Source organism: Nocardia sp. NPDC047654, assembly GCF_043205035.1.
Classification (GTDB): domain Bacteria; phylum Actinomycetota; class Actinomycetes; order Mycobacteriales; family Mycobacteriaceae; genus Nocardia.
Genome location: NZ_JBIDDF010000010.1, coordinates 1 through 222840 on the forward strand (window position 1 = coordinate 1; position 222840 = coordinate 222840).

Annotated in this window: 218 protein-coding genes, 4 tRNA genes, 1 rRNA gene and 2 pseudogenes; 111 read left to right on the top strand and 114 right to left on the bottom strand. The window is 69.0% G+C overall.

Going from position 1 to position 222840, the window contains the following annotated elements; all coding sequences use genetic code 11:
• The 4 genes from rrf to ACGF7Y_RS23245 all read left to right on the top strand — a co-directional run.
• Window positions 1–92 (top strand): 5S ribosomal RNA (rrf, locus tag ACGF7Y_RS23230); the annotation flags it as partial.
• Between the two features lie 163 nt (window positions 93–255).
• Window positions 256–987 (top strand): rhomboid-like protein, encoded by a 732-nt coding sequence (locus tag ACGF7Y_RS23235; RefSeq protein ID WP_393236674.1) that lies wholly within the window; start codon window positions 256–258, stop codon window positions 985–987.
• A gap of 37 nt (window positions 988–1024) precedes the next feature.
• Complete coding sequence (nucS, locus tag ACGF7Y_RS23240; RefSeq protein ID WP_393236675.1) at window positions 1025–1714, top strand: endonuclease NucS; 690 nt, start codon at window positions 1025–1027, stop codon at window positions 1712–1714.
• Window positions 1715–1761: 47 nt separating this feature from the next.
• Entirely contained in the window at window positions 1762–2070 is a 309-nt protein-coding gene (locus ACGF7Y_RS23245) for an ATP/GTP-binding protein (RefSeq protein ID WP_357132588.1), read from the top strand.
• Window positions 2071–2475: 405 nt separating this feature from the next.
• Here ACGF7Y_RS23245 and ACGF7Y_RS23250 read toward each other — a convergent pair whose 3' ends face one another.
• Both ACGF7Y_RS23250 and mce read right to left on the bottom strand, forming a co-directional pair.
• Complete coding sequence (locus tag ACGF7Y_RS23250) at window positions 2476–3477, bottom strand: hypothetical protein (RefSeq protein ID WP_062971743.1); 1002 nt, start codon at window positions 3475–3477, stop codon at window positions 2476–2478.
• Window positions 3478–3563: 86 nt separating this feature from the next.
• A complete protein-coding gene (mce, locus tag ACGF7Y_RS23255) occupies window positions 3564–4037 on the bottom strand; it encodes a methylmalonyl-CoA epimerase (RefSeq protein WP_309247347.1) in 474 nt (157 codons plus the stop codon).
• Window positions 4038–4165: 128 nt separating this feature from the next.
• Between mce and ACGF7Y_RS23260 the strand changes: the two genes are divergently transcribed.
• From ACGF7Y_RS23260 to ACGF7Y_RS23270, 3 genes are all read left to right on the top strand, one after another.
• Complete coding sequence (locus ACGF7Y_RS23260; RefSeq protein WP_393236676.1) at window positions 4166–5344, top strand: acetyl-CoA C-acetyltransferase; 1179 nt, start codon at window positions 4166–4168, stop codon at window positions 5342–5344.
• Between the two features lie 683 nt (window positions 5345–6027).
• A complete protein-coding gene (locus ACGF7Y_RS23265; RefSeq protein WP_393236677.1) occupies window positions 6028–6396 on the top strand; it encodes a DUF3817 domain-containing protein in 369 nt (122 codons plus the stop codon).
• A gap of 61 nt (window positions 6397–6457) precedes the next feature.
• Window positions 6458–7306 carry a tetratricopeptide repeat protein gene (locus ACGF7Y_RS23270; RefSeq protein WP_393236856.1) on the top strand — a complete coding sequence of 283 codons (849 nt, stop codon included), beginning with the start codon at window positions 6458–6460 and terminating at the stop codon, window positions 7304–7306.
• Between the two features lie 54 nt (window positions 7307–7360).
• Here ACGF7Y_RS23270 and glgB read toward each other — a convergent pair whose 3' ends face one another.
• From glgB to ACGF7Y_RS23290, 4 genes are all read right to left on the bottom strand, one after another.
• A complete protein-coding gene (glgB, locus tag ACGF7Y_RS23275; protein ID WP_393236678.1) occupies window positions 7361–9514 on the bottom strand; it encodes a 1,4-alpha-glucan branching protein GlgB in 2154 nt (717 codons plus the stop codon).
• Window positions 9511–11514: a maltotransferase domain-containing protein gene (locus ACGF7Y_RS23280; protein ID WP_393236679.1), complete on the bottom strand. Its 2004-nt coding sequence runs from the start codon at window positions 11512–11514 to the stop codon at window positions 9511–9513. The genes glgB and ACGF7Y_RS23280 overlap by 4 nt, the downstream gene beginning before the upstream one ends.
• A 99-nt stretch (window positions 11515–11613) precedes the next feature.
• Window positions 11614–12255 (bottom strand): LysE family translocator, encoded by a 642-nt coding sequence (locus ACGF7Y_RS23285; protein ID WP_393236680.1) that lies wholly within the window; start codon window positions 12253–12255, stop codon window positions 11614–11616.
• Window positions 12256–12407: 152 nt separating this feature from the next.
• Window positions 12408–12851, bottom strand: coding sequence for a hypothetical protein (locus tag ACGF7Y_RS23290; RefSeq protein WP_393236681.1), 444 nt, complete (start codon window positions 12849–12851; stop codon window positions 12408–12410).
• A 290-nt stretch (window positions 12852–13141) separates the two neighbouring features.
• Here ACGF7Y_RS23290 and glgP point away from each other — a divergent pair, with 290 nt between their 5' ends.
• The 4 genes from glgP to ACGF7Y_RS23310 all read left to right on the top strand — a co-directional run bounded on the left by glgP (window position 13142) and on the right by ACGF7Y_RS23310 (window position 18406).
• Complete coding sequence (gene glgP / locus ACGF7Y_RS23295; RefSeq protein WP_393236682.1) at window positions 13142–15715, top strand: alpha-glucan family phosphorylase; 2574 nt, start codon at window positions 13142–13144, stop codon at window positions 15713–15715.
• A 109-nt stretch (window positions 15716–15824) separates the two neighbouring features.
• The gene (locus ACGF7Y_RS23300; RefSeq protein ID WP_393236683.1) at window positions 15825–17186 is read left to right on the top strand and encodes an NCS2 family permease; all 1362 of its coding nucleotides are present in this window, start codon (window positions 15825–15827) and stop codon (window positions 17184–17186) included.
• Window positions 17187–17347: 161 nt separating this feature from the next.
• Complete coding sequence (locus ACGF7Y_RS23305) at window positions 17348–17881, top strand: DoxX family protein (protein ID WP_393236684.1); 534 nt, start codon at window positions 17348–17350, stop codon at window positions 17879–17881.
• Window positions 17882–18013: 132 nt separating this feature from the next.
• Window positions 18014–18406 carry a RidA family protein gene (locus ACGF7Y_RS23310; RefSeq protein ID WP_393236685.1) on the top strand — a complete coding sequence of 131 codons (393 nt, stop codon included), beginning with the start codon at window positions 18014–18016 and terminating at the stop codon, window positions 18404–18406.
• A gap of 73 nt (window positions 18407–18479) precedes the next feature.
• Here the strand turns inward: ACGF7Y_RS23310 and ACGF7Y_RS23315 are convergent, their stop codons facing one another.
• From ACGF7Y_RS23315 to ACGF7Y_RS23325, 3 genes are all read right to left on the bottom strand, one after another.
• Entirely contained in the window at window positions 18480–20528 is a 2049-nt protein-coding gene (locus ACGF7Y_RS23315) for an ATP-dependent DNA helicase (protein WP_393236686.1), read from the bottom strand.
• A gap of 57 nt (window positions 20529–20585) precedes the next feature.
• On the bottom strand, window positions 20586–21152 hold the full coding sequence (locus ACGF7Y_RS23320) for a nicotinamidase (protein ID WP_393236687.1): 567 nt from the start codon (window positions 21150–21152) through the stop codon (window positions 20586–20588).
• A 128-nt stretch (window positions 21153–21280) separates the two neighbouring features.
• Window positions 21281–22591 carry a nicotinate phosphoribosyltransferase gene (locus ACGF7Y_RS23325; protein WP_393236688.1) on the bottom strand — a complete coding sequence of 437 codons (1311 nt, stop codon included), beginning with the start codon at window positions 22589–22591 and terminating at the stop codon, window positions 21281–21283.
• A 123-nt stretch (window positions 22592–22714) separates the two neighbouring features.
• On the opposite strand from ACGF7Y_RS23325, the gene clpS reads away from it, so the two are divergent.
• From clpS to ACGF7Y_RS23375, 10 genes are all read left to right on the top strand, one after another.
• Window positions 22715–23065 (top strand): ATP-dependent Clp protease adapter ClpS, encoded by a 351-nt coding sequence (gene clpS, locus ACGF7Y_RS23330; protein WP_039796380.1) that lies wholly within the window; start codon window positions 22715–22717, stop codon window positions 23063–23065.
• Between the two features lie 22 nt (window positions 23066–23087).
• Complete coding sequence (locus ACGF7Y_RS23335; protein ID WP_393236689.1) at window positions 23088–23657, top strand: DUF2017 domain-containing protein; 570 nt, start codon at window positions 23088–23090, stop codon at window positions 23655–23657.
• Between the two features lie 59 nt (window positions 23658–23716).
• On the top strand, window positions 23717–24781 hold the full coding sequence (locus tag ACGF7Y_RS23340) for a P1 family peptidase (protein ID WP_393236690.1): 1065 nt from the start codon (window positions 23717–23719) through the stop codon (window positions 24779–24781).
• A gap of 110 nt (window positions 24782–24891) precedes the next feature.
• The gene (locus ACGF7Y_RS23345; protein WP_062971793.1) at window positions 24892–25311 is read left to right on the top strand and encodes a Mov34/MPN/PAD-1 family protein; all 420 of its coding nucleotides are present in this window, start codon (window positions 24892–24894) and stop codon (window positions 25309–25311) included.
• Between the two features lie 33 nt (window positions 25312–25344).
• Window positions 25345–25617 (top strand): MoaD/ThiS family protein, encoded by a 273-nt coding sequence (locus ACGF7Y_RS23350; protein WP_063051456.1) that lies wholly within the window; start codon window positions 25345–25347, stop codon window positions 25615–25617.
• An 8-nt stretch (window positions 25618–25625) separates the two neighbouring features.
• Window positions 25626–26588 carry a cysteine synthase gene (locus ACGF7Y_RS23355; RefSeq protein ID WP_393236691.1) on the top strand — a complete coding sequence of 321 codons (963 nt, stop codon included), beginning with the start codon at window positions 25626–25628 and terminating at the stop codon, window positions 26586–26588.
• A gap of 58 nt (window positions 26589–26646) precedes the next feature.
• Window positions 26647–27369, top strand: coding sequence for a rhomboid family intramembrane serine protease (locus tag ACGF7Y_RS23360; RefSeq protein ID WP_393236692.1), 723 nt, complete (start codon window positions 26647–26649; stop codon window positions 27367–27369).
• Between the two features lie 69 nt (window positions 27370–27438).
• Window positions 27439–28203, top strand: a complete 765-nt coding sequence (locus ACGF7Y_RS23365) for a cyclic nucleotide-degrading phosphodiesterase (protein WP_062971704.1) — start codon at window positions 27439–27441, stop codon at window positions 28201–28203.
• Window positions 28204–28775: 572 nt separating this feature from the next.
• Window positions 28776–29546, top strand: coding sequence for a ribonuclease PH (gene rph / locus ACGF7Y_RS23370; RefSeq protein WP_393236693.1), 771 nt, complete (start codon window positions 28776–28778; stop codon window positions 29544–29546).
• Entirely contained in the window at window positions 29546–30157 is a 612-nt protein-coding gene (locus ACGF7Y_RS23375) for a non-canonical purine NTP pyrophosphatase (protein WP_393236694.1), read from the top strand. Before rph ends, ACGF7Y_RS23375 begins: the two co-directional genes overlap by 1 nt.
• A gap of 16 nt (window positions 30158–30173) precedes the next feature.
• Here the strand turns inward: ACGF7Y_RS23375 and ACGF7Y_RS23380 are convergent, their stop codons facing one another.
• The 4 genes from ACGF7Y_RS23380 to ACGF7Y_RS23395 all read right to left on the bottom strand — a co-directional run bounded on the left by ACGF7Y_RS23380 (window position 30174) and on the right by ACGF7Y_RS23395 (window position 33663).
• Complete coding sequence (locus tag ACGF7Y_RS23380) at window positions 30174–30473, bottom strand: DUF3817 domain-containing protein (RefSeq protein WP_393236857.1); 300 nt, start codon at window positions 30471–30473, stop codon at window positions 30174–30176.
• Between the two features lie 62 nt (window positions 30474–30535).
• Window positions 30536–31003 (bottom strand): transcriptional regulator, encoded by a 468-nt coding sequence (locus ACGF7Y_RS23385; RefSeq protein ID WP_393236695.1) that lies wholly within the window; start codon window positions 31001–31003, stop codon window positions 30536–30538.
• Between the two features lie 258 nt (window positions 31004–31261).
• Entirely contained in the window at window positions 31262–32137 is an 876-nt protein-coding gene (locus ACGF7Y_RS23390) for an oxidoreductase (protein ID WP_062971698.1), read from the bottom strand.
• 113 nt (window positions 32138–32250) lie between these two features.
• Window positions 32251–33663 carry a lipase family protein gene (locus tag ACGF7Y_RS23395; RefSeq protein ID WP_393236696.1) on the bottom strand — a complete coding sequence of 471 codons (1413 nt, stop codon included), beginning with the start codon at window positions 33661–33663 and terminating at the stop codon, window positions 32251–32253.
• A 161-nt stretch (window positions 33664–33824) separates the two neighbouring features.
• Here ACGF7Y_RS23395 and ACGF7Y_RS23400 point away from each other — a divergent pair, with 161 nt between their 5' ends.
• From ACGF7Y_RS23400 to ACGF7Y_RS23415, 4 genes are all read left to right on the top strand, one after another.
• A complete protein-coding gene (locus tag ACGF7Y_RS23400) occupies window positions 33825–34487 on the top strand; it encodes a TetR/AcrR family transcriptional regulator (protein ID WP_393236697.1) in 663 nt (220 codons plus the stop codon).
• Between the two features lie 55 nt (window positions 34488–34542).
• The gene (locus ACGF7Y_RS23405; RefSeq protein WP_393236698.1) at window positions 34543–36576 is read left to right on the top strand and encodes a DHA2 family efflux MFS transporter permease subunit; all 2034 of its coding nucleotides are present in this window, start codon (window positions 34543–34545) and stop codon (window positions 36574–36576) included.
• Window positions 36577–36638: 62 nt separating this feature from the next.
• Window positions 36639–37283: a PadR family transcriptional regulator gene (locus ACGF7Y_RS23410; RefSeq protein ID WP_393236699.1), complete on the top strand. Its 645-nt coding sequence runs from the start codon at window positions 36639–36641 to the stop codon at window positions 37281–37283.
• A gap of 179 nt (window positions 37284–37462) precedes the next feature.
• Window positions 37463–38665, top strand: a complete 1203-nt coding sequence (locus ACGF7Y_RS23415) for an FAD-dependent oxidoreductase (RefSeq protein WP_393236700.1) — start codon at window positions 37463–37465, stop codon at window positions 38663–38665.
• Window positions 38666–38821: 156 nt separating this feature from the next.
• Here the strand turns inward: ACGF7Y_RS23415 and ACGF7Y_RS23420 are convergent, their stop codons facing one another.
• A complete protein-coding gene (locus ACGF7Y_RS23420; RefSeq protein ID WP_393236701.1) occupies window positions 38822–39613 on the bottom strand; it encodes a helix-turn-helix domain-containing protein in 792 nt (263 codons plus the stop codon).
• Window positions 39614–39699: 86 nt separating this feature from the next.
• Between ACGF7Y_RS23420 and ACGF7Y_RS23425 the strand changes: the two genes are divergently transcribed.
• Both ACGF7Y_RS23425 and ACGF7Y_RS23430 read left to right on the top strand, forming a co-directional pair.
• Window positions 39700–40143: a hypothetical protein gene (locus tag ACGF7Y_RS23425; protein ID WP_393236702.1), complete on the top strand. Its 444-nt coding sequence runs from the start codon at window positions 39700–39702 to the stop codon at window positions 40141–40143.
• A complete protein-coding gene (locus ACGF7Y_RS23430) occupies window positions 40140–41159 on the top strand; it encodes an NAD(P)-dependent alcohol dehydrogenase (protein WP_393236703.1) in 1020 nt (339 codons plus the stop codon). Before ACGF7Y_RS23425 ends, ACGF7Y_RS23430 begins: the two co-directional genes overlap by 4 nt.
• Before the next feature lie 3 nt (window positions 41160–41162).
• Here ACGF7Y_RS23430 and ACGF7Y_RS23435 read toward each other — a convergent pair whose 3' ends face one another.
• Window positions 41163–41885 (bottom strand): HNH endonuclease family protein, encoded by a 723-nt coding sequence (locus ACGF7Y_RS23435; RefSeq protein ID WP_393236704.1) that lies wholly within the window; start codon window positions 41883–41885, stop codon window positions 41163–41165.
• 689 nt (window positions 41886–42574) lie between these two features.
• Here ACGF7Y_RS23435 and ACGF7Y_RS23440 point away from each other — a divergent pair.
• Both ACGF7Y_RS23440 and ACGF7Y_RS23445 read left to right on the top strand, forming a co-directional pair.
• A complete protein-coding gene (locus tag ACGF7Y_RS23440; RefSeq protein WP_393236705.1) occupies window positions 42575–43447 on the top strand; it encodes a haloalkane dehalogenase in 873 nt (290 codons plus the stop codon).
• 64 nt (window positions 43448–43511) lie between these two features.
• Window positions 43512–44372: an RNA polymerase sigma factor gene (locus tag ACGF7Y_RS23445; RefSeq protein ID WP_393236706.1), complete on the top strand. Its 861-nt coding sequence runs from the start codon at window positions 43512–43514 to the stop codon at window positions 44370–44372.
• 33 nt (window positions 44373–44405) lie between these two features.
• Here ACGF7Y_RS23445 and mmuM read toward each other — a convergent pair whose 3' ends face one another.
• Entirely contained in the window at window positions 44406–45326 is a 921-nt protein-coding gene (mmuM, locus tag ACGF7Y_RS23450; RefSeq protein WP_393236858.1) for a homocysteine S-methyltransferase, read from the bottom strand.
• A gap of 48 nt (window positions 45327–45374) precedes the next feature.
• Window positions 45375–46037 (bottom strand): phosphate uptake regulator PhoU, encoded by a 663-nt coding sequence (locus tag ACGF7Y_RS23455; RefSeq protein ID WP_393236707.1) that lies wholly within the window; start codon window positions 46035–46037, stop codon window positions 45375–45377.
• Between the two features lie 548 nt (window positions 46038–46585).
• Here ACGF7Y_RS23455 and ACGF7Y_RS23460 point away from each other — a divergent pair.
• Together ACGF7Y_RS23460 and ACGF7Y_RS23465 are read left to right on the top strand one after the other, a co-directional pair.
• Entirely contained in the window at window positions 46586–46981 is a 396-nt protein-coding gene (locus ACGF7Y_RS23460; RefSeq protein ID WP_393236708.1) for a nitroreductase/quinone reductase family protein, read from the top strand.
• A gap of 70 nt (window positions 46982–47051) precedes the next feature.
• The gene (locus ACGF7Y_RS23465) at window positions 47052–48143 is read left to right on the top strand and encodes a calcium:proton antiporter (protein ID WP_393236709.1); all 1092 of its coding nucleotides are present in this window, start codon (window positions 47052–47054) and stop codon (window positions 48141–48143) included.
• Window positions 48144–48183: 40 nt separating this feature from the next.
• Here ACGF7Y_RS23465 and ACGF7Y_RS23470 read toward each other — a convergent pair whose 3' ends face one another.
• On the bottom strand, window positions 48184–48564 hold the full coding sequence (locus ACGF7Y_RS23470) for a DUF5313 family protein (protein ID WP_393236710.1): 381 nt from the start codon (window positions 48562–48564) through the stop codon (window positions 48184–48186).
• The gene (locus ACGF7Y_RS23475; protein ID WP_393236711.1) at window positions 48564–49052 is read right to left on the bottom strand and encodes a MarR family winged helix-turn-helix transcriptional regulator; all 489 of its coding nucleotides are present in this window, start codon (window positions 49050–49052) and stop codon (window positions 48564–48566) included. Before ACGF7Y_RS23475 ends, ACGF7Y_RS23470 begins: the two co-directional genes overlap by 1 nt.
• Window positions 49053–49170: 118 nt before the next feature.
• Here ACGF7Y_RS23475 and ACGF7Y_RS23480 point away from each other — a divergent pair, with 118 nt between their 5' ends.
• Window positions 49171–50175, top strand: coding sequence for a DUF418 domain-containing protein (locus tag ACGF7Y_RS23480; protein WP_393236712.1), 1005 nt, complete (start codon window positions 49171–49173; stop codon window positions 50173–50175).
• A gap of 44 nt (window positions 50176–50219) precedes the next feature.
• On the opposite strand, the gene ACGF7Y_RS23485 is transcribed toward ACGF7Y_RS23480, so the two are convergent.
• A complete protein-coding gene (locus tag ACGF7Y_RS23485; RefSeq protein ID WP_157172669.1) occupies window positions 50220–50660 on the bottom strand; it encodes a hypothetical protein in 441 nt (146 codons plus the stop codon).
• Between the two features lie 731 nt (window positions 50661–51391).
• Window positions 51392–51586 carry a heavy-metal-associated domain-containing protein gene (locus ACGF7Y_RS23490; protein ID WP_062971665.1) on the bottom strand — a complete coding sequence of 65 codons (195 nt, stop codon included), beginning with the start codon at window positions 51584–51586 and terminating at the stop codon, window positions 51392–51394.
• Between the two features lie 113 nt (window positions 51587–51699).
• Between ACGF7Y_RS23490 and ACGF7Y_RS23495 the strand changes: the two genes are divergently transcribed.
• Genes ACGF7Y_RS23495 through ACGF7Y_RS23505 form a run of 3 tightly spaced genes read left to right on the top strand, consistent with a single transcriptional unit; the run spans window position 51700 to window position 52502 of the window.
• Window positions 51700–52140, top strand: coding sequence for a hypothetical protein (locus ACGF7Y_RS23495; protein WP_393236713.1), 441 nt, complete (start codon window positions 51700–51702; stop codon window positions 52138–52140).
• Window positions 52141–52163: 23 nt separating this feature from the next.
• On the top strand, window positions 52164–52319 hold the full coding sequence (locus ACGF7Y_RS23500; protein ID WP_085994835.1) for a DUF6131 family protein: 156 nt from the start codon (window positions 52164–52166) through the stop codon (window positions 52317–52319).
• Between the two features lie 9 nt (window positions 52320–52328).
• The gene (locus ACGF7Y_RS23505) at window positions 52329–52502 is read left to right on the top strand and encodes a CsbD family protein (protein ID WP_084498963.1); all 174 of its coding nucleotides are present in this window, start codon (window positions 52329–52331) and stop codon (window positions 52500–52502) included.
• An 84-nt stretch (window positions 52503–52586) separates the two neighbouring features.
• Here ACGF7Y_RS23505 and ACGF7Y_RS23510 read toward each other — a convergent pair whose 3' ends face one another.
• The 4 genes from ACGF7Y_RS23510 to ACGF7Y_RS23525 form a co-directional block, all read right to left on the bottom strand.
• Window positions 52587–53315 (bottom strand): VIT family protein, encoded by a 729-nt coding sequence (locus ACGF7Y_RS23510; protein WP_393236714.1) that lies wholly within the window; start codon window positions 53313–53315, stop codon window positions 52587–52589.
• Between the two features lie 57 nt (window positions 53316–53372).
• Window positions 53373–53747, bottom strand: coding sequence for a hypothetical protein (locus ACGF7Y_RS23515; protein ID WP_393236715.1), 375 nt, complete (start codon window positions 53745–53747; stop codon window positions 53373–53375).
• Window positions 53748–53854: 107 nt separating this feature from the next.
• Entirely contained in the window at window positions 53855–55792 is a 1938-nt protein-coding gene (locus ACGF7Y_RS23520; protein WP_393236716.1) for a UvrD-helicase domain-containing protein, read from the bottom strand.
• A 136-nt stretch (window positions 55793–55928) separates the two neighbouring features.
• Window positions 55929–56966 carry an AraC family transcriptional regulator gene (locus ACGF7Y_RS23525; protein WP_393236717.1) on the bottom strand — a complete coding sequence of 346 codons (1038 nt, stop codon included), beginning with the start codon at window positions 56964–56966 and terminating at the stop codon, window positions 55929–55931.
• 70 nt (window positions 56967–57036) lie between these two features.
• Between ACGF7Y_RS23525 and ACGF7Y_RS23530 the strand changes: the two genes are divergently transcribed.
• Window positions 57037–58542 carry a flavin-containing monooxygenase gene (locus ACGF7Y_RS23530; protein ID WP_393236718.1) on the top strand — a complete coding sequence of 502 codons (1506 nt, stop codon included), beginning with the start codon at window positions 57037–57039 and terminating at the stop codon, window positions 58540–58542.
• Window positions 58543–58557: 15 nt separating this feature from the next.
• On the opposite strand, the gene ACGF7Y_RS23535 is transcribed toward ACGF7Y_RS23530, so the two are convergent.
• Window positions 58558–59367: a DUF1460 domain-containing protein gene (locus tag ACGF7Y_RS23535; RefSeq protein WP_393236719.1), complete on the bottom strand. Its 810-nt coding sequence runs from the start codon at window positions 59365–59367 to the stop codon at window positions 58558–58560.
• A 177-nt stretch (window positions 59368–59544) separates the two neighbouring features.
• Here ACGF7Y_RS23535 and ACGF7Y_RS23540 point away from each other — a divergent pair, with 177 nt between their 5' ends.
• On the top strand, window positions 59545–59922 hold the full coding sequence (locus tag ACGF7Y_RS23540; protein ID WP_393236720.1) for a hemophore-related protein: 378 nt from the start codon (window positions 59545–59547) through the stop codon (window positions 59920–59922).
• Between the two features lie 90 nt (window positions 59923–60012).
• Here ACGF7Y_RS23540 and ACGF7Y_RS23545 read toward each other — a convergent pair whose 3' ends face one another.
• Together ACGF7Y_RS23545 and ACGF7Y_RS23550 are read right to left on the bottom strand one after the other, a co-directional pair.
• Window positions 60013–61176: a sensor histidine kinase gene (locus ACGF7Y_RS23545; RefSeq protein ID WP_393236721.1), complete on the bottom strand. Its 1164-nt coding sequence runs from the start codon at window positions 61174–61176 to the stop codon at window positions 60013–60015.
• Entirely contained in the window at window positions 61173–61829 is a 657-nt protein-coding gene (locus ACGF7Y_RS23550) for a response regulator transcription factor (RefSeq protein WP_393236722.1), read from the bottom strand. Before ACGF7Y_RS23550 ends, ACGF7Y_RS23545 begins: the two co-directional genes overlap by 4 nt.
• Before the next feature lie 112 nt (window positions 61830–61941).
• On the opposite strand from ACGF7Y_RS23550, the gene ACGF7Y_RS23555 reads away from it, so the two are divergent.
• On the top strand, window positions 61942–62352 hold the full coding sequence (locus ACGF7Y_RS23555) for a nitroreductase family deazaflavin-dependent oxidoreductase (protein WP_393236723.1): 411 nt from the start codon (window positions 61942–61944) through the stop codon (window positions 62350–62352).
• Between the two features lie 121 nt (window positions 62353–62473).
• Here the strand turns inward: ACGF7Y_RS23555 and ACGF7Y_RS23560 are convergent, their stop codons facing one another.
• From ACGF7Y_RS23560 to ACGF7Y_RS23575, 4 genes are all read right to left on the bottom strand, one after another.
• Window positions 62474–63412, bottom strand: coding sequence for an alpha/beta hydrolase (locus tag ACGF7Y_RS23560; protein WP_393236724.1), 939 nt, complete (start codon window positions 63410–63412; stop codon window positions 62474–62476).
• A 163-nt stretch (window positions 63413–63575) separates the two neighbouring features.
• Window positions 63576–64568: a hypothetical protein gene (locus ACGF7Y_RS23565; protein ID WP_393236725.1), complete on the bottom strand. Its 993-nt coding sequence runs from the start codon at window positions 64566–64568 to the stop codon at window positions 63576–63578.
• Window positions 64555–65886, bottom strand: coding sequence for a hypothetical protein (locus tag ACGF7Y_RS23570; protein WP_393236726.1), 1332 nt, complete (start codon window positions 65884–65886; stop codon window positions 64555–64557). Before ACGF7Y_RS23570 ends, ACGF7Y_RS23565 begins: the two co-directional genes overlap by 14 nt.
• Window positions 65883–66206, bottom strand: a complete 324-nt coding sequence (locus ACGF7Y_RS23575) for a hypothetical protein (RefSeq protein WP_393236727.1) — start codon at window positions 66204–66206, stop codon at window positions 65883–65885. Before ACGF7Y_RS23575 ends, ACGF7Y_RS23570 begins: the two co-directional genes overlap by 4 nt.
• A 378-nt stretch (window positions 66207–66584) precedes the next feature.
• Here ACGF7Y_RS23575 and ACGF7Y_RS23580 point away from each other — a divergent pair, with 378 nt between their 5' ends.
• The 4 genes from ACGF7Y_RS23580 (at window position 66585) to ACGF7Y_RS23595 (ending at window position 70996) form a co-directional block, all read left to right on the top strand.
• Window positions 66585–67679 carry a sugar ABC transporter substrate-binding protein gene (locus ACGF7Y_RS23580; RefSeq protein ID WP_393236728.1) on the top strand — a complete coding sequence of 365 codons (1095 nt, stop codon included), beginning with the start codon at window positions 66585–66587 and terminating at the stop codon, window positions 67677–67679.
• A gap of 71 nt (window positions 67680–67750) precedes the next feature.
• Complete coding sequence (locus ACGF7Y_RS23585) at window positions 67751–68524, top strand: ATP-binding cassette domain-containing protein (RefSeq protein WP_393236729.1); 774 nt, start codon at window positions 67751–67753, stop codon at window positions 68522–68524.
• Entirely contained in the window at window positions 68521–69756 is a 1236-nt protein-coding gene (locus tag ACGF7Y_RS23590) for a sugar ABC transporter permease (protein WP_393236730.1), read from the top strand. The genes ACGF7Y_RS23585 and ACGF7Y_RS23590 overlap by 4 nt, the downstream gene beginning before the upstream one ends.
• 31 nt (window positions 69757–69787) lie before the next feature.
• Entirely contained in the window at window positions 69788–70996 is a 1209-nt protein-coding gene (locus ACGF7Y_RS23595) for an ROK family transcriptional regulator (RefSeq protein ID WP_062971637.1), read from the top strand.
• Between the two features lie 15 nt (window positions 70997–71011).
• Here ACGF7Y_RS23595 and ACGF7Y_RS23600 read toward each other — a convergent pair whose 3' ends face one another.
• Complete coding sequence (locus tag ACGF7Y_RS23600) at window positions 71012–72259, bottom strand: hypothetical protein (RefSeq protein WP_393236731.1); 1248 nt, start codon at window positions 72257–72259, stop codon at window positions 71012–71014.
• A 226-nt stretch (window positions 72260–72485) separates the two neighbouring features.
• On the opposite strand from ACGF7Y_RS23600, the gene ACGF7Y_RS23605 reads away from it, so the two are divergent.
• The 7 genes from ACGF7Y_RS23605 (at window position 72486) to ACGF7Y_RS23635 (ending at window position 78045) form a co-directional block, all read left to right on the top strand.
• A complete protein-coding gene (locus ACGF7Y_RS23605) occupies window positions 72486–73172 on the top strand; it encodes a crotonase/enoyl-CoA hydratase family protein (RefSeq protein ID WP_393236732.1) in 687 nt (228 codons plus the stop codon).
• 6 nt (window positions 73173–73178) lie between these two features.
• The gene (locus ACGF7Y_RS23610) at window positions 73179–73760 is read left to right on the top strand and encodes a TetR/AcrR family transcriptional regulator (RefSeq protein ID WP_393236733.1); all 582 of its coding nucleotides are present in this window, start codon (window positions 73179–73181) and stop codon (window positions 73758–73760) included.
• A 346-nt stretch (window positions 73761–74106) separates the two neighbouring features.
• A complete protein-coding gene (locus tag ACGF7Y_RS23615; RefSeq protein ID WP_393236734.1) occupies window positions 74107–75480 on the top strand; it encodes a flavin monoamine oxidase family protein in 1374 nt (457 codons plus the stop codon).
• A gap of 58 nt (window positions 75481–75538) precedes the next feature.
• Window positions 75539–75988 (top strand): universal stress protein, encoded by a 450-nt coding sequence (locus ACGF7Y_RS23620; RefSeq protein WP_391469025.1) that lies wholly within the window; start codon window positions 75539–75541, stop codon window positions 75986–75988.
• Window positions 75989–76045: 57 nt separating this feature from the next.
• Entirely contained in the window at window positions 76046–76540 is a 495-nt protein-coding gene (locus ACGF7Y_RS23625; RefSeq protein ID WP_393236735.1) for a fluoride efflux transporter FluC, read from the top strand.
• The gene (gene crcB / locus ACGF7Y_RS23630) at window positions 76537–76905 is read left to right on the top strand and encodes a fluoride efflux transporter CrcB (RefSeq protein WP_393236736.1); all 369 of its coding nucleotides are present in this window, start codon (window positions 76537–76539) and stop codon (window positions 76903–76905) included. Before ACGF7Y_RS23625 ends, crcB begins: the two co-directional genes overlap by 4 nt.
• Window positions 76906–77040: 135 nt before the next feature.
• Window positions 77041–78045: a cation diffusion facilitator family transporter gene (locus tag ACGF7Y_RS23635; RefSeq protein WP_393236737.1), complete on the top strand. Its 1005-nt coding sequence runs from the start codon at window positions 77041–77043 to the stop codon at window positions 78043–78045.
• Between the two features lie 181 nt (window positions 78046–78226).
• On the opposite strand, the gene ACGF7Y_RS23640 is transcribed toward ACGF7Y_RS23635, so the two are convergent.
• Window positions 78227–79645 carry an amidase gene (locus tag ACGF7Y_RS23640; protein ID WP_393236738.1) on the bottom strand — a complete coding sequence of 473 codons (1419 nt, stop codon included), beginning with the start codon at window positions 79643–79645 and terminating at the stop codon, window positions 78227–78229.
• 942 nt (window positions 79646–80587) lie between these two features.
• Here ACGF7Y_RS23640 and ACGF7Y_RS23645 point away from each other — a divergent pair.
• From ACGF7Y_RS23645 to ACGF7Y_RS23655, 3 genes and pseudogenes are all read left to right on the top strand, one after another.
• Window positions 80588–80983, top strand: a pseudogene (locus ACGF7Y_RS23645) (FUSC family protein); the annotation flags it as partial.
• A gap of 399 nt (window positions 80984–81382) precedes the next feature.
• Complete coding sequence (locus tag ACGF7Y_RS23650; protein ID WP_393236859.1) at window positions 81383–81835, top strand: SRPBCC family protein; 453 nt, start codon at window positions 81383–81385, stop codon at window positions 81833–81835.
• A complete protein-coding gene (locus ACGF7Y_RS23655; RefSeq protein WP_393236739.1) occupies window positions 81832–82521 on the top strand; it encodes an SDR family NAD(P)-dependent oxidoreductase in 690 nt (229 codons plus the stop codon). The genes ACGF7Y_RS23650 and ACGF7Y_RS23655 overlap by 4 nt, the downstream gene beginning before the upstream one ends.
• Here the strand turns inward: ACGF7Y_RS23655 and ACGF7Y_RS23660 are convergent, their stop codons facing one another.
• Window positions 82522–83775 carry a cytochrome P450 gene (locus ACGF7Y_RS23660; RefSeq protein WP_393236740.1) on the bottom strand — a complete coding sequence of 418 codons (1254 nt, stop codon included), beginning with the start codon at window positions 83773–83775 and terminating at the stop codon, window positions 82522–82524.
• A 105-nt stretch (window positions 83776–83880) separates the two neighbouring features.
• Between ACGF7Y_RS23660 and ACGF7Y_RS23665 the strand changes: the two genes are divergently transcribed.
• Window positions 83881–84351 (top strand): winged helix-turn-helix transcriptional regulator, encoded by a 471-nt coding sequence (locus ACGF7Y_RS23665; RefSeq protein WP_393236741.1) that lies wholly within the window; start codon window positions 83881–83883, stop codon window positions 84349–84351.
• A gap of 382 nt (window positions 84352–84733) precedes the next feature.
• On the opposite strand, the gene ACGF7Y_RS23670 is transcribed toward ACGF7Y_RS23665, so the two are convergent.
• Window positions 84734–85906: an Ig-like domain-containing protein gene (locus ACGF7Y_RS23670; protein WP_393236860.1), complete on the bottom strand. Its 1173-nt coding sequence runs from the start codon at window positions 85904–85906 to the stop codon at window positions 84734–84736.
• A 304-nt stretch (window positions 85907–86210) separates the two neighbouring features.
• On the opposite strand from ACGF7Y_RS23670, the gene ACGF7Y_RS23675 reads away from it, so the two are divergent.
• The 3 genes from ACGF7Y_RS23675 to ACGF7Y_RS23685 are packed head-to-tail and all read left to right on the top strand — an operon-like array spanning window position 86211 to window position 88771.
• Window positions 86211–86507 carry a DUF6285 domain-containing protein gene (locus ACGF7Y_RS23675; RefSeq protein WP_393236742.1) on the top strand — a complete coding sequence of 99 codons (297 nt, stop codon included), beginning with the start codon at window positions 86211–86213 and terminating at the stop codon, window positions 86505–86507.
• A complete protein-coding gene (locus ACGF7Y_RS23680) occupies window positions 86504–87502 on the top strand; it encodes a phosphotransferase family protein (protein WP_393236743.1) in 999 nt (332 codons plus the stop codon). Before ACGF7Y_RS23675 ends, ACGF7Y_RS23680 begins: the two co-directional genes overlap by 4 nt.
• Window positions 87503–87508: 6 nt before the next feature.
• Window positions 87509–88771: an acyl-CoA dehydrogenase family protein gene (locus ACGF7Y_RS23685; RefSeq protein ID WP_393236744.1), complete on the top strand. Its 1263-nt coding sequence runs from the start codon at window positions 87509–87511 to the stop codon at window positions 88769–88771.
• Window position 88772: 1 nt separating this feature from the next.
• Here ACGF7Y_RS23685 and ACGF7Y_RS23690 read toward each other — a convergent pair whose 3' ends face one another.
• A complete protein-coding gene (locus ACGF7Y_RS23690; RefSeq protein ID WP_393236745.1) occupies window positions 88773–89447 on the bottom strand; it encodes a class I SAM-dependent methyltransferase in 675 nt (224 codons plus the stop codon).
• Window positions 89448–89563: 116 nt separating this feature from the next.
• Here ACGF7Y_RS23690 and ACGF7Y_RS23695 point away from each other — a divergent pair, with 116 nt between their 5' ends.
• Entirely contained in the window at window positions 89564–89728 is a 165-nt protein-coding gene (locus ACGF7Y_RS23695; protein WP_357042974.1) for a hypothetical protein, read from the top strand.
• Between the two features lie 37 nt (window positions 89729–89765).
• Here ACGF7Y_RS23695 and glpD read toward each other — a convergent pair whose 3' ends face one another.
• Together glpD and glpK (ACGF7Y_RS23705) are read right to left on the bottom strand one after the other, a co-directional pair.
• Entirely contained in the window at window positions 89766–91445 is a 1680-nt protein-coding gene (gene glpD / locus ACGF7Y_RS23700; RefSeq protein ID WP_393236746.1) for a glycerol-3-phosphate dehydrogenase, read from the bottom strand.
• Window positions 91446–91497: 52 nt separating this feature from the next.
• Window positions 91498–93030 (bottom strand): glycerol kinase GlpK, encoded by a 1533-nt coding sequence (gene glpK, locus ACGF7Y_RS23705; protein ID WP_393236747.1) that lies wholly within the window; start codon window positions 93028–93030, stop codon window positions 91498–91500.
• Window positions 93031–93268: 238 nt separating this feature from the next.
• Here glpK (ACGF7Y_RS23705) and ACGF7Y_RS23710 point away from each other — a divergent pair, with 238 nt between their 5' ends.
• The 3 genes from ACGF7Y_RS23710 to ACGF7Y_RS23720 all read left to right on the top strand — a co-directional run bounded on the left by ACGF7Y_RS23710 (window position 93269) and on the right by ACGF7Y_RS23720 (window position 96497).
• Window positions 93269–94051, top strand: coding sequence for an IclR family transcriptional regulator (locus ACGF7Y_RS23710; RefSeq protein WP_393236748.1), 783 nt, complete (start codon window positions 93269–93271; stop codon window positions 94049–94051).
• Window positions 94052–94076: 25 nt separating this feature from the next.
• Complete coding sequence (glpK, locus tag ACGF7Y_RS23715) at window positions 94077–95594, top strand: glycerol kinase GlpK (RefSeq protein ID WP_393236749.1); 1518 nt, start codon at window positions 94077–94079, stop codon at window positions 95592–95594.
• An 87-nt stretch (window positions 95595–95681) separates the two neighbouring features.
• Window positions 95682–96497, top strand: coding sequence for a DUF72 domain-containing protein (locus ACGF7Y_RS23720; protein ID WP_393236750.1), 816 nt, complete (start codon window positions 95682–95684; stop codon window positions 96495–96497).
• Window positions 96498–96545: 48 nt separating this feature from the next.
• Here ACGF7Y_RS23720 and ACGF7Y_RS23725 read toward each other — a convergent pair whose 3' ends face one another.
• The 4 genes from ACGF7Y_RS23725 to ACGF7Y_RS23740 all read right to left on the bottom strand — a co-directional run bounded on the left by ACGF7Y_RS23725 (window position 96546) and on the right by ACGF7Y_RS23740 (window position 100210).
• Window positions 96546–97094: a YceI family protein gene (locus tag ACGF7Y_RS23725; protein ID WP_393236751.1), complete on the bottom strand. Its 549-nt coding sequence runs from the start codon at window positions 97092–97094 to the stop codon at window positions 96546–96548.
• Window positions 97095–97163: 69 nt separating this feature from the next.
• A complete protein-coding gene (locus tag ACGF7Y_RS23730) occupies window positions 97164–97769 on the bottom strand; it encodes an FMN reductase (RefSeq protein WP_393236752.1) in 606 nt (201 codons plus the stop codon).
• Window positions 97766–98860 carry an LLM class flavin-dependent oxidoreductase gene (locus ACGF7Y_RS23735; protein ID WP_393236753.1) on the bottom strand — a complete coding sequence of 365 codons (1095 nt, stop codon included), beginning with the start codon at window positions 98858–98860 and terminating at the stop codon, window positions 97766–97768. The genes ACGF7Y_RS23730 and ACGF7Y_RS23735 overlap by 4 nt, the downstream gene beginning before the upstream one ends.
• Window positions 98861–98962: 102 nt before the next feature.
• Window positions 98963–100210, bottom strand: coding sequence for an alpha/beta hydrolase (locus tag ACGF7Y_RS23740; RefSeq protein ID WP_393236754.1), 1248 nt, complete (start codon window positions 100208–100210; stop codon window positions 98963–98965).
• Between the two features lie 361 nt (window positions 100211–100571).
• On the opposite strand from ACGF7Y_RS23740, the gene ACGF7Y_RS23745 reads away from it, so the two are divergent.
• Window positions 100572–100940 carry an Rv3235 family protein gene (locus tag ACGF7Y_RS23745; protein ID WP_393236755.1) on the top strand — a complete coding sequence of 123 codons (369 nt, stop codon included), beginning with the start codon at window positions 100572–100574 and terminating at the stop codon, window positions 100938–100940.
• Between the two features lie 233 nt (window positions 100941–101173).
• On the opposite strand, the gene ACGF7Y_RS23750 is transcribed toward ACGF7Y_RS23745, so the two are convergent.
• Window positions 101174–101956, bottom strand: coding sequence for a dioxygenase (locus ACGF7Y_RS23750; protein ID WP_393236756.1), 783 nt, complete (start codon window positions 101954–101956; stop codon window positions 101174–101176).
• Between the two features lie 94 nt (window positions 101957–102050).
• Between ACGF7Y_RS23750 and ACGF7Y_RS23755 the strand changes: the two genes are divergently transcribed.
• On the top strand, window positions 102051–102500 hold the full coding sequence (locus ACGF7Y_RS23755) for a MarR family winged helix-turn-helix transcriptional regulator (protein ID WP_393236757.1): 450 nt from the start codon (window positions 102051–102053) through the stop codon (window positions 102498–102500).
• 1 nt (window position 102501) lies between these two features.
• On the opposite strand, the gene ACGF7Y_RS23760 is transcribed toward ACGF7Y_RS23755, so the two are convergent.
• Window positions 102502–103404: a cutinase family protein gene (locus ACGF7Y_RS23760; protein WP_393236758.1), complete on the bottom strand. Its 903-nt coding sequence runs from the start codon at window positions 103402–103404 to the stop codon at window positions 102502–102504.
• A 221-nt stretch (window positions 103405–103625) separates the two neighbouring features.
• On the bottom strand, window positions 103626–104225 hold the full coding sequence (locus ACGF7Y_RS23765; RefSeq protein WP_393236759.1) for a TetR/AcrR family transcriptional regulator: 600 nt from the start codon (window positions 104223–104225) through the stop codon (window positions 103626–103628).
• Window positions 104226–104332: 107 nt separating this feature from the next.
• Here ACGF7Y_RS23765 and ACGF7Y_RS23770 point away from each other — a divergent pair, with 107 nt between their 5' ends.
• Window positions 104333–105352, top strand: coding sequence for a crotonase/enoyl-CoA hydratase family protein (locus ACGF7Y_RS23770; protein ID WP_040865256.1), 1020 nt, complete (start codon window positions 104333–104335; stop codon window positions 105350–105352).
• 287 nt (window positions 105353–105639) lie between these two features.
• On the opposite strand, the gene ACGF7Y_RS23775 is transcribed toward ACGF7Y_RS23770, so the two are convergent.
• Window positions 105640–108210 (bottom strand): MFS transporter, encoded by a 2571-nt coding sequence (locus tag ACGF7Y_RS23775; protein WP_393236760.1) that lies wholly within the window; start codon window positions 108208–108210, stop codon window positions 105640–105642.
• 9 nt (window positions 108211–108219) lie between these two features.
• The gene (locus ACGF7Y_RS23780) at window positions 108220–108720 is read right to left on the bottom strand and encodes a MarR family winged helix-turn-helix transcriptional regulator (protein ID WP_393236761.1); all 501 of its coding nucleotides are present in this window, start codon (window positions 108718–108720) and stop codon (window positions 108220–108222) included.
• Window positions 108721–108854: 134 nt separating this feature from the next.
• On the opposite strand from ACGF7Y_RS23780, the gene ACGF7Y_RS23785 reads away from it, so the two are divergent.
• Window positions 108855–109664 carry an APH(3'') family aminoglycoside O-phosphotransferase gene (locus ACGF7Y_RS23785; protein WP_393236762.1) on the top strand — a complete coding sequence of 270 codons (810 nt, stop codon included), beginning with the start codon at window positions 108855–108857 and terminating at the stop codon, window positions 109662–109664.
• 6 nt (window positions 109665–109670) lie between these two features.
• Here the strand turns inward: ACGF7Y_RS23785 and ACGF7Y_RS23790 are convergent, their stop codons facing one another.
• On the bottom strand, window positions 109671–109994 hold the full coding sequence (locus tag ACGF7Y_RS23790; RefSeq protein WP_217999093.1) for a YbjQ family protein: 324 nt from the start codon (window positions 109992–109994) through the stop codon (window positions 109671–109673).
• 350 nt (window positions 109995–110344) lie between these two features.
• Here ACGF7Y_RS23790 and ACGF7Y_RS23795 point away from each other — a divergent pair, with 350 nt between their 5' ends.
• The 5 genes from ACGF7Y_RS23795 (at window position 110345) to ACGF7Y_RS23815 (ending at window position 114705) form a co-directional block, all read left to right on the top strand.
• Window positions 110345–111013 (top strand): hypothetical protein, encoded by a 669-nt coding sequence (locus tag ACGF7Y_RS23795; protein WP_393236763.1) that lies wholly within the window; start codon window positions 110345–110347, stop codon window positions 111011–111013.
• Between the two features lie 166 nt (window positions 111014–111179).
• Window positions 111180–112400: a lipase family protein gene (locus tag ACGF7Y_RS23800; protein ID WP_393236764.1), complete on the top strand. Its 1221-nt coding sequence runs from the start codon at window positions 111180–111182 to the stop codon at window positions 112398–112400.
• Window positions 112401–112793: 393 nt separating this feature from the next.
• On the top strand, window positions 112794–113315 hold the full coding sequence (locus ACGF7Y_RS23805) for a DUF3558 domain-containing protein (RefSeq protein WP_393236765.1): 522 nt from the start codon (window positions 112794–112796) through the stop codon (window positions 113313–113315).
• A gap of 16 nt (window positions 113316–113331) precedes the next feature.
• Window positions 113332–113712: a hypothetical protein gene (locus tag ACGF7Y_RS23810; protein WP_393236766.1), complete on the top strand. Its 381-nt coding sequence runs from the start codon at window positions 113332–113334 to the stop codon at window positions 113710–113712.
• A gap of 27 nt (window positions 113713–113739) precedes the next feature.
• Window positions 113740–114705, top strand: coding sequence for a hypothetical protein (locus ACGF7Y_RS23815; protein ID WP_393236767.1), 966 nt, complete (start codon window positions 113740–113742; stop codon window positions 114703–114705).
• Window positions 114706–115386: 681 nt separating this feature from the next.
• On the opposite strand, the gene ACGF7Y_RS23820 is transcribed toward ACGF7Y_RS23815, so the two are convergent.
• From ACGF7Y_RS23820 to ACGF7Y_RS23875, 12 genes are all read right to left on the bottom strand, one after another.
• Window positions 115387–115536 (bottom strand): hypothetical protein, encoded by a 150-nt coding sequence (locus tag ACGF7Y_RS23820; protein ID WP_393236768.1) that lies wholly within the window; start codon window positions 115534–115536, stop codon window positions 115387–115389.
• A gap of 5 nt (window positions 115537–115541) precedes the next feature.
• The gene (locus ACGF7Y_RS23825; RefSeq protein WP_393236769.1) at window positions 115542–115688 is read right to left on the bottom strand and encodes a hypothetical protein; all 147 of its coding nucleotides are present in this window, start codon (window positions 115686–115688) and stop codon (window positions 115542–115544) included.
• The gene (locus ACGF7Y_RS23830; protein ID WP_393236770.1) at window positions 115685–116989 is read right to left on the bottom strand and encodes a phage major capsid protein; all 1305 of its coding nucleotides are present in this window, start codon (window positions 116987–116989) and stop codon (window positions 115685–115687) included. Before ACGF7Y_RS23830 ends, ACGF7Y_RS23825 begins: the two co-directional genes overlap by 4 nt.
• A 15-nt stretch (window positions 116990–117004) precedes the next feature.
• Window positions 117005–117544 (bottom strand): HK97 family phage prohead protease, encoded by a 540-nt coding sequence (locus ACGF7Y_RS23835; RefSeq protein ID WP_393236771.1) that lies wholly within the window; start codon window positions 117542–117544, stop codon window positions 117005–117007.
• Window positions 117545–117935: 391 nt separating this feature from the next.
• Complete coding sequence (locus ACGF7Y_RS23840; RefSeq protein WP_393236772.1) at window positions 117936–118190, bottom strand: hypothetical protein; 255 nt, start codon at window positions 118188–118190, stop codon at window positions 117936–117938.
• Window positions 118191–118576: 386 nt separating this feature from the next.
• Window positions 118577–120670, bottom strand: a complete 2094-nt coding sequence (locus ACGF7Y_RS23845) for an AAA family ATPase (RefSeq protein WP_393236773.1) — start codon at window positions 120668–120670, stop codon at window positions 118577–118579.
• Window positions 120667–120852, bottom strand: a complete 186-nt coding sequence (locus ACGF7Y_RS23850; RefSeq protein WP_393236774.1) for a hypothetical protein — start codon at window positions 120850–120852, stop codon at window positions 120667–120669. The genes ACGF7Y_RS23845 and ACGF7Y_RS23850 overlap by 4 nt, the downstream gene beginning before the upstream one ends.
• A 128-nt stretch (window positions 120853–120980) precedes the next feature.
• Window positions 120981–121268 carry a hypothetical protein gene (locus ACGF7Y_RS23855; protein WP_393236775.1) on the bottom strand — a complete coding sequence of 96 codons (288 nt, stop codon included), beginning with the start codon at window positions 121266–121268 and terminating at the stop codon, window positions 120981–120983.
• A gap of 104 nt (window positions 121269–121372) precedes the next feature.
• Complete coding sequence (locus tag ACGF7Y_RS23860; RefSeq protein ID WP_393236776.1) at window positions 121373–121651, bottom strand: hypothetical protein; 279 nt, start codon at window positions 121649–121651, stop codon at window positions 121373–121375.
• Entirely contained in the window at window positions 121651–122550 is a 900-nt protein-coding gene (locus ACGF7Y_RS23865) for a tyrosine-type recombinase/integrase (RefSeq protein ID WP_393236777.1), read from the bottom strand. The genes ACGF7Y_RS23860 and ACGF7Y_RS23865 overlap by 1 nt, the downstream gene beginning before the upstream one ends.
• 77 nt (window positions 122551–122627) lie before the next feature.
• Window positions 122628–123626, bottom strand: coding sequence for a phosphotransferase family protein (locus ACGF7Y_RS23870; protein ID WP_393236861.1), 999 nt, complete (start codon window positions 123624–123626; stop codon window positions 122628–122630).
• Window positions 123627–123679: 53 nt separating this feature from the next.
• Complete coding sequence (locus ACGF7Y_RS23875; RefSeq protein ID WP_393236778.1) at window positions 123680–124888, bottom strand: acyl-CoA dehydrogenase family protein; 1209 nt, start codon at window positions 124886–124888, stop codon at window positions 123680–123682.
• Window positions 124889–124979: 91 nt separating this feature from the next.
• Between ACGF7Y_RS23875 and ACGF7Y_RS23880 the strand changes: the two genes are divergently transcribed.
• The 4 genes from ACGF7Y_RS23880 to ACGF7Y_RS23895 all read left to right on the top strand — a co-directional run bounded on the left by ACGF7Y_RS23880 (window position 124980) and on the right by ACGF7Y_RS23895 (window position 129126).
• Entirely contained in the window at window positions 124980–125570 is a 591-nt protein-coding gene (locus ACGF7Y_RS23880; RefSeq protein ID WP_393236779.1) for a TetR/AcrR family transcriptional regulator, read from the top strand.
• A 421-nt stretch (window positions 125571–125991) separates the two neighbouring features.
• Entirely contained in the window at window positions 125992–127575 is a 1584-nt protein-coding gene (locus ACGF7Y_RS23885) for a hypothetical protein (protein WP_393236780.1), read from the top strand.
• Between the two features lie 206 nt (window positions 127576–127781).
• Window positions 127782–128387: a ClpP family protease gene (locus ACGF7Y_RS23890; protein WP_040865262.1), complete on the top strand. Its 606-nt coding sequence runs from the start codon at window positions 127782–127784 to the stop codon at window positions 128385–128387.
• A gap of 145 nt (window positions 128388–128532) precedes the next feature.
• Window positions 128533–129126 (top strand): ClpP family protease, encoded by a 594-nt coding sequence (locus ACGF7Y_RS23895; protein WP_040865263.1) that lies wholly within the window; start codon window positions 128533–128535, stop codon window positions 129124–129126.
• Here the strand turns inward: ACGF7Y_RS23895 and ACGF7Y_RS23900 are convergent.
• On the bottom strand, window positions 129123–129503 hold the full coding sequence (locus ACGF7Y_RS23900) for a helix-turn-helix domain-containing protein (RefSeq protein WP_393236781.1): 381 nt from the start codon (window positions 129501–129503) through the stop codon (window positions 129123–129125). The genes ACGF7Y_RS23895 and ACGF7Y_RS23900 overlap by 4 nt on opposite strands.
• Window positions 129504–129633: 130 nt before the next feature.
• Between ACGF7Y_RS23900 and ilvD the strand changes: the two genes are divergently transcribed.
• A complete protein-coding gene (ilvD, locus tag ACGF7Y_RS23905) occupies window positions 129634–131340 on the top strand; it encodes a dihydroxy-acid dehydratase (RefSeq protein WP_393236782.1) in 1707 nt (568 codons plus the stop codon).
• Window positions 131341–131571: 231 nt separating this feature from the next.
• On the opposite strand, the gene ACGF7Y_RS23910 is transcribed toward ilvD, so the two are convergent.
• From ACGF7Y_RS23910 to ACGF7Y_RS23925, 4 genes are all read right to left on the bottom strand, one after another.
• Entirely contained in the window at window positions 131572–132294 is a 723-nt protein-coding gene (locus ACGF7Y_RS23910) for an alpha/beta fold hydrolase (protein ID WP_393236783.1), read from the bottom strand.
• Window positions 132295–132313: 19 nt separating this feature from the next.
• Window positions 132314–133279: an alpha/beta hydrolase gene (locus ACGF7Y_RS23915; protein ID WP_393236784.1), complete on the bottom strand. Its 966-nt coding sequence runs from the start codon at window positions 133277–133279 to the stop codon at window positions 132314–132316.
• Between the two features lie 41 nt (window positions 133280–133320).
• Entirely contained in the window at window positions 133321–134043 is a 723-nt protein-coding gene (locus ACGF7Y_RS23920) for an alpha/beta fold hydrolase (protein WP_393236785.1), read from the bottom strand.
• 102 nt (window positions 134044–134145) lie between these two features.
• Window positions 134146–135153 carry a GlxA family transcriptional regulator gene (locus ACGF7Y_RS23925; RefSeq protein WP_393236786.1) on the bottom strand — a complete coding sequence of 336 codons (1008 nt, stop codon included), beginning with the start codon at window positions 135151–135153 and terminating at the stop codon, window positions 134146–134148.
• Between the two features lie 77 nt (window positions 135154–135230).
• Here ACGF7Y_RS23925 and ACGF7Y_RS23930 point away from each other — a divergent pair, with 77 nt between their 5' ends.
• Window positions 135231–135842, top strand: coding sequence for a TetR/AcrR family transcriptional regulator (locus ACGF7Y_RS23930; RefSeq protein ID WP_393236787.1), 612 nt, complete (start codon window positions 135231–135233; stop codon window positions 135840–135842).
• 197 nt (window positions 135843–136039) lie between these two features.
• On the opposite strand, the gene ACGF7Y_RS23935 is transcribed toward ACGF7Y_RS23930, so the two are convergent.
• Window positions 136040–136903: a helix-turn-helix transcriptional regulator gene (locus ACGF7Y_RS23935; protein ID WP_393236788.1), complete on the bottom strand. Its 864-nt coding sequence runs from the start codon at window positions 136901–136903 to the stop codon at window positions 136040–136042.
• A 142-nt stretch (window positions 136904–137045) separates the two neighbouring features.
• Here ACGF7Y_RS23935 and ACGF7Y_RS23940 point away from each other — a divergent pair, with 142 nt between their 5' ends.
• Window positions 137046–137981 (top strand): SDR family NAD(P)-dependent oxidoreductase, encoded by a 936-nt coding sequence (locus ACGF7Y_RS23940; RefSeq protein ID WP_393236789.1) that lies wholly within the window; start codon window positions 137046–137048, stop codon window positions 137979–137981.
• Here ACGF7Y_RS23940 and ACGF7Y_RS23945 read toward each other — a convergent pair.
• The 4 genes from ACGF7Y_RS23945 to ACGF7Y_RS23960 form a co-directional block, all read right to left on the bottom strand.
• Entirely contained in the window at window positions 137972–138394 is a 423-nt protein-coding gene (locus tag ACGF7Y_RS23945; RefSeq protein ID WP_393236790.1) for a hypothetical protein, read from the bottom strand. The genes ACGF7Y_RS23940 and ACGF7Y_RS23945 overlap by 10 nt on opposite strands.
• Window positions 138395–138534: 140 nt before the next feature.
• Window positions 138535–139464, bottom strand: a complete 930-nt coding sequence (locus ACGF7Y_RS23950) for a serine/threonine-protein kinase (protein WP_393236791.1) — start codon at window positions 139462–139464, stop codon at window positions 138535–138537.
• Between the two features lie 164 nt (window positions 139465–139628).
• The gene (locus ACGF7Y_RS23955) at window positions 139629–140015 is read right to left on the bottom strand and encodes a hypothetical protein (RefSeq protein ID WP_393236792.1); all 387 of its coding nucleotides are present in this window, start codon (window positions 140013–140015) and stop codon (window positions 139629–139631) included.
• Between the two features lie 285 nt (window positions 140016–140300).
• The gene (locus ACGF7Y_RS23960) at window positions 140301–141227 is read right to left on the bottom strand and encodes a MerR family transcriptional regulator (RefSeq protein WP_393236793.1); all 927 of its coding nucleotides are present in this window, start codon (window positions 141225–141227) and stop codon (window positions 140301–140303) included.
• A 72-nt stretch (window positions 141228–141299) separates the two neighbouring features.
• Here ACGF7Y_RS23960 and ACGF7Y_RS23965 point away from each other — a divergent pair, with 72 nt between their 5' ends.
• Both ACGF7Y_RS23965 and ACGF7Y_RS23970 read left to right on the top strand, forming a co-directional pair.
• Window positions 141300–141941, top strand: coding sequence for a maleylpyruvate isomerase family mycothiol-dependent enzyme (locus tag ACGF7Y_RS23965; protein ID WP_393236794.1), 642 nt, complete (start codon window positions 141300–141302; stop codon window positions 141939–141941).
• 76 nt (window positions 141942–142017) lie between these two features.
• Window positions 142018–142197 (top strand): DUF6011 domain-containing protein, encoded by a 180-nt coding sequence (locus ACGF7Y_RS23970; RefSeq protein WP_393236795.1) that lies wholly within the window; start codon window positions 142018–142020, stop codon window positions 142195–142197.
• Window positions 142198–142244: 47 nt separating this feature from the next.
• Here the strand turns inward: ACGF7Y_RS23970 and ACGF7Y_RS23975 are convergent, their stop codons facing one another.
• From ACGF7Y_RS23975 to ACGF7Y_RS23990, 4 genes are all read right to left on the bottom strand, one after another.
• On the bottom strand, window positions 142245–142400 hold the full coding sequence (locus ACGF7Y_RS23975; RefSeq protein WP_393236796.1) for a hypothetical protein: 156 nt from the start codon (window positions 142398–142400) through the stop codon (window positions 142245–142247).
• A complete protein-coding gene (locus ACGF7Y_RS23980; protein WP_393236797.1) occupies window positions 142397–143038 on the bottom strand; it encodes a class I SAM-dependent DNA methyltransferase in 642 nt (213 codons plus the stop codon). Before ACGF7Y_RS23980 ends, ACGF7Y_RS23975 begins: the two co-directional genes overlap by 4 nt.
• 137 nt (window positions 143039–143175) lie before the next feature.
• On the bottom strand, window positions 143176–143472 hold the full coding sequence (locus ACGF7Y_RS23985; protein WP_393236798.1) for a putative quinol monooxygenase: 297 nt from the start codon (window positions 143470–143472) through the stop codon (window positions 143176–143178).
• Window positions 143473–143498: 26 nt separating this feature from the next.
• Window positions 143499–144548, bottom strand: coding sequence for an aldo/keto reductase (locus ACGF7Y_RS23990; RefSeq protein WP_393236799.1), 1050 nt, complete (start codon window positions 144546–144548; stop codon window positions 143499–143501).
• Between the two features lie 139 nt (window positions 144549–144687).
• On the opposite strand from ACGF7Y_RS23990, the gene ACGF7Y_RS23995 reads away from it, so the two are divergent.
• A complete protein-coding gene (locus ACGF7Y_RS23995) occupies window positions 144688–145542 on the top strand; it encodes a helix-turn-helix transcriptional regulator (RefSeq protein ID WP_393236800.1) in 855 nt (284 codons plus the stop codon).
• A gap of 5 nt (window positions 145543–145547) precedes the next feature.
• On the opposite strand, the pseudogene ACGF7Y_RS24000 reads toward ACGF7Y_RS23995, so the two are convergent.
• The 6 genes and pseudogenes from ACGF7Y_RS24000 to ACGF7Y_RS24025 all read right to left on the bottom strand — a co-directional run.
• Window positions 145548–146036: pseudogene (locus ACGF7Y_RS24000) on the bottom strand (putative immunity protein); the annotation flags it as partial.
• A 119-nt stretch (window positions 146037–146155) separates the two neighbouring features.
• Window positions 146156–146554, bottom strand: coding sequence for a heme-binding protein (locus tag ACGF7Y_RS24005; protein ID WP_393236801.1), 399 nt, complete (start codon window positions 146552–146554; stop codon window positions 146156–146158).
• Between the two features lie 108 nt (window positions 146555–146662).
• A complete protein-coding gene (locus ACGF7Y_RS24010) occupies window positions 146663–147952 on the bottom strand; it encodes an FAD-dependent monooxygenase (protein WP_393236802.1) in 1290 nt (429 codons plus the stop codon).
• A gap of 30 nt (window positions 147953–147982) precedes the next feature.
• Window positions 147983–148303 (bottom strand): hypothetical protein, encoded by a 321-nt coding sequence (locus tag ACGF7Y_RS24015; protein ID WP_393236803.1) that lies wholly within the window; start codon window positions 148301–148303, stop codon window positions 147983–147985.
• Window positions 148304–148785: 482 nt separating this feature from the next.
• Complete coding sequence (locus tag ACGF7Y_RS24020; protein ID WP_393236804.1) at window positions 148786–149349, bottom strand: hypothetical protein; 564 nt, start codon at window positions 149347–149349, stop codon at window positions 148786–148788.
• Window positions 149350–149928: 579 nt separating this feature from the next.
• Window positions 149929–150010: transfer RNA gene (locus ACGF7Y_RS24025), tRNA-Leu, on the bottom strand.
• 386 nt (window positions 150011–150396) lie between these two features.
• Between ACGF7Y_RS24025 and ACGF7Y_RS24030 the strand changes: the two genes are divergently transcribed.
• Together ACGF7Y_RS24030 and ACGF7Y_RS24035 are read left to right on the top strand one after the other, a co-directional pair.
• On the top strand, window positions 150397–159714 hold the full coding sequence (locus ACGF7Y_RS24030; RefSeq protein ID WP_393236805.1) for a fatty acid synthase subunit beta domain-containing protein: 9318 nt from the start codon (window positions 150397–150399) through the stop codon (window positions 159712–159714).
• 76 nt (window positions 159715–159790) lie between these two features.
• Complete coding sequence (locus ACGF7Y_RS24035; protein WP_040865364.1) at window positions 159791–160228, top strand: holo-ACP synthase; 438 nt, start codon at window positions 159791–159793, stop codon at window positions 160226–160228.
• Between the two features lie 36 nt (window positions 160229–160264).
• On the opposite strand, the gene ACGF7Y_RS24040 is transcribed toward ACGF7Y_RS24035, so the two are convergent.
• On the bottom strand, window positions 160265–160885 hold the full coding sequence (locus ACGF7Y_RS24040) for a TetR/AcrR family transcriptional regulator (protein ID WP_227954938.1): 621 nt from the start codon (window positions 160883–160885) through the stop codon (window positions 160265–160267).
• A gap of 295 nt (window positions 160886–161180) precedes the next feature.
• Here ACGF7Y_RS24040 and ACGF7Y_RS24045 point away from each other — a divergent pair, with 295 nt between their 5' ends.
• On the top strand, window positions 161181–162407 hold the full coding sequence (locus ACGF7Y_RS24045) for a hypothetical protein (RefSeq protein WP_393236806.1): 1227 nt from the start codon (window positions 161181–161183) through the stop codon (window positions 162405–162407).
• Between the two features lie 67 nt (window positions 162408–162474).
• Here ACGF7Y_RS24045 and bcp read toward each other — a convergent pair whose 3' ends face one another.
• On the bottom strand, window positions 162475–162948 hold the full coding sequence (gene bcp / locus ACGF7Y_RS24050) for a thioredoxin-dependent thiol peroxidase (protein ID WP_393236807.1): 474 nt from the start codon (window positions 162946–162948) through the stop codon (window positions 162475–162477).
• Between the two features lie 165 nt (window positions 162949–163113).
• On the opposite strand from bcp, the gene ACGF7Y_RS24055 reads away from it, so the two are divergent.
• Window positions 163114–163335: a DUF3618 domain-containing protein gene (locus ACGF7Y_RS24055; protein ID WP_040865367.1), complete on the top strand. Its 222-nt coding sequence runs from the start codon at window positions 163114–163116 to the stop codon at window positions 163333–163335.
• 63 nt (window positions 163336–163398) lie between these two features.
• Here ACGF7Y_RS24055 and ACGF7Y_RS24060 read toward each other — a convergent pair whose 3' ends face one another.
• Both ACGF7Y_RS24060 and ACGF7Y_RS24065 read right to left on the bottom strand, forming a co-directional pair.
• On the bottom strand, window positions 163399–163695 hold the full coding sequence (locus ACGF7Y_RS24060) for an excalibur calcium-binding domain-containing protein (protein ID WP_040865425.1): 297 nt from the start codon (window positions 163693–163695) through the stop codon (window positions 163399–163401).
• 101 nt (window positions 163696–163796) lie between these two features.
• Window positions 163797–164786, bottom strand: a complete 990-nt coding sequence (locus ACGF7Y_RS24065; RefSeq protein ID WP_393236808.1) for a pirin family protein — start codon at window positions 164784–164786, stop codon at window positions 163797–163799.
• A 58-nt stretch (window positions 164787–164844) separates the two neighbouring features.
• On the opposite strand from ACGF7Y_RS24065, the gene ACGF7Y_RS24070 reads away from it, so the two are divergent.
• Window positions 164845–165309, top strand: a complete 465-nt coding sequence (locus ACGF7Y_RS24070; RefSeq protein WP_393236809.1) for a MarR family winged helix-turn-helix transcriptional regulator — start codon at window positions 164845–164847, stop codon at window positions 165307–165309.
• 29 nt (window positions 165310–165338) lie between these two features.
• Here the strand turns inward: ACGF7Y_RS24070 and ACGF7Y_RS24075 are convergent, their stop codons facing one another.
• From ACGF7Y_RS24075 to ACGF7Y_RS24090, 4 genes are all read right to left on the bottom strand, one after another.
• On the bottom strand, window positions 165339–165851 hold the full coding sequence (locus ACGF7Y_RS24075) for a DUF1992 domain-containing protein (RefSeq protein ID WP_393236810.1): 513 nt from the start codon (window positions 165849–165851) through the stop codon (window positions 165339–165341).
• A gap of 93 nt (window positions 165852–165944) precedes the next feature.
• On the bottom strand, window positions 165945–166259 hold the full coding sequence (locus ACGF7Y_RS24080; protein ID WP_051174964.1) for a hypothetical protein: 315 nt from the start codon (window positions 166257–166259) through the stop codon (window positions 165945–165947).
• A gap of 112 nt (window positions 166260–166371) precedes the next feature.
• A complete protein-coding gene (locus ACGF7Y_RS24085) occupies window positions 166372–167019 on the bottom strand; it encodes a transglycosylase SLT domain-containing protein (RefSeq protein WP_393236811.1) in 648 nt (215 codons plus the stop codon).
• A 711-nt stretch (window positions 167020–167730) separates the two neighbouring features.
• Window positions 167731–167803 (bottom strand) — tRNA-Lys (locus tag ACGF7Y_RS24090).
• A 308-nt stretch (window positions 167804–168111) separates the two neighbouring features.
• Here ACGF7Y_RS24090 and ACGF7Y_RS24095 point away from each other — a divergent pair.
• Window positions 168112–169350 carry an Ig-like domain-containing protein gene (locus ACGF7Y_RS24095; RefSeq protein ID WP_393236812.1) on the top strand — a complete coding sequence of 413 codons (1239 nt, stop codon included), beginning with the start codon at window positions 168112–168114 and terminating at the stop codon, window positions 169348–169350.
• 70 nt (window positions 169351–169420) lie between these two features.
• Here the strand turns inward: ACGF7Y_RS24095 and ACGF7Y_RS24100 are convergent, their stop codons facing one another.
• The 3 genes from ACGF7Y_RS24100 to orn all read right to left on the bottom strand — a co-directional run bounded on the left by ACGF7Y_RS24100 (window position 169421) and on the right by orn (window position 170647).
• Window positions 169421–169672 (bottom strand): hypothetical protein, encoded by a 252-nt coding sequence (locus ACGF7Y_RS24100; protein ID WP_062975680.1) that lies wholly within the window; start codon window positions 169670–169672, stop codon window positions 169421–169423.
• A 190-nt stretch (window positions 169673–169862) separates the two neighbouring features.
• Window positions 169863–169938, bottom strand: a tRNA-His gene (locus ACGF7Y_RS24105).
• A 55-nt stretch (window positions 169939–169993) separates the two neighbouring features.
• Window positions 169994–170647, bottom strand: a complete 654-nt coding sequence (gene orn / locus ACGF7Y_RS24110) for an oligoribonuclease (protein ID WP_393236813.1) — start codon at window positions 170645–170647, stop codon at window positions 169994–169996.
• Between the two features lie 187 nt (window positions 170648–170834).
• On the opposite strand from orn, the gene ACGF7Y_RS24115 reads away from it, so the two are divergent.
• Entirely contained in the window at window positions 170835–172541 is a 1707-nt protein-coding gene (locus ACGF7Y_RS24115) for a helicase HerA-like domain-containing protein (protein WP_393236814.1), read from the top strand.
• A 6-nt stretch (window positions 172542–172547) separates the two neighbouring features.
• Here the strand turns inward: ACGF7Y_RS24115 and cmrA are convergent, their stop codons facing one another.
• The 3 genes from cmrA to ACGF7Y_RS24130 form a co-directional block, all read right to left on the bottom strand.
• Entirely contained in the window at window positions 172548–173351 is an 804-nt protein-coding gene (gene cmrA, locus ACGF7Y_RS24120; RefSeq protein ID WP_393236815.1) for a mycolate reductase, read from the bottom strand.
• A gap of 124 nt (window positions 173352–173475) precedes the next feature.
• The gene (locus ACGF7Y_RS24125; RefSeq protein ID WP_393236816.1) at window positions 173476–175506 is read right to left on the bottom strand and encodes an FAD-dependent oxidoreductase; all 2031 of its coding nucleotides are present in this window, start codon (window positions 175504–175506) and stop codon (window positions 173476–173478) included.
• 21 nt (window positions 175507–175527) lie between these two features.
• The gene (locus ACGF7Y_RS24130; protein WP_393236817.1) at window positions 175528–176085 is read right to left on the bottom strand and encodes a PadR family transcriptional regulator; all 558 of its coding nucleotides are present in this window, start codon (window positions 176083–176085) and stop codon (window positions 175528–175530) included.
• Window positions 176086–176204: 119 nt separating this feature from the next.
• Between ACGF7Y_RS24130 and ACGF7Y_RS24135 the strand changes: the two genes are divergently transcribed.
• On the top strand, window positions 176205–177569 hold the full coding sequence (locus tag ACGF7Y_RS24135; protein WP_393236818.1) for an MFS transporter: 1365 nt from the start codon (window positions 176205–176207) through the stop codon (window positions 177567–177569).
• Window positions 177570–177617: 48 nt separating this feature from the next.
• On the opposite strand, the gene ACGF7Y_RS24140 is transcribed toward ACGF7Y_RS24135, so the two are convergent.
• On the bottom strand, window positions 177618–178238 hold the full coding sequence (locus ACGF7Y_RS24140; RefSeq protein WP_357042814.1) for a TetR family transcriptional regulator: 621 nt from the start codon (window positions 178236–178238) through the stop codon (window positions 177618–177620).
• 170 nt (window positions 178239–178408) lie between these two features.
• Between ACGF7Y_RS24140 and ACGF7Y_RS24145 the strand changes: the two genes are divergently transcribed.
• The 3 genes from ACGF7Y_RS24145 to ACGF7Y_RS24155 are packed head-to-tail and all read left to right on the top strand — an operon-like array spanning window position 178409 to window position 181014.
• Window positions 178409–179527, top strand: a complete 1119-nt coding sequence (locus tag ACGF7Y_RS24145; RefSeq protein ID WP_393236819.1) for a ferredoxin reductase — start codon at window positions 178409–178411, stop codon at window positions 179525–179527.
• A gap of 20 nt (window positions 179528–179547) precedes the next feature.
• The gene (locus ACGF7Y_RS24150) at window positions 179548–180696 is read left to right on the top strand and encodes an acyl-CoA desaturase (RefSeq protein WP_357042808.1); all 1149 of its coding nucleotides are present in this window, start codon (window positions 179548–179550) and stop codon (window positions 180694–180696) included.
• A 42-nt stretch (window positions 180697–180738) separates the two neighbouring features.
• Entirely contained in the window at window positions 180739–181014 is a 276-nt protein-coding gene (locus tag ACGF7Y_RS24155) for a hypothetical protein (protein WP_245548852.1), read from the top strand.
• Here ACGF7Y_RS24155 and ACGF7Y_RS24160 read toward each other — a convergent pair whose 3' ends face one another.
• Window positions 181015–181545, bottom strand: coding sequence for a DUF4254 domain-containing protein (locus ACGF7Y_RS24160; protein WP_393236820.1), 531 nt, complete (start codon window positions 181543–181545; stop codon window positions 181015–181017). It lies immediately after the preceding gene.
• A 431-nt stretch (window positions 181546–181976) separates the two neighbouring features.
• Here ACGF7Y_RS24160 and ACGF7Y_RS24165 point away from each other — a divergent pair, with 431 nt between their 5' ends.
• A complete protein-coding gene (locus ACGF7Y_RS24165; RefSeq protein WP_210750904.1) occupies window positions 181977–182255 on the top strand; it encodes a hypothetical protein in 279 nt (92 codons plus the stop codon).
• Between the two features lie 43 nt (window positions 182256–182298).
• Here ACGF7Y_RS24165 and ACGF7Y_RS24170 read toward each other — a convergent pair whose 3' ends face one another.
• The 3 genes from ACGF7Y_RS24170 to ACGF7Y_RS24180 all read right to left on the bottom strand — a co-directional run bounded on the left by ACGF7Y_RS24170 (window position 182299) and on the right by ACGF7Y_RS24180 (window position 185233).
• Window positions 182299–183537 carry an MFS transporter gene (locus ACGF7Y_RS24170; RefSeq protein WP_393236821.1) on the bottom strand — a complete coding sequence of 413 codons (1239 nt, stop codon included), beginning with the start codon at window positions 183535–183537 and terminating at the stop codon, window positions 182299–182301.
• Window positions 183534–184586, bottom strand: coding sequence for a PLP-dependent cysteine synthase family protein (locus ACGF7Y_RS24175; protein ID WP_393236862.1), 1053 nt, complete (start codon window positions 184584–184586; stop codon window positions 183534–183536). The genes ACGF7Y_RS24170 and ACGF7Y_RS24175 overlap by 4 nt, the downstream gene beginning before the upstream one ends.
• 239 nt (window positions 184587–184825) lie before the next feature.
• Entirely contained in the window at window positions 184826–185233 is a 408-nt protein-coding gene (locus ACGF7Y_RS24180; protein ID WP_393236822.1) for a hypothetical protein, read from the bottom strand.
• A 248-nt stretch (window positions 185234–185481) separates the two neighbouring features.
• Here ACGF7Y_RS24180 and ACGF7Y_RS24185 point away from each other — a divergent pair, with 248 nt between their 5' ends.
• Window positions 185482–186153 carry a DUF4389 domain-containing protein gene (locus tag ACGF7Y_RS24185; protein ID WP_393236823.1) on the top strand — a complete coding sequence of 224 codons (672 nt, stop codon included), beginning with the start codon at window positions 185482–185484 and terminating at the stop codon, window positions 186151–186153.
• Between the two features lie 37 nt (window positions 186154–186190).
• Here the strand turns inward: ACGF7Y_RS24185 and ACGF7Y_RS24190 are convergent, their stop codons facing one another.
• The 3 genes from ACGF7Y_RS24190 to ACGF7Y_RS24200 are packed head-to-tail and all read right to left on the bottom strand — an operon-like array spanning window position 186191 to window position 188776.
• Window positions 186191–187186: an ATP-binding cassette domain-containing protein gene (locus ACGF7Y_RS24190; RefSeq protein ID WP_393236824.1), complete on the bottom strand. Its 996-nt coding sequence runs from the start codon at window positions 187184–187186 to the stop codon at window positions 186191–186193.
• A complete protein-coding gene (locus ACGF7Y_RS24195; RefSeq protein WP_393236825.1) occupies window positions 187183–188010 on the bottom strand; it encodes an ABC transporter permease in 828 nt (275 codons plus the stop codon). Before ACGF7Y_RS24195 ends, ACGF7Y_RS24190 begins: the two co-directional genes overlap by 4 nt.
• The gene (locus ACGF7Y_RS24200) at window positions 188003–188776 is read right to left on the bottom strand and encodes an ABC transporter permease (RefSeq protein ID WP_393236826.1); all 774 of its coding nucleotides are present in this window, start codon (window positions 188774–188776) and stop codon (window positions 188003–188005) included. The genes ACGF7Y_RS24195 and ACGF7Y_RS24200 overlap by 8 nt, the downstream gene beginning before the upstream one ends.
• 229 nt (window positions 188777–189005) lie before the next feature.
• On the opposite strand from ACGF7Y_RS24200, the gene ectB reads away from it, so the two are divergent.
• Both ectB and ACGF7Y_RS24210 read left to right on the top strand, forming a co-directional pair.
• The gene (ectB, locus tag ACGF7Y_RS24205; protein ID WP_393236827.1) at window positions 189006–190262 is read left to right on the top strand and encodes a diaminobutyrate--2-oxoglutarate transaminase; all 1257 of its coding nucleotides are present in this window, start codon (window positions 189006–189008) and stop codon (window positions 190260–190262) included.
• A 129-nt stretch (window positions 190263–190391) separates the two neighbouring features.
• Window positions 190392–190793 carry a group 1 truncated hemoglobin gene (locus ACGF7Y_RS24210; RefSeq protein ID WP_062975714.1) on the top strand — a complete coding sequence of 134 codons (402 nt, stop codon included), beginning with the start codon at window positions 190392–190394 and terminating at the stop codon, window positions 190791–190793.
• 211 nt (window positions 190794–191004) lie between these two features.
• Here the strand turns inward: ACGF7Y_RS24210 and ACGF7Y_RS24215 are convergent.
• Window positions 191005–191078 (bottom strand) — tRNA-Arg (locus ACGF7Y_RS24215).
• 201 nt (window positions 191079–191279) lie between these two features.
• On the opposite strand from ACGF7Y_RS24215, the gene ACGF7Y_RS24220 reads away from it, so the two are divergent.
• From ACGF7Y_RS24220 to ACGF7Y_RS24255, 8 genes are all read left to right on the top strand, one after another.
• On the top strand, window positions 191280–193313 hold the full coding sequence (locus tag ACGF7Y_RS24220) for a cytochrome c oxidase assembly protein (RefSeq protein ID WP_393236828.1): 2034 nt from the start codon (window positions 191280–191282) through the stop codon (window positions 193311–193313).
• The gene (locus tag ACGF7Y_RS24225) at window positions 193310–194278 is read left to right on the top strand and encodes a serine/threonine dehydratase (RefSeq protein ID WP_393236829.1); all 969 of its coding nucleotides are present in this window, start codon (window positions 193310–193312) and stop codon (window positions 194276–194278) included. The genes ACGF7Y_RS24220 and ACGF7Y_RS24225 overlap by 4 nt, the downstream gene beginning before the upstream one ends.
• Before the next feature lie 160 nt (window positions 194279–194438).
• The gene (locus tag ACGF7Y_RS24230; RefSeq protein ID WP_393236830.1) at window positions 194439–194936 is read left to right on the top strand and encodes a single-stranded DNA-binding protein; all 498 of its coding nucleotides are present in this window, start codon (window positions 194439–194441) and stop codon (window positions 194934–194936) included.
• A gap of 79 nt (window positions 194937–195015) precedes the next feature.
• A complete protein-coding gene (ettA, locus tag ACGF7Y_RS24235; RefSeq protein WP_063053815.1) occupies window positions 195016–196692 on the top strand; it encodes an energy-dependent translational throttle protein EttA in 1677 nt (558 codons plus the stop codon).
• Between the two features lie 456 nt (window positions 196693–197148).
• A complete protein-coding gene (locus tag ACGF7Y_RS24240) occupies window positions 197149–197271 on the top strand; it encodes a hypothetical protein (RefSeq protein ID WP_281218377.1) in 123 nt (40 codons plus the stop codon).
• 192 nt (window positions 197272–197463) lie between these two features.
• Complete coding sequence (locus ACGF7Y_RS24245) at window positions 197464–202401, top strand: NAD-glutamate dehydrogenase (RefSeq protein ID WP_393236831.1); 4938 nt, start codon at window positions 197464–197466, stop codon at window positions 202399–202401.
• An 89-nt stretch (window positions 202402–202490) separates the two neighbouring features.
• Window positions 202491–202862 carry a thioesterase family protein gene (locus tag ACGF7Y_RS24250; RefSeq protein ID WP_084486252.1) on the top strand — a complete coding sequence of 124 codons (372 nt, stop codon included), beginning with the start codon at window positions 202491–202493 and terminating at the stop codon, window positions 202860–202862.
• Window positions 202863–202907: 45 nt separating this feature from the next.
• On the top strand, window positions 202908–203576 hold the full coding sequence (locus tag ACGF7Y_RS24255) for a hypothetical protein (protein WP_393236832.1): 669 nt from the start codon (window positions 202908–202910) through the stop codon (window positions 203574–203576).
• Between the two features lie 759 nt (window positions 203577–204335).
• Here the strand turns inward: ACGF7Y_RS24255 and ACGF7Y_RS24260 are convergent.
• Window positions 204336–204644: an AzlD domain-containing protein gene (locus ACGF7Y_RS24260; RefSeq protein ID WP_393236833.1), complete on the bottom strand. Its 309-nt coding sequence runs from the start codon at window positions 204642–204644 to the stop codon at window positions 204336–204338.
• Window positions 204644–205339, bottom strand: coding sequence for an AzlC family ABC transporter permease (locus ACGF7Y_RS24265; RefSeq protein WP_393236834.1), 696 nt, complete (start codon window positions 205337–205339; stop codon window positions 204644–204646). Before ACGF7Y_RS24265 ends, ACGF7Y_RS24260 begins: the two co-directional genes overlap by 1 nt.
• A gap of 132 nt (window positions 205340–205471) precedes the next feature.
• On the opposite strand from ACGF7Y_RS24265, the gene ACGF7Y_RS24270 reads away from it, so the two are divergent.
• Window positions 205472–206038, top strand: a complete 567-nt coding sequence (locus tag ACGF7Y_RS24270; RefSeq protein WP_062977186.1) for a helix-turn-helix domain-containing protein — start codon at window positions 205472–205474, stop codon at window positions 206036–206038.
• A 4-nt stretch (window positions 206039–206042) separates the two neighbouring features.
• Here ACGF7Y_RS24270 and ACGF7Y_RS24275 read toward each other — a convergent pair whose 3' ends face one another.
• Window positions 206043–206747 (bottom strand): HNH endonuclease, encoded by a 705-nt coding sequence (locus tag ACGF7Y_RS24275; RefSeq protein ID WP_174315501.1) that lies wholly within the window; start codon window positions 206745–206747, stop codon window positions 206043–206045.
• 243 nt (window positions 206748–206990) lie between these two features.
• Between ACGF7Y_RS24275 and ACGF7Y_RS24280 the strand changes: the two genes are divergently transcribed.
• The 4 genes from ACGF7Y_RS24280 (at window position 206991) to ACGF7Y_RS24295 (ending at window position 210050) form a co-directional block, all read left to right on the top strand.
• Window positions 206991–207395, top strand: coding sequence for a globin (locus ACGF7Y_RS24280; RefSeq protein WP_393236835.1), 405 nt, complete (start codon window positions 206991–206993; stop codon window positions 207393–207395).
• 217 nt (window positions 207396–207612) lie between these two features.
• Window positions 207613–209217: an alpha-amylase family glycosyl hydrolase gene (locus tag ACGF7Y_RS24285; protein WP_393236836.1), complete on the top strand. Its 1605-nt coding sequence runs from the start codon at window positions 207613–207615 to the stop codon at window positions 209215–209217.
• 103 nt (window positions 209218–209320) lie between these two features.
• Entirely contained in the window at window positions 209321–209599 is a 279-nt protein-coding gene (locus ACGF7Y_RS24290) for a hypothetical protein (RefSeq protein ID WP_393236837.1), read from the top strand.
• Window positions 209586–210050 carry a DUF5130 domain-containing protein gene (locus ACGF7Y_RS24295; protein WP_040865404.1) on the top strand — a complete coding sequence of 155 codons (465 nt, stop codon included), beginning with the start codon at window positions 209586–209588 and terminating at the stop codon, window positions 210048–210050. Before ACGF7Y_RS24290 ends, ACGF7Y_RS24295 begins: the two co-directional genes overlap by 14 nt.
• Window positions 210051–210104: 54 nt before the next feature.
• Here the strand turns inward: ACGF7Y_RS24295 and pepN are convergent, their stop codons facing one another.
• Window positions 210105–212687, bottom strand: a complete 2583-nt coding sequence (gene pepN / locus ACGF7Y_RS24300; RefSeq protein WP_393236838.1) for an aminopeptidase N — start codon at window positions 212685–212687, stop codon at window positions 210105–210107.
• Window positions 212688–212906: 219 nt separating this feature from the next.
• On the opposite strand from pepN, the gene ACGF7Y_RS24305 reads away from it, so the two are divergent.
• Complete coding sequence (locus ACGF7Y_RS24305) at window positions 212907–213743, top strand: phosphoribosylaminoimidazolesuccinocarboxamide synthase (RefSeq protein ID WP_393236839.1); 837 nt, start codon at window positions 212907–212909, stop codon at window positions 213741–213743.
• Between the two features lie 3 nt (window positions 213744–213746).
• On the opposite strand, the gene ACGF7Y_RS24310 is transcribed toward ACGF7Y_RS24305, so the two are convergent.
• The 4 genes from ACGF7Y_RS24310 to ACGF7Y_RS24325 all read right to left on the bottom strand — a co-directional run bounded on the left by ACGF7Y_RS24310 (window position 213747) and on the right by ACGF7Y_RS24325 (window position 217414).
• Window positions 213747–214223 carry an NUDIX domain-containing protein gene (locus tag ACGF7Y_RS24310; RefSeq protein ID WP_393236840.1) on the bottom strand — a complete coding sequence of 159 codons (477 nt, stop codon included), beginning with the start codon at window positions 214221–214223 and terminating at the stop codon, window positions 213747–213749.
• Between the two features lie 185 nt (window positions 214224–214408).
• Window positions 214409–215674, bottom strand: coding sequence for an RNA polymerase sigma factor (locus ACGF7Y_RS24315; protein ID WP_393236841.1), 1266 nt, complete (start codon window positions 215672–215674; stop codon window positions 214409–214411).
• Entirely contained in the window at window positions 215671–216072 is a 402-nt protein-coding gene (locus tag ACGF7Y_RS24320; RefSeq protein ID WP_174371789.1) for a YciI family protein, read from the bottom strand. Before ACGF7Y_RS24320 ends, ACGF7Y_RS24315 begins: the two co-directional genes overlap by 4 nt.
• A 109-nt stretch (window positions 216073–216181) precedes the next feature.
• The gene (locus ACGF7Y_RS24325; protein ID WP_393236842.1) at window positions 216182–217414 is read right to left on the bottom strand and encodes an NAD(P)/FAD-dependent oxidoreductase; all 1233 of its coding nucleotides are present in this window, start codon (window positions 217412–217414) and stop codon (window positions 216182–216184) included.
• A gap of 179 nt (window positions 217415–217593) precedes the next feature.
• On the opposite strand from ACGF7Y_RS24325, the gene ACGF7Y_RS24330 reads away from it, so the two are divergent.
• Window positions 217594–218235: a DsbA family protein gene (locus tag ACGF7Y_RS24330; RefSeq protein WP_393236843.1), complete on the top strand. Its 642-nt coding sequence runs from the start codon at window positions 217594–217596 to the stop codon at window positions 218233–218235.
• Between the two features lie 39 nt (window positions 218236–218274).
• On the opposite strand, the gene ACGF7Y_RS24335 is transcribed toward ACGF7Y_RS24330, so the two are convergent.
• The gene (locus tag ACGF7Y_RS24335; protein WP_393236844.1) at window positions 218275–219381 is read right to left on the bottom strand and encodes a M48 family metallopeptidase; all 1107 of its coding nucleotides are present in this window, start codon (window positions 219379–219381) and stop codon (window positions 218275–218277) included.
• Window positions 219382–219558: 177 nt separating this feature from the next.
• Here ACGF7Y_RS24335 and ACGF7Y_RS24340 point away from each other — a divergent pair, with 177 nt between their 5' ends.
• The gene (locus tag ACGF7Y_RS24340; RefSeq protein WP_393236845.1) at window positions 219559–220032 is read left to right on the top strand and encodes a ribose-5-phosphate isomerase; all 474 of its coding nucleotides are present in this window, start codon (window positions 219559–219561) and stop codon (window positions 220030–220032) included.
• A 23-nt stretch (window positions 220033–220055) separates the two neighbouring features.
• Window positions 220056–220868, top strand: a complete 813-nt coding sequence (locus tag ACGF7Y_RS24345) for an Fpg/Nei family DNA glycosylase (protein ID WP_393236846.1) — start codon at window positions 220056–220058, stop codon at window positions 220866–220868.
• A 19-nt stretch (window positions 220869–220887) separates the two neighbouring features.
• Here ACGF7Y_RS24345 and ACGF7Y_RS24350 read toward each other — a convergent pair whose 3' ends face one another.
• Window positions 220888–221838 carry a GGDEF domain-containing protein gene (locus ACGF7Y_RS24350; RefSeq protein ID WP_040865435.1) on the bottom strand — a complete coding sequence of 317 codons (951 nt, stop codon included), beginning with the start codon at window positions 221836–221838 and terminating at the stop codon, window positions 220888–220890.
• Window positions 221839–222840: the final 1002 nt, after the last annotated feature.

A 222840-nucleotide genomic window follows, 5' to 3' on the forward strand; every position in this document is an offset into this window, starting at 1 on the left:
CGCCCGGTCCCATTCCGAACCCGGAAGCTAAGCCTGCCAGCGCCGATGGTACTGCACTCGACAGGGTGTGGGAGAGTAGGACACCGCCGGAACATCCTTCACGAAAGGCCCTCGACACCGTCGAGGGCCTTTCGTCGTTTATCGAGCGAACCGTGTGTTTCGCAGCACGATCACAGGGAAATACAAGCGTACGCAGCGTGCGGTCGGGATCATGGATGGCGGGGAGGCCGTCCCACGCGAGCAACGGAGGTATGTATGGTCGTCGCGACGACGCCGGATCGCCCGGCGCCGGTCGAGCCCGCCACGTCGGCGCAAGCGCGTTGGTGGCGGCCGAGGCTGCCCGCGACGGCGGCGTACTTGGCGGGGCTGATCATCGTCTCGGCGATCTTCTCGGCCTTGAGCGACTCCGCGCAGACCAGGATGGTGCTGCACGCGAGCACGAATCTGCACAACCTGTTGAGCGGCCGGTTGGGAACGCTGCTGGCGAGCGCGTTCGTGATCGGTGACGCCGTCGGCTCGTGGGTCATCATCCCCTTGCTCGCCTGTTTGCTGGCCCTCGCCGAGCTGCGCTTCGGGGCGCTCAGACTGGTGCGGGTGTTTCTGGTCGGCCATGTCGGAGCCACCTTGCTCGTCGCGGCGGGTTTGTGGGTGGGCGTGCGAGCCGGGTGGGTCCCCGCGAGCATCCGCTGGGCCGAGGACGTCGGTGTCAGCTACGGGGCCATGGCGCTGGTCGGCGCGCTCGTTGCCGCGATGCCGTACCGATGGCGCGTCGCCTGGTCGACGGTGTGGTTCATCGTCGCGGTCGAGGGTGTGCTGATCGGACAGACCTTCACCCAGGCCGGGCACCTGGTGGCGCTCACGATCGGTACCGCGGTGGGATTCTTCATGATCTGGTCCAGGACGACCACCCGGCGACGGCTCACCCGGATCGAGGGCGCCCTGCTCGCCGCGAGCACGGTGCTGGCGGCGATTCTGCTCATGGGCTGACGGCAGCCGCGGTAGGGCGCTCGCCTACAGTGCTTGGGTGCGCCTAGTGATTGCTCGCTGTCAGGTCGACTACGTAGGGCGACTCACCGCCCATCTTCCGATGGCCCGAAGGCTACTGCTGATGAAAGCGGACGGCTCGGTGCTCGTGCACTCCGACGGCGGCTCGTACAAGCCGCTGAACTGGATGAGCCCACCCTGCCGGCTGGAAGAACGCAACGGTGACGCGCAGCTACCGGACGGCGCGAAGGCGCTGTGGGTCGTCACCAACAAGGCCGGCGAGGAACTTCGCATCACCATCGAGGACATCGAGCACGACTCCTCCCACGAACTCGGCGTCGACCCGGGCTTGGTGAAGGACGGGGTGGAAGCCCACCTCCAAGAGCTGCTGGCCGAGCACGTGCACACGCTCGGCGCCGGGTTCACGCTCATCCGCCGTGAGTACATGACCGCGATCGGCCCGGTGGACCTGCTGTGCCGGGATGCCGACGGCGGCACGGTGGCGGTGGAGATCAAACGGCGCGGAGAGATCGACGGCGTCGAGCAGCTCACCCGCTACCTGGAGCTGCTGAATCGGGATCCGTTGCTGGCTCCGGTCGCGGGCGTCTTCGCCGCGCAGCAGATCAAGCCGCAGGCGCGCACGCTCGCCGAGGACCGCGGCATCCGCTGCCTCACACTCGATTACGACGCCCTGCGTGGCACGGAGAGCAGCGAATTCCGCTTGTTCTGAACTCAGGGCAGTGCGGGGTGCGCACGGGCGAGTAATACCCTTGTCGCATGCCTCGCCGGAAACCGCGTTCGGATCGCTACGCCGAGCGCTCGCGGGCCGGTGGCGCGCCACTGGGAGACGTCTTCGGACGGACCGAGGCGGGTCCGGACGGTGCGGAGACATATGTGGTGCGCACCATTCCCGGCGCCCGCGCGATCAAAACCTACCGCTGCCCCGGCTGTGACCACGAGATCCCACCAGGGGTCGCCCACATCGTCGCATGGCCCGCGTACGGCGGCGAAGACGACCGCAGGCATTGGCACAGTGGGTGCTGGAACGGGCGACAGACGCGCCGGATCACTCGTCGGTGGTCCTGACGCCGCGTCGCGGAGGCATCGACGCGGGCGACGTACGGTCGAGTAGGTCGGCACCGGACGGACGAGGCCGGCCAATCGCGGAAGGACCTGTGCGTGGCCCGACCAGCAGTGGTGTCCGGAAAGCCGGACGGTGAACATTGGCGACGATTGCGACGGCAGGTGGGCAATCTCGCCGCGACTCGTCGGCTTCGAGCGCCTCGCGCTTCTCCTCGGTCGCCGGGGAACGAGCGGACGTTTCCGGGCGAGATCGAATCTCGGTTGCTCGATCCGACGGTGTGGCGCGCGTTCGTCGATGTCCTTGCGGCGTAGAGCGGCAGGATGCGGAATTAGGGAAGGCCGCCCCGGTGCGGAGCGGCCTTCGGTGATTTCGGTTGAGATCTGCTGCTGTCGCCGTTTGCTCCGACGTCAGTTGCTGATGTCGGCGCTCTCGCGCTCGTCCGAGTCGATGTCCTCGTCCTCGGTCGCGACCTCGGGGATCGCCTTCTGGCGGGAGCCGGTGACCGACTTGGTGTTGCCGCCGATCGACTTGCGCTGATCCGGAACACCGTCCAGCAGTTCGCTTTCCCGGTTGACCGCGGCGAGCATCGCGGGCACCGAGTCGAGCTGACCGCGGATACCGAGCAGCTGGGCGAGCACGCGGCCGCGCAGCACACGCATCTCCTCGGCCAGTTCCTTCGCGTGCGCGATCTTGCGCTCGGAGGTCTGAGTGGCGGAGGTGATGAGGCGGTTGGCCTCGTCGGTCGCGTCCTTGATCCGCTGGGCGGCCTCGGCGCGGCTGGTGGCTTCCAGCTCCTCCATGGCGCGAGTGAGCTTGGTGCGACGCTCGGCCATGGTGGCCTCGAAGTCCTGCTGGGTGGCCTTGCGCTTCGCGTCGGCTTCCTTCGCGATGCGGTCGGCCTCGGCCTGGGCGGCCTCGATGATCTTGGCGGACTCGGTGCGTGCGTTCGCGAGGGTCTGCTCGAATTCGATTTCGAGCGCCTCGCGCTTCTCCTTGGTCTCCGCGAGCAGCGACTCGTACTTGCCACGCATCTCGGTGGCCTGCTGCTCGGCGATCGACACCATCTCCGCGGCCTCGGCCTGGGCCAGCGCACGGACCTCGGACGCCTCGTCGGAGGCGAGCCGCAGCATTCGGGAAATGCGGTCGGACATACCTTCCGCGGTGGTCGGCGGCACCGAGAGTCGGTCGACCTCCTTACGGAGTTCGTCGATCTCGTCGCGCGCGTCTTCCAGCTGGCTGGCGAGGTTACGTGCTTGTGCCGCAGCCGCATCGCGGTCGGTGGCGGTGACTCTCAGTTCCGCGTCGAAGCGGTCGAAGTAATTACGCACCTCGTCTTGCGCATAACCCTTGCGCACAACGGTGAAGGGCAGTGCAACGAAGCGATTGCGATCGGACTCGGGTGACGACATGGCACACAAACTACAGCCTGAAGACAGCCGATGGTGACTCGACTGCGAATGTCATTCCAACGAGTTTTCCCGACCTGACGGCGATACTAGTGCGTAACATTCGCGTTCGGTTCGACCAACTCGATCAGCACACCTCCAGCATCCTTCGGGTGGATGAAATTGATGCGGGAATCGGCCGTTCCGTGCCGTGGGGCCTCGTACAGCAAACGCAGACCCTTGGCGCGCAGGTGCGCGGAGACAGCCTCGATGTCGGTCACCCGGTAGGCCAGTTGCTGCAAGCCGGGGCCGTTACGGTCGATGAACTTCGCGATGGTCGACTCCGCGTTGAGCGGAGCCAGCAACTGCAGGGCAGTGGCCCGGTCCGGTGCGCCCGGCAGCGACAGCATCGCCTCGTGCACGCCTTGGGCCTCGTTGACCTCGCGGTGGGTCTCGATCATGCCGAGGTTCTCGGCGTACCAGGCGACCGCGGTGTCCAGGTCCGGCACCGCGATGCCGACGTGGTCGACCGCGGTGACGTAGTCCGCCGGGATGAAAGACGACTGTTCGATAACGTTGCTCACCATTCGAAAGTAGCGCGACCTGGCACGGGGCGCGCGGGGCGCACCCGCTACCGTTGAGTAGAACACCTGCTCTCGTGGCGCCCCGGTGCGGGCGCGAGCAGGTCCGATCTACGAATGCGAGGCTCGTCGTGACCACTTCCGTGATCGTCTCCGGTGCGCGTACCCCGGTCGGCAAGCTGCTCGGAGGTCTGAAGGACTTCAGCGGTTCCGATCTGGGCGGGTTCGCGATCAAGGCGGCGCTGGAGAAGGGCGGTGTCGCGCCCGGCCAGGTCGACTACGTCATCATGGGCCAGGTGCTCACCGCGGGCGCGGGGCAGATCCCGGCCCGGCAGGCGGCGGTGGCCGCGGGCATCCCGATGGACGTGCCCGCCCTGACGCTGAACAAGGTCTGCCTGTCCGGCATCAACGCGATCGCCCTCGCCGATCAGCTGATCCGCGCGGGCGAGTACGAGATCGTCGTCGCGGGCGGCCAGGAGTCCATGAGCCGGGCGCCGCACCTGCTGGAGAAGAGCAGGGAGGGCTTCAAGTACGGCGATGTGACCCTGCGCGACCACATGGCCTACGACGGCCTGCACGACATCTTCACCGATCAGGCCATGGGCGCGCTCACCGAGCAGCGCAACGAGACCGACCGGATCAGCCGGGAGGACCAGGACGCGTTCGCGGCGGCTTCGCACCAGCGGGCGGCGGCGGCATGGAAGAACGGCGTCTTCGACGACGAGGTGGTCCCGGTCGCGGTGCCGCAGCGCAAGGGCGATCCCGTGCTGGTGACCACGGACGAGGGCGTTCGCGCCGACACCACCGTGGAGTCGCTGGCCAAGCTGCGTCCGGCGTTCCGCAAGGACGGCACCATCACCGCGGGCACCGCGTCGCAGATCTCCGACGGCGCCGCCGCGGTCGTGGTGATGAGCAAGGAGAAGGCGCAGTCGCTGGGGCTGAGCTGGATCGCCGAGATCGGCGCCGCCGGCGTGGTCGCCGGTCCGGACTCGACCCTGCAGGACCAGCCCGCCAACGCGATCGCCAAAGCCTGCGCTCGCGAGGGCATCTCGCCTGCCGACCTGGACCTGGTGGAGATCAACGAGGCGTTCGCCGCGGTCGGTGTCGCGTCCACCCGCAAGCTGGGCATCGACCCCGAGAAGGTGAACGTCAACGGTGGCGCGATCGCCATCGGCCACCCGCTGGGCATGTCCGGCGCCCGCATCCTGCTGCACCTGGTGCTCGAGCTGAAGCGCCGCGGCGGGGGCGTCGGCGCGGCCGCACTCTGCGGTGGCGGCGGGCAGGGCGACGCACTGATCGTCCGCGTCTGATGTTCGTGGGGTGACACCCCACGCGGAGGAATCCACCGATGGCCGTCCCGAGTGGGCGGCCATCGGTCGTTGCGCCGATTCGAATACGGCGAGACTCGCGAGCGTGCGAGAGCGCAGCTGTGGCGGATCGGTTGATGGCCTGGCTAGTGCGGATTGGCGACCGAGTCGGCAAGGAGAAGCCGGCCGGCGGTGGTTGCCCCATCTCATGCGCAGTTGGCCCGCGGTTCCGAGGGCCATCGCTCGACGCCCCGATACCGGCCCAGCGAGCAAGTTTTTCTCGCGAAGCGACGAGCACGTTCCGTTCGCGGCCCAGCTTGCGTTCGCGCTGACGCTGCATAGGGATGAAGGAGCTAGCAGCCGGGGGCCGCAACATGAAGTGTGCGACGGCCATGAACACGCGAGGGGGTGATCGAGAGCCGCCGGTTCGCGTGCTGTGTGTCGTGCGTTCGCATGCCGACGCGCCCGGCTCACCTCAGCCCCGGTTTTCGAGCGAAGCGAGACCGAGCATGTTCCGTTCGCGGCCCGGCTCGCGTCCGAGCGGCCGCCGCGTCCGCGACGCAGGCGCCAGCGGCGGTCGCTCGGACGCGAGCCACAAAGGGGCCGCGAACACGCAGCGCCGCAGGTGCTGCAAATTAGACACAGCTCACTACGACAGTGTGTAGTGCATCCGGCACAATGGGCGCATGGGCAATGTCTTCGACCTGAGCACGGTTCCCAAGCGGTTTCGATTCGTCGCGGTGCTGGAGGCGATCTCCTGGTTTCTGCTGATCATCGGGATGGTGTTCAAGCGGATTCCCGAGCCGGTGCTGTGGCCGGTCAAGGTGTTCGGCATGACGCACGGCATCGTGTTCGTGCTGTTCGTGATCACCGCGATCGTTGCCGCGCGCGAGCTGGGCTGGAGCGCCAAGACGACCGTTCTCGCGCTGCTGTCGAGCATCCCGCCGTTCTGCACGGTGCTGTTCGAGGTGTGGGCGGTGCGCTCGGGGCAGTTGGGTGAGCTGAGCAACGCCGGTTCGGCCGAGTCCGGGGCACCCGCATCCGCCACGTCGTGACAAACTGGAAGTCGTGAATCGACCAGCCGCACGCCGTCCTTCGCCCGCTGTCGCCGCCGCCATGTCCGGCGCGGTCGATCTGTCCAGCCTGAAGCAGCCCGCGGCAAGCGCGGGCGGTGCGGCAGGCGGCGACCACGCGGTGTCGGAGGCCGATTTCGAGACCAAGGTCCTGCGCCGTTCCATGCAGGTGCCCGTGGTGGTCGTGCTGTATTCGCAGCGCAGCCCGGGCAGCGTCGAACTGGTGCGGACGCTGGAGCATCTGGTGGCCGCCGACGGCGGTACCTGGGACCTGGCCACGGTCGAAGCCGAGGCCAATATGCGGATCGCGCAGGCGCTGCGGGTGCAGGGCATCCCGACGGTCATCGCGATCGCGGCCGGGCAGCCGTTGGCCGATTTCGAGGGCGCGCAACCGGAGCCGCAGGTACGGCAGTGGCTGAACGCGGTGGTCGACGCGGTCGCAGGCAAGCTGGAAGGTGGCGAGCAGCCACAGGAGCCTGCCGAGGACCCGCGTTTCGCGGCGGCCGAGGCGGCGCTGGAGCAGGGTGACCTGGCCGGCGCCGAGGCCGCCTACCAAGCGATCATCGACGCCGAGCCCGCGAACGAGGAGGCCAAGGGCGCGCTGCGCCAGCTCCGCTTCCTCGCCCGGGCACAGGAACTGCCGGAGTCGGCCATCGCGGATGCCGACGCCGACCCGTCGAACGTCGACGCCGCGATCCAGGCCGCCGATCTCGAGTTGTTCCAGCAGCGGCCCGAGGCGGCTTTCGATCGGTTGATCGCCGTCGTCAAGCGCACCTCTGGTGACGATCGCACCAAGGCGCGGACCCGCCTGCTCGAGCTGTTCGAGCTGTTCGACCAGGCCGAGCCGTTCGTCGTGGCCGCGCGCCGCAAGCTGGCCGCAGCGCTGTACTGAGTTCGCCGCGCGACGTGGTCGCGAACCGGATCGCCGCGCCGCCTGCGGTCCGGTCTAGACCGGACGCAGCCAGACCGCGCTGTGCGGCGCGAGCGTCACCGCGGCCGAGGCGGGACGGTCGTGCCACGGCTCGTCGGTCGCCAGCACCTCGCCCAGGTTGCCGAGGCCGGAGCCACCGTAGCTCTCCGCGTCGGTGTTGAGGATCTCCAGCCAGCGGCCCCGGTGCGGCAGGCCGACCCGGTACGCGTCGTGCGTCGCCCCGGAGAAGTTGTAGACGCAGGCGAGGACGGAGCCGTCGGAGCCGTAGCGCAGGAACGCCAGCACGTTGTTCGTCGGGTCGTTCGCCTCGATCCAGGCGTAGCCGCCCGGGGCGGTGTCCTGGCTCCACAGCGCGGGGTGGGCGCGGTAGACCGCGTTCAGGTCGCACACCAGCGCGGTGATGCCCTGGTGCAGCGGGTTGTCCCGTTCGTGCCAGTCCAGGCCGCGATCGTGCGACCACTCCTGGACCTGGCCGAAGTCCTGGCCCATGAACAGCAGTTGTTTACCCGGGTGGGCCCACATATAGGCCAGCAGCGATCGCACGCCCGCGGCCTTGGCGAAATCGTCGCCGGGCATCCTGGTCCAGAGCGTGCCTTTGCCGTGCACCACCTCGTCATGGCTGATCGGCAGCACGTAGTTCTCGCTCCAGGCGTAGACCAGCGAGAAGGTGATCTCGTTGTGGTGCCAGGAGCGGTGCACCGGGTCGCGGCCGAGGAACCCGAGGGTGTCGTGCATCCAGCCCATGTTCCATTTCATGGTGAAACCGAGACCGCCGACGTCGGTCCCGCGGGTGACGCCGGGCCAGGTGGTGGACTCCTCGGCGATCGTCACGACGCCGGGGTGGTGCCGATGCAGGATTTCGTTGAGGTCCTGCAGGAAGTCGACGGCCTCCAGGTTCTCCCGGCCGCCGTGCACGTTGGGCTCCCACTGACCTTCGGCGCGCGAGTAGTCGAGGTAGAGCATGGAGGCGACCGCGTCGACGCGCAGGCCGTCGATGTGGAATTCCTCGATCCAGTAGCGCGCGTTGGCGATGAGGAAGTTGCGCACCTCGCGCCTGCCGAAATCGAACACGAAGGTGCCCCAGTCGAGTTGCTCGCCCCGGCGCGGGTCGGCGTGCTCGTAGAGCGGTGTGCCGTCGAAGCGGGCCAGCGCCCATTCGTCGCGCGGGAAGTGCGCCGGGACCCAGTCCAGCAGGACGCCGATATCCGCCGCGTGCATGCGGTCGACGAACGCGCGGAAGTCGTCGGGGGAGCCGAAACGCGCCGTGGGCGCGTAGTAGGAGGTGACCTGATATCCCCAGGAGCCGCCGAACGGATGCTCGGCGATGGGGAGCAACTCGATATGGGTGTATCCGGTCGCTCGCACGTACTCGGCGAGCTGCTCGGCCAGTTCGCGGTAACCGAGGCCCGGGCGCCACGAGCCGAGATGCACCTCGTAGACGCTCATCGGGGCGCGGGTGGGGTCGGTGGCGGCGCGCCGCTCGAGCCACGCGCGGTCGTGCCACCCGTGGCGGCTTTCGGTGACCAGCGACGCGGTCGCCGGAGGGTGTTCGGTGGCGAAGGCGAGCGGGTCGGCGTGATCGACGGTCCGCCCGTCGGCGCCGTGCACGCGGTATTTGTACTTGGTGCCCGGCTCGACACCAGGGACGAAGACTTCCCAGATACCGGACGAGCCCAGCGCGCGCATCGGCGCGGTGTCACCGCTCCAGCTGTCGAAGTCGCCGAACACGGTGACGCCGCGCGCGTTCGGCGCCCACACCGCGAACGACGTGCCCGTGACCTCACCGTCGAGGGTGGTGTAGCGGCGCGGGTGCGCGCCGAGCACCTCCCACAGGCGCTCGTGACGTCCTTCGCCGATCAGGTGCAGGTCGAGTTCGCCGAGTGTGGGCAGGAAGCGGTAGCCGTCGGCGCTGATGATCGTCTGGCCGCCGGGATAGGTCGTCACGACGCGATAGTCCATGATCTCCGGGTACGGCAGCACCGCGGCGAATACGCCGTGATCCAGGGACTTCAGCGCGTGATCGACGCCGCCGACCCGCACCGACACGGTCTGCGCGTGCGGGCGCAGCACCCGCACCGCCGTGCCGTCGGGATGAGTATGCGCGCCGAGCACGGTGTGCGGGTCGGGATGGGTGCCCGCCGCGAGCAGCATGAGATCGCGCCGCTTCATCGCAAGGTCCTGCGGTAGGCCAGCTCGGTGCGAGCCTGCTGCGACACCGGGGGCAGCGCGATGATGTGCGCGACGGTATGCGCGGGGTCCAACCGCACGTAATTGGTTTGGGCCCAGTGGTATTCCTCGCCGCTGACCTCGTCGTACACCACCGGATGGTCGTGCCACTCGCGGCCGATCGCGGGCAGATCGAGCGAGAGCATGCCCCACTCGGCGCCGTAGGGGTTGAGATTCACCACGACCAGCACGGCGTCGCCGCCGACGGGGTCGATCTTGGAGTAGGCGAGCAGCGCGTCGTTGTCCACGTGATGGAAATGCAGGCAGCGCAGCTGTTGCAAGGCGGGGTGCGCCCGGCGGATCTCGTTGAGCCGGGTGAGCCACGGCTCCAGCGATTCTCCGCGCGCGAGCGCCTCGGCGAAGGGGCGCGGGCGCAGTTCGTACTTCTCCGAGTCGAGGTACTCCTCGCTGTCGGGGCGCACCGCCTGATGCTCGAACAGTTCGAAGCCGGAGTAGACGCCCCAGGTGGGGGCGAGGGTGGCGGCCAGGGCGGCGCGGATGGCGAACATCCCCGGTCCGCCGTGCTGGAGGCTCTCGTGCAGGATGTCCGGGGTGTTGACGAAAAGGTTCGGGCGGGCCTCGTCGGCCTTCGCGGCCAATTCGTTGCCGAACTCGGTGAGTTCCCACTTGGCCACCCGCCAGGTGAAATACGTGTAGGACTGGCTGAACCCGCGCCGGGCGAGTCCGTAGAGCCGGGCGGGGCGGGTGAACGCCTCGGACAGGAAGATGACGTCCGGGTCGGTGCGCCACACGTTGCCGATCAGCCACTCCCAGAAATCGGCGGGCTTGGTGTGCGGGTTGTCGACGCGGAAGATCCTGACGCCCAGATCGATCCAGTGCCGGACCACCCGCAGCACCTCGGCGTAGAGGCCGTCGGGGTCGTTGTCGAAATTGACCGGGTAGATGTCCTGGTACTTCTTCGGCGGGTTCTCCGCGTAGGCGATGGTTCCGTCGGGCAGCGTGGTGAACCACTCCGGGTGCGCCTGCACCCAGGGATGATCGGGCGCGCACTGCAAGGCGAGGTCGAGCGCCACCTCGAGGCCGAGTTCGCGGGCCGCCGCGACGAATTCGGCGAAATCGTCTTCGGTGCCCAGATCCGGATGCACGGCATCGTGGCCGCCGTGCTTCGAGCCGATGGCCCACGGCGAGCCGACGTCGCCCGGCTCGGCGGTGAGCGCGTTGTTGCGGCCCTTGCGGTTGATTTCGCCGATGGGGTGGATGGGTGGCAGGTACACCACGTCGAAACCCATGGCCGCGACGCGCGGAAGTTCCTTCGCCGCCGTGGCGAAGGTGCCGTGCACGGGTTTGCCGGTGGCGTCGCGGCCGCCGGTCGAGCGTGGGAAGAACTCGTACCAGGAGCCGTAGAGCGCGCGGTGCCGCTCGACCTGGACGATGTGCTGCGGCCCCCGGGTGACCAGGTCGCGCAGCGGCGTCGCGCGCAGGATCTCGGCGACCTCTTCGGTGAAGGCCGGTGCCACCCGTGCGGGCAGTTGGTCGTCGCCGCGCAGCGCCGCCGCGACCGCGCGTAAGCGCTGGAATTGCTTCTTGGGTACGGCCTGGGCAGCGCGATCGAACAGGCGGGCGCCCAATTCGAGGTCGTTGGCCAGATCGGCGGCGCTCTGCCCGACCGCCAGCTTCGCCTCGATCGCCGAGCGCCAGGTCGCGATCGGATCGCTCCAGCCTTCGATCCGGTAGGTCCACACTCCCGGAGCGTTGGGGGTGAAGGTCGCGTTGAAGACGTCGGGCTCGTAGTCCGGCGTCATGCGGATGCGGGAGGGCCGCGAGGCGCCGGGGCCGCGGACGACGAGGGTGGCGGCGACGGCGTCGTGCCCTTCTCGCCAGACCACGGTGCGCACCGGGAATACTTCGCCGACCACCGCCTTGGCGGGCCGGCCGCCTGGGATGGACGGTGCAGTGTCATCGATAGCGATGCGGCCGGTCACGGGACCCAACCTACCGGTAACCGGCCGTCCGGACGGGATCGGCGATCTTTTCGTGCCCCGTCCCGGCCGCCGCGGCGGCGGCTGATCCGGGTGTCGCGGTCAGCGCGCGTCGGCGGCGAGGCCGAGGCCGAGCGCGACCAGGACCGCGCCGAGCGCGCGTTCGACCCGCTGCCGGATCCCGGTGCGGCGCAGCCACGCGCCCGCGCGGTCGGCGGCCAGGACCACGCCGACGCACCACGCGGTGTCGAGCACCAACTGGATCAGCGCCAGGATCACCACGGTCGGCAGCACCGGACCGTCGGACGGAAGGAATTGCGGAAGGATCGTCAATCCGAAGACGGCCGCCTTGGGATTGGCCGCGATCGACACCAGCGAGGCGCGGAAGGCGGCGGCGGGTGTGCGACCAGCGGGGAGCATCTTCGTCATCGCACTGCCGAACTCGTCCCCACCGCGCGCACCCCGCCACGCCTGCACGCCGAGCCAGATCAGCACGAGCGCGCCGACCACGTGCACCGCCGTGTTCACGGCTCGGTTCGCGACGAGCAGGACCGACAGCCCCGCCCCACCCGCCAGCGTCCAGCCGAGCACGCCGATCTCGTTTCCGGCCACCGCCGCCAGGCCCGCGGCGCGACCGTCACGCACCGCGCGCTGGAGGAACAACGCGGTCGCCGGACCCGGCAGCACGGCGATAAGCAGGCAGGCCGTCAGGAATTGCGGAAGAACGTCGACCCAGTGCGGCATCAGCCGATGCTGTCACCTCGGCTTCCGTCGGGCCACGGATTTTCCGCGCGTGCGCGTACTGTCCGGCAATTCCGAGGTGCCCGGGTGGCCGCGGCCGGAGAGCGCCGCGCTGGTGGCCACCCGGGCTCTCACCTGACTGCCGGGACCCGCGCTTACGGCATGACCATGCAGGCGAAGCCGAGATTCATGCCGTTGCCCACCGTCATCACCGGTGAGGTCCAAGCGGGACCGGTGCCCTGCGTCGCGGAGATCGTGTGTTGCCCGGTCGCGTCGGGCATCCAGACGGTGGTCGCCTGGTTGCCGACCACCGGTGCGGGATTCGGGGAGAACGTGCCCGCGGCGTTGTCGGTGAACTGGACGGGCTCGGACGAAGGAATGTTGTCCACCGTGGCCGTCACCCGGTACTGGCAGTTGGTCCCGTAGTTCCCGAAACCGAAAGTCATTCCTTGGGCCGGGCTCGCCGTCGCCGTCGTGACCGCCGCCCCGGCGGTGGGCGCGACGAGAACGAATGCCGCCGCGAGAGCTCCGAACCCCGTGAGCGCTGCTCCAGTGCGCGACCAGCGCCGATCGCGGGCGCGATTTGGGTGTGCTGTCATCCACATCTCGATCACTCCCGTACTGATTTCGGTTGGTGCGGCCGGTTGGTCCGCACAGCTTGTGGGTTTGCCCGGCGTTCTCGGGTTCACAAGCGAGTGCGGGTCTCGATCGGGTAGCGGGAGCGGGAGCGGGTGCGCGTCGTGTGGCCGTTCTGTGACGGTAGAGCGCGTTACGCACGATCGGGTGGGCCGACCTCGTCGCGGCCCACCGGGAAACATGCTGGTCGAAAGGTTTTCCGGGGCGTGGTCACGCGGGGCGGCCGCTCCGGGCGGCGTGTAGTTTCTACCGAATGAAGGCATTGCGTCGTTTCACCGTCCGTGCCCATTTGCCCGAGCGCCTGGCGGCCCTTGGTGAGCTCGCCACGAATCTGCGCTGGTCGTGGCATCCGCCGACGCAGGATCTGTTCGCCGCGCTCGACCCGCGGCGGTGGCAGGAGATGGGGCACGATCCCGTCCGGATGCTGGGCGAGGTACCCGCGGCGCGGCTCGACGAGCTGGCCGCCGATGCCGGCTATGTCGCGCGTGTCGACGCCGCGGCGGCGGAGTTGCGCGACTATCTGGCTGCGCCGGGCTGGTTCCAGCGCCGGGCGGGGGAGGAGGGGGTGCAGGGCATCGCCTACTTCTCGATGGAGTTCGGCGTCACCGAGGTGCTGCCGAACTACTCGGGCGGCCTCGGCATCCTGGCAGGCGACCATTTGAAGGGCGCCTCCGACCTCGGCCTGCCGCTGATCGGGGTGGGATTGCTGTACCGCTCTGGTTACTTCCGGCAGTCGCTGACGACCGACGGCTGGCAGGCCGAGCACTATCCGGCGCTGGACCCGCAGGGCTTGCCGTTGCGGGCGCTCACCTCCGACGGCTCGCCGGTGCTCATCCATGTGGCGATGCCCGACCGCAGGGTGCTGCGTGCGCGGGTGTGGATCGCCCAGGTGGGCCGGGTTCCGCTGTTGCTGCTGGACTCCGACATCGCCGAGAACGACCCGGAGTTGCGCGCGGTCACCGACCGGCTCTACGGCGGCGATCAGGAGCATCGCATCCGCCAGGAGATCCTCGCGGGCATCGGCGGTGTACGGGCGGTGCGCGCGTACACCGCGTCGGCGGGGCTGCCCGATCCCGACGTGTTCCACATGAACGAAGGCCACGCGGGCTTCCTCGGAGTGGAGCGCATCCGCGAATTCGTCGCGGCGGGGCAGGATTTCGATTCCGCACTCGCCGCCGTGCGGGCGGGCACGGTGTTCACCACGCATACACCGGTCCCGGCGGGCATCGATCGGTTCCCTATGCCGATGGTGCGGCGCTACTTCGGCGGTGCGCACGGAGAATCCGAATCCGCCCTGCTGCCCGGTCTTTCGGTGGACCGCATCGTGGCGCTCGGCCGGGAAGCCGACCCCTCCGTCTTCAATATGGCGCACATGGGTCTGCGACTGGCGCAGCGCGCCAATGGTGTCTCGAAGCTGCACGGCGCGGTGAGCCGGTCGATGTTCGCCTCGCTGTGGCCGGGTTTCGACCCGGCGGAGGTGCCGATCGGTTCGGTCACCAACGGCGTGCACGCCACCACGTGGGCCGCGCGCGAATGGGTGGACAAGGCACGCGAGCACATCGGCGCGGAACTGCTCGAGGAGGGGCGCGGCTGGGAACGGCTGCGCGACGTCGATCTCACCGAGCTGTGGTCCACTCGTAACTCCCTGCGCGGCATCCTCGTCGACGAGGTGCGCCGCAGGGTGCGCGCGTCCTGGTTGGAACGCGGCGCCGCGGAGGCCGAACTCGGCTGGGTGAACGGGGTCTTCGACCCGAATGTGCTGACCGTCGGATTCGCCCGCCGGGTGCCGACCTACAAGCGCCTGACTCTCATGCTGCGCGACCCGCAGCGGCTGCGTGCCCTGCTGCTGGACCCGCGGCGGCCGATGCAGCTGGTCGTCGCGGGCAAGAGCCACCCGGCCGATGACGGCGGCAAGGCGCTCATCCAGCAGGTGGTCCGCTTCGCCGACGATCCCGAGGTGCGGCACCGGATCGTCTTCCTGCCGGACTACGACATGTCGATGGCGCGCTACCTGTACTGGGGTTGCGACGTCTGGCTGAACAACCCGCTGCGCCCGCTCGAGGCGTGCGGCACCTCCGGCATGAAATCCGCGCTGAACGGCGGGCTCAATCTGTCCATCCGGGACGGCTGGTGGGACGAGATGTACGACGGCGAGAACGGATGGTCGATTCCGACCGCGGAGGGCGTCCGCGACGAGCACCGCCGCGACGATCTGGAGGCCGCCGCGCTCTACGACCTGTTCGAGCGGGCGGTGGCGCCGCGCTTCTACGAGCGCGACGCGTCCGGGATGCCGGTGCGCTGGGTCGAGATGGTTCGCCACACTTTGCAGACCTTGGGACCGAAGGTCCTGGCTTCCCGGATGGTGCGCGACTACGCCGTGGAGTACTACGCTCCCGCCGCCGCGGCTCATCAGCGGGCGACGGCCGACGATTTCGCCGTCGCGCGGGCCGTCGCCGAGTACCGGCACCGGGTCGAGTCGGCCTGGCCCTCGGTCAAGGTGATCCAGGTCGACAGCGCGGGGCTGCCGGACACGCCGGTCATCGGGGCGCGGCTGTCGCTGACCGCGCGGGTCGAGCTCGGCGGATTGAGCGTGCCCGACGTGGTGGTGCAGGCGGTGCTCGGCCGGGTGTCGGCGACCGACGACCTCTCCGACACCACGACGGTCCCGATGACGCACACGGGGTCCGACGCCGGCGCCGAGCTGTTCACCGTCGACACTCCGCTGCCGCTGTCCGGTGCGGTCGGCTACACCGTGCGCGTGCTGCCGCACAACGAGCTGCTGGCCTCCGACGCCGAACTCGGGTTGGTCTCCGCGCCGAGCGCCTAGTCCCGGTGGCGCCGGTCACGATGGCGCCACCGCGGGTTGCCCCAGGTAGTGAACCGTCGGTTACCGTGCCCTTGGCATGCCCCGATTCGTTCCTCGACTGGAGTCACCCATGGTCACCGACGTTCTGCACCGGACTCGAGGACGCCTCGACGGGTACTTCGGCGTCCGCTCGAACGGCTCGACCGTCAAGCGCGAACTCATGGCGGGCACGGTCACGTTCCTGGCCATGTCCTATGTCCTCGCGGTGAATCCAGCGGTGCTCGGCGACCAGGGCGCTCTGGGCGACAAGGGCATCCCGATGCAGGCGGTGTTCACCGCCACCGCCGTCGCGGCGGTGTTCGGCACGCTGGTCATGGGGCTGTGGGCCCGGTATCCGATCGCGCTCGCACCGGGTATGGGACTCAACGCGTTCTTCGCGTACACGGTGGTGCTCGAGATGGGGATTCCGTGGCAGGTGGCGCTGTCGGGCACGTTCCTGTCCGGCGTCATCTTCTTCGTCCTCGCCGTGACCAAGGTGCGCGAACGCATCCTCAACGCGATCCCGATGCAGCTGAAGCTCGCCGTCGGCGCAGGTATCGGGCTGTTCGTGGCCTTCCTCGGCCTGAAGAACGCCGGGATCGTGGTGAACAGCGAGGCGACGCTGGTCACGCTGGGTGACTTCACCAAAGGAACTACGCTGCTCGCGCTGTTCGGACTGCTGGTGACCGTGGTGTTCCTGGTGCGGGGCTGGCACGGCGCGGTGCTCTACGGCATCGTGCTGACCACGATCGTCGGTATCGTGAGCGGCTTGGTCGATGTGCCCAAGGGCGTGTTCGCCGCGCCACAGGGGCTCGAGCACACCTTCGGTCAGGCGATCGTCCATCTGCCCGACGCGTTCACCGGCCAGATGGCCGTGGTGGTGCTGACCATGCTGTTCGTCGACTTCTTCGATGCCTCGGGCACCCTGATCGGCGTCGCGAACCAGGCGGGCCTGCTGGACGAGAAGGGCAAGCTGCCGCGTGCCGCGAGCGCGCTGGCGGCGGACTCGGTGGGCACCATGGCAGGCGCGGTCATCGGCACCTCGACCACGACCGCCTACGTGGAATCGACCGCGGGCGTCTCGGCGGGCGGCCGGACCGGGCTGACCGCCGTCACCACCGCGGGCTGGTTCCTCGTCGCGATGTTCTGCTATCCGATCTTCGCGGTGGTCGCGGGCTCGGGTGAGGTGACCGCGCCCGCGCTCATCGTGGTCGGCATCCTCATGGCCCGGGCGCTGGGCCAGATCGACTGGAACCGTCTCGAGTACTCGGTGCCCGCGTTCGTCACCGTCGTGATGATGCCGCTGACGTACTCCATCGCCAACGGCCTTGCCATGGGCATGCTGCTGTATCCGGTGGTCATGGCGGCCAAGGGCCGGATCAAGGACGTGCACCCGGCGATGTGGGCGTTGATGCTGGTGTTCCTCGGCTACTTCTTCTTCCTCGCGGAGTAACCCTCCGCTCGCTTGCGCGCTGAACCGTCCTTCCCGCCCGAACGTGGAATACACCGAAAGGTCGGGCCGTTGGCACCTTCGTGCGATAATCGGACCGTAGTCCGTTTATTTGCAGAGCTAACGATTGTGCCCCGAACGACAGCACAGGGATGAGGACCAGCATGACCATGAGATCCGTACTCGACAGAACCGGCACCGACACCGAGCTGGACGGCATCGCGACCGACATCGGCCTGCTGATCGTGCGAGTCTTCTTCGGCGGCTTGCTCGCGGCACACGGCGCGCAGAAACTCTTCGGCTGGTGGGGCGGCCCGGGCCTGCAGGCCAACGCGGACGGCTTCGAGCAGATGGGATACAACCCGGGCAAGGTGTTCGGCACCCTGGCGGGCCTGACCGAACTCGGTGGTGGCCTGCTCCTGCTGCTCGGTCTGCTGACGCCGCTGGCCGGTGCGATCGTGGTGGGCACGATGATCAACGCGATCAACGCCACCTGGGCCGGTGGTCTGCTGGGCGGATACGAAATGGGCCTGCTGTTCGCGGTGGTCGGTGCTGCGCTGCCCTTCACCGGGCCCGGCAAGTTCTCGTTGGACGCCGGGCGTCCGTGGGGTCGTCACGGATTCGTGTGGGGAGTCGGCGCGCTGATTCTCGCGGTCGTGACGGGCGCGCTCACGCTGATCCTGAAGTGGGCTCTCTGAATCTCCGGCACAGCCGGGTCAGCGGCGCGGTGACCTCGGTCGCCGCGCCGCGGTCGTTTGTCGTGTCACACCGCGGACTGCCGGATCGTCGTTGTGTTGTCGCAGCACTTGTCGACCGAGCGAGGAGAAACGATGGCCGTGGAAATCAGCAACCCCCGTGAACTGCACGATCCGACCGGATTCGGCTACAGCCATGTGGCGGTGGCGCGCGGAGAGCTGGTGTTCATCGCCGGGCAGTACGACTCGGACGCCGAAGGGCACACCACGAGCGCCGATTTCGCGGTGCAGGTGGACAACGCCTTCGCCAACCTCGGAATCGCCTTGCGCTCCGCGGGAGTGGACTACGCCGACGTCGCGCAGTTGCGGACGCACATCGTCGGCCACGACCTGGAGAAGCTGGCGGTGCTGGGCAAGAAGATCACCGCGATCTGGGGTGATCGCCCGCCCGCGCAGACGCTGACCGGAGTGGCGGCACTCGCGTTGCCGGGCATGCTGTTCGAGGTCGACGCGGTGGCCGTGCGCTGAAACGCCGCTGCCGGGCCGGGATCCGGTGATGTCCCCGCGCCGTGTGCGGAGCCGGCGCGGGGACCGGCCGATATCACACCGTCGCCGCGGCGGACAGCCGGCGCAAGGCCTTGACCACGACCTCCGGGTCGGCCGTCTCCCAGTACGGCGGCAGCGACGCGCGCAGGTAGCCGCCATAGCGGGCGGTGGCGAGGCGGGAATCGAGGATGGCGACCACGCCGCGATCGTCGACGCTGCGCAGCAGGCGTCCGGTGCCCTGCGCGAGCAGCAGAGCCGCGTGGCTGGCGGCTACCGTCATGAACCCGTTTCCGCCCCGCATCTCCACGGCACGCTGCCGGGCCGCCAGCAGCGGATCGTCCGGCCGGGGGAAGGGAATGCGGTCGAGGATCACCAGGCTCAGCGACGGTCCGGGCACGTCGACGCCCTGCCACAGCGACAGCGTGCCGAACAGGGAAGTTTCCGGATCGTCGGCGAATTTGCGGACCAACGCGCCCGTCGAGTCGTCGCCCTGGCACAACACCGGGGTCTGCAACCGTGGGCGCAGCGCGTCGGTGGCCGCGCGGGCGGCGCGCATCGAGGAGAACAAGCCGAGGGTGCGCCCACCCGCCGCGGTGATGAGCCGCTCGATCTCGTCCAGGTAGGCCGGTGCGAGCCCGTCGCGGCCCGGCGCGGGCAGGTGCTTGGCGACGTAGAGGATGCCGGACTTGGCGTGGTCGAACGGTGAGCCGACATCGAGCGAACTCCAGCGCACGGTCTCGGCGTCCGATGGCGGCTGGGCCCCGTTCGCGGCGGCCGGATCGGTGCGATTGCCCGACTGCGCGGGCAGGCCCCAGGTCACCGCAAGGCCGTCGAAGGAACCGCCGATCTGCAACGTGGCGGAGGTCAGCACGACGGTCGCGGTGCCGAAGAGCCTGCTGCGCAGCAGCCCGCCCACCGACAGCGGCGCCATCCGCAGCGAGCGGCGCACCACGCCGCGGATCTCGTCGGCGGCCAGCCAGATGACGTCCCGGCGCGCGGCGGGATCGGGCTCGTCGAACGCCGTCAGCGCGCGGACCGCGCTGTCGTGCACCTCGTCCAGCGCGGCCACTGCCATGGTGCGGGCGGCGGAGGTCTCCGGATCGCCCTGCGCGGTGGTGCTACCCGGAGGCGCGAGCGCGGTGCGCGCGTTCCAGGCGGCATCGCGGATCAGGGCCAGCACCGGGGCGACGCCGTCGGGCAGGGTGTCCCACCGGGCGGCGGGCAGCTCGTCCAGCACGGTGTGCCAGGCCTCGGCGGCGCCCTCCAGGCGGTCCACCTCCTGCTCGTCGATGAGCTTGGCGCAGCGCCGGGCCGCCGCGCTGATCGCGGCGGAGGCCAGTTCGGCGGTGGCCACGCCGGTGACCCGGTCGACCAGCTCGTGCGCCTCGTCGATGACCACCACATCGTGCTCGGGCAGCACCTGGATGCCGCTGATCGCGTCGATGGCCAGCAGCGCGTGGTTGGTCACCACCACATCGGCCTGCGCAGACTCGGTCCTGGCGCGCTCGGCGAAGCAATCCTGGCCGAAGGAGCAGCGCGACTTGCCGAGGCATTCCCGCGACGACACGCTGACCTGCCGCCAGGCGCGATCGCTCACCCCGGGGGCCAGTTCGTCGCGGTCACCGGTCTCCGTGTCGGAGGTCCACTCGTTGAGCCGTTGCACTTCGCGGCCGAGGCGGGAGATCGCGAACGCGTCGAACAGCTCCGCCTCGGCGGGCTCGTCGGGAATCGCGCTGTTGATCTTGTTCAAGCACAGATAGTTGTTGCGCCCCTTGAGGATCGCGAACTTCGGCGTACGCCCCAGCGGCGCGCTCAGCGCGTCGGCCAGCCGGGGGAGATCGCGGTCGACCAGCTGCCGCTGCAGCGCGATCGTCGCGGTGGAGACCACCACGGTGCGGCCGGTGCGCACGGCGTGGCGCAGGCTCGGCACCAGATACGCCAGCGACTTGCCGGTGCCCGTCCCGGCCTGCACCGCGAGGTGTTCCTTGGTGTCGATCGCGTGGTCGACCGCGGCGGCCATCGTTGTCTGCCCGGCGCGCTCCTTGCCGCCGAGCGCCTGCACTGCGGTGGCCAAAAGGTCGGAAACGGGCGGAAGTTCGGGCACGCGAGCAGCCTACTCGTCGCCTCCGACAGGGCAGGACGGTCGCCGAGACCGGGCGGTCTATCGGTTGACGCTCCCCTCCAGGTCGACGCCCGCCCCGCGCATGCGGTCCAGCGCGGCGGCGACCGTATCGGGGGCGACACCCGCGGTGAGGTCGAGCAGGACGCGGGTGTCGAAACCCTCGATGCGCGCGTCCAGCGCGGTGGCGCGCACGCAATGGTCGGTCGCGATACCGACTACGTCGACCGCGTCGACGCCGCGTTCGCGCAGCCAGTCGGCCAGCCCGGTGCCGTCCTCGGTCGTGCCCTCGAACCCGGAGTAGGCCGCCGAGTACTCGCCCTTGGAGAAGATCGCCTGGACGCCCCCGGTGGCCAGCGCCGGGTGGAAATCGGCGCCCGGCGTGCCGACCAGGCAGTGCGGCGGCCAGGTGTCGACGTAGTCGGGCGCGTCGGAGAAGTGCGCGCCGGGATCGACGTGATAGTCCCGGGTCGCGACGATCGCGCCGTACTTCGCCGCCGTGAGGTACTCGCTGATCCGGGCCGCCACGGCGGCTCCGCCGGTGACCGCGAGTGAACCGCCCTCGCAGAAATCGTTCTGGACGTCGACGATGATCAGTGCCCGGGTCATGATGACCTCCCGCGGTGTGCTGAATGACTGTTTCAGATTCTGCCGCTCGGTCGCACGCTCGTTCGCCCGACTCGCGGGAATTCTTGCTCTCTTCTGGTCTCCCGCGTCGATCCGCGCGGGCGCCGACCTCAGGCGAAGGTGGTCACCACGGCGGGCTCACCCGCCGAGAGCTTGAGGCCCTCCCACGGCAGGCTGATCAGGCCCCGCGCGACCAGATCCCGGCTTTCGGCGAGGGTGGGCAGGCTCTCGAGCTGCTCACCGCCGCGCACCAGCGGGACGAGCGGCTGCCTGGCTTCGAAGCCGTTCGCGGGCGGCACCGGTCCGGCCGCCGGGTAGACGATCTCCTCGACGATCGTTCCGGTGTCGCGGGCCAGGCGGATCACGTTCTTGGTGCCACCGCGGGATTGCTTGTGGCTGCTGCGTTTGGCGACCGGCACCCCTTCGACCTCGACCAGCTTGTAGACCATGCCTGCGGTCGGCGCGCCGGAGCCGGTGACCAGCGCGGTGCCGACGCCGTAGACATCGACCGGCTCGGCGCGCAGCGCGGCGATGGCGTACTCGTCCAGGTCGCCGGAGACCACGATGCGGGTCTTGGTGGCCCCGAGCGCGTCGAGTTGGTCGCGCACCTGCCTGGCCAGGACGCCGAGATCGCCGGAGTCGATCCGCACGCCGCCCAGTTCGGTGCCCGCGACCTCGATGGCGGCCGCGACGCCCCGTGTGATGTCGAAGGTGTCCACCAGCAGCGTCGTCCCGATCCCGAGCGTCCGCACCTGGCTGCGGAACGCTTCGGCCTCGTGCGCCCCGTCGGGGCCGCTGTGCAGCAGGACGAACGCGTGCGCGCTGGTGCCCGCGCCCGGAATCCCGTAGCGACGCACCGCCTCCAGGTTGGAGGTGGCGTCGAAACCGGCCAGATACGCGGCGCGTGCGCAGTCCGGGGCGGCCAGCTCGTGGGCGCGCCGCGAACCCATTTCGATCATCCTGCGGCCGCCCGCGGCGCTGACCATCCGCGCGCCCGCGGCCGCGATCGCGCTGTCGTGATTGAGAATCGCCAGGATCAGCGTCTCCAGGACGACGCATTCGGCGAAGCTGCCGCGCACCGACAGGATCGGGGAGCCGGGGAAGTACAGCTCGCCCTCGGCGTAGCCGTCGATGTCGCCGGTGAACCGGTAGTCGCGCAGCCAGTCGAGCGTGCGCCGGTCGGAGAACGAGGCGGCGACGGCCAGCTCCGCCTCGCCGAAGCGGAACTGCCGCAGCGCGTCGAGCACCCGGCCGGTACCCCCGACGACGCCATAGCGGCGACCATTTGGCAAACGTCTAGCAAACACTTCGAACGTGCACTGCCGATGCGCTGAACCATCGGCGAGCGCCGCGGCGAGCATGGTCAGTTCGTACTGGTCGGTCAGCAGCGCCGTGCTGGCGACGCCGTCACGCAGGTCCACGCTGTCACTGTAGACAGACCGGTCGGCTCACGGTGTCCGGCATCGGCTCGGTGAACCGGTGGAAACGCGAATCGGGGCTGCGTGGGTGTTGTTTATCCGGGGGCGAGTCGTACCCTTGACCGTATGGCCTTGTGCAACACAGTCCGGGGTGACGTCGTTGTGGACGCCGCGAACGCGACATTGTCGGCGGCACAGGCGACACCCGAAGCGGTCGAATACACCGAGATCCTGGAGGCGGAGGACCGCCCCTGGGTGACCGTCGTCTGGGACGACCCGGTCAATCTCATGCACTATGTGACCTACATCTTCCAGAAGCTGTTCGGCTACAGCAAAGCGAAGGCGACCGAACTGATGCTGAAGGTCCACAACGAGGGCAAGGCGGTGGTCTCGTCCGGTTCCCGGGACAAGATGGAGCACGATGTCCAGCGGCTGCACGCCGCGGGGCTCTGGGCCACCATGCAACGGGACGACTGACCTGGACGACTACCCTGACGCCGTGCGCAAGTGGAGCAGGAAGAACTCGCTGAGCGGTCTCAAACTGCGATCCGAGATGGACGCACATGAGGCCGATGTGCTTCGGTCGCTGGTCGGTGCGGTCTCCGGGCTGCTGAACGAGCGCGCCGAGTCCGCGCCCGACGACGATTTGGCCGCCCTCACCGGACTGCGATCCGGCAACACCATCCCGCCGGAGGATCCGCGGCTGCGCAGACTCCTCCCCGACTTCCATCGCAGCGAGCCCGGCTCGCCGGACGCCGAACGCGCTGATCTCAACAGCGCCCTGCGCGGATTGCACGAGCCCGACATCATCGACGCCAAGCTGGCGGCGGGGTCGGTCGTGCTGGACACCGTGCCGAGCGCGGGCGGCAAGATCGTCCTCACCCCCGAGCAGGCCGACGCGTGGTTGACCGCGCTCACCGACGTCCGGCTGGCGCTCGGCACGGTGCTCGACATCGACGCCGACACGCCCGACCATCTCGACCCCGACGATCCGCGCGCTCCGCACCTGGACGTGTACCACTGGCTGACCTGGATGCAGGACTCGCTGCTACAAGCGCTGGCTCCCTGACCGGCTGTGCTGCGAAGATCGGCGAGGCGACCGGAAGTCCCGCGCCGTGAGGAGTAGAGATGGTGAACGCCGCACCGGGAGAACGTAATTCGATTACCGACGTGCCCGGAGTGCTGGTCGGGCACCACCACGTCCTCGACCGGGACGCGACGCTCGGCTCCGGCGCGGCGACGGGTTGCACGGTCGTGCGGGTGCCGGGCGGCGCGGTGGCGGCGGTCGACGTGCGCGGCGGCGGGCCGGGCACCCGCGAGACCGATCTGCTCGATCCGATGAACACGGTTCGCCAGATCGACGCGATCCTGCTCACCGGCGGCAGCGCTTTCGGCCTCGCCGCGGCCGACGGGGTGATGCGCTGGCTGGAGGAGAACGGCGCGGGCATCGTGATGGACCCGACCGACCCGAGCCGGGTGGTGCCGATCGTCCCCGGCGCGGTGATCTTCGATCTTCCGGTCGGCGCGTGGGACATTCGCCCGACCGCGGAATTCGGCTATCGGGCCGCGGCGGCGGCGGACATCGACTTCGCCCGGGGTTCGGTCGGCGCGGGCGTCGGGGCCCGGGCGGGATCGATCAAAGGCGGGGTGGGCACCGCGAGCGTCGCGCTGGGCGAAGGCGCCGCCGCGGGAATCACCGTCGCCGCGCTGATCGTGGCGAATCCCGTCGGCTCTGTGTTCGACCCGCGTACCGGGTTGCCGTGGGGGTGCGGCACCGACGGGCCCGATTTCTTCGAGCTCCGGCCACCGAGCGCGGAGCAATTGGCGGCGGCGAACGCGCTGCCGGTGAAGGGAACCGTGCTCAACACCACGATCGGCGTCGTGGCCACGGACGCTCCGCTCGATCCGGCGGGATGCAAGCGGGTCGCGGCCACCGCGCACGACGGGCTGGCCAGGGCGATCCGTCCGGCGCACTCGCCGCTGGACGGCGACACCCTCTTCGCGATCGCCACCGGGACCGCGGAGGAGGGCACGGATCTGTCGCTGCCGCCCGCTTTCCCCTCCGATCTGCTCGTCCTGGACGCGATCTGCACGGCCGCCGCGGTCTGCGTCGAACGCGCCGTCGTCGACGCGATCCGCTCTGCGCGTTCGGTGGCGGGCATCCCGGCCTACCGTGACCTGTTAGGGGTCTGAACAGGCGATGCCTCGAACCGGGGACCGGGCGACGTCGCCGGGGGAATACCCGAATATCCTGGCTCGTTGTCGACTGCGATGGGTCGGCGTTGTGGAAAGGTGTGCGACTCGTGCTGGTGATCAGGGCCGACCTCGTGGAGGCGATGGTGGCGCACGCGCGCGCCGATCACCCGGACGAGGCCTGCGGTGTGATCGCGGGGCCGGAGGGTTCGGATCGTCCCGAGCGCTTCATCGCCATGGTCAACGCCGAGCGTTCGCCCACGTTCTACCGCTTCGACTCCGGCGAGCAGTTGAAGGTGTGGCGCGCGATGGACGACGCCGACGAGACGCCGGTGGTCATCTACCACTCACACACCGCCACCGAGGCCTATCCCAGCCGGACCGACGTGTCCTACGCCTCCGAGCCGTTCGCGCACTACGTGCTGATCTCCACCCGCGACCCCGAGCGGCACGAGCTGCGCAGCTACCGGATCGTCGACGGCGAGGTCACCGAGGAGCCGGTGCGGATCGTCGACGCGTACGAGAACTAGACCGATGCCTGTTCGCGAAACCGAGGAGTACCCATGCCGGTAACCGTGTCCATTCCGACCATCATGCGCGGCCTCACCGGAGGTGAGAAGCGCGTGCAGGCCGAAGGCGCCACGCTGTCGGCGCTCATCGATGATCTCGAGGCCAACCACCCCGGGCTCGCCGAGCGCCTGCTCAAGGACGGCAAACTCAACCGCTACGTCAACATCTACGTCGACGACGAGGACGTGCGCTTCGCCGGCGGCCTCGCGGCCGAGGTGCCGCAGGACGCCAGCGTCACGATCCTGCCCGCCGTGGCCGGGGGCTGACCCGTCCCGTGGCGCGTTACGAATCGCTGATCGCGACCCTCGGCAACACCCCGCTGGTCGGCCTGCGCACACTGTCTCCCCGATGGGACGGTGACAACCACGTGCGGCTGTGGGCCAAGCTGGAGGATCGCAACCCCACCGGCTCGATCAAGGATCGGCCCGCCCTGCGGATGATCGAGCAGGCCGAGGCCGACGGCCTGCTGCGGCCCGGGTGCACGATCCTGGAGCCCACCAGCGGCAACACCGGCATTTCGCTGGCCATGGCCGCGAAGCTCAAGGGCTACCAGCTGATCTGTGTGATGCCGGAGAACACCTCGGTGGAGCGGCGCCAGCTGCTCACCATGTTCGGGGCGCGGATCATCGATTCCCCCGCGGCGGGCGGCTCCAACCAGGCCGTGGCACTGGCCAAGCAGATCGCGGCGGAGAACCCGGACTGGGTGATGCTCTACCAGTACGGCAACCCGGCCAACGCGTCGGCGCACTACGAGACGACCGGCCCGGAGATCCTGGCCGATCTGCCCGAGATCACCCACTTCGTCGCGGGCCTGGGCACCACGGGCACGCTGATGGGGACCGGCCGCTTCCTGCGGGAAAAGGTGCCGGGCATCGAGATCGTGGCCGCCGAGCCGCGTTACGGCGAACTGGTCTACGGCCTGCGCAACATCGATGAGGGATTCATCCCGGAGTTGTACGACGAGAGCGTGCTGACCAGCCGTTTCTCGGTCGGCCCGTACGACGCGGTGAAACGCACCCGCGAACTGGTGCTCGAAGAAGGCATCTTCGCCGGGATCTCCACCGGCGCCATCCTGCACGCCGCGCTCGGCGTCGCCCGTAAGGCGGCGAAGGCGGAAGCCCGCGCCGACATCGCGTTCGTGGTCGCCGACGGCGGGTGGAAGTACCTGTCGACCGGGGCGTACGACGGCACGCTCGAAGAGGCGGAAGAGCGGCTCGACGGCCAGCTCTGGGCCTGATTCCCCCGGTACCCTCGATGTGGCGGGGCCACGTCCCCGCCACGGCGAGGAGGTGGCCATGGCCGGCGCGGGACTCGGGGCGTCGTTCGACCCGGATCGGATCGCGGCGATCCGCGCGCGACTGGGTGAGCCCGTCGGTGCGCCGGGGCCGTCCGCGCCGCCGACCGGCGGCATCGGCGCGATCAAGCAGTTGTGGCTGCGGGCCGGGGTGCTGATCGCCGGATTCGTGGGGGTCCTCTACGGGATCGAGGGCGTCGATACCGCCCTCGGTGGGCGGCTCGACTCCGCGGGTATCGAGCCGCGCCGTGCCGACGGGCTGACCGGCGTCCTCTTCGCCCCGTTGCTGCACCATGGCTGGCCGCACCTGATCGGCAACACGCTTCCGGTGCTGGTGCTCGGCTTCCTCGTGTTGCTGGCCGGCCTCGCGCGCGGGCTGGCCGCCACCGCGATCATCTGGCTGTCGGCCGGGCTCGGCGTCTGGCTCACCGGAGCTACCGGCAGTGTGCATCTCGGCGCGTCCTCGCTGGTATTCGGCTGGTTGACCTTCCTCATCTCCCGCGGCTGGTTCGCCCGCAACGTAGGGCAGATCGTGCTCGGTCTCGTTGTGCTCGTCCTCTATGGGTCGCTGCTGTGGGGTGTGCTGCCCGGACAGCCCGGAATCTCTTGGCAGGGGCATCTATTCGGCGCGTTGAGTGGATTGCTGGCCGGCTGGGTACTCTCTGGAGATGCACGACGAAGCCGCCGCGGGGCCCGAGCCGGAATCGGCGCGGCGCCGCGGTGAGCGCGCGGCCCGCCGGAGAATGTGGGGGATCCTTTCTTGAGTGAGAAATCCGCGTGGCAGCATGGGGGAATGCGCCTTACCGTCCTCGGGTGCTCGGGCAGTGTGTCCGGCCCGGACTCTCCTGCGTCGGGTTACCTGCTGACCGGCCCGGACATGCCGCCGACGGTCATCGATTTCGGCCCGGGAGTGCTCGGCGCGTTGCAGCGTCACGCCGATCCCGGTGAGGTCGACATCTTCCTGACCCATCTGCACGCCGACCACTGCCTGGACCTGCCCGGTTTGCTGGTGTGGCGTCGTTACCATCCCACTCCGCCGGAGGGGAAGGCGATCGTGCGCGGCCCGTCGGACACCTCGGTGCGCATCGGCAACGCCTCTGCCGAGGTCGGCGGAGAATGCGACGACTGGTCCGACGTGATCGACATGCGGCCCTGGGTGGAAGGCGAGCCGATCACGTTCGGCCCTGGCCACACCGTGACCGCGCGCCGAATGTTCCACCCTCCGGAGTCCTACGGCCTGCGGATCGTCACCGCGAGCGGACGCACCTTCGTCTACACCGGCGACACCGCACTGTGCCCCCAGGTCCACGAACTCGCGCAGGGCGCCGACGTCCTGATGGCGGAGGCCTCCTGGACCCACGACCCGGCGAATCGTCCCCCCGGCATTCACCTTTCGGGCACCGAGGCAGGCCAGATCGCCGCCGAGGCAGGCGTGAAGGAACTCCTGCTCACCCACATCCCCCCGTGGACCTCACGCGAGGACGTGATCGCCGAGGCGAAAGCCCAGTTCACCGGCCCCGTACACGCGGTCGCCCCGGGCGAAACCTTCGATATCTGACCGAACCCGAGTCAGGCGCGGGCAGACCAGTAGGTCTCCTCGATGCACATAACTGCCGTTGAACGCTGAATAGCTACGCTCGGCTATGCGGCCGATACGCCCTCCTCGGAGTGCGCCCGTAGCAGTCCCGAGACCATCCACGAGCACAACAAGCAGCACCTTCGCTCGAATTGGGTGGCTCAGAGGGTTGCCAACGCACCGTCGCCACATGACAACGACCGTCACAACATCGCGGTGGCGTGATCATCGACGCCAGCCCTGCTGAGGGAGCCGTCTACGCTCGACGAGCTATCCGAGGTCGTCGGCCCACGCAGCCGCTACCGGCTCGCCGCCCGCTCCGAAAGGCAGGCGTTCCATACTCGCCGATCTGTACCCCCGGCCGATCCCGCCGTCCACCGTCCGCGTAACAGTCGCCGCTGGCATCGCCGCCGACAACAAGCCACCCGGATCACCGAACATCGGATCACAACTGTTCTCCCGACGCGCCCAGCGCACCTCCACTCCCGGTTTCGAGCGCAGCGAGACCCAGCCGCGACGAAGTCGCGGCAAATCGAACACAGTAGGCTGTGGCCGTGTCGAGACGAGCCGATGGCAGGGCGGACGATGAGCTCCGCGAGGTCCGGATCACCCGTGGTTTCACCACGCACCCAGCTGGTTCGGTGCTGGTGGAGTTCGGGCAGACGCGGGTGATGTGCACCGCGAGCGTCACCGAGGGGGTGCCGCCGTGGCGACGCGACTCCGGATTGGGCTGGCTCACCGCCGAATACGCGATGCTGCCCGCCGCGACGCACACCCGCAGTGGGCGGGAATCGGTGAAGGGCCGGATCGGCGGACGCACCCAGGAGATCAGCCGCTTGATCGGCCGGTCGCTGCGCGCCTGCATCGACCTTGCCGCGATCGGCGAGAACACCATCGCGATCGACTGCGATGTGCTCCAGGCCGACGGCGGTACCAGGACGGCCGCCATCACCGGCGCCTATGTGGCGCTGTCGGATGCCGTGACCTACCTCGGTGCGGCGGGCGCGCTGGCCGACCCGCAGCCGATCTCGTGCGCGATCGCGGCGGTGAGCGTCGGCGTGGTCGACGGCCGGGTGCGTCTGGATCTGCCGTACGAGGAGGATTCGCGCGCCGAGGTGGACATGAACGTCGTGGCCACCGACACCGGAACGCTGGTGGAGATCCAAGGCACCGGCGAGGGCGCCACTTTCCCCCGCTCGACGCTGGACAAGCTGCTCGACGCCGCGCTGGCGGGCTGCGAGCAGTTGTTCGTCGTGCAGAAGGAGGCGCTGGCGCTGCCGTATCCCGGCGTGCTGCCGGAGCCCGCCGAGGCGAAGAAGAAGTGATGACCCGCCGTCTGCTGGTGGCCAGCCGCAACGCCAAGAAACTGAACGAACTGCGCCGCATCCTCGACGAGGCGGGTATCGCCGGGATCGAGATCGTCGGATTGGACGACGTTCCCCCGTACGACGAGGCGCCCGAGACCGGCGCGACATTCGAGGAGAACGCGCTGGCCAAGGCCCGCGACGGCGCCGCTGCCAGCGGGTTGGCCTGTGTCGCCGACGATTCCGGCATCGAGGTGGACGCGCTGAACGGGATGCCCGGTGTGCTGTCGGCGCGCTGGTCCGGCAGGCACGGTGACGACGCGGCCAACAACGCGCTGTTGCTGGCGCAACTGTCGGACGTGCCGGACGAGCGTCGCGGCGGCCGGTTCGTGTCGACCTGCGCGCTGGTGGTGCCCGGCGGCGCGGAGACCGTGGTGCGCGGCGAATGGCCCGGCTCGATCGGGCGCAAGCCGGTGGGCGACGGCGGTTTCGGCTATGACCCGCTGTTCATTCCGGCGGGGGGCGATGTCACGGCCGCTCAGTTGACGCCCGCCCAGAAGGACGCGGTGTCGCATCGCGGGCGGGCGCTGGCTCTGTTGACGCCCGCCCTGGCGGCGCTCGCCGAAGGCTGACGCGAGCGGCGGTCGGTCAGACGCCGAAGTCCTGCTTGACCTGCTTGGCGTTGACGTGCTCGACGAAGAACGACAGCAGTGGGATGGTGCCCGCGAGCAGGGTGCCGACGGTGCGCAGGGCCGGCCAGCGAACCTTGATCGCGAGGTCGGCGGTGACCAGCAGGTAGACGAAGTACACCCAGCCGTGCACGACGGCGATCCAACTGGGGGTGTGCACGTCGAAGCCGTACTTGGCGATCATCTCACCGGTGAGCAGCAGCAGCCAGAGACCGGTGATCCAGGCCAGCGCCCGGTAGCGCAGCAGCGCCGGACGGATCTTGGCGGCGTTGCCTGCCGGGGCCGGGACGGCGGTGGTCTCGGTGGAATTCTCGCTGGTGGTCAACCGGCGCTCCTCTCGCTGGTGTGCGGGCCTGCCGCGCGGACCTGTTCATCGATGTCGTGGGCGTGCAGCGCGGCCAGGTACCGGTTGTACTCGGCGAGCACGGGATCCTCGTCCCGGACGGCCTTCGGGCGCTCGGGTAGCAGACCGGCCGGCAGCTCCGTGGGCGCGGCCGGTTTCGCGGCGCGCCCGGCTGCGGTGGAAGCGCGCCGCGCCGCCGCGGTGGACTCGTCCTCCTCCGCGCCTGCCTCGCGCTCGAGCCGGACGAACCGGAAGTACGCGAAGACGGCGAACCCCGCGAACAGGGGCCATTGCAGCGCGTATCCGAGATTCTGGGCGGTGCCGCTCGCGGACTCGTACCGCTCCCACTGCCACCAGGCCAGCGCCAGGCAGCCCAGCGCGGCGACGATCACCAGCGCGATCAGGGCCGGGCGGTTGTGTGCCGAGCGGCGGGGAGAGGCGGACACGGCTTCTACGGTACCCGTTCTACTACGCGGGCCGTAGAGCGAGGTGCGCCGTCTCACGCAGGCTGGGAACGTGCTCGGGTCCACGGCTGGGGCGGCTGTCGGCCGGGCGCGGGGGCCGCTCACCCCAGGGGTCGGCTCTTGGGCATGCACGGGCCGCCGCTCGCCACGGATGATCCGTTTGCGAGCGAGCGGTCCGCCGGTGCCCCCCGCGATGAGCCGCCCGCCTCGCGCGTGGCCGGCCCCAGGACTGTGCCCGGCTCAGAAGGGGTAGATGACGCCGGTCTTGCGCTCGGACTCGGCCCACAGCCGCTGCCACAGCTCCCGGTTCTGCGACAAACGGGTGGAGGAGGAGGGCCGCACCGGTCCCTGGCTACCGAAGAGCCGGGTCGGCCCCCAGTAGATCTCGGGATCGGCGTCGGGCATGGTCGCGGCGAACAGAGTCGAGTGCGCGGCCTTGGCGGGTGAGTGCCCGATCAGGCGGATGAACGGCTTCGAGACGTAATCGAGCGGCGTCTCGGTGTGGGCGAAGAGGTCGGTGGCCGAGACACCGGGATGCACACCGTAGGAGCGCTTGTCCGAGCCGGATTCCCGCAACCTGCGCTGCAATTCGCGGGCGAACATCAGATTGCACAGCTTGGATTGCGCGTAGGCGAGATTGCGCTGGTAACGACGGTTCTCGTAGTCGAGGTCGTCGATCCACAGCTTCGGGGTCTGCTTGTGCGCGATGCTGGAGAGGGTGACCACCCGGTCCTTGATCCGGTCCAGCAGCAGGCCGGTGAGCGCGAAGTGTCCGAGGTGGTTGACGCCCCACTGGGTTTCGAACCCGTCTTTGGTCCGCGAGAACGGGATGTTCATCAGGCCCGCGTTGTTGACCAGGACGTCGAACTCGCCGCCTGCGTCGGCGAACTTGCGCACCGAGGCCAGATCGGCGAGGTCGAGTTCGGCCACGCGGACGTCGCCGTCGATGCCGCCGGCGACCTCTTTCGCCTTGACCGCGTTGCGGCAGGCCATGATCACGGTCGCGCCCTTGGCCGCCAAGACCTTCGTGGCGACGGCACCGAGACCGCCGTTCGCGCCGGTGATGACAAAGGTGCGTCCCGTCTGGTCCGGGATCTCAGTTGGTTTCCACGCCATGCGTCAACCTTACTTTGGAGTAAGTTCCGGGGGAAGGGTTTCGAATTGATCGTCTCAGACGCGGATGCTCGTGTCGCGGAACATACCCGCGACACGAGCTCTCACCCGATTTTTCAGCGGCCACTGCCGATCGGGTGCTGGAAGGCGGCCGCGAGGACCGCGCCCACCGTATCGCCCCACACCTGCCAGGTGGCGGGATCCAGCGTCATCGAGCCCACATCGGTGATCGTGACCCCCTCGGCCACCGGCGCGCCCGCGAACCGGTCCCTCAGCCACAGCAGCGCGCGCGGCGCCGCGATCGGATCGAGGGTGAGGTGCTCACTGAAATGGTCGCGGATGTACTCGACCCGTGCGCCCGGGTCCTGGGCGTAGGTTCCGACCAGCTCGTTGACGGGCCCGACCGGGATCAGCCAGTCGGCGTTGGCTTGGTACATCAGCATCGGCATGTCCGGCACGGCTCGGCCCAGCTTCGTCTCGTTCAGCACCTCGACTACGGCGGGGTCGGTGAACGGGTTCTTCGCCAGCATTCCCAGGTTGTCCGCGAACGGGAACAGCGCGGCCTGGTAGCTCGCGCAGAGTTGCTCCTTGCCCGCGATCATGAGCCTACCCAGGCCGTTCGCGTTGTCGTCGAGGAATTTCCGCAGCTCCGGATACTCGCGCGAGACGCCGAGCGCGCCCGCGAAGATCAGCCCCGCGGAGAGATTGCCGTTGGCCATCCGCAGTGCGGCCGACAGGTCGGCGGGGATGCCGCCCTCGGCGGCGCCCACCACGTTCAGTTCGGGCGCGTAGCCGCGCTTCAGCTCGGCGGCCCAGCCGGTGGCGATCGCGCCGCCGGAGTAGCCCATCATCCCGACCCTGGTCCGGGTCCCGGACAGTTGCATCGGCGCGAAGTTCTCCGCGGCGCGGATGCCGTCGAGAGTGATGCGGCCGGCCAAAGGCCCTGCGGCGTATGCCGAGTCCGGTCCCTGGTGATCCGGGATCACCGCGGCCCAGCCCTGGGCGAGCGCCGCCTGCACCTCGAGGAACTGCGCGGCCACCAGGGTGGATCCGGTCAAGGTCGCGGGGATGCTGCCCATCTGGAGCTGATACGACGGCATGCAGTAGTTGCCGGTCGAGTCCTCGGCGATCTGATAGGAGAACAGCGGCCGGTCGGCGACGTAGCCGCGCGGCTTGATCACCGTGGCCACGGCGGGGATGGCCTCGCCGCGGGAGTTGGTGGAGCGGTAGGACAGCTGCCAGGCGTCCACGTTCAGCGGGATCAGCGACAGATTGGCCAGATTGACCTGGCGTGCGGCGATGATCCGGCCGGGAGCCAGATCGGCGTAGGTGTCCACGGGCGGCCGATAGAACGCCGGGTCGAAACCCGGCGGTAGCGGCGGAACCGGGAACGGCAGCGCGGGCTGGACCACTTGGTCGTCGGGCGGCGGCTCCGCGGCCGCGGGCCCGGCTGTTAGGAAGGGCAGCCCCACGGCCACCGCGGCGAGTGCCGCGAGCAGCTTCGGTGCGTGCTTGCGGGAAAGGGCCATGCGAGAACCTCTTCGTTCGGCGAGCCACATATGTGAGCCTCATCGGTTTCAGACTGCGCTCGAGTATGCGGTGTCATGGCGCGGATCACAAGAACGGACATCTCCGGCCCCGGTGGGAAGGCATGGTTCGCGGTCGCCGCGATTTCGCTACGGTGAGAGATGTGACGGCGACAGTGGGCAGGCAATACGGCGGGCGTGCCGTCGTGGAGCGGAAAGCCGAGCGGCGTCAGCGGTTCCTCGACGCGGCCACCCGGATCTTCGCCGAGCGCGGCTACGCCGATTGTTCGCTGGCCGACGTGTGCGCCGCCGCGGGCTTGTCCAAGCGGCAGTTCTACGAGGAGTTCCAGGCCAGGGAGGACGTACTGGTCGCCGCCTATGACCGGATCCAGGACGAGGCCGCCGCCGCCGTGCTGGGGCGGCTCGCGGACCTCGACCCCCGATTCGACCTGCCCGCCGCGATGACCGCGGTGGTGACGGCCTACCTGGCCTCGATCGGCTCCGATCCCTACCGCGCGAAGGTCGCGTTCATCGAAGTGGTCGGGGTGAGCGACCGGATGGAGCGGCACCGTCGCGAACGACGGCATGGGTGGGCGTCCATGCTGGAGTCGCATGTGGTGCCGGTGGTCGCTCCGGGTTCGCGGGTGCGTGGCGCGCCGGGGTGGGGTGCGAGCGCCTTGATCGGCGCGATCAACGGGCTGGCGCACGAGTGGGTGCTCGCCGACCCGCGTCCGACGGTGGCCGAGCTGGTCGATCTGCTGGTCCCGATCGCGATGTCGCTGATCGAGCGGGCGGACGAGACGGCGTCCGAGGACCTGCCCGGCTGATTCGCTGCCGTGTCGCTGGATATCCATCCAAGCGGCGAAGTCCCATACTGGGCTGATGGCCGGTTCGGTTGCTGTCGCCGCGGACCCCGGTGCCCCGATGGGCAGGGCCAAGACCAACATCGTGTTCGGCACCATCGTGCTCGGCATGCTGATGGCGGCGCTGGACCAGACCATCGTGTCCACCGCGCTGCCCACCATCGTGGCCGACCTCGGCGGGGCGGGGCACATGGCGTGGGTGGTCACCTCGTACCTGCTCGCCGAGGCGGTGGCGACGGCGCTGGCGGGCAAACTCGGCGACCTGTTCGGCCGCAAACCGGTGTTCCAGGTCAGTGCCGTGATCTTCATCGTGGGCTCGATGGTGGCGGGCCTGGCGAACGGCATGCTGCTGCTGGTGCTCGCCCGCGGCATCCAGGGCTTCGGCGCGGGCGGACTGATGGTCACCTCGATGGCGCTGATCGCCGACATCATCCCGCTGCGGCAGCGTGGCAAGTACCAGGGTGCGCTGGGAGCGGTGTTCGGCGTGACCACGGTGATCGGTCCGACGCTGGGCGGTCTGTTCACCGACCATGCCAGCTGGCGCTGGTGCTTCTACGTGAACGTGCCGGTCGCCGTGGTGATGATCGCGTTGGCGGCGCGGACGATCCCGCGGGTGCGGGCCGCGGCCAAGCCGATCATCGACTACGCCGGAATCGGCCTGGTGGCGCTGGGCGTCTCCTGCCTGATTCTCGGCCTGGAATGGGGCGGGCAGCAATACGCGTGGGGGTCGCCGACGATCATCGGCCTGTTCGGCGGGGCGGTGCTGCTGCTCGCGGCGTTCGTCGCGGTGGAGTCGCGAGCCGCGGAACCGATGCTGCCGATGGGGCTGTTCCGCAGCCGGGTGTTCACGGTGTGCTCGATCCTCAGTTTCATCGTCGGCTTCGCGATGCTCGGCTCGATGACCTATCTACCCGCGTATCTGCAATACGTGGACGGGGTCTCGGCCACCATGTCGGGTGTGCGCACCCTGCCGCTGGTGGCGGGCCTGTTCACCACCTCGATCCTGTCCGGGCAGGTGGTCGGCAAGACCGGGCGCTATCGGTACTTCCCGATCGTGGGCACGCTGGTCATGGCGCTCGGCCTGTACCTGATGTCGACGATGGGCAGGACCACCGGCACGTGGCTGGAGTCGCTGTACATGCTGATCCTCGGCCTCGGCATCGGACTGGCCATGCAGGTGCTCACCATCGTCGTGCAGAACACCGTGCCCTACGCGCAGCTGGGCACGGCGACCTCCGGCGTCACCTTCTTCCGCACGCTGGGCAGCGCCTTCGGTACGGCGATCTTCGGCACCCTCTACAGCAACGAGATCGGCCCCAACCTCACCGCCGCGCTGGTCCGCGTGGGTGTGGTGGCACCGGCTGTGGCAGCGGACCCGCAATCGCTGCGCGCGCTGCCCGCCGAACAGTCGGCGCCCATCATCGACGCGTACGCGGACTCCATCGACCACGTGTTCTTCTGGGTCGTGCCGGTCGCGCTGGCCGGATTCGTGATCGCGTGGTTCCTGCCCGAGGTGCCGCTGCGGGACAGCGCGCGGGCGGGCGCGGGCGATGTCGGCGAGGGGTTCTCGGTACCCGACTCACCCGATCGGCTGGTGCAACTGGAAAGAGCCGTCGCGGGCACCATGCGCAGGGCTCGGGAGGGGGATCCGATCGGCCCGCGCATCCTCGCCGACGCGGACAGCGACCTCACCCGCGGGGAGGCATGGGCCCTCGGGCAGGTGTATCTGCGCGACCGGCTGCGGGGCCACGCCACGCTGGCCGAGATAGCGCGCGAGCACCGACTGCCCGAGGAGGTGATCGAGCCGATCTACGACCAGGTGGGCGCGGAGGGTTACCTGATGCGGGAGGGGCAACGGTTGCGGCTCACCGACTCCGGCACCGCCGAGCTGGACCGGATCAAGGCGGCCTGGCGGCGCTGGCTCGACGGCAGGCTCGACGACTGGAACGAAGCCGATCCCGCCGATCGCGCGTTGCTGGATCAAGCGTTGACGAACATCGCCACGAAGTTGCTCGAAGAGCAGGCGCGGGAGCAGCAGACGGTGCCCGCCTGAACCGCTTGCGGCTTATTACTCGTAGACGTATATTCGTACACGAGTAATAAGGAGGTGCCGCGATGAAGAAACGCAAGGTCGACAACCTGCTGGCGCTCGCGGTGCTGTCCGTGATCATCGAACGCCCGATGCACCGGTACGAGATCGCGCAGACTCTGCGCGACCGGGGCAAAGACCACGACATGGCGATCAAGTGGGGTTCGCTCTACACGGTCGTGCAGAACATGGCCAAGGTCGGCTTTCTCGAGGTGGTCGGCAGCGAGCGGGCGGGCGCGCGACCGGAGCGGGTGATCTACCGGATCACCGACGCGGGCCGCGCCGAGATGGCCGATTGGACCAGGGAGCTGCTGTCGACTCCGGAACCGGAACATCACCGGTTCGTCGCGGGTCTGTCCATTCTCGCGGTGCTTCCGCCCGCCGAGGTGGTCGAACTGCTCGGTACCCGGCTCGAAGCGCTGGAACAGACCATCGGGACGGTTCGCCGCGAACTCGGCGAACTCGCGGGCGCGCTGCCGCGGCTGTTCGTCGTCGAGTCCGAGTTCGGGCTGGCGATGCTGGAAGCCGAGGCGGCGTGGACACGTTCGCTGCGTGACGAGCTGACCGAGGGCACCTTCCCGGGACTGGCGCAATGGCGTGAGTGGCACGAGCGCGGCGCGCTGCCGTCGGAGGTCACCGAGTTGGTGGAGAGGGGGATGGCCGAGGACTAGCCGAAACCGGACCCGGCGTGGTGCGGCAACACCGCCGCCGGGCCCGATCGAACAGTCTCGAACCGCGCCCGCGAACGCGCACCCGGCTACAAGGCTGGCAACCACAGGATAACCGGGTGGGTGGCGCGTGGGTCGGTCCGGGAACCGAAACCCGCATCACACGAATCCTGGAGACACCCATGTCCACAACACGTACCGCCCTGGTGATCGGTGGCGGCATCGCAGGCCCCGTCGTCGCGACGGCCCTGCGCAAGGCGGGCATCGAAGCCCGCGTCTACGAGGCCTACCCCGGCCCCTCCTACGGCATCGGCAGCGGACTCGCGCTGGCGCCCAACGGCATCGCCGCCCTCGACATCATCGGAGCGGGCGATCCGGTCCGCGAGATCGCGCTGCCGGTCACGAAGATGAACATGGCCGTCGGAGACAAGGTGCTGGCACTGCCGGGCCTCTCCGATGTGCCGCCGCTGCAACTGGTCGACCGCAGCGAGTTGCATCGAGCGCTGCACCGGCACGCGACCGCGGCGGGGGTGCCGTTCGAGTACGACAAGCGCCTGGTCGACGTGCACGAGGACGAATCCGGCAGCACCGCCCGCTTCGCCGACGGCAGCACGGCCACCGCCGACGTGCTGATCGGCGCGGACGGCATCCGCTCGCGGGTGCGCACGCTGATCGACCCGAACGCCCCCGGGCCCGGCTACACCGGCATGCTCGGCTTCGGCGCGACCACCGAGTGCGACGCCGAGATCCCGGCCGACACCATGACCTTCGCGTTCGGCAAGCGGGCGTACTACCTGTACTGGCCGCTCGGCGACGGGCGGGTGGCCTGGGGTGCGAACCTGCCGCACAAGGAGTACCTGTCGCTCACCGCGGCGCGGGCGGTACCGAACGCGCACTGGTTGCAGATCCTGCGCGAGACCTACCGCGACGACAGCCCCGGCGCCGAACTCGCTCGCCGCACCACCGAGGACCAGCTGGAGGTGGCGGGCGCGCTGCACATCATGCCGCCGGTGCCGCACTGGCATCGCGGACGCATGGTGCTGATCGGCGATGCCGTGCACGCCCCGTCCAACAGTTCCGGCCAGGGCGCGTCGCTGGCGATCGAGAGCGGTGTGCAGTTGGCCAGATGCCTGCGTGATCTGCCCGCTCCGGAGGCGTTCGCGGTCTACGAGCGGCTGCGGCGCGAGCGCGTGGAAGGCGTCGCGGCCCGCGCGGCGAAGATCAACCACAGCAAGACGCCGGGGCCGGTGGGACGCAAGTTCATGCAGCTGCTCATGCCGCTGATGGCCAAGACCGTGATGAAACCGGAGAAGACCATGGGACCCGAACAGCGCTACCGGATCGATTGGGAAGCACCGGCCGAGCGCGAACTCGCGGCGGTGTGAGTCGACGATGAGGTCCCGCAGGGCCGACCTGCGGGACTGATCCTCGGGTGAGCGGCGATTCGGCGGCGATCGGACCGCCGGATCGACACAGTTCCCGAGCGCCGCCCCGCCCATATATCGAGCCGGTCCAGCATCGGCCGGGCGCGAGAGCCCCGATCAGCGTCGTGCCGCGCGGTCACGCAGAATTCGCGTGGTCTGCTCGTCGCCGGGCAGGAACGCCTCCAGTTGCAGCTCGGCGAGCGTGACGTCCACCGCGGTGGCGAACGAGGTGAGCGTGGTGATCAAACGCAATTCCCCTTCGGCGCAGCGCAGGCGCAACGGCACCGCGAAACCCAGGTGCTCCGGCCCCGGCTCGGTGGACGGCAGATAGGTCTCCAGCTCGTCGATCAGCTCGTCCAGGACGGGATCGGGGCTGCGGGCGATCCGGTTGCGCAGCGCTTCGGTGACGTGCCTTCCCCATTCGGGCAGGTTGACCACGCGGGCGGCCAAGCCGTCCGGATGCAGCGCGAGCCGCAGCACGTTGACCGGTGGTTCCAGCAGCCACGGCGCGGCGCCCTCGGTGAGCACGTCGAAGGCGGCGTTGGCGGCGAGCAGGATGCCGTAGGGCCGCACGACCAGCGCCGGGTAGGGCAGATGGCCGTCCAGAATGGCGCGTAACGCCTCCAGCACCGGCGCCAGTTCCACGGTGTCGAGTTCGGATTCGGGGAAGATCGGCGCGTATCCCGCGGCCAGCAGCAGTCCGTTGCGTTCACGCAGCGACAGCTCCAGTGATTCGGCCAGCCGCACCACCATGGTGCGGCCGGGGCGCGAGCGGCCCTGCTCCAGGAAGCTCAGATGACGTTGCGTGGTGTCGGCGCGGATCGCGAGGTCGAGTTGGCTGACCCGGCGTAGCGTCCGCCAATGCTTGAGCTGCCGGGCGAACCCGGGGGACTCGATCGCCGTTGTCATAGCAGCAGTATCGGCGGGCGGGCGGCGGGCTCGCCATACCCTGCGGGGAATCGCACAGACTTCGAACGGCGGCAAAACTCTGCCGCATGAGCAAGAAATTCGATGAGCAGGAACTCTCGCGATTCGCCGAACGGTACATCGCGTTGTGGAACGAGCCCGATGCCGAAGCCAGGCGCAAGCGGATCAGGCAGCTGTGGTCCGAGGACGGCGCCCAGGTCCTGGTGGATCCGCCGCAGGGTATGCGGGAAGCGTTGGCCGCCCTGTCCTTCCCGATCCCGACCGTGGAGATCCGTGGCTATGAAGCGCTGGACCGCCGCGTCGACCGGGCGTACGACGAGTTCGTCGCTCCCGGTGAGCACGTGTTCGTGGCGGAGGGGCAGGCGGTGCGCCTCTCGGTGAACCTGATCGGCCTGACCTGGCACATGGTGACGAAGGCCGACGGCGCCGTCGTGGGCGGCGGATACGACGTCATAGCCCTCGACGACGACGGCCGGATCCGGTGGGATCACCAGTACATCGGCGTCGCATGAGGCAAGCCGTCGCCTACCATCTCGACCCCTCGCGCGGCGCGGGCGCGCTGACCGCCGCACCGCAGGAGATGCCGGTGCCCGGCCCACGGCAGGTGGTGATCCGGGTGCGGGCGGCGTCGCTGAATCGTCGCGATCTGATGCTGGTGGACGGTACGTACCCACTGCCCGCCATTCCCGGCGTCGTCCCGCTCAGCGACGGTGTCGGCGAGGTGATCGCCGTGGGTGACGACGTGACCCGCGCCGCGGTGGGCGACCGGGTGACCGCCACCTACTTCGTCCGCTGGGTCGACGGTCCGCAGCGTCGGTCGCACGTCGTCGAGCAGTACGGCGCCACCTATCCCGGCATGCTCGCCACTTATGCCGTGCTGGAGGAGGATTCGGTGGTGCACGTGCCCGGTCACCTCACGGACCTGGAAGCCGCGACGCTGACCTGCGCCGGGGTGGTGGCGTGGGCCGCGCTGAGCACGCCGTTGCCGGTGCGGCCGGGCGAGACCGTATTGACCGTCGGCAGCGGATCGGTGGCGCTTTTCGGCGTACAGCACGCGAAGATGCACGGCGCCGAAATCATCTCGATCACCTCGAACGATCGCAAAGCCGAGCGGTTACGCGCGCTCGGAGCCGACGAGGTGATCGATCGTAGCCGGACCCCGGATTGGGAAAGCGTCGTGCTGGACCGCACCGGCGGTGATGGCGTCGACCACGTCCTCGACGCGGTGGGCATGCCGACACTGGCGAAATCCGTGCGGTCGGGCGCATACAACGCGCGGATCACGATGATCGGCGCGATGCCCGCCACCGACCCGCCCGCGGGCAATCCATTCGGGGCGTCGTATCTGTCGATCCGCCGCATCGCAGTGGGCAGCCGAACGGATTTCGAGGCGATGAACCGAGCGATCGCCGTCCATCGGATGCGTCCCGTCATCGACCGGGTGTTCGCGTTCGAGGAAGCCCAGGCGGCCTACCGGTATCTCCGCACCGGTGACCCGTTCGGGAAGGTGGTGATCGAGATCCCCTAGGACTCAGGGGCAGGCGGTCAGGATCCGCACCATGGCATCCTTCTCGGCCGGGGTGACCCACAGCTGGTAGGCCGCCTTCACCTGGATCTGCCTGGTCAGGTAGGCGCAGTGGTAGCCCTTGCTCGGCGGCAGCCACTCGGCCGCGTCGGAGTCGCTCTTGGACTGGTTGGTCGGGCCGTCGACGGCCTGCAGGTTCAGCGGGTCGTTGGCCAGGTCGCGGCGGCGTTCGGCGGAAAGCCGCTGTGCGCCTTTCTGCCAGGCGTCCGACAGCGCGACGACGTGATCGATCTGCACGTCGTCGGAGGACTTCGTGCCGCGCTTGAAGGCGATGGTCTTACCGGTGTACGGGTCGGCGAGCGTCCCGGTGGCGACGATGCACTTACCCGACTTGAAGGTCACGTCGGTCATGTCGCGCTGGAGGATGTCGTTGCGGGTGTCGCAGCCGTTGCCGCCGCCGGGCACCGAGACGTTGTCGGACCAGGGCGGCCCGAATTCGTCCCGGCTGTAGCCGGTTTTGGGCGCGCGTTCCGCCACGCGCAGGGAGTCGAGCAGGGCGAGAGCGTCGCGGCCGGGAATCGGGGCGGCGGCATCGGCGCACGCCCGTCCGCCCGAACCGCATCCCGCCGCCGTCGACTGGCTGGGGTGAACCGAGGAGCAGGAGATCAGTCCGATGGAAGTCGCCACCATGATGCCGATCAGAGCCAGCCGCCGCGTTGTGGACTTCATCGAACTTCCTAACGCCGAACCCACTTGAAACTGTAACCGGCGACAAGGTATCCAGTGGCAGGGTTCGCGCAACCCAACGGCGCGTATGAGATTCGGCACAGCCGGCCGTTAACGGGCGATGCGCCAGAGCGATCGGCCAGGAGTGGGCCCGCCCCCGAATCGCCGTGCCGGCGCCGATTCGGGGGCGGTCTATCACGAGGAGGCCTGGGGAGCCGCGCGGTTGTGCGGATGGTTGTCCACTCCGAAAACCGCACTGGTACGACACCACGGGGCTGATGAGGGGGAGGTCCCGAGGTGTCGAGCCGCGCCTGCTCCGGACTCACTCGTGACGATCAGGGGTGATCGGGATCAGGGGGTGACCAGGGAAAGTCCCTACCGGGTAGGGCGCCAGCACGCATCCGCTCCATCTCGATCTCTCTTGGTCCTACGTATCAAGACAGTAGATAGGACGCGCGGCGATTGGCAAGTTCGTTCTGAAGGATCGAAAAATTTCTCAGCCGATCTTCAGTTTCGGCATACATCTACTGCATGAGTACGGATGTGTGCATGGGATGGCAGTGTGGTGCGACGCGGTCGCCGTCCCGCCGGCCGTACGTGTGACGATGATCACTTCATGTCCGGTCACAGGCAAGCGAACCGTGTGTCGAAACGGGTGTGGGCAAGCGAGCCCGACCTGAAAGGACCACATCATGCCGAACGTCGACGTTCTCGACTCCTTCATCAACTACCGCGACACCGGAGTGGGGGACACCCCTGTGGTGTTCCTGCACGGCAATCCGACCTCGTCCCACCTGTGGCGCAACGTGATCCCGCACGTCGCCGATCGAACCAGGGCGCTGGCGCCGGATCTGGTCGGGATGGGGGAATCCGGCAAGCCGGACAGCGGCTACCGCTTCACCGACCACGCCGCCTACCTGGACGCCTGGTTCGAGGCGCTCGGCCTGGACCGGGTGGTGCTGGTCGGGCACGACTGGGGCGGCGCGCTGGGCATGGACTGGGCCGCTCGGCATCCGGGCCGGGTGCGCGGCATCGCGCTGATCGAGACCTTCTTGCGGCCGATGCGCTGGGAGGAACTGCCTGCGCTCGGCGCCGAGTTGTTCCGCAAGTTCCGCTCTCCGGAAGGTGAGCGGATGATTCTGGAGGAGAACACCTTCATCGAGTTCAACCTGCCGAAGGGCGTCGCCGACCTGGCCGCCGAGGATCACGACGTGTACCGGGCGCCGTACCCCACCCCGGCCACACGCAAGCCGCTGCTGGTGTGGCCGCGGGAGTTCCCGCTGGACGGCGAGCCCGCCGACGTGGTCGCGCTGGTGCGGAACTACGGCGAGTGGGCGGCCGCGACACCCGAGGTGCCGAAATTGCTGATGGCGCTGGAGAACGGCGTCGGATTGGGTGCGGCGGAGGTGATCGACTGGGCCGCGAGCACCTTCGCGAGCGCCGAGGTCGCGCCGATCGGCCCGGCGGGCCACCACGCGCCGGAGGACCGGCCGGACGAGATCGGCCGGGCGGTCGCGCAGTGGCTCGACCGGCACGCCCTGGTCGGTGCGGCCGCTCGCTCGTGACCTCGTGCCCGGTGTGACCGGGGCGTGCTTGCGCCGACCGCGACGCAAGCCGAATGATGGCCGGATGAGCACCGAGCACGACCGGGTCGCGGCCGAGGAGAAGGCCATGGTCGCCCGCGCGGTCGCGGGCGACCGGGACGCCATCGCCCAGGTGGTGCGCCTGCTGCAGGACCCGCTCTATCGGCTGGCCCTGCGCATGGTCTGGCGGCCCGCGGAGGCCGAGGACGCGACGCAGGAGATCATGGTGCGCGTCCTCGACCATCTGCACAGCTGGCGCGCCGAGGCGAAACTGCTCACCTGGGCCTATCGCATCGGCGTCAATCACCTGCTGAATCTGCGACGGCAATCCCCGCAGGAGGCCGCGCAACTGAGCTTGGACTCTTTCCGGGACGGGCTGACCGACGGATTGTCGGAGGCGGATCACCGCGGGCCGGAAGCGGTGCTGCTGACCGCCGAGGTGCGGCTCACCTGTAGCCAGGGCATGTTGCAATGCCTGGCCCGCGACGAACGGATCGCCTTCGTGCTCGGTGAGGTGTTCGAACTGAGCTCCGCCGAGGCCGCCTGGATCCTCGAGGTCACCCCGGCCGCCTATCGAAAGCGCTTGCAGCGAGCCAAGAAGCGGCTGGGGAACTTCCTGAACGCGACCTGCGGCCTGGTCGATCCCGCGGCGTTCTGTCGCTGCTCACGCCGGGTGGACCGAGCGCTCGCCTCGGGACGGGTCGACCCGCGCCGCCCGGTGTTCGCGCGCCATCCGGTCAGCGCGGGCGGTCGTACCGCTGCCGAGGCCGAACGGCAGATGATCCGGTTGCACGACGCGGCGTCGGTGCTGCGTGCTCATCCGGACTACGCCGCGCCGCAAGCGAAGATGGACGCGATCGCGGGGCTGCTCGGTTCCGGTCGTTTTCCCATGCTCGAGCAGACATGACCAGAACGGCGGCTCGCGTCGCGGCCGAATCGCTCAGCCGGGCGCTCCGGGGCCGGACGAGCCGGTGGCAGTGCGGGTGGCGAAGGGAGAAGTTCCTCGTAGTTCCCTTGCGAGATGGGCGATGTGGGCGGGGCCGACACGGCAGCATCCGCCGATGATCCGCGCGCCCCGCGCGTACCACTCACGGGCTTGTCCCGGCCTGAACTGCGGGGGGCCGGTCCAGCGCCGGCGCGCCGCATCCCAGCCTTCGCCGCTGTTGGGGTAGGCGACCACGGGTTTGCCGGTGCGGGCGGCGAGTTCCACCGCGGCCGAGACATCGGCGGGCGCGCAACAGTTCACGCCGATCGCGACGATCGAGGCCGAGTCCGCGGCCACCGCGAAGGCGTCGGCGAGCGGTTGACCGGCACGCGTGCGGTCGCCGTCGATGGTGTAGCTGAGCCATGCGGGCACCCCGAGCTCGTTCACCAACTCCACCAGTGCCTCGGCCTCATCGATATCGGGAACGGTCTCCACGGCCAGCAGGTCCGCGCCCGCCTCGGCGAGCACCTCCATACGCGGCCGATGCCATGCTCGCAGTTCGGCCACGGTGCGGCCGTAGCGGCCGCGATATTCCGATCCGTCGGCGCGCGCGGCGCCGTACGGGCCGACCGAGGCGGCGACCCACCGGCGCCGCCCATCGCCGGCGCGGGCATCGCGCGCCGCGCGGGCCAGCGCCACGCCACGCTGCCACAGCCGCACCGATTCCGTCCTGGTCAGCCCGCGCGCGGCGAAACCATCGAGGGAAGCCTGATAGGTCGCGGTGGTCGCGATGTCGGCGCCCGCGCGGAAGTAGGCGGCGTGCACCGCCTCGATCGCGGCGGGTTCGTCCACGAGCAGGCGCGCCGACCACAACGCGCCGGACAGGTCGTGGCCGCGCGCCTCCAGCTCGGTGGCCAATCCACCGTCCGAGATCAGTGCCCCCGCCGCGGGGTCGTACAGCACGGTTCCACTGTAGGACGCGGCTTATTCGTCGTCGCTGGGCTGGGCGGTCGGCGGCACGCCGGTGTCGAGGAAGCGGATGAGCCGCTCGATGCGTGCCGTGTGGTCGACGCAGCGTTCCAGGTGATGCCCCAGCAGGGCGATATCGATCGCTACCTCGGTGGACGGCTGGGTCGCTGGTTCGCGCAGCGCGGAATGCAGCTGCCGGTGCAGCGTTTCCATCAGGCGACCGGCGGGCGTCTCCTCCTCCGGCAGCGGGTGGCGGCCCGCGACCGCTTGCCCGGCCAGCGCCGTGCGCTCGGCCGCCAGCTTGCCCATCGCGGCGAGGATGTCCAGGATCGGTTGCTCCGCCGCGTGTCCGGGATGACTCTGGTAGGCCTTGTCGGCGACGCGGCTGGCGAGCCGGCCGATGCGGGACAGCTCACCGGCGATCTGGATCGCCGTCACCACGTGGCGCAGGTCGCGGGCCACCGGCGCCTGTAATGCCAGCAGCACCACGGTGCGCGCCTCGCACGCGCCATACATCTTCTGCAACTGCTCGTCGAGCGCGAAGACCTCGTAGGTCGCGGTGAGATCGGCGTCGACGAGCGCGTCGGTGACACGCTCGACGGCGTCGTGGGCGAGCGTGCACATCAGCGTCAGATCATTCGTCAACGCGATGAGCTCGGCAGTGAACTGGGTGCGCACCGCCAAATTCTCACCCATGGAGGGGCGCGGGGTCGATTCCTTGCCGGATGTTCTTCGGTAACGGCATCGCCACGGCCGACCGGCCGGGCACCCTCGCGGAGGGGGACGCCGGAGCTTGCCCGCTCGCAAAGCCGTGAGCTCGGCTGAAAGCCGCAGGTCCGGAGTCTTTTTGGAACTGCATCGCGCTGCGGCGGAACCGGCGCGCGCGAGATCCGGGGAGCGGGGGCCGATCGCCCGGCGAACGGGCTGCTGGTCGACGGGGGCTCAGCGGGTTCGGGAGAGATATTGCGAGACGGCTGATTTGTGGCTCGCATCACAGAAAGGTATTGGTGCACAGGGGCCTCGGTCGATTGCCCACCGCACGCCCCACGCGGTCCGGTGCGGCGGCACGGCCGATCGGCACTGCGCGATGCAAGGGAGCGGCCGTTTGCGCCCGGATGTCTGACAGTGCCATAGCGCACCGCACGCGGGCTCGTGCCCTGTTCGACGCCCGAATCGCGGACACGGCGCGGCCTGCCGACGGGTGTGACCGGTGCTACCGTCGCGGCATGCCGAACTTGCGCGACATCCAGCATCGGGCGGTGACAGCGTTCCAGCGCCGCGTGGGCAATCCGCTGCTCAGCACGCTGCCCGGGCAGACCCTCCTGGAGACCACCGGCCGGGTCAGCGGGCAGCCGCGGACCACCCCGATCGGCGGGCGGCGGGTCGGGCGGGAGTTCTGGCTGGTCTCCGAGTTCGGCGAGCGTTCGCAGTATGTCCGGAACATCAAAGCCGACAACCGGGTTCGGCTGCGGTTGCATGGGCGCTGGCACACCGGCACCGCCCATCTGCTGCCCGAGGACGACCCGCGTGCCCGCCTGGCCGCCCTGCCGCGCGCCAACAGCGCGGCCGTCCGGCTCGTCGGCACCGACCTGCTCACCGTGCGCATCGATCTGGACGACTGAGCCCGCGCCCGGGGCGGGGATACCGATCACCCGACCGGGGTGCGAATAGTTTGCTGGGACGATGGTGGGCATGATCCGTGTGTTGCTCGCCCGCTGGACCGTAGTGGTACCGCTACTGGCCGTCCTCGCCCTCGCGGCCACCTGGGGCCGCGGTCTGCCCGGTGTCGCGGTGACGATCGTGGCGGTGGCGTTGATCGGGGCGGTGCTCGCGGCGGTGCACCACGCGGAGGTTGTCGCGCGCCGCGTCGGTGAACCGTTCGGCTCGCTGGTGTTGGCCGTCGCGGTGACCGTGATCGAAGTCGCGCTCATCCTCACCCTGATGGGCCAAGGCGGTGACAAGACCGCGACTCTGGCCCGCGACACGGTCTTCGCCGCGGCGATGATCACCTGCAACGGGATCTTCGGTCTCTGCCTGCTGGTGGGCGCGTTGCGGCGGCGGGTGGCGGTGTTCAACGCGGAAGGCACCGGTGCGGCGCTGGCCACCGTGGCGACGCTGGCCACGCTCAGTCTCGTGCTGCCGACCTTCACCACGAGCAAGCCGGGTCCTGAGTTCTCACCCGCGCAGCTTGCCTTCGCCGCGGTGGCCTCGCTCGCGTTGTACGGCTTGTTCGTGCTCGTGCAGACGGTGCGTCATCCGGACGACTTCCTGCCGGTCGAGGTGGGCGGCACCGTCGCCGACGACGACGAGCACATCGAGTCGCCCAGCGTGCGCACCGCGCTCGTCGCCCTGGCTCTGCTGCTGGTCGCCCTCATCTGCGTGGTGGGGCTGGCGAAGGTGGTCTCGCCCGCCGTCGAGTCGGCGGTGGAGTCGGCGGGACTGCCGCAGTCGGCGGTCGGCGTGGTGATCGCGTTGCTGGTGCTGCTGCCCGAGACGCTCGCCGCGATCCGGGCCGCGCGCCGCGACCAGGTGCAGATCGGTCTCAATCTGGCCCTGGGTTCGGCCATGGCGAGCATCGGCCTGACCATCCCGGCGATCGCGGTGGCGAGCATCTGGCTGGACGGCCCCTTGGTGCTCGGTCTCGGCGCGACCCAGATGGTGCTGCTGGCACTGACCGTCGTCGTCGGCGGCCTGACGATCGTCCCCGGACGCGCGACCCTCCTCCAAGGGGGAGTCCACCTGGCAGTGTTCGCGGCTTTCGTCGGCCTGGCCGCCAGCCCCTAGCGCCGGTTCTCGCGGCCTGCGCACTCGGGGGCCGCAGCGGTCAGCGGGGGTGCTGCGCGGCGTATCTGGCGCGTTCCCGCGCTTCCCGCTGGGCTTGTCGCGGGTTCTTCAGATCGGCGGGCAACCCGTGCTTCGCGAGCCGGTGCGCGCGGTTCATCGGCATGAAGGCGACGGTGTAGAACAGGGCCAGCAACAGCGCCAGCAGGACCATCGCGCCGCGCAGCCACAGTTCGCCGGGAAACAGCAGGAACACCGCGAACAGCGGTGTGAACGGCACCAGCCCGCGCAGGACGTGCCGGGTGGCGGCGAACCTGCCGGTCAGGTCGTCGCGCACCCACTCGCGCATCGAATCGGGAAGGCGGCGTCCGAAGGCGTAGCCGATCCACTGGATCGGGTGAGGCCGTCGTCGTTCGCGTGTCATCAACGGGCTCCTCGGTTCGGGGACGGGGCGTCGGGCTCCGCGAGCGCCGACCGGCGGGCCGCCTCGTTCACCCGGGTGAGGGCGTCGCGCAGCTGCTCGAGGTCGGCCATGGTCACGCCGAGGCGCTGCACGACGGCGGGCGGGATCTGCTCGGCCTTCGCGCGCAGCGCGGCTCCGTCCGAGGTCAGGTTCACCACCAGGTTCCGCTCGTCCCGGCTGTCCCGTTCGCGACTGATCAGCCCGGCCGCTTCCAGGCGCTTGAGCAGCGGGGACAGCGTCGGAGAGTCGAGCTGGACCGCCTCGGCGATCGCTTTGACCGACATCGGCGCCGCACCCCACAGCGCGAGCATCACCAGATACTGCGGGTGGGTCAGGCCGAGCGGCTCCAGCAGCGGCCGGTAGACGGCAAGCACGGCACGATTGGCCACCGCCAGCGCGAAGCACACCTGGCGGTCCAAGCGCAGCGGATCGTCGATCTCGGGCTCCATCGGTCCTCCTTGTCCGCGCTCCAAGTTAGCGCATTAATAGTTAGTGCGTTAATCAATGTGTGCGACATCTCGGCGCGAGATCCCGGCTCCGGGGCCGCCGCTGGATACCGTGAGATCCATGCACTATGGACGCGGAGCGGATCCGCGTATCCAGGAACTGGACGCGGTTCGTGGCTTCGCGCTGTGCGGCATCCTGGTGGTGAATATCTGGCGGATCACCGACATGACGGCCACGGATGAATCGGGCGTGCTGATACCGATCCGGCACGTGCTGTCGGTGGTGTTCGAGGGACGGTTCTTCCCGATCTTCTCGTTCCTGTTCGGAATCGGCTTCGCATTACTGCTGGACAATGCCGCGGAGCGCGGCGAGCGCCCCCGGTTGGTCTTGATCCGCCGCTTGCTGGCGCTCGGGGTGTTCGGCGCGGTCCATCAGCTGTTCCAGCCGGGTGAGGCGCTGCTTCCGTACGCGCTGGCCGGGCTGGTGATCCTGCTGCCCGCCTCGGCGCTGCCGAACTGGCTGGTACTGGTGGCTGGACTCGCGGGCACGTTCGGCGTGGCGCTGGCCCTGGGCGGCGGGCTGGCCCTGGCGCCCGGGTTGTTCCTGCTGGGCCTGGCCACCGCGCGCGGCGGAATCGTGGACACCCTGGATGAGCGGGTCTGGCAGATCGGCGCCGTGTTCGCCCTCGCCCTGCCCGCCGCGATAGCGGCGGGAATGTGGGAGTACCGCACACCGTATCTGGAGCTGTGGTCCACGCCGGCCACGGCCGTGGCGGGCCTGCTGGGTGCGCTGGCCTACCTCACAGGCTTGCTGCTGTTGCTGCGCGTCGAGCCGGGTCAGGTCGCGGCGGAGGTGTTGCGGCCGCTGGGCCGCATGGCGTTGACCAATTACGTGGGCGCCACCGCGCTGATCCTGCTCGCCGCACCGCGTCTGGGTCTGTACGGCTCCGGCGACTACGCGCCGGTGCTGGGATTGGCGGTCGCGATCATCCTGCTACAGGCGGTGTTCAGTGCGGTGTGGTTGCGGTTGTTCGAATACGGTCCGCTGGAATGGGTGTGGCGGTGCGTCACCTGGTGGACGGTGGCGCCGATCCGGCGGGTGCGGATCCCGAGCCGCCCGTATTGAACTCGGCCGTCGTCGTCTTCGGGACTCGGCGCCATCCGGATTGTTCAGCGTTGCTCGTTCTCGATGCGCCGCAGGACATTCAGCATCGCCAGCACCGACTCGGCGCGGACCGTACCCTGTCGCAGCCCGTCGCGCAGCACCGGTTCCAGTGCCTCGTGCGCGGCGTTTCCCTTGAGCGCGTTGATCAATGCCAATTCGCTGCCGCGTGTCGCCGCCAGCCGGGGTTCGGTGAACGGGTCCAGGCTGGCGAGCCCGAAGTAACCGCGGAACACCTCCAGCGTCTCGTAGGAGGGGTTCACCGCCTGCCCGGTGCGCAGCTTCCAGAGGTAATTGGCGGACAGGCGCGCGCCGGTGGCGCGGTGGATGTCCGCGGCCAGGGCGCGGTGGGTGATCTGGTGCGGCCGCCCGTCGTTCCCGGTGGGCGGGTGCATTCCGTCGATGAGCGTGTTGAGCGCCCGCGTGAACGGGTGTAAGTCCTCCCCCATGGCAGCGTTGTCTCCTGTGGTTGACAGGGCATGTGGCGTAGATCATACTCGTGCGTGCTCCGCCTGTGCATGCCGTTGTGGTCGCCCCGAAGGGTGAGTGACCGCGAAGGGTTCGGCGCCCGAGAGCGGTAGCAGGTGGGGCGATCATCGTCGCTCGCCCCATCTCCTCGGCGTTGCACGGGCAGCCTGTGCGCGATGCCGGAAATCGCAGCGCCAGAAGCTTTCTCGCGCATATGCCGCGGACGCCCGATCACCCCGGATGCGGACGGGTTCGAAAGCGGCGCGGAGGACAAGGCGGACCCGCGTGTTGCCCGAGCGGGTGTGTGCGTCGTAGACGAGGGCGCCGAGGTTCGCCGCCCTTGGCGGCCAGAAGGTTTCGAGATGGTGGCGCCGGTGATCGTCACGTGGTGACGCGGGCGTGATCGCTTCACCGACGCCGACACTGTCGAATCGCTCGGTGCGCGAGGGCCTTCCGGCGCCGGTTCATCGAGGCTCGCTCGGTGTGGAGCGCCTTTGGGCGTGGCGATGCGAGGCACGGCCTGCGCATGCGTGCGCTGGGGTGTCGGCCACCGATTCGGTGGAACTCGGCGTTCGACCACGTCCGTCACCCGCTCGGTGCCGGTGAGGCAACCGGAGGATGTGTGGCCCGCGGGGGACGGTCCCGCAGGGTGCCTGCCAGGGCTTCGCGCAGGTCGGAGGTCCCGGGCAGCCGCGCGGCGGGCGAACGTCGATCAGGAGGCGGAGGCTCCGGTCTGCCGGATCGCGTCGAGAACCTCGCCGTAGGTCATCGTCGTCGAGTTCACGAGCGCGCGCTCCGACGACACGTCGATGTCGACGGAGTCGATGCCGTTGACGCCGCGCAGCGCCGATTCGATCGCCGACGCGGACTCGCGCGTAACGTTGTGCAGGGTAACTGTGTACGTCATGCAGATCGCATTGACCGATTCCCTCCGCTCAAACTTTCCGTTTTGTCGCGTTTGACTGCCGGGGGCCCGGGAATAGCGGAGTTGTCAAACGACTCGACGCAACAGGGATTGCCATGATCATCATTATCGGGCTCATCGCCTTGATCGCGGCCGTGATCGTCGGAGTTGCCGCCGTAGTTGGCAACACCGGCTCCGCTCAGCAACTGACGAGCGATTTCGCGGTATTCGACTATCACTTCCACGGTTCCACCGGAGCACTGTTCGGTTACGGAGTGACCCTCGGTGCGATCGGGATGTTCGGACTGGCCCTCGTGCTGTCCGGCGCCTGGCGGGTGACCCGCCGCGGCGTGGTCGCGCGTCGTGAACTCGCGAAGTCTCGCCGCGAGATGGCGGCGGTGCGGCGTGATCTGACGGCGGACACTTCCGCACCGGCGGCGCGGGCTCCTCAGCAGGAGCCGGCCTGGCGGCGGTGGCTGCACACCCCCCGTTCGGGTACTGCCCGGACCGATCGCGGCGCGACGGTCTCGACTACGAAACCTGTGACCGCGAAGTAATTGAGAAGAAAAGGAATACGACAATGATCATTCTCGGCCTCATCCTCTTGGTCCTGGGCTGGCTGCTCGGAATTTCGCTGCTCACCACCGCGGGCATCATCGTGCTGATCATCGGGCTCGTGCTGCTGGTGGCCGGCTCGGTGGGCCGTCCGGTGGGTGGCCGCCGCTGGTATTACTAGGGATTGCTCATGAAGTTCGAAGATCGCCTCGCGCACCGAGTGCAAGCGACCAGGGGCAGCGTGAAGAAATTCCTCGGCCGAGCGACCGGCAACCCCCGGCTGGAGGCCGAGGGACGGCGTGAGCAGGGCCGCGGCAACGTCAAGCGCGCCGCGGACAAACTGCGGGACGCTTTCAAGCGCTGACACCGCACCGCCCGCCCGTGCCGGGCGAAGGCCATCGGCCTTCGCCCGGCACGGGCGTGTTCCGAGCAGCGCCCTGCGTTCGAGTCAGATGCCGGCGACGTCGGCGAGCTGGCCGATGCCGTAGGTGACCGCCATGGCCAGCGCGCCGCCGAGCACCACCCGGATCACCGCCCGGCCACGGGAGCTACCACCCAGCCGGGCGCTGACCGACCCGGTGAGCGCGAGCGCGGCGAGCACGGCCCCGAAGGTCACCGGGATGCGGGCGGTAACCGGCGGTAGCAAGATGGCCAGCAACGGCAGCAGCGCTCCCAGCGTGAAGGCCACCGCCGAGGAGAACGCCGCCTGCCACGGATTGGTCAGTTCGGCGGGATTCAACCCCAGTTCGGCCTCCGCGTGCGCGGTGAACGCGTCGTGCGCGGTGAGTTCTTCGGCGACCTTGCGCGCCGTTTCGGGCGTCAGGCCCTTGGCCCGGTAGATCCCGGTGAGTTCGGCCAGCTCGTAGTCCGGTTCGTCGCGCAATTCCCTGCGTTCTTTCGCCAGCAGAGCCCGCTCCGAATCGCGCTGGGTGCTGACCGAGACGTATTCGCCCACCGCCATCGAGATCGCCCCCGCCGAAAGACCCGCGATGCCCGCGGTGAACAGGGCCTGGGTGTCGGTGGTCGCCGCCGCGACGCCGACGACCAGTCCCGCCGTGGACACGATGCCGTCGTTCGCGCCGAGCACCCCCGCGCGCAGCCAGTTGAGCTTGGATGCGAAGCCGTCGCCGTGCGGTTCGTGCGGATGCGCGCCGGAGGCGCCGGTCGTGCGGTCCATGAAGACGCACCTTAATCACCCCGCGGCGCGCGGGCGGGAACCACGACCCGGGCGCGGCTACGTGCGGGGCGGGCGGGGAACCGCGAGCGGATGCGGAAGCATCGCGCGGTGGATGACCTGGAGGATCAGCAGGAACAGCACCGAAAGCCCCGCGGTGGCGAAATCCCCCGCCAGCACCGCGAGTACGGCGAACGTGCCGAATACCGGAAACTCCAGCACCGCGCACCAGCGCAGGATCCGCAGCCGCCTGGCGTTGGCGCTCAGCCGCTGGACACCGTCGTCGATGATGGTCAGCGCCGTCTCGTAGCGCACCATGCCGTCGCCGACCTGGACGAACATGTGCACCGCCTGGTCGCGGCTGAGTTCGCCGAGCCAGGCCCGGTCGATCAGCCGCTTGCCCTCCTCGGCGACCTCCTTGATAACCGCGTCCATGCGGCCCCCTTCCCAGTCGATCGGAGAGTCTAGCGGCCGAATCGCGCCTTCCCAGGGGCGATTCGAGCGGGCGATGCCGTGCGGACCGCCGCCGCACCCTCAGACGACTACGAGGGCCGATCGATCTCCGAACGGTCGTCACGAACGCCGAGCCACGCGAAGTCCCGTGCCCTGGTGATCGCGACCAGCTTCTGGCGCTCGGCCGGCTGGGCTCGTTCGCGGCTCGCGCCTGTTCGGGGCCCCGCGCCACCGGACCAGCTCGGATGGAAGACCGCCGCGAAGTCGAGCCCCTTGGCGCGGTGCACCGTGCCGACCTTGACCGCGGGGTGCGGCGTCCCGTCGTAGTCCTCCAAGGGCAGCGTCGCGATGCCGACGGCGTCGAGCGCCCCGGCGAGCCGGGCGGCCTCCTGCCGCGTCCGGGTGAGTACCGCGATGTCGGACAACGGTTTCCCGCATTCGCGTATGCCGTCGACCAGCGCCGACTCCAGGTAGTGATCCGGTCCGCGCCAGATCCGCACCACGCCGTCGGGCAGGGTGACGTCGGCGTCGCGCAGCAGCACGCCGGGCGCGTCGTCGAAATCGCCGAGCTCGTTCACCGCATCGATCCCGGCGGCGTTCTCCCAGACGCGACGGCGGTTGCGGTAATTGACCCGCAGGACCTCGCCGCGGCCGCGTAGGTCGATGCCCGCGTCGGCCATGCGCCAGCCCCCGGCGTACACCTGCTGCTGGCCGTCGCCCACCAGCAGCAGCGGGCTCGACCCGTCGCCGCCCGCGATGGCGTGGGCCAGCCGCAGGCCGGCCAGCGTCATGTCCTGCACTTCGTCGACGACGACCGCGTCGTAGGGTTCGGGCAGCGGTTCGTTGCGGATCTCGGCCAGGGCGATGGCGATGACGTCGCTGTAATCGGAGATCCCTCGTTTGCGCATCTCGCTCACGTACGGGACGTAGAGCTCGTGCCACACCTCGGCACGCCGGTCCTCGTCGAGACGAATGCCATTGCGTCCATGGCGCTCCGCGCGCTGATAGACGTCGAGATCGTCTATTTCACGGCCCTTGATGACCCGGTCGATCTCCTCGCGCCAGTAGCTTTCGCGCGGCTCGATGTCCTCGAATACGGCTCTCGCCTGCTCCCAGACCCGGCCGAACACCCGGTCGGCTCCCCGCGGGTCGAGCTTCGGCGCCGCGATCCGCTGCCCGAGGAACTCCATGGCCCAGGAATGCAGGCCGGCGAACTGGACGCGCCCCTCGGTCCCCGGCGCGAGTCGCCGGAAATAGGTCTCCTGGCAGTTCGCCAGCGTCTTGACGAACGTCGTGTACAGCTGACGACCGGTGGACCGCTTCGCCTGCCTGGCCATGCGGTGCAGCGCGACCACCGTCTTGCCGGTGCCCGCGGGACCGGCGATCCGGGCGGGGCCGGTGTAGGTGCGCGAGACCAGCACCTCCTGCTCGGGATCCAGGAAGGTCATCCAGTGCTGGAACGGCATCTCCAGGGCGGCATCGCGCTGCGGCGACAGCACTTCCGACCGATCGAGCAGGGCCAGATCCGGTGGGTCCGTCACGTCCTCGATCTCGAGCAGGTCGTACTCCCGGGCCGACTGGTGGGCGACGGTGTTCGCGATGGCCTGTACCCGGGTGGGCCGTAACTGCCGGTGGCGTGCGCGGATGACCCGATCGAGCTCACCCGGCCGGGCGACGGCGAACCGGCCGTCCCCGCGCCGCCGGATCTCGCCGGGTACGAGCAGAACGATCTGCGCATCATGGGCGACGATCTTCTCGCGCCCGAACTGCAATTTGCCGAACGTCGCTTCGACATGGCGGCGGATGCCGTCGAGTTCGGCGGGGACGTCCTCGGCGAAGCGAAACGCGAAAAGCCCTGTGCGGCAGATCAGCAGCGCGTGGGCATGGTCGGCGGGCACCGGATCCCGGTGGACGAGAAGGTACCGTCCCGGCTCGGCCAGCGCCTCGGCGAAGAACGTCCGCTGGTGCGATGGGTAGCCGGGGATGCGGGTCAGCGCATCGGTGACAAGCGAAAGCCAGGTGTTCATGGAGTCCCCCTTCCGGTGCACACCTACCCCGTCTTCGACGGTAAAGACACGGCGTCGAGGAGGGAATGGGTCGAGGGCTTTCGGGGGCAACCGTTATCGAAACGGACGGATCGGACGCCGGAATGTTGTCGCCGCGTCACCCGAATGTGTTGTGCGGCTGAGTTCTTGCCCGCGCGCCGGTACGGCGCACGGCGCTGGGCGTTGTGCCCCACCATCTTCGGGCGCATCGGGTGAACGTCGCCTGCTCGGACAACCCGATCAGCGAGGCCACCTGACTCATCGGCATGTCCGTCGTGGTCAGATACCGTCGCGCCGCGTCCCTGCGAACCTCGTCCAGGATCGCGGCGAACGAGGTGTGCTCGGCGGCGAGACGTCGTTGCAGGGTGCGCGGGTGCACCATGAGAAGCCGTGCCACCGCGCCGATCTCGGGTGCGGCGGTGCCGAGCAATTGCTGCACCGCGGCGCGTACCTGCGGGGCGATCGCCGCCGCCGCGTCGCCGGACTGCGCGGCGAGGAACGCCATGGCCAGCCGGTGCAGGTTCTCGTCACCGCCGGTGAGCGGCCTGCTCGCCAGGCTGCTCGGCACCCGCAGCGCCGCGAACGGCCGCTCGACCCGCACCGGCGCGCCGAAGAACTCCTCGTAACCGGCGACCGCGGCGTCCGGCCGATAGGGCAGCTCGACCGAGCGCAGCCCGTAGCGGTCGTCCACCAAGCGCTGAATGGTGCGATGCACGAATGCCAGCCCGAGGTCGGTGCCCTGGACGGGTGTGGGAAGTCCGGGCCGCATGCCGTAGCGCAGCGCGATCACGCCGCGATCGCCATAGGGGTCGGGCTCCAGCGTCAAGCTGAGCGACCGCGCGTGCAGGAACAGGTATCGCGACGAACACTCGAGCACGTCGGCCAGCGACGCCGAATTGCGGATGGCCAGCGCCAGCGGGCCGAGCATGTCCAGGTCCTGCCGATGGGAGATCCGCAAGCCGAGGTCGGGACAGCGCAGCTGGTGCGCGGCCAGTTCCAGCACCGCCGCGACGGACTCGTCGGGCACGAGCAGGTCGTCGGCGTCGAGGGCGGCCACCGGCAGGCCGCACGCCGTGGCCAGTGCCTCGGCGTCACCACCCAGCTCGGCGACAGTCGCGCGAAAGCCGCGCAACCCCGCGGAGCGAATCACCGACATGTCGTCGAGGATCAAATACTTGTCGCGCAAAGTCAAGAAAGCGGCCGCGCTCGGCTCGCACACTGGAGACATGACCGAAGCCGCCGCAGCACCGGACCACCTCGATGTCGTGATCGTCGGCGCCGGACTATCCGGCATCGGCGCGGCCTACCGGCTGCAGACCGAGTGCCGAGGCAAGACCTACGCCATCCTGGAGGCTCGCGACACCCTGGGCGGCACCTGGGACCTGTTCAAATACCCGGGCATCCGATCGGACTCGGACATGTTCACCCTCGGCTACCCGTTCAAGCCGTGGCGTGACGCCAAGTCGATCGCCGACGGTCCGTCGATCCTGCGCTACATCACCGAGACCGCGACCGAGCACGGCATCGACCGGCACATCCGCTACCGCACCAAGGTGATCGCCGCCGACTGGGACAGCGGCGCCGCGCGCTGGACGCTGACCCTCGAGCAGCGCGACGAGTCGGGCGCCACCGAGACGCGCACGCTCACCTGTGGCTTCCTCTACGCCTGCGCCGGGTACTACGACTACGACCGGCCCTACGCGCCGGAGTTCCCCGGCATCTCGTCGTTCGCGGGCGAAGTGGTGCATCCGCAGTTCTGGCCCGAGGACTTCGACTATCGCGGCAAGCACGTCGTGGTGATCGGCAGCGGCGCCACCGCGGTCACGCTGGTCCCGGCCATGGCGGAGCAAGCGCAACTGGTGACGATGCTGCAACGGTCGCCGACCTGGATCAGCGCCGTTCCTGGCCGGGACAAAGTGGCCGACAAGATCCGCGAGCTGCTGCCGCCGCGGCCTGCGCACCGCCTGATCCGAACCAAGAACATCCTGTTCGGCATCGGCTTCTACCAGTACTGCCGGCGTCGTCCGGAAGCGGCGCGCAAGCTGCTCACCGGTCTCACCACCCGCATCCTGAAGGACGACCGGGCCGTCGCCGAGCACTTCACACCCAGCTACAACCCCTGGGACCAGCGGCTGTGCGCCGTCCCGGACGCGGATTTCTTCAAGGCGATGAAGAAGGGCAAGGCCGAGGTCGTCACCGACCACATCGACACGTTCGTGCCGGAGGGCATCCGGCTGAAGTCCGGCAGGGTGCTCGAGGCGGACGTCGTGATCACCGCTACCGGGCTGCAACTGCTGGCCTTCGGCGGCATCACGCCCAGCGTCGACGGCGCGCGGGTCGAGTTGTCCGACCAGTTCGTCTGGCAGGGAACCATGCTCACCGGCGTCCCCAATTTCGCCGTGTGCATCGGATACACCAACGCCTCGTGGACGCTGCGCGCCGATCTCACCTCTCGGTTGATCTGCAAAGTGCTCAATCACATGGACCGCAAGGGCTACGCCGCCGTGGTGCCCGAGCCGCGGGGCGAACTCGGCGAACACCCGCTGCTGGACCTGGCCTCCGGCTACATCCAGCGCTCCATCGGCGACTTCCCCCGCCAAGGCGACCGTCATCCGTGGAAGGTGCGGCAGAACTACCTGCTCGACTCGGCGACCACCCTGCGCACGGACTTGGACAAGACGCTCACCGGCACGCCGAAATCGGCGGTCCGGCCGCCGGTGCCCGTTTCCTAGCTCGGCGGAGGCGACCTATCGCGCGCGGAGGACGACGATGCCCGGGGTGGACCGCGCGTACTCGGTGAAGGGCGAGTCCACCACCTTGTCGTTGCCCGCGAGCGAGGACGCGTTGCGGAAGACCGGCCCCGCGTCGGTCGTGACGAAGATGCCGACGTGGGTGACGTCCAGGCCCGGCTGGTCGGTGTAGGCGCCGATGTAGTCGCCGGTGCGCAGCCCGTTCACGACGCTCTGGTCGACGGCCGCGCCGGGAATGTAGGTGATCGCGCGATCGACCACGGGCAGTCCCGGAAGGTAGTTGCCGCCGTCGGCTTTCGCGTTGAGGTGCTTGGTGACGGTCACCGCCGCGGGGCTCACCGCCGCCGTGACGTCGGTGGCCGCGACTCCGGTGGTGTGCGCCCAGTCGGTGAAGAAGTGTTTGCGCTGCCGGAAATCGACTCGGCCATCGGCGTAACGCGTTTCGATCAGGTTCCTGGTGAACTGGTCGCGGTCGGCGGATCTGCTGAGCGCCTCGACGTAATCGAGGTAGGTGAAGCAGTCCACCCTGCGGAAGTCGATGACCAGTTGTTCGGGCTGGGTCGCCGACCCGACCAGCATGTTCGCGCCGTAGGGCGTGCCGAGGAACGGACGCGACAGCAGCTCGATCAACTCCGCCTTGCTCGCCGAAGCGGGTGCCTGAGCGCTCAACGACAGCACTTCGTCGAGCTTGCGCGCGGTGAAATCGTCGAGCCGCACGGTGTCCGGGGCGGCGATCGCGGGCGGTGTCGACACCGCGGCGCAGACGAGGGCCGCGAGAACGAGCAGTACACGAGCGATGGTGCGCAAGACGCCTCCAGCAGCGGTGATCAGCCGATCGGGACACAACAGCGACCCCCACCGTAGCCCGGCGGCGGGCGTGCAGGGGGCGTCATCGCCTAGCGCCGTCCAAACACCCTTCCTGATGGACTGAACGCCGGGCCGCGTCGCCGCGACCCGAACGTCCAACCGAAAGGGATATCCGACATGACGAGAATCGTTCGAGCCACCCTCGCTCTCGGCGGCCTGCTCGCCGCGGGTGCGCTGCTGGTTCCGGCGACCGCCTCCGCGCAGCCGCGGCCGGGTGGACTGCTGGAGACGACGTGCAGCTTCGCCCAGCTCGACGCCGCGGTTCACGCCCAGTTCCCCGATCTCGCCGCCCGGCTCGACGCGCATCCCGACCGAAAGGCGAAGTTGCAGGAGTTCCTGAGTCTCCCGGTCGAGCAGCGCAAGCAGCGTGCCGAGGAGTTCCTGGACAAGCACCCGGAGGCCAAGGGCAGGCTCGAGGAGCGCCGCGACTCGCCGCAGGCGCAGGAGCACCGCGACAAGATGCGCGTGCTCGCCGAGACCTGTCACAACTACTGAGTCCGGACGGGCGAGGTGTCGGACTCGCCCGTACCCCTCGACTAGCCGCGCTGGGGTCGCGTCGACGTCGACGCGACCTCGGGCGGTGCGTCATCCCTGGGCGCGCGGGAATTCGACGGTGACCGCGAGACCGCCGTCCGGACGCGCCGCCGCACGGACCGTGCCCCCGTGGGCCTGCGCGACGGAGCGCACGATCGACAGGCCTAGCCCGGCGCCGCGTGCGCCGGAATCGGCCAAGCGTTCGGTGGTGGAGAGCCGGCGGAACGGTTCGAAGAGGCTCTCGACCTCGAACGCGGGGACCGGCGCACCGCTGTTCTCCACGGTGAGCACGGCGCGGTCGCCGATCGCTCGGGACCGGATCGCCACCCAGCCGTGCTCGGGGAGGTTGTAGCGCAGTGCGTTGTCCAGCAGATTGAGTACGAGGCGTTCCAGCAGCAGCGGATCTCCGAGCACAGTCGCGGATTCGAGATCGGCGGAGATCTCGGCCCCCGGCCGCGCGGCGCATGTTCCGACCGCGTCGGCCGCGATGTCGGCGACATCGATGCGACGGTGTTCGGTCAGCCGCTGTTCGCTGGTGGCCAGCACCAGAAGGCCGTCGATGAGCCGTTCGTGTCTGCGGTTGACCTCCAGCAGCGTGGCGCAGAGCCGGCGGGTGGACTCGGGAACGCCGGGATCTTCCAACGCCACCTCGATCAGCGTCCGGTTGATGGTCAGCGGTGTGCGCAGCTCGTGGGAGGCGTTCGCCACGAACCGGCGCTGTCCGTCGAAGGCCCGGTCCAGGCGCTCGAGCATCGCGTCGAACGTGTCGGCCAGATCCTTGATCTCGTCCTGCGGACCGTCGAGGGCGATGCGCTCGTGCAGGCTGGTGTCGGCGACTCGCCGCGCGGTCGCGGTGATCCGCTGCAACGGATGCAGGGCGCGTCCGGCCAGCAACCAGCCGAATCCGCCCGCCGCGATCCCCACCGCGCCGAGCGATACCAGCGACCAGACCAGCATGGCGCGCAAGGTGTCCCGCCGATTCCGCTGGGCCTGCTCGGTCAGCGCTTCGAACAACTTCGTGGAGACCGGCGCCCGGTTCCGCTCGGCTCGTTCGAGCAGATACTCCCGTACCACTTGCTGCGCGCCGCCGCCGGGCCGTCGCTCCAGCGACTGGTTCAAGTAGAAGTACATCAACGCGATGAGTGCCGCACCGGCCAGGAAGAACGCCGTCGCGTACAGCAGGGTGAGCCGCAGCCGGATCGTGCGCCCGCTCATCGGATCCGATACCCCACGCCGGGCTCGGTCTCGATCACCCGCGGCTGGCCCAGCTTCCGCCGCACGTTCATGATCGTGTACCGCACGACGCCGGTGAACGGGTCGATGTGCTCGTCCCAGGCCTTCTCCAGCAGCTGCTCGGCCGAGACCACGCCGCCGTCCGCGCGCAGCAGCTCGGCCAGCACCGCGAACTCCTTGCGCGACAGCGCGACCGGTTCGCCGTTCCTGGTGACGGAGAACCGGTGCGGGTCGAGCCGGATGCCGGAGCGTTCCAGCACCGGGGGAGCGGCGCTGCGCGCCCGGCGCCCGAGCGCCTGGATACGGGCGACCAGCTCGGCGAACGCGAACGGTTTCGTCAGGTAGTCGTCGGCGCCCAGTCCCAGACCCGCTACCCGTTCGGCCACGGCGCTCGCTGCTGTGAGCATCAGGATCCGGGCCGAGCCGCCGGACGCGGTGAGCGTGCCGCACACCGCGTCACCGGAGACGCCGGGTAGATCCCGATCGAGTACCACCACGTCGTAGTCGTTGACGCCGGTACGCTCCAGCGCCGCCGCGCCGTCATACACCACGTCGACCGCCATGGCATGTCGGCGCAGCCCGTCGGCGATCGCGTCGGCCAGCAATGTCTCGTCCTCGACAACAAGCACCCGCACCCCGTCATCGTGCCCCCTGCCGCTGTTGGTTGGCCGTTAGTTCGCCCGGGGCCGCCGGCCTGGGTAGGCTCGCGACGACCCGGCGCACCCGACTCCGCAGGAGAGACAAGTCATGGCAGGCGACTGGAACACCCAGATCATCGAAGAATTCCGCGCCAACCAGGGCAAGGTCGGCGGCCCCTTCGAGGGCCGCGAGCTGCTGCTGCTCACCAGCATCGGCGCCAAATCCGGTCTTCCGCGCACCAATCCGCTCGCGTTCATTCGCGACGGCGACGACATCGTGGTCATCGCCTCCAAAGCGGGCGCTCCGACCAATCCGGACTGGTTTCACAACGTGCGCGTCAATCCGACGGTCACCCTCGAGATCGGCACCGAAACGCTCGAGGCGACGGCGGCTCCGATCACCGAAGGGCCGGAGCGCGATCGCCTCTACGCCGCGATGGTCGAGGTGATGCCCGGCTTCGCCGAGTACCAGGAGAAGACCGACCGGGTGATTCCGGTCGTCAAGCTGACGCCGCGCTGAGCGGAGCCGGTGCGCGGTTCGATCAATCGCGGCGGGCGATGGCGGCAGCGGCCCGAGCCGCCCGGGGAACGTGATGGTTCGAAGCCGCGTTCCGACAGCGCCGCAGCAGCCGGAAGCGTGATCATCCCGCGCCCACCGAGGACAGCAGCATCGGCAGGGCGTTGCGCATCTGGATCTTCCAGGCGTCCCAGTTGTGGCCTTGGGCGGGGACGTAGCGTTCGTCCACCTGCGCCCCGAGTTGTTGCAGACGGTCCACGAAGCGATAGTTCTGTTCGTAGGCGGCGGATTCCACGGGATCGGCCTTGCCGTAGGAGACGAACAGGGGGATGCCGGTGAGGTCGGCGGCCCGGCTGTAGGGGTTGTTGGCCAGCCAGATATCGCGGTTGACGGTGTAGTCGCCCCAGACCCGTTCCCAGTCGGCGCCGCAGCCACCGCCGGGCTTGTCCGGTTCGCCGGGGGCCCCGGAGTCGTGCAGCGGATCGACGTTGCCACTGAAGGAAGCGGCCGAGGCGAACCAACCCCGATGCGCGGCGGCGAATTTCATGGCGCCGAGGCCGCCCATCGAGTTGCCCGCGATGGCGCGGGTCCTACCGGCGCGGTAGCCGGTCTCCAGCAAGGTGCGCACGTCGTCCAGCAGGTAGCTCTCCCATGCGGGCGGACCGCCGTGATTGTCGTTGTACCAATTGGAATACGCGCTGCACCAGCTGGTTTCGGGCAATACGAAGATCGCTTGGCTGCCCGTGGTGAGCGCTTCGAGATCGCCTTTGTCGGTCCAGGACTTGTGGTCGTCGAACCCGCCGTGCAGCACCCACACGGTCGGCCAGGTCCGGGTGGCGTCCTTGGACCAGCCCGGCGGCAGCAGCAGCCGAACCACTTTCACCGACCAGTCCGGACCCTCCAGGTTGGGTGAGGATACGCCGATGTCGAGGATGCGGTCGCTGACCCGGGTCTCCCAGCGCACCGTCGGCGCCGCGTACGCCGGGTGCACGGACAGGAATGGCACGGTGAGGCCCGCGACGACGGTGGCGATGGCAAGCACTATCCGGATCAGACGACTCAACGGTCGAACCTTTCGCTCTGCGGGGGTATAGAAACATTCACTCCCGCAGCCGAATCTAGAGCACCGGCGCTTCCACGAATAGTATTGTTCGCAAAAATTCGGCGCAGCGTGCGCGATCCGGCGGAGCACTGCGGTGCTCGCCGGTTCACGCCGCGCGGAGAGGTCAGCCTGCCGTGATCCCGGTGATCAGCGTTTGATCGGTTCCGGTACGGGTGGTGATGAACTGGGTGAAGGTGTTCGGCTCTTCGTCCGGGAACTGCTGTGTCAACCGGACTTGCCACCGCGCTTGGCCGTCCGGACCGTCCCCGGCCCGGGAGATCTCGACACAGTAGCGGGTGCCCGCAGGCACTTGGTTGATGCCGCGCTGGATCTGATCGGCGGGCGAGACCGCCGCGTCGGGGGCCACCACCGCGCGGGCCCGGTACCCGGACCGTTCGGCGTAATAGGCGTACTCGAAGGCGAAGATCGCGTCGGGGCCGTTGCCGGTGCCGCCCGGATCGGTGCCGGAAACGACGTCGGCGGTGCGCTTCTGCTCACATCCCAGCGTGGCGATCGCCCACGGGGGCTTGACGCGTGAGGTGGATACCGAGGTGGTCGGCGCGGGCCCGGCCGCGCGCGGTGGCGACGTCGCCGCCACTTTGCGCGAATTCGCGTCGGACCCGTAGATCATGGCCAGGCCTATGGAGATGGTGGCGACCACGATGCCGAGCACGATCAAGACCGTCAGTGAGCGGTTGCCGCGCTGTTGATCGGTGCGCCGCGGATGGCGCACCGGGGTGCCGGGATGGATACCGGAGCGATTGACGATCCCGGGTGTCGTGACGGGGCCGTCCTCGGACTCGACCGGCTCCGGCTCCGCGGGCGCGGGGCGCTGCTGCGCGGCCACCGGTTGCGGCACTCGCGCGGCCGGTGGCGCGGGTTCGAGCCATTGCTCCCACTCGCCGAGGCGCGGACGGACACTGTGCCGTTCCGGCGGGCGCGGCGGTTCCGCGGCCTCGTACTCCGGCTCCCGTCGACGAATCTGCTTGCGGCGTCCGGGTGAACGCCGTCGCTTCGACGGCTTGCTCGGGGGAATGCGCAGCATCGGCAGACCCGTGTCGAACGGATTGGCCTGGCCCGCGTCCTGACTGGGATGTTCCCGGTCAGGGGGTGTCATCGTCGAATTCGCCCAGCACCGGTACGACCGCTGTCACAGCGGACGGGATGGTCACGCCGAGCTGTCCGTCGCGCGGCTTGTGCTCGTGGTCCTCGCCGCCCGGCGGAGGAGCAGGCGGCAGCACCATGCCGCCGGTCGGGCCGGGATGAACGGGGCGGTCCGGGCTGCCCGCGGGCGTCGGCGGCGTGGCGTCGCCCGGCGGTGCGACCGCGGGCGCCGGCTTGCTTTCCGGCTTCGGCACGTCCGCCCGCCCGGCGGGCGCGGAGTTGCCGGGCGGGATCACCGAACCGGGGCCGGTGGACGACGGTTTGTGCTCCTGCGACCCGCCGAAGTCGAACAGCTTCGAGGAATTCTTCGAGTCGTCGCCATTCGTGCCGGAGGTACCGGAGTTGGTGGTCGAGCCCGGGTTGATCAGTTCCGGGATCGCCTTGTCCGCGGCGGCCGCGACGGTGTCGATGCCGTGGATGCCGACTTCGGCGATCTTGTCGATGATGTGCGTGCCGATGTCGACGCCCGCGTTGATGGCCGTGGTGCCGAGGTCCACCCCCGCGGAGATCAGCTGCTGCTGCAACTGGAGCTGCGCGGCCATGGCCGGATCCATGGGCGTCGTGGTGGCGGGCGTCGTGGCGCCGGGTGTGGTGGCGCCGGGTACGACCTGCCCGGAGTTGCCGGGGTAGACGGCCTGTCCCTGTCCGTGGGAGACGCCGGACGGTGCGGTGACCGTGAGCGGTCCCATCTCGTCGAGTCTCCTGGTGTGGTCGTCCATTTCGGTGCGCGCGGCCGTCACGGTGGTGAGCGCGTCGCGCAGCGCCTGGGTGGCGCGCGCGATGACCGCGTCGGTCTCCGGCGCGGAGGTCGAGTTGTCCAGGATCTCCCGTGCGTCGCGCCGGAAGTCGGCGATGATCTGGTCGACCTGCCGCGCCGCCCGCCCCGAGGTGGCGTGCGCGTCGGCGAGGACGGACAGGTAGGCGGGCCCCCGATCGGAGATGTCCCCGATCTGGGTCTGCGTCGTGCGCATCGCGGGTACCGCGCTGTCGGCGGCGCGGGAAGTCCAGGTGGACTCCAGCGCGTGCAGGCCTTCGCGGTGCGGGCCCTCGGTGTCCGCCACCTGGGTGGAGGCGGCCGAGAGCGCCCCGGTCGCGGCCGCGCTCGGCACCCCGACGCCGGTGCCGAGCGAGGAGCGCAGCGTCAGCAACGGGCGGACCAGCGCGGCCACGATCGGCGGGTCGGCCCCCGGTTCGGTGCTCGACGGCCGGGTGGTCTCGGCGGCGGGCTGAGTGGCGTGCGAGCGTTTCCGCAGCCCCATAAGGCTTCTCATGCCAGTGCCTCCCCGGAACGGGTGATCGCGCCCGCCGTTTCGGCGTCGACCTCCTGCGCGTTCTCGCTGTAACCGCGCAGGACCCGGCCGTAGGCGCCGACCAGTTGTCCGGCGGTCGACAACGCTTCCGCGTGTTCGGATACGGCCGCCGAGAAGCGCGCCGCGAATTCCGCGCCCACGAGACCGAGATCGGCGGCCAGCCGGTCGGGATCCACCGCGCCGGAGGCGACCGCGGCCGCCGACGCCAATTGTTTCGACACCGCGTCCGCAATCGCGGTGTAGGCGGCCATCGCCGCCGGGTCGAGCTTGAGCGTGTCCACTGTTCCCCTCCCGGATCCCAGTCTGTCGCTACCGCGCCATGATTCACCGCCAAGGGTACTGTGCCGGAGCGCTGTCATGCGCCCGATCCTCGGTGGTCCGTTTCGCGTAGCTGCCACCCTTCCGCGTGTCCGGCGCGCGGCGCGGCGCGGCCGCGGTCCCGCCGCCTCTGCGGGCATGGGCCCTGGCGTCGGCCGACGTCCCTGTTCACGCCCTTCGTCTCACCGGCCGCATCGGCGTCCACCTGAGCAAACGCGCGCGTGTCGAGATTGTTATTCGGAACAACAAATTAGCTGTTGTGCGCTCCGTCACAGTCCAATATGTTGCTGTGAACAACATTCGTTCCACTCCGACCGGCGGGGACCTCGTCCCGGCCGGTGATGAAAGGCCCACTCATGCGCAAGGGCATGTTCAGCGCTGCCGTGTTGTCGTTCGCGCTCCTGGCCGCCACGCTCACCGCGTGCGGCGACGATTCCGCGAATTCCGGCGGCAGAACGCAGATCGGCGTGATCCTCCCGGACAGCAAGACCTCCGCCCGTTGGGAGACGGCGGACCGCAAGTACTTACAGCAGGCGTTCGAGGCCGCGGGCGTCCAGGCCGATATCCAGAACGCCCAGGGCGACAAGAACGCCTTCCAGACCATCGCGGACCAGATGATCACCAACGGCGCCACGGTCCTGGTGATGACCAACCTGGACAGCGGCACCGGCAAAGCGGTGATCCAGAAGGCGAAGTCGCAGGGCGTCACCGTGATCGACTACGACCGGCTCACTCTCGGCGGCGGCGCTCAGTACTACGTCTCCTTCGACAACGTGAAGGTCGGCAGCCTGCTCGGCGAGGGCGTCGCGCAGTGCCTGACCGACCGCAACGCGGTGCGTCCGGTGGTCGCGTATCTCAACGGCGGACCGACCGACAACAACGCCACGCTGTTGAAGACCGGCTACGACGGAGTGCTGAAGGCCCGGTTCGACGCGGGCCAGTACGTCAAGGGGCCCGATCAGGCCGTCCCGGAATGGGACAACACGAAGGCGGGCACCATCTTCGAACAGATGCTTACCGGTCGGCCGGACATCGGGGGTGTTGTCGCGGCCAACGACGGCTTGGCCAACGCCGCGATCGCGGTGCTGAAGAAACAGAAGCTCAATGGGCAGGTGCCGGTCAGCGGGCAGGACGCCACGGTCCAGGGCCTGCAGAACGTCCTGGCGGGCGACCAGTGCATGACCGTCTACAAGGCGATCCAGAAGGAGGCCGAGGCGACCGCGAAACTCGCGGTGGCCCTGGTGAAGGGAGAGCAGGGCAGCACCAACGGCGCGGTGCGCGACCCGGAGTCGAACACCGACGTGCCGTCGGTGCTGCTGGAGCCCAAGCCGATCTACCCGCGCGACGTCAAGGACGTGGTGGCCGACGGTTACGTCTCCAAGGCCGAGCTGTGCACCGGTGAGTTCGCCGAACTCTGCGCGAACAACGGGATCTGATATCGCACGCCCCTTCCGCGGTTCGATGAGGGGATTGCGGAAGGGGCTCCATCCTTCGGAGGAGCTACCCAATGTCCGAACTGCCGGTCATCGAATTACGCGGAGTAGAGAAAAGCTTCGGTCCCGTCCACGTCCTGCACGAAGTCGCCTTCAGCGCCTATCCCGGCGAGGTGACCGCTCTCGTCGGCGACAACGGCGCGGGCAAGTCCACGCTGGTCAAATGCATCGGCGGCACCCATCCGATCGACGCGGGCGAATTCCTCTTCGATGGCACGCCGGTGCAGGTGCACAGCCCGCGCGACGCGGCGGCGCTCGGCATCGAGATCGTCTACCAGGATCTCGCGCTCTGCGACAACCTGGACATCGTCCAGAACATGTTTCTCGGCCGGGAACGCAGGCGCGGTCTCGTGCTCGACGAATACGCGATGGAGGAACTCGCCGGGAAGACGCTGGCGAGCCTGTCGGTGCGCACTGTCAAATCGGTCCGGCAGCAGGTCGCCAGCCTGTCCGGCGGACAGCGCCAGACGGTGGCCATCGCGAAAGCCGTACTGTGGAACAGCAAGGTGGTGATCCTCGACGAGCCGACGGCCGCGCTGGGCGTCGCGCAGACCCAGCAGGTGCTCGAGCTGGTGCGCAGGCTCGCCGACCAGGGGCTGGCGGTGGTGCTCATCTCGCACAACATGAACGACGTCTTCGCGGTGTCCGACCGGATCGCCGCGCTCTACCTCGGCCGGATGGCCGCCCAGGTACGGACCTCCGACGTGACGCACGCGCAGGTCGTCGAATTGATCACGGCAGGACGCAGCGGAGCGCTCGGCCTCGAGGCGAGCGGAGCGACCCGATGACCGCGGTGACCACCGAGCGGCGACCGGCGGCGCCGGTGACCGACCTGATGAGCGGCTACGTCGGCCGGGTGCGCGGCGGCGACATGGGGGCGTTGCCCTCGGTGATCGCACTGGTCGTGCTCTCGGCCGTCTTCTGGGCGGCGCGCCCGGTCTTCATGTCCGAGGCCAACTTCGCCAATCTCTTCACGCAGGGTGCGGCGATCGCGGTGATCGCGATGGGGCTGATCTTCGTGCTGCTGCTCGGCGAGATCGATTTGTCGGCCGGGTTCACCAGCGGTGTATGCGCCGCCGTGCTCGCCGTGCTGCTCACCGACAAAGGATGGCCGTGGTACGCGGCGGTGCTGGTGTCGCTGCTCACCGGCGTGGCGATCGGGCTCGTGATCGGCACGATCGTGGTGAAGATCGGGATCCCGTCGTTCGTGGTGACGCTGGCGGCGTTCCTCGCGTTGCAGGGCGTGGCGCTGAAGATCATGGACAACGGTCGCAACATCTCGATCCGCGACGAGACGATCGTCGCGATCGCGAACAAGAACGTGCCGCCGGCGATCGGCTGGGCGTTGTACGCGGTGCTGGTCGCCGGATTCGCGCTCGTGCAGTACCGGAAGTTGCGGGCGCGCACGAAACTCGGGCTCACCGGCACGACGGCGCGGGCGGTCGTGGTGCGCGTCGTGCTGCTGGCGGTCGTGGCGGGCGCGGCGGTGCTGGTGCTCAACGGCGAACGCAGCCGCAACCCCGCGTTGCACTCGCTGGCGGGAATGCCCATCGTCGTGCCGCTGATCGTGGCGCTGTTGCTGCTGTGGACGTTCGTGCTGGACCGCACCGCGTTCGGCAGGCACATCTACGCCGTCGGCGGCAATGCCGAGGCCGCCCGCCGCGCGGGCATCGCCGTGGATCGCGTGAAGATCACCGCTTTCGTGCTGTGTTCGACCATGGCGGCGGTCGGCGGACTCATCGCGGCGTCGCGCGCGAACTCCGTCGATCCGAACACCGGCGGCAGCGACGTGCTGCTCACGGCGGTCGGCGCGGCGGTGATCGGCGGCACCAGCCTGTTCGGCGGCCGCGGGCGGATGCTGGACGCCGTGCTCGGCGCCGCGGTGGTCGCGGTGATCAACAACGGCATGGGGCTGATGGGCTACAGCGCGGGCACGAAATTCGTTGTGACAGGATTCGTGCTGCTCTTGGCGGCCGGAGTGGACGCCCTGTCCCGTAGGCGTGCGCTCCTACAGCGATGAACCCCCCAGCCCCGTGACGAAAGCCCGGTGAATGCGAGCAGCACCTTCGCCCGAGGAGATCCGCACGCGCAATCTCGCCGCGTTGCTGCGGCATGTGCACCGTGACGGCGCGGTGTCGCGCGCCGCGCTCGCCGAGCGAATGGGGTTGAACCGCAGCACGATTCTCGCGCTCACCACCGATCTGGCGGCGGCGGGTCTGGTGAGCGAGGAATTGCCAGGGCAGACCGGACGGGCGGGCAGGCCGTCGCTGGTGGTGCGGCCGCGGGCCGATCGGGTCTACGTCGTCGCGCTGGACGTCGGCGCCGACCGCCTCGCCGCCGCGCGGGTCGGGCTGGGCGGTTCGGTGCTCGAGCGCACCGAGACCGCCCGTCCCGGCGGCGCGTTCGACCCGGACGAGGTGATCGCCGCGCTCGCGGCGATGGCCAGGGCGATGATCGCCACGGCCGCGCCCGACGCTCGGTGCGTGGGCGTCGGGGTCGCGTTCTGCGGCATGGTCCGCGAGGAGGACGGCGTGGTGCGCTACGGGCCGAATCTCGGCTGGGTGGACGTCGCCTTCGGCGCCGAGCTGACCAGGGAACTCGATCTCGGCCTGCGCGTCGCGGTCGGCAACAACGCCAACCTCGGCGCGTTGGCCGAACGTGAACGTGGTGTCTGCGTCGGCCTGGCGAACTCGATCTACCTGCACGGCGACGTCGGCATCGGCGGCGGCATCATCGTCAACGGTGAATTGCTCGGTGGGGACGGCGGTTACGGCGGGGAAGTCGGCCACATGATCGTGAATCCGGGTGGGCGGCCCTGCGCCTGCGGATCCCGGGGCTGTCTGGAGGCCGAAGCGGGCGAACTCGGGTTGATCGCGGCGGCGGGACGCAGCGATCCTCCAGGGCAAGCGGCGGTGGACGCGATCGTCGAGGCCGCTGCCCGCGGCGACACGACGGCACGGGACGCGCTGCGCCAGGTCGGCGAATGGCTCGGGTACGGCGTCGCCAATCTGGTGAACGTCTTCAACCCGTCGGTGGTGGTCTTCGGCGGCGTGCTGCGGGAGATCTATCTGGCCTCGGCGGCGCAGGTGCGCAGCCGGTTGGCGGTGAACGGCCTGCAAGCCGTCCGCGAACGGGTCCGGTTGCGCACCAGCGCGCTCGGCGGCGACGCGACCCTGATCGGCGCCGCGGAACTGGCCTTCACCGACGTGCTCACCGATCCGTTGCAGACGCCGGCCCGACCGTCCGCCGCGCGCGCCTGAGGATTCCGGCCGGATTCACGCGGCCCCTGCCGCGCTGAACTCCGACAGGTGGCCTGCGAGCAGTCGTACGCGCACCCGCTGTTCCTCGGTGGTTTCCTCGGGGTGGTGGATCTCGATGCTCAGGCGGTCGTCGAAGGTGCTGATGATGATGGTGCCGCTCGGCTGCTGGAGCCGGTGCCCGGTCTTGTCCGGCTTGCCGAGCATGATCGAGCGGAAGTCGGTGATCCGCAGCTCGTCCGGCACCCGAGGTCGGCGCACGCGTCCCCAGTTGGTGGCCAGCACGATTCCCGGTGCGCGCGGTGGAGGGCCCGCGGTGATCTCGGGGATGTGCAGCGGAGTCTGCTGCACCATGCCCGTGTCGAGTCCGGCGCGCAGCGTATCGCTGATGTCGCGGGCCAGATCGACGAGCTTCGCGCCGGACCGCCGCGCCGGGACGAAATTCGCGAAGCCGAGCACGTTGGTGCCTTCGGTCATCCCGATCGGTGGCGTCACCCGGCTGCGCAGGTCGACCGAGTAGGTGTAGGACAGGTCGGTCAGCGGCAGCCCGCGCAACTCGGCCTCGGTGAGCAGGATCGCGGCGGAGGCGAGGCCGTTGATCGTGGTGTGCTCCCGGTGCCCGAGCTCGACCAGCGCCGCGGTCTGCTTCCGGGTCAGCCTGCAGCGTGCGGTGCGGGGGACGAGGTAGCCGGGATCCTCCGGGCCCGAGCGACTCCGGGCGATCTCCATGGGGCGGTGCGGCATGGCCGGGGCGTCGATCTTCCGCACGCCGCGCTCGTGCAGCAGGTCTTCCACCGAACGCGGGAAGCCGTGCGGCGGCAGGTCGGCCTGCCCGCACCGGACGAGGTCGGTGTAGCAGGCCCACAGCTCGGCGAACACGGCCAGCGAATGATAGGCATCCGCGACGCTGTGGTGGGTCACCAAGGTGACCCCCGCGCCGGCGCCGTCGCGGACGACGCCCAGCGCGGCGACCGCGGTGCGCTGGTCCAGCCGGGCGCCGGTGAGCAACAGCTCGGGATCGCCTTCGGCGACCGTCAGCTCCGGTGCGGCTCCCGGTGATTCGAGCAGAAGGTGCCCGCCGCGCCCGTCCGGCTCGAGGCGGGCGCCGAGGATCGGGCGGGAGCGAACCACGGCTTCGAACGCCGCCGACAGCGCGGCGAGATCCAACCGCCCCGCGACCCGAAGCGAATAGCCGACGAGCACTTCGCTGTTGGCGAAGATCGCCTCGCTCGGCGCCAGCGGGCGGATGACGGTTGCTGCGGTCATGTCGCTTCCTTCACCTGAGCCTGTCCCGAGGCTAGTCCGAAGCCCGGACGCGCCAGGCTTTTTCGGCAGCATCATGTGTTTCCTGTATCGGCGGATCCGCGGCAGCCGTTTCGTCTCGTTGCCGTAACGACACCTGGTCCGAGACCCCCCTCCGGCCCTGAGCCCAGGGTTAGCTACGCCAGCTCCTAGAGTGATACTCTAGAGTCCTGCTCTAGAGGAGGACGCCATGACCGAACTCGTCACCTACCGGCTCGACGACGGGGTCGCCACGATCACGCTCGACGACGGCAAGGCGAATGTCATGTCCGAGAACATGATCGGCGCCATCGCCGCCGCCCTGGACCGGGCCGAGGCCGACCGGGCGGTCGTCCTGTTGACCGGGCGCCCCCGGATGTTCTCGGCCGGCTACGATCTGGCGACGTTCTCCCGTTCCGCCGACGACATCCGCCGTACCCTGCGAGCGGGCGGCAACCTGGTCCATCGGCTGCTCGGTTTCCCGTATCCCGTCGTGGCGGCCTGCCCGGGGCACGCGATCGCCCAGGGAGCGTTCACGCTGCTGGCCACGGACGTGCGATTCGGTGTCATGGGGGATTTCAAACTGGGCCTCAACGAGGTCGTCATCGGGCTGACCATCCCGCACTACGGCGTGGAAGCGGCGCGGCACCGTCTCACCGCGCCCGGATTCGACCGGGCGGCGAACACCGGAATCCTGGTCGGGCCCGAGGAAGCCAAAGAATTGGGCTTTCTCGACGTGCTCGCCGCCGACGCGAAGGACTTACGCACGCGCGCGACTGCCGAAGCGCACCGATTGACCGGAATCGACTTCGCGGCGCACGCCGGGACGAAACTGCGGGTGCGTGCGCAGGTGCTCGCCGCGGTCCGTTCCGGCGTCGACGCCGAGTTCGGCGCGTAGCGGGCCGTGCGCACCCGGGAGCGGATCCTGGCCGAGGCGACCGAACAGCTCCTGGCCAAGGGGTATCCGTCGTTCACGATGGCCGGCGTGCGCGATCGGCTGGGCTTGTCCAGCGGCAGCATGTTCCACGCGTTCGGCTCGAAAGCCGAATTGGCCGCCGCGGTCTACGTCTCCGGGATGCTCGACTATCAGCGGACGGTACTGGACCACCTCGACGCGCCGGATATCGCTCCCGAGCGGGCGATCCGCGCGATGCTCGCGGCCCATCTCGGCTGGGTGCAGGATCATCGTGATCTCGCCCGCTTCCTGTTCGCCACGTTGCCGGACGAGGTGGCGCGCGCCGCCGAGCCCGAACTGGCACAGCCCAATCGAGTCTTCTTCGGCGCGCTGCGGCGCAGGTACCGAGAGTTGCTCGGAAGCGCGGACGTGGGCGGCGACGGCTATCCGGTGGCCCACGCGATCTGCGTCGGACCGGCGCAGGAGTATTGCAGGCAGTGGGTGCGCGGGCGCGTGTCGTCGCCGCCGCGCGCGCTGACCGCGACCTTCCAGGAGGCGGCGGTCGCCGCCCTCGCCACGTTGAGGGGCTAGCCGCTGCCGGGTTTGCGTCTGCGTGTTTCGGCGTCGGTGCGATGGATTCGCGCTTCCCGTTGTCATCTCCTCGACAGCTGCGGTGTAGTGCCGATCACCACAACCCGACACGCCAACGAACAGTCGACCGACACGATCGCCGCCTGCGAGGGCGAAAGCGCGGGCGGCGGAAGCGGGTCCACACCGATCGTGGCACGCGGTGACTTCGTGCCGATGCGCGAACAGGTCGGCACACCATGGACGGCTGTCACCACCATGCGGGCAGCGACGGTCGCCGTTCCTCGCGCGGATCGCCGCGCCGGTTGCGGATCGGCCACGGGTGATCGACAGTGGTTGTCGAGTTACGGTGCGGCGATGGGAGGCCACCATGGACCGTGCGGACGTGGTAGTCGTCGGGGCGGGATATGCCGGGCTGTGTGCGGCGCGGACGTTGCGAGCGGCCGGTCGGGATGTCGTCGTCCTGGAGGCGAGTGACCGTGCGGGCGGTCGCACGCTGACCGCGCGGGTCGGGGACGGATGGGCCGTCGATCTGGGCGGACAGTGGATCTCTGGCGCGCACACGCGATTCGCCGCGCTGGCCGAGGAGTACGACGCCGTGACCTACGCGCCGCCCGAAGGGGTCGACCTGCTGGTGGAGGGAGTGGTCCGGCGGCCGTTCGCGGGCGCCCGCCCGCCGCTTCCGACGTTCGTTCTGCTCGTGCTCGCCCAGGCAATGTGGCGGATGGAACGGATGGCCGCCCGCATCGACCTCGCCCGCCCGTGGACCACACCGGGCGCGGACCGGCTGGACGCGATGACCGCGGCGACCTGGTTGCGCCGGAACGTGCCGGAGCGGCGTGCGCGGAACCTGGCGGAGGTGATGATCGGCGAGGAGCTGTGCGTCGACGTGGGCAGCATCTCGATGCTCGGTCTGCTCACCACGATTCGTTCGGCGGGCGGCGTCGAGGCGGGGATCACCGCCGAGACGGTGACCCGCCTGTTCGTGGACGGCGCCGATGGGCCCGCGCTGGCCATCGCCGCCGAACTGGGCGACGCGGTGCGTCTCGGCGCGGCGGTCACGAGTATCCGTCAGAGGGCGGACGGTGTGCGGGTGAGCGCCGACTCCGGTGACGTGGACGCCGGGCACGTGATCGTGGCGGTGCCGCCCACCCTGGCCGGACGCATCGCCTACGACCCACCGCTGCCCGCCGCGCGGGACCAACTGACCCAGCGCATGCCGATGGGCTCGGTCCTGAAATCGTTCGCGGTCTACGAGCGGCCGTTCTGGCGCGACGACTCGTTCACCGGCCAGTCGCTGAACCTGCACGATCCGGTGCCGGTCACCTTCGACGCGACCCGCCCCGGCGGTCCGGGTGTGCTCGGCGCGCTGGTGCCCGGCCGGGCCGCGCAACGGCTGGCCGCCCTTCCCCCGAGCGAGCGACGCGCCATGATCATCGGTTCGCTCGTGCGCGCCTTCGGGCACGTCGCCCGCGAGCCGATCGAGTGGCACGAAAAGGTCTGGGCCGACGATCCATTCGCCCGCGGCGGCTACAACTCCTTCTTCCCGCCGGGCGTCCTGACCACCCTCGGCTCGGCGCTGCGCCACCCGGTCGGCGCGATCCACTGGGCCGGAAGCGAAACAGCCACGGAGTGGTCGGGCTACATCGAGGGGGCGATCCGCTCGGGCGAGCGCGCGGCCGCCGAAGTGCTCGCGGCCGATCGCGCCGTCGCCACAGCCTGATTGCCGAAAGGTTGCCAGAAGGCTGGCTCCGACCTGGGGGAGGGATCACAATGGAGAGGTGTTCCAGCGGATCGTGGTGGGTTACGACGACTCGCCCGGCGCCAGGGCCGCCTTGACGATGGCGCTCGACTTGGCGACGGTGCACCACGCCGCGCTCACGGTCGTCGCGGTCGAAGAGTATCTGCCGCACTACGGCCCGGTGGTCGGTGAGATCGAGGACGAACGCTCGATCGGGGAGCAGACCTGCCGCCGATGGCTCGCCACCGCCGCCGAGACCGCCGAACAGCGCGGCATCGCGGTGCGGGCCGAACTCCGCGCGGGTCAGGCGGCGCGGGAACTGGCCACGGCCGCCGCCGATCACGATGCCGACCTGCTGGTGCTGGGGCGCAGCGGGCACTCGGGCATCTGGGGGCGTTTCATGGGCAGCACCGCGGAGAAGGCCGCACGGCACGTCGGATGTTCGGTTCTCGTCGCGCACGACGGCGTCGAGAAGGCCGGGCAGCGGTGAGTGGGGCGTCGTTGCCCGCGGTGGCGCCGCCGCGGAGGCTTCGGGTAAGAGTTCTGCGTGACCGATGAGCTGACCGAGGAACCGGCAGGCATCGCCGATCGCGCGCGAGGCCCCGCGCGACGGCGGGATTTCTGGCGAATCCACGGCTCGGCCTCGTTGGTCGTCGCCCTCGGCGGGGCGCTCGGGGCGCTCGCGCGCTACGGTCTCGCCCAGGGGTTGCCCGGCCGCCCGGGGCACTTCCCGCTGGCCACCTTCGTCACCAATGTCGCGGGCTGCTTCGCGATCGGCGTGCTCATGGTCGCGGTGACCGAGATCTGGACTGTTCACCGGTTGCTGCGTCCCTTCCTCGGGGTGGGCGTGCTGGGCGGGTTCACGACCTTCTCGACGTACGCCAACGAAGTGCGCGGTCTGTTGCGACCGGGCACGAGCGTGGTCGCGGCCGGTTACCTGGCGGGCACCCTGATCTGCGCCCTTCTGGCCGCCCTCATCGGCATGTGGCTCACCAGGGCCGGATACGAGCGCCTGCGGCACGGGTGGAGGAGGGCGTCATGACCGTGCTTCTGGTTCTCGTAGGGGGTGCGATCGGCGCGCCGTTGCGATATCTCATCGACCGTGCGGTGCAGGATCGCCGCGACAGCCTGTTCCCCTGGGGCACGTTCTCGGTCAATCTGATCGGCTGTCTCGTGCTCGGCGCGCTCAGCGGAGCGGGGACGGCGCTGGCCTCGCCGATGTTCGTCCTGCTCGGCACCGGATTCTGCGGAGCGCTGACCACCTACAGCACCTTCGCTTACGAAACCGTGCGGCTGGCCGAGCGCGGCGCCTATTTCTTCGCGGCGATGAACGTGGTGGTCAGTGTCTCCGCAGGGCTGATCGCGACGGTGTCGACCTATGCGACAGTGCACGCCCTGTTCGGCTGACCCGCGCCGACGAGCGCGTGTGCGACGTGATCCAGCTCACTCCGCTGCGCTGTCGCGCGCTGCTCGGGGTCGGCTAAGCTGTCGTGACAGATGCAGATATGCGCATACATTCGGTGTTGGAAGGGGTCTGGGTCGATGGGACACGAACATGGTCACGCGCACGGACACGGGCTGTCGGGTGCGGCCGATCGCAGGTGGCTGACCATCGCGCTGGCCCTCATCGTCGGTTTCATGTCGGTCGAGGTCGTGATCGGCGTGCTGGCCAACTCGCTGGCCCTCCTGTCGGACGCGGCGCACATGCTCACCGACGCCGCGTCCATTGTCCTCGCGCTCATCGCGATCCGGCTCGCGGCCCGCCCGGCGAACGGCAAGTACACCTACGGGTACAAGCGCGCCGAGATTCTCTCGGCGCAGGCCAACGGAGTCACATTGCTCGTGCTGGCGGGCTGGCTCACCTACGAGGCCGTGCGCCGTCTGCTGGAGCCGCCCGAGGTGACCGGCGGCCTCGTGCTGGCGACCGCGCTGGCCGGTGTGGTGGTCAACATCGCGGCCACCTGGGCGATCAGCAAGGCCAACCGCTCCAGTCTCAACGTGGAGGGCGCCTTCCAGCATGTGCTCAACGACCTCTACGGGTTCATCGCCACCGCCGTGGCCGGCCTGGTCGTGCTGACCACCGGTTTCGCCAGGGCGGACGCGATCGCCACGCTGATCGTCGTCGCGCTGATGGTCAAGGCGGGGCTCGGGCTGGTGCGCGAATCCGGCCGGATCTTCTTGGAGGCTGCGCCCGCGGGCGTCGATCCGGACGCGCTCGGGCGCGGGCTGGTGGACATCGAGGGCGTCGACGAGGTGCACGACCTGCACGTCTGGCAGATCACCTCCGGCGACATCGCCCTGTCGGCGCATGTGCTGGTGCGCGCGGGTGCGGACTGCCACGGACTGCGTCAGCGGATCGAGCATCTGCTCGACCACGACTACGGCATCACCCACACCACGTTGCAGGTCGATCACAGCCACGCCATCACCTCCTCGGCGGGCGCGGAGGCGCAGCGCCTGCTGCCGGTGCTGGAGGACCACTGCGACGACGCCCACGGCCCGGTGCACCGCGAGCGCCCGTCGTCCGCGGCGAACGCCGCGTCCTGACCTACCGCGCACCACGCGCATGGACGATGGCGGGCGGGATGTCCCGCAGCACCGGAAGGCGGTCGAACAGCGGAAGGCTCACCGCGAGCGGACCGCGGGAAGGCTGAACGACGTCGTCGTCACCTCCGCCACCCGCGGGTTCCATTCGCGCAGCAGTCGCGCCTGATTCAGACCGGGACGGTCAGTGGTCCAGGCGGGGGAACGGCCGCTCGGCCTCGACCAGATAGGCCAGCTCCAGCAGGGTGCGTTCGTTGCCGCGGGTAGCGGCGAACTGCACACCGACGGGCAGCCCCGCGTCGGTCAGGCCCGCGGGAACGGTGACGGCCGGCGTCCCGGTGATGTTGTTGATCGGAGTGAAGCAGACGTACGCACGCAACCGGTCGATGAGTTCGTCGAACGGCACGGTCGGACTGAGGTAGCCGAGTTCCGGCGTGGTGTGGCCGAGCGTGGGAAGCAGCACCGCGTCGTAGGGCCCGAGTGCCTGTTCGTAGGTGGCCGCCGCCGCGCGTAGTCGGTAGAGCGTGAGCGGAGCGTGCAAGGCCCGGCGGAGGAAGAGGGCGCGGAGGCCGACAGTGAGGTCGTCCACGCGGCGCGCGTCGAATCGGCGGTCGAGGAACCGTCCCGTCGTGGTGATCGCGGCCGCGAGCAGGCCCCAGTAGTGCAGGAAGGCGCGTTCGATCGTCGCGTCGAACGGCAGCGGGACCGGCTCGACGGAATGGCCGCCTGCCTCGAGGACACGCGCCACATTTTCGACCGCCTCCCGGGTCGGACCGGCGGCCAGCGGCCCTGCGAGGTTGTCGAGCACGACCGCTATCCGCATGCGCCGGGTCGGAGGGCCGTCGACGCGGCCGATCGGTGGCAGCGCCGGATTGCGCCAGTACTGTTCGGCCGCCGCGGTGTACACCGCCGTATCGCGCACCGTCCTGGTGAGCACTCCTTCACTGACGATGTCGACCGGCAACGTGCGCGCCAGCCCGGACACCACATGCCGTCCCCGCGTCGGCTTCAAGCCGACCAGTCCGGCGCACGCCGCGGGAATCCGGATCGATCCGCCACCGTCGTTGCCGTGCGCGATCGGGACAACACCCGCCGCCACCAGCGCGGCGGCCCCGCCCGACGAGCCGCCCACCGAATAGCCGGTGTGCCACGGGTTGCGGGTGGGCGCGAGGTGCGGCGTCTCACTGCTGGCGTTGAAACCGAACTCGGGCATGGCGCTCTTGCCGAGGACGGTGAGGCCGGTGCTGAGGAACTGCCGGGTGTAGCCGCTGTGCGCACCGGCGGGGCGCGCGCGGAACGCGGCCGTGCCCTGATTCGTCGGCATCCCGGCCACGTCGGTGTTGTCCTTCACGAAACTGGGCACGCCGTACAAGGCGCCGGTCCGCTCGGCGGGCAGCAGCGGTTGCGCATAGCTCGGGTAGGCGACGGCCGCCAGCTCTTCGACCTGCCCGGCGCGCGCCGCCGCGGCGGCGGCGAGTTCACCTGGCGAGAGCTCGCCGTCGCGCACCAGGGTGGCCAGGGCGACGGCGTCGTGGTCACCGAGCGCGTCGTCACCGAAGGCGTGGACGCGCGTGGGTAGTGGAATATGAGCGTCGGCGGTCATCCCCCGAATCTAATGTGTGCTGCAGGCAGCTCTCCAGAGCGGAAAGGACAGCAGGTGGCGGCGACATATCCGGATCCGGTGCCGCCGAAGGGCCGGGTCGGCTCGCTGTTGTTCGCCCTGCCGCCCGCGGGCAGGCGGTGGAGCGTGGCGGTGCGTGCCGCGCTGGCGTTCGCCGTCCCCGCCGCGATCGTCACCGGTCTGGGACATGCGGACGCGGCCGTGTTCGTCATGTTCGGCGCCTTCGCGATGCTGTACGGCGAGGGGCGGCCGTTCCGGGTGCGCGGCCGGGTCGTGCTGACGGCCGGATCGGCGCTGCTCGCCGCCTGTGGCACAGGCGCGCTGATCGGCGGAGTGCTGGACGCGGGGTTCGGTTCGTCGCTGCTCATGGTGCTCGTGGTGTCGGCGATCGCGGTCGTGGCCGTGTTCGTCATCGACGCCCTGCGGCTCGGTCCGCCGGGGGCGCTGTTCTTCGCGCTGGTCTGCGCCGGAGCGATGAAAGCCGCCGAGGCCGGGGCCGCTGTGGAGACGCTGTTGCTCTGTACGGCCTGCGGTGTGGTCGCGTCGATCGTCGTCTCGATGGCCGGGGTGCTGCGTGATCGCCGCAAGCCCGAACGGATCGCGGTCGACGCGGCGGTCCGCGCGGTCGACGCCTACGTCGCGGCCCGGGAGGCGGGGACGCCCGCCATCGACCTGCGCCACCGGGCGGGCGCGGCGATGGCGGACGCGTGGGCGGCGGTGTACGACGCGGGCCTGCCCTCGGACCCCGGGGAAGCCGAACTGCTGGCCACCCTGCAGGGCGCGCGGCGCGGCCTCGCCGGGCACGTTCCCGACGACGACACCGACGATCTGCTGGTCGATCCGCTGGTCTCGTTCGCCCGGCCGGGCGTCGGCTTCCGGCTGCGGCGCTCCGTGTCGTTCTCCTCGCACGCGGCGATCAGCGCGATGCGCGTCGCCGCGGGCTGTGTGGGCGCGGGCGCGCTGAGCGCGCTGCTCGGTCTGGAACGGCCGCACTGGGCGGTGCTCAGCGCCCTCATCGTCCTGCAAGCCGGGCCCGATCGCGTGCGCGGGCAAGTGCGAGCCATTCACCGGTTCGTCGGAACGATCGCGGGCCTCGGGCTGTTCGCGCTCATCTACCAGGTCGGGCCGACCGGGTACGCGCTGATCGCGCTGGTCGCCGCGTTGCAGTTCTGCATCGAGCTGTTCGTGCCGCGGAATTACGCGCTGGCCGTCGTCTTCATCACGCCGGTCGCGCTGATCGCGGGCGGGGTCGCCACCACGGGCGGCCCGATCGGGCCGGTGATCCGGGATCGGCTGTGGGAGACGATGATCGGCGTCGCCGTCGCCGTGCTTGCGCTGCACGGCGTCGCGCCCCACGGGCACCGGCGCACCTTCCACTGGATGGAACACCGGGTGCGCGCCGCCGCGCGCGCCCTGCTCGACCACCTGCGCCGCAAGCCGATGGACGCCGAAGCGTGGGTGCTGGTCCAGCATCTGCAATTCGAACTGGTCGGCGTGGTCCGCAGCGGCATCGACTCGGCGACCGACGACCCCGAGTGGACCAGCGAGTACTGGCCGGAGCACGCGGCCCTCGCGCACTTCGGCCACGATCTGCTCGCCGCTTGCTGGGTGCTGCAACCCGGACAGCGGCTGTCCGACGTGGACGGCTGGGCGACCCGCCTGACGGCAGCCCGGTTCGACCCGGAAGCGACGGCGGGACCGCCTGCTAGCGTTCGGCGCATGCATGACAGCGTGACCGTCTGGATGGCCGCCCCCGCCGACAAGATCTGGGAACTGGTCAGTGACATCGAGAACACCGGGCGGTTCAGTCCGGAGACGTTCGCCGCGGAGTGGCTCGGCGGCGCCACCGGACCCGCGGTGGGCGTGAAGTTCCGCGGCCACGTCAACCGCAACGGCTGGGGGCTGAAGTACGCCACCGTGTGCCGCATCGTCGCCTGCGAGCCCGGTCGCGAGTTCGCGTTCACCGTGCTCGGACCGAAGGGCATGCCGGTCAACACGTGGCGCTACGTCCTCGAACCGGTCGACGGCGGCACCGATGTCACCGAGTCGTTCCAGCTGCACAGCAACCCTGTGCTGCGGCTGTACTGGTTGCTCGCCGGGTGGACGCGCGGCAAGACCAACGTCGAGGGCATGCGCGAGACGCTGAACCGGATCAAGGCCGTCGTCGAATGACCCCGCCCGACAGTGGTCCGGCCTCGGAAACCTCGACTGCTCCCGTGCTGCTCGTGCTCGGCGCCGGTCCCGGTGTCGGGCTGTCGGTCGCAGGCCTGTTCGCCGCCGACGGCTTCACCACCGTGCTGGCCTGCCGGTTACCCGAGGAGGCCGAACCGCTGGCGGCGCGATTGCGCGAGCAGGGGTTCCACGCGGAGGGCGCCGGGGTGGATCTGCGCGATCCCGCCGACGTGGGCCGGGTCGTCGCCGAGGTGGGCGAACGCTACGGCCGCATCGACGTGTTGCACTTCAATCCCAGCGTCTTCCGTGAGGCCGATCCGTTGCAGCTCTCGGTCGCCGCGTTGATCGAGGACTTCACCGTGGGCGCCGCGGCTTTGCTGCCCGCGGTCCAGGCGGCGCGTCCATTCCTGGCCGAGGGCGCCCGCGTGCTGGTCACCGGAAGTGCGGCCGCGGACAAGCCGTGGCACCGGGCCGCCTCGCTCGGCGTCCAGAAGGCGGCGGTGCGCAACCTGGTCACCAGCTTGGACGCCACCCTCGCGCCCGTCGGCGTACGGGCCGTCGCGGTGCAGGTCAACGGAGTGCTGGGCGAAGGAGCGTTCACGCGGGACCGGGTTGCCGCGGCACTGCACGCGGCGGCCACCCGCCCCGTCGAGGGGTGGACGCCGCACGTCTCCTACGACGGCTGACTACCTGGGCCGGATCGCCGCGAACTCGATGGGCAGGTGCGCGGGCCCGCGCAGATTCACGTGTTCCCGGTACGGCGGCGGGTCCACCGGCAGCGAGGGGGCTTCGACTCGTTGCGCGAACCGGGTCAACGCCACTCGCGCCTCCAAGCGAGCCAGGGGAGCGCCGAGGCAGAAATGCGCCCCGAGGCCGAAGGCCAGGTGGCGGTTCTCGCGCGCCGGATCGAATCGGTCGGGGTCGCCGAACACCGACGGGTCGCGGTGCGCGGCGGCGATCAGCAGTACCACCAGATCGCCGCGCTCGATGTCCATGCCGCCGATGCTGAGCCCGTCGGCGGCGACGCGCGGGATCAGCTGGACCGGCGGGTCGAAGCGCAGCGTCTCCTCGACGACGCCCGCCGCCCGGTCCGGATCCGCCCGGAGGGCGGCGAGTTCCTCCGGCCTGCGCAGCAGGGCGAGGATCGCGTTGGCGATCAGGTTGACGGTGGTCTCGTGTCCGGCGACCAGCAGCAGCGCGCAGGTCGAGATCAGTTCCGCGTGGGTGAGCACGTCCCCCGCGTCTTCGGCGGCGATGAGTTCGGACAGCAGATCCGGGCCCGGGGTGCGCCTGCGGCGGTCGATGAGTTCTTCGAAGTAGGCGTGCAATTCGGTCCCGGCGCGCCGGATCTCGCCGGGGTCGGCGCGGAATTGAGCGGCCGCGCGGGACGTCGGGTCGAGCGTGCGGGACAGCAGCGCCGACCAGGCGCTCAACCGCGCCTCGTCCGCCAGCGGGACGCCGAGCAGTTCGCAGATGACGGTCACCGGCAGCGGATAGGCCAAGTGGTCGACGGCGTCGAATCGTCCCGTACGAGCGCGCTGGTCGAGCAAGTCGTCGACGATCTCGGTGATCCGGGGCTCCAGCTGCCGCACGACGCGCGGGGTGAACGCCTTGGACACCAGGCGGCGCAGGCGAGTGTGATCGGGCGGGTCGAGGAACAGGAACGACGGTTTCGCCTGTGCCGCACCGTCTTCGCGGGTCCCGTCGTAGATCGGCATCGAGCCGAGCTGTAACCGGGCCAGTGACCGGTCGACGCTCGCGCGCGGATCGCGTAGTACCGCGGCGCAGTCGGCATAGCGGGTCAGCACGACCACCGGCGCCGTGCCGATCCGGAACGCGCCGCAGTCGCGTAGCCGCGCGAACAGCGGGTACGGATCCGGCCGCACCGCGGGGTCGAGCAGGCGCACGTAATCGTCGGTCGGGTGGTTCGTGGTCGTCATCGACACTCCCAGCTGTCCGGCCCGGAACGGGCATCGGTATAGCCGGTATTATTCCGATACCGCCAGTAGGAAAGCAATACCGTGACGGGATGCGAAAATAGCGCCATGACACTGCGGCGCCCGGTCGACGATTCGGTCACCCGCGTCGTCGAACTGCTCGGCGACCGGTGGACCATCCTGCTCATCGCCGAGGCGTTCTTCGGGGTGCATCGTTTCAGCGATTTCGCCCGCAATATCGGCATCACCAATCGCAACCTGCTCACCAGCCGCCTGCGCATGCTGATCGACGCGGGCATCTTCACTCGCACCGACCACGGCGGCGGGCGCATCGACTACCACCTCACCGCCGCGGGCCGCGAGTTGTATCCGATCGTCACGGCGATGATGGTCTGGGGTGATCACCACCTGGTCGGGCCGGAAGGCAGGCCGGTCGTCCTGGAACATCGCACCTGCGGGGAGGAGACCTCACCCATGCTGGTCTGCGACCACTGCCGCGAGCCGATCGACCCGCGCGAGGTCGAACCGAAGGCGGGCCCCGGCTTCCACCAGCCACCGGGCGCCGAACAGGCCGGTTGAGATGATCGCTCGGGCCGAGCATCCGGGCATCGGCGCTGACGTCGCATCGAACTCGCGGTGGGCGCCGCCTGGTCCGAGCGGTAGGAGAGCGGGTAGGCCGAGCGCAACGTGTCGATCGCGGGAGCGGCCCCCTGAAGTGTGTTGCGGCCGAGCGGCGCTCAGTGCAGCTGGTTGACGAATGCCTCGGCGAGATAGAGCGGTAGGAGTACGTAGTACAGCAGCATCGCCATCGAGCCGGCTCCGATCGTCAACACGGGTCCCGCGCGGTGCCGCCGCGGGTACGCCGCGCAGGGATTGGAGACCGAGTGGTCTCGCGAGTGCAGGAATGTAGTGCAGCTTCCCGGCATCGGCAAGGGCGGCCAGCGTGTCGGCCGGACGGACCCTATCGAAGTGCGCTGCCCTGCACCCACTGATCCCACGGCAGCCCCCAGTCGCCGTTCTGCCAGACCTCCAGCGGGGCGCCTCCGGTGTTGCGGATCTCCACGACGTCACCGGGGACGGCGAAATTGAAGAACCACTGGGCGTTCTCGCCGCTGAGATTGAGGCAGCCGTGCGAGACGTCGGTGTTGCCCTGGGCCCAGATGGTGGAGTCGAGCTGGTGCAGGTAGATGCCGTCGGTGCTGATCCGGGTCGCCCAGCCGATGGACTCCTTGTAGCCCAGGCGGGAGTTGATCGGCAGGCCGTAGGTGGAGGAGTCCATGATCACCGGATTGGCCTTGTCCATCACCGTGTAGATCCCGGGCTGGGTCCAGAACGTGAGCGTCTTACCGCCGATGACCTCGCTGCCGCCCATACCCATCGAGGTCGGCATGGTGCGGATCAGCTTGCCGTTCTCGAAGACCTGGATCTGCTTGGTGTTGTCGTCGGCGATCGAGACGTGCGACGCGCCGATGGTGAACGTGGTCTTGGTGTCCTCCTGGCCGTAGAGCCCGCGGCCGAGCTCCTGGCCGTAGATATTCGCCGCCACACTGACCTTCGTGCCCGGGGTGTAGTACTCCCGCGGCCGCCAATGCACGTTGCGATCGTCCAGCCAGTACCAGGATCCCTCCACCGGCGGGTCGGTGGTGACCGACAAGTGCTTCTCGGCGACGGCCCGGTCGGGGACGTCCTCGTCGAAGTGGGCCACCACCACGGTGCCCACCCCGAACGTGCCACCGTCGGACAGCGGGGTGCCGCCCGTGGTGGTCAGCGACACCTTCGTCTGATTGTTCGGGGTCAGCGTGGAGAAGGTCGCGGTGGTCGGCCCGGTCCTGCCGGTGACGGTGAGCCCTTCCGCGGTCACCGTGTAGGTGCGGCCGTAGCCGAGCGGCTCGGTGGGCTTCCAGGCCGTCTTGTCCGGCGTCATGATCCCCTCGACGGCGTTGCCCTGCTCGTTGGTCATGGTGACCGAGGTCAGCTGCCCCTCGGAGGCGCTGACCTGGATCGGTGCGAGCGGATCGACGTCGCGGGCCCCCGACGCGGGCGTGATGGTGAGGGGCGAGGGCGCGGGGCCTGCGGCTCCCGGCGTATCGCCCGGCTCGGACGACGACGAGCACGCCGTCACGATCACCGCCATGACCAGGGCGATCCCCGCGACGACTCCGGATCGGACGCGACTGGTCGCCAATGCATTTCTCCTGTTTCAGCCCAGCGCAACGAATGGCGCACCCGCGCCTACTGCCCCTTCGCATTTTACCGACCGCTCCCATGCGCAACCCCATGCGAAGGAGGACCCACGGCAGATTCCCAGCCGGCACACAGGAAGGGACTCGGCAGCGGGATCGTCGCGGCTGCGCGGCCAGGGGCGACGGCCGAAAGTGCCGATCGGGACGGTACCGGTGCGTGCCATGCTGGGGGCCGGAACCGACCGAGGGGAACGCATGCAGAATCGCCCATCGGCAGCGGAGCTGCTGGAATCGATCGCCGAATTGCTCGAGCAGACGCTGCTGCCCGCCCTGCCCGCGGGGTTGCAGCACAAGGCGCGGGTGGGCGCCAATCTCGCCAGGATCGTGCGCAGGGAGATCGAATCGGGCCCCGCCGCGGCCGAGCACGAGCGCGAGCTGCTCGACGCGGTGGCCGAGGGGAATGACGAGCGACTCTGGGAAGCGCTGGTTTCGATCGTGCGGGCCGATCTGGCGATCGCCAAACCCGGGTACGACGCCTGGGCGGGCGAGTGAGCGCCGACCTGGCACGCGGTTTGGCCCGGTTCCTCGAGGCGGGGAGCGGCCGCGCGGTGACGGTGTCGAACGTCGAATACCTCTCCGCGGGCGCCCGTCGCCGTAACGTCGCCTTCGAAACCGACCTGGAGGGCGGGACGCGACGCTTGGTCGCGACCATCGTGCCGAGCGCGATCGAGCTGGTTCCGGTCGACGTGGAGGCCGCCGTCCGCGAACTGGCACGGACGCACGGTGTGCCGGTACCTCCCGTGGTGGCGATCTGTACCGACAGCGCCTATGTCGGCGGGCCGTTCGTGGTGTCCGAACGAGTGGACGGGGAAACCGTGCCCCGCAAGGTATTACGGCTGACGGAGGCGGCGGGTCTCGGCGAACGAGTGGCCGAACAGCTCGGTGAGGCCATGGGCCGTCTGCATGCCATCGACCCCGCGTCCGCGCCCGCTCGCCTGCCCGAAGCGGCCGCCGATCCGGAACGCCAGCTGACCGAGGCGGGCGAGCACGTGCGCGCGCTCCTGCCGGACCGGCCGGTGTTCGCCCTCGCGCTGCGCTGGCTGGAACGCCACTGCCCGCCCGCGCCGCCCCGTACCGCGCTGCTGCACACCGACATGCGCAACGGCAACATCGTCGTCGGGCCCGACGGCCTGCGAGCCGTGCTGGACTGGGAAGGCGCGCAGCGCCACGGCGATCCGATGCGCGACGTGGCCTGGCCCGCGCTGCGCATGTGGCGCTTCCGTGCGGACGACCGGGAATTCGGCGGGCTCGCGGGCCGCGCCGCGTTCGCGCGCGGCTACCGGCGCGCGGGCGGCGGTTTCGACGAGGACCGGTTCCGCTGGTGGAAGGTGATGTGCACGCTCGCCTGGGGCATCGGGCTGGCCGGGCAGGCCGCGGCACACTCGGACGGCAGCGTGCGAGACATCGTGATGGCGGCCAGCGGGCGCCGCGTGTCGGAAATCGAATGGGACCTGCTGATGCAGATCCGACCCACTGCGAAAGGCTGATGCCCGATGGATTTCGAGCTACCCGCGGAACTGGTCGAATACCTGGCCGAACTCGACGCGTTCATCGAGCGCGAGATCACGCCGCTCGAGCAGACCGACGACAACATCCGCTTCTTCGACCACCGCCGCGAGGACGCCCGCACCGACTGGGAGCGCGGCGGCCTGCCGAACGCGCGATGGGAGGACCTGCTGGCCGAGGTACGCAGGCGCGCCGACGCCGCCGGGCACCTGCGGTACGCGTTCCCCGCGCAGTACGGCGGCCGGGACGGCACCAACCTGGGCATGGCCGTGATCCGCGAGCACCTGGCCCGGCGCGGCCTCGGCCTGCACTGCGATCTGCAGAACGAGCACGCCATCGTCGCCAACAACGTCGGCCTGCTGCTCATGCTCGAACACGGCACACCCGCGCAGCGGGCGGAGTGGGTGGACGGCTTGGCCTCGGGGACGAAGTTCTTCGCCTTCGGCATCACCGAACCCGAGCACGGCTCCGACGCCACCCACATGGAGACCGCGGCGGTCCGCGACGGCGACGACTGGGTGATCACCGGGCAGAAGACCTGGAACACCGGCGTGCACATCGCCGACGCCGACCTGATCTTCGCGCGCACCTCCGGCGGCCCCGGCGACGCGGCGGGCATCACCGCCTTCCTGGTGCCCACCGACGCCCCTGGCTTCGTCGTCGAGGAATACCTCTGGACTTTCAACATGCCCACCGACCACGCTCGTGTCTCCCTGAACGGCGTCCGGGTCCCCGACAGCGCCGTCTTCGGCGGCGAGGGGCGCGGCCTGGCTGTGGTGCAGCACTTCTTCAACGAGAACCGGATCCGCCAGGCCGCGTCCAGTCTGGGTGCGGCGCAGTACTGCATCGACGAGTCGGTGGCCTACGCCAAACAGCGCAAGCCCTTCGGCAAGCCGCTGGCCGCCAACCAGGCGATCCAGTTCCCCTTGGTGGAGTTGCACACCCAGTGCGAGATGTTGCGCGCCCTCATCCACAAGACCGCGTGGTCGATGGACACCTACGGCACGTTCGCCGTCTCCGAGCAGGTCTCGATGTGCAACTACTGGGCCAACCGGTTGTGCTGCGAGGCCGCCGACCGCGCCATGCAGGTGCACGGCGGCCTCGGCTACTCCCGGCACAAGCCGTTCGAGCACATCTACCGCCACCACCGGCGCTACCGGATCACCGAGGGCGCCGAGGAGATCCAGATGCGGCGGGTGGCGGGCTACCTGTTCGGCTTCATGGGAAGCAGAGCGCCGAAGGGCGTGTGACTCAGAGGCGGCGGATCCGGGCCAGCCACGCGGCGAGGTCGACGTGGCCGGACGCGGAAACCTCCAGGTTCGCCGCGTCCTGGGCCACCGGGTCGGTCACCCGCCCCCGGTAGCGCGCCTGCCGCACGTCTTCCACCGTCCAGCCGTCGCGGAACGACTCCCGGATCAAGGTGTCGCTGATCCGCGGACCGAACCCCGGCTCGACATCGGAGAGCGCGAGGACATGGACGGTGCCGCCCGGCTTGCAAATCGCGTGCAGGCTGCGGACATAGGCGGCGCGCGGCTCGTCCTCGGTCCCGAAGACGTGGAACAGCGCGCTGTCGACGATGGTGTCGAAAGCGGGCGCGGAGCCGGGCGGATCACCGGCGAACTCCGGCCGGTCGCCGAGCGCGAGGGCGTCGGCCACCTCGAAGGCGGCCGACGGCACCCCCTGGTCGGCGGCGTTGGCGCGCGCGTACGCCACCGCGCTCGGCGACATGTCGATTCCGCGCACGTCGTACCCGAGCCTGGTCAGCAGAATCGTGTGCTCACCGGCGCCGCAGCCCGGGTCGAGCACGCGTCCGGTGATGCCGCCGTCCCGCTCGAGCGCGACGATGGCCGGTTGCGGCTCGCCGATCACCCAGGGGGCGGTGTCGTTGTCATAGACGGTGTTCCAGAAATCAGCTGGACGAGTCATGCTCACCATGCTCCATCCTCAACCGTGCTCGAGGTCAACCCGCCACTGCCGAGCCTGCTTTCCCGCCGAGGCCGAGGTGCGTGCGTCAGGGCCGCACCGCTGGGTACGCGCGGGTTATGAGCACACCGAATATCGATCCGACGACGGCGGAGTCGATGCAGCAGGACGCGGATTTCGCCGACGAGCACACCAAGCCGACGCACGCCGACGAGCACCCGGCCGGCGCCGAACTCGAGACCGACGAGTCGACGCCGAGCGGGCACAGCGGCATGGATCAGTGAGCCCGGCACGGTTCCGTGTGGGAACCGTGCCAGAGGCTCAGGCCACGGCGATCAGTCGGGCCGCGTTGGCGGATTCGTCGTCGGCCGCCTGGTTGGCGGCCAATTCGGCGTGCACCCGATCGCGGTAGCGGATGATCTCCCGCTCGGCGGCCGCGGCGTCCCAGCCGAGGTGCGCACCGATCAGCCGAGCCACCCCGGGAGCGGCGGCCAGGCCGCGGTCGGCCGTTTCGATGGACACCCGGGTGCGGCGGGTGAGCACGTCGTCCAAGTGCAGTGCGCCTTCGTGCGTCACCGCGTACACCACCTCAGCGCCCAAGTATTCGGGTGCTCCGGTGAGCGGCTCACCCAACCCGGGCTCGCGGGCGATCAGGTCGAACAGGTCGGTGATCGTCGAGCCGTAACGGCCGAGCAGCCGCTGCACCGTCGCTCGCGGCAGGCGCGTGCGCTGCGCCAGGCTGTCGAGGTCGGCGGCGAGTTCCTGGTAGCCCACCGCGCCGAGGATCGGCAGGTGCTCGGTCACCGACGGCGCGACCGCGCGGCCGAGTCCCGCCACCGCCGCGTCCACGACGTCGGCGGCCATCACCCGGTAGGTGGTGTACTTGCCACCCGCGATGACGAACAGACCGGGGGCCGGTTCGGCGACCGCGTGCTCCCGGGAGAGCGTCGCGGTGTCGGCCGATGCGCCGGACAGCAGCGGGCGCAGACCCGCGTAGGTGCCGACGATGTCGTCGCGGGTGAGCGGCTCCCGCAACACCCGGTTGACGTGATCGAGCAGGTACCGCACATCGGCGTCGCTGGCGGCCGGGTGGTCCTTGTCCAGCGACCAATCCGTGTCGGTGGTGCCGATGATCCAGTGCCCGTGCCACGGGATGACGAACAGCACGCTCTTCTCGGTGCGCATGATCAGGCCGGTGTCCAAGTGCAGGCGATGGCGCGGCACCAGGATGTGCACGCCCTTGGACATCCGGACGTGGAAGGGGAACTCGACGCCGGTCATCCGGTTCATCTCGTCGGTCCACACTCCGGTGGCGCTGATCACCCGGCGCGCCCGGACCGCGTGCACCCGCCCGGTCTCCAGGTCGGTGACCTCCGCGCCGACAACGCGCTCGCCGTCGCGCAGCAGCGCCGTCACCTTGGTGCGGGTGAGCACGGTCGCGCCGTGCCCGGCCGCCGTGCGCGCGATCATCATCGTGTGCCGGGCGTCGTCGACCTGCGCGTCGAAGTACCGGATGGCTCCGGTCAGCGTGTCCGCGCGCAGGGCGGGCGCGAGTTCCAGCGCGCGCGTGCGCGACAGGTGCCGGTGCATCGGCAGGGCGCGGGCGCCGCCGATGGTGTCGTACAGCGCGACGCCGGCGCCGATGTAGGCGCGCTCCCACACGCGATGCCGCAACGGCAGCAGGAACGACACCGGCCGTACCAGGTGCGGGGCCAGCCGGTGCAGCAGCAGGCCGCGTTCCTTCAGCGCCTCCCGCACCAGCCAGAAGTCCAGCTGTTCCAGGTAGCGCAGCCCGCCGTGGATGAGCTTGCTGGAGCGGCTCGAGGTGCCCGCGGCGAAGTCCCTCGCCTCCACCAGGGTCACGGTCAGGCCGCGGGAGGCGGCGTCGAGTGCGGCGCCCGCGCCGACCACGCCGCCGCCGATGACGAGCACGTCGATCTCGGTGTCACCGAGCGAGTTCACCGCGCGGTCGCGGTATCGGGCGTCCAATCGTGCGGACACAGCGCTGTCTCTCCTTGTTTCGGGGATATTCGGGTACGACGGGGTCGCCGGCTCAGTCCTCGTCGTCGATCCAGTCGAGGGTGCGGGCGACCGCTTTCTTCCAGCGCGCGTAGCCGCGCTCACGCTGCGGTGGCGACCAGGTCGGGTGCCAGCGCTTCGCTTCGTGCCAGTTCTGGGCGAGTTCGTCGGTGTCGCTCCAGAAGCCGACCGCCAGCCCGGCCGCGTAGGCGGCGCCCAGGGCGGTGGTCTCGGCGACCACCGGGCGCGACACCGGCACGCCGAGGAAGTCGGCCTGCAACTGCATGCACAGCTCGTTGGCGGTGACGCCGCCGTCCACCCGCAGCACGTCCAGCGGGACGCCGGAGTCGGCCTGCATCGCCTCGACCACGTCGCGGGTCTGGTAGCAGATCGATTCCAGCGTCGCCCGCGCGAGATGGGCGTTGGTGCTGTAGCGGGACAGGCCGACGATCGCGCCGCGCGCGTCCGACCGCCAGTAGGGCGCGAACAATCCGGAGAACGCGGGCACGAAGTACACCCCGCCGTTGTCCTCGGCCTGCCGGGCCAGCGACTCGCTCTGCGCCGCACCGGAGATGATGCCCAGCTGGTCGCGCAGCCACTGCACCGCCGAGCCCGTCACCGCGATCGAGCCTTCCAGCGCGTACACCGGCTTCTCCGAGCCGAATCGGTAGGCCACCGTGGTGAGCAGTCCGTGCCGCGATCGCACGATCTCGGTCCCGGTGTTGAGCAACAGGAAGTTCCCGGTGCCGTAGGTGTTCTTCGCCTCGCCGGGACGGAAGCAGACCTGTCCGACGGTGGCGGCCTGCTGGTCGCCGAGTACACCCGCCAGTGGGACCGCGCCGCCGAACGGGCCGTCGGGCCGGGTGAGGCCGAACAGGTCCGGATTCGCCGACGGCGCGATCCTGGGCAGCATCGCGCGCGGCACCCCGAACAAGGCCAGCAGTTCGTCGTCCCAGTCCAATGTCTCCAGGTCCATCAGCATGGTGCGACTGGCGTTGGTCGGGTCGGTGACGTGCACGCCGCCGTCCACCCCGCCGGTCAGCTGCCACAGCAGCCAACTGTCGGTGGTGCCGAAGAGCGCGTCGCCGCGTTCGGCGTCCCGGGCCACCCCGGGAACGTTGTCGAGGATCCAGCGCAGCTTGCCGCCGGAGAAATAGGTCGCGGGCGGCAGTCCCGCCTTGCGCCGGATGGTGTCGCCGTGCCCGGCCCGCTCCAATTCGGCGGCGATGCGATCGGTGCGGGTGTCCTGCCAGACGATCGCGTTGCAGTACGGCCGCCCGGTCCTGCGGTTCCACACCACCGTGGTCTCCCGCTGGTTGGTGACGCCCACTGCGGCGAGGTCGCTCGCGACGAGATCGGCCTTGGTCAGCGTGGTCTGCACGACCGCGCGGGTGCGCTCCCAGATCTCGGTCGGATTGTGCTCCACCCACCCGGGGCGCGGCAGGATCTGCTCGTGCTCGAGTTGGTGGCGTGCGACCTCGTTGCCCCCGTGGTCGAACACCATGAAGCGGGTGCTCGTGGTGCCCTGGTCGATGGCGCCGACGTACCGGCTACCGCCCCGAGTCATCGCTGAGCCTCCGTTCGCCGCGCAGGCCGCGGGCGCGACCGTGCTCGAAACGGAAACTACGGCGGAATGCCGGACCCGGATAGCGCTGCCATTCGACATTGTCGAACGCTCGGGCTGGTCGCGGAGAACGCCATGGCTACCGAGTCCGGCGAGGCGAAGGTATGGCGCAGCTCATACCGGGTGCGCCGGGCCTCGCACACGATTGTCGAATCACGACGCGGGGGATAGGTTTCCGGACATGCCGGGTCCGATCCAGTCGATCGAGCGGGCGGCGGCCGTGCTGCGACTGCTGGCCCGCGGCTCCGGTCGTCTCGGCGTCGGCGACATCGCAGGCGCGCTCGACCTGCCCAAGCCGACCGCGCACGGCATCCTGCGCACGCTCCAGGGCGTCGGCTTCGTCGACCAGGACCCGTCGACCGGCAAGTACCAGCTCGGCGCGGCGTTGCCGCACCTGGGCGGCGGCTATCTCGACGCGAACGAGTTGCGCTCCCGCGCGATCAACTGGGCCGACGCGCTGGCGGCGCGCACGGGCGAGGCGGTGCGGATCGGCGCGCCGCTGGACGGCGCGGTGGTCGTGGTCCACCACGTGTTCCGGCCGGACAACACCGAACAGGCGCTCGAACTCGGCGAACTCCTGCCGCCGCATGCCACCGCGCTGGGCAAGGTGCTGCTCGCCTATGACGCCGACCTGGCCGCGACGGTGCGCCGGGCCGAGCCGGCCGCGCTCACGCACCGCACCCTCGTCGACCGCGCCGCGCTCACCAGGGAACTGGCCGGCGTGCGGCGGGCCGGATGGGCGGGCGACATCGAAGAGTTCCGGACCGGCGAGGCGGGTATCGCGGCGCCGATCCGGGCGCCGGGTGGGCTCGTGGTCGGCGCCATCGGCATCACCGGCGCGGTGGACCGGCTCTGTGACGCGAAGTCGCGGCACCGACCCGCGCTCGTCGGCCGGGTGCTGGACGCGGCACGCGCGGTGTCGCGCGATCTGGGTGTGGGCGACCGACCGCCGTCGCGCCGGTGACCAGCGGATTTCATCCAGGAGCAGCATGAAGCAGCGTTATGTGCTCGCCATCGATCAGGGCACCACCTCCACGCGGTGCATCCTGTTCGACCAGCGTGCCCGGCTCGTCGGTGTCGCCCAGCGCCCGCACCGGCAGCACTACCCGCGGCCGGGATGGGCCGAGCAGGACGCCCTGGAGATCTGGCGCAACGTCGAGCGGATCGTGCCGCAGGCGCTGCGCGATTCCGGTGTGGCCGCCGATCAGATCGTCGCGCTCGGCATCGCCAACCAGCGCGAGACCACCGTGGTGTGGGACCGCCGCACCGGCACGCCGGTCGGACGCGCCATCGTCTGGCAGGACGTGCGGACCGAAGAGCTGGTCCGGGAACTGGAGGGCAAGCCGGGCGCCGACCGGATCCGCGAACTGTGCGGTCTGCCACCGGCGAGCTATTTCGCCGCGCCGCGACTGCGCTGGATGCTGGACACGATGCTCGGTCTGCGCGAGCGCGCCGAGCGGGGCGAGGTGCTGTTCGGCACCATGGAGACCTGGCTGATCTGGAACCTCACCGGCGGTCCGGACGGCGGCCTGCACCGCACCGACGTCACCAACGCCGGTCGTACCCTCCTGATGAACATCGGCACCCTCGCCTGGGACGACGAACTGCTGGAGTTCTTCGGCATCCCGGCGGGGATGCTGCCGCGCATCCAACCATCGACCGCGTCCTACGGCAGTACGCGCCGGGTGGTGCCGGGCATCCCGATCGCCGCCGCGCTCGGCGACCAGCACGCCGCGTTGTTCGGCCAGACCTGTTTCGCGCGCGGGGAAACCAAGTGCACCTACGGAACGGGCGGATTCCTCATGATGAACACCGGGCGTGAGCTGGTGCGCTCCGGGCACGGCCTGCTCACCACGATCGGCTACCAGATCGGCCCGGAGCCGGTCTACGCGCTGGAGGGCCCGATCGCGGTCACCGGTTCGCTCGTGCAGTGGGTGCGCGACAACATCGGACTCGTCACGAGTGCGCCGGAGATCGAAACCCTCGCGCGCACCGTCGAAGACAACGGCGGCTGCTACGTCGTGCCGGCGTTCTCCGGGCTCTACGCACCGCATTGGCGCAGCGACGCCCGCGGTCTCATCGCCGGACTGACCTCCTACATCACCAAGGGTCACATCGCCCGCGCCGTACTGGAGGCCACCGCCTGGCAGACCCGCGACGTGGTGGAGGCGATGAACGCCGATTCGGGCCTGCGCGCCGAGGCGCTGCGCGTGGACGGCGGCATGACCTCCAACAACCTGCTCATGCAGATCGTGGCCGACGTCCTCGACGTTCCGGTGTCGCGTCCGTTCGTCGCCGAGACGGTCTCGCTCGGCGCCGCGTACGCCGCGGGCCTGGCCGTCGGTTACTGGCCGGACCTGGAAGGACTGCGGAACAACCGGCGCCTTGCCGCGCAATGGGTTCCACGGATGGACCCCGAGCTGCGAGCGGAGGAGTACGACAACTGGAAGCGCGCCGTGGAGCTGACCTTCGGCTGGGTCCGGTCGGCGAAGCGGGCGCGGCGGTGAGTCCGATCGTGGTCGCGTGCCACCGGGACGAGTGTGTCGGGATGGTGGGTTAGCGTCGGAAACATGCGGCTTCACGTGGGATGTGCGATGTGGACGCACGCGGCTTGGCGGGAAAGGCAGCTCGCGCCGGGGGAGCGGCTGCGCTGGTACGCCACGTGGTGCAATGCGGTCGAGGGCAATACGACCTTCTACGCGACGCCGTCGCGGCGCACGGTGGAATCGTGGGCGAGTCAATGCGATCCCGCGTTCCGGTTCGTCCTCAAGCTGCCCAAGCCGATCACCCATGAACGCAGGCTGACCGGCGTCGAGGAGGATCTGCGCTCGTTCCTCGCCGCGATGGAGCCGCTCGGGGAACGCATTCACGCCCTGTGGGTGCAGCTCCCCGGCTCGTTCGGCCCCACCGATCTCGGTGCGCTGGCCGGATTCCTGCGGCAATTGCCGCGCACCTACCGCGCCGCCGTCGAGGTCCGGCATCCCGCGTTCTTCGCCGACGAGCAGGCGGCGCGCAGGCTGGAATACGTCTTGTCCAGGGTGGGCGCCGAATGGGTTCCGTTCGACACCACCGTGCTTTTCGACGGTCCGCCCACCAGTGCGGCGGAACAGGAGGCGGCGTCGAAGAAGCCGCGGGTGCGGCGCAGGATGCGCGCCCTGACCGAGTACCCGATCGTGCGGTACCACGGCCGCGACGATGTCGATCGCACCGTCGGCGGCTGGCAGCCGTGGGTCGGCACGGTCGCCGAGTGGCTGCGCGAAGGCCGGTCGCCGACGGTGTTCGTGCACACCCCGGACAACGCGGGCTCGCTGGAGCTGGCCCGCCGCTTCCACGACGAGGTCCGCGCCCGGCTGCCACAGCTCGACCCGTTGCCGGAGCCGACGCCTGCCGAGCCGATGACCCTCTTCTGACGAAAAGAACGGTCCCGCGGGCAACTCCCGCGGGACCGTCCGGATCACTCAGGACTGCAAACCGACCTCGATCTCGAGGGTGAGCGTGATCTTGTCGCCGATCACCGCGCCGCCGTCGGGCAGCGGCATGTCGATGGTGATGCCGAAGTCGCGGCGGTTGATCACGGTCTTGGCCTCGAAGCCCGCGACCGGCCCGTGGCCCATGCCGGGGTTGACGCCGAGGAACTCCACGTCCAGCGTGACCGGCTTGGTGACGCCGCGGATGGTGAACTCGCCGTCCACGATGAAGTCCTCGCCGTTCACCCGGAAGCCGGTGGACTCGAAGGTGGCCACCGGAAACTCCTCGGCCTGGAAGAAGTCCGCGGTGCGCAGGTGCGCGTCGCGCTGTTCGTTGTCGGTGGTGACCGAGTCGACCCGGATCTCGGCCGTGGCCGAGGCGCTGCCGTCCTCGCCGATGACCAGCTTGCCGGAGAAGTCGGTGAAGCGGCCGCGTACCTTGCTGACCATCAGGTGGCGTACCGAGAAGCCCAGGGTGGAGTGGGCGGGGTCGATGGCCCAGGTGCCCGCGGTGAGAGCGTTGGTGGTTCCGGTCGGCATGATGTTCTCCTTGATGATTGAGAGTTGAACTAGTTGGATGGGGGTCGGGCTCGGTCGGTGGGGAAAGGGTCAGTGGGTGTCGAGTAGCTGCGCGAACGGTACCGGGTCGTCGTACGGATCGGCGGCGCGATCGCGCGGTGCGCCGGTCAGCAGGGCGGCGAATTCCGTTGCGGCACGGTCGATCCGGGTACTCAATCCGCCCGCCGCCGCGGACGCCCAGTCCTCGGACGCCGCGTAGACGGCGGTGGGCGCGACCACCGCGCGCAGGTAGCTGAACATCGGCCGCAGGGCGTGTTCCAGCGCCAGCGAATGGCGCGCCGAGCCGCCGGTCGCCCCGAACAGCACCGGCATCCCGGCCAGCGCGTCCGGTTCCAGGACGTCGAAGAACGTCTTGAACAGGCCGCTGTAGGACGCGTTGAAGATCGGCGTGACGGCGATCAAGCCGTCGGCGCTGGTCACCGTGTCGATCGTCGCGCGCAGCCCGCCGGGCGCGAACCCGGTCAGCAGGTTGTCGGCCAGATCGCGGGCGTGCTCGCGTACTTCGACCATGTCGAATGCCACGTCCGCGCCCGACGCGGTCAGCGCCGCGCCGGTGGCGGCGGCGAGCCGATCGGCGAGCAGCCGGGTCGAGGACGGCTGCGACAAGCCCGCGGTGACGACGGCGATGCGGGTCATCGGGTCGCCTCCAGTGTGGCGTCACGGGCGGCGACCAGGCTCGCGTGTGTCGGCGCGTCCGGCACGTGCGCCGGGCGCAGAGCCGCGAATTCCTTGCGCAACACCGGAACCACTTCTTCGCCGAGCAGGTCCAGTTGCTCCAGGACGGTTTTCAGCGGAAGGCCCGCGTGATCCATCAAGAACAGCTGGCGCTGGTAGTCGCCGAACGCCGCACGGAAGGTGAGCGTCTTGTCGATGACCTCCTGCGGGCTGCCCACCGTGAGCGGGGTCTGCTCGGTGAACTCCTCCAGCGAGGGGCCGTGCCCGTACACCGGCGCGTTGTCGAAGTACGGCCGGAACTCGCGCACCGCGTCCTGGGAGTTCTTGCGCATGAACACCTGTCCGCCCAGGCCGACGATCGCCTGGTCGGCGGAGCCGTGGCCGTAGTGCTCGTAGCGCTGCCGGTACAGCGCGATCAGCCGCTGGAAGTGCTCTTTCGGCCAGAAGATGTTGTTGGCGAAGAATCCGTCGCCGTAGTAGGCCGCCTGCTCGGCGATCTCGGGGCTGCGGATCGAACCGTGCCAGACGAACGGCGGTACGTCGTCCAGCGGGCGCGGCGTCGAGGTGAACGATTGCAGCGGCGTGCGGAACTTGCCTTCCCAGTCGACCACGTCTTCGCGCCAGAGCCGGTGCAGCAGGTGATAGTTCTCGATCGCCAGCGGGATGCCGTCGCGGATGTCCTTGCCGAACCAGGGGTAGACCGGCCCGGTGTTGCCGCGACCGAGCATCAGGTCCACCCGCCCCTCGGCGAGGTGTTGCAGCATGGCGAAGTCCTCGGCGATCTTCACCGGGTCGTTCGTGGTGATCAGCGTCGTGGCGGTGGAGAGCTGGAGCCGCTCGGTCCGTGCCGCGATGTAGCCGAGCATGGTGGTCGGCGACGACGGTACGAACGGCCGGTTGTGGTGCTCGCCGGTGGCGAACACGTCCAGCCCGACCTCTTCGGCCTTGCGGGCGATCGTCACCATGGCCGTGATGCGCTCGTGCTCACTGGGCGTCCGGCCGGTCGTGGGGTCGGTCGTCACATCACCGACCGTGAAAATTCCGAACTGCACGACGCCTCCTTCGTTCTCAGTCTGTCTCAATTTGGTGGATATGGCAACCAAAGGAACGGAGTGGGGTACTCGGGTATTCCCGCTCCGGCGATGTGGCGTCGGTTACGGCAGGTATTCCGTCAGCCAGGTGCGGGTGAGTTCGCGGGTGACCAGCGCGCCGGTGTCGAGTTCGGTGGTGCCGAAGGCGTGATCGAGGAAGGGGAGCTCGACATAGCGGTGCGGCGCGCGGGCGGTCTCCAGGGCCGCGGCGTAGGCGGCGGTGTGCTCGGCGAGCACCAGGTGATCGTTGCCGCCCTGAATCAGCAGGGTGGGCGGGGAGTCGCCGGTGACCTGCGCGGCGGCGCCGGTCGCGGTATAGCGGTCGGGGTATTGCTCGGGCGTTCCGCCGAGGTACTGCCGGGTGGCGTCGACGCCGAGCGCGGTCTCGGTGCCCGACGCGGCGAGGTCGACCGCCGGGTACAGCGCCACCGCCGCGCGCACCTTCGGCAGCTCGGCGGCGCTGCCGCAGCTGGGCCGCAGGACACCCGCGTTGATCTTGTTCGCGACGTTGACGGCCAGATTGCCGCCCGCCGATTCGCCGAAGGTGGCGACCCGCCGCATGTCCCAGTCGTATCGCTGCGCGTTCGCGGCGGCCCAGCTCAGCGCACAGGCGACGTCGGCGTCCTCGGTGTTCCAGCGGTGGTTGCCTTCGTCGGAGAGGCGGTAGTCCACATCGAGGACGGCGTACCCATTGTCGGAAAGCCAGGTCGTGTAGGCGTCGGTACCACGGCTGCCCGTGACGAAAGCCCCGCCGTGAATGCTCACCACCAGCGGGGCCGGTCCGGGCCCTGGTGCGGGCAGGTACAGATCCGCCTGGATCGGTTGTCCGTCGACGGTCGCGTAGGTGACGGTCTCGTCGGGCGCGTCGCCGACGGTGCTGAACGGCACGACCGGGGCGAACGGAATCCAGACGCCAGCCGCGTCACGCGCCGCGAACACCAGCGTCGCGCTGGTCACCATGGACAGCACCAGGCCGACGACGGCCACGCCGGTCACCGTGCCCGCGAGGCGCCGTCCGCGCTCACCCCCGCGAAACACCGTCAGCGCGACCGCGGTCGCGACCACCGCCAGCACCATGTTCCACGAGCCGAGCGCGTCGCGGACGGCGCCGAGCAAGAGCACGGCCGACTGCACGACCGCGTTGCCGAGCAACGGCATCACCCAGGAAACCGGCAGGATCGCGATCAGTTGCGCGAGCGCGAGATACGCGGCGAGCGCTCCGGCGAGCGCGAGCAGGCCGATGCGGACCAGGCGACGCGGGGTCGCGGAATTTCCGGGCACGGTCACGTCCGCTCCTCGCTCGTCGGTCATCAAGGTCTCCGGTTCCGGGTCGGGGTTCGCCGGCTCCAACATAGGTCGGTCTTCGTGGCCGCCGGTTTCCGGTGGTGGCGTGCCGGGACGGATTCGGGTAGCCGACTACGCGCGACTTCCGGTGGCTGGCCCGCAGAATCGGTCCCCACAGGGTTTCGACCACCGGGTTCTCGAAGGGATGTGCATGGCTGATTATCAGGATTGGTTGGCGCCTGCTCCGAATCCGGAGCCGCCCTTGGACAGTCGCCGCCGCGCCGAGGCGGAGCCGGTGGCATGCGATCCGGCACCCGCTCGGGCGCTACCGTGCCGGCCGCGGCCGCACGCGACCTCCGGTCGGTCCAGTGCCGGGATACGCAGGGCGGTGCGACGAAGCCATGCCTCCACGGCGCAGGCCGAGGACGAGTCACGGTCGGCGGCACGCCGATTCGCTGAGTCGGCGGTGCGAGTCGTCCTCGAGGTGCTCGACCGCAGGAGGCCCGTGCCGCAACTGGCCGTCGTCGCCGACGCCACGGTCGTCGCCGCGGTGCGCACGTTGATCGGCGCCGGTCTCGTGCCCGGCCGCGACCTCGGCGTCGCGGTGCCGATGCGGGTGAACGTGGTGCTGGTAGACGCCAAGACCGCCGAGGTTTTCGCCACCTACGGCCGGGGCGGGCGTCATTTCGCCTTGGCCGCGCGCATCGCGCGGACCCGCTCGGCGGGCTGGCGGCTGACGGCGCTGCGCATCCGATGACGCGGTCGGCCGTTCAGGGCTCGCACCTCGGTGTCGCCGCCTCGCGGACGGTCGGCCCCGGCGCGATCCAGCCGATGCCCTCCGGCGGCAGGTCCTGGGCAGGCGAGGTGCCGACGGGCGACCGCGACTCCGGAGGCTCCCGCCGCCCGAGTCCGTCGCGGCCCAGCTGGGCCGGACCGCGATCACCTCGGGCATCGGCGGAGGCCGGATGGTGCGGCGGGCGGCACCGGCGCTCAGCCGAGCTGAATGGATCGGCGTGCCATGCCGAACCAGTAACCGTCGATGGCGGTGCGCAGCGTGCCGAGATCCTCCTCGCCCGCGCCGAGTGCGACGAACAGCGGCGCGAAGTGGTCGGCGCGCGGATGGGCCAGGCGAGCCGCGGGCGCGGTGCGCTCGAAGTCGAGCAGTGCGTCCAGGTCGCGGGCGGCCAGCGTCTCGCGGCCCCACGCGTCGAATTCGGCCGTGAAGGACGGCACGTGCTCGTCGTCGGCGGTCAGCTCGCGCAAATTGTGCGTGAAGAATCCGCTGCCGACGATCAGTACGCCTTCGTCGCGCAGCGGCGCCAGCTTCCGGCCGATGCCCAACAGGACCTGCGGGTCCAGCGTCGGCATGGACAGCTGCAACACCGGGATGTCGGCGTCCGGATACATCTCCTTCAACGGCACGTAGGCGCCGTGATCGAGCCCGCGATCCGGCACGTCCGCCACCGCGGCGCTCGGTCCGCGCAACAGGTTTCGCACCTTGCCGGCCAGTTCGGGCGCGCCCGGCGCGGCATAACGCACCTGGTAGTACCGCTCCGGAAAGCCCCAGAAGTCGTAGACCAGCGGCACCGTCCGGGTGGCGCCGAGCGCGATCGGCGCGGCCTCCCAGTGCGCGGAGACGATCAGGACGGCGCGGGGCCGGGGCAACGCGCGCGACCACGCCGCCAGTTCGGCGGGCCACCTCTCGTGGTCGGCCAGCGGCGGAGCGCCATGCGAGAGATACAGCACCGGCATTCTTTCGGCGGCCACGGTCATAGTGCTCCTCCCGGCTCGGTCGCCCCGGTAGTTCAAATTCGAACTCGACTGTAGCTGGTTGTTCAAATTTGAACAATAGGGTTAGGGTGGAGCCGTGGAGACCACGTGGCTGAACGTCCGCGAGATGGCGGTGTGGCAGAACTTCCTGGCGGCCGGCGCGCTGGTGGGTCGCGAGGTGGAACGGCAGCTCAAGCGGGAAGGGCTGTCGCACACCCAGTACGAGGTGCTCGTGCGGCTCGCGGACGCGCCGGGGGGCCGCCTGCGGATGACCGAACTCGCCGAGGCGCTCTACACCTCCAAAAGCGGTCTGACCTATCAGGTGACGCAGTTGGAGAAGGCCGGGTTGCTGGTACGCGAGGCCTGTCCGACCGACGTGCGCGGGGTCATCGCCGTACTCACCGCCGCGGGGCGGGAAAGGCTGGCCCAGGTCGCGCCGGGCCATGTCGCGACCGTCCGCCGCGTCCTCGTCGACGTGCTCACCGACGCGCAGCAGGGCGCTGTCGCGGACAGTCTGGGCGAGGTCGCGCGGCGGCTCGCTCCCTGACTCAGGCCAGCGACGCCAGCCAGTCGTGCATCCACGACAGCGCGGTCGCTCCGCCTCCCACGGGGTAGCTGCCGTAGGCGGTGTGCGCTTCGGAGCGGTAGAACTCGTCCAGCAGCCGAGCCCGTTCCTGGTTGGCCGACTCCGAGAGCTGGCTCTGCAAAAGGGGGATTCCGCCGTTGGACATCAGGTCGCCGACGATGGCGCCCATCTCCATCTGGTAGCGCCACAGGTAGGCCGGGTCGGGGTGGGAGGTCTGGGCCAGGAAGCCCGCGAAGCGGGTCACGAAATCGTCCGACGCCGTGGTGCAGTACAGATCGCCGATCGCGCAGATGGTGCGGGTCTGCGGGGTGAGGAGACCGAACCCGCCGATGCGCGGACCGCCCGCGCCCGCGCCGCCGACCGGTGGACCGACCAGCGCGTCGGTGGGGGAGCGGCGGGGATCGGAGATGAGCCCCACCGCGGCGATCCGATGCGGCGGCACGACGCCGAGCCCGGTGCCGATCTCGGCGGCGAGATCGCCGGCGGCGTCCGCGCCCTGGCTGTAGCCCAGCAGCGCGATCCTGGTCGCGCCGCACTCCCGGCCCATCGCCGCGATCATGCCGCGCGCGTTGTCGACGGCCTCCCGTTTGGAGGCGCCGTATACCTCGCTCTCCCAAGGGAAGGCGGTCGCTGCGTAACTCACATAGTCCACCCACGCCGAGGACGGCAGGCCGCGGGTGACTCCGGCCAGCATCCCGGGCCCGGGGCGCTCACCGTCCGCGGTGGTCTCCCATGTTCCCGGGATCGCCACCACGTACAGACTCGGGCAATCCGGTGCGGCGACGGCGGGCCCGCTGCCCGGTCCCGCACACGACAGCGCCATCACCGCGAAACCGATGGCCGCCGAGATCAACTTCGATCGCATGGCGTTTGCTCCTGGTAGTACAGGCGCCGCAGGCGCTCCCCGGCAGGAATCGGCCTCCGCGGGCGCCGTGCGGTGGTCGGACCCGGCCCCGTCGAAGGCTGCATTGAGACTCGGTGGTCTCAAAGTGCAGCCAGGATAGCGACAGTGTGGGAGAGTGCACAATCGGAGTCTGAAGTGACGCGTATCACACTCAATTGGGAGCCATTGGCGCTCGCCGATTGCTAATGGCCCTGTGCGAGAAGAACTGTCATGGCCTCCGCCCATCGATCGATGGTTGCCGCGGCGGCGCGCTCGGAGGTGCGCAGCGGCCGGGACATCGCGGTGCCGCGCAATATCGCGATGGTGAGGTCGCGGACGGCCGGGTAGCGCGGATGGGCGACCATGTCCGGACCGAACAGTGCGTCCACCACGCGCCGCAAGTCGCGCCCGGCTTTTCGTTCGGCCGCGCGCAACGCCTCGGCAAGCGCCGGATCGGTCCGCGCGGCCGCCCACAGTTCGAACTCGGCTTGCGCCGCCGGGCGCGCCATCGACTCGTACAGGGCGGTCAAGGCGCGGCGTAGGGGATCGGTCCCCGTACCGAGCCCGGCCGCGACCTCTCGCACCGCCGCCTCGTTGCGTGCGACCAGATGTCCGACCAGTGCGCCGATCAACGCGCCGAGCGTCGGGAAGTGATGCAGCAGCGCCCCTCGGCTCACGCTCGCGGCCCGCTGCACGGACAACGTGGACAGCGCCCGGTAGCCCTGCTCGGCCAGCAGGTCGGCGGCGGCGTCGAGGATGCGAACGCGGGTCGCCCGCTTCTGTTCCTCGCGTCGTCCGGCCATGCCAGCTCCTCCCGTCGCCGCGACATTTTCACAGTCAATGTTGACTGTCAAATGGTGGGTGCGCCAGACTGCGGAGACCGGTTCGCACCAGCGTCGAAGGGAAAGCGATGACCGACAGTGACAGCCAGGCCGACAGCGGGGCGGGCGCGTGGTATCGCAATTGGACCGAGACACCGGATACCCCCTGGGCCGGACGCCCCGACCCGGACGACGCCCGCGAGTACCGGACGCTGACCTACGAGCGGGACGGCCGCATCGCCCGCATCACCTTCGACCGGCCGGAGAAAGGCAACGCGATCACGCCCGATACGCCGCACGATCTGGCGCACGCGGTCGAACGCGCGGATCTGGACCCGCGAGTGCACGTGATCCTGGTATCCGGGCGCGGCAAGGGATTCTGCGGGGGCTACGACCTGAGCATGTTCGCCGAGCAGAGTTTCGCGGTGGCGGGCGGGCCCGATGAGGTGGCGGGAACGGTCGTCGATCCGGTGGTGCAGGGCCGCAATCACGATCCGGCGCGGACCTGGGATCCGATGATCGACTACGCGATGATGAGCCGGTTCAACCGCGGTTTCGCCAGCCTGATGCAGGCGAACAAGCCGACCGTGGCCAAGCTACACGGCTTCGCCGTCGCGGGCGGCAGTGACATCGCGCTGTTCGCCGACCAGATCATCTGCGCCGACGACACGAAGATCGGCTACCCGCCCACCCGGGTCTGGGGTGTCCCGGCGGCGGGCATGTGGGCGCATCGCCTCGGTGACCAGCGCGCCAAGCGCCTGCTGTTCACCGGCGACTGCCTCACCGGGAAGCAGGCGGTGGAATGGGGCCTGGCCATCGAATCCTGGCCCGCCGCCGAACTCGACGCGCGCACCGAGGAATTCGTCGCCCGGATCGCGCGCATGCCGGTCAACCAGCTGATGATGGCCAAACTGGCGCTCAACTCGGCGCTGTACGCACAGGGGGTGGCCAACTCCGGCATGATCAGCACCGTGTTCGACGGCATCTCGCGGCATACCAGTGAGGGATACGCCTTCCAGACGCGAGCCGCCACAACCGGTTTCCGCGAGGCGGTCCGGGAACGCGACGAACCGTTCGGCGATCACAAACGGCATCGGGCGCAGGAGTGAACCCCTGCTGAGCCGCGCGGAAATCCGCACAGCGGCCGACGCATCGGGTCCGCGCAGGAGCGAAACGGACATCGACTCCAGCTCAGGGGTGGAGGGCATCGCGCCCGTCTCCTCGGCGGTGTACCGGTGCTACCGAACGAGGTCGCCGACAGCGAGATCCTCAGCGCCGCTCGGCTCGGGATCGCGGAGCGAGTGCGAGCTGCGACGCCCCTCGATCAGCGCGAGCGGAAACGACAAGGGGCGGTGGCCGCATCGCCACCGCCCCTTCCGGGCGCTCCGCCGGATCGTCAGCGGGCGGGCGGGACGTTTCCGGTCGCCTCTTCCTCGATGCTGCTGTAGCCGAGCCGCACATCGTGCGCGACTTCGCCGCCGCTCACCGTGACCTGGCTTGTCACCGGCGGATAGCCGCGCGCGACGATCGTGTAGTCGCCTTCGGCGAGATCCGTGACGACATAACGCCCGTTCTCGTCGGTGCGCGTCGTCGCGGTCGGCACGCCCGCGGCGTCGAGCACGCTGATCTGCACGTCCGGGACCGCCCGGCCGCCGTCCGACCACGCCGACCCGGCCAGCACCGCCATCGGCGTGAGTTCGATGTCGTGGTGCAGCAGCCCGCTGTCCGGCACGGTCAGCGCGGCCGCGCTGGGACGCATGTGCTCGGCGACCGCGACCAGGGTGTACGTGCCGGGCACCACGCCGTGGCACAGGTAAGCGCCGTCGGCCGCCGCGGTGGCCGAGCCGACCACCTCGCCGTCGAGGTCGGTCAGCGTGATGGTCGCGCCGGGCAGCGGCTCGCCTTGCCCGCCGGACCGGACCACACCGGACAACTCGCCGGAGCCGAGCAGGGTGATGTCGAGTTGCTGCGGACGGTCGGCGACGGTGACGTTCACCGCGGCGGGCTGATGCCCGGCGGCCGAGACGATCAGCACGTAGCCGCCCGCGCCGGGCGCGCCGAGGAGGTAACTGCCGTCGGCGCCGCCGCCCGTGCGCGCGGCCTGCCGCCCGTGCTGGTCGATCAGCGTGAGCGCGGCCGCGGGCACCGGACGGCCGTCCTCGCGATGGACATAGCCGCTGAGCGAACGCCCTTCGTGCTCAGAGCCGTCGAAGCTCGCCCGAGGTTCGCGCCGGTGTGCGCCGTTGCTCGCGGGATCGCCAGCGCCGTAGCCGCCCGCGGCCGCGGCGAGCACCGGTTCCGGCTCCGACAGCGCCTGCGCGGCGCCTTCCCAGACCTGATCCGCGTCCCAGTTCGACTCGGCGGCTTCCGGCTCCTCGATCGGCGTCTGCGTGACGGGCGCCGGAGCGTCCTGCAGCGGAATCTCCTTCATGAACATCAGCACCACGCAGGCCAGCAGCGCGACCCCGGCCGCCGTGTAGAACACGCCGTGCATGGAGTCGGTGAAGCCGGTGAGGATCGGCACCTTCAGCGCGTCGGGCAGCGCCGCGATGCCGCTGGTGTTGGACTGCATGCCGCTGAGCTGGTCGGCGCCGAACCCGGGCGGCAGCGCGCCGCCGAACGCGTCGATGATCCGGTTCGGCAGCAGGTTGAACAGGATGGTCAGGAACACCGCCACGCCGAGCGTGCCGCCCATCTGCCGGAAGAACGTGGCCGAGGCGGTGGAGACACCCATGTCCGAGCGCGGTCCGGCGTTCTGCGCCGCGATGATCAGCGTCTGCATGCAACAGCCGAGCCCGAGCCCGATCACCGCGCCGATCGCCAGCGGCTGCCACAGCGGGCTGTCGTAGTGCACCTGCGCGTACAGGGCCGCTCCGACCGCGACGATGAACGTGCCCGCCACCGGCAGGATCTTGTAGCGCCCCGTCTGCTTGGTGATCCGCCCCGCCGCCTGCGAGCCGACGGTGATGCCGAGCACCAGCGGCAGCATGAGCAGGCCCGCCTTCGTCGGCGAGTAGCCGCGCACGACCTGGAAGTACTGCGGAACCATGGTGATCGCGCCGAACATCGCCACACCGACGATGAATCCACCGGCGATGGTGACGCTGAAGGTCGAGCTCCGGAACAGCCGCAAGGGGATCAGCGCCGAGTCCTTCATCAGGAATTCCACCAGGACGAACAGCGCCAGCCCCGCCGCCCCGATGCCGTAGCAGAGCAGCGACTTCTCCGACGACCATCCCCAGTGGCGCCCCTGTTCGGCGACGATAAGCAGCGGTACCACGCCGATCGTCAGCGTCAGCGCGCCGAACCAGTCGATCCGGTGGTGCTGGCGCTGGTGCGGCACGTTGAGCACCTTGGCCACCACGAGCAGGGCCAGCAGGCCGACCGGGACGTTCACCAGGAACACCCACCGCCAGCCTTCGATGCCGCCGAGTTCTTCGTAGTCGGAGAAGAAGCCGCCGAGCACCGGGCCGAGCACCGTCGCGGTGCCGAAGACCATCATGAAATAGCCCTGATAGCGCACCCGTTCCCGCACCGGGACGATATCGCCGATGATGGTGAACGCCAGCGACATCAGTCCGCCCGCGCCCAGGCCCTGGAACGCGCGGAACGCGGCGAGCTGGTACATCGAGTCGGCGAAGGTGCACGCCACCGAGCCGATGACGAACAGTCCGATCGCCGTGAGATAGAACGGTTTACGGCCGTAGATGTCGGCCAGTTTGCCGTACAGCGGCGTGGTGATCGTCGCGGTGATCAGGTAAGCGGTGGTCGCCCACGCCTGCTCGTCGAAACCGTGCAGGTCGTTGGCGATCTTGACGATCGCGACGCTGACGATGTTCTGGTCGAGCGCGGCCAGGAACATGCCGAGCAACAGCCCGGACAGGATGGTCAGGATCTGCCGGTGCGACAGTGACGTGTCCGCGCCTGCGTCCGGGTTCCGCGGAGCCCGGGTGGTGGAATTCGTCATGAATGAGCCCTATTTCGGATCGGCGTGGTGTCGGGGAGTGGTGGTCTCTATTCCTGCGGTGAGCCGGTCGAGCAGTGCGGTCAAGGTGTCGCGGTCGGTCGCGGGCCAGTCGGCCAGGATGTCGGCCAGCCACCGGTTGCGCAGCGCGCGGTTCTCCTCGAAGACGCGAACGCCTTCCGCGGTGGCCGCCAGCACGCACGCGCGGCCGTCGACCGGGTCGGCCCGGCGCTCCACCAGGCCGTGCGTCACGAGTGATCTGCTCTGTCTGCTGATGGTCGATGCCTCGGTGTGCAGCAATTCGGCGAGCCTGCCCGCACGCTGTGGTCCCTCGTGCACCAGGCAGAAGAGCACGGAGTAGGCGAGTCGTTCCAGGCCGTCCGGACCGGGCCGAGCGGGCAGCCACTTCGCCCGGTTGACCGCGCGCATGAACCGGACCAGTCGCTGACCGAGTTCGTCGGCGGCCGCGAGTTCGGCCGCCGTGACCCGGCGCTCGCGAGCGGTTGCGGACATGACACCACCTCGATGTTCCCCACCAGCAGATTTGATTAGCAACCACAACTAGTTGCTTTGAGCAACTATACATCCGGGTTGCCAGAGGTCTGCGCGGTGGGCCACTCGCGAGTCGCGTTGCTACCGTCGATGGCGTGTCCGAGCCGCTTGTTCGCTTCCGCGCAGCCCTGCCGTCCGATTGCCGATGGGAGCCGGTCGGCGGCGGGGAGTCCGGCGCCCGGGTATTCCGGTCCGCCGACGGGTCCCGCTACGCCAAGTGCGTCGCGCCCGGCGAGGTCGCCGCCCTCGCGCTGGAGCGGGACAAGATCACCTGGCTCGACGGGCACGGTATGCCCGCCCCTCGGGTACTGGACTGGCGGCCCGATGGCGACGGCGCCTGCTTGGTCACCAGCGCCGTGCCCGGTGTGCCCGCGAACGCCGTTTCCGCGCAAGATCTCGCGCTCGCATGGGATTCCATCGCGGACACGGTGCGGCGCCTGCACGATCTACCCACCGCGGAGTGCCCGTTCGACCGTGGCCTGGCGCGGATGTTCGCGATCGCCCAGGACGTGGTGGTCCGGGGTGCTGTGCACACCGAGTTCCTTCCCGAGGAGCAGCAGGACACTCCGCCCACCGTCCTGCTCACCAGGCTGGCCACCCGGTTGGAGCCCAGGATGACGCAGGAGTCCGCCGAAGCGGTGGTCTGCCACGGCGATCTGTGCCTGCCGAACATCATCCTCGATCCGGAAACGCACACGGTCGCCGGATTCGTCGATCTCGGCCGCCTCGGCATCGCCGATCCCTACGCCGATATCGCTCTGCTGCTGGCCAATGCTCGGGAGTCATGGCAGGACGAGCGGCGCGCCGGAAACGCCGACCGCGCCTTCGCCGACCGCTACGGCATCGATCTGGATGGCGAGCGGCAGCGGTTCTTCCTCCATCTGGATCCGCTCACCTGGGGATAGCCCGAGTCACGTCGCGGGCTGAAGCAGTACCGCGGTGCCGTAGGCCGCCACCTCGCTCATGGTGCCCGCGATCTCGTTGCAGTCGAAGCGCATGGCGATGACCGCGTTCGCTCCGAACGACATCGCGTGCTGGCACATCCGCATGATCGCCTCGTGCCGGGACTGGTAGAGCAACTGGGTGTACTCGGGAATCTCCCCGCCGCCCAGCGAACGGAAACCGGCGCTGAAGTTCGACCCGAAGCTGCGGCTGCGCACGGTGAGTCCGGCGACCTCGCCGAACACCCGGACGATCTCCTGGCCGGGCACGTCGTTCATGGTGGAGACCAGGATCGGGAACTGCGGTCCGGGTGGCGGGGGCGGGGGATACGGCTGGGGTGGCTGCTGGTGCGCGGGATATTGCGGGTACGGCTGCGGCGGCTGGCTCATGTGCGGGATGCTACGGGCGCGGCGATTCCGTTGCGGCCGAGGTGTGCCCGCGGTCCGGAACCGCACCGACCGCCCGGTCCTGATCAGCCGGCATCGCGCGTTCCGGGGACCGCCGCGCCGCAATTCGGGCCTTTCTGTTGAGCATTCGACCGACAGAATCCGAAGAGATATGCAATGTTGTTATTGCGCAACGGCATTGAGAGGGAACCCACGGTGGCCGAGTAGGCACCGGTAAAAGGGGGTGCGGCGAGATCATGTCGTCGAACACGTCCGAGCCCGGCGGCCGACGCGCCCGCCGAGGCCAGGTCCGGACCGGACGCGTGCCCGCGTGGCCGGGAATGATCTCCGGACAGGAGCCGCCGCCCCGCAGCGACCGGCATCGGGCGTCCCGCGCTCGGCGCCGTGCTCGTCGCGGCCCACGCCGCGCTTGGCTGGTCGGCGGCGTCGGGCTGGCCGCATCGCTCGCCGCCGCCGCGCTGGTCCTGGTGTACACGGACGCGGCCTCCGCGCCACGCCAATCGGCCACGGTGGCGGACCCGGTGCTCGGCGGTGGCCCAGGCTGCGAGCCGACCCGAGGCGGACAGTTGGTGCGCGGCAACGGTACCGGCTCGACCGCGTCGGGGCCGGAGGTGATCCTGGCGTTTCAGCACGCCTACTACGTGACTCGCTCGGGAGCGGTCGCGCGATCGCTGACGGTGCCGGACGCCGCGGTGCCGCCGGTGGCCGTGATCGACGCGGGCATCGCCTCCGTGCCCACGGGAACGCAGCACTGCGTCATGATCACCCCCATGCTCGACGGACGCTACGACGTGGTCATCACGGAGCTGCGCCCCGACTCCGCCAATCGCACCTATCGCCAATTCGTCACCGTGGCCACCACCGACGGTAAGGCCACCATCATCAAGATCGCCGCACCGAACTGAGTTCGGCCGATCTTCCGTTGTGCCGTTCGCGCAGGTGGACTTTCGCTACGATGCCACTGCCGGGGCGGTCGATCGGCGCGAAACGCATGGCATCTGCGGTCGATTCCAGGGGAGGTCGTCGGTGGTGTTCGCCCGGTGGTGTGTGCTTGCCGGTACGGCCTTTTCGATGCTGCTGGCGCTGCCGGCGCCACTGTCGGCGGCGGAGCCGGAAATCCCGGCGGTGGCGCCGCCCGAGCAGGACCCTTTCTATCGGCCTTCCGCCGAGCTGGTCGCGTCGAAGCGGCCCGGCGAGATCCTCGCCGCGCGGCCGGTCACCATCGCCAATCAGCTCGACGGGGCGCTGGACGCCGAGGCCTGGCAGGTCTCCTATCGGTCCGGCAACAGCGCCGACCAGCCCATCGCCGCCGTCGCGACATTGCTGAAACCCTCCACGGGGAACGGCAAATTGGTGTCCCTGCACGCCGCCGAGGATTCCACCGGACTGTTCTGCGCGCCGTCCTACACGGTGCGCCGGTCGGCGCAGGCCGGTCTGATGGACGGGCAGATCGACCCGTTGCGCAGCGCCCCGGCGTTGCTGGCGCAGGGATGGACGGTCGTGGTGCCGGACCATCAAGGCCCGAATTCGGCATTCGCCCACGGCCCGCTGGCCGCGCGGATCGCTTTGGACGGCATCCGTGCCGCGGAGCGTTTCGGTCCGCTGCACCTGCCGGGAGCGGCCACCGAGGTGGCGATGTGGGGATACTCGGGAGGGTCGATCCCCACGCTGCACGGCGCGGAACTGCGCAGCGCCTACGCGCCGGAGGTGAATCTCGTCGGCGTCGTCTCCGGCGGCACCGATGTCGATCTCGAAGTCCTGTCCCGCGAGGCGAACAAGGGGCCCGGCGCCGGTCTGGTCGCGGCCGCCATCATCGGTCTCGCGCGCGAGGAACCGGAACTGGACGCCTACCTGTGGGCGAACGCCACACCACGCGGACGGCAGCTACTGACCGCGAAGGACCGCGGTTGCGTGCTGCACCAAGCCGCGCTGGAACCATTCCTCGACATAGACAGCCTGGTGCAAGGCGGCATACTGCGCACACCGGTGCTGCGCGCGGTCTTCGACCGGACCAGGATGGGCAAGTCGGTCCCCGATACCCCGGTCTTCCTCTACCACGCGACCGCCGACTGGCTCGTCCCCATCGGCCCCGCCGACGCGCTCGCCTCCAGCTACTGCCGCGATCCCGCCGCGCGAGTCACCTACATCCGCGACCATGCGAGCGAACACCTGACCCTCAACACACTCGCCGAGAACCGCGTGATCGCTTGGCTGCGCGACCGGTTCGCGGGAGTGCCGGTGCAGGACGCCTGCACCGTCACCGATATGGGCTCCATCGCGCTCGGGCGATGAAGGTCTCCGAACCGCCTTACTCGAGCCCGGCGACCTTCCGACAGCGCCGGTCCAGGTAGTTGATCAGTAGCGGCGCTTGAACGTTGTGCGTGACCTGCAAAAACGCTGATGAGACTCGACCGTTGTGCCGTGATCTATCCCGGACTGAGATCACCGCCCCGCGCGGGTGGACGGCTGTTGCAACAGCCACGCTACCGAGCGCGATGCATAGGCCCTGCACTTGGAGAGTAGCGGCTAACTGTTCACCGGACCGTCCGCACTCATCTCGGGGTCGACCTGCCGAGCGTCATCGTTGGGCCAACAACCCGGCGGATCGGGTTGTCACCGTGTCGATTCCGCACAGTCCGCTATAGTCGCTGGGACGGCCGAGCGGCGCACAGGAGGGGATCGAACATGCGGCGGATCGGGCTGGTTATAGCGGCGCTGTTGATCGCCGGGCCGGGGTTGGCGGGGTGCACGGACGAAACCAGCGGCACGCCGACGACCAGTACAGGGCCAGTGGTCTTGTGGAACCCGTGCTCGGAGATCCCGGACGCGACCGTGCGCACCCTTGAGTTGGACCCCGCCAGCAAAGAGAGCGGCATTGGCGGTGTGCATCAATCCGGGTGGGAGATCTGCGCCTGGAAGGGCACGCAGTACGGGCTCACGGTGTACTCGTCGGCCAAGGGGGTCGACTACTTTAAGAGCAAGCCGGAAAATGTCGACTTCCGGCCGGTCACGATTGCGGGCCGCAGTGGTGAGCAGTTCCGCGTCAACGGCACCACCAAGAACCTCAAGTGCGATCTGATCATTCCGGCCAGTCAAGGAATCTTCCAGATCGCGCTGCTTGGGTGGCCGGGCAAAGACGGCCCTGACGACCCGTGCACGGCTCTCAATCAGGCTGCTCAGGTTCTTGTACCGGTGATGCCGAAGTAGGAAGGGGGACAACCAAGTGACCGATGCTGTCGGCGGGCATTGGGCTCGTCTGGCGGGAGAGGCGCGGGCGGGGGAACTGTATCTCGATGACGAGATGGCGGCCCAGGAATGCTTGAAAGCGTGCGTCAACCGCATCAACGACCTCCGTGGCATGCTTCAGCTTGTCGACCAGGCCAAGAACGTCACGGGTTTCGGTGACTTCGACATGGCCGAGCAGTTGCGGAAGAAATTCTTCAGCCAGGCGACCAGCGGCGAGAACTCGGTAGACGCCGTGATCTTGGAGCACATCGAAGCCGTGGAGAACATGCGCGATGTCATGGCGATAAGCATCGCCCGAATACGCGGTCAGGACTACACCAACGCAACCGCCATCACGGAGATCATCGACGCTACGTAGCGCCACGAGACGCTCTACGGTTCGTCGGTGCCGCGTGAGAGCATCAACCGCGTGCCGAACTACAACTTCAGAAACACCATCAAGCTCGCAGATGGTTACCGGCTCGATGTCCAAGGCGAACAGGTCGTGGTGCTAGCCGATGAGCCCGCGAAGATAGAGATCCGCCCGCTACCTGCTGAGACGAAGTTCGCGGACACCTCGGACCTCCTAGTTGAGGGTGGCCCCTTTCCTTCGGAAGAGGCGGCGATCGAGGCTGGGAAGAACTGGCGCACATATCTTTTGATTGCCTTCGCACAGCAACGTCTGGGCATCGATCTTGGACCGGATGACAACCCGAGAGCCGAGCCGATGGCGTTCCTTGCCGACAAAGCAGCAGAGCTTGGCGTGCAGGCGCTCCGGGGACGGCCGGGGTTGCTTGTCTTTCCGTCCGAACCGCCAGCGACATTCGGTACGTTCTCCGCGGTGGCAGAGGTGCAGCGCAAGCCGAATGATCTGATTCAGTCGGTTGACGAGGTGCGCAGTTTGCGGCCTTCGCTCACCGAGGCCCAGGAGCTGGCATTCCGGCTGCTGCACCTTGCCTACTTCGACACCAATCCCGAGACTCGGTTCATCCTGCTGGTCACTGCCATCGAGGCCGTACTGGAGCAGGGCGAACGTTCTGTCGAGTTTATCCGATGGCTTGAACAGCTCATGTCCGAAACCAAGGCCGCCGACCTGGACAGCCGGACCCGAGATGCCATGCTGAACTACCTCGGTCTGGGTAGGCGTGAATCCATCGCAGCTTCAGCAAAGCGGCTCGTGGAAGCGCTCGGGGTCGACCGCAGCTACGATGGCAAGTCTCCGGGGGCATTCTTCTCGGCATGCTATACCCGCCGCTCGGACCTCGTTCATGGCAACCTGCCTCGGCCTACGGTGGCTGAATCGAAGCGACTGCTACCCATCCTGGAGCGGTTTGTTGCCGAGGTTCTGGCCGCGAATATCGGCGCGCAGTAGAAATCCCCACCAGAGAGAGATGGGGCGACTATGCGGTCCGCGCGCCGATGATCGTCCCATCCCGGGCGAAGCCACCCCCCTCCCCATCGCACCGGCTTCGGGCGTCCGGCATCCCGTTGGCGTGGGCGCGACATTGCGTCGCAGCAGGTTGAGCCGCGATGACGCTCCAACGTCGTCGGTCGGTGGGGCGATCCACTCAGACGTTATCAATTTCGATAACACCACCACCGAAGGAATGATCATGTCTGTCGCATTGGACAACCACGTGGGCATCGGCACTGGTCTACCCAAACGCGGTGTCGCGGTGTCGCGGTGGTTCGTGGTGTCCTAACGTACAGGCGGTGGCAGGCATCGGCCTGCGGTCGGCCATCACCCGATCCAACAACTCGACAGCGGCGGTGTTGCCAGCGCGTGCTGCTTGTTCGCGGAGATGTAGCAATCGGTGTAATGGCAGATGCCTGATCGTTCTGCCGCGTTGTGGGTTGATCTTGTCCATACTCTCTAGCACCACCTTCTTGTGCATCCCCAGGTGAAGCGGGCTACCCCGGCAGGTAGGAGAACCCGCCCTTTGCTTGGAGTAGCCCGCTCCGTGACCGAATGTGCCGAGAAGAAGGGATTTCAAGGAAACGCACATCGGTCGACTCCCCGGACGAAATGGCGGAAACATCCGGGGAAGCATTGTCACCGACGCGAATCAGCGCTGACCTCGAGACGTAGTGCCTTGGTGGGCATTGCGGTGATCTTCGTCCACCAGAAAACGTTGCCGCGCAACCATTCCGGCGTATCGGCGTCCGGCGTCCAGGTCAGCGCTCGATCTTCGATGAGCAGCATCTGCCTCACCCCTCGGGTCCCGAATCCGGTAGCGCCCGCCACAGGTCCACGTCGATGCCTTCCCGTTTCTCGGCGTCCAGCTCTTCGTAGAATTCGCGCTCTGCATCGGCGGCGTTCTCCTGCCACATCCGTACTACGTCTTCGAATCTCATGGCCTCACCCCCACATCGATGGTGAAGGCCGCGGGCTGGAGAACGGCGACATCGGCTCGCATATGCGCCAGGAAGGCCACTTGGAGATTGTCCGCGAAGCGTTCCCGAAGTACCTCCAACGCAAAGGAAGTGCGGATACCGATCGCCAGCATGTTCCATTGTCCGACGTAGATTTCCGAGGTGTCGTTGCTGGTTCCGACCGTCAAGTTCGTCGGTACCTGCTTCGTCGGCAGGATCGGCGGCAGACCGGCGGGCGGCGCGAGGTAGGCACCCTGCGAGTCCTTCAGCTTGCCCAGCGATGTCAGCGCTCGCGGTGCGGTGATGATCGCGGTGGGCTCGTAGTTGTTGCCGCGCACCACACCCATGGCATCGATGAACCAATCCCACGTGTTCAATGCTGCTCCGTTGGCCCCGTGGTTGGTGACTGTGATTCCACTTGTGTTGAGTAGGCCCCTCGGCTCCGGTGCAGAACCACTGCCGCGCAAGGCGACCCGGTCCAGTTCCAACGCGAGCTGAGCGCCGAAGGACCGCGCGATGACATCGCTGACGCTGGGGTCGCTGTCTTCGAGGAGTTCGCGGCTGATCTTGACCATACGGGTCAGGCTGCGGGCCTGGAGGGTGACCGCGCCGAATACAAGGTCTGCCTCAGGCACGGCGGCGTTTTCGTTCCGCCACGACGGCGCGGCCTCGTTCTCCAGTCGCGGAATGCGCAGGGTCTGCGAGGTCATCGGCACGGTGAGAGCACCGGCCTGCACCACGCGGGTGGCATTTCTCGCCATGTCCAACACCGCTCCGGCGATGGGGCTGGGAACGACGTAGCCGCCCGCTGACTGGGTTCCTTCGGCCAACGCGCGCTCCAGTGGTGCGTCGTGCCAGTCGCCGGTGGAGATGCCACGAATCCAGCGGTCGAAATTGGGCTTTTCCCCGGCGAATTCGTCGGTGTGCCCGTTGTCGCGGCCCCAGTCGGTGAGCTTCTGCTCGCGCGTGAGGATTTTCGCGCCCGCGAGTTCGCGCTTGGGCTCGGGCCTGCGCCGCAGGTGGTCCTGGCGGGCACCGTCGCCGGAGACGTAGTCACCACGCTGATACCGGTCGATCATCGACTGCCGTTGCTGCTCCAGCCGAGCGGCGGTCTGTTCGATGTACTCGGACAGTTCGGTGGCGCGAGCGGCGATCTCATCGAATCGGGTGGCGTCGTCGTCGATGAGGTCGGCACCGCCGGCTCGGGTCATGATCTCCGACGCTTCGGATTTCAAGCTCGTCAACTCGGCGCGAGCTTCCGCAATGGATAGTTTCTTGTTCATGATGTGTCCTATGTGTCAAAGCATCTTCAAGAATTCGTAGACGCGCTGGGCGTGTTCGTTTGTGGTGATGCGAATCGGCGGCGCTGAGCGGATGCCCGCGACCTGCGCCCCGGCGTACGCGCCTTCGGAGACCAGGCTGACCTCGCGGAGGCTGACCTCCAAGCGCTCGGTGACACCGTCCACGACACGGGATCGGATCGGAACGAAGCCGATGGAGAAGCCGGTCACCACGCCGTCCCGAATCAGTGCGAGAGCATCGTTACCCGCCACGGTCGGGGTCACCCTGAACGCGACCTCCAGCCCCGCATCGGTCTCGGCCAGCGACTCCGGCATTCCGATCGGAAACGCGCGCTCCTGATGCATCGCCATCAAACGGATCTTGTGTTTACGTTCGGCGATGGTCCGAGTGAATGATCCTCGAACGAATCGTTCGCGGTAGGCGGGACCGTAGCCGTCGCGGACTTCGGCGACCTCGCCGTAGGGCATCGCGATACCGTGCACGGTGCGGCCGGTGGTTCCGCCGAGCTGGGCGTAGCGGTGAAGTACTTCGGTCATGGCATCCTCCTGTGCGCGCTGAACCAAGCCCTATGGATCGGGCTGTTTGTTCGCGGCGGCGACCTTGTCCGGGGCTGGTTACCTCCCGGCGTCGGGGATGCCGTTGCTCCGGCGGTCTGCGGTTCCGGGCTGGTTATCACCGGAAGCGACGCGGATGCCGAGCGAAGCTGTTGGCGGAAAGGATGCCCGACCGTGTGGCGTCAGCCTGGCGAGGCTCTTTGAACCTTCCCGCTTTCCGATTATACCACTACGGGGTATCCGTATGGTCTGATCTCATGTGCAGACATTATTTGATTCCGATCACCCCCACGAGCCTTTCGAATGGTTGGGGATATACCGACCTACCCCCAGGGCTGAGAAAATCGCTCAGCGTTGCGAATAGGGGGCTACGTCACTCACCGGAGAGATCGTCGGGAACGTCCAGCGGCGGCTGATAGTGGGGCAGCCGGAGGTCGTCGTCGTTGTCCAGCCATGCGGTCGCGATGCTGCCGAGGCGCTGATCGCGGATGTACAGCACGGACAAGTTCTCCTCCTCGCGAACGTCGACCACACCAGCGCGCAGCAGCACGGCGGCGATGGCATCGGGTCCGGCGGTACCGATCATTCCCGCGAGGGTTTCCTTGATCTTGGCTTCGCGGAGGTTCATCTTGATTTCCTTTCGTCATACACCTTTGTAATTTGACCCCTAACCGCCAGCCTTGACGGAGCGGTGTCGCAGGTCGCCTATGATCTTGAAAAATGCCGTTTGACACGCGATGGTTTCACTCATGGAAGGGTCTTGCCGGTTTCGGTGATCTTGATTGGTGATTGAAGACGGTGGCGGCACCCAGCGCGGAGATGTCGAATGGAAGATGTCGAAGGTGTCGAAGCCCTCCGTGTGTCGAAATCTCGACATCTTGACGTCTTCGCAGGTCAGAGTGAACATGAAGATGTCGAATCAACATGTTGAAGGGTGAGGGAAGATGTTGCCCCTGACCTGCGAAGATATCAAGATGTCGATTAAATACATATGGATACATCTTCGACATCCCCCTACTGCGTGGACAGCCATAGCCAGTGATCTCCGTCCTTCCGCGACACGATGCCGAGTTTCCGTTTCGCCGTCCGAATCGCGTACTGAGTGAATCCCTCGGCGTGCATCGCCTTCTCCGCGACCGTCGCGGCGACACTTCCCAGGTTCTTGTCCATGTAGTCCCGCAGCCAGGCTCGACAGTCCGTGTCCATAGGTGATTCGGTAGCCCGCGCGGTGGCTTCCACGACGTGATCGCCTGCCGTCTTGTCGGAATCGCCGACGTACACCAGCCGCGCCACTGTGCCGTCGTCGTCATCACTCGGGGGGCGCTTCTGTACCACGTCCACGCGGAATATCGACGACGGCACGGTCGCAGTGGTGTTCGCCTTCTCCGGTCCGATCAGTAGTCGCCCTTGCTCGTCGGTCTGGGCGTACAGGCATAGGCGTGCCTTCTTCCGCAGCTCCCCGGTGATGCCGTAGCGGTCGCGCGCCGCGTTGCTGACGATCCGGTTGGTATGCGTCAGGAGCATTTGCGTTGCCCCGGTCGCAATCGCCGCCTCACGCCACGGGTGCAGCACTTTGCGCGCCTGTTGCGGGTCCTTCACGTTGAGCTTGCCGGGCACCGTGTCCAGCCACGCATCCGCGACCAGCAGCGCGTACGGCTCGCTCGTGTCCAAAACCCATGCCATGTCCGGTCCTGGCATCGTCGGTGAACCGGTACCGTCGCGCTCGGCGCACAGCACCCGTATCCGGTCCAGGTCCGCTCCGGCTACCTCCAGCCGATCCCGCACCGCCACCCAGTCGTCCTCGGTCAAGATCAGCCGAACATTCTGGGGGGCGCGCGCCGGTATGCCGAATTCGGGACATGGTTGCCCCGTCGTGACCAGCGTGACCAGCCACACCCAGAACAGCGACTTGCCGATACCCTCGTCGCCGACCAGCAGCGTCACCGACGCCTTGGGTATCCGGTTCCGTGCGATCCAGCCCGGCGGGTCGGACGCGACCAGTTCGGTTGCCCGCCACAGTCGCATCGTGTCCGTCGCCGAGTTCGTATCCGTCGTTGTCTCGACTTCTTCCAGCACCGTCACCACCGGCACGTTCTGGGTACTGTTGACCTCGACCTCCGCGAGCTGCTGCTCGGACTTGCCCGACGCCGACGCCACCGCCGTAGCCAGCATCGAACGGAACTCGTATCCCCGCCGCTCGGTGTGCTCGTCCCACCACCGACGTAGCTCCCCGATCACCGCCGACGCCTGCAATCCGGCCGCGATCTCCTCGCACGACAGGAACAGCGCCCGCATCATGCTCGGGTGCCGCGACGACGGATCGAGCATCCGCAGGGTGGCGTCGCGCAACTGCTCGGCTCGTTCGCCGTCGCCCGGCTCCCTGTTCTCCGCGATGAACGCCTCGACCTCCGCATCGGTCGCGATACCGTCGCTGATCTCGTCGACCGACAGCTCCGGGATGTCGTTCTCGTCCAGGACCTCGCGAATCCGGTCGATCGACACCATTTCTCCGCTGTGCGACTCGATCGTTGCCGCAACCGGTTCCATGTCCGGTTTGGTATTGGTGGTACCCGGCATCCGCAGCAGCCGGGCCAAGTCCCAGACCGAATCTGCCTTCACGCCATGCGATTCCGCGACGCGGCCGACCAGATGACCCCAGCGCTTCAGCAAATGCTTCGCCTCGCGACGGTCTTCGTTGTCGTCCACCGCGAACGGTTCCTCGAAGCACCACACCGGTTGGAGACCGTGACCGCTGGCGACGACATACGTAGGCCGCGCGCCGACCAGTCCCGCCAACTCCGTGATCACCGCCTCCAGCCTGTCCTGAGCCGCCGCCTTGAAATCCAGATCGGCGTAGACGGCGCGCATCCGGGCCACGTTGGCTTCCCTGCGCCCGTCCCCGTCCATCTCCTGCGCGGCATACCAGACGTTGGCGTCGCCCAGCTGATCGATGACGGCCGCTATCTGGTCCACCCAGCCGACGTACGAGCCGACCTCCCGGAAGCTGCCGCCCACCGGCTCCGCGCAGAGGAACAGGGTGTCGCTCATCGGATCGGGCAACAGATATTCGATCAGCTCGGCGACCTGCCTCCGACTGCTGCGGTTCATCGCGGCACCCCCAACCGGAAGCTACCGACGAAGACACGCGCCCCCGAGCGGCTGACCTCCACGACCCCGATCGGCGTCACCCCCAGCGCGGAGGCCAGCGCCTCGGCTTCCGAAGCGGTCAGCGGACGCGTCCGCGTAGCCGCGACGGGGAAACGGGCGAACCATGCGGCATCGGATTCCATGCCGCGCCGACGCCGACCACGACGGGTTGCCCGATGTGTGCAGACTCGAGTACGCTGGGTACCGCATTCCTTCGGGATTCCTGAGCCCTCGTTGTTTTGGTCGGCGGCGGGGGCTTCTCCTTTTTTCTTCATCCCGCATCCACCGCCTCTGCTCCGGCGGCCCCTGCCCTGCGGCGACGAGCCTGCGCGGACCTCAACGCCAGACGCAGGAAGTATGCCTTGCGCTTGCTCTCGGCGCGGCGGGCGCGTTCGGCGGGGCTCAGTTTGCCCTCGGGGTCGACCTGGCGCTCGAAGCGGTCCAGGAAGGCATCACGTGCCGGAGCGGTCCGGGCAATACGGTCTTCGGTGCGAGCCCAGGATTCGTGGGCGGCGATCTTTGCGGCTTGGGCGCGTTCGGATGCGGATTTCGCGGGCATGGCGCAACCTCATTGGGCTACGTGGACCGCCCCATCATCCACGGAGGTTGCTGCCGACGCGCAGCTCGATCGCTTGGGCTTGTGAACGTTATCATCCAGGGTAGCTAACGGTGTGCGACGCGTCCAGGAACCTCGACAGGGGTGCCGAGGCGAAGCGCTTTCGTCAACGCCGCGCGGATATCGGCTGGCGGCTCCGGTGCCGGGACGCAGTGGCACTTGCTGCCCGTTCGTCCCCAATGCCCCCCGGCGACGATCTGCTCGACGGCGGACAGCGACGGGTCGGCCTCGAAGACGCTCGCCACCTTGAAACAGCGAACACACCGCAGACGGAGCAGGCAGGCCGGTAGCGGGCCAGGGGCAACGAACTCGATATCGTCGGTCATCACAGATCACCCAGCCCCAGCCCGCGCGCCTCGGCCGCTGCCCGTTCCGATGCCGTGGCGGCGGTGTAGCGGTCGATCATGTCGCGGCGCTTCCACCCGGCAACCGCCATGAGTCCACCCTCCGAGCCACCAGCGGCCAGCCACCGAGTCGCGGCGGTGTGACGCAGCAGATGCGGATGAAAGTTTTTGATATCGGCCAACTCTGCGCGATAGGCCAAAGTCTTGCGCAGCGCATCGTAGCCGAAACTCTTGCCGTCCACGCCCAACCAAAACACAGGCGTATCGGCTAGCCGGTGCCCGCGGCGAACCCGGAGGTAGCGGTCGATGGCGCGGCATGTCTGCGCGCTGAGTGGGACGACCCGGCCCCGGCCACCCTTACCGCGCCGCACCGTTGCCAGCCCTCGGGTGAGGTCCACATCGTCCACCGTTATCCCGATCACTTCGCCTGCCCGAGCACCGGTTTCGGCCATGAACCGGACGATGGCCTCGTCGCGGCGTTCCCGTAGCTCGCGCCCCTGGCAGGCTCGGATCAGCGCCTTCAGTTGGTCATCGGTGAGGGAGTCGGTCACCTTGACGTCGAGCTTCACCGGCTTCAAGCCGAGCAACTCGTCCCGGTCGATCTCGTCCTCATCCGCTAGCCACGCACTGAATCGCCTGAGCGCGAATTGCTTTGCCAGCGCGGTAGCCGGAGCGGAACCGCCGTCGAGCGCCGCAATGATGAACGCCTGCACGGTGGACCTGTCGAGCACCGGGTCGGTCTGATTCGCAGCGCACCACCGGAGAAATGCGCGGACGCCATCGCCGTATGACTTGACGGTCCACGTCGACTTCCGCTCCGCCTTCAGTGCCAGCAGCCAGCTGGGCAGCAGTGCGGCGAGGTCGATGTGAGCAGAAACCATACCGACCAGTCTACTCGGAATTATCTGGACTGACAGCGCTGTGCTCAGCGTCAATTCGAAAACAAACCGGCATAACCTCAGGTCAGCCCGGCGACCTTCCGGCAGCGCCAGTCCAGGTAGTTGATCAGCGTCCAGAAGTCCTTGAACGCCGGGTTCGTGGTCTGGCCGTGGTGATAGCGGTAGTAGATCTGCTGGGCGATGACGGCCAAGCGGAACAATCCGAAGACCTCGTAGAATGGCCAGTTCCCGGCCGAGCGGCCGGTGCGCGCGCAATAGTGTTCGACGATCTGCGCGCGGGTCAGCATGCCCGGCAGGTGACTCGGCTGGCGGCGGGAAGCGCGCATGACCTCGTCGTCGTCCGCCTGCACCCAGTAGGCCAGCGCCCCGCCGAGATCCATCAGGGGATCGCCCAGGGTCGCCATCTCCCAGTCCAGCACGCCGACGATCGCGCCCGAGCCCGCGGGGTCCAGCACCAGATTGTCGAGCCGGAAGTCGTTGTGGATGACGGTGGTGGCGACGTCCGCGGGCTGGTTGGCGTCGAGCCAGGCCATCACCGCGGCGAAATCGCTGACATTGTCGGTGCGGGCGTCCACGAAACGCCGCGACCAGCCCGCGACCTGGCGGGCGACATAACCGGCGCCCTTGCCGATTCCGGTGAGACCGGCCGCGACCGGGTCCACTTCGTGCAGTTCGATCAGGCAGTCGAAAGCCGTAGTGGACAACCGTCGCGCCTGGTCCGGGGACAGGCTGGTGCCGGCGGGGAGATCGCCGCGCAGGATGGTGCCCGCCACGCGCTCCATCACATAGAACTCGCTGCCGATCACCTCCGGATCGGCGCAGCGAGCCACCATCCGCGGCACGTAGCGGTAGTGCGGGCGCAACCGCTGCTGCACCAGGAATTCGCGGCCCATATCGTGCGCGGAAGCCGCCTTGGTGCCGCCGGGCGGGCGGCGCAGGATCAAGTCGCGATCCGGGTAGCGCAGCAGATACGTCAGATTGGACGCGCCGCCGGAGAATTGGCGCACCTCGGGGGGCTCGCTCAGACCGGGCACCTGCTCGGCGAGCCAGGCGTGCATCGCGGCGACGTCGAAGGCGTCCTCCGCGCGGACGGCGGCGGCGTCCGCGGCGTTCACCGGTCGGTTCCGTACTTGCGCAGCTCCTGCCGGGCGATCACGCCGAGGTGCACCTCGTCGGGACCATCGGCGAAGCGCAGCGAACGAATGCCCGCGAATGCGCGCGCCAGCGGGAAATCGTCGGAAAGGCCTGCGCCGCCGTGCAACTGGATCGCCATGTCCAGCACCTCTTGGGTCATCCGCGGCACGACCGCCTTGATCTGGGAGACCTCGCTGCGCGCGCCGGCCAGTCCCTTGGTGTCCAGCAGCCAGGCGGTGTGCAGGACGAGCAACCGCGCCTGGTCGATCGCGACGCGCGCGTTGGCGATCCGCTCCCGGTTCCCGCCGAGGTTGGCCAGCGGCTTTCCGAACGCCGTGCGCGACAGGGCGCGGCGGCAGGCCAGTTCGAGCGCGCGCTCGGCCAGGCCGATGGCGCGCATGCAGTGGTGGATGCGGCCGGGGCCGAGGCGGCCCTGGGCGATCTCGAATCCGCGTCCCGGCCCGGCGATCACGGCGTCCAGCGGAAGTCGCACGTCGGTGAAGGTGACCTCGCCGTGGCCGAAGGGTTCGTCCAGGTAGCCGAAGGTGCTGAGCATCCGTTCGACGCGCACGCCGGGCGTGTCCAGCGGGACCAGCACCATCGAGTGCCGCTGATACGGGTGCGCCTCCGGGTCGGTCAGGCCCATGAAGATGACGAACGCGCAGTTCGGATGGCCGATGCCGGTGCTCCACCACTTGCGGCCGTTGAGCACGATCTCCTCGCCGTCCACCACGGCGGTCGCGGCCATATTGGTCGCGTCCGAGGAGGCGACTTCGGGTTCGGTCATGCAGAACGCCGAGCGGATCGTGCCGTCCAGCAGCGGCCGCAACCACTGCTCCCGCTGCTCGGTGCTGCCGTAGTGCAGCAGGACCTCGGCATTACCGGTATCGGGCGCGTTGCAGTTGAACACCTCCGACGCCCAGCCGGAAGCTCCCATCACCTCGGCCATCGGCGCGTACTCGACGTTGCTCAGGCCCGCCCCGAGTTCCGGATCGGGAAGGAAGAGGTTCCACAGACCCGCCGCCCGCGCCTTCTGCTTCAGCTCTTCGACCACCGGCGGCACCGCCCATGGCGATTCCCGCAGGGCGGCGGCGTGCTCCTCGTCGCGCGGCTCGATCTCGTCGCGCACGAACTGCCGCACCTGATCGGTGAGGCGGACGGCTCGGTCGGAATGCGTGAAATCCATACCCATCCTCGAGGCTCGCTGAGCATTGCTCAACTTCCGGTCGAGTCCATTGGTAGCATATTGTTGAGCATTGCTCAATAGAGGAGGGTGGATGACCGAGGTCGCCGTGCAGGCGAGCGGCCGCCGCTCGGCGGACGACCGGCGCAGACAACTGATCGGCATCGGTCTGGGCATGCTGATCGATCGCCCCTGGCACCAGATCACCGTCGACGCGGTCGCGCAGCAGGCGGGTATCTCACGCGGGCTGCTCTTCCACTATTTCCCGACCAAGCAGGATTACTACGCGCAGCTCGTGCACGCCGCGTCGCAGCGATTCCTGCGCGGTACCGGCCCCGACCCGTACGCCGCCGACCCGCTCGCGTCGATGATCGCCAATTTCGTCGGCTACATGCGCAGGCGCAGTGGACCGCTGGTGGGACTGCTTCGCGCCGCCGGGCAGGATCCGGTGCTCGAGTCGATCATGGAGCGGATGCACGACGAGCTGACCGATCGGGTGTTCGCCGCGCTCGGCAGGCCCGCGCGGTCGACCGCCGAGCGCCTGGTGGTGCGGTCGTGGTGGGCCATGGCCGAGGACCTCACGGTGCAGTGGTTGTCGCGCGACGACGTAGACCAGGACCGGCTGGACCGGCTGCTGTTCGACACGTTGACCCGGGTGCTCGACTCGGTGGACGCCGAAAGCTGAGCGGTTCGCCCGTCCCGGGAATTGCCCTGCGAAACTCATCCGCGATTCGGGGGAGTGCACCGAAAATATCCGCGGCCGGAGGGCCGGTGCGGAGATCGGCCGGTCCGGTGCCGCCGAGGGGCGAATCTCGGCGGCACCGGCGTATCCGAACGCGCTGCGGGAGCGCACGCGCCGCCGCGAAGGGAAAGCGCGCCACTCCAGCATAGAGCGATCAATGGTCTGGCGCGCGGTGGCGAAGAAGTGCCTGCGACCCGCGGGAAATCACCTCGTGCCGCGTGTGTCGGCCGCGGCGCGCCGAATAGTTGGGTGAGATGGCAAATGAACAGTTTCGCCAGTAGCGGTGGATCGACTATGAATGAAACGTGCCGTTGCCATACGTGATCACTTGTCTGCCATCGACTCTCCCGTGCGGGGAGCGCTGATGGTCATCGAACATCCCATCGAGGACGAGGTTACACAGCTGGCGAGGCGGGTCGAGAAGGCCCGTGGACGGCTCGCCTACCAGTTCGATCCGGCGCTGACCGAGGCGCTGTCGGAGGACGAACTGCATGCCGAACGTGAGCTCGCCGAACGGATTCGCACCCAGGAGCGCGGACAGCGCTGGAAAGAGGCGCAGGCTGCCGCCGCGGCATCCGACCGCGCCAGGCAGACCACCGAAGCGATCGAGAAGGCCGACATGCGAGACCTCCTGCTCGCCCGCAAGGCGATTGCCGCGCAACGACGCGAATCCAGCCCGCATGCGAAGCTGGCCTCGCTCTACCGGCATCGGTCCTGGTCGCTGCGCGCGCTGGCCGGTGTCGTCGCGGCGGGCATGCTGTGGTCGGCGGTCAACGTCCAGCACAACATCGCTCCCGGTGGCGCGACCGATCCGCTGTACTGGTTCAGCTATCTGCTCGAAGGCATGATCAGCGTCTGCCTGATCATCATCATGATCGGCACCAACAAGGTCGCCGAATGGGGCGTGGTGGACAACCGCCGCCAGGTCGCGACCGCCGAAATGGCCCTGCTGGCCCTGACCGTCAGCCTCAACACCTACCCCTACCTGCGCGCCGGCGCCTGGTACGACGCGGCCGTGCACGCCATCGCGCCGGTGATGATCGGTGTCGCGCTGCTCATCCACGACGCGGCCAGCGCCCGCTACGGCCTCGCCATCGCCAGGGCCACCGAGCAGGTCCGCGACCTGCCCGACCCGGCCGAGCAGATCCGGCTCACGCTGCCCCGATACCGGATGCCGGTGGCGCCGGAGGCTCCGGGCATCCCGCACGAGCACGTGATCCCCGAACCGCAGCCCGTCGTGGTGGCGCCCCCGGTGGAGGTCGTCGAGCCGGAGGCGGTGGAGGCCGTCGAAACCAACGGCGCGCAGGTGGAATTCGAAGAGCAGCCCGAGGTCGTGGTGCAGGTCGAGAAGAAGCGGCCGCCGGTCGAGACGCCGCGTAAGCCGGTGCTGCCCGAGTCCATCGAAGACCTCGACGCGATGGAAGTCTTCCAGACGCGTCCGACGACGCCGGTGAAGGTGGAGGACGCCGAGGTCACGATCGCCGCCAACGGCCACGCGCCCACCAATGGCAAGAAGCTCGTCGCGAGCGAGCCTGTCGCGCCCGCACCGGTTCCGGCGGCCAAGTCCGAGGACCGGCCGGCCGCGCGGGTGCCCGTCGAAGAGCCCGCCGCGGCGAAGGTGGTCGTCCGGCAGCCGTCTGGGGCCAAGCCGCACAGCACGGTCTCCGAGGCGGAGGTCCCGACGGCCGAACTCCCGGCAGTCACCCGGCGTCCGGCGGCCGAGGTGAAGAGCGACGCTCCGGCACCGGAGCCCAAGAACGGCAAGGACACTCCGAAGCCCGACATCGCGCAGCCGCCGACGGCCCGCACCCCGGACATCTACGACACCGGTTCGTTCCGCGTCGCCGACATCCTGGAGCAGGAACTCGCCGAACTGCAGGCCGAACGCCGCCGCGCTCGCGCAGCGAGCAGGCAGCGTTCCGCTTCGACAGCGGGCCGCGAGTCCTAGCGAGCCCCCGTCTTCGCCAATGCCCGCTCGCGCACTACGCGCGGGCGGGCGTCGGCGTCTTCGGGGCACCGCTCGGGATCGAGTCGCGCCGCTGCCGTCAGGAGGCCGTTCACCGCGTCGGCCGACCGTCGCTCGACTGCTGAGAGCGGATCTGCCGAGGGCAGCGAGGGAGCGGTCCGGCGCCGCGCGTGCGGCACCGTGGAGCCATGGCTCACGATGACAAGACCCCGATGTTCAGCTGGCGGGCACGCGAGCAACTGCTCAGCCGCCGCATAGTCGTGCTCGACGGCGCGCTCGACGACGACAACGGGACGCTGCTGATGACCCAGCTGCTCACACTCGCCGCCGAGGACCCGGACGCGGGCATCTCGCTGTGGATCCATTCGCCGGGCGGATCGGTTCCCTCGATGCTCGCCATCCGCGACGTGATGCGGCTGGTGCCGTGTGAAGTCTCCACGCTCGCGCTCGGATTGGCCTGCAGCGCGGGGCAGTTCCTGCTGTCGTCGGGGAGCAAGGGCAGGCGTTTCGCCCTGCCGCACGCCCGGGTGCTGATGCACCAGGGATCGGCGGGCATCGGCGGCACCGCCGTCGACGTCGAGGTCCAGGCCGACGATCTGCGCTACACCGTCGACACGGTGCTCGGCATCATCGCCGAGGACACCGGCCAGCCGTTCGACCGGATCTACGAGGATTCGCTGCACGACCGCTGGTTCACCGCCACGCAAGCCAAGGAATACGGCTTCATCGACCACATCGTCGACTCGTTCGGGCAGATCGTCCCGCAACGCCAGCGAATCGGGATCTCGGCATGAGCGGTCAGGCCCGGAGGCGGCAGCGCAGCGTGACCACGCAGGGGCCCGCTGGTGCCGGAAGTGGATATGGCATGAGCGGTCAGGCCCGGAGGCGGCAGCGCAGCGTGACCACGCAGGGCCCCGCTGGTGCCGGAAGGGACACAGTATGAGTACCTACACCATTCCGAATGTGATCGCGCAGCACCCGCGCGGTGGCGAGCGGATCACCGATATCTACTCCCACCTGCTCGCCGAGCGCATCGTCTATCTCGGTACGCCCATCGACTCGGGCGTGGCCAACGCGCTCATCGCGCAGCTGCTGCACCTGGAATCGGAGAGCCCCGAGCAGGAGATCAACCTCTACATCAACTGCGAGGGCGGCGATCTGCCCTCCATGCTCGCGGTGTACGACACCATGCAGCACATCCAGTCACCTGTGCAGACCACCTGCGTCGGTCAGGCGATCGCGGTCGGCGCGGTGTTGCTGGCGGGCGGTGAGCCCGGCCGCCGCGCCATGCTCCCGCACGCCAGGGCGGTCCTGCACCAACCCGCCGCGCGCGGGCAGGGAACGATCCCCGATCTGATCCTGCAGGCCGACGAGCTGGTGCGGATGCGGGCGGAGATCGAGTCGATCCTGTCGCGGCACACCGGGCAGACGGTGGAGCGGCTCCGGCGCGACACCGATCGCGACCGGGTCTTCACCGCCTCGGCCGCGGTCGAATACGGCCTCGTCGACCAGGTCCTGGGGCGGCGGGACTAGGCCGCCAGGGCCATGAGCGTGGGCCCGGCGCCGGAACGCGGCGCCGACCGCTGCAAGAAGGCGATCCGGCGCCGGGCGCGAAGATCGTCCGCCACCTGGCCGATGAGGTCACCCAGCGTGGTGCCGAGAGATCCGGCCAGGGCGGCGATCATCTCGCTCGACGGCTCCTTGCGGCCCCGCTCCACCTCGGACAGGTACTGCGGGGAAATGCCAGCCCGCCGGGCGGTTTCGACCAGTGTCTCGCTGCGGTCCTGCCGCAGGGTGCGCAACTGTTCGCCGAGCACCTCGCGCCACAGGGGTTCCGGCGGCGTCGGCGGGACCTGCGGCCGGTCGTCGCGTCCACCGGGAATCGAGTGAAGTCTCGGGTGCTCGCTCATGAGCAGAGCGTACGGTCCCGGAGCGTGGGTCTGCCCGGCATTACGCTCTGAGCGGACGAGTGCGGCGATATGGGCGGATTCGGCGTGGTCGCCGTCGTAATCCGCGCGGAGGCGAGCATGATGGGAAACCATGCCCGAGAATTCGAAGGTCTCCGATCTCAAGCCGCGCAGCCGCGACGTCACCGACGGCCTGGAGAAGACCGCCGCCCGAGGGATGCTGCGCGCGGTCGGCATGGGCGACGACGACTGGGAGAAGCCGCAGATCGGCGTGGCCTCCTCGTGGAACGAGATCACTCCCTGCAATCTGTCCCTGGACCGGCTCGCCCGAGGCTGTAAGGACGGCGTCTTCTCCGGCGGCGGCTTCCCCATGCAGTTCGGCACCATCTCGGTCTCCGACGGCATCTCCATGGGTCACGAGGGAATGCATTTCTCGTTGGTTTCGCGTGAGGTGATCGCCGACAGCGTCGAGACGGTGATGCAGGCCGAGCGGCTCGACGGCTCGGTGCTGCTGGCCGGCTGCGACAAATCGCTGCCCGGGATGCTGATGGCCGCGGCCCGGCTGAACCTGGCGAGCGTGTTCCTCTACGCGGGGTCGATCCTGCCCGGCATCGCCAAGCTCTCCGACGGCAGCGAGCGCGAGGTGACGATCATCGACGCGTTCGAAGCGGTCGGCGCCTGCGCCCGCGGGCTGATGAGCCGGGAGGACGTCGCCGCCATCGAACGGGCGATCTGCCCCGGCGAGGGAGCCTGCGGCGGCATGTACACCGCCAACACCATGGCCAGCGCGGCCGAAGCGCTGGGCATGTCGCTGCCCGGCAGCGCGGCGCCCCCCGCGACCGACCGTCGCCGCGACGGTTACGCCCGCCGCAGCGGCGAGGCCGTGATCGAGTTGATCCGGCAGGGCATCACCCCCTCCGACATCCTCACCAAACCCGCGTTCGAGAACGCGATCGCGGTCGTCATGGCGTTCGGCGGCTCCACCAACGCGGTGCTGCACCTGCTGGCCATCGCGCACGAGGCGAACGTCGATCTGTCGCTGGACGATTTCGCGCGCGTCGGCCGCCGCGTGCCGCACCTCGCCGACGTCAAACCCTTCGGTAAGCACGTGATGACCGACGTGGACCGGATCGGCGGCGTGCCGGTCATGATGAAGGCTTTGCTCGATGCCGGCTTGCTGCACGGCGACTGCCTGACCGTGACGGGAAAGACGGTGGCGGAGAACCTGGCCCACATCGCCCCGCCGGATCCCGACGGCAAGGTGATCCGCGCGATGGCGTCGCCGATCCATCCGACCGGTGGCATCACCATCCTGTCCGGTTCGCTCGCGCCGGATGGCGCCGTCGTCAAGTCGGCGGGCTTCGACTCCGACGTATTCACCGGCACGGCCCGCGTTTTCGACCGGGAACGAGCAGCGATGGACGCGCTCGAGGACGGCACGATCGCGGCGGGTGACGTGGTCGTCATCCGGTACGAGGGCCCGAAAGGCGGTCCCGGGATGCGTGAGATGCTGGCCATCACCGCCGCCATCAAAGGCGCGGGACTGGGCAAGGACGTCCTGCTGCTCACCGACGGACGCTTCTCCGGCGGCACCACCGGCCTGTGTGTCGGGCACGTCGCACCGGAAGCCGTGGACGGCGGCCCCATCGCCTTCGTGCGCCACGGCGACCAGATCCGCCTCGACGTCGCGGCGGGCACCCTCGACCTGCTGGTCGATGCCGAAGAACTCGCCCGCCGTCGCGAAGGCTGGAAACCCCTGCCGCCCCGCTACACCCGCGGCGTCCTGGCCAAGTACACGAAGCTGGTGGGCTCGGCCTCGATCGGGGCCGTCTGCGACTGAGCGCCTCCCCGGACGATCGTCCGGCCGATCGCTACGTCGCTGCGCCCTGCCTCGGGTCCGCATCCTGCGATGATCAACGAATCCGACGCCCCGCTGACGGTCGTCATCGATTCGGCGTCCGTGCCGGTCGCCGTCGAGCAGATCGGATCGCGGTTTCATGTCCTGACCGACGACGGTCTCGGTAGCCCGCGCGGAGCGAAATCCCTGCCGCGCGGGGCTACCGAGGCCGTACTACTCGCCTGCCGCCGCTCGGGCGATCAGGGCGGCGACGACGTCAGGCGTGGACACCGAGACCGCGTGTGAGGCCGCCACCTCGACAGCCTCGGATCCCGCCCGCTGGGCCATGAATCGCTGCGCTTCCACCGGAATGTTCTTGTCCTCGCCGGTGATCAGCGCGTACGACCGGATGCCCCGCCAGGCGGTGGCGGTCGCGGGCTGTTGCAAGGCGTCCAAGGCCACCGGCCGCTGGGTCGCGGCCATCAGTTCGGCGGTGGCGGCGGGCACGTCGGCGGCGAACTGCTGGTGGAATTGCTCTTGCCGGATGTAGAGCTCGGTACCGGTGCCCCCGTCGGGAAGCGGGTAGGAGGCGGGCCGGGTGGTCGGGCCGAGCGTCGATCCGGGGAACTTGTCCGTCAACTGCAATGCGCTCTCGCCCTCGTCGGGGATGAATGCGGCGATGTAGACGAGCGCTTCGACATTCGACTTCCCAGCGGCGGCGACCGTGATGACGCTCCCGCCGTAGGAATGGCCGACCAGAACGCACGGCCCTTCCACGGAGTCGAGAACCGAGGCCACATAGGCGGCGTCGCTGTCGAGGCCGCGCAGCGGGTTGGCGGCCGCGATCACGGAATGCCCTTGTGCGCGCAGTCGTTCGACAACCCCGTTCCAACTGGAGGAGTCGGCGAACGCACCGTGGACCAGCACGATGGTCGGCGCGGAAGTATCGGTGCTCACGAGTGTGGTTCCTTCGGGGTCAGGCGGGGTGCAGGGCGGACCGCAGCGTCGCGACGGCCTGCGCTACCGCGGCCTTGGCGGCATGGGTGTCGTGCAGCGAGTTGACCATCACGAAGTCGTGGACGATGCCGCCGTAGCGCACCTGCGTGACCGGCACGCCCGCGGCGCGCAACTTGCCCGCGAAGGCCTCGCCCTCGTCGCGCAGCACATCGGCTTCGGCGGTGATCACCAGCGCGGGCGGCAGCCCGGCCAGCTGCTCGGTGGTCGCCCGCAGCGGCGAGACGGTGATCTGCGCGCGCTCGTCCGCGCTGGTGGTGTACTGATCCCAGAACCACTTCATGCCCTCGCGCGTGAGGAAGTACCCCTCGGCGAACCGCTGGTAGGAGCCGGTGTCGAAGTTGGCGTCGGTCACCGGGTAGAACAGCACCTGCTGCACGAAGGAGACGTCGCCGCGCTCCTTGGCCATCAGGGTCAGCGCGATGGCCATGTTGCCGCCGACCGAGTCACCCGCGATCGCGATCCGGGACGAGTCGAGGCCCTTCTCCGCGCCGTTGGCGGTGACCCACTGGGCAACGCGGTAGGACTGCTCGTTGGCCACCGGGTAGCGCACATCCGGCGACCGATCGTATTCGGGGAACACCACGGCGGCGTCGGCGCCGACGGCGAGATCGCGCACCAGGCGGTCATGGGTGTGCGCGTCGCCGAACACCCATCCCGCGCCGTGGGTGTAGACGATCACCGGCAGCGTCCCGGTGACGCCCTGCGGCTTGACGATCCGGACCCGCACCGAGCCGGTCGGCCCGCCCTCGACGGTGATCCACTCCTCGTCGATCTCGGGCTTGAAGATCGGCGCGTCCTGCACGGAGTCCACCGCTTTGCGGCCCTCCTCGGGCGGGAGCTGGTAGAGGAACGGCGGCTGCGAGGTCGCGTCGACGAACTCCTGCGCCGCCTGTTCGAGCGAGATGCCCAGCGGGTTTCCTGACATGATCGTGCCTCTCTCGTAAGTATGGTGGGAACTGTTGTGGCTCAGGCCGAGTGGGCGATCGCGTCGGTGATGACGGCCACGACGTCGTCGGGGTGGGTCTGCATCACCAGGTGTGGTCCGTCGATCTCGACCACGGCGCGGAATCCGGCGCGCTTGTAGCCGAATCGCTCGACGTCGGGATTGATCGTGTGGTCGGCGCTGGACACGATGCCCCAGGCCGGTTTCGTCTTCCACGCGGCCGCCGATGCGGGCTCGCCGAACGCGATCGCCGACAACGGCCGTTGCGAGACCGCGAGGACCGCGGCCTTCGCCGGATCGAGGCCCGCGGCGAAGATCGTGGGGAAGGCGGCGATGTCGACCGAGACGTCCGTGCCGGGCTCGGCGCCCTCGATCGGGTACGGCGCGTAGACGAGGTTGGCCGCCAGGTCGGAATCCGGGAACCCACCCTGCAACTGCCCGAGGCTCTCGCCTTCCTCCAGGGCATAGCCGGACACGTAGACCAAGCCCACGACGTTGTCGGCGACGCCGGCCACGGTGATGACCGCCCCGCCATAGGAATGCCCGGCCAGCAGCACGGGCCCGTCGATCTGCTCCACGAACGACTTGATGTAGGCGGCGTCGGCCGACAGGCTGCGGTTGAACACCGGGGGGACCAGAACACGATGGCCTCGGTCGAGCAGCCGTTCGGTGACGGGGGCCCAGCTCGCGGCGTCGGCGAAGGCGCCGTGCACCAGGACGATGGTCGGACTTGCCGGGGCTGACATGGTGTTCCTTTCTTCAGCGCTCGCAAGTGGCGCTGTGGCCGACTCAGTCTCGGCCGCACGCCCCGCTTTGCGCCCCTCCTCACGGGCCACAAAAGCCTCCGATCAGGACACGGCCCGCTCCATCACCAGATCCGTGCGGGCGGTCGACCGGAAGCGCTGCTGGTACTTGCGCGGGGAGATGCCCAGACGGGTCACGAACGCGCGGCGCAACGCCTCGCTGGTGCCGTAGCCCGCAGCCATGGCGGCCTCCGTCACGCTGTATCCGGCGTGCAGCATGTCCCGGGCCGTTCCGAAACGGATGAACGCGACGTACTCCGCGGGCGAGCGTTCGAGTTCCGCGCGGAACAGCCGGGTCAGATGCCGGACGCTGACGCGCGCGTGGGCGGCCAGCGTCTGGACGGTGTGCGGATACGCCGGGTCGGCGCAGATGAGGTCCACGACCCCGCGAACGAGCGGGCTGCGCGGCGCCGGTCCGCTCAGCGACGCGGAGAACTGGGATTGACCGCCCGCGCGCTGCATGTGCACCACCAGCGACTGGGCCACGTGCCGGGTGACGTCGGCGCCGTAATCCTCTTCGACCAGCGCCAGCGCCAGATCGACGCCCGCCGCGACGCCCGCCGAGCTGTACAGATTGCCGTCCCGCACGAAGATCGCGTCCGGATCCACCTCGATCGACGGGTAGCGCCGCGCCAGTTCGGTCGCGAACTTCCAGTGGGTGGTCGCCCGCCTGCCGTCGAACAGGCCCAGATCGGCCAGCACGAACGCGCCGCTGCAGATGGACGCCAGCCGCCGCGTGTTGCAGGAGAGATGCCGCGCGGCGGCAAGAACCTCGGGAGTCACGAATTTGCCGGGTGGCAGCTCGCTTCCCGGGATCACCACCGTATCGAAGCGGCCCGAGTCCTCGGCCGCGCAGCTCACCTCGACCCGCGCGCCGATCGAAGTCTGCGCGTCCTTGCCATCGGCCGAGACCAGAACCACCTCGTACCCCGCCACCGACTGGTTCGCCTCGACGAACACCTCCGCGGGCCCGACGAAGTCGAGCATCTTCACGCCGTCGAACACCAGGATGCCCACACGTTTGCTGGGCGAAGCGGCGAAGTTGTAGGACATGTCAACAGTATTATGGAGGTACGGCTCCAGAACAAGTGATGTGCCGGACCTCGCACACCGATTGGTACGGTGAGCCCATGGGACGGCCGCGCCAGTTCGACGAATCGAACCTGCTCGACGCCGCGACCGAGCTGTTCTGGTCGAAGGGTTTCGACAGCACATCGGTGGAGGACGTCTCGCTGGCGACCGGCGTCGGGAACGGAAGCATCTACGCCGCCTACGGCAGCAAACAGGGTCTGTTCCTGGCCGCGTTCGAACGTTATTGCCAGCGCCGCACGCGGCTGGTCCGGGAGGCCATCGGTTCGGCGGGCGGTTCGGCGCGCGCCGCGGTGCGCGGGCTGTACCAGGCGATCATCGAAGACTGCGCCGCGCAGCCGGATCGGCGCGGTTGCCTGATGATCAACAGCATCGCCCAGCTCGCCGGCCGGATCCCCGAAGTCGCCACCATCGGCAGCCGGACCACCACGGAGATGGAACAGGGCGTCGCCGACCGGCTGCGACCCGCGATGCGCGAGGCCGGAGACGACGACGAAGCCACGCTCTCGGCCGTCAGCGCCAATGTCGTGGTGGTCGCCCAGGGGTTGATCCAATTGAGCCGCCTGGGATTTCCCGCGCAGCGGCTGCACGAGATCGCCGATGTGTCGAGTGCGGCGCTGCCACCGGCCTGGGCCGACCAGCTCGTGCACTGACCCGGGTCGAGGACATCGGCCGCCATCTGTTTCCGCCCGAGTGCAGGTGAGCGCCCTGCGCGCGTCGGCTTGTCCATCCCGCGTCGGAGCGCGAAGCGCAGGACGCCGCCGCGCGATCCTTCGGCCGTCGGGCGCACCTCGGCCTGCCGCGCGGCGAGCGCCGTACGACGTGACCTCGTCGTCCGGCCCGCCCTGGTTCAGGGGAGCGTGCCCGCCGCCCGGCCGTTCGTGACGCGGAGCAGATCGAGCTTCCCCGCGTCGTCGCTTCCGGCCGCGGCCGTATAAGTGACCATGCGGAGGTCCGCGCCCGGGACGACGAGGACGTCGCAGTCGAGGGAGATGTCGCCGATCTCAGGATGTCGGATCGTCTTCCGGTCGCTCGTGTGCTGGGACGCGGTCGCCGTCGTCCAGAGCTGGGCGAAGGCCTCCGACGTGGCCCGCAGATCTCGGACGAGGTGATCGAGCCGGGCGTCGGCGGGGTAGCGGGACATCGCGTCCTTCAGATCGGCGACGATCGAGGCCGCGAACGAGCCTTCCGCGCGGTCGGATCGGAAGGGACGGACCGAGGCGCGCGCCGCGCCCGCGCCGAAAACGGCCCGCGCCAGGTTTCGCTCACCGGCCGGGACCATCGAGGGGTCACCGTGCAGGGCGCTCCACATGCCGTTCCACCACACGAGCGTCCAGTCGGCGGCGAAGACCCCGATCGGGACGTCGCCGAGACGTGCGGTGAGCCGTTGAATGCCCGGGGGCACGTGCGTGCCGATCGTCCCGTCCTGGGGCGGCAGGAGCCCGGCTCTGCGATACAGCTCGTCGCGCTCGGCCCGGGAGAGCTGCATGGCTCGCGCGAGGGCGCCGACCACCTGCGCCGAAGGGTTACGCGCCCGGCCTTGCTCCAAGCGCAGGATGTAGTCCACCGAGAGCCCGGCCAGCTGAGCGAGCTCCTCCCTGCGCAGTCCCGGAGCGCGGCGGCCGCGCGTCACCGCGAAGCCGGCGTCGGCAGGCGAGAGGCGATCGCGCCAGGTATGCAGGAGTTCGCCGAAATCGGAGCGGGCGGAAGTCACGCCTTCATTCTCGCCGCCCTGCGCCGGACCAGCCTGGGTACTGCCAGTCCAGGTGACGGGCGTGGCACTGGTTGCCGATGGCCGCGGCGGTGACTATGGAGACGCCCGACCGGGCCGTCGGAAACCAATGCGGGAGGTTCCCATGCCGTCGACCATCGTGATGACCGGGGCGAGTCGCGGGATCGGCCGTGTCGCCGCGGAGCGCATTCTCCGGGGGGCGCCGCAGGTGCATCTCGTCGTCGCCGCCCGCGGGTCCACCGGCGCACGACTGGCCGCCGAACTCGGCGGGACGGGGCGCCGGGTATCGCACGTCGCCGTTGACCTCGGCGTGCCGGACAGTGTGCGTTCGGCCGCGGTCGAGATCCGCGGCAGGCTCGACCGGGGCGAGCTGCCGCCGCTGCACGGTTTCGTGGGCAACGCGGGGATCCAGTACACGAACGCGCTCACCGAGGGGCCCGGCGGATTCGAGTCCACCTTCGCCGTCAACGTGCTCGCCAACCATCTGTTCGTCCGCCTGCTGGAGGACCGCTTCCACACCCCGGCCCGGATCGTGATCACGGTGAGCGACACCCATTTCGGCGACTTCGCGCACAACTTGGGCATGGTGCCCGGCCCGGTCTGGCGGTCGCCCGACGTCCTCGCCCGTCCCGGCGCGTTTCCCGAGCCGCGCGGCACCGCCGCCGGACGCACCGCTTATTCGACGAGCAAACTCGCCGCCATCTACCTCGTGCACGAGTACGCGCGCCGCCTGCGAGCCGGGATCGATGCCGTCGGCTTCAACCCGGGGTTCGTGCCCGGCACCGACCTCGCCCGCAACGCGGGTCCGGCGTCCCGGTTCGCGATGCGCCGTATCCTGCCGCTGCTGACCCGCACGCGGTTCGCGACCAGCCGCGCCGCAGCCGGGCGCTGTCTCGCGGACGTCGTCCTCGGCGCCACCGCCGCGCCGACCGGCGCCTATGTCGACCGCGACCGGGTGGCCCGCTCGTCGGAGGAGTCGTACGACCCGCGGCGCGAAGCCGAACTCTGGGAAGCTCTGGAGCGTTTCATCGCGCCCGATCGCGGCTCAGCTCACAAATAGGGGAAGCAGTCGATGTCGCGGTGCGTGAAGCAGGGCTGCTCGACCGGTCGCAGCCAGCGGGCCGGGACCCGCAGCGGTTCGACCTCGGGCAGGCGCACGGGCCGGTCCTCGCCGTCGAACAAGGTCCCGCGCACCCGGAACACCCCATCCGGCAATCCGAGGGCATCGGCTTGTTCGGGAGTCAGCATCACGGCGATGCGCGAGTTCGCGGTGATCCGCAGGCCCTCGACGGTGGTCGGATCGCTGGTGTGATCGATCCCGGTGACAGTGAGCCGGAACCGGCCGCCGCGCAGCCACGACCACGCCCAAGTGAGCGAGCCCGGCTGGTCGCAATCGGGGTATCGACTGCGCGGCAGGCGCTGCGGGACCAGCACCATATAGGTGCACCCGACCTCGATATCGCGGGTCCGCATACTTTCAGCGTGACCGCCGCACCGCCTGATCGCAAGGAAACCGGCAAAACCACCGCACCACGTGCGGGCGAGGATTCGGGGCCGAGCGGATGGTTGAGAACGGCACTACCTTCGTCAGTGCATAGGCGATCGCTGAACGCTCAGCCACCGATCCGTCCGACGGTGAGATTCCTCAGCTGCGATCGAGTGAACGTCACTTTCAAGCGGTTCAGTATGGGGGCGAGGGGCCGGGGATCGATGTCGCGGAGGGCCTCGGTGAGCAGGCGGATGGGCTCGCCGCACGAGTCGTAGCGGTCACCGGGGTCCTTGGCGAGCGACCGGTGCAGGATCGCGTCGACTTCGGGCGGGATCCAGCGGTGGCGCGCGGAGAGCGTGGGAGGCGGCTCGTGCAACTGGGCCTCGGCGGTGGCCATGAGGTTCGCGCGAGCGAATGGTGTGTGACCGGTGAGCAGTTCGATGGCCGAACAGGCCAGTGCGTACTGGTCCGTCGCAGGCGACACGGTGTCCGCTCGCAGCAGCTCCGGCGCGGCGTAGGGCACCGAAACGACGACGAAACCATTGGATGACAGCGGCGGTTCGGGCCGGTGCAGCCACCGGGCCGAATCGAAGTCCGAGATCTTGACCGTCGCGGGCTCGTCCGTCCCGACCAGTACGTTCGCCGGCTTCACGTCGAGATGGACCACCCCGTTGGCGTGGGCGAAGTCCAGTCCTGCCGCGACATGCCTCAGTACGTGGAGCACCTGCCGGAGATCCGGATGCCGATGCGGCACCAACGTCGAACCCGTCGCACCTGCCACGTACTCGTGCGCCGACCACAGCCTGCCGTCGGTTTCACCGTGCGTATACATGCGCACGATGTCGGGGTGTCGCAGCGCCGACAAGATGTCGAACTCGTGCACGAATCGAGCGCGCGCCTCGGGCGATCGGCTGTCTTCGGGCCCCAGGATCTTCAGCGACACCGGCCGCGACCATTCCGGATCCTCGGCCAGGTACACCGCGCTGCTGCCCCCGTGTCCGAGCGGGCCCCGCACGATGAATCCCGCGAACTGGTCACCTGGTTCTAGCAGCACCGCCTCACCATAGTTCGCCGCAAGGACTCGCACGCCGGGGTTTGCCTACGTGTGCCCAACGGCACTGCCCCATCGCGGCAGGTGTCCGCCAGTGGGCGATGCTTCCCGCCGACCTGAAGGTTTGTGGTGCCAACACCTCAGGCCGGCAGGCAACAGGGTGGGCGTCAGACGGCGGTGACCGTCAGGGTGTAGGCGGCCGGCCCGCCGTCGGCGGAGGAGACGACGACCTGGTAGTCGTTGCCGTCGGCGACGAGATCGGCATGCGGGACCTCGTTGGCGATTTGCGGCCCGATCAGCGGGGCCACCGAGACGCGGGCGTTGCCGGTGACGTCGAAGCTCAGGCGCTGCCCCGGCGCCGTGGCGATGGAGTAGCTGTCGGCCTTGCCCTGGGCGACGTTGCCACTGGCATCGATGTGGTTCTGGCCAGGGGCGATCTGCAGGCGCTGCACGACACCGGGGACCGAAGGAATGCCGGGCGCGGCTTGGGCGGTCGCGGCCCCTCCGGCCGCGGTGAAGCTGACGACGGCGAGCACCGCGGGTACGGCACCCACCAATGAACGAAACAGTCGAGATGCGGTCATGGCCATCATCTTTCCTCAGGACGTGTGCGAGATCTCATGCGGCTGCGATCAATCGGCAGCTATGCGGCCGGACCTGCGCAGACGGAGGACAACGACATCGTCCCGCGGCCCCCTCGGGTGTCGTCCACGTCCGGTCGCCATCGCTGCTTGCCGCGCCTCGGCTCTCCAGGTCAGCGAAGTTCCACCGGGATGAACGTGTCGGCGGGCTGCGGCGAGGCGAGGCAGGGACGTCGAGGTGCTCCCGGCGCCGCGCGGTCAGCCGGGTGCGTCGACGGATCGGGTGAGTGCGAGGTAGAGCCAATGATGCGCGGCGCCGACGGTGGGGGTGTGGGTGATCCGGTCGGTGAGGTGCCAGTAACGGTGGATGCGGTGATCGGTGTCGGTTGCGCCACTGAGCAGTTCGTGGCGGAACTGTGGTGTGTCGCGGGTGCCGCGGGCGACGGCGTGGGCGTCGACGAACTGGTCGAGCTCGGGGCCGGGCCGAGGTGGCTGGTGGGCGAGCAGCCGGTGACCGGCGGCCTGGCATGCCTGAGCGACCCCGGTGAGGAGTTCACGCCGGTGGCGGATGACGGTCCGGTTCGATCGCCAGAACTGGCGTGACATAGCGACGTGGAGCGCGGGATCGGCGCTGAGAGAGACCAGTTCGGCGTAGGCGGCGATGTGGTGGGCAGGGGGGTCGTCCGGTAGGCCGGGCACGTTCATCGCGACGAACTCGTCGAGCAGGCCCGGTGGGATGGGAGTGAGTACGCGTCGCCAGAACGCCACGATCGCGTCGTGTGTGCGGTGGCGGTCCTGGACAGCGGCCAGTGCTTCCAAGCGAGCGGCCCGTTGGGTTGACGCGGCGTCTTCGACAGCCCGCAACGAGGCACGCCGCCAGGTCAACGCGGCCAGTTCGATGTCCAGCGCACGACGTTCGGCGGCGACCGCGTCGGCGAGGGAGACGGTGCCCGCGAGGACGTCCGCGATCGCGGTCAATGAGACGCCGAGCGCACGCAGCCTGCGCACCAACAGCAGACGATCGACCGCGGTGCCGCGATCGAAGATCCGGTGCCCGCCGGTGGTGCGGTGCGAATCCAAGATCTCGTGATCGCAATAGAAGCGGATGGTCCGAACCGGCACGGCGGTCAGTCGCGACAACTCCCCGATGCTCACCGAGCCGGTATGTCGTGTGTCGTCGGTCACGATCGCTGGAACCTCCACCCGGGTGGAGTTCCTACCGTACTGGAACCACCCCCGCTGAGAAGGAGCACGCTGATGACCGGTAGCGCGACGATGACCACCGACCAGATCTGGCGCGCGGTCGCCGCTGAACGGGCGAGTTTGATCGAACTGCTGGAGACTCTGCCGGAGTCCGACTGGAACCACGGTTCCCTGTGCGAGGGCTGGCGGGTGCGTGATGTCGTCGCCCATATCGTGCTCTCCGCGAACCCCGGCCTCGGCTGGATTCTGGTCAACGTGCTCCGCGCCCGTGGCAACTTCGACCGCGCCATCCGGGAGACCGCGATCCGTCTCGCCGACCGCACCACGCCGAACCAGTTGCTCGCCGCGCTGCGTGAGGGAATCACGCTGCGCTCGACGCCGATCGGCACCACCGCCGCCGATCGACTGATGGACCTGCTGGTACACGGCCAGGACATCGCGGTGCCCCTCGGCATCACCCGGCAGATGCCCGTCGATGCCGCGCGATCGGCTCTCGAGAGAATCTGGGCCACGGATGGTTTCCGATCCCGCGAGCTGTCCCGGTATCACCTCGTCGCCACCGACACCGGATGGGCCGTCGGCTCGGGACCTCTTGTCGAAGGCCCGGCCGCCGCACTGCTCCTGCTGGTCACCGGTCGCCGCGCCGGGCAGGAACACCTCACGGGCGAGGGCGTCCCGCGCCTGAACAGCCAGTAGCTAACGAGAATTCGGAGTTCGTGTCGGTGCCTCGTGCCAAACTGACGACGTAGTCGCCCGGCCAGAGGAGAACGAAGTGGCCACCATTGATGACCGCCCCACGGTGCGACTGGTCGCCCATTGCCGTCGCTGTCACGGTTGGCTCCTGTCGCCGCAATCGGTCGCCCAGGGAATCGGACCGACCTGCGCCGCTCGGGAGCGCGCCGAGTCCGCGCTGAATTCGGCAGAACTGACATTGTTCGAGGTCGCGGCGTGAGTGCGATGCGGTCGCCGATCGGCAACCTCGGCTGATCGGTCCACGGGTCAGGTGCGCATGACGGCGGCCGCGATAGGGGTGGCCTCGGGGAAGGTCTCGCTGAAACGCTGGAGGCCGTCGCCTGTGCCGCCGGTGGAGCGGTTCGGGGCGATCGCAACCGCTGCACCGGCCTCCGGCTCGCGCCGGTGTTCCAGACGGGTCATCCGCCTCGGCGCATCAGCAGATGGCCCCGGCGGAACCGCTCGTTCTCGCACGGTTCACGCAGCATCCGGCCGATTTCGATGAATCCGGCGTCGCGGGCCAGCCTGGCGAGGTCGTCGATCGGCCACCGGTAGGCTGCCGTCACTTTGTGGTCGAACACCGTCACCGGCTCGTTCTCCGATTCGAAGAACGCGAGCAATAGGTGTCCACCGGCGGCGAGCACCCGATGGAACTCGGCGAAGTACGAGGGGATGACCTGCGGCGGAGCGTGGATGACCGAGTACCAGGACACGATGCCCCGCAGCTCGCCGTCACCCAGGTCCAAGGCGTCCATGGAACCGACCTCGAACCGCAACTGCGGGTAGGTCTCGCGGGCGAGCTCGATCATCACCGGTGACAGGTCGACGCCGAAGACGTCCAGTCCCAGGTCTCGCAGGTGCGCGGTCACCGGTCCGGGGCCGCACCCGAGTTCGGCGACGAGTCCGGGATCAGCGCTCCGTGCGAGCTCGGCGAACGCGGCGAGCACCGCGCGATCCAGCGCGATGGCCTCGAGATCGTCGCGGGGGAGTTCGGCATAGCGGACGGCGACGGCATCGTAGGCATCTGCCGTCGCGCGAAGGTGCGAGGAGGGTTCGATCACAAGCAAGCACACTAGGGCCACAACGGCGAATCGCTCCCGGCCTGTGGACCACTTCGAATCCGTTGTCAGAGCCCCGGTCCGGAACCCCGACCACATGGCCATTGTCGGTCGGGGTTCCGGCGCGGGGCTCTCGACGATCACCCGGTGGAGGCGGCGACCAGTATGCGGATGGTCATCGGCTCGGCGAGCACGAATTCGAGTACCTGCTTCACGTGTCGGAAGTGCGCGGTCGTGAAGTGTTCGTCGAGGGCCTGCGCGCTGGTCCACTCCTCGACGATCACCATCCGGCCGACGTGGTTCGGGTCGAGGTAGGGCCGGTAATCCAGGCAGCCGGGCTCCTCCAGCGAAGGCTCGATCATCGCCTCCAGCGCGGTGCGAAGGCGATCCTCTTGCCCGGGCGCGGCCAGGCACTCGGCGATGACGGTCAGCGACATGGTGATCTCCTGTGCGGTAGAGGTTTTCACGGCCGAGCGGGACCGGTGCCCGCGCCGGAGGAGGTGATCGCGGCGGCGATCTCGGCCAGGTCCGAGGGCGTCAACGCCACCGACTCCGCGCCGATCCAGCCGTCGACCTGGTCGGACCTGCGTGCGCCGACGATGGCTCCGGTGATACCGGGCCACGCCAGCACCCACGCGATGGCCACCTCGGCGACGGTGGCGCCGTGCCGTGCGGCGATGGGGCGCAGCGTGTCCGCCAACTGGAGGTTGGCGGTCAGGCCGGTGGTGAAGTCGTGGTGGGCCCTCCGCCAGTCCTCGGCGGGCAGACCGGCCACCCGCTCGGCGGAAAAGGCCCCGGTGAGCAGGCCGGATTGCAGCGGCGAGTAGACGATCACGCCGGTCTCGTGCGCGCGAGCCCAGGCTATCTCGGCGGCGGACGACCGGTTGATCGCCGAGAACGGCGGCTGGATGACGTCGACGTGCGCGATCTGTTCGGCGGCCTCGAGCAGATCGGGCGTGTGATTGGACAATCCGATGGCCCGGACCTTGCCCTCGGCCTTCAGGTCGGCCATGACCTGCCAGTACTCCTCCACCGGGGTGGCGTTCGGCGACACCGCGCCGAACCCGCCACCTGCGTACTCCAGCGATTCGCCGGTGTCGGGATAGTGCACCTGGTAGAGGTCGATGTGGTCGACGCCCAGCCGCCGCAGGGAGTCTTCGACCTCGCGGCGCACGCTGGCGGGCTTCATGATCCGCCGAGGCGCGGCCGACGGATTCTCCGGGTCCCAGACCAGGCCGACCTTGGTGAAGATGTACGGGCGGTCGGCCTGCGGCAGGCCGGAGACGGCCTTGCCCACCAGTTCCTCCGAATGGCCCAGGCCGTACACCGCGGCGGTGTCGATCCAGTTGACGCCCGCGTCCAGCGCGTGGCGGATCGCGGCGACCGACTCGGCGTCGTCCGTGGCGCCCCAACTGAAGGTCCAGCCCGAGCCGGAAACGGCCCACGAGCCGAAGCCGAGTCGGGTGATGTCCATGCCGGTGGTGCCGAGGGGGATCGGGGTCAGGTTGGTCATTGCGCGGTGCTCATTTCTTCTCGATGTTGTTTTCGTGTTTCCGACCTTGACCGCCGCGACGAGGGCTACCCAGTGCCAGCCGGAGCCTGGGCACCGCGTGACCAGGTTCGCGTCCAGCGGGTGCGGGGATACTGGCCACATGCCACTGGACAGACGGGCAGAACTCGGCGAATTCCTGCGATCCCGGCGGGCCCGCTTGCGGCCCGAGGAACTCGGCTTGCCGGACTACGGCGGTCGGCGCCGCGTTCCCGGGCTGCGCAGGGAGGAGCTCGCGCAGCTCGCCGGAGTTAGCGTCGACCACTACGTGCGGCTGGAACAGGGGCGCACCCTGCACTTCTCCGAAGCGGTGCTGGACGCGGTCGCCCGGGCGCTGCGGTTGAACGATGTCGAGCGGCAACACCTCTACCGGCTCGCGCGACCTTGGTCGGAAGGAGACCGCGCGGATGCGCCGCAGCAGGTCCGGCCGGGGTTGCGGCGGCTGCTGGACTCCGCCGCCGACGTGCCCGCCTACATCGTCGGCCGCAACACCGACGTCCTGGCCTGGAACCGCCTCGCCGCCGCGCTGATCACGGACTTCGGCGCGCTACCACCCGCCCAGCGGAACCTGGCCCGCCTGGTCTTTCTGGACGAGGGCATGCGCAGCCTCTACGCCGACTGGCCGGAAAAGACCCGCGACGTGGCCGCCTACCTCCGGCTCGACGCCGGGCGTCATCCGGACGACCCGGAAACGGCGGCGCTGCTCGACGAACTCTCGGCGGCCAGCCCCGAGTTCCGGCAAGCGTGGGCCGAGCACCATCTCAAGGACAAGACCCACGGCCGGTACGTCTACCGGCATCCGGTGGTCGGCGAACTGGACCTCGGCTTCGAAACCCTGCGCCTCCCGGACGATCCGGACCAAGCGCTGATCGCCCACACGGTCGAAGAGGGCTCACCCTCGCAAACCGCCTTGCGGCTACTCGCGAGCTGGGCCGAGGAAACGCGGCCGGTGACCTGAGAACCCCGTCCACCGCCACCCGGGGCCGCCGGAAAGCGTTTGAGCACGTCGACCACGGCTGGCGTCGCACGATGTGCTGCTTGCTCGACGTGTCGGGCGCCGACGCTCCGATCGTCACCGGCGACAAGCTCGGCCGCTCTCGCCGCGTAAGCGCCTGCCCCGAGAATGTGCTTGACCTGGGTGGCCTTGGCCAACGGATGCAAGTACGCCGCACCAGCCGCGGACATCGCCGCCTGGGCCGCCTCCCGCGCAGCCGCGGTATCCGCGTCCTTGGATGCCTTCAGCGCCGCCCAAGCCGTGTCGCGCAGCAGTTTTCCTCGCGTACCGCCCCGAGCGAACTCCCACGCAGCGTCGATCGCGTCACGAGGCCGCGAGTCGCCCGGCTGATCCGCCTCGAATACCTCGACTGCCACCTGCGCACAGTTGGCGGCGAACGCGGTGACCGCACGAAGATCCTGCACGCTCAGAGCAATCTCGCTCGCTTCCTCCGCCATGGCTCCATCTTCGACCACAGTGCTGGACAGCGATCAGCACCCGGCCTTCGGACTCGAGTGGAACCTTCCCCGCAGCATGGCTTCGCGCTGACCGTGTTCCCGTCGACGTTCCGCGTTCATCAGCCCGAAAGGGCGGCCGCCGACGCGATCTTGTGATCGATGATCGGGGTTGTCGCGCCGGATACCCCGAGGGCGCCGATAGCGACTCCGCCCGCGCGTATGAGCACCCCACCACCGTGTGGCACGAACGGATCGCCAGAAGACACGGCCCCGGGCAACAGATGACCCGGGTCGTTGAGCGGGGCCAGCTGGATAGTGTCGAAGCCGAGCGCGATCGCGGCGGCAGCTTTGTGTTGGGCGGAGTCGATGGTAGGCACCGAGGCGCCGGGCATCCGTGCGAATGCGATCAGCTTGCCGGCGGCATCGACCACTGCGATCGTGACGGTTTCCCGGTGCTCGGCCGCAGCGCGGCGGGCGGCGGCAACCACGGAATCGGCCCGCTCGAGCGAGATCGTCATGGTGTCCAGAATGCCGTACGACCCGGTAGGAGATCGGCCTCGCAAGCGAAAGGTCGCCAGTTCAGGAGTCCGGTCGGACAGAGTGAGCCGAAACCTGCCGGAGTCCCGTCACGACCGACGCGCCTGGTACATCGCGAGTTCCCCCCGTCTGGCAGCCCGCCACCACCGCTGGCCGGAGTCGAGACCACGCCGGATCTTGCGCACAGTGGGTACCTGGGTGAGCAGGTGTCGCTGGTATCGCCACGGCATTTGTGGCCCGTGCCGAGCCGCCATCGCATAGGCGAACTGCACGGCGCTGCGGTCGAGATACCGGTCGGCGTGTTCGAACCAGATCATGCTGGTACGGGCGGCGGCCTGGATCGGGCGCAGCGCAGCGCGCCGCTGCGCGTCGTAGTTCTCCAGCGCGTCGGCGACCTCGGCATGTTCGTACAGGCTCTGTGCGAGCACGACGGCGTCGATGATTGCCAACCGGGTGCCCGAGCCGATGGTGAAATGCGTTGTGTGCGCTGCATCGCCGAGTAGCACCACGTTGTCGTGATACCAGGTCGTGTTGGTTATCTCGGGAAAGCGGCTCCATCTGGCGAACTCGCCTCGCGTCTTGCTGATCAACGAGTGACCGTCGAGAAGGCGCGTGAATATGTTCTCCAGAACACGCAAGTTCGCCGAGTTGTCCAGGGAATCGAATCCCAGTCCATGCCAGGTCTGTGGTTGACACTCGATGATGCAGGTGCTGATTTTTCCGGCAACCGACGGGTAGGCATGGAACCAGATCCAACCGGCCGAGGTGTGCTCGAAGGCGAAGGTGAAGCGGGTGAAGACCTTGTCCGTGCCGAGCCAGATATATCGATTCGCGCCGAGTGTGACGGACGTGCCGAAACGAGGATCGCCCAGCTGGCGTACCCGGCTGTTCGCGCCGTCGGCGGCGACGATGAGATCAGTGTCGGCGAAGCCGGACAGATCGTGGACCTCTTGCCCGTGCTGGACATCGACGCCCAAGTCGCTCGCCCGTCGGGAGAGTACGTCCAGCAATGCCGCGCGCCCCATGCTGAACCCGTAGCCCCCGAAATGCGCGGTCTGGTCGGCGCGCACATGGATTGCCTGTTCACGCCATACAACCGAGCCGGCACGCACCGCCTGGGCGCTGTCGGGGTCGTTCCGATACAGAATGTCGAGCAGGTCGTCCCAGTACACGACGCCCCAGCCATAGGTGGACCCGAGGGGATCGCGGTCGATCACCGTGATGTCATGCGCCGGGTCGCGCCGCTTCATCGAAATGGCGAAGTACAACCCGGCCGGCCCGCCACCGACACACACAATCCTCATATCGTCACCGGCTCCAGCCCGATTGGTCGAAACTGGCTGCACATGATCGGCATTCGACGCGACCGAGCCCGGCACGCTGTGCGTGTCCGGGCTCGGTCACCGGCGCTAGAAGCTGCCCCAGCCACCCCATCCGGGTGGGTTGAACCAATTCCACCAGCCGCCGTTACCCCAGCCGCCGTTACCCCAGCCGCCGTTACCCCAGCCGCCGTTACCCCAGCCGCCGCCCCTACCCCAGCCATTACCCCAACCGCCGCCGTTACCCCAACCGGGGCTGTCGACGAGTTGGGTTGCGGAGGTAGGCGTCGTTGCGCGCGCGCTGGGCGCTTGCGCCGCGGATGCGACGACCGGAATCGCGGCAACTGCGGCTATACCGGTGGCGGCCGCCAACCGGGCGAACTTCGTGTGTGAATTCTTTCTCTTGAACATGATAGGGCTCCAGATACAGTCCCGACCTAGTTGAATCCTACGCTGTTTTGCCGCGCTCCAGATGTTGCGTGTTGATAAATTCGCGCAGAAACGGGGAGGTCGTCGCCCGGGGTCCTTTCTGGAGCAATTTGCGGTGCGATTGCGGAGTTGAAGTAGACACCAATGGCCGGCTCAGCTGAGCAGCGCGACGCCTCACCTGTCGCCCAGGCCTGTGCCGCTGTCCGCTGTCCGGACGTGTCGCGGACGTAGGCGATCCGGGCCAGACTTCGCCGCCGCCACCCTTCGCCGCCCGCGCGTGGCTGCCCCAAGCCGCATCCACCACCGCCACACTGCGCGCACTCGGCACCACCGTGCACCGTCCCCGGACCGCCTGACCGCAGAGTTTCACCAATCGCCGGCCATGATGATGGTTGCCGCCGGGAGCGCTCGGCGTCCAGTGGCCGCCCCATACTTGTATTTCCGGCGATGCCGGGTTCAGGTGATCAGCTACAGGAAAGCAGCGATTCGAAGGCGCTGTGCAGGTCGGACCCGTCGAAGGTCTGGAGTACATCGTCCGATGCGGTGGGACGCCAAACGACGTAATGCGCAGCCAGATATCGAAGATCTCCCCACGGCTCCTGCGCGTGGACTCGCGCCAGCGCTCGTCCGCAGCGCAGGCATTCGAGCCACGGGACGACGAGCAGGCCCGTCAGGGCAGGGTCCGTAAGGCCGATCCGGTCTGGATGGACCGGCGCCGACCGATTATCCGGGAGCAGCCGGATGGAAACTCCACCATCGGAATCCCGGACGCACGAGATGATTTCGTCGTGGCGGGCCAGCCTTTCACCCCATTGCTCGGCAAGTACTTCGATCTCGGCGCGTGTTCGGTCGCTGATGGGCACCTGCTGCTCGAGCAGCCGTTGCGTCAGCATCCACAGCCCTGCTTCCTGATGGCCGGACGCGCGGCAGGCGCGGAAGTTTTCGGCGTCCTCGGTCGAGCGCAGCAACGCAGCCAGTCGTTCCCACAGGTCGGTTTCGTATGCCGCGTAACGGCTATCGCTACCCACCGGCGCGACCCTACTGGACAGATCCGGGCACCCGCCGGCTAGTTCCCACCCCGTTCGGTGCTCGACGGGCCAACACACTGATCTGCCGCATACCCGCGCGCTCGCCGAACGTTCAGCTCGGATGCTCGGTCGATAGATGCGACGCTTCGTCACAGCACCGCCCTGCCCCTTGGCCAGGTAAGTCCGGATAACGCAGCCGCCGCGTCAGCTCCAGGAGAATGCCCGGACACCAATCCAGCGCGGTGAAGGTGATCCCATCGACGATCCGGCCTCCGTTCCGACGGAGCAGAGTCCATAGACGAGATCGTCATCGGCAGGACGGACCACGCGGTTCGTGACCGCCGGTACGTGAACAAGTTCCTGCAACGGCGGCTGCGGCGGGATGACCGGCGCGATCACCGCTGCCCGCCCCTCCCAGCGGCAGTGCCAGCAAACTTTCTGAGGGGTCACAACTGCCGCAAAGTGGCAGCCTTGTCGAAGATTGATGCAGGTCAAAGTGTGTTTCGGTGGTCGCCCACCCTGTGTGCGAGGGCACTTCGACACGCGGCTCGGGAAAGTGTCACGACTGACGGGAATCTGTGCGCGAGAGGGGACTTGAACCCCTACGTCCGTGGACACCAGAACCTAAATCTGGCGCGTCTGCCAATTTCGCCACTCGCGCTTGATGGTACGACCGTCCAAACTCTACCGGGCGTTTCGCCCATTACGAAGCATTGGGAGGGCGTGGCGTACTCGTCAGTAACCTTACCTGGGATTATAACGATTTGGACAAGGCCAACATGAGGGGCGCTCATGTTTCCTACGCGTTGGTAACCCGATGGACCAGCGGGTTCAAACATGAGGCGGAGTCATGTTCACCACTATTCTGGTACGTAAGTGCACGAATACTCCTAAGTAGCGGCCACTCGCGAGGGCAAACGTGAGGATTTCCTCATGATTTTGTGCCATTCTCGCCCCTATCAGGCCGATCACCCGCGATCACTCGTGAACCGGTAGGGACCGGCGTGTCGCCGAGGCATGTCGCATGGAGAAGGAAGTCGAAGCGTCTTGACGATCAACGAGAGCACCAAGACCGAGTCCGGACAGAGCACGAAGGCGGTAGCCGCCGCCGGGAAGGCCGCGTCGGGCGGGGCGCGGTCGCCGCTGTTGGATCGTCTGCTCGACGGCGTGCCGTACGCGCTCGCCTTCGGTGGGCAGGGTGCGCAGTGGTTGAGCGAGCTGGAGGAGATCGGGCGCGACAGCGCGCTGGAGCCGGAGCTGACCGCGCTGGTCAACGAGGCGGCCACGCTGCTCGAGCCGGTGGCCGCGCAGTTGCTGGTGGTGCGTCCGGTCGGCTTCGACCCGATCGGCTGGATGCTCGAGAACGAGCTGGCGGACACCGACGAGGGGGAGACCTCCGCGGCTCCGTCCGAACATGTGCTGCGTTCGGCCGCCGTGTCGATGCCCGGCGTGATGCTGACGCAGGTGGCGGCCGTGCGCGCGCTGCGATTGCAAGGTCTCGATCCGGCGGAGCACGCGCCGGTCGCGATCGTCGGGCACTCGCAGGGCCTGCTCGCCGCCGCGGCGGTCGAAGCAGGTGGCGCCCGTGACGCGGAGCTGCTCGCGGTGGCCCAGATGATCGGCGCCGCGGCGGGTCTGGTGGCGCGGCGGCGCGGGTTGATGCCGGTGGGCGAGCGCTCGCCGATGGTCGCGGTGTCGAATGTCGATCCCGAGCAGTTGCGCGCCGTGGTGGCCGAGGTGTGCGAGGGAGCCGATCCCGCCGCGACCGTGGTGGTCTCGATCCGCAACGGACGTCGGCGCGCGGTGCTCTCCGGTCCCCCCGCGCAGCTGGAGCGGGTGCGTCAGCGGTGCGCGCAGATGCACGACGAGCAGGCACGCGAGCGCGACGCCAAGGTGCGCGGCGGCTCGGTGTTCGCTCCGGTCTTCGAGGACGTGGCCGTCGACGTGGCGTTCCACCACCCGGCGCTGTCCGACACCGTCGAACTGGTGAGCAGCTGGGCCACCCAGTGCGGCTTGGACGCCGAACTGGCGGGCCGGTTGGCGCGGCAGATCCTGGTCGATCCGATCGACTGGGTGGAGGTCGTCGAGGGCGTGATCTCCGCGGGCGCGCAATGGATTCTGGACCTGGGCCCGGGTGATCTGCTGTCGCGCGTCACATCGGGCACGTTGAAGGGAACCGGCCTCGGCATGGTCGCGGCCGCCACCCGCGCCGGACAGCGCAGCCTGCTCACCCCGGGGGCAGCGCCGGAGCCCGCCACCCCGTGGTCGGCGTTCGCGCCGCGCCCGGTGCGGCTGCCCAACGGGCGCATCGTGGTCGAGACCGCCTTCACCAAGCTCACCGGGCGCTCGCCGATCCTGCTCGCGGGCATGACCCCGACCACGGTCGACGCGAAGATCGTCGCGGCCGCGGCGAACGCGGGCCACTGGGCGGAGCTGGCCGGCGGTGGACAGGTGACCGAGCAGATCTTCGCCGACCGGGTGACCGAGTTGAAGAAGCTTTTGCACCCGGGTCGCTCGGTGCAGTTCAATTCCTTGTTCCTCGATCCCTACCTGTGGAAGCTGCAGCTGGGCGGCAAGCGGCTGGTGCAGCGGGCCCGCTCGGCAGGCGCCCCGTTCGACGGCGTCATCGTGACCGCGGGCATCCCCGAGCTGGAGGAAGCCGTCGCGCTGATCCAGGAGCTCACCGAGGTCGGAATTTCCCACGTCGCGTTCAAGCCGGGCACCGTCGCCCAGATCCGGGCCGTGCTGCGGATCGCCGACGAGGTGCCGGACTACCCGGTGATCATGCACATCGAGGGTGGTAAGGCCGGTGGCCACCACTCCTGGGAAGACCTGGACGACCTGCTGCTGGACACCTACGCCGAGCTGCGCAACCGCGCGAACGTGGTGGTGTGCGTCGGCGGTGGCATCGGAACCCCCGAGCGCGCGACGGAGTACCTCACCGGTCAGTGGGCTGCCCGGCACGGCTATCCCGTGATGCCGCTGGACGGCGTGCTGGTCGGCACGGCGGCGATGGCCACGCTGGAGGCCACCACCGCGCCGGAGGTCAAGCAACTGCTGGTGGACACCCCCGGCACCCCCGACTGGGTCGGCGCGGGCACCGCGTCCGGCGGAATGGCCTCTGGCCGTAGCCAATTGGGCGCCGACATCCACGAGATCGACAACGCCGCCTCACGCACCGGCCGCCTGCTGGACGAGGTCGCGGGCGACGCCGACGCGGTCGCCGCGCGCCGCGCGGAGATCATCGCGGCGCTGAACGCCACCGCCAAGCCGTACTTCGGCGATCTGACCACCATGACCTACCAGGACTGGCTGGAGCGCTACGTCGAGCTCGCGGTCGGGCTGGACCGCCGCAAGGACTTCGACTGCGGCAGCGACCTGGGCGACGCGATCGCGGAGGCCACCAGCTCGGTGTGGCTGGACATCACCTGGCGCGAACGGTTCGCGGAGATGATGCGCCGCACCGAGGCCCGGCTGCATCCGGCCGACCGCGGCGAGATCGCGACGCTGTTCGCCGCCGACGAGGATTTCGAAGACCCGGTCGCGGCGCTGTGCACCCTGAAGGACGCCTACCCCGCGACGGCGCAGACCCTGCTGCACCCGGCCGACATCCCGTTCTTCATCGCGTTGTGCAAGACGCCGGGCAAGCCGGTGAACTTCGTGCCGGTCGTCGACGCCGACGTGCGCCGCTGGTGGCGCTCGGATTCGCTGTGGCAGGCGCACGATCCGCGCTACTCGGCCGATCAGGTGTGCGTCATTCCCGGCACCGTCGCGGTCGCGGGCATCACCCGGGTCGACGAGCCGGTCGGCGAGCTGCTCGACCGCTTCGAACAGGACACCGCGTACTCGCTGGTGCGTGCGGGCGTGACGCCCGCCGCGGTGGACGCGCGCCGCACGGCGGGCGTCACCAGCGGCCCGATCGACGCCGTTCTGGCCGCCCCGGACGTCCAGTGGGCCGGGCGCACCACGATCAGCCCGGTACACCGGCTCGGCGACCTGTCCGAATGGGTCGTCGACGGGAAGGGCGCGGTGCATCCGCCCAGCGGCGCGACACTCGCCGAGACCACCGGCCCCGAGCCGGAGAACAGCTATCTGGAACTGACCGTCCCGCTGCTGGCGGGCAACGCGGTGCGCATCCGGATCACGGTGCCGACCTCGGTCTACAACGGCGGCGCCCCGGTGGTCACCGAGGCCGACGCCCACGAGGCCATGGCCGCGCTGCTCGCGGTCGCCGCGGGCCAGGATCTTCCGGAGGTCAAGGGCAAGGTCGCGCACGTGAACCTGGCCTGGATACCGGATCTGATCGCCGACCACGCCGGCGTCACCGGTTCCGGTCTGCCCGCCACGCTGAGCACGCTCGGCCGTACCGTGCCCGACGTGCTGGTCGGCGCCTGCTGGCCCGCCGTGTTCGCGGTGCTGGGCGCGACCCGCACCGCGAAGGGCGAGAGCGTCATCGAGGGCATGCTGGACCTGGTCCACTTGGACCACCAGGTGCACCTCGCCGGTGAGCTGCCCGCCGAGACCAGTGTGCTGGCGGTGCGCGCGGAGGCCGGGGAGACCCTGGACACCGACCTCGGCCGCGTCGTCGAAGTGCATGTGCGGATCACCGCCATGCTGGACAAGCCCGAGACCGGGATGTCGATGCCGGTGCTGGCCACCCTCACCGAGCGTTTCGCGATCCGCGGGCGCAACGGCGCGGGCGAACTGACCGATCCGCCGCGCGCGGCGGGCACGGTGTCCGACGCGGCCACCGACACCCCGCGCAGGCGTCGTCGCGACGTCACGATCGTGGCGCCGCGCACCATGCACGCCTTCGCCGCCGTCTCCGGTGACCACAACCCGATCCACACCAGCGATTCCGCCGCGAAGCTCGCCGGGCTCGGCAGCCCGATCGTGCACGGCATGTGGTTGTCGGCCGCCGCGCAGCACGTCGTGTCGGCGGTCGATCCGGCCGCTTCGACTCCGGCGCGGACGCTGACCGCGTGGACAACCCGATTCCTGGGCATGGTCCGCCCCGGCGCACAGATCGATGTGCGCGTCGAGCGCGTCGCGGTCGACGCGGGCAGCGAGATCGTCGAGGTCTCCTGCCGGACCGAAGGCGAACTGGTGATGACCGCGACCGGTCGCACCGCGGCGCCGAAGACCGTATACGCCTTCCCCGGTCAGGGCATTCAGCGCAAGGGGATGGGGCTGGACGCTCGCTCCCGGTCGAAGGCGGCCAAGGAGATCTGGGACCGTGCGGACAAGCACACCCGCGCAGCGCTCGGCTTCTCGATTCTCGCCGTGGTGCGCGACAACCCGACCTATCTCAAGGCGCGGGGCGTCGAACACCGGCACCCGGACGGCGTGCTGCACCTGACGCAGTTCACCCAGGTCGCCATGGCGGTTCTCGGTGTCGCCCAGGTGGCGGAACTGCGTGAGGCCGGCGCATTCGTCGAGGACGCGCTGCTCGCGGGTCACTCCGTGGGCGAGTACAACGCGCTCGCCGCCGTCGCCGGGGTGCTTCCCTTGGAGGCGGTGCTCGAGGTGGTGTTCCAGCGCGGTTCCGCGATGCACGAGCTGGTGCCGCGCGACGCGCAGGGCCGCAGCGATTACCGGATGGCCGCGATCCGGCCCTCGCAGATCGGGCTGCCCGACGCGGAGGTCGTCGGCTTCGTCCAGGAAGTCGGCGAGCGGGTCGGGGAGTTCCTCGAGGTGGTCAACCTGAACCTGCGCGGGTCGCAGTACGCGATCGCGGGCACGGTGGCCGGGCTGGACGCGCTGGAGGAGGAGATCGACCGCCGCCGTGCCGAATTCGGCGGCAAGCGGGCGTTCATCCTGGTTCCCGGCATCGACGTGCCGTTCCACTCGACGGTGCTGCGCAAGGGCGTTCCGGAGTTCCGGCAGAAGCTCGAGCAGTTGCTTCCGGTGGATCTGCGCCCGGAGGTCCTCGTCGGCCGCTACATCCCGAACCTGGTGCCCCGGCTGTTCTCGCTGGAGCGGGCGTTCGTCCAGGAGATCGCCGACCTGGTGCCGTCCGAGCCGCTCACCGCCGTGCTGGCCGACTTCGACAGCTGGGCGGCCCGGCCGACCGAGCTGTGCCGCGTGGTGCTTGTCGAGTTGCTGGCCTGGCAGTTCGCCAGCCCGGTGCGCTGGATCGAGACGCAGGACCTGCTGTTCACCGATCCCGCGCAGGGTGGCCTCGGCGTCGAGCGGTTCGTCGAGATCGGTCTCGGCGCAACGCCGACGGTGGCGAACCTGGCCAGCCAGACACTGAAGCTGCCCGCGTTCGGCGACGCCACGGTCGAGGTGCTCAACATCGAGCGCGAGGCCGCGATCGTCTATGCGACCGACACCGACCCCGCGCCGGTCGACGAGCCCGTCGAGGAGCCCGCGGCCACCGCGGCTCCGGCCGCGGCCGTCGCCGCCGCTCCCGTGGCAGCGCCCGCCCCGAGCTCGGGCGGTCCGCGTCCGGACGACATCGCGTTCACCGCCGCCGACGCCACCCGCGTGCTGATCGCGCTGTGGACCAAGCTGCGGCTGGACCAGATCGGCCCCGTGGACACCATCGAGGGCCTGTGCGACGGTGTCTCCTCCCGCCGTAACCAGCTGCTGGTCGACCTCGGCTCCGAGCTCTCGCTCGGCGCGATCGACGGCGCGGCCGACGCAGACATGGGCGCGCTGTCGGCGACGGTGGAGCGGCTCGCCCGTACCTACCGTCCCTTCGGCACGGTGCTCACCGACGCCATCGGCGATCATCTGCGCAAGGTGTTCGGCCCGTCCGGCAAGCGTCCGGCCGCCATCGCGGATCGGGTCACGAAGGTGTGGGAACTCGGTGACGGGTGGACCAGCCACGTGACCGCCGAGGTGTCGCTGGGCACCAGGGAAGGCACCAGCGTGCGCGGCGGTGATCTGGGCGGGCTGGTCTCCGGCGCGCTGGGCGACGCCGCCTCGGTCGACGCGGCCATCGACGCCGCCGTGCAGGCTGTCGCGGCCCGCCGGGGTGTCGCGGTGTCGCTGCCCTCGGCGGGCGGCGGTGGCGGCGCGACCGTCGACGCCGCGGCGCTGGGCGAGTTCACCGAGCAGATCACCGGGCGCGACGGCGTGCTGGCCACGGCCGCGCGCGTGGTGCTCGAACAGCTCGGACTGTCCGAGCGGGTCTCCGCTCCGGAAGCGTCCGATGACTCCCTGGTCGACCTGGTGTCGGCCGAACTCGGTGCGGACTGGCCGCGTCTGGTCGCGCCCGCGTTCGACGCCCGCAAGGCGGTGCTGCTGGACGACCGGTGGGCCACGGCGCGCGAGGATCTGGCCCGGTTGTGGCTGGCCGACGACTCGGGCAGCGCGAACGGACCGGTCACCGGGTTCATCGGCGCGGGCGAAGCCGTCGCGGCGCAGGCGAACTGGTGGCGGCAGCGGGCGATGCACGAGGCGCGTTCGGTGCTCGCGGGTGTGTACGAGCGCATCGCCGAGGCGGCGCTGAGCACCGAAGAGCCCGGACTGTGGTCCTCGGACATCGCGGTGATCACCGGCGCCAGCAAGGGATCCATCGCCGCGGCGGTGACCGGCAGGCTGCTCAGCGGTGGCGCCACGGTGGTGGTGACCACCTCGGCGCTGAACGACGAACGGCTCGGCTTCTACCGGAAGCTGTACCGCGACAACGCCCGCCACGGCGCGGCCCTGTGGGTGGTGCCCGCGAACATGGCGTCCTACCAGGACGTCGACGCGTTGATCGACTGGATCGGCACCGAGCAGGTCGACAGCGCCGGCGGCGCGAAGATCAAGATCAAGGACGCGATGACGCCCACCCTGCTGCTGCCGTTCGCGGCGCCGCGGGTGGCCGGTGATCTCGCCGACGCGGGCGCTCGCGCCGAAATGGAAATGCGCGTGCTGCTCTGGTCGGTCGAGCGACTGATCGGCGGGCTGTCCAAGCTGGGCGCCGATTACGACGTGGACGCGAAACTGCATGTGGTGCTGCCGGGTTCGCCCAACCGCGGCATGTTCGGCGGCGACGGCGCCTACGGCGAGTCGAAGGCGGCGCTGGACGCGGTGGTCGCCAAGTGGCGGGCCGAGAAGTCGTGGTCGGCCCGGGTCACCCTGGTGCACGCGTTGATCGGCTGGGTGCGCGGCACCGGCCTGATGGGCCACAACGACCCGATGGTCGAGGCGGTCGAGAAGGCAGGCGTGCAGACCTGGTCCACCACCGAGATGGCCGACGAGCTGCTCAAGTGGTGCACCTCCCGGGCCCGTCAGGTGACCGCGACCGGCCCGCAGCAGATCGACCTGACCGGCGGACTCGCCCGGGCCAAGCTGGACCTGCCCGCGCTGGCCAAGCAGGCCGCGGAGCAGGCGGAAGCGGAGACCGACGCCGACGCAGGCCGCACCATCGCCGCGCTGCCCGCGCCGCCGACCGTGACCTCCGCGCTGCCGGTGCCGGAGTGGAGCGGGGTGGCCACGGACCTGGCCGACATGGTGGTCATCGTCGGCGCGGGTGAACTCGGCCCGTACGGTTCGGCGCGCACTCGCTTCGAGATGGAGGTCTCCGACGAGCTGTCGGCGGCGGGCGTGCTGGAGCTGGCCTGGACCACCGGCATGGTCATCTGGGAGAACGACCCGAAGCCGGGCTGGTACGACGCCGAGTCCGGCGACTACGTGCCCGAGCACGAACTGGCCGAGCGCTACCACGACGCCGTCGTCGCCCGCTGCGGTGTACGCCGCTACGAGGACGACGGCGCCATGACCGACAACTCGGCGCCGCTGATGACCTCGGTCTTCCTCGACCAGGACCTGTCGTTCACGGTGGGCGGCGAGGCCGAGGCCCGCGCCTTCTACGCCGCCGATCCGGAGCACACGGTGATCACGCCGGTCGACGGCTCCGGCGACTGGACCGTGACGCGCAAGGCGGGCACCGAGATCCGGGTGCCGCGCCGGGCCAAGCTCTCGCGCACCGTCGGCGGCCAGATCCCGACCGGCTGGGACCCCACCATCTGGGGTATCTCGCCCGATATGGCCGCGTCGGTGGACCGGGTGGCGCTGTGGAACATCGTCTGCACGGTGGACGCGTTCATCGGTTCCGGGTTCAGTCCCGCGGAGCTGATGAGCTGGGTGCATCCCTCGCTGGTCGCCAACACGCAGGGCACCGGCATGGGCGGCATGTCCTCGATGCGCTCGCTGTACATCGACAACCTGCTCGGTGAGTCGCGCCCGAACGACATCCTGCAGGAGGCGCTGCCGAACGTGGCGCTGGCGCACGTCGTGCAGTCCTACGTCGGCAGCTACGGCGCGATGGTGCACCCGGTGGCGGCCTGCGCCACCGCGGCGGTGTCGGTCGAGGAGGGCGTCGACAAGATCCGGCTCGGCAAGGCCGATCTGGTCGTGGCGGGCGGTTACGACGACCTCGGCATCGAGGGCATCGTCGGCTTCGGTGACATGTCGGCCACCGCGGATTCGGCGGCCATGAGCGCCAAGGGCATCAGCGACCGGTACTTCTCCCGCGCCAACGACCGCCGCCGCGGCGGGTTCGTCGAATCGCAGGGCGGCGGAACGGTCCTGCTGGCGCGCGGCAGCGTCGCGCTGGAGATGGGTCTGCCGGTGCTCGGCGTGGTGGCTTACGCGCAGTCCTTCGCGGACGGTGTGCACACCTCGATCCCGGCCCCTGGTCTGGGCGCGCTGGGCGCCGGTCGTGGTGGGGCGGAGTCCAGGCTGGCGACCGAGCTCCGCAAGCTCGGCGTGACGCCGGACGAGATCGCGGTGGTTTCCAAGCACGACACCTCGACGGCTGCCAACGACCCGAACGAGTCGGAGCTGCACGAGCGCCTCGCGACGGCCATCGGGCGCTCGGACGGCGCTCCGCTGTTCGTCGTGTCGCAGAAGACCCTCACCGGGCACGCGAAGGGCGGCGCGGCCGCCTTCCAGCTCATCGGCCTGTGCCAGGTGCTGGAGCAGGGCGTCATCCCGCCGAACCGCAGCCTGGACTGCGTCGACGAGAAGATGCTGGCCTACCCGCACCTGGTGTGGCTGCGCGAGCCGCTGCGGCTCGGCGATCGCCTTCCGCTCAAGGCCGGTCTGGTCACCTCCCTCGGCTTCGGCCACGTGAACGGCCTGCTGGCGGTCGTGCACCCGGAGGCGTTCATCCAGGCCATCGAGCCGGCACGGCGCGAGGAGTACCAGCGCAGGGCGCAGGAGCGTCAGCTGGCGGGCAGGCAGCGGTTCGTGGAGGCGATGTGTGGCGGCGCGCCGCTGTACGAGCGTCCCGCGGATCGCAGGCTCGGCGGCGACGGCACCCCCGCCAAGCGGGCTCGTCAGCTGGAGGCCGACGTGCTGCTCTCGCCGGAGGCACGTCTGGCGCAGGACGGCTCCTACCGCGCGAAGGGCATCGGATGCGCGTAACCGGAAGCGCGGCGGGGCAACTCGCCGCGCCGGGTCCGCGCGCGGGCTCGCCGAGTACGTCGTAGGCTGCCCGCCTATGACGATCCTCGGTATCGGCTTGGACTTGGTGACCATCTCCGAGTTCTCCGAACAGCTCGAACGCGCCGGAACGACCATGCTCAGGGAAAGTTTCACCGCGGGAGAGCGGCGCTACTGCCAGAGCAAAGGGACCGACCCGGCGCGCAGCTACGCGGCGCGGTGGGCGGCGAAAGAGGCGGTGCTCAAAGCCTGGGCATCGTCCCGGTTCGCCCGCCGCCCGCAGATCGGGGACAACCCGTATCCGCTGATCGAGGTGGTCAACGACGCGTGGGGCAGGCCCAGCATCAAATTGCACGGCCTGGCCGCGGAATTCCTGCCCCGGGTGCGGGTGCATCTGTCCCTGACGCACGACGGCGACACCGCCGCCGCGATGGTGGTGCTCGAGGACCCGGGCGAGCTGGCCGATCTCATCGAGGGCCGCGACAGCGCCGGGTGAGCCGCACGGTGGTCCCGGTTCCCGCCGGGACCACCGTCATCGCTCGCTGCCGGTGCGCGACTCCTTCTCCGCGACGAGCAGGTAGGCGACCATCAGCCGCTTGAGTTCGGCGACCGCTTCCGCACTGCTCTGCTCATCCTGCACCGAGAAATTGAGCATCGAATAGACCACGTGCACCAGCACTTCGGCCATCATGGTGCGCCGTACCCGCGGGGTGCGCGGGGTGAGCGGCCGCAGCATCTGCGACACGACCTCGGCGAACTGCTTCTCGTGGATCGCGCCCGTGGCCCGGGTGGACGGGGTGGACTGCATGGCCAGCCACACTTCCCGGCGGGACGGGTCGGTCATCCAGAGGTTGGCCAGGTGGTCGACGAACTGGTTCATGTGCCGCAGCCAGTCCAGCGACGGGATCTCGCCGTGGAAGTCGGCCAGCTCCTGGGAAACCGCAACCAGGTCTTGGCGATTCAGCTCACAGACGATGACGTACTTGTTGGCGAAGAACTGATACAGCGTGCCGATCGGCACCTCCGCCCTGGCCGCCACCTCTTCGCAGGTGAACGATTCGAACCCGACCTCGACGAGCAGCTCCCTGGACGCCTGGAGCAAGGCGTCGAACTTTCGTTTGCTGCGTTCCTGCGTCGGCCGGCGTCGCGGCATGAGCTCCTGTGGGTCGTCCTGCAACTCCAACGCAGGGTCCACACGGTGCTTCGACCTGGCCTCCGCGCGTACGTCCACGCATCCAGGCTAACGGTAGCGGCTAGCGGGCGATACGCGCATCCGCCGTTCGGATCCAGGCGGCTTGATTTCCGCTACCCATCCGTAACCGATGTGGTGCCGAACACATACCGAGCGCGCGTGCATCGCGACGTGTGTTCCGAGCAGGGGAATCCATGGGGCTCATGGCTTTCGGCAAGCGTGAGCTCGGTCAATGCACAGAGGGAAGGCGTGATCAGTGGTAGCTGAATCTGTGGTGACTCTCGGCGTTTCCACCGAACGCGGTGCCGTGCACGCGGTAGCGCTCGCCGACGGCAAGAAGCTCGCCGACCGGGTGCTGCTGCGGCGCGTGGTGCGAGCGGACGGTGACGGCAAGGCCGACGTGGCCGCGGCGGTCGAGACCGCGCTGAGCGCCCTGGCCGCGGGGCTGGGCCCGGAGTGGGCGATCGGGGGCGTCGCGGTCGCCTATCGGGACGCCGCCGAGCGGCGCGCCATCGTGACCAGGTTGGCGGCCGGTCCGTGGCACAGCGCCTCGATGGTCTCGGTGAAATCGGCCCACCTGAGCGTGGCGAGCATGATGACGTGGCTCGAGGCCCACGACAACCTGCTGATCTGCGAGGTGGTGCCCGGGTACCAGGCGTTCACCCTGGTCGACCGCGGCCGCCGCCGGGTGCTCGCCGCGGTGGGGCAGGCGGGCCGGGCGACACCGCGGTCGCTCGGCATGGGCGTCGCGGCGGCGTGGGAGCAATTGGACGCGGCCGACGCGCGGCCGGACGCGGTGGCGCTGATCGGCTCGGCGGGCGCCGGGTCGGTGGTGCTGGCGGCGGTCGAGAAATTCGGGGCGCCGGTGATCCCGTGCACGATAGGGGCTTTCGCCTCCGCCGCGGGCGCCGCGTTGAGCGTGCGACTGGAGCAGGACACCTGCGCCGACTCGGTGAGCGAGCCGCACCGGGCGCGCGGCGGAGTCGCGGTGTTCGCCGCGGCCGGGGTACTGGCCAGCGGAATGGTCGTCGGCGGGAGTTACCTGCTGAACGACTCCTCGCGGCCGGCGCCGACCGTCGTGTCCGACGCTCGGATCGAAGGCGCCGGCGCGTCGCATCCGGCAGACCAGGCCCGGCCCGCGGATACCGAGGCGCACGAGTCGTCCGACGGGCCGCTGGGTTCCGGCACCGATGCCGGCGCGACCGGAGTGCAGTTTCCGGAGCCTCGCTGGGGTGCCGCACCGCGTCCGCTGCCGCTGGTCGCCGCCGATGCCGCGAACGGACCGGAGACGAACGCCTCGGCGCCGCTGGTGCCGGGTACCGGGGTCCCGGCCGACCGCGTGGTGGGCGCGCCCGACGGCGCGTTGTTGTTCCCCGGCGAGGCCCCACCACCCGCCGTATTCACCCCGGAAGCCGCGGACTGGTGGGACGAGCATCTGCGTTTGATGGCGCAGTGGGCCGCCCAGCAGGTGTTACAGGCCTGATCCGCCCGAACGGCGGCCCGATCCGGCCCGGCGCCCCTGCGGCGCCGGGCTTTTCGCTGCCTGCGGGCTACACCGACAGGTCGCGGCGCAACTTGGCGACGTGGCCGGTGGCGCGCACGTTGTATTGCGCGACGGCGATCTTGCCCTCTTCGTCCACCAGGAAGGTCGAGCGGATGACGCCGACGACCGTCTTGCCGTACATGGTCTTCTCGCCGTAGGCGCCCCAGGCGGTGAGCACGGCGCGATCGGGATCCGACAGCAGTGGGAAGGTCAACTGCTCCGCGTCGCGGAACTTGGCCAGCTTGGCCGGCTTGTCCGGGGAGATGCCCACCACGTCGATGCCCGCGCCGTCCAGGTCGGCCAGGTTGTCGCGGAAGTCGCAGGCTTGCTTGGTGCAGCCGGGCGTGCTCGCGGCGGGGTAGAAGTACACGATCACCTTGCGACCGCGGTAGTCCGACAGCGAGACGTTCTTGCCGTCGGCGTCGGGAAGCGTGAACTCGGGGGCGGTGTCGCCCGGGGAGAGTCGTTGGTTGGTGGTCACCTCCAGCACGGTATCCGAAGGTCGGGACAGGTGATCCGCGCGCGGCCGGATAGTGGGGGGTGGCGGCGGATACACTCGTCCGCGAGCCCCGGGTGCCGCACGAAAGGCCGAGCATGCGGCGTGATCGTGCACCGGGTGCGGCAATCGACAACAGGAGGGTGGAACGTGGCAAGGGATACCGAGCGGATCGAGCAGGAGATCGAGGCCGCCCGCACTCGGCTGGCGAGCACGCTCGACGAACTCGCGGTACGCGCGGACCCGCATCGCATCGCGGACGACACCAAGCAGATCGTGGTCGGGAAGCTGAACGAGCCGAAGGTGAAATACAGCCTGATCGGCGCCGCCGCCCTGGTCGTCGGGCTGGTGCTGCTCAAAATCTTCCGCTGAGCTGGAAAAACGACGACACCCGGTGTGGCATCGCCCACCGGGTGTCGTCGTTTCGCGGTCGGTTCAGACCGTCGGGCAGGCGAAGCCGTCGCCGTCGGGATCCAGGTGCGGGCCGTAGCCCGGTTCGCCACGGAACAGCGGTGCACGGCCCGCGTTGCGGGCGTCGTCGCAGTTGGCGAAGGCGCCACCGGCCGAACCGGTCTGCGACAGACCGGCCGAGCCGGTCGCGGCGGAGCCGGTGTCGACGGCCGAGGAACCCGTTCCGGCGGATCCGGACGGAGGGGCGGCTAGGGCGGCGGGAGCCGCGAGAAAGGTCAGTCCCGCGACGGCCGCGCTGACGGAGAGCCGGCGAACGTTCATGTATTCCTCTATGTGGTTGCTGCGGTGGATGCGGCGTCCGACCGGACGCCGCATCCACTGTTGTGACGGGCCGCTCTCTTGTCAACCTCGGGGGGACGGAACTAGGGCATTAGGGGATCCTGCCCACCGGCGCCGCTGATGTGCTGTGCGGGGATGTTTCCCATGCGCCCGGCCTGGTAGTCCTCCATCGCTTCGATGATCTCCGCGCGGGTGTTCATCACGAACGGCCCGTACTGCACCACCGGTTCCCGGATCGGCCGTCCGCCGAGCAGCAGCACTTCGAACGCTCCGGTCCGATTGGCTTGGCGCGCATCGGCTGTCACGCTGATCGCGTCTCCGCGGCCGAACACCGCCAGCTGTCCTTCGCTCAGCGGCCTGCGTTCCGCGCCGACCGCCCCGCTGCCGGAGAGCACGTACGCCATCGCCGTGAACTCTTGCGGCCATGGTGTTTCCAGGATCCCGCCGGGAGTGATCGACGCGTGAGCGTAGGCGATCGGGGTGTAGGTCGAACCGGGACCGGTGAACCCGCCGATCTCCCCGGCGATGAGCCGGACCAGCGCGCCGCCGTCGTGCGAACTCACCAGCGTCAATTCGCGAGCGCGCAGGTCTTGATAACGCGGCGCGGCGAACTTGAGCGCGCGCGGCAGGTTCACCCAGAGTTGGATGCCGTGGAACCACCCGCCCGAGGCGACCATCTCCTCCGGCGGCACCTCGTCGTGCAGGATGCCGGAGCCCGCGGTCATCCACTGGGTGTCACCCTCGCCGATGATGCCGCCGCCGCCCTGTGAATCGTGGTGCACCATGGTGCCGTCGAGCATGTAGGTGACCGTCTCGAAGCCGCGGTGCGGATGCCAGGGCGCGCCCTTCGCCTCGTGCGGTTCGTAGGCGACCGGGCCCATCTGGTCGAGCAGGATGAACGGATCGGCGGCGCGCAGGTCCATGCTGGGAAACGGCCTGCGCACCTCGAAACCCGCGCCTTCGCGCTGTTTGTGCGCGGTGACCACGCTCTTGACCGGCCGTTCGCGCAGGGTCGCGTCGAGACGGGGGAGGCGTGGCAGGACCATGATGTCGGGCACGGTGACGGCGGGCATGGGGACCTCCTCGGGAGTTAGTGTCCATGTCAACCAACCGTGACTACACTTCATTCCCATGGTCCGGTGGTTGAGTGACGACGAGCAGGCGACTTGGCAGGCATATGTGCGGCTGCGCCAGCGTTTGGACGGGGCGATTTCGGCCGGCCTGGCCGAGGACGGTCTGTCCCTGGCGGACTACGAGTTGATGGTGGCGTTGTCCGCTGCCCCCAACGGTTGTCTGCGCGCCAAGGAACTGGCCGCCGAGGTGTGCTGGGAGAAGAGCCGGTTGTCCAAGCATCTGGCCAGGATGGACGCGCGCGGTCTGGTCGAGCGGCGGCCCGCCGAAGAGGATGCCCGCGGCATCATCGTCCAGCTCACGCCGGAAGGGCGCGTCGCGTTGGAGCGGGCCGCGCCGAACCACGTCGATCTGGTCCGTCGCGTCTTCATCGAGCCGATGACCGCGGATGAGGCGCGGGTGCTGCGCTCGCTGGCGGACAAAGTGGTCGCCGAGGTGGAGCAGGTGACCGAACTCGGCGCATGAGCGGCGCGGTTCGTTCTCCTGCGGGGACGCTATCCGGCGTCGGTGTCACGCCGTCGCCATCGGCGCCACCACGGGGCCCGCACGCCGGCCCCCGCTCGGGAAGGGGCCTCCGTCGCGCGGCTCCGCTGCTCGCGCTTCGGCCGCGCGGACTCGCGCCACTGCCGGACGATGTCGTCCGCGTTCACCGGAGCGATCGGCACGAACGGTCCTTCCGGCATCCGCAGCCAGTCCACGATGCGTTTGTTGAGTTCCCTCACGGCCGCCCGCACCTGTCGTTCGCTGGTCGCATCGCGCACGTCTTCGGACAGGTGCTCGATATCGCGACGCAACAGAAGCGACGGTGGTAACAGCGCCTCACTGCCGACTCCTTCGCGACGCAGATAGCCGCGCAGCCACCAATCTTCGTCGTAAGCGGTGCCCGCCCCGGGAATCGGCTTGCCGGTGCCGGGCAGGTCGTCGAATTCGCCGCGCTCGGCCGCCTCGCGGATCTGCTTGTCGACCCACGATTCGAACGTCTGCTTCGCCGGTTTGCGCTCGGTCATCGCGACGGCGGTGTCGACGGAACCATGACACCACTCTACGGAAGTCTGTAGTAGACGTGGAAAATCTTGTGCTGAAACTCTTTTGGCGAATGATCAGGACCACGGCGTGATCGGCGGCTTCACCCAGAGCAGCTTCTCGTCGGTGTGCTCCCGTCGAGCCGCGGGATGCTCCGGATGGCGGGCGGCCCAGTCGTCCTTCTCGGTCAGCAACCGCGCCACCGTAGTCCAGGTCTCGTCCGTGCTCGGCGGATTCGTCGCGGCGGCCCTGGCCAGTTTTCGTCGGACGGACGCCGTCATCGCGAGCACCTCGGAGCCGGTGATGCCACGGTGCCAGAGGTAGCTCGCCAGCCGTCGCGCTTTCTCGGCGCGGCTCTTGGCCGCCACGTCGTTGTGTGCGTAGTCGGTCACGGGCACGTCCACGGGTCGCAGGTGGCATCGACCCTAGCCGACCGGGCGTACCGGCCGGAATGCGCCGCGGCCTCCCCATCGTCGGATGGGGAGGCCGCGGCGCGAGGCGGACTCAGTACGCGCTGTCGACGTTGTCCATCGAGCCGTAGCGGTGCGCGGCGTAGTTGCAGGCGGCGACGATGTTGGCGACCGGATCCCAGATGTCGAAGGGCGTGCCCGCGACGTGGTAGGTGGCGAACGTGGGGTCGATCACCTGCAGCAGGCCCTTGGACGGGATGCCCATGGCGGCATTGGAGTCCCACAGGTTGATGGCCTGGGGGTTGCCGGTGGACTCACGCATGATGTTGCGGTGGATGCCCTCGTAGGTCCCCGGGATGCCGTTGGCCTGCATGATGTCGAGCGCCTGATGGATCCAGCCGTCGAGGTTGTCCGCGTAGACCGGCGCGGCCGGGGCGGGCATCGGGGCCGGAATCGGCTCGGGAGCGGGCGCAGGCGCCGGAGCGGGGGCGGGAGCGGGGGCAGGCATCGGCGCGGGGATGGCCTCCGCAACCGGGGCGGCGACCACGGCGGGCGCGGCGGGCGCGGCGGCGGCCTCGGGCTGCTGCTCGGCCACCATGGCGATGCGAGACGGGACGCTGTCATCGGCCACGGACGCCGCGGAGCAGGCGGCCACGGCGACGACACCCGCGGCGGCGACGGCCACGGTGACGGTTTCGCGGAGCGAGGGGCGACGAAGGGTGGAAAGGCGTCTGTCAGGCATTCGAATCGGTTCCTTTATCGGGGACTTACTCGATCCGGGCCGCAGTTGGGCAGCACGGATCCTGCGGCGTACGCTCGGGGCGTTCGCCGAAAACGGCCATGTGCTGTTGTGTGGTTTTGTTGTGGGGGACGATGATGTCCCCGGAACGCGACGCGGTTCGTGTGTGCGGCGCCGGATCGCCCTCGATGGGCTCGGCCGCGGTGTCGCGCGGGACTTCGCATCTCGATGCGAAGAGACGGGGCGGAAGTGTGGATCGCGGGTCCGTTGCCGGATTCCGCTCCGCCGATCACGTGGCGGGCAGTTGCCTGCCGGTGATCGTTACCGAATCGGTGTCTACAACTCCTCGGGCTGACCAAACTTCAGGTCGCTTCGTGACCTGATTGCAGAATGGTCACGCTTGGTTAACAGAGGGTGAACGAAACCTGAATGATAGGCGTTGGCGATCTTGGAAAGCCCAGGACGCGGTAGCCGAATCGTTATCCAAGCTGGGAGTTTGCCGTTAAACCTCTTGTGCTGTACATCACAGAAATTTTCGGCTGTACAACTGGATTTCGGGGGCTTCGCGGGCGTATCGCTGTCCGAATTGAGACCACTGGTGCAACTGGGAAGAAGCCCAGGTCACGGTGATGTCACGGGTTCCGCGGCGATCTGGAGACGAGAAAACCGTGCCCTTGTCAGCCGATGACTGACAAGGGCACGGTTTACGTGATGTGCGCCATCAGGGACTCGAACCCCGAACCCGCTGATTAAGAGTCAGCTGCTCTGCCAATTGAGCTAATGGCGCGTGCTCCGTGTTCCGGTGCGGGACAAACCTTAACAGGCGGGGGCCGCAGAAGTGAAATCGTGCCCTGACCGGCCGCGATGTGATGCGCTCGCGGGCCGGTAACGCCGGGGATCGCCGGGTTGATCTACAGGTGGTAACGCTGCAGTGACGGACGAGGTGTTCACATTGGCCTGGACGTTACGCACTGGCAGAATGTCCGATTGTGGTTTCGATCGCCCGCGCCCACGGCGGGGTGACGCAGCGTAGCGGTCGGTATCCGAAGCCATCGGTGTGTCCTGGAGCACCGAGACTTTGAAACGGGGTTGGAAATGAGTGTTGGTCGAGGTCGGCAGAGACGCAAGCCGACCGCGCGGTGGTCCCTACGCACTGTCGCGGGACCGGTGATCGTCGTCGCGGTCGCCGCCTTGGCGCTGACGGGATGTTCGGCCTCCGACGCCACGGATGCGGCGCAGGCGGTCATCGACCGCAACCCCATCACCGAATTGATCAAGCCCAAGCTGCTGTCGCCGGTGAAGGACGGCGAGGTGGGGGTCTCGCCGGGCGTCCCGATGACGTTCAAGGTGGAAGACGGCAAGTTCACCGGTGTGAGCTTGGTCAGCCCGCAGGGCAAGTCGATCGAGGGCAAGCTCGCCGCCGACGGCCGGTCGTGGGAGACCACCGAGGTGCTCGGATACGGCAAGACCTACCGGTTGAAGGCCGACGCGATCGGCCTGGGCGGGGCGAACACCGCGACGCTGAGCTTCACCACGAGTTCGCCCGGTAACCAGACCAAGCCGTACCTGGTCCCCGGCGAGGGGGAGGTGGTCGGTATCGGCCAGCCGGTGGCCGTTCAGTTCGACGAGAACATCCCGGACCGGAAGGCGGCGCAGTCCGCCATCAAGATCACCACCGAGCCGCCGGTGGAGGGCGCGTTCTACTGGGTGAACAATCGCGAGGTGCGGTGGCGGCCGGAGCATTTCTGGGCGCCGGGGACGAAGGTCACCATCGACGTGAACGTCTATGGGCGTGATCTCGGTAACGGCTTGTACGGCCAGGACAACATCCACTCGTTCTTCACCATCGGCGACGCGGTGGTCTTCACCGCCGACGACAACACCAAGCAGGTGGTCGTCGAGCAGAACGGCCAGGTGATCCGCACCATGCCGACCTCGATGGGCAAGGACAGCACGCCCACCGACAACGGCATCTACATCGTCGCCGACCGGCACGAGAAGATCATCATGGACTCCTCGACCTACGGCGTGTCGGTCAGCTCGCCGGACGGGTACAAGACGCCGGTGGACTTCGCGACGCGACTGTCCTACAGCGGCATCTTCTTCCACTCGGCGCCGTGGTCGGTGGGTGCGCAGGGGTACAGCAACACCAGTCACGGCTGCCTGAACCTCAGCCCGGCGAACGCGCAATGGGTCTTCCAGAACGCCAAGCGCGGCGATATCACGATCGTGAAGAACACCGTGGGCGGCACCCTGTCCGGCGTGGACGGCCTGGGTGACTGGAACATCCCCTGGCCGGTCTGGAAGGCGGGCAACGCGGACGACAATCGCTGAGCCGAAGCAGGACGCCGAACGGGTCACCGGAGCGTAATCCGGTGGCCCGTTCGGCATTTCGGGGCTGTGTTCACGGCAGCATGTTGCAGCCCAACTGGGCGTCGCCCAGGATCGCGATCGCGCTGCCGGTCGCTGCGCACAGCAATTTGCTGCCCGCCGAACCGCTGCCCGCGGAGCCGGTGGTGGCCAGGCCGCCCGCCGATCCGCTCGACGCCGAGCCCGAGTCGGGCAGCGGCGGAAGCCCGATGCCCGCGGCCGCGGTTCCGCTGGATCCGGTGAGGAGGGTGGCGCCGACGAAGGCTGCGATAACCGCAGAACGCATCACGAGGTGTGTCTTTCTGATCGAACCGGGAGGCGCCCCAGCGACACCCTCCCACGTGGATCGCAGTCTACGGAGGCGTGGCGGATTCTGGACGATATTCGTTTCACATTGCGGCGGCGCGCGCCGGGGAATGGAACGAGCGCAAAGAAAAGCCCGGACGGCTCCGATTTCTCGGGGCCGTCCGGGCTCTTGGGGTGAGCGACGGGACTCGAACCCGCGACAGCCAGGATCACAACCTGGTGCTCTACCAACTGAACTACGCTCACCATCGCCGGTCAACAACCGGCGGGCTAGATATTAGCGTGTCAACCCGCCCACTCCCTAATCGGCGTCAGGCGAGCCGTTGACCTGGGCTGATTCGGCCCGCTCCGGAGCGAGTTCGGAGACCTCGGCGGCGATGGCGGCGATTTCGGTGGTGGAAGGGCCGGGCGGCGCGACGAACGCGGTCCGCCGGTAGTACTCCAGTTCCCGGATCGACTCCTGGATGTCGGCCAGCGCGCGGTGGCTCAGGCCCTTCTCCGGCTGGCCGAAGTAGATGCGCGGATACCAGCGGCGGCACAGCTCCTTGATCGAACTCACATCCACCATCCGGTAGTGCAGGTGGGCGTCGAGCAGGGGCATGTCCCTGGCGATGAAACCGCGGTCGGTGGCGATCGAGTTACCGGCCAGCGGCACGGTGCGTGGGGTGGGGATGTACTGGCGGATGTAGTCGAGCACCCGCTGCTCGGCCTCTTCCAGGGTGACGGTGGAGCGGCGGACCTCTTCGGTCAGGCCGGAGCGCGCGTGCATATCGGCGACCACCGCGGGCATCGCGGCCAGCGCGTCGTCGTCGGCGTGGATGACGATGTCCACGCCCTCGCCGAGGATGTTGAGATCGCTGTCGGTCACGAGCGCGGCCACCTCGATCAGCTTGTCGCTGTCCAAGCGCAGGCCGGTCATCTCGCAATCCATCCACACCATGTATTTGTCGGACACCCGTGCAACATTAGCCGGGCCGAGGTCCCGAGCAGGCGGTACGGCGCGGCAACCGTGAAGCCGCCGATGCGGCCATGAACCTGACCGGCGGGGATACAGTTTCTTCCAGATCGGCACCCGGCGTTTTCGGTGCGACAGCAAACACTGCGTGAAGCAGTTCGAGTCGAGCCAGGACGGAGGACGTGCGATGACCACCCCTCAGGAGAAGGCGGCCGCGGCGCGCAAGGCGGCCGACGAGGCGGCGCGGGTCGCGGCCGAGGCGGCCGCTGCCGCGGAAGCCGCCGAACGCGAACTGGCCGAACAGACGGTCGCCGACGAGGCGGGAGCAGGTTCGTCCGTGGCGCGAGACGAGCCGTCCGGAGAGCGGAAAGACGGCTCCGCCGCGCAAGAGATCGCCGCGGGCTACGTGTTCGAAGGACTCGCGCTGGAACTGGGCACCGTCGTGGTCGACGGAACGGTGGATCCCGCCGCCCGCGTCCGTATTCCGATGCCGATGTTGAACCGGCACGGGTTGGTCGCCGGGGCCACCGGCACGGGGAAGACGAAAACCTTGCAGGGCATCGCGGAGCAGCTGTCGAGTGCCGGTGTTCCGGTGGTGCTGGCCGACATCAAAGGCGACTTGTCCGGTCTGGCCGAGCCGGGACGATGGAGCGACAGGCTCGCCACACGCATCGCGGAGACTGCCGCCGCGGACTGGGCGCCGACCGGCTTCCCGACCGAGTTCGTCTCACTGGGCACCACCGGAGCCGGGCTGCCGATCCGCGCGACGATCAGCTCCTTCGGCCCGGTGCTGCTGAGCAAGGTGCTCGAGCTGAACGATACGCAGGAGTCCACCCTCGGCTTGATCTTCCACTGGGCGGACCGCAACGGCCTCGCACTGCTGGATCTGAAGGACCTGCGCGCCGTGATCACGCATCTGACCAGCCCCGAGGGCAAGGAGGATCTGAAGGGTATCGGCGGTGTCTCCGCGGCCACCGCGGGGGTGATCCTGCGCGCCCTGGTGAATCTGGAGGCCGACGGCGGCGACACGTTCTTCGGCGAGCCCGAACTCGACCCGGCCGACCTGGTGCGGGTCGTGGACGGGAAAGGGGTGATCACGCTCTTCGAGTTCGGCGCACAGGCGGCGCGGCCGGTGATGTTCTCCACCTTCCTGATGTGGGTGCTCGCCGACCTGTTCCAGACGCTGCCCGAGGTCGGCGACGCGGACAAGCCGGCGCTGGTCTTCATCTTCGACGAGGCGCATCTGCTGTTCTCCGACGCCTCGAAGGCGTTCCTGGAGCAGGTGGAGCAGACCGTCAAGCTGATCCGGTCCAAGGGGGTTGGCGTGTTCTTCTGCACCCAGCTGCCCACCGACATCCCGAACCAGGTGCTGTCCCAGCTCGGCGCGCGCATCCAGCACGCCCTGCGCGCATTCACCCCGGACGACCAGAAGGCATTGGCGAAGACCGTCCGCACCTACCCCAGAACCGGCGTCTACGACTTGGAGCAGGCGCTGACCTCCCTCGGCACCGGCGAGGCGATCGTGACCGTGCTCTCCGAGCAGGGCGCGCCGACGCCGGTGGCCTGGACCAGACTGCGGCCGCCCCGGTCGCTGATGGACACCATCGGTGCGGACGCGATCAAATCGCGGGCGCTGTCCAGCCCGCTGGCCTCGAAGTACGCCCAGACCATCGACCGGGAGTCGGCCTACGAACTGCTCGCAGCGAAGATGGCCGCGGCGGCGCCGGAGGCGGAACCCGCTCCCGTGCCCGGCCGTGCGGCGACCCGCGAGGAAGAGGAGTCCGCCGCCGAGCGGATCATGAAAAACCCCGCGGTGCGCAGCTTCCTGCGTTCGGCGGCGAGCGCGGCAGGCCGCCAGATCACCCGCAGCCTGTTCGGCACCAGGCGCCGCTGAGCGAGGTCAGCCGCCGAGTTTCTTGTAGAACGCGCCCGCGATGGGAGCGGTGACCGCGCGCGGGCCGTACTGGCCCGCCACGCTCATGCCCTTGCTGATCAGGCCGGGGACTACGCGCATCTTGTTGCGGGCGAGCGCGTCGATGGACACCTTCGCGGTGTACTCCGAGGAGACCCACATGAAGTCGGGCACCATCCGGTCGACGATGGAGGCGTCGGCGGGGTCCGGGAGCTCGGTGCGCACCGGGCCGGGCGCCAGCAGCGTGACGTGCACGCCGGAGCCCTTCAGCTCACCGCGCAGCGATTCGGAGAAGGTGTTGGCGAACGCCTTGCTCGCGGCATAGGTGGTGTTGTTCGGGATCGGCATGTTGCCCGCGGCCGAGCCGCTGATCAGGATGCCGCCACTGCCCCGGGCCAGCATGCCCGGCAGCACGGCCAGGGTGAGATCGTGCACGGCGACGGCGTTGAGTTCCATCTGCGCGCGCTCGTAGGCCGGGTCGAGTTCGGCGACCGCGCCGAAGGTCGCGATGCCCGCGTTGTTGCACAGGATGGCGATGTCGCGGGCGGCCAGTTCCTCCACCAGCACGCCGCGCTGGTCGCGGTCGGCCAGGTCGACGGCGCGCACCTCGGCGGTGATGCCGTGGGCCAGGGTCAGCCGCTGCGCGAGCTCGGTGAGCAGCTCCTCGCGGCGGGCGACCAGGATCAGCGAGTAGCCGCGAGCGGCGAGGTCGGCGGCGAGCGCGCTGCCGATGCCGGAGGAGGCGCCGGTGACGACCGCGCGGTTCTCGGAGGTGGGGGAGGGCAGGCTCACCCCGTTCAGCCTAGGCGATGCCGCGCGAGAGGACGCCGACGGAGGCTGCCGGGCGATCCCGGCGAGGCGGTATTCCACGCCCCGGCAACGGCGACCGGGCATCCGGCCCGGCCGCCGCGCCCGGTCAGAGCCGTGCGGCCAGCCGGGTGCCCTGGTCGATGGCTCGTTTGGCGTCCAGTTCGGCGGCCAGCTCCGCGCCGCCGATGAGGTGCAGGCTGACGCCGGCGGCGCGCAGCGGGGCCTCCAGATCACGCACGGACTCCTGGCCCGCGCAGACGACGACGTTGTCGACCGGGATCAGCTGCGGCCGTTGCCGTTTCTCCCCGAAGCTGATGTGCAGGCCGTTGTCGTCGATGCGTTCGTAGTTGACGCCGCCGATCTGATCGACGCCCTTGGCCTTCAACGCGGCGCGGTGCACCCATCCGGTGGTCTTGCCGAGGTCTTTGCCGAACGCGGAGGTCTTCCGTTGCAGCAGAACGACTTCGCGTGCCGCGGGAGCAGGCCTCGGCGCGGTGAGCTGTCCGCGGACCTGCTCGTCGTCGGAGGTGACGCCCCACTCTTCCTTCCACTCGTCCAGCTTGAGCGTGGGATGACCTTCGACGGTGAGGAATTCGCTGACGTCGTAGCCGATGCCGCCCGCGCCGATCACGGCGACGCGCTTGCCGACCGGCTTCTCCTCCCGGACCAGTTCGGCGTAGGACAGCACCATGGGGTGGTCGATTCCGGGGATGTCGGGGATCCGCGGCCGCACACCGGTGGCGAGTACGACCTCGTCGTAGCCTCCGGCGATGAGTTCGTCGGCGCCGACCCGCTTGTTCAGGTGCACGGTGACGCCGGTGAGTTCGAGCATCCGGTGGTAGTAGCGGATCGACTCGCTGAATTCCTCTTTGCCGGGGATGCGGCGGGCGATGTCGAACTGGCCGCCGATCTTGTCGTCGGCTTCGAAGAGCTCGACGTGATGGCCGCGTTCGGCGAGGTTCACCGCCGCCGAAAGCCCGGCCGGTCCCGCGCCGACCACGGCGACGCGCTTGCCGCGGCGGGTCGGCAGCAGCTTCAGTTCGGTCTCGTGGCCCGCGCGCGGGTTGAGCAGACACGACACGGTCTTGCGCTGGAAGGCGTGGTCCAGGCAGGCCTGGTTGCACGCGATGCAGGTGTTGATCTCGTCGACGCGATCCTGCGCGGCCTTGTTCGCCCACTCCGGATCGGTGAGGAACGGGCGGGCCAGCGAAACGAGCTGCGCGTCGCCACGGGTCAGGATCTCCTCGGCCACTTCGGGCATGTTGATCCGGTTGGACGCGCACACCGGGATGCCGACCCGCGCGGTGATCTTCGCGGTGAACTCCACGAAGGCGGCGCGCGGCACCGAGGTCACGATGGTGGGCACCCGCGCCTCGTGCCAGCCGATGTCGGTGTTGAGGATGTTCACCCCGGCGGCTTCGAGTTCCCGGGCCAGCGCGACGATCTCGTCGAAGGTCTGCCCCTTCTCCACCAGCTCGGCCATGGACAACCGGAACACGATGATGAAGTCCGGGCCGACCGCGGCGCGGGTGCGGCGCACGATCTCCACCGCGATCCGCCGCCGGTTCTCCGGTGAGCCGCCCCACGCGTCGGTGCGCTTGTTGGTGCGCGGTGCGAGGAACTGGTTGATGAAATAGCCTTCACCACCCATGATCTCGCAGCCGTCGTAGCCGGCGAACTGGGCCAGCTTCGCGCAGCGGGCGTAGTCGTCGATGGTCCGCTCGATGCCTTTGGCCGAGAGCGCGCGCGGGCGGAACGGATTGATCGGCGCCTTGATCGACGATGCCGACACACTGCCAGGCATGTAGGAGTAGCGACCCGCGTGCAGGATTTGAATGGCGATCTTGCCGCCTTCGGCGTGCACCGCTTCGGTGATCGTCCGATGCCGGTATGCCTCGGTCTTGTTGGTCAGCTTGGCGCCGAAGGGCAGCAGCCAGCCCGCGCGGTTGGGCGCGTAGCCGCCGGTGATGATCAGGCCCGCGCCGCCGCGTGCGCGCTCGGCGAAGTAGGCGGCCAGCCTGTGGGTGTCCCAGGCGCGATCCTCCAGCCCGGTGTGCATCGACCCCATCACCACTCGGTTACGCAAGGTGGTGAAGCCGAGATCGAGCGGCTCGAACAAATGGGGGAAGGAACTCATCGGTGCGGTCGCCTTTCTCCGTCAATCCGCGTGCGGGGCTGTCGCGCGCGGGTGCAGTGCATGCAGTACTTCGTCGCACCATTCGACGAACCCCGACTCCACGCGGATACCCGCGCGCAGGACGAGGTACTGGTGCAGGGCCGTCCCGCCGAGCCGGTCGGGGGCGGGGAAGTCACGTTTCTCGATCTGCCGGTACAGCTCGAGTCGCTGGGCGTGCTGGTCGCGATGGCGGGCCACTTCGGCCCGCAACGCGGTGATGTCACCGTGGGCGGCGGCGCGGATCTTCACCGCGAGTTCGTTGCGCGGGGTACCGGAGTCGCCCGGTTCGGCGATCCAGCGCGCGAGTTCGGCGCGGCCCGCCTCGCTCACCGAGTACACCTTCTTGTCCGGCCTGCCCTCCTGGACCACCGACTCGCCGTCGATCCAGCCGGATTCCTCCATGCGTTTGAGGACGCGATAGATCTGCTGGTGGGTCGCGCTCCAGAAGTACCCGATGGACTTGTCGAAGCGCCGCGCCAACTCGTATCCCGAGCCGGCGCGCTCGGTCAGCGATACCAGCAACGCGTGCTCCAGTGCCATGCGGTGAGAATAGCCGTGACATTCGGTACTATGCAACTAAGTGCATAGCCGACTTCGGGTTCGCGGGCCGGAACTCGCTTCCACCGGACTCGAAGGGCCGCGCGCATTAAGCTGCGCGCATGACCGAGGTGAACGCCCGGGCGACAGTCGGGCAGGCCGCCGGGCGCGGGCAGGTGGTGGCGTGGGGGCTGTGGGACTGGGGGTCTTCGGCATTCAACGCCGTGATCCTCACCTTCGTGTTCTCCGTATATCTCACCGACAAGGTCGGCGACGACCTACCCGGCGGTGTCTCCGCCAGCGCGTGGCTGGGGTGGACGCTGGGCATCGCGGGCCTGGTCGTGGCGTTGACCGCGCCGGTCAGCGGACAGCGCTTCGACGCGTCCGCGAAACGCAAACGCTCCCTCGGTGCGCTGACCGCGCTGACCATCGCGGCGATGACGCTGATGTTCTTCGTGCACGACGACTATCGCGACCTGTGGCTCGGTCTGGCCCTGCTGGCATTCGCGTCGGCCTGTTTCGAATTGGCGAACGTGCCGTACAACGCGATGCTGCGACAGGTGTCCACGCCGGCGACGGTCGGCCGGGTCTCCGGATTCGGCTGGGCGATGGGCTATTTCGGCGGCATCTTCCTGCTGCTCATCTGCTACTTCGGCTTCATCTCCGGCGAGGGCGACAACCGCGGGCTGCTCGGCATGCCCACCGACGACGGACTCAACATCCGCCTGGTCGCCGTGCTGGCCGCCGTCTGGTTCGCCGCCTTCGCGCTGCCGGTTCTGTTCGCGGTCCCCGAACTGCCGCGCACCGATGCCGATCCCGGTGCGGCGAGCGCCGGATTCCTCGGCTCGTACCGGGTGCTGTGGCGCGACCTGCGCGAGCTGTGGCGCACCGACCGGCGCACGGTCGGCTTCCTGGTGGCCAGCGCCGTGTTCCGGGACGGTCTCGCCGGAGTGTTCACCTTCGGGGCGGTGCTCGCCGTGCGGGTCTACGGCATCGCCGACTCGGATGTGCTGCTGTTCGGCATAGCCGCCAATGTCGTTGCGGCGCTGGGCGCGATCGTCGCGGGGCGGTTCGACGACCGGGTCGGGCCGAAGATCGTCATCGTGGTGTCCCTGGCCGCCATGCTGGTGTGCGGACTGGCCCTGGCCGTGGTGTCCGGGCCGCTGATGTTCTGGATCTTCGGCTTGCTGCTGACCGTTTTCGTCGGACCAGCGCAGGCTGCGGCGCGCTCGTTCCTGACCCGCCTCGCACCGCCCGGACGCGAAGGCCAGCTCTTCGGCTTGTACACGACCACAGGGCGCGCGGTGTCCTTCCTCGCGCCGAGCCTGTTCGGCTTGTTCGTCTGGCTGTTCGACGCCGACCGCGCGGGTATAGCGGGCCTGCTGGTAGTGCTGGCGGCAGGGCTCGCGGTGCTGCTGCCGGTGCGGCCGCCGGATCCGGTCGCAGCGGAGCGTGACGACGCCGAGGAGTCGCGGCTCGCCGAGTGAGCGTGGCCGGCGGCCGAGTGAGAAGCGCGACGGCTGTCCGTCGCCGGATCAGCGCCGCTTCGGAGGACGCCAGCCGCCCATGCCGAGTGCGATCAACCGCATCTGCTGGACGGTGCGGTCGATGATGGTCTGCTCGTCGCGCGGTGCGGCCGACACGTAGGCGGCGATCCCGTCGGTCACGGTGGTGACCATGAGGTCGGCGGCGATTTCCAGGTCGCGTGGCGTCCAGGAGTCGAGGGCGCGGATGCGGGAGAGGTCGGCGACCAGTTCGCGCACGATCAGCTGGATCTCCCGGGCGATGGCCGTGCGCAGCGCCGCGGACCCGCCGTGGCGCTCCCTGGTCAGAAAGCCGAACAGCTCACGTTTCGGCCCCACCTGCGTGAACACGAAACGCACCGTGTCCGACAGGCTCGCGTCCGCGTTGCGGCGGACTTCGCGCAGCGCCAGCCGCAGCGCGGTGACGCCGTCGTCGACCAGGGTGGCGCCGAGGTCCTCCAGCGACGCGAAGTGCCGATAGAACGCCGTGGGCACGATGCCCGCCGAGCGGGCGATCTCTCGCAGGCTGAGTGCGGCGAATCCGCGCTCGGCAGCCAGCGCGAGGGTGCCGTCCAGGAGCGCCTGCCTGGTCCGCTCCTTGCGTTCGCCTCGGGTAGCTGCCTGCTCATTCATCCCGGTGAGCATACATCCGTTCACCATTCGACCTATCCCTAGATGTAGTTCGAGTCACATGTTTCGCCGGTTGACACCTAGCCCCCATCATCCGTCACACTAGTTTAGTGTACAGACGTGCACTGAAAATCGGTCGCACGTCGTCAGCCCGACAAGGCACGGAGTAACTAATGGTGGATCTCATCAACCTGGTGCAGACCCTGACCTCGCCACACCCGCTGGATCGGTATCTGGAACTGGTCCGCCCCACCCTCACGGTGCGGGACATGCGGGCCGAAATCACTCACGTGCGCCGCTCGGCGCCGGGTTCGGTCACGCTCACGCTGCGCCCGACCCGGCAGTGGAAGGGCCATGTCGCCGGACAGTACGTCCAGATCGGCGTGGTCATCGACGGTGTGCGGCACACGCGGTGCTATTCGCCGGTGAACCCGGAAGGCGGTCGGGATCGCACCATCCAGCTGACCGTCAAGGCGCACCCGGACGGCTTGGTGTCGCAGTACCTCTACCGCAACGCCACCCCCGGCATGGTGGTAGACCTGACCCCCGCCGACGGCGTGTTCCGGCTGCCCGAATCGCGACCGGAGCGCGTATTGCTGATCAGCGGCGGCAGCGGCATCACGCCGGTGCTGTCCATGCTGCGCACGCTCGCCGCGGAGGACCATCCGGGCGAGGTGGTGTTCCTGCACTACGCGAAGTCACCCGCGGTGCTGCCGCACCGAGCCGAACTGGACGCGATCGCGCAGCGGCACCCGAACTTCCGCATCGAGCTGCGGTATCCGCATCGCGTACCGGACCTGGCGCGGGTCGACCCCGACGCACCGTGGGTGGACCTGAACCAACCGAAGAACAGCGGATACTTCGACTACGACGAACTGGAGCGCGTGGCGCCGTGGTTCGCCGACGCGCAGACCTATGTCTGCGGCCCGCAGTCGCTGATGGACGCGGTGCGCACGATCTATCAGGCCGAGCAGCTGGAAGACCGGCTGCACACCGAGGAGTTCACCCTCTCGTTCGCCCCGGTCGACGCCGCGGACGCGCAGGGCACCGTGAGCTTCTCGGCCAGCGGCGTGAGCGCGCAGAACAACGGCGCCTCGCTGCTGGAACAGGCCGAATCCGCCGGGCTCAGCCCCGAGTACGGCTGCCGCATGGGGATCTGTTTCTCCTGCACCGCGGTGCGCCGCTCCGGCTGCACGCGCAATCTGCGCACCGGCGAGACCGACAGTGACCCCGACCAGCCGATCCAGCTGTGCATCAGCGCGCCGGTCGGCGACGTCGAGGTCGACATCTAATCGAAGAAGGGGAACCGATCATGACCATCCTGACCGAAACCGACAACGGACCGTTGGTCCTGAGCCCGGACCAGATCGAGGAACTCGGCCGCGAACTCGACGAGTTGCGCGCCGCGATCGTCGCCGACCTCGGCGAGCGCGACCGGGAATACCTGTACTCGATCATCAAGGCGCAGCGCGGCTTCGAGATCGCCGGGCGCGGCCTGATGTATCTCGGCTTCCTTCCGCCGGTCTGGTTGGCCGCGGTGGCCGCGCTGAGTGTGTCGAAGATCCTGGACAACATGGAGATCGGCCACAACGTGATGCACGGCCAGTACGACTGGATGCGCGAGCCAGGCCTGAATTCCCGTGTGTTCGAGTGGGACACGGTCTGCCCTGCCGACCAGTGGAAGCACTCGCACAACTACCTGCACCACACCTACACCAACATCCACAACAAGGACCGCGACATCGGCTACTCCATCCTGCGCATGGACGAGGCCCAGGAGTGGAACGTGCTGCGGCTCGGGCAGCCGCTGTACGCCTTCGTGCTCATGATGCTGTTCGAGTGGGGTGTGATGGGCCACGACCTCGAGGTCGAGAACATCCTGGCGGGCAAGAAGAAGTGGCCGGAGGTCAAGAAGCTGCTCCTCGGCCAGTGGCGCAAGGCCGGCAAGCAGGTGCTCAAGGACTACCTGGTGTTCCCCGCCCTGACCGGGCCGCTGTTCTTCCACACCCTGGCCGGTAACGTCACCGCCAACCTGGTGCGCAACGTGTGGGCCTTCGCCATCATCTTCTGCGGTCACTTCCCGACCGGCGTACAGACGTTCACCGAGGAGGAGACCGCGGACGAGACCCGCGGCGAGTGGTACATCCGGCAGATGCTCGGCTCGGCCAACATCAGCGGCAGCAAACTGTTCCATCTGATGTCCGGCAATTTGTCGCACCAGATCGAACACCACCTGTTCCCGGACCTGCCCGCGAGCCGTTATCCGGAGATGGCGCCGACTGTGCGCGCATTGTGTGAAAAGTACGGTTTGCCGTACAACACCGGCCCGCTCGGTAAGCAGATCGGGTCGGTGTGGAAGAAGATTTTCAAGCTCGCACTGCCGCCGCGCTGGGTCGAGAGCGAGCCGTCTCCCGGTGTTATCGTGATGCGACAGCGGCAGGCGAGCGAAGCGGGCGTGTGAATGATCGGGAAATTCGAAAGCAACAAAGATCTCATTCAGGAAATGACCTCCTCCGGCGCCAAGCATGTCGGCAATATCGCCGGCATCATCACGGGCACCGTCGCCGAGGTCACCCGGGAGATCGGTGAGTGGATCACCGACACGATCGAGATGCGGGAAGCGGCGGCCGCGGCTCGCCGGGACGCCGCGGCGCAGCGGGACCTCGATACCGATCTCGGCGACGAGGCCGAGGTCCCGGTCGAGAAGCCGCCGGTCAGCCGGACGGAAGAGTTCCTCGACGCCGAAGTCGTCGAACCCGGAGTCGACGAGCCGCGCTGATCACCACACCGGCAGCCGTCGCCGGTGCTCGGTGACGTCGGTGATCAGATCCTGGTAGCCGTCGATCAGTTCGGCCAGCCTCGTCCACCGCAGGTGGGCTTCCCCGTCCACCTGCGCCGGATGCGGCCCAGTCGTGACCTCGTCGCCCAAAGTGTGACGAGCCGCAACCCATTTCGCCGCGATTCGATCGATCACCGCCCCGAGCGTCTCGGTATGCAGCGAGGCGCCCTCCCGGTGCTGCACGTTGGCGGCTACCCAGGCGTCGATTCGTCCGATCCATTCGGCGCGGCAGCCGTCGATGTCCTCCAGCTGTCGGCTGCATGCCGCGACGCGCGCGCTGGACGCCCCCGGCGCGTGTGCTCGCTCGAGCGCCAGCTGCCGTCGCTCGTGGCAGTCGACGAGCATGCGCGCGGCGTGCAGCACGCTGTGCCGGTGCTGGTTCTCGCCGGCTTCGCGGAGCGCGCGCAGCAGTGCGGCGGCCGGTGGCAGTTCCTCGGCTCCGAGGCCGCGCTGAGCGTATTCGGTGGGCATGGCATACCTCCGGCGACGCGGCGAATCTTGGATGCGCCAGGGCCGAGGGGGATTTCGGGGAGGGGCGCCCCTCGGCTCCAGCGCAGTCCCGCATCCGGATGTCGTCCCACGGTCCACCAGCACGGCAGAGAAACCGGGAAATCCGCGACGATGCGAGAGAAGACGTCCGAGAAATCGGGACACTTTCAGGAAAGCGCGATAGCCGAATCCACGCAATACTCTGGTGTACGAATCCGAGAGCTGCCGGGAAATCGTTATGTTCCGTTACGGATCGGTCAACCGGCCCTGCGCAGGGGTGGTGTGCTCTCGAATTGTTCGAGCGCATGCGCGGCAACCCGATTCGACCCGAGCGCTGCGCACCCGCGTCCGATCGGCTAACCTCGGTCTTCGTGCCCGCCTACGTGTCATCGCCCGAGTTGACATTCGGCTTCATGTTCGCACTGGAAGACCCTGAGCGAATCGCCGAGGTCGTGCGCAATCTGATCGTCCGGAAGACCGTCTCGGTCTTCCGTCTGGCCCGGCTGTCCGATGACGACGGCCCGCCGGAGCGCTACGTGGTCAACTGGGCGGTCATCCCGCAGATCTCGATCACCACCAGCGCGCCGGATCACGAGGAACTGCGCGCCAACCGCACCATGCTGGTCAACGCCTTCCTCAGTGAGGACGGCGAGGTCAGCCTGTATTCGGCGCAGTCGAACGGACCTGCCTGACCAGGCCGTCCCGGCCGGCACGCACCCGGGACGGCCCGCTCGATCAGCCGACCGGGACCGGTGCGTCGAGCCGTCCGGAACGGGCGAGCGCGAACAATGCCGCCGCCGCGACCGTGCCGACGGCGACCAGCGCCGCCCACGCCAGTGCGCTGGGACCGGCCTCGCGCGTGGCATCCAGCAGCGTTCCGATGCCCAGATTCCCGAGCAGGATGCCGACGCCGACGATCGTGTTGTAGAGGCCGTAGTGCGTCGCCACCAGGTGGTTGCCCGACAGTGCGACCACGGTGTCCATCTCGAACGGAAAGACCGCTGCCGCACCGATTCCCAGGACGACCGCGGTCAGCAGCAGCGCACCGATCGCAGGCCACACGCCCCAGCCGGTGCCCGGGATCACCGCCAGCGGTACGAACGCGAACGCGAGAATCGCCATACCCAGTGCCAGGCTGTGCGCGCGGCCCCAGCGCTGCCCGAACCAGCGGGTGATGCGCAGCTGCCCGGCGATAGCGATCAACCCGGACAGCACGAACACCGCGGTCATCAGCGCGGTCGCCGAGTCGCCCGCGATCCGTGCCGCGTGCACGGGCAATGCGAGGTAGACCTGGAAGGCCAGCACCGAGGAACTGATCATCGCCGAGGCGAACAGCAGGAACGGGCGGTTGGCCAGTACGACGCGCCAATCGTCCAGAACGGACGTGGTTTTCGGTGCGGCCGTGTGCTGCGGGAGCGCGCGTAACTGGGCCAGCGTCAGCGCGCCGAACACCACCGCGGCGCCCGTGGCGGTCGCGCGGAAGTCGACGGCCATCAGCGCGAGCCCGACGATCGGGCCGAGCAATATGCCCGCCTGATAGAAGACGTTGAACACGGCGAACGCCTCCACCCGGCGCGACCCCGAGTCCACCGCCAGATACGCGCGGACCGCGGGATTGAACAGCGCGCCCGCGAAACCGGTCGCGGCCGACGCGACCAGCAGCGCCGGGAGCGTATCCGCGACCGCCAGCAGCGCGAAACCGCCTGTGCGCATCAGGCATCCGGTCACGATCAGCGGTTTGTAGCCGAGTCGATCGGCCAGCGTGCCGCCGAGCAGGAACATGCCCTGCTGGGCGAAGTTCCGGATGCCGAGGACCAGCCCGACCGCCCACGCTGCCAGCCCGAGCGGGCCTGTCAGGTAACCGGCCAGGTAGGGCATCAGCATGTAGAACCCGGTGTTGATGGCGAACTGATTGACCATCAGCATGCGGCTTGGGCGGTTGAAGCCGCGGAAGGTGGCGATCAGCTCGGTCATCGCGTCCGCTCCGCATCGGCGCCATCGCGGGGATCGACGACCGTCGTGCAGCGCGTCCACGAGTCGACGACGGCGTCGGCCGGATGCGCGATGCGCAGGGGTGCGGCGGGCGGCGCGACGCCGAACAAGCCGTGCGCACGGCAGTACTCGTCGTTGTAGACGGTGTCGAAATAGCGCAGCGGGCCGTCGGGGAAGATCGCGGCGATCCGTGTGGCCGGATCGCTGGTGCGGGCCAGCCAACCGGCGACCAAGGTAACGGCGCCGACGCTCCAGCCGCCGCTGGCATGGTGTGTCGCGGCGAGCCTGCGGCAGGCCCACACCGCTTCCGCGGGCGCGACCCAGTGAACCTCGTCGAACGCCGGATAGTCGACATTGCCCGGATGAATACTCGACCCCAGCCCGCGCATCAGCCGCCGTCCCGCGGGCTGGCCGAAGATCGTGGACGCCACGGCGTCGACGCCGACCAAACGCAGGTGCGGGAAGTAGCGGCGCAGCGTGCGCGCGATTCCGGCGGAATGGCCGCCCGTGCCGACCGAGCAGACCAGCACATCGATCCGGCCCAGCTGGGCCACCAGCTCGAGCGCCAGGGTTTCGTAGGCGTCGCGGTTGTCGGGGTTGCGGTACTGGTCGGGGCACCAGGCCCGGGGGTCCCGGGCCAGCAGTTCGGCGACGCGGTCGCGGCGCGCCTGCTGCCAGCCGCCGGTCGGGTGCGGCTCGGCGACCAGTTCTATCCGCGCACCGTAGGCCGCGAGCATGCGGTGCATGAGTGGTTCCAGGCCGGGGTCGGTGACCAGTGTGACCGGGTGGTGATACACCATGCCCGCCAGCGCGAGGCCCAGACCGAGCGTGCCGCTGGTCGATTCGATGATCGGCGCGCCCGGTGCGAGGTCGCCGCGCGCGATGGCGCGCTCGACCATGTGCAGCGCGGGCCGGTCCTTCATCCCGCCGGGATTGGCGCCTTCGAGCTTGGCCCAGAAGCCGCGGCCCTCCGGTGGCGTGGTGTCACCCAGCGGTTCGGTGATCCAGAGGACCGGCGTGTTGCCCACCATGGTGTCCGGACGCGGACAGCGCTGGGCGGTGGTCAGGAGACTCGCCGGGCTCGCGAGCGGTGTCGAGGGACGGGTCTGCGGCTCGCGCGGAGCGGGATCGGGCACAGCCGGGTTCTGCAGCGCAGAAGTCATGGGGAATCGTCGATTCTGTGCGGTCGCTACTGGTAGCGACGGTGTGAGTGCGGACTTCGCACGAACACCGGCCGGGCCCCGGCAGGCTCCGGCCTGACGCTGACCGATCAGTTCCGATCGATGCCGAATCGAGTGAGTTTGTCTCTGCCCGGCCACACCGGGATGGCCGCGATCGGGGGCGCGCGCACGCCGCCACCGAACACGGACGCGGGCGCCGCAAGCCACACCGTCATGCACGCGACCAGCGACAACAGCAGCAGCGAGACAGCGCGCGGCAGGGCGGCAGGCACCCCGTCGGCGGGCACGTGCCGGTCCGGCTCCGCGGTGTGCTGGTGCAGGTCGGCCCGAATCGCGGGCGAGGCCACCAGCGGGCCGGACGCTTCGATGTGGGCGTGCGGCGCGACCGCATGGGTGAAGACGTGGCACTGCGGCACCGCCATGGCAACCACCCAGACGGTGTACGCGAGAGCCACGATCACCCGGGTCACCGGTAGTCGCAGCGCGCCGAACGTCACGATTCCCGATGGTACAAGTCGCGGCCCGCGAGGCTCAGTGGTGGGAAACGAGAGTGCCGTACCGGCGCGTGATTCGAGCCGATTCGACTGCGGCGCAAGCTTCACCGTTCGCCGGAGCCGTCGTGCACCCCTATTTCGTTGGCGTGTCGGTATCGGATGGTGTCGTTCGCGGACAGCTGGATACGCGACAATCAGTACACCTGTACTGGTTGTGGCTTGGATCACAGCAACCGTGAGGAGTGTCGATCATGGACCTCGAGAAGCCCGTCGTGCCGCCCGGCCCTATTCGTGTGCGCGGCGATCTGGACCCCGCGCTGTCGCGGTGGCTGTGGCTGGTCAAGTGGCTATTGGCGATACCGCACTATGTCGTTTTGTTCTTCCTGCATATCGCGTACGCGGTGCTCACGGTCGTCGCCTTCTTCGCGATCTTGATCACCGGCCGGTATCCGCGGGGGCTGTTCGACTTCAACGTCGGCGTGATGCGCTGGGGGTGGCGGGTGATGTTCTACGCGCTCTCGGTGCTGGGCACGGACAAGTACCCGCCGTTCGGCCTGAAGCAGGACGAGAATTATCCGGCCGATCTGGAGATCGACTATCCGGACACGTTGCATCGCGGCCTGGTGCTGGTGAAGTGGTGGCTGTTGGCCATTCCGCACTATCTGATCGTCGGCGCGGTGGTGAGCGGCGGCGTCCTGGTCGGGGGTGGTGACGACTGGGGCGGCGCTTCGATCTCATTGCTGAGCATTCTGCTGATCGTCGCGTTGATCGCGTTGCTGTTCACGGCGCGTTATCCGCAGGGCGTCTACGACTTCGTGATGGGTCTCAATCGCTGGATCATCCGCGTGCAGGCCTACGCCGGTTTGATGCGCGACGAGTACCCGCCGTTCCGGCTCGACCAGGGCGCCCGCGAGACCGACTGACGCCATACCGACGCCCCCGTCGAATCCGCCCGCGAGGTCAGCGGGCGGATTCGTACAGCCGCCGGACCACGTCCTCGATCTCGGGCTCCTCGATCGAGAGGTCCCGCACTTCGGCGCGGTCCGATACCGCGGCCAGCAGCTGCGCGGCCGTGATTCGTTCCGGATCGAAGGCCAGCCGTTGCCGCATGCCGTCGCCTTCGGTGCCCAGCAGCTGGGCAGAGGGAAGATCGTCGAGGTCGGGCGCCGGTTCGGCCAAGTCGACCACCAGGACCCGGCGCGCCCCGACGGTGACCGCCAAGCCGGTGAGCGACCCGTCGTAGACCAGGCGTCCGTGATCGGCGACGAGCACACGCTCGCAGAGCCTTTCGATATCGCCCATGTCATGGGTGGTGAGCAGCAGGGTGGTCCCGCGCTCTGCGCGCTCGGCCCGGAGGAACTCGCGCAACCGTTGTTTCGACAGCACGTCGAGGCCGATCGTGGGCTCGTCGAGGATCACCAGCTCGGGCGAATGCAGCAGGGCAGCGGCGACTTCCGCGCGCATGCGCTGGCCGAGCGAGAGCTGGCGCACCGGTGTGTCGAGGGTGTCGGCCATTTCCAGTTGCTCGATCAGTTCGTGTGCGCGCTCGCGTGCGGCATCCGGCGCCAATCGGTGGATCGCGGCGAGGATCGAGAACGATTCGCGCAGCGGCAGATCCCACCACAGCTGGGAGCGCTGGCCGAACACCACCCCGATCCGGCCGGCCAGTTCGCGTCGCTGCCGCACCGGGTCCAGCCCGCAGGTACGCACGGTGCCGGAGGTGGGCACCAGGATGCCGGTGAGCATCTTGATCGTGGTGGACTTGCCGGCACCGTTGGCGCCGATGTAGCCGACGGCGGCGCCCCGCTCGATCCGGGCGGTCATCCCGTCGACCGCGGTGAGCGTTTCACGGCGTCTGCGCCAGCGGCGGCCGTTCTTGCGATACAGGATGAACTGCCTGGTGAGGTCCACCATATCGATGATCGCCTCCGGGCCGGGGCGCCGGCTCGTTCTCATCCTCCGCCTCCCTGATAGTGCCGAGTGCCCGAACGCCACAGACCGAGCGCCAGCAGCCAGACCCACAGCGCCGCCACCGGAGTCAGCCAGGCCAGCCAGGCGGGCAGCAGCGGCGGGCCGGGCAGGCGCAGCAGCGCGAGGGTGGGCAGGTAGGCCGTGAACGCGACCGGAATCGCGAACCCGAAAAGCAATCGCATGGGGGTGGGGAACACCGAAGCGGGTTGTGTCGCCGCGAACGAGCCGCCATAGGTGAAGCTGTTGGTGAGCTCGGAGCCGTCGATCAGATAGAACTGCAACCCCGCGGCGCAGACGAACACGCCGCCGAACAGCGCGATACCGCCGAGGAGCGTGAGGGCGAGCAGCGCGGCCGTGGTCGCGTCGCAGGCGATGTCGTTGCGCACCAAGCCCGCCGCCAACGCGACGATCGAGACGGACGCGCGCGCGAACCTGCGCAGCGAGACATCGCTGGTGATCAGTTGCAGCAGCAGCGGTTGCGGTCGCAGATGATAGGCGTCGAGCTGGCCCATCCTGATCAGGACCGGCAGCGTGTCGAGGTGGCCGAACAGCACCTGGGACAGTGCGAAACTCGTGTTGCTCAATCCGAACAGCAATAGTGCGCCGTCCAGATCCAGTCCGCCGAGGACGCGCGCGGCGCGGAAGATCAGCCAGACTTCGGCCAACTCGACCAGGCCGACCAGGAGGGCGCTCAACAGCTCACTGACGAAGGACAATCGGTAACTGCGCTGTGCGCGGATCCTGGAGCGCAACACCGCGACGTAGGGTGTCGACCACGACCCGGCACGCGCAGCGGCGCCCTCAACCACCTTGCACCTCCAGCCTGCGCCGGCCGGTGATCAGCAGCACGCGCCCGGCGATCCCGGCCACCAGCACCCAGAACATCTGAACGCCGACGACGGATAGCGCTTCCGCACCGGTGATCCGGCCGGAGAGCACGTCGATCGGAGACTGCAGGATCGAGGGGAAGGGTGTGGCGGCCGCGAGCGCGCCCAGCCACGCGGGGAACATGTGCACCGGGACGAAGAGCCCGGCCAGGAAGGTCCCGCCGGTGTAGTACAGCACCCGGATGCCGCGGGTCTCCACGACCCAGAATCCGATCAGCACCACGATGAACCGGCACAGGAACGAAATCACCACGGCCAGTAGGACACTCACCGCCCCGAGCAGATAGGGGCCGGCCGAGACCGGCATCACCAGCCCGAAGGTGAGCGTGCCCACCAGCACGCTCGGTATGCCGCGCGGCAGAAAGGTGCATGCCGCTCGCCCGAGATCGTCCGCGAGATAACCGCATTGGATATCGACAGGACGCAGGAAATCGATGGCGATGTCACCGTTCTTCACCCGATCATCCAGTGGTCCGAGGGATCCCATGAATTGCAACGCACCGAGCAGCCCCTGTGACAGCCATACGTAGGCGCCGATGCTGCCCCGGTCGTACCCGCCGAAGTCACCGCCGGCGTCTACCGCCGCGGCGAGGACGGCCGCGCGGACGAACCCGAACACACAGTTGGTGAACAGTCCCGCGAACATCGCCGCTTTGTATTGCCACTGTCTGCGGAATCCGGCGCCCATGAGCGATGCGTAGAGGGCGACGGCGCTGCGAAATCGTTCCCCCGACGGCACGCTGTCCGCCCCCCTCCGGTCTCCCGCGCACAAGGAGTCAACCCTACCGGCCCAGGTGAGCACGGGAAAGGCTTCTGCGCTGTTTGGGGGAAAAGGCCACCATCCAGGCGTCGCGGATGTTAGAAACACTGTCACTTCAGATTGTGGAGCGCTCGCGCACGACGAGTAAGGATCGCCGATGACCGTCGCCGAGATGACTGTTTTCGAGGCACTCGAATCCAACGTGCGCGGGTATTGTCGCTGCTGGCCCGCGGTCTTCGACACCGCCAGCGGAGCCTGGCTGCGCGATGAGGCCGGCAAGGAATACCTGGATTTCTTCGCCGGGGCGGGATCGCTCAACTACGGTCACAACAACCCCGTGCTCAAGCGGGCGCTGCTGGACTACATCGCGGGCGACGGCATCACCCACGGCTTGGACATGTCCACCGTCGCCAAGCGGCGGCTGCTGGAAACGCTGCGCGACAACGTCTTCGGCCCGCGCGGCTTGGACTGGAAAGTCCAGTTCCCCGGGCCGACCGGAGCGAACGCGGTCGAGGCCGCGTTGAAGCTCGCCCGCAAGGTCACCGGGCGGCAGACCGTGCTGAGCTTCACCAACGCCTTCCATGGCATGTCGCTGGGCGCGCTCGCGGTCACCGGAAACGCCGCCAAGCGGTCCGGCGCGGGGGTGCCGCTCGCGCATGCCATGCCCATGCCCTACGACGGATACCTCGGCATCGCCGACGACCTGCTCTGGATGCGCAGGGCGCTGGACGATCCGTCTTCCGGTCTGGACAAACCGGCCGCGGTGATCGTGGAGACGGTGCAGGGCGAAGGGGGCATCAATGTGGCCCGCGTGGAATGGCTGCGCGGGCTGGCCGAGTTGTGTTCGGCCCGCGGCATCCTGCTGATCGTCGACGACGTCCAGATGGGCTGCGGCCGTACCGGGCCGTTCTTCTCCTTCGAGGTCGCCGGGATCACGCCCGACATCGTGACGTTGTCGAAGTCGATCGGGGGTTACGGCCTGCCGATGGCGTTGGTGATGTTCAAGCCGGAACTCGATCAGTGGGCGCCCGGCGAGCACAACGGCACCTTCCGCGGCAACAACGCGGCATTCGTCACCGGTCGTGTGGCGCTCGAGCACTATTGGTCGGATTCCGCGCTGGAACTCGCAACCCTCGCCAAGGGGGAGCGGATCGCACAGGCGCTCGATGGGCTGGCGGAGGCGTTCGACGGGGTCTCGGCGCGCGGACGCGGCCTGGTGCACGGCGTCGTCTTCGAGGACGCGTCACTGGCGGAGAAGGTCGGCCAGGCCGCGTTCGACCGTGGACTGCTCGTGGAGACCTCCGGCTCGGCGGACGAGGTGATCAAGCTCATGCCGCCCCTGACGGTCACCGACGACGAGATCGATCACGGCATTCGCCTGTTGACCGGAGCGATGGAGGCGGTCTGCGGTTGACGTGTTGCGGAAATCTCACAGCGCTGCTGATGGAACGGTGAGGGGCGAGTAATCGCGCTGCGATGAAGGCAAACGAGCCGCGACGCCGCACTAATCCGGACGCAACAGTCCGGTGGTGTCCTGGTAGTCATGCGAATGCCCTCCTGGCTCGGGAAGAGCAAGACAACCAGCATCTACGACAAGGTCGGCGGTCACGAGGCGCTCGAGGTCGTCGTGGAAGACTTCTACACTCGCGTACTCGCCGACGGTGAATTGGCCGGGTTCTTCACCGGCACGAACATGTCGCGGTTGAAGGGGAAGCAGGTCGAGTTCTTCGCGGCGGCCCTGGGCGGTCCCCTCCCGTACACCGGCGCTCCGATGAAACAGGTGCACCAGGGCCGGGGCATCACCATGCATCACTTCGGTCTGGTGGCGGGACACCTGGAGGCCTCGCTCACCGCGGCCGGGGTGCCCGCCGACCTGGTCGCCGAGATCCTGGGTGCCGTGGCCCCGCTGGCCGACGACATCGCTTCCTCGCCCGCGAAGATTTGAGGTTTGGCGGGCGCTCGCGCTGGTCGGCGGCGGGCAGTGGCGCGGTGTCCGCCCCTGCAACCGGCCCGCAAGTCTCGCAGGAACTTCGGCTCGATCGCGATCACTGCCCGCCGTCGAAATGCGCGGGAGGAGAATCTTCGAGTGTTTGAGCTTCGCGCTCCCTGGGTAATAGCACTGGAGACCCGCATAGCTGCAGGTCTCCAGTGTGCTGCGCCCCCGGCAGGAATCGAACCTGCGACCTAGGGATTAGAAGGCCCTTGCTCTATCCAACTGAGCTACGGAGGCAGCGGGTTCCACGATGGCCGACATTGGCCGTGCTGTCCAGCGGGTCGATTATAGCGACCGTCCAGGTGGTCGAACTCTTAGCGTTAGCAACGTTTCAGCCATCCCGAGACAGTAGGTGACGTGCCGGTGGTGATCCGCGGTCAGGATATCGGTACAAACCCGACCGGGCCACGGATTACTCGCCGAACTACGCTCAGTCGTATGTCGTCCGCCCCCACCTCGTCCGCCGCTCCCGAAGCCGAGGCTGTCCGGTCCGGGGCGACGTTCACGACGGTCACCGCGCTGGCCGGCGCCATCGCGGCCGTGGTCGCGGCACTGGTGGTGGGGCTGTCGGCGGCGCAGGCGCTGAGTCTTCTCGGCATCCCCGACCCGGGCGTGGCGACCACCTACGGCCTGCCCGCGGTGCGGGCGCTCGCCGATCTGGCGGCGGCCCTGACGGTCGGTTCGCTGCTCTTCGCGGCGTTCCTCGTGCCGCCGCAGCGCAACGGACTGCTGGACGTCGGCGGATATCGGGCGGTGCACCGGGCATCGAACTTCGCGGTGGTCTGGGCATGCTGCGCGGCGCTGCTCGTGCCGCTCACGGTCTCGGACACCACGGGCCGGCCGGTCGGGGAAGTGCTGCGGCCCGACGGTCTGTGGCGGGCGATCGGTCAGATCGAGCTGGCCGGGGCCTGGCGCACGACCGTCGTCTTCGCGCTGATCGTCGCGGTCGGCTGCCGGCTCGCGCTGCGCTGGGGCTGGACTCCGGTGCTGCTCGGCGGCGCGATCGCGACCATGATGCCGCTGGCGTTGACCGGGCATTCGTCCTCGGGCGGGTCGCACGACGTGGCGACCAACAGCCTGATCCTGCACCTGGTGGGGTCCGCCGTCTGGGTCGGCGGCCTGTTCGCGGTGCTGGCGCATGCCTTGCGCGGCGGCGCGTACACCGACCTGGCGGCGCGGCGCTTCTCGCTGACCGCCACGGGGGCGTTCGCGGTCATCGCGGCCAGCGGCGTGATCAACTCCTGGGTCCGGGTGCCGCTGGACGAGCTGTTCAGCAGCACCTACGGCAGGCTGGTGCTCGCCAAGGCCGCCGCGCTGGCGGTGCTCGGCGCGTTCGGTTATCTCCAGCGCCGCGCCGCCTTGCCCGCCCTCGCGGCCGATCCCCGCGACCGCTCGGCGCTGGTCCGCTACGCGGGCGTCGAGGTGCTGATCTTCGCCGCGACCATCGGCCTCGCGGTCGGGCTCGGCCGCACGCCGCCGCCACCCCCGGATTCCGTTCCGACCCCCGTCGAAGTGGAGCTGGGCTACGACCTGGCCGGGCCGCCCAGCGTCGCCCGCATGATGTTCGACTGGCGGTTCGATCTGATCTTCGGAACGCTGTCGGTCGTGCTCGCGGTGCTGTATCTGCTGGGCGTGCGGCGACTGCGAGCGCGGGGTGACACGTGGCCTGCCGGGCGGACGCTGGCCTGGCTGTCCGGCTGCGTGGTGCTGCTCGTCGCCACGTCCTCCGGCGTCGGCCGGTACTCGCCCGCGATGTTCAGCGTGCATATGGGAGCGCACATGGCGCTGTCGATGCTCGCCCCGATCCTGTTCGCGCTGGGTGGCGCGGTGACGCTCGCGTTGCGCGCGCTGCCTCCGGCGGGCCGCGGCGGCGTGCCCGGCCCCCGGGAATGGCTGCTGGCCGCCGTGCACAACCCGGTGTCGCGTTTTCTGACCCACCCGATCGTGGCCTCGGCGATCTTCGTCGCGGGGTTCTACGCGCTGTATCTGGGCGGCATCTTCGACGCCTACGCCGACTCGCACGCCGCGCATCTGCTGATGAACACGCACTTCCTGCTCAGCGGTTACCTGTTCTACTGGGTGGTGATCGGCATCGACCCCAAGCCGAGGCAGGTCGAACCGCTGACCAAGCTCGCCATGGTGTTCGGCTCGCTGCCGTTCCACGCGTTCTTCGGCGTCGCGCTGATGAGCACGACCACGGTGCTCGGCGGCTGGTTCTACCGCGGCCTCGGGCTCGGCTGGAACGGCGATCTGCTCGGCGACCAGCGCACCGGCGGCAGCCTCGCCTGGGCGAGCGGTGAGGTCCCTCTGGTGGTGGTGATGCTTGCCTTGCTGATCCAATGGTCGCGCAGCGACAAGCGGCTCGCGCAACGCACCGATCGGGCCGCCGAACGCGACAACGACGCCGCACTCGCCGCATACAACGCGATGTACGCCGAACTGGCCAAGCGAGATGGAGAAGTGCGTAAGTGAGTGAACGCGCCACCGTGGTCTCCCCACACAGACCGGTCGGGCGGGTGGAACGGTCGCACGTGCGATCCGCGCGCAAGCGGCTGGCGGGGCAGATCCGCAAGACGCCGGTCTTCCACACGTCCGTGGCGAGCCCGTCCGGTCCGGTGCCGGTGACGATGAAGCTCGAGCATCTCCAGCACGGCGGGACGTTCAAGGTCCGCGGCAGCCTCAACGCGCTGCTGGAGTCGGGCGAGGAGGCCGATCAGGTCGTGATCGCCTCCGGTGGCAACGCCGGTATCGCGGCCGCACTCGCCGCCGCGCGACTGGGTAAGTCGTGCACGGTCGTCGTCCCGGAGACCGCCCCGCACACCAAGGTCGCCGCGATGTGGTCGCACGGCGCCGATGTGCTCTGGCACGGCACCACCTATGCGGAGGCCTTGGGTCACGCGGCCGAGCTGGCCGCCGAACGCGACGCGCTGCTGCTGCACGGCTACGACCTGCCCGCGGTGGTCGCGGGCATCGGTGTGGTCGGGCTGGAACTCGAAGAGCAGGTGCGCGGTCGGCCGCCGGTGCTGGCCGCGGTGGGCGGCGGCGGACTCGTCGCCGGGATCGCGGCGGCGGTCGGGCGCCGTCAGCAGGTCATCGGGGTGGAGCCCGAGGGCGCCGCGATCCTGCGCGCGGCGTTGACGGCGGACCATCCCGTGGACATCGTCGGGTCCGGGCTCACCGTCGACGCGCTGGGCCCGACGCGGATCGGCGATATCGCCCTCGACGTCTCACGCCGGCACGGGGTGCGGTCGCTGCTGGTCAGCGACGACGCGATCAGCGCGGCGCGCGAGTATCTGTGGCGCGAATTCCGCATCCTGGTGGAACTGGCCGGCGCGGCGGCGCTGGCCGCGGTGCACAGCGGAGCCTATGTTCCCGAGCCGGACGAGCGCCCGGTCATCGTGCTCTGCGGCGCCAATACCGACGTGGCGGTGTTTTGATCTCCCCTGCGTGAAATGCCCACTCTTCACAACTCGGCAAGCTGTGCACATTCCCGGATCGGCTCGCTCGGCGCCCGCGGATCGGCGCACCCTGGAAGAGCCTCCTGGAGGGGGAGGAGATTCCGGGCAGGCCCGGATCCGAATGTGAAGGGGCGTAATCATGTACGAGGCTCATGCGACCGTGATCGGAACGATCGCCACTCATCCGGTCAAGCGCGACCTCGCCAACGGCGAGCAGGTGGTCACCTTCCGGCTGGCGAGCAATTCACGCCGGCTGGATCACGTGTCGGGGCAATGGGTGGACAACGGCACCTTGTACCTCACGGTCAGCTGCTGGCGCAGGCTGGTGGCAGGGGTCGACGCGTCCCTGCGGCGCGGCGATCCGGTCATCGCCTACGGCCACCTGCGTTCCCACGAGTACCGCAGCAAGGACGGTGTGGAACGACGGGACCTGGAGATGCGCGCTACCGTGGTCGGACCGGACCTGTCCCGCTGTGTGGCGCGGCTGACGCGGTTGTCCGATCTGCCGTCGCGGAATACTTCCGAGGTGCCGAGCGCTGAAGCACGGGTACCGGACGGCCATGCGCCGGGGGAGAATGTCGCAGCCGCCGGTTCGGCACCGCCACGCAGCAGCGCACCCGAGCCTGTCGACGCTTGATCGCACGACCGGTTTCGTCCCGGCGGCAGGGTAGCTCTGCTTCGTCCCCTCATCTCACGCACCGATAGGCTTCACACTTATGGCTGAGTTCATTTACCAGATGAAGAAGGTTCGCAAGGCGCACGGCGACAAAGTCGTGCTCGACGATGTCACCTTGAACTTCCTTCCCGGCGCCAAGATCGGCGTCGTCGGCCCGAACGGCGCGGGTAAATCCAGCGTGCTGAAGATCATGGCCGGACTGGACCAGCCGAACAACGGTGACGCCTTCCTCGCCCCGGGCGCTACCGTCGGCATCCTGCAGCAGGAACCGCCGCTCAACGAAGAGAAGACCGTCCGAGGCAACGTCGAGGAGGGCATGGGCGAGATCAAGGTGAAGCTGGATCGCTTCAACGAGATCGCCGAGCTGATGGCCACCGACTACTCCGACGAGCTCATGGAGGAGATGGGCAAGCTCCAGGAGGATCTGGATCACGCCGACGCGTGGGATCTGGACTCCCAGCTCGAGCAGGCGATGGACGCGCTGCGTTGCCCGCCGCCGGACGAGCCGGTCACCAACCTCTCCGGTGGTGAGCGCCGCCGGGTGGCGCTGTGCAAGCTGCTGCTGAGCAAGCCCGACCTGCTGCTGCTGGACGAGCCGACCAACCACTTGGACGCCGAGAGCGTGAACTGGCTCGAGCAGCACCTGGCGCAGTACCAGGGCGCCGTGCTCGCGGTCACCCACGACCGGTACTTCCTGGACAACGTCGCCCAGTGGATCCTCGAGCTGGACCGCGGCCGCGCCTACCCCTACGAGGGCAACTACTCCACCTACCTGGAGAAGAAGGCCGAGCGGCTCGAGGTGCAGGGCAAGAAGGACCAGAAGCTGCAGAAGCGGCTCAAGGAAGAGCTCGCCTGGGTGCGTTCCGGTGCGAAGGCCAGGCAGGCCAAGAACAAGGCCCGTCTCGGCCGGTACGAGGAGATGGCGGCCGAGGCCGAGAAGATGCGGAAGCTGGACTTCGAGGAGATCCAGATTCCCGCGGGCCCCCGTCTGGGCAACGTCGTGGTGGAGGTCGAGCACCTCGACAAGGGCTTCGGCGATCGCCAGCTGATCAAGGACCTGTCGTTCACCCTCCCGCGCAACGGCATCGTCGGTGTGATCGGGCCGAACGGCGTCGGCAAGACCACGCTGTTCAAGACCATCGTGGGGCTCGAGCAGCCGGACAGCGGTGAGGTGAAGGTCGGCGATACGGTCAAGCTGAGCTACGTCGACCAGAACCGCGCGGGCATCGACCCGAAGAAGACGGTCTGGCAGGTGGTCTCCGACGGGCTGGACTACATCGAGGTCGGCCAGCAGGAGATGCCGTCGCGCGCCTATGTGAGCGCGTTCGGCTTCAAAGGCCCCGACCAGCAGAAGCCTGCGGGCGTCCTGTCCGGTGGTGAGCGCAACCGGCTGAATCTGGCGATGACCCTCAAGCAGGGCGGCAACCTGATCCTGCTCGACGAGCCGACCAACGACCTCGACGTGGAGACCCTGGGTTCGCTGGAGAACGCGCTCGAGAAGTTCCCCGGCTGCGCCGTGGTCATCTCGCACGACCGCTGGTTCCTCGACCGCACCTGCACCCACATCCTCGCGTGGGAGGGCGACTCCGACAACGAGGCCAAGTGGTTCTGGTTCGAGGGCAACTTCGAAGCCTACGAGGCCAACAAGGTGGAGCGGCTCGGCCCGGACGCGGCCCGCCCGCATCGGGTGACGCACCGGAAGCTGACCCGCGGCTGAGTTCGTCGTGGCGGGTGGGTGCAAGGCGTAGTACGTACGCACCCACCTGCCCGGAGCGGCGGAAGATTCGTGCGCGAGCACGGGTACCCGGACATCAGTAGCCGAAGCCGAGCGGCCGTCGCCTCGGTCGGAGTCGCTTTCCTCTTGCCGGGTGATCCGGTGGCCGGACCACGGCTGTCCGCCACCGTTCGATGCGGGCGGCGCTCGGACCGGATGTCGGCGAGTCGATTTCGCCGTGCGTGATCCGCTGCCACCGCGGGAGAACGCGCGGGGGTCGGGCGCTGATTTCTGCTGCTGCCCAGCGTTTGCTGGTGCGCCGTGGGAGGCGGCGAGGCCGGATAACAGAGCCGGGAGTGGGCCACGGATGCTCTCGGTGGGTCGGCGCGAAAAGTCTTTGTCGCCGAACGCGGAAACATGAGTGACACCTACCCGCGCGTAGCTCGCTAGGGTGGAGATGTGAATGCGCAGGCGCAGTTCGAGCAATCGGTGGCTTCGGTCGCCGGCGCGGTGGCCGAGCTGACCCGAGGTACCGGTGCGGCGCCGCTGCCGCCGCGGATACGACCTGTAGCGCTCACCTGACGTTCGCGGGTCCGATTCTGTGCTGTGCCCGAGGTCATCGCGTGCGATCTCGGCACACGAGCGGCGAACTACGCGGTCGCGGTGAACTCCTGCATGTCGAAAGGGAATTCACCCACGCGTCCTCGGCGCACAGTTACTCTCGGACCGGCGTCACTTTGTTACGGAACCGATATCCGAGGGAGTTGGCGAAAAATGACCGTCTCGTCCGAATTGTCCAGCGCGGCGTGGGCCGCGGGTTTGCCGCAGTCACTGCGCGGCGAACTCGCGACGCTCGAGGAAGCGTACTTCCGCCACGTCGACGCGGGCGATGTGGACTGTGCGATCACCGGCATCACCCAGATCTTCCGCAGGCATTTGGAGTTGGCGGTGACTCGCCGCCCGGGTCGCGCGCTGGTCCGGGTGTATCACCCGGATGACGGTTCCGGAATCGGTGCGGCGGTGCAGATCGTCACCGACGACATGCCGCTGCTGGTCGAGTCGATCAGTTCGTCGCTGAGCCGGATCGGCGTGAGCGTCAGCGAGATCATCCACCCGATCTTCGAGGTCGAGCGGGACGAGCAGGGCCGGCTGACGCACGCCGCCGCGCACGAGGTGGACGGCACCGGCGCGGCGGGGCTGCGCGAATCCTGGATGCACGTGCAATTGCACCCGTCGACCAGTGCGGCGCTGCTGGCCAAGGTCGAATCCGCGATGCCGGACGTGGTGGACGACGTGCGTCAGGTGATCGGTGACACCGATGCCATCAAGGACGCGCAGAGCAAGCTGGCCGACGACCTGGAACGGGCCGCGCGATCCGGGGCGGCGCCGTTCGAGCCGGCCGAACTGACCGACACCGCCAACCTGCTGCGCTGGCTGGCCGGGGGGAATTTCACCCTCCTCGGATACGCGCGTTATCGGCTGAGCACCGACCAAGGCCGGGAGATGACCACCGTCCTGCCCGCCACCTGCCTCGGCGTGCTGCGTCCGGACGTGGGCACCGACTTCCACGTGCCGGTCAACGGCGGCGACCGTCCGCTGCTGACCCTCACCCAGGGGCTGGTTCCGGCTACCGTGCATCGTGCGGTGTACCCCTACTTCGTCAGCGTCGCCGACTTCGACGCGGACGGAGCGGTGGTCGGCGAGCACTTGTTCATCGGCGTCTTCACGGTCACCGCCGTGCACGAGAACGTCCTGGACATCCCGGTGATCGAGCGCCGGGTCCGCTCGGCGATCGAGGAGAGCGGATTCGACCTGGAATCGTTCTCCGGTCAGGCGATGCTCGAGGTCATCCAGTCCTTCCCGCGCACCGAGCTGTTCTCCGCCGACGGCGAGACGCTGCGCCGCACCGCCACCGCCGTCCTGAGCGTGGGCTTGCGCCGCCAGGTGCGCCTGTTCCTGCGCGCGGACACCTACGGCCGCTATGTCGCCTGCCTGGTCTACCTGCCCCGTGACCGGTACACCACGAGGGCGCGGCTGGAGATGCAGGACATCCTGGTCCGCGAACTGAGCGGAGTGTCCATCGACTACTCCGCGCGAGTGGGCGAAAGCGACTTGGCGCGCGTGTATTTCACGGTGCGCATGCCGGAAGCCGAGCACGGCGCCCCGCGGCGGACGCCGCCCGCCGCCGACACTTCCGAACCCAACCGGCTGCGTCTGCAGAACCTGCTCGCCGAGGCGACTCGTACCTGGGACGACCGCCTGAACGACGAGGTGAGCACATCGACGGTGCTCGACCCCGCCGTCGTGCAGCAGTACGCGGAAGCTTTTCCCGAGGGCTACAAACAGGATTTCGCCTCGCCCCGCGCGCTGCGGGACATCGTGCGCCTGGAGCGGCTGCGCGACGGCGGTATCGACCAATACCTGTACCGCAAGCCGGATTCGGCACCGGGCTCATGGCGCTTCACGTTCTACATCGGTGGCAGCGGGATCTCGTTGAGCCAGGTGCTTCCGCTGTTGCAGAGCCTCGGCGTCGAGGTGGTCGACGAGCGGCCCTACCAGATCGAGCTGGAGGCCGCCGACGGCGCCGAAGGCGGTGAGCGGTGGATCTACGACTTCGGCCTACTCGCCCGCGCGGAGCTGCTGCGCAGTTCGCTCGATCGGGATCTGGACGCAGAACTGCTGGAGTCCTCCAAGCGCGCCGACGTGCTGGAGGCGGAGGTGCGCGGGCTGCGGGAGCGGTTCGTGGAAGCCTTCGAGGCGATGTGGTACGGCCGCGCGGAGGCGGACGGCCTGAACGAACTCGTGCTGCGCGCCCGGCTGCCGTGGCGGGCCGTCTCGATCCTGCGCACCTACGCGAAGTATCTGCAGCAGGCGGGTTTTCCGTACAGCCAGGCCAATATCTGCCGTGTGCTGCTCACCTATCCGGATATCGCGCGCCTGTTCGTCGACCTGTTCGCGGCGCGCTTCGATCCCGACACCGTCTCCGCCGAGCACGCCGCGGAACTGGAGACGCAGGTGCGCGGCCGGATCGACGAGGTGGTCAGCCTGGACGCGGACCGCATCCTGCGCGCGATTCTCGGCCTGATCAAGGCGACGCTGCGCACCAATTACTACGTGACCGACGCGGAGGGCAAGCCGCGCGACTACGTCTCGGTGAAGGTGGAACCGCGGGAGATCGCCGAATTGCCCAGGCCGAAGCCGCAGTTCGAGATCTTCGTGTACTCGCCTCGGGTGGAGGGCGTGCATCTGCGATTCGGTCCGGTGGCCCGTGGCGGATTGCGGTGGTCGGACCGCCTGGAGGACTTCCGTACCGAGATCCTCGGTCTGGTCAAGGCGCAGGCGGTGAAGAACGCGGTGATCGTGCCGGTCGGCGCGAAGGGCGGCTTCGTGGTGAAGCAACCGCCGGCGGCCACGGGCGATCCGGTCGCGGACCGCCAGGCGCTGAGCTCCGAGGGCGTGGCCTGCTATCGCACGTTCATCTCCGGCCTGCTGGATGTCACCGACAACGTGGACCGCGTGAGCGGGGAGGTGCTTCCGCCCGCCCGAGTCGTGCGGCGCGATGGTGACGACACCTACCTGGTGGTGGCGGCCGACAAGGGCACCGCGACATTCTCCGACATCGCCAACGATGTGGCCCAGAGTTACGGCTTCTGGTTGGGCGACGCGTTCGCCTCCGGTGGATCCGCGGGATATGACCACAAGGCGATGGGCATTACCGCCAAGGGCGCGTGGGAGAGCGTGAAGCGGCACTTCCGCGAGATGGACATCGATACGCAGACCCAGGACTTCACTGTGGTCGGCATCGGTGACATGAGCGGCGACGTCTTCGGCAACGGCATGCTGTTGTCGGAGCACATTCGCCTTGTGGCGGCGTTCGACCACCGGCACATCTTCCTCGATCCCGACCCGGACGCGGCGCGTTCCTACCAGGAGCGGCAGCGGATGTTCGCGCTGCCGAGATCGTCGTGGGCGGATTACGACACGTCGCTGATCAGTTCCGGCGGAGGTGTGTGGGACCGCACCGTAAAGGCCGTGCCGATCAGCCCCCAGGCCAGGGCGGCGCTGGGCCTCGGCGATGACGTCGTCTCGCTGTCGCCGCCGGATCTGGTCCGCGCCATCCTGCTCGCGCCGGTCGATCTGCTGTGGAACGGCGGGATCGGCACCTACATCAAGGCCAGCAGCGAGACCAACGCCGAAGTGGGTGACAAGTCCAACGACCCGGTGCGCGTCAACGGGAACAAGTTGCGGGTCAAGGTGATCGGCGAGGGCGGCAACCTCGGTGCGACGGCGCTGGGCCGCATCGAGTTCTGCCGCAACGGCGGCAAGATGAACACCGACGCCTTGGACAACTCGGCGGGCGTGGACTGCTCCGACCACGAGGTCAACATCAAGATCCTGCTCGATGCCGTCGTCTCCGGCGGTCAGCTGCCGCCGGACGACCGCAATCCGCTGCTGGCCTCGATGACCGACGAGGTCGCGCAGATGGTCCTGCGGGACAACGTGGCGCAGAACTTCCTCATGGGTATCTCGCGCACCGAGGCGTCGCAGATGCTGAGCGTGCAGATGCGGCTCGTCGAGGATCTCGAAGAGCGTCGCGGCCTCGATCGCGAACTCGAGGCGCTGCCCTCGGATCAGGAGTTGAAGCGCAGGCTGGAAGAAGGCTCCGGGCTGGCGTCGCCGGAGCTGGCCAATCTGATGGCGCACGTGAAGCTCTCGCTCAAGGCAGATCTGCTCGATTCCGACCTGCCCGACAGCCAGTACTTCGCCATGCGGCTGCCGGATTACTTCCCGACACCGCTGCGCGACCGCTTCGGGGCGGCGATCAAGCGGCACCGGCTGCGCCGGGAGATCGTCACCACCATGATCGCCAACGAGATGGTGGACTACGGCGGCATCACCTACGCGCACCGGTTGAACGAGGAGGTCGGCGCCACCACCACCGACGCGGTGCGCGCTTTCGCCGCGGCCAGCGGAATCTTCGATCTGCACCAGATGTGGGCGCGAATCCGTGCGTGCGACGCGCCCACGTCGGTGCGCGACCTGCTCGAACTGGAGACGAAGCGCACGCTGGACCGGGCGTCCCGCTGGCTGCTCAGCAACCGGCCGCAGCCGATCGCGGTGGGCTCTGAAATCAGCCGGTATCGCGCCGACGTGCGCGAACTGGCCCCGAAGGTGCCGGGATGGCTGCGCGGACACCACGTGTCGACCCTCACCGACCGGTCCGCCGAGCTGATCGCCCGCGGCGCGCCGACCGATCTGGCCACCGAGGTCTTCGGCCTGCTTCACCTGTTCCCGCTGCTGGACATCGTGGACATCGCCGACATCACCGACCGGGACGGCGACGAGGTCGGGTCGCTGTACTACGCGCTCAACGATCACCTCAAGATCGACTGGCTGTTGCAGGCGGTCAGCCACCTCGAACGCGGCGACCGCTGGCACGCGCTGGCGCGGCTCGCGCTGCGCGACGACATGTACGGGTCGCTGCGCTCGCTCACCCTCGACGTGCTCTCCGGCGGCGACCCCGAGGAGACGGCGGATGAGAAGATTGCATACTGGGAGTCGAAGAATCAGTCCCGCCTCGGCCGAGCCAGGGCGGCGCTGTCGGAATTGTTCGAGTCCGGAACCCACGATCTCGCCACGTTGTCGGTTGCAGCGCGGCAAGTGCGGAGCATGGTGAGCGGGGTGGGCGCTCAATCGGAGGTACCACGTTGACGAGTTCGGTGAGCGGAAGTGGGAAAGCGGCGGGCAGCCTCGTGCTGCCCAGGCGTTTCCACGCCAAGGTGGACGTCAGGTGGTCGGACATGGACGTGTTCCAGCACGTCAACCATGCCCGGATGGTGACGTTGCTGGAAGAGGCGCGGATTCCGTGGCTGTTCGAGGACGGTCGTCCGACCGCCCCGCTGCGCGAGGGCTGCGTACTCGCCGACCTGCGGGTCCGCTACCGCGGCCAGCTGCGGCACGAGGACACGCCGCTGGATATCGCCATGTGGATCGAGCAGTTGCGCGCGGTCGACTTCACCATCGGCTACGAGGTGCGGGCGGCGGGCGCGCAGCCCGATTCGCCCGCGGCCGTGGTCGCGTCCACGCAGATCGCGGCGTTCGACATGCGGGCGCAGCGATTGCGCAGGCTCACCGACGCCGAGCGTGATTACCTGTCCGAATGGATGGAGTGAGTGGCCGCGCGTCGATGATCGTCGAGTGCTGACGGCGGAGCTGTCGTGATAGCGGAACAACGAGTGCTGCGTGTGCCGGATCCGGCGGAGCGAGAGAACCTCGCGACGTTTCTGACCAGGGCCGTGCGGCTGGACCCGGCGGCGGTGGTGCGCTTGCGCCGCCGCGGGGAGAAGTACGTCGCGGCCTGGGTGGCGACGGGTTTCGAGGCGCTCGCCATGCGCACCGTGGTCGCCGAGCTCGGTGTCGACGACGTGACCGTCGGCGCCGATCTCGTGCTGGCCGGTTCGGCGAGCGGCGGTCCGATCGACCTGGGATTTTCCATGGATTCCGCGTGGCGTGGCGCGCTGCCGCCGACGGACGGTTTCGCGCACGTCGACGACGTGCCCGCGCGCACCTTGGTGGAACTCGCCGAGCAGGGTGCGCAGCTGGCGAAGGAACACGGCAGCAGCCACGGCCCGCCCGCCTCGTTGCTCGATCAGGCGGTGCTGACCGTGTCCGGCGCGGGCGCCCGGGTGGAGGTGCCGATGCGGGTCGTCTTCGCCCTCACAGCTATGGACTTCATCCCGCATTCGGGGGAGAAGGCCGACGCCCGCCGTATTCCGCCCACCGAGATCGTGCGTGTCCGGGCGACCAGGACATGGCTGCGGCTCGACGCCCGCTACGGCTCCGTCGCTCGGCGGCTCGGCGGAGGGATTCCCCTGTTGCCGCGTTGAGCGTGCCGCGCGCCGAAACCGCTGCGGGCTGGACACCGTTGCGCTGCTCGAATGTCTACGTCCGTGTCGTCGAGTGCGCCTTCGGCTTGCTGCTTCCGCGTAGACGCCGCGTCCCGTCGATGCGCGCGCCCGGTGCAGCGGGACAGCGGTGCGAGAGGGGCTATCGACGCGCGAACCCTCGATTGTGCTGCCTTGCAATACTTTCGCTCCACGATGCGATCACCGGACCTGCACCGAGTGCAGGCAGATTCGGAGCTGATCGCGGTGGGCATGCTCGCCGATCGTCGCGACGAACTCGGCCGCGCCCGCACCGGCGCCGTCAATAGGCTGCGGTGGTTTCGCGGCGCCGTCGGCCCGCCTCGAGGGGTGGATCGCCCGCTGGTGCCGGTGGGCGGTGTGCTGCCAGCGATCGCGTGTGTCGACGGTTGTCTGCGCGGGGTGTCGCGGCGCCATCGGCACGCTTCGAGGGTGGGACCCGCTGGTGCCGACGGGCGGTCGTGCTGCCGTCGGTCGCGGGCACGATCCGCTGACGACGGATCGTCGGAGGCCGGACCGGCCTTTCGCAGGAATGGAATTCGATCCGGACGGTCACCATCGAGTTCGGTGGTGCCGTACGCGGCGGCGCTATTCGTCTGCGCGAGGCGGACCCGGTAGCACGTGGACGCCCGGGAACGATCGATGGTGTGGGCGGCGCCGTCGGCAGGAGGGGACGGCGCCGCCCTTCGCGAAAAAAGGTAGCAGAAAGCGTGTTCGGGCCCGTCAGGAGACGCCGATCGAGCGAAGGAGTGCCGCCGTCGCGGCGGCGGCGAGCATGACCAGCAAGATGGGGCGTTGGTACCAGGCCAACACTCCGCCGACGAGAACGCCCGCGGGCACGGCGAATCCGAGGCTCGCGGTGCCGATCGGCAGGGTGGTCACGGCCACCACCGCGGCCAGCAGCACGACGGCGCCGATTTCCAGCATGCGCACCGCGCGCGCCGGAATGCGCACCCGCTCGCGCAGCGCGGGCCCGGCCCAGCGAAACGCGTAGGTGCCCGCGGCGAGGGCGATGATCCCGGCGGCCAGCATCACGCGGCTCCCTGTGCGGCCGACGGCTCAGGTTTCCCCCGCGCCGCGACCAGCACCCCGCAAAGGGCGAGGAGGACCGGCAGTCCGGTGGGCAGGAACGGAGCGCAGGCCAGCGCGATCGCCGTGCCCGCACCCACCGCGGCGAGAGTGGTGCGATCCCGCAGAGCCGGCAGCACCAGCGCGAGCAGGACCGCGGGAAACACCGCGTCGAGCCCGAACGCCGATGTGTCCGGAACCACCGATCCGATCAACGCCCCGATGGCCGCGCCGCCGGGCCAGGCGAGCAGCACCCCCGCGCCGGTGAGCCAGTAGGCCGCCCGCCTGCGCCGCGCGTCGGGCTGCGCGATGGTCATGGCGACCGACTCGTCGTTCATCAGATGGACGCCCAATGACCTGCGCCAACCCGTGCCCACCGCGTCGGGGACCGACAGTCCGTACGGCACATGCCTGGCGTTCACCAGCAAACCCGCCAGCACCGCCGCGATCGGGCTGCCCCCGGCGGCGACGATGCCGATGAAGAGGAATTCCGAGCTTCCGGCGAGCACCACGCACCCGAGCAGGATCGGGAGCCAGATCGGCAAGCCCGCCGCGACCGCGGTCGCCCCGTAGGAGACCCCCATCACGCCGACGGCGAGACACACCGCCCCGATGCCCGCCATCACATCCCGATCGAGTGTTCGCCATATCGAACGCATGTTGTTTATAGTGAACATGGCGCCCGGTTCCGTCAATATGGTTTTCTGTCGCTATTCGCACGACCACAGGTTTCGAGCGGAGCGAGACCGAAGACGTAGCGCCACAGGCGACGCAGAACAAACGGAGCGGGTATGACCGAGCAGGACGCGACGACAACACCCCAGGCGGTGATCGCCGCCGCGCTGCGCCGCGAGCGCACTCGGGCCGGGTTGTCGCTGAGCGAGGTCGCCGGCCGGGCGGGTATCGCGAAATCCACGCTGTCACAGTTGGAATCGGGCACCGGGAATCCGAGCCTGGAAACCCTGTGGGCGTTGTGCGTCACCCTGGATATGCCGTTCTCCCGATTGCTCGACCCGCCGCGCCCGAGCGTGCACGTGATTCGTGCCGGTGAGGGCCCGGTCGTCGCGGCCGAGCAATCCGAATACCGGGCTACCCTGCTGGCGGCCGGGCCGGCCAATTCCCGCCGCGATCTGTTTCGCATCACCGCGGAGCCGGGGCATGCGCGCCGATCGGATCCGCACATCGCAGGTGTGGTCGAACATGTACTGCTCGCCGAGGGGCGCGCGCTGGTCGGACCGGTTGACGCGCCCGTCGAACTGCACCCGGGCGACTACATCGCGTACCCGGGTGACCGGCCGCACGTGTTCGAGGCGCTCGCCTCGCCGACCTGGGCGACGCTGGTGGTGGAATACACCTGATCGGTCAGGCGGCGCCTTCGCCGAGATACTGCAACCACACGGGGTCGAGTTCGGCGGTGGTGGACAGCAGGCGCCAGTGCGGGCCCTTCGGCGAGACCAGCGGGGCTCGCAGCGTCCAGCCCAGCTCGCTGAGCAGCTTGTCGGCTTTGCGGTGGTTGCACGGCGCGCAGCTGGCGACGCAGTTCTCCCAGGAATGTTCCCCGCCGCGGCTGCGCGGGATGACGTGATCGATGGTCTCGGCCTTGCCGCCGCAGTAACCGCAGCGGTAGCGATCGCGGTGCATGAGGGCGGCGCGGGTCATCGGCACCCGGGCGCGATACGGGACGTGGACATAGCTGCGCAGGCGGATCACGGACGGGATGGCCACCGCCGTCTCGGCGGAGTGGACTACCGGACCTTCGTCACTGTGATGAATGGCGTCGGCCTTGTCGCAGATGAGCAGGACGATCGCGCGGCGCGCGGACAGAGCGGTGAGCGGCTCGTAGGTGGCGTTCAACAGCAACACCCTGGTCTTGAGCCAGTTCGTGCCTTCGGCGGGCGGGGCGGTGGGGCGGGGTCCGTGGTCGTGATGGCCACGATGTCCACCCGGATGATGGTCGGACACGATGTGCAGCGGAGTAGCCCCCGACCCACGATTGTGGACGTCGGCGGGCTGGAGTTGTCGGTGCGCTCGCGCCTCGTGTGATCGGGCGCTGTGCCGCTGCTTCATCTCGACCTCGATTTCATGATTGGCAGGATCATGTGGTATCTGCAAAGCAGAGACTGTCACCCAGTTGACCATGGAATGTCGGGCATTGCACGGTGATTTTCAACAATGTCCGGTTAACTGTGGCTGAAGTGCCATTTCAGCGCGATGTTCCGGTTGCCGAGCGGCAGCGCGAGGGCAGTGCGGCGGCAGTCCCCCCGCGCGGGCACAATGGACAGCGGCGCATCCGGTGAATCGAGAGGGTCTATGACTTCGGGCGAGCAGACGGCGACGTCGTTCTACGAGACGGTCGGTGGGGCGGAGACGTTCCAGCGGCTCGTCGCGACGTTCTATCGCGAGGTGGCTGCCGACGAGGTGCTGCGTCCGCTGTATCCGGAGGAGGATCTCCGTCCGGCGGAGCGGCGCTTGCGAATGTTCCTCGAGCAGTACTGGGGCGGTCCGCGCACCTACTCCGACGAGCGCGGCCACCCCCGCCTGCGCATGCGACACATGCCGTTCACCATCGGACCCATCGAGCGGGACGCCTGGCTGCGGTGTATGCGCATCGCGGTCGCCGAGATCGAGCCCGAAACCCTGGATGACGAGCATCGCAAGGCGCTGCTGGACTACTTGGAGATGGCCGCCAACTCCTTGGTGAACGCCCCATTCTGACAACGCATTCGCCATGGGGCGGCGGTGTGTTTTCTACCGCGTTGTGGTGACGACGGATTCGCTGGTGAACACAGAGTAACGGAGGCATTGCGCCTGAGAGGCGGTGTAGAGCAGGGTTTTTCGCCTCGGTACGGGTCGCTGCTGCATATTTGCCCGCGATTCGAAAGCTCATCTCGCCTGAAGGCTTTCGCGTCGAAACTTTGGCACTATTGCGGATGTGAGTGATGCACCAGCCGTAACGGCGCCGGTGGATCCCACCACTCAGTCGTGGTGGCGGTCGGCCGTGTTCTACCAGGTTTATCCGAGATCTTTCGCGGACTCGAGCGGAGACGGGGTCGGCGATCTCGGGGGAGTCCGGGACAAACTGGGCTATCTCGAACTGCTCGGGGTCGACGCGCTGTGGATCTGCCCCGTGATGCGTTCGCCGATGGCCGACGGTGGCTACGACGTTGCCGACCCGCGTGACATCGATCAGCTCTTCGGCGGGCTCGCCGCGATGGACGCGCTGATCGCCGAGGCGCACGCCCGCCGGATCAGGGTGACCATGGACCTGGTGCCCAACCACACCAGCGATCAGCATCCGTGGTTCCGCGCGGCACTTGCGGCGCCTCCCGGCAGCCCGGAGCGCGACCGGTACATCTTCCGCGACGGCCGTGGGCCCGGCGGCGCCGAGCCGCCCAACAACTGGCCGAGCATCTTCGGCGGCCCGGCCTGGACGAGGATCACCGAACCCGACGGCACGCCCGGCCAGTGGTACCTGCACATCTTCGCCCGGGAACAGCCGGACCTGAACTGGTCGAATGCCGAGGTCGCCGCCGATTTCGAGCAGACGCTGCGGTTCTGGCTCGACCGGGGGGTGGACGGGTTCCGGATCGACGTCGCGCACGGCATGGCCAAGCCCGACGGTTTGCCCGACATGCCCCAGTTGTCCGTCTCGGCCTTGCTGGCGCACGACGACAGCGACCCGCGGTTCAACAATCCCGCCGTCCACGACATCCACCGCCGGATTCGGAAGGTGGTCGAGGAATACCCCGACGCGGTGACCATCGGTGAAGTGTGGGTGAACGACAACACCCGCTTCGGCGAGTACGTACGCCCCGACGAACTGCACCTGGCGTTCAACTTCCGCCTCGCGGAATCGTCGTTCGACGCGGAGGCGGTGCGCGACGCGATCGACAACTCGCTCGCCGCCGTCGCCCCGGTCTTCGCCGTCCCCACCTGGACGCTGTCCAACCACGACATCGAGCGCGAGGTCACCCGGTACGGCGGCGGCGCGCTCGGCGTCGCGCGCGCTCGGGCGATGATCCTGCTGGAACTGGCGCTGCCCGGCGCGGTGTTCATCTACAACGGCTCCGAGCTGGGGTTGCCCAACGTCGACGACCTGCCGGACGAGGTGTTACAGGATCCGGTGTGGGAGCGCTCCGGACACACCCAGCGCGGCCGTGACGGCTGCCGGGTGCCGCTGCCGTGGGAGGGCGCCACGCCGCCGTACGGGTTCACCACCGGAACGCCGTGGCTGCCCATGCCGCCGGACTGGGCGCCGCTGACCGTGGAGGCTCAGCTCGAGGAGCTGGGCTCGACCCTGTCGCTGTATCGCCTCGGTATCGAACTGCGCTCGTTGCGTCCGGAGTTCGCGGGGGACCGGGTCGAGTGGTACGGCAGCCCGCCGGGCTGTCTCGCGTTCCGCCGACCGGGCGGACTGGTCTGCGTGCTCAACGCCTCGGACGCGCCCATCCAGCTACCGCCGGGAGACGTGCTGTTGGCCAGCGCGCCGGCCGAGGGCGGCCAGCTGCCGCCCAACGCGGCGGCCTGGTTGGTCTGAGATACGGCGAAACTCCCAGCTCGGCGCCGGTGCCGCCGACTCGGACGGCGTTCCGGCGCGACCGGACGGAGAACTACTACAGAGGATCGTCTACCTTTGACCCGTGAGCATTCTCGAGACAGTGCTGATCTTCGCCGGCATCCCGCTGGTGATCTACGGCGTGATCGCCGGATTGTCGTTCCTCGGTAAGCCGCTGCCTGGCGAGAAGCCGGTCCACTTCGCCCTCGGCCAGAAGTGGACCCAGCCGCCGGTGCTGTGGAGTGCCACTGAAGAGGTGGTCGGCTCGGGTCACCACTTTCCGGAAACGCCGCATGGACAGCATGCGGCCATCGAGTCCACCGAGGTGGAGCTGATCGGAGGACGGGCAAGTGGCAGGTTCTAAGTGGCCCGCGGTGGTCGAAGCCGATTTGCCGCACGGATACGCCATCACCACCAGCGGGCGCGTCTCCGGCGTGCACGAGGCGGGCGACGTGTTCAAGGAAGCGCCGTTCAACGATGAAGAGCGGCTCACCATGGACAACGTGCTGACCGAGGCGACCCGCGCGACCAAGGTGCGCTTCAACGTCTACATCGGCGATCTGGGGGAGGACCCGGCCGCGGCCGCGGACGCGATCTTCCCCGGCACGCCCGAGGCGGCGCACTCGGTGCTGATCGCCGTCTCGCCCAATGAGAAGGCGATCGAGGTGCGCTCGGGCAAGGCGGTCGCCGACCGTGCGAACGATCGCGTCTGCCAGCTCGGCGTCACCGCCGCGCTGAGCTCGTTCCGGCAGGGCCAGCTGATCGACGGCGTGGTCTCCGCGGTGCGCGTGATGGCCGCCGCGATCGGCAGGTAGTTTCGCTGTCGTAGTCCGGCGCTCCACCCGATCGGGTGGAGCGCCGGTTTTCGTCTACGGCTGCGCGTCGAAGGCGCGGGCGCGCAGCGAGCGTTCGATGCCCGCCTTGCCCTCACTGACCAGGCGGCGCAGCGCCGGCGGGTGCTCGCCCGCGAGGAACTTGTCGGCGACGGCCACCGCGTCCTCGCTGATCGCCCAGTGCGGGTAGAGGCCTACCACCACGGTCTGGGCGACTTCACTGGAGCGGCGCTCCCAGACGCCGGGGACCTCGGCGAAATATCGCTCCACGTAGGACGTGAGCAGCTCACCCTGTCCGGCGGGCGCGAAGCCGCCGACGATCGAGCGGGCGGTGACGTTGGGCACCGAGTCGTCGCCCATCACCGTCGCCCACGCCTGCTCCTTCACCTCGGCGATCGGACGCGCCGTCGCCGCGGCGGCCGCCTGCCGCTTGCCCGCCGCCGTCGGGTCGTTGGACAGCTCTTGGTCGATGACCGGCGTGTCCAGCCCGTCGGCGTCGACCTCGCCCGCCGCCGCGAGCGCGGCGAGAAGCCGCCAGCGCAGGTCGGTGTCGACGACCAGACCGGGCAGCCCGACCTTCGCCGGATCACCGTCGAGCAGTTCGCGCAGCACCTCGGTGTGCCAGGCCGACAGTTTCGCGCCGGTCAGCGCGTTGACGAAGGCCAGCTGGTGGTCGGAGCCCGGCTCGGCTTCGCGTGCCAGCTCCAGCAGTCGGTTCGCGTATTCCGGCCAGCCGGTGGCCGCGGCCCATTCGGGATCGGCGTAGCTGCTCAGCGCGGTGTTGGCTTGCATCAGCAGCCGCTGCACCACGCCGATCTCGGTCTCGGCGCCGACGCCACGCTCGACCAGCGCCACGAAATCGCGGGCGCGGAACTCCGCCTGGCGGGTCATCTCCCAGGCCGCCGACCAGGCCAGCGTGCGCGGCAGCGGCTCCGCGATGTCGGCGATGCGGTTGACCAGCACGTCGAGCGAATCGGCATCGAGGCGGATCGAGCAGTAGGTGAGATCGTCGTCGTTGACCAGCACGAACTTGCCGCGCGGCACGCCGACCAGCTCGGGCACCTCGGTCCGTTCGGCGGCGTCGAGGTCGAGTTCGACGCGCTTCGTGCGCACCAGCTTTCCGTCCTGCTCGTCGTACACTCCGATGGCCAGGCGGTGCACGCGCCGCTCACCGGCGCCGGGCTGCGCGCCTTCCTGCACCACCGTGAAGGAGCCGAACTTTCCCTCGGCGTCCACCTCGAAATCCGGGCGCAGGATGTTCAGTCCGGTGGTCTTGAGCCACTGCGCGCCCCAGGTGGACAGATCGCGACCGGACGACTTCTCCAACGCCGACAGCAGGTCGTCGAAGGTGGCGTTGCCGTAGGCGTGATCGGCGAAGTACGCGCGCAGACCGGCCAGGAACGGCTCCAGACCGACATAGGCGACGAGCTGCTTGAGGACGCTGGCGCCCTTGGCGTAGGTGATGCCGTCGAAGTTCACCTCGACCGCGGCGAGATCGGGGATGTCCGCGGCGATCGGGTGGGTGGAGGGCAGCTGGTCCTGCCGGTAGGCCCAGGACTTCTCCACGTTCGCGAACGTGGTCCACGCGCTGGCGTATTCGGTGGCCTCGGACTGGCACAGCACCGACGCGAAGGTGGCGAACGACTCGTTCAGCCACAGATCGTCCCACCACTTCATGGTGACCAGGTCGCCGAACCACATGTGCGCCATCTCGTGCAGCACGGTCTCGGCGCGGCGCTCGTAGGACGCCCGGGTGACCTTGGACCGGAAGACGTAGTCCTCCAGGAAGGTCACCGCGCCCGCGTTCTCCATCGCGCCCGCGTTGAACTCGGGGACGAACAGCTGGTCGTACTTGCCGAACGCGTATGGCACGCCGAAGTTGCGGTGGTAGAAGCCGAAACCCTGCTTGGTCTCGGTGAACAGCCGCTCGGCGTCCATGTACTCGGCCAGCGAGGCGCGGCAGTAGATGCCCAGCGGGATGCTGCCGTGCTCGTCGGTGTAGACGTCGGTCCACTGCGCGTACGGGCCTGCGATGAGCGCGACCAGGTAGGTGCTCATCTTCGGGGTGGTGCGGAAGACGTGCTTGCCCGGCTCCGGCGCGAGCGTCTGCACGACGGCGGCATTGGAGATGACCTGCCAGTCCTCCGGTGCGGTGACGGCGAGGTCGAAGGTGGCTTTGAGGTCCGGCTGGTCGAAGCAGGCGAACATGCGCTTGGCATCGGCGGTTTCGAACTGCGAGTACAGGTACACCGCCTCGTCGGCGGGATCGACGAACCGGTGCAGGCCCTCGCCGGTGTGCGAGTACTCGCAGTCGGCCTCCACCACCAGCTCGTTGCGCTCGGCCAGGCCGGTCAGCGTGATCCCGGTCGACTCGTCGTAGTCGGAGACGTCCAGCGCGGTGCCGTTGAGTACCGCCGAACGCACGCCGCGCGCCACGATGTCGATGAACGTGCTCGCGCCCGGCGTCGCGGTGAAGGTCACGGTGCTGCGCGAGAAGAAGGTCTGCTCGCCCGGTTCGCCCGCGCCGTCGGTGAGGTCCAGCTCGACGCGGTAGTTCTCGACCGACACTGTCGCGGCGCGTTCGATCGCTTGGTCGCGAGTGAGATTGGGTGCGGACATAAGGCTCCTTCGGGGTCGAAGAACTGGCACGGGCGACACCCACAATGCCACCTCGGCGTAGCGGGCCGCGCGGGACTTTCCCGACAAACCTCGATGATCGGGCCTTCCTGCGCGCCGGGACGGCGGTGTGACGCGGGCGGCGCGACGGCCGTGCTGCGGGGCGGCGGTATTGTGCCTGGTACAGCACAGGTTCACCACCACGGATTCGGAGGCTCGACGTTGAAGCATGTGCACGCCGGGAAGGTGCGTGACCTGTACGAGGACGACGACACGCTGCTGCTGGTCGCCTCCGACCGGGTGTCGGTGTACGACGTGGTGCTGCCGACGCCGATCCCCGACAAGGGCGCACTGCTGACGCAACTGTCGAACTGGTGGTTCGAGTACTTCACCGACGTGCCCAACCACGTGGTCTCCGCGACCGACGTGCCCGCCGAGTTCGCCGGTCGCGGCATCCGGGTCAAGCCGTTGAAGATGGTTCAGGTGGAGTGCATCGCGCGCGGTTACCTGACCGGGTCGGGGCTGGTGGAATACCGGCGGACGGGCTCGGTGTCCGGGGTCGCGCTGCCGCCCGGACTGCGCGAGGGCGACCAGCTGCCGGAGCCGATCTTCACACCGACCACCAAAGCGTCCGAGGGACACGACGAGCCGATCACCTTCGCGGACGTGGTGAACCAGGAGGGGCGCGAGGTCGCCGAGCGGCTGCGCGAGCTGACCCTGCACCTCTACACCCGCGGGGCCGCGCACGCCGCCGAACGGGGTGTCATCGTCGCCGACACCAAGGTGGAATTCGGCTGGGACGGTGACGTGCTCACCCTCGGCGACGAAGTGCTCACGTCCGATTCCTCGCGTTTCTGGCCCGCCGACGAGTGGGAGCCGGGCCGCGCGCAACGTTCGTTCGACAAGCAGTTCGTTCGCGACTGGTCCACCTCAACGGGCTGGAACAAGGAGGCGCCCGGCCCGGAGATCCCGGCCGATGTCGTCGCGGCGACGCGCGAGAAGTATGTCGAGGCCTACGAACTCATCACCGGCCGGACCTGGCCGGGCGTGCCGCGATAACGCTCAGTCGGTGAGCAGCTCGGCCAGCCGGTCCAGACAGGGCCGCTGGCCTGCCACCAGTTTGTCGCGCGCGGTGGCCGTGTCGAACCATTCCGCGCGATCGATCTCCGGGAACTGCGCGTACCGGCCGGAGCGCGGCGGCCATTCCAGTTCGAAGGTTCCCGGCGCCACGGCGGCGGGGTCGAGATCGCCTTCCACGGCCCAGGCGGTGAGAACCTTCTTACCGCTGCTGTAGCGCATCTCGCCCAGCGGCCGCCACGTGCCGTCCGGGACCGGAAGGCCGAGTTCCTCGGTGAACTCGCGGCTCGCCGCGGCTCGCGCGTCCTCCGTCTCCGGTTCGTACTCGCCCTTCGGAATCGACCATGCGCCCAGGTCTTTTCGCGCCCAGAACGGACCACCCATGTGCCCGAGCAACACCTCGACGGCGCCGTCGGAGTTCCGGCGGAAGAGAAGGACTCCCGCACTGTGTCTGCCTGCCACACGCGTAGTCTTCCCGGTCGCGCTCGGCCGAGCCTCCTCGGCCGTTCTGCCGGGCGCGTCGCCGGAGCAGCCGTTACGCGGCGATCGCCCCGTCGTCGCCGCCCGCAGGCTTCGGACCGCTCGCATGTCGAGCCGCCCGGATTGCACGACGCAGACCGTGGATGCGCGAAGCCTCGACATCCGCCTCACCCGGCGACATTCGCCCGCGTTTCCTGGCGCAGCCGTGCCGCGCGGATCGTGAGGTAGTCGCGCTCGGGGACGCTCGTCGTGCGGGCGGCGGCTTTGGTGTAGCAACCGATAGCCGCGTCCACCGCACCGGCCATCTCGTGCAGGTGGCCGCGTACGGCGTCGAGCCGGTGGGTCCCCGGCAGCCGGTCGTCGAGGGCCTCGGCCAGCGCGAGACCGGCTTGCGGCCCCGCCACCATCGCCGTCGCCACCGCCCGGTTGAGCGTCACCATAGGATTGTCCGAGAGCTGTTCGAGCCGGTCGTACAGCGCCAGGATCTTGGCCCACTCGGTGGCCTCGGCACGCGCGGCCTGTGCGTGCAGGACCGCGATGGCCGCCTGGATCTGATAGGGGCCACGCAGGCCGCCGGCGAGCGTGCCGGTGACGAGAGTCGTTCCTTCGGTGATCAGCGCCCGGTTCCACAGCGCGCGATCCTGCTCGGCCAGCGGAATGAGCTCGCCGTGGGGACCGGTGCGTGCCGCGCGCCGGGCGTCGGTGAGCAGCATCAATGCGAGCAGGCCGGTGACCTCGGGGTCTTCGGGCAGCAGCCGGTGCACCGCCCTGGTGAGCCGGAGCGCCTCGTCGGACAGGTCCGTCCGCTGCAGGGTGTGCCCCGAGCTGCTGGTGTGGCCTTCGTTGAAGATCAGGTACAGCACGTGCAGGACCGTGCCGAGCCGCTCCCGCCATCGCTGGTCACCCGGCTGCGCGAAGGGCCGCTCGACCGTGGCCAGTTTCTTCTTCGCCCGGGTGATCCGCTGCGCCATCGTCGCTTCCGGCAGCAGGAAGGCGCGGGCGATCTGGTCGGTGCCCAGGCCACCCACCGCGCGCAGCGTCAACGCGATGGCGGCGGCGGGCGACAGTGCCGGATGGCAGCACAGGAACAGCATCGTGAGCGTGTCGTCGTGGTCCACTGGGACGGCGTCGGTCACCTCGCGGTCGAAGGCGGTGGTCTCCCTGCGCCGCCGGGCCACCTCCGCGCGCACGGCGTCGGCCATGCGGCGCTGCGCGACCTGGATCAGCCAGGCCCGTGGATTGTCCGGCAAGCCCTCCTTCGGCCACTGGGTCGCGGCGGCCAGCAGCGCTTCCTGTAACGCGTCCTCTGCGGTGTCGAAGTCGCCGAAGCGGCGCAGGAGCGTTCCGAGGACCTGCGGCGCCAGTGCGCGCAGCAGGTCCTCGGTGCTCGCCGGGAGCGGTGTGTCGTCGGGCACCGCACGCCGGTCGCTCATTGCTCGGTGGCGGGGGCGCCCATCACCGCGCGAACTTCGATGTACTCGCCAATCGGTTTACCGCCCGGACCGGGTGCGGCGGAGGCCTGCGCGGCGATCTCGTAGGCCCGTTCGGGGCTGTCCACGTCGACGATCCAGTACCCGGCCAGGAACTCCTTGGTCTCCGGGAAAGGCCCGTCGGTGACCACCGGCGCCGACCGGCCGTCGGAATTGACGATCCGTGCCTCGTCCGGCCCGGCCAACCCCTGCGCGTCCACCAGCTCGCCCGCCTCGGCCAGCTGCGCACCCAGCGCGCGCTGGAAGTCTATGTGCGCTCGGATTTCTTCCGGGGACCATTCGTTGATCGGTGTGTCGCAGTACGCGGTAGGCCCGTAGGTCTTCAGCAGCATGTACTTCACGGTTCGTGTCCTCTTTTCCGGCCTCCGGCCGCGTGGAGCGCCCCGGTGGCGCTCGCAAGCAGGTCGGAGGCCCGCGCGCGGATTCGACACAACCTGTCGGTGATCCACGTCACAGCTTGGTATTGGTGTCGGCCAGCCGGTCCGGGTCGACCGGATCGCCCGCGAGAATCAGTTCCTTGATCCGGTCGGTCACGTCCCAGACGTTCACGTTCATCCCGGCGAGCACCCGGTTGCCGGAGTCCAGCCAGAACGCCACGAACTCGCGCGCCGACGGATCGCCGCGCACGACGACCCTGGCGTATTCACCCGGTGCGGCGAACCCGGTGTACTCCATGCCCAGGTCGTACTGATCGGTGAAGAAGTAGGGCAGCCGGTCGTAGACGGCCTGCTCGCCGAGCATGGTCGCGGCGGCGACCGCGGGTTGGTTGAGTGCGTTCGCCCAGTGCTCCACCCGGATCCGCCGGTCGAGGACCGGGTGCTGCTGCGCCGCGATGTCACCGACCGCGACGATATCCCGATCGCTGGTGGCCAGGTGTTCGTCGACGAGCACGCCGTCGTCCACCGCGAGCCCGCTATCGGCGGCCAGATCGACGTTCGGTCGCGCGCCGACGGCGACCAGTATCGCGTCGGCTTCGATCGTGCTGCCGTCCGCGAGCCGGACGCCGTTGGCGACGTCGGTGGCGATGGCCTCCTCGGTGGTGATCGCGTCGACCTGAGCGCCGAAGCGGAAATCGACACCGTTGGCGCGGTGCAGGTCGGCGAAGACCTGGGCCATCTCCGGGCCGAGCACCGCCAGCAGCGGTAGGTCGGCGCGTTCGACGACGGTCACCGCGACCCCGGCCGAGCGCGCTGCCGCCGCGACCTCCAGGCCGATCCAGCCCGCTCCGATGATGACGATCCGGCGCGCGCTGCCGAACAGTTCGATCAAGGTGTCGGAATCCTCGATGGTCCGCAACGTGTACACGTTGGGCGCGTCCGCGCCGGGAACCGGCAGCGTCCGCGGCGTCGAACCGGTGGCGAGTGCGAGCTTGTCGTAGGGCAGGGTGGAATCGTCGGGCAGGGTGATCGTCTTCGCCGCGGGGTCGAGTCCGGTGACGGTGGTGCCGAGGCGGACCTCGACGTGGTGGTCGCGGTACCACTGCGCGGGAGCGACGGTGAACTCGGGCAGCGACTTCTTCCCCGCGAGGTGCTCCTTCGACAGCGGCGGCCGCTCGTAGGGCAAGTGCTCCTCGGCCCCGATCAGCGTAACGGTTCCGTCGAAGTCCTTGGCGCGCAACGTTTCCGCGAGCTTGGCCGCGCCCAGCCCGCCGCCGACGATGACGAAACGCCGGTCAGAACTCATCGCGGACTCCTTCTCCGAAGGGAACCAAGCTCCTGCCGACCAACCCTACTGGCAGCCGTGCGCGTCGCTGGGGAAAACGGCCCCGCGGATGGGAACGAATCGCGAGCCGCCGTGGTTGCTCGGTAGGGCGGCCGAGTGTGTCCGCCGTCCGTCCAGATGTGATCGAGAGGAAGCCGCCCGTGACCGACAAAGCCACCAAGGACGTCGCCGATTTCTGGTTCGACCCGCTGTGCCCGTGGTGTTGGATCACGTCCCGCTGGATTCTCGAGGTCGAGCAGGTACGTGACATCGAAGCCCGCTTCCACGTGATGAGCCTGTCGGTGCTGAACGAGGGCAAGGACGTGCCCCCGCAGTACCAGGAAATGCTCGCCACGGGTTGGGGTCCGGTCCGCGTCGCGATCGCCGCGGCGCAGGAGCACGGCGACAAGGTCCTGTTGCCGCTGTACACCGCGATGGGCACGCGCATCCACAACCGGCGTGCCGAGTACGAACGCGAGAGCCGCAAGGAGTCCCTCGCCGCGGTGATCGCCGACTCGCTCGCCGAGGTGGGCCTGCCCGCCGAGTTGGCCGCGGCCGCCGAGAGCACCGACTACGACGAGGCGCTGCGCAAGAGCCACCACGCGGGTATGGACAAGGTGGGGCCGGACGTCGGCACCCCGACCATCCACATCAACGGGACCGCGTTCTTCGGCCCGGTCCTGTCCCGGATCCCGCGCGGCGAGGAGGCGGGCAAGGTCTGGGACGGCGCCGTGGCGCTGGCGTCCTACCCGCACTTCTTCGAGCTGAAGCGCACGCGGACGGAAGATCCGTCGTTCGACTGAGCACGTGCGCGGGTGCCGACGTGCGGCGCCCGCGCATCGTCACAGCACGGACTTCGGTGGGCTCGCCGGTAGCTGACCGTAGGAGCTCGCGTAGCCGCCCGCGGGCACGCTCGTGCCCACGGGCGGCGCCGGACGCAGGAACAGCTTCCCGTGCTTGCTGCGGTCGCGCAGCGCCCACATCCGCCAGGTGAGCACCGGATGGCTGGACAGGGCGTTCACCATCCAGACGAAGAATCCCTTCTCGACGACCGCCCGGTCGGCCATCTCGTCGAAGCCGACCAGCCTGTTCATGTACTTGCCCGCGGCCAGGGTGCCCATGGCGGCGGACGCCCCGGTGTGGCGATTGCAGAAACCGTGGTTGTCGGCGGTGTACTCCTGCGCGCGGATCAGGCTGCTGCCGATGATCGGCAGGAACGGCACGAGGAACATGCCCAGCTGCCGCCAATACGACGTGTGCCCCGCCGCGATGTGGCCGACTTCGTGCCCGATGATGAACGCCAGTGCGTCTGGTTCGCGCGCGGCGCCGCCGATCTCGAACAAGTCGCTGTAGACCACCACGTAGCGCCGGAAGCCGTGGCCGCTGGCGAACGCGTTGATCTGGCCGTTGCCGAGCACCACGTACGCGTCCGGCACCTTCGCCATGCCGAAGCGGGCGGCGGCGTCCACCACCATCTGGTAGCCCTCTGGGAACTGGGTCGGCGACATCCGCACGCCGTTGACCCGCTGGCCCGCGTAGTTGACGCCGCGGCCGAACCACAGCAGCAGCGGAGCGGCCGCGAACGCCAGGACGTACTGGTCGAAGTTTCCGGTGGCGAGCAGCGCGAGCGCGATCAGGTACGCGAACACGGTCAGCACCACCACGACGACGAGCATCGGGATCTCCCAGCTGTGCCGGGCGGGCATGCCGAAGGGCGACAGACCGCGAGGCTGCCGCTGCGGCGGCGCGGGAGGCGGCATCGGAGCGCCGGGGTAGGACCCGTACGGCGCTGGGTACGCGGGGGGAGCGGCCGGGTAAGAGCCCGAGGTATACGGCCGTCCGTAGGGTGCGGCGGGCGTGTCCTGAGCCGAGACCCACCCGCCCTGCGGGGCATACGGGTCGGCCTGTCGGCCCGCCTGGTCGGGCGGCTGGGGTTCGAACGGCTGCATGGGATGAACTCTATTCAGTTGCCGGGAACGGGGCTGGCGCGTCGGTCGTGTCACCGGGCCCTGTGGCCCGCCAACACAACTGGCGTATCACTCGATTCGCGCAGGCCCGTCCCGGTGTTAATCGCGGGGGATGCCCTCTTGCCGCCCGCGCGGCGGCCGCCTGACACAATGCCTGCCATGCGCGTTTACCTGGGTGCCGATCATGCCGGTTTCGAATTGAAGAATCTTGTCAAGGCCCATCTGGAGCAGGCGAATCACGAGGTCGTCGACTGCGGTGCGCTCGAGTACGACGCGCTCGACGACTACCCCGCCTTCTGCATCGAGGCGGCCCGCCGGACGGTGGCCGATCCGGGCAGCCTCGGCCTGGTGTTCGGCGGCAGCGGCAACGGCGAGCAGATCGCCGCGAACAAGGTGCCCGGTGCCCGCTGCGCGCTTGCCTGGAGCGTGGAGACCGCGAAGCTGGCCCGCGAGCACAACAACGCGCAACTGGTCGGTATCGGCGGCCGCATGCACTCGACCGAGGAAGCGCTGGCCATCGTGGACGCCTTCGTGTCCACCCCGTGGTCGGACGAGGAGCGTCATCAGCGGCGCATCGACATCCTGGCCGAGTACGAGAAGACCGGCGTCGCCCCCGCGGTCCCCGCGTACTGAGCGCACCGAGGTCGTAACGGGCTGTGCCGGAAGGACATACGCTGCACCGCCTCGCGCGGCTGCATCAGCGGCGACTCGCGGGCGGTGTGGTGCGGGTGTCGAGCCCGCAGGGCAAGTTCGCCGCGGGCGCGGCCCGGGTGGACGGGCAGGTGCTGACGAAATCCGAGGCGTGGGGCAAACATCTGCTGCACCACTACGACTCGGGCCTGGTCGTGCACGTGCATCTCGGCTTGTACGGCACCTTCACCGAATCCGCGCTGCCGATGGGTGAGCCGGTCGGCCAGGTCCGGATGCGCATGTTCGGGGGCCAGGACGGGCAGCCGGGCTTCGGCACCGACCTGCGCGGGCCCACCGCGTGCGAGATCCTGCTGCCATCGGAGGTGGCGGCGCTCACCGACCGGCTCGGCCCGGACCCGCTGCGGCGCGGCGCCGACCCCGACCGGGCATGGCGGCGCATCCAGCGTTCCCGCAGGCCGATCGGCGCGCTGCTGATGGACCAGCAGGTGGTCGCCGGGGTCGGTAACGTCTATCGCGCGGAACTGCTCTTCCGGCATCGGATCTCGCCGCACCGCCCCGGCACGGGGCTGTCCGCGGGCGAATGGGCGCAGATGTGGTCGGATCTCGTCGCGCTCATGCGGGTGGGGGTGCGCGTCGGCAAGATGGTCGTGGTGCGGCCCGAACACGATCACGGCGAGCCGTCGTACGCCAAGGATCGTCCGCGCACCTACGTCTATCGCCGCCAGGGCGCCCCGTGCCGGCTGTGCGGGACCCCGATCGCCCATCAGGTGATGGAGGCCAGGAATCTCTTCTGGTGTCCCACCTGTCAGCCCGGCTGACCCGGCCGGTCGGTGCGGCTCAGCCAGCGACGGCGGTGTCGATGTCCGGCTCGTCCGCGAGGGCGAAGCGGCGACCGCCCGCCGTCTTGGCGGAGTACATAGCGCGGTCGGCGCGGCGCAGCAGGTCGGTGAAATCGATCGGGCTGCCCGGCGGGCTGTAGGCGGTGCCGACGCTGGCGGATACGGGCACCGGCCCCGCCGACGACCAGACCGGGTCACGCAGGGCGGCCACGATCCGATGCGCGAGATCGCCGAGGTTGTTGTGGCGGGGGTTGGTCGCGAGCACGAACTCGTCGCCGCCGTACCGGCAGATCACCGTGTCCGGGGGGCAGGCTTCGCGCAGCCTGCCGGCCAGTTCGACGAGCACCTCGTCGCCGATCGCATGTCCGTATCCGTCGTTGATCTGCTTGAACCGGTCGAGGTCGATCAGCAGCAGTCCGACCCCGCGGGTGGGGTCGGTGGCCATCAGCCGCACCTTGTCCTGCAGCAGCGTCCGGTTGGCCAGGTCGGTGAGCGCGTCGTGGGTGGCCTCGTGGCGCAGCCGGTGCTGCAAGGCGGCGATCTCCTGCACCCGCAGCGACACCTTGGCCGACAGGTTCTGCTCCTGTTGGGCGAGGGCGCGCTCCTGCAGCGCCTGGGCGTAACTGTCGATGGCCTGGCTGGCGATGAACGGCCAGCGGGTGGCCACCAGGGAACCGGGCGCGCCGGAGGGGAAACCGAGCAGCCAACGCGTGGCCTGCGCCAGCATCCGGATCCGGTCGAACGGCGCTTCGGCGAGCCGGGCACCGAGCATCCGCGCTTCGGGCACCGGGAACGGCTCGGACCTGGCGAGCCTGAGCAAGCGCTCGACGATCTCGATCAGCACCGGTTCCAAGTGCTGGGGCGCCGCGCCCGAACCGGGCTCGGCGCAGACCGCACGGGCCCAGGCGCGGGCCATGGCGGCTACCGGGGGCTCGATGTCGGTCGACATCGGACTCACCCGGTGTGAGTGACGTCGGTACCCAGGTGCCCTGTAGTCACACAGGTGCCGGCGTCACCCTGATCGTTCCCACTGCTACGCGGTTGTGTCCACCTGGTTCGGCGCACGCTCACCGCCCCCTTTCCAGATACCCCCGTCCGGCAAAAAGGATCCTAGCAAGCCACTCGGCATCGAAAAGCGCTGATTTGCAACGTGTTCTCGATGCCTCGCGAACAGCGATCGGGTATGTGATCGTTCCCGTCGCGTTGGTGTTACACCCGATTCGCGTTCGCTGCAAAATCGCGCCGCGACGCGCTGGCGACACGCTGCGGGAGGTGTGCGGGGAAAGGCACGCGAGCAACGGCGACGGTCCGGTCCGGCCGGGCGCCGCCCGCCTCACGAGAATCTGTTCTCGCACGCGACGTCCTCGTCTTCCCTGTCGTGTTCCGAATGGTTGTGCCGAGTGTTCCGAGGGTAGTCGCTTACCGGCGGTGGTCCGGTCGATACGGTTCGGGTCGCCTACGCCGTCGCTTCGGGCCGCGCCACCGGAGCCCGCCTCGGCCGGGAGTGCGGCGCGCGCCGGCGGGAGGGGCGGGATGGCCGCTCGATGCGCCGACGCTCCCTGCGGACGCGGTGTTCTGCGATCGGCCGAGGGTTCGCGGGATGGACCTGGTCCCCGCGTGCGCGGTGTCGAGTCGCTCCCGGCCGCGCGGCCGTGGCTCGGCGACACACCGAGTGTGTCGGCCGTGACGGCGAGTCGTGCGGTCCTCATCGGAAATCCCTCGAGCGATGTTCTTGGGGTGACAAGTGTGTCATTCGAGTTTCGCCCACCGGAATCCGACACGCCAGAGTTTCAATGAAAAATAACCTTTAAATTTTGTCGAGCGCGTCACCGTGTGCCGGCGGCCCCGCCGTGCGACACTGAGCGCGGCAACCTCGGAGCGCTCCGACGGGCAACCTGCGAGATCTCGCTGCGCGGGGGGCTGATTGGCGTTTCGGAAGCCGGGTTCGGTA

What these genes read in the sequence shown, in the direction of transcription:
- ACGF7Y_RS23235 (WP_393236674.1), top strand. Translation starts at nt 256, where the DNA reads ATGGTCGTCGCGACGACGCCGGATCGCCCGGCGCCGGTCGAGCCCGCC.
- ACGF7Y_RS23245 (WP_357132588.1), top strand. Translation starts at nt 1,762, where the DNA reads ATGCCTCGCCGGAAACCGCGTTCGGATCGCTACGCCGAGCGCTCGCGG.
- ACGF7Y_RS23250 (WP_062971743.1), bottom strand. Translation starts at nt 3,477, where the DNA reads ATGTCGTCACCCGAGTCCGATCGCAATCGCTTCGTTGCACTGCCCTTC.
- ACGF7Y_RS23265 (WP_393236677.1), top strand. Translation starts at nt 6,028, where the DNA reads ATGGGCAATGTCTTCGACCTGAGCACGGTTCCCAAGCGGTTTCGATTC.
- ACGF7Y_RS23270 (WP_393236856.1), top strand. Translation starts at nt 6,458, where the DNA reads ATGTCCGGCGCGGTCGATCTGTCCAGCCTGAAGCAGCCCGCGGCAAGC.
- glgB (WP_393236678.1), bottom strand. Translation starts at nt 9,514, where the DNA reads ATGAAGCGGCGCGATCTCATGCTGCTCGCGGCGGGCACCCATCCCGAC.
- ACGF7Y_RS23285 (WP_393236680.1), bottom strand. Translation starts at nt 12,255, where the DNA reads ATGCCGCACTGGGTCGACGTTCTTCCGCAATTCCTGACGGCCTGCCTG.
- ACGF7Y_RS23290 (WP_393236681.1), bottom strand. Translation starts at nt 12,851, where the DNA reads ATGACAGCACACCCAAATCGCGCCCGCGATCGGCGCTGGTCGCGCACT.
- glgP (WP_393236682.1), top strand. Translation starts at nt 13,142, where the DNA reads ATGAAGGCATTGCGTCGTTTCACCGTCCGTGCCCATTTGCCCGAGCGC.
- ACGF7Y_RS23300 (WP_393236683.1), top strand. Translation starts at nt 15,825, where the DNA reads ATGGTCACCGACGTTCTGCACCGGACTCGAGGACGCCTCGACGGGTAC.
- ACGF7Y_RS23305 (WP_393236684.1), top strand. Translation starts at nt 17,348, where the DNA reads ATGACCATGAGATCCGTACTCGACAGAACCGGCACCGACACCGAGCTG.
- ACGF7Y_RS23310 (WP_393236685.1), top strand. Translation starts at nt 18,014, where the DNA reads ATGGCCGTGGAAATCAGCAACCCCCGTGAACTGCACGATCCGACCGGA.
- ACGF7Y_RS23320 (WP_393236687.1), bottom strand. Translation starts at nt 21,152, where the DNA reads ATGACCCGGGCACTGATCATCGTCGACGTCCAGAACGATTTCTGCGAG.
- clpS (WP_039796380.1), top strand. Translation starts at nt 22,715, where the DNA reads ATGGCCTTGTGCAACACAGTCCGGGGTGACGTCGTTGTGGACGCCGCG.
- ACGF7Y_RS23340 (WP_393236690.1), top strand. Translation starts at nt 23,717, where the DNA reads ATGGTGAACGCCGCACCGGGAGAACGTAATTCGATTACCGACGTGCCC.
- ACGF7Y_RS23350 (WP_063051456.1), top strand. Translation starts at nt 25,345, where the DNA reads ATGCCGGTAACCGTGTCCATTCCGACCATCATGCGCGGCCTCACCGGA.
- ACGF7Y_RS23360 (WP_393236692.1), top strand. Translation starts at nt 26,647, where the DNA reads ATGGCCGGCGCGGGACTCGGGGCGTCGTTCGACCCGGATCGGATCGCG.
- ACGF7Y_RS23365 (WP_062971704.1), top strand. Translation starts at nt 27,439, where the DNA reads ATGCGCCTTACCGTCCTCGGGTGCTCGGGCAGTGTGTCCGGCCCGGAC.
- ACGF7Y_RS23375 (WP_393236694.1), top strand. Translation starts at nt 29,546, where the DNA reads ATGACCCGCCGTCTGCTGGTGGCCAGCCGCAACGCCAAGAAACTGAAC.
- ACGF7Y_RS23390 (WP_062971698.1), bottom strand. Translation starts at nt 32,137, where the DNA reads ATGGCGTGGAAACCAACTGAGATCCCGGACCAGACGGGACGCACCTTT.
- ACGF7Y_RS23395 (WP_393236696.1), bottom strand. Translation starts at nt 33,663, where the DNA reads ATGGCCCTTTCCCGCAAGCACGCACCGAAGCTGCTCGCGGCACTCGCC.
- ACGF7Y_RS23405 (WP_393236698.1), top strand. Translation starts at nt 34,543, where the DNA reads ATGGCCGGTTCGGTTGCTGTCGCCGCGGACCCCGGTGCCCCGATGGGC.
- ACGF7Y_RS23410 (WP_393236699.1), top strand. Translation starts at nt 36,639, where the DNA reads ATGAAGAAACGCAAGGTCGACAACCTGCTGGCGCTCGCGGTGCTGTCC.
- ACGF7Y_RS23415 (WP_393236700.1), top strand. Translation starts at nt 37,463, where the DNA reads ATGTCCACAACACGTACCGCCCTGGTGATCGGTGGCGGCATCGCAGGC.
- ACGF7Y_RS23420 (WP_393236701.1), bottom strand. Translation starts at nt 39,613, where the DNA reads ATGACAACGGCGATCGAGTCCCCCGGGTTCGCCCGGCAGCTCAAGCAT.
- ACGF7Y_RS23425 (WP_393236702.1), top strand. Translation starts at nt 39,700, where the DNA reads ATGAGCAAGAAATTCGATGAGCAGGAACTCTCGCGATTCGCCGAACGG.
- ACGF7Y_RS23430 (WP_393236703.1), top strand. Translation starts at nt 40,140, where the DNA reads ATGAGGCAAGCCGTCGCCTACCATCTCGACCCCTCGCGCGGCGCGGGC.
- ACGF7Y_RS23435 (WP_393236704.1), bottom strand. Translation starts at nt 41,885, where the DNA reads ATGAAGTCCACAACGCGGCGGCTGGCTCTGATCGGCATCATGGTGGCG.
- ACGF7Y_RS23440 (WP_393236705.1), top strand. Translation starts at nt 42,575, where the DNA reads ATGCCGAACGTCGACGTTCTCGACTCCTTCATCAACTACCGCGACACC.
- ACGF7Y_RS23445 (WP_393236706.1), top strand. Translation starts at nt 43,512, where the DNA reads ATGAGCACCGAGCACGACCGGGTCGCGGCCGAGGAGAAGGCCATGGTC.
- ACGF7Y_RS23460 (WP_393236708.1), top strand. Translation starts at nt 46,586, where the DNA reads ATGCCGAACTTGCGCGACATCCAGCATCGGGCGGTGACAGCGTTCCAG.
- ACGF7Y_RS23465 (WP_393236709.1), top strand. Translation starts at nt 47,052, where the DNA reads ATGATCCGTGTGTTGCTCGCCCGCTGGACCGTAGTGGTACCGCTACTG.
- ACGF7Y_RS23470 (WP_393236710.1), bottom strand. Translation starts at nt 48,564, where the DNA reads ATGACACGCGAACGACGACGGCCTCACCCGATCCAGTGGATCGGCTAC.
- ACGF7Y_RS23475 (WP_393236711.1), bottom strand. Translation starts at nt 49,052, where the DNA reads ATGGAGCCCGAGATCGACGATCCGCTGCGCTTGGACCGCCAGGTGTGC.
- ACGF7Y_RS23480 (WP_393236712.1), top strand. Translation starts at nt 49,171, where the DNA reads ATGCACTATGGACGCGGAGCGGATCCGCGTATCCAGGAACTGGACGCG.
- ACGF7Y_RS23485 (WP_157172669.1), bottom strand. Translation starts at nt 50,660, where the DNA reads ATGGGGGAGGACTTACACCCGTTCACGCGGGCGCTCAACACGCTCATC.
- ACGF7Y_RS23490 (WP_062971665.1), bottom strand. Translation starts at nt 51,586, where the DNA reads ATGACGTACACAGTTACCCTGCACAACGTTACGCGCGAGTCCGCGTCG.
- ACGF7Y_RS23495 (WP_393236713.1), top strand. Translation starts at nt 51,700, where the DNA reads ATGATCATCATTATCGGGCTCATCGCCTTGATCGCGGCCGTGATCGTC.
- ACGF7Y_RS23500 (WP_085994835.1), top strand. Translation starts at nt 52,164, where the DNA reads ATGATCATTCTCGGCCTCATCCTCTTGGTCCTGGGCTGGCTGCTCGGA.
- ACGF7Y_RS23505 (WP_084498963.1), top strand. Translation starts at nt 52,329, where the DNA reads ATGAAGTTCGAAGATCGCCTCGCGCACCGAGTGCAAGCGACCAGGGGC.
- ACGF7Y_RS23510 (WP_393236714.1), bottom strand. Translation starts at nt 53,315, where the DNA reads ATGGACCGCACGACCGGCGCCTCCGGCGCGCATCCGCACGAACCGCAC.
- ACGF7Y_RS23515 (WP_393236715.1), bottom strand. Translation starts at nt 53,747, where the DNA reads ATGGACGCGGTTATCAAGGAGGTCGCCGAGGAGGGCAAGCGGCTGATC.
- ACGF7Y_RS23520 (WP_393236716.1), bottom strand. Translation starts at nt 55,792, where the DNA reads ATGAACACCTGGCTTTCGCTTGTCACCGATGCGCTGACCCGCATCCCC.
- ACGF7Y_RS23525 (WP_393236717.1), bottom strand. Translation starts at nt 56,966, where the DNA reads ATGTCGGTGATTCGCTCCGCGGGGTTGCGCGGCTTTCGCGCGACTGTC.
- ACGF7Y_RS23530 (WP_393236718.1), top strand. Translation starts at nt 57,037, where the DNA reads ATGACCGAAGCCGCCGCAGCACCGGACCACCTCGATGTCGTGATCGTC.
- ACGF7Y_RS23540 (WP_393236720.1), top strand. Translation starts at nt 59,545, where the DNA reads ATGACGAGAATCGTTCGAGCCACCCTCGCTCTCGGCGGCCTGCTCGCC.
- ACGF7Y_RS23545 (WP_393236721.1), bottom strand. Translation starts at nt 61,176, where the DNA reads ATGAGCGGGCGCACGATCCGGCTGCGGCTCACCCTGCTGTACGCGACG.
- ACGF7Y_RS23555 (WP_393236723.1), top strand. Translation starts at nt 61,942, where the DNA reads ATGGCAGGCGACTGGAACACCCAGATCATCGAAGAATTCCGCGCCAAC.
- ACGF7Y_RS23565 (WP_393236725.1), bottom strand. Translation starts at nt 64,568, where the DNA reads ATGACACCCCCTGACCGGGAACATCCCAGTCAGGACGCGGGCCAGGCC.
- ACGF7Y_RS23570 (WP_393236726.1), bottom strand. Translation starts at nt 65,886, where the DNA reads ATGAGAAGCCTTATGGGGCTGCGGAAACGCTCGCACGCCACTCAGCCC.
- ACGF7Y_RS23580 (WP_393236728.1), top strand. Translation starts at nt 66,585, where the DNA reads ATGAAAGGCCCACTCATGCGCAAGGGCATGTTCAGCGCTGCCGTGTTG.
- ACGF7Y_RS23585 (WP_393236729.1), top strand. Translation starts at nt 67,751, where the DNA reads ATGTCCGAACTGCCGGTCATCGAATTACGCGGAGTAGAGAAAAGCTTC.
- ACGF7Y_RS23590 (WP_393236730.1), top strand. Translation starts at nt 68,521, where the DNA reads ATGACCGCGGTGACCACCGAGCGGCGACCGGCGGCGCCGGTGACCGAC.
- ACGF7Y_RS23595 (WP_062971637.1), top strand. Translation starts at nt 69,788, where the DNA reads ATGCGAGCAGCACCTTCGCCCGAGGAGATCCGCACGCGCAATCTCGCC.
- ACGF7Y_RS23600 (WP_393236731.1), bottom strand. Translation starts at nt 72,259, where the DNA reads ATGACCGCAGCAACCGTCATCCGCCCGCTGGCGCCGAGCGAGGCGATC.
- ACGF7Y_RS23605 (WP_393236732.1), top strand. Translation starts at nt 72,486, where the DNA reads ATGACCGAACTCGTCACCTACCGGCTCGACGACGGGGTCGCCACGATC.
- crcB (WP_393236736.1), top strand. Translation starts at nt 76,537, where the DNA reads ATGACCGTGCTTCTGGTTCTCGTAGGGGGTGCGATCGGCGCGCCGTTG.
- ACGF7Y_RS23635 (WP_393236737.1), top strand. Translation starts at nt 77,041, where the DNA reads ATGGGACACGAACATGGTCACGCGCACGGACACGGGCTGTCGGGTGCG.
- ACGF7Y_RS23640 (WP_393236738.1), bottom strand. Translation starts at nt 79,645, where the DNA reads ATGACCGCCGACGCTCATATTCCACTACCCACGCGCGTCCACGCCTTC.
- ACGF7Y_RS23650 (WP_393236859.1), top strand. Translation starts at nt 81,383, where the DNA reads ATGCATGACAGCGTGACCGTCTGGATGGCCGCCCCCGCCGACAAGATC.
- ACGF7Y_RS23655 (WP_393236739.1), top strand. Translation starts at nt 81,832, where the DNA reads ATGACCCCGCCCGACAGTGGTCCGGCCTCGGAAACCTCGACTGCTCCC.
- ACGF7Y_RS23660 (WP_393236740.1), bottom strand. Translation starts at nt 83,775, where the DNA reads ATGACGACCACGAACCACCCGACCGACGATTACGTGCGCCTGCTCGAC.
- ACGF7Y_RS23665 (WP_393236741.1), top strand. Translation starts at nt 83,881, where the DNA reads ATGACACTGCGGCGCCCGGTCGACGATTCGGTCACCCGCGTCGTCGAA.
- ACGF7Y_RS23670 (WP_393236860.1), bottom strand. Translation starts at nt 85,906, where the DNA reads ATGGCGGTGATCGTGACGGCGTGCTCGTCGTCGTCCGAGCCGGGCGAT.
- ACGF7Y_RS23675 (WP_393236742.1), top strand. Translation starts at nt 86,211, where the DNA reads ATGCAGAATCGCCCATCGGCAGCGGAGCTGCTGGAATCGATCGCCGAA.
- ACGF7Y_RS23685 (WP_393236744.1), top strand. Translation starts at nt 87,509, where the DNA reads ATGGATTTCGAGCTACCCGCGGAACTGGTCGAATACCTGGCCGAACTC.
- ACGF7Y_RS23690 (WP_393236745.1), bottom strand. Translation starts at nt 89,447, where the DNA reads ATGACTCGTCCAGCTGATTTCTGGAACACCGTCTATGACAACGACACC.
- ACGF7Y_RS23695 (WP_357042974.1), top strand. Translation starts at nt 89,564, where the DNA reads ATGAGCACACCGAATATCGATCCGACGACGGCGGAGTCGATGCAGCAG.
- glpK (WP_393236747.1), bottom strand. Translation starts at nt 93,030, where the DNA reads ATGACTCGGGGCGGTAGCCGGTACGTCGGCGCCATCGACCAGGGCACC.
- ACGF7Y_RS23710 (WP_393236748.1), top strand. Translation starts at nt 93,269, where the DNA reads ATGCCGGGTCCGATCCAGTCGATCGAGCGGGCGGCGGCCGTGCTGCGA.
- glpK (WP_393236749.1), top strand. Translation starts at nt 94,077, where the DNA reads ATGAAGCAGCGTTATGTGCTCGCCATCGATCAGGGCACCACCTCCACG.
- ACGF7Y_RS23720 (WP_393236750.1), top strand. Translation starts at nt 95,682, where the DNA reads ATGTGGACGCACGCGGCTTGGCGGGAAAGGCAGCTCGCGCCGGGGGAG.
- ACGF7Y_RS23725 (WP_393236751.1), bottom strand. Translation starts at nt 97,094, where the DNA reads ATGCCGACCGGAACCACCAACGCTCTCACCGCGGGCACCTGGGCCATC.
- ACGF7Y_RS23730 (WP_393236752.1), bottom strand. Translation starts at nt 97,769, where the DNA reads ATGACCCGCATCGCCGTCGTCACCGCGGGCTTGTCGCAGCCGTCCTCG.
- ACGF7Y_RS23740 (WP_393236754.1), bottom strand. Translation starts at nt 100,210, where the DNA reads ATGACCGACGAGCGAGGAGCGGACGTGACCGTGCCCGGAAATTCCGCG.
- ACGF7Y_RS23750 (WP_393236756.1), bottom strand. Translation starts at nt 101,956, where the DNA reads ATGACCGTGGCCGCCGAAAGAATGCCGGTGCTGTATCTCTCGCATGGC.
- ACGF7Y_RS23760 (WP_393236758.1), bottom strand. Translation starts at nt 103,404, where the DNA reads ATGCGATCGAAGTTGATCTCGGCGGCCATCGGTTTCGCGGTGATGGCG.
- ACGF7Y_RS23765 (WP_393236759.1), bottom strand. Translation starts at nt 104,225, where the DNA reads ATGGCCGGACGACGCGAGGAACAGAAGCGGGCGACCCGCGTTCGCATC.
- ACGF7Y_RS23770 (WP_040865256.1), top strand. Translation starts at nt 104,333, where the DNA reads ATGACCGACAGTGACAGCCAGGCCGACAGCGGGGCGGGCGCGTGGTAT.
- ACGF7Y_RS23775 (WP_393236760.1), bottom strand. Translation starts at nt 108,210, where the DNA reads ATGACGAATTCCACCACCCGGGCTCCGCGGAACCCGGACGCAGGCGCG.
- ACGF7Y_RS23780 (WP_393236761.1), bottom strand. Translation starts at nt 108,720, where the DNA reads ATGTCCGCAACCGCTCGCGAGCGCCGGGTCACGGCGGCCGAACTCGCG.
- ACGF7Y_RS23795 (WP_393236763.1), top strand. Translation starts at nt 110,345, where the DNA reads ATGTCGTCGAACACGTCCGAGCCCGGCGGCCGACGCGCCCGCCGAGGC.
- ACGF7Y_RS23800 (WP_393236764.1), top strand. Translation starts at nt 111,180, where the DNA reads ATGCTGCTGGCGCTGCCGGCGCCACTGTCGGCGGCGGAGCCGGAAATC.
- ACGF7Y_RS23805 (WP_393236765.1), top strand. Translation starts at nt 112,794, where the DNA reads ATGCGGCGGATCGGGCTGGTTATAGCGGCGCTGTTGATCGCCGGGCCG.
- ACGF7Y_RS23820 (WP_393236768.1), bottom strand. Translation starts at nt 115,536, where the DNA reads ATGCTGCTCATCGAAGATCGAGCGCTGACCTGGACGCCGGACGCCGAT.
- ACGF7Y_RS23825 (WP_393236769.1), bottom strand. Translation starts at nt 115,688, where the DNA reads ATGAGATTCGAAGACGTAGTACGGATGTGGCAGGAGAACGCCGCCGAT.
- ACGF7Y_RS23830 (WP_393236770.1), bottom strand. Translation starts at nt 116,989, where the DNA reads ATGAACAAGAAACTATCCATTGCGGAAGCTCGCGCCGAGTTGACGAGC.
- ACGF7Y_RS23835 (WP_393236771.1), bottom strand. Translation starts at nt 117,544, where the DNA reads ATGACCGAAGTACTTCACCGCTACGCCCAGCTCGGCGGAACCACCGGC.
- ACGF7Y_RS23840 (WP_393236772.1), bottom strand. Translation starts at nt 118,190, where the DNA reads ATGAACCTCCGCGAAGCCAAGATCAAGGAAACCCTCGCGGGAATGATC.
- ACGF7Y_RS23845 (WP_393236773.1), bottom strand. Translation starts at nt 120,670, where the DNA reads ATGAACCGCAGCAGTCGGAGGCAGGTCGCCGAGCTGATCGAATATCTG.
- ACGF7Y_RS23850 (WP_393236774.1), bottom strand. Translation starts at nt 120,852, where the DNA reads ATGGAATCCGATGCCGCATGGTTCGCCCGTTTCCCCGTCGCGGCTACG.
- ACGF7Y_RS23855 (WP_393236775.1), bottom strand. Translation starts at nt 121,268, where the DNA reads ATGCCCGCGAAATCCGCATCCGAACGCGCCCAAGCCGCAAAGATCGCC.
- ACGF7Y_RS23860 (WP_393236776.1), bottom strand. Translation starts at nt 121,651, where the DNA reads ATGACCGACGATATCGAGTTCGTTGCCCCTGGCCCGCTACCGGCCTGC.
- ACGF7Y_RS23865 (WP_393236777.1), bottom strand. Translation starts at nt 122,550, where the DNA reads ATGGTTTCTGCTCACATCGACCTCGCCGCACTGCTGCCCAGCTGGCTG.
- ACGF7Y_RS23870 (WP_393236861.1), bottom strand. Translation starts at nt 123,626, where the DNA reads ATGCACGCCTGGCTCGCCGAGCAGGTGCCCGGTCTGAGCGAGCCCCCC.
- ACGF7Y_RS23875 (WP_393236778.1), bottom strand. Translation starts at nt 124,888, where the DNA reads ATGGATTTCACGCATTCCGACCGAGCCGTCCGCCTCACCGATCAGGTG.
- ACGF7Y_RS23880 (WP_393236779.1), top strand. Translation starts at nt 124,980, where the DNA reads ATGACCGAGGTCGCCGTGCAGGCGAGCGGCCGCCGCTCGGCGGACGAC.
- ACGF7Y_RS23885 (WP_393236780.1), top strand. Translation starts at nt 125,992, where the DNA reads ATGGTCATCGAACATCCCATCGAGGACGAGGTTACACAGCTGGCGAGG.
- ACGF7Y_RS23890 (WP_040865262.1), top strand. Translation starts at nt 127,782, where the DNA reads ATGGCTCACGATGACAAGACCCCGATGTTCAGCTGGCGGGCACGCGAG.
- ACGF7Y_RS23895 (WP_040865263.1), top strand. Translation starts at nt 128,533, where the DNA reads ATGAGTACCTACACCATTCCGAATGTGATCGCGCAGCACCCGCGCGGT.
- ACGF7Y_RS23900 (WP_393236781.1), bottom strand. Translation starts at nt 129,503, where the DNA reads ATGAGCGAGCACCCGAGACTTCACTCGATTCCCGGTGGACGCGACGAC.
- ilvD (WP_393236782.1), top strand. Translation starts at nt 129,634, where the DNA reads ATGCCCGAGAATTCGAAGGTCTCCGATCTCAAGCCGCGCAGCCGCGAC.
- ACGF7Y_RS23915 (WP_393236784.1), bottom strand. Translation starts at nt 133,279, where the DNA reads ATGTCAGGAAACCCGCTGGGCATCTCGCTCGAACAGGCGGCGCAGGAG.
- ACGF7Y_RS23920 (WP_393236785.1), bottom strand. Translation starts at nt 134,043, where the DNA reads ATGTCAGCCCCGGCAAGTCCGACCATCGTCCTGGTGCACGGCGCCTTC.
- ACGF7Y_RS23925 (WP_393236786.1), bottom strand. Translation starts at nt 135,153, where the DNA reads ATGTCCTACAACTTCGCCGCTTCGCCCAGCAAACGTGTGGGCATCCTG.
- ACGF7Y_RS23930 (WP_393236787.1), top strand. Translation starts at nt 135,231, where the DNA reads ATGGGACGGCCGCGCCAGTTCGACGAATCGAACCTGCTCGACGCCGCG.
- ACGF7Y_RS23940 (WP_393236789.1), top strand. Translation starts at nt 137,046, where the DNA reads ATGCCGTCGACCATCGTGATGACCGGGGCGAGTCGCGGGATCGGCCGT.
- ACGF7Y_RS23945 (WP_393236790.1), bottom strand. Translation starts at nt 138,394, where the DNA reads ATGCGGACCCGCGATATCGAGGTCGGGTGCACCTATATGGTGCTGGTC.
- ACGF7Y_RS23965 (WP_393236794.1), top strand. Translation starts at nt 141,300, where the DNA reads ATGACCGGTAGCGCGACGATGACCACCGACCAGATCTGGCGCGCGGTC.
- ACGF7Y_RS23975 (WP_393236796.1), bottom strand. Translation starts at nt 142,400, where the DNA reads ATGACCCGTCTGGAACACCGGCGCGAGCCGGAGGCCGGTGCAGCGGTT.
- ACGF7Y_RS23985 (WP_393236798.1), bottom strand. Translation starts at nt 143,472, where the DNA reads ATGTCGCTGACCGTCATCGCCGAGTGCCTGGCCGCGCCCGGGCAAGAG.
- ACGF7Y_RS23990 (WP_393236799.1), bottom strand. Translation starts at nt 144,548, where the DNA reads ATGACCAACCTGACCCCGATCCCCCTCGGCACCACCGGCATGGACATC.
- ACGF7Y_RS23995 (WP_393236800.1), top strand. Translation starts at nt 144,688, where the DNA reads ATGCCACTGGACAGACGGGCAGAACTCGGCGAATTCCTGCGATCCCGG.
- ACGF7Y_RS24005 (WP_393236801.1), bottom strand. Translation starts at nt 146,554, where the DNA reads ATGACGATCTCGCTCGAGCGGGCCGATTCCGTGGTTGCCGCCGCCCGC.
- ACGF7Y_RS24015 (WP_393236803.1), bottom strand. Translation starts at nt 148,303, where the DNA reads ATGTTCAAGAGAAAGAATTCACACACGAAGTTCGCCCGGTTGGCGGCC.
- ACGF7Y_RS24035 (WP_040865364.1), top strand. Translation starts at nt 159,791, where the DNA reads ATGACGATCCTCGGTATCGGCTTGGACTTGGTGACCATCTCCGAGTTC.
- ACGF7Y_RS24040 (WP_227954938.1), bottom strand. Translation starts at nt 160,885, where the DNA reads ATGCCGCGACGCCGGCCGACGCAGGAACGCAGCAAACGAAAGTTCGAC.
- ACGF7Y_RS24060 (WP_040865425.1), bottom strand. Translation starts at nt 163,695, where the DNA reads ATGAACGTTCGCCGGCTCTCCGTCAGCGCGGCCGTCGCGGGACTGACC.
- ACGF7Y_RS24065 (WP_393236808.1), bottom strand. Translation starts at nt 164,786, where the DNA reads ATGCCCGCCGTCACCGTGCCCGACATCATGGTCCTGCCACGCCTCCCC.
- ACGF7Y_RS24070 (WP_393236809.1), top strand. Translation starts at nt 164,845, where the DNA reads ATGGTCCGGTGGTTGAGTGACGACGAGCAGGCGACTTGGCAGGCATAT.
- ACGF7Y_RS24075 (WP_393236810.1), bottom strand. Translation starts at nt 165,851, where the DNA reads ATGACCGAGCGCAAACCGGCGAAGCAGACGTTCGAATCGTGGGTCGAC.
- ACGF7Y_RS24085 (WP_393236811.1), bottom strand. Translation starts at nt 167,019, where the DNA reads ATGCCTGACAGACGCCTTTCCACCCTTCGTCGCCCCTCGCTCCGCGAA.
- ACGF7Y_RS24095 (WP_393236812.1), top strand. Translation starts at nt 168,112, where the DNA reads ATGAGTGTTGGTCGAGGTCGGCAGAGACGCAAGCCGACCGCGCGGTGG.
- ACGF7Y_RS24100 (WP_062975680.1), bottom strand. Translation starts at nt 169,672, where the DNA reads ATGCGTTCTGCGGTTATCGCAGCCTTCGTCGGCGCCACCCTCCTCACC.
- ACGF7Y_RS24115 (WP_393236814.1), top strand. Translation starts at nt 170,835, where the DNA reads ATGACCACCCCTCAGGAGAAGGCGGCCGCGGCGCGCAAGGCGGCCGAC.
- ACGF7Y_RS24125 (WP_393236816.1), bottom strand. Translation starts at nt 175,506, where the DNA reads ATGAGTTCCTTCCCCCATTTGTTCGAGCCGCTCGATCTCGGCTTCACC.
- ACGF7Y_RS24130 (WP_393236817.1), bottom strand. Translation starts at nt 176,085, where the DNA reads ATGGCACTGGAGCACGCGTTGCTGGTATCGCTGACCGAGCGCGCCGGC.
- ACGF7Y_RS24135 (WP_393236818.1), top strand. Translation starts at nt 176,205, where the DNA reads ATGACCGAGGTGAACGCCCGGGCGACAGTCGGGCAGGCCGCCGGGCGC.
- ACGF7Y_RS24140 (WP_357042814.1), bottom strand. Translation starts at nt 178,238, where the DNA reads ATGAATGAGCAGGCAGCTACCCGAGGCGAACGCAAGGAGCGGACCAGG.
- ACGF7Y_RS24145 (WP_393236819.1), top strand. Translation starts at nt 178,409, where the DNA reads ATGGTGGATCTCATCAACCTGGTGCAGACCCTGACCTCGCCACACCCG.
- ACGF7Y_RS24150 (WP_357042808.1), top strand. Translation starts at nt 179,548, where the DNA reads ATGACCATCCTGACCGAAACCGACAACGGACCGTTGGTCCTGAGCCCG.
- ACGF7Y_RS24155 (WP_245548852.1), top strand. Translation starts at nt 180,739, where the DNA reads ATGACCTCCTCCGGCGCCAAGCATGTCGGCAATATCGCCGGCATCATC.
- ACGF7Y_RS24160 (WP_393236820.1), bottom strand. Translation starts at nt 181,545, where the DNA reads ATGCCCACCGAATACGCTCAGCGCGGCCTCGGAGCCGAGGAACTGCCA.
- ACGF7Y_RS24165 (WP_210750904.1), top strand. Translation starts at nt 181,977, where the DNA reads ATGTTCGCACTGGAAGACCCTGAGCGAATCGCCGAGGTCGTGCGCAAT.
- ACGF7Y_RS24170 (WP_393236821.1), bottom strand. Translation starts at nt 183,537, where the DNA reads ATGACCGAGCTGATCGCCACCTTCCGCGGCTTCAACCGCCCAAGCCGC.
- ACGF7Y_RS24175 (WP_393236862.1), bottom strand. Translation starts at nt 184,586, where the DNA reads ATGGTGGGCAACACGCCGGTCCTCTGGATCACCGAACCGCTGGGTGAC.
- ACGF7Y_RS24185 (WP_393236823.1), top strand. Translation starts at nt 185,482, where the DNA reads ATGGACCTCGAGAAGCCCGTCGTGCCGCCCGGCCCTATTCGTGTGCGC.
- ACGF7Y_RS24190 (WP_393236824.1), bottom strand. Translation starts at nt 187,186, where the DNA reads ATGAGAACGAGCCGGCGCCCCGGCCCGGAGGCGATCATCGATATGGTG.
- ACGF7Y_RS24200 (WP_393236826.1), bottom strand. Translation starts at nt 188,776, where the DNA reads ATGGGCGCCGGATTCCGCAGACAGTGGCAATACAAAGCGGCGATGTTC.
- ectB (WP_393236827.1), top strand. Translation starts at nt 189,006, where the DNA reads ATGACCGTCGCCGAGATGACTGTTTTCGAGGCACTCGAATCCAACGTG.
- ACGF7Y_RS24210 (WP_062975714.1), top strand. Translation starts at nt 190,392, where the DNA reads ATGCGAATGCCCTCCTGGCTCGGGAAGAGCAAGACAACCAGCATCTAC.
- ACGF7Y_RS24220 (WP_393236828.1), top strand. Translation starts at nt 191,280, where the DNA reads ATGTCGTCCGCCCCCACCTCGTCCGCCGCTCCCGAAGCCGAGGCTGTC.
- ACGF7Y_RS24230 (WP_393236830.1), top strand. Translation starts at nt 194,439, where the DNA reads ATGTACGAGGCTCATGCGACCGTGATCGGAACGATCGCCACTCATCCG.
- ettA (WP_063053815.1), top strand. Translation starts at nt 195,016, where the DNA reads ATGGCTGAGTTCATTTACCAGATGAAGAAGGTTCGCAAGGCGCACGGC.
- ACGF7Y_RS24245 (WP_393236831.1), top strand. Translation starts at nt 197,464, where the DNA reads ATGACCGTCTCGTCCGAATTGTCCAGCGCGGCGTGGGCCGCGGGTTTG.
- ACGF7Y_RS24250 (WP_084486252.1), top strand. Translation starts at nt 202,491, where the DNA reads ATGGACGTGTTCCAGCACGTCAACCATGCCCGGATGGTGACGTTGCTG.
- ACGF7Y_RS24260 (WP_393236833.1), bottom strand. Translation starts at nt 204,644, where the DNA reads ATGCTGGCCGCCGGGATCATCGCCCTCGCCGCGGGCACCTACGCGTTT.
- ACGF7Y_RS24265 (WP_393236834.1), bottom strand. Translation starts at nt 205,339, where the DNA reads ATGCGTTCGATATGGCGAACACTCGATCGGGATGTGATGGCGGGCATC.
- ACGF7Y_RS24270 (WP_062977186.1), top strand. Translation starts at nt 205,472, where the DNA reads ATGACCGAGCAGGACGCGACGACAACACCCCAGGCGGTGATCGCCGCC.
- ACGF7Y_RS24275 (WP_174315501.1), bottom strand. Translation starts at nt 206,747, where the DNA reads ATGAAGCAGCGGCACAGCGCCCGATCACACGAGGCGCGAGCGCACCGA.
- ACGF7Y_RS24280 (WP_393236835.1), top strand. Translation starts at nt 206,991, where the DNA reads ATGACTTCGGGCGAGCAGACGGCGACGTCGTTCTACGAGACGGTCGGT.
- pepN (WP_393236838.1), bottom strand. Translation starts at nt 212,687, where the DNA reads ATGTCCGCACCCAATCTCACTCGCGACCAAGCGATCGAACGCGCCGCG.
- ACGF7Y_RS24315 (WP_393236841.1), bottom strand. Translation starts at nt 215,674, where the DNA reads ATGAGCGACCGGCGTGCGGTGCCCGACGACACACCGCTCCCGGCGAGC.
- ACGF7Y_RS24325 (WP_393236842.1), bottom strand. Translation starts at nt 217,414, where the DNA reads ATGAGTTCTGACCGGCGTTTCGTCATCGTCGGCGGCGGGCTGGGCGCG.
- ACGF7Y_RS24335 (WP_393236844.1), bottom strand. Translation starts at nt 219,381, where the DNA reads ATGCAGCCGTTCGAACCCCAGCCGCCCGACCAGGCGGGCCGACAGGCC.
- ACGF7Y_RS24340 (WP_393236845.1), top strand. Translation starts at nt 219,559, where the DNA reads ATGCGCGTTTACCTGGGTGCCGATCATGCCGGTTTCGAATTGAAGAAT.
- ACGF7Y_RS24350 (WP_040865435.1), bottom strand. Translation starts at nt 221,838, where the DNA reads ATGTCGACCGACATCGAGCCCCCGGTAGCCGCCATGGCCCGCGCCTGG.